Source organism: Bradyrhizobium lupini (genome assembly GCF_040939785.1).
Lineage (GTDB): Bacteria > Pseudomonadota > Alphaproteobacteria > Rhizobiales > Xanthobacteraceae > Bradyrhizobium > Bradyrhizobium canariense_D.
This window is the reverse complement of record NZ_CP162553.1, coordinates 950,726-1,181,411: the sequence shown is the minus strand read 5'-3', so window position 1 is coordinate 1,181,411 and position 230,686 is coordinate 950,726. Positions and strand designations below refer to the sequence as shown.

Sequence of the window (230,686 nt, the reverse complement as noted above, 5' to 3'; positions counted from 1 at the left end):
GGCAGGGTGGCGGCTTCCTCGAAGTTCATGTTCGAGGGCGCGTGGAAAAGGCGGCCGTGATCGGCCAGCGTGTATTCGGCAAACGCCGCGCCGCCCGAGCCCATGATGCGGTCGCCGACCTTGAGGCCCTTGGCATCCGGTCCGAGCGCGGCGACCTCGCCGGCCCATTCCATGCCGAGCACGGTGCCGGCGCCGCCGGCCGCGCCATGGGCGTGGCCCTTGCGCATGCCGGTGTCGGCGCGATTGAGGCCACAGGCGCGGACCCGGACCAGCACCTGCGTGCCTTCAGGCTTTGGTTGAGCGACGTCGGAAATCGTAGCGCCACCAGGGCCGTAGACATAAGCCTTCATGAATTGCTCTCGCTTCTTGCAGTGATTATTCCGCAGCCTGCGCTGTCGGATGAACGATCATGCCTTCGAGCCGGCTGCGGATGATGGCCTCCGCTTCGCGCACGATGCGGGAGATCAGTTCGGCGCAGGTCGGGATGTCCTGGATCAGGCCCTGGACCTGGCCCGCCGACCAGATGCCTTCGTCCGAGTTGCCGGTCGCGTAGACCATCTTGCCGCGGGCGCCCGCGACGAGTTCGCGGATGTCCTCGAACTTGGCGCCTTCCTTCTCCATCGCGACGACCTTGGTCGAGATCTCGTTCCTGGCGACGCGGGAGGTGTTGCGCATGGTGCGGAAGATCAGCTCGGTCTCGCGCTCGTCATTGGCCACGATCTTCTCCTTGATGAGCTGATGAATGGGGCTCTCTTTGGTCGCCATGAAGCGGGTGCCCATGTTGATGCCTTCGGCGCCGAGCGCCAGTGCGGCGACGAGGCCGCGGGCGTCGGCAAAGCCGCCGGAGGCGATCATCGGGATCTTGATCTTGTTGGCGGCGGCCGGGATCAGGATCAGGCCGGGGGTGTCGTCCTCGCCGGGATGGCCGGCGCATTCGAACCCGTCGATCGAGATGGCGTCGACGCCCATGCGCTCGGCCGAGAGCCCGTGACGTACGCTGGTGCATTTGTGCACGACCTTGACGCCGTGCTTCTTGAACTCGTCGACATGCTCCTGCGGCTTGTTGCCGGCGGTTTCGACCACCTTGATGCCGCTCTCGATGATGGCGGCGCGATATTCGGCATAAGGCGGCGGCTTGATTGCGGGCAGGATGGTGAGGTTGACGCCAAACGGCTTGTCGGTGAGATCGCGGCAGCGGGCGATCTCCTTCCTGAGGTCCTCCGGTGTCGGCTGGGTCAGCGCCGTGATGAAGCCGAGCGCGCCGGCATTGGCGACGGCGGCGACCAGCTCGGCGCGCCCGACCCACTGCATGCCGCCCTGGACGATCGGGTGCTCGACTCCGACGAGCTTGGTGAACCGTGTCTGCAGCATGATCTGTTTCCCCGCTTGCGTGGCGCTCTTTTATCGGTCGATGCCGGCAGGATGCCGCCCGGGTCGGGAAAAGTCTATTGCGAGGGCGTGCGGTGGAGGCGGGGCGATCATGCGGGGAGTGGGCGGATTCCGTGAGGCGGATAATTGACGCGGGCTCGTGTCCCGGACGCGCTGCAACGCCTCTTCGCGTTGCCGCGCAGAGCCGCGACCCATGCCCAGCGAGCGCTCTGAAAGATGGGCGCCGGCTCTGCAGCGCACCGTCGAACCGGACGATGCTTCGCTCTGCCGGGGGATGCTGCGCTGCGTCCGGGGCACGGACGCACAATCTTCCGATCAATCTCGATCCGACTTGCAAACAGCAGACGCATCTTCGCATCCTCCGGCGCATTTCGCCCGAGCTTTGCCTGATCGCATCGCCCTCGTCGTGACAAGGGCGCAGGGAAGGCCGGGCGCCGGCTGGCACCCGCAAGTCCGTGCGCCAGAAGAATGCACACGGGGTGGACCACAGGTCAGCCAATCGCCCGGCCTTCCCTGCGCGGTGGTTTACGGCTTACTTCGTGCTCTCCCCGGGGAGCGATGCACTATTGCCCCCGTCGCCCCGCAGATGGCTGATGCAAGCGCCCGGTCGGGCAGCACGCATCACCACAGGACTTGACGCACAGACCCCGGGCGTCAGGACCACACGACTTCGCCGTCCGCGCACGTCCTCGCTGGGTCTTCGGGAGCTGGCGTGTGCTCGCACCCGAAACCATGCGAAGACGCTGTCGGCGCCGTGTCGTAGGCGCGAAGCCTGTGCTCACGGTTTCCCGCCCTGCAAGGCTCGCCGCGCCCGACGCCGTCGCGTCCATCGCTGCCCAACCCGCGGTCCGTGACGATCGCGATCCGCCCCTTGTCCCGGGTCAGCGTGTGTCGTAGGTACGCCAAATCCGAATTTCGGTAAAGTGGAATATTTTGGCAGACGGGGATTGACAGGCGGCGCGCGAAATTTGTGCGGCTGTTTTGCCCGACGGGCGAACCCTGCCGGGCTATTCCGTCGACAGCCGCACCATCTGGCGGCCGCCGTTCATTTCCTTGAGGCTGTTGACAAAGTTTTCGGGGCGCTGCCAGCGGTAGGGGACCTTCAATCCCATGTACTCGGCGATGTCGCCGATGAAGCCGGTGCAATTGGTGGTCTCGGCGTTCCAGACCGGCGAGCTCGCCTGCAATTTCTTGATATAGGCAAACACGCGCTTGGCGTCGGCTTCGTTCAGATAGACGCGGTAGTTCGCGGTCAGATACTCCGGGTCGAGATCGCCGTAGCTCGCGCCGGTCTCCGCCGGCACCCAGGTGAGGTGACCAAGCACATAGGCCCAGGTGTCGCCGGCGGGCGTGAGCCCTGCCACTTCGACGGCGCGCTCGCTGGTCTTGCCGTACCAGACGAAGGCGTGGCCCCAGCTCGCCGCCGTGCGGGCGCGGAAATCGACGTAGTACGGACCTTTTTCCGCGCGCGCGACCGGGCGCCGGGTCGATGGCGCCGGCCGTGATACGGTGTCGGTCGTGGCAAGCGCGTTTGCGTCAGCAACGCGCTTGTTCGCTTCGTGGGCCGAGGCCGAAGGTGTCGTACACGCGAGCATGGCCGCGAGCGCAAATCCCGCAAGGATGCAGGGTCCCGATCGATCAGGTTTGTTCGTCACGCTGTGCCCCTCGACTGTCGGCCACTCACGCAGAGTCTACGCTTGCTTCTGCGGGTATTTCGCTAACGCGTCAGTAGCGCGCTGCGACGGGGCCGGGCGCCTTGCCGATCGGGGCCTTTCCAACCGGGCTCTTGCCAATCGGCATCTTGCCGATCGGCGCCTGCTCGAATAGACGGGAACGGGCTGGCGGCGCGGCAGATCCGCGGCATTCGCGACCGTTACCAGAGCAAGCGTAGCACCCACGACAAATACAATCTTCTTCACAGTCATACCCCTAGAAGGTTTGGTCCAAACACGGCACCGCCGTGCCCCCAGACACGCCTCACAGAAGGGCGGCCGAATGCGTCCACAGTGCGGCATCGGCGCGACATGTTGGCGGCATCTGCCGGCCGCGCGGAGATGTGATGTGTCTGAATGTTTCGGCGCGCTCTGCCCAGCCTACGCGACTCGGCCTCACCCGATCCGGTTCAGGCTGTTCCTGATCGTCGAGAAGATGCCGCCGATGTCTTTTCGCAAACCGTCGAGCGCGTTGAAACTGTCGAAGATGCGGGCGAGGCGGTCTTCGACCTCGCGTTTGCTCTTGGTCAGCGCGTCGACGCGCGAGGCGAGGGTGACGTCGCCGTTTGCCTCGATCTCGCCGACGGTTTTGGCGAGGAGGTCGTGCGTCGTGCCGACGTCCGCGATCATGGCCTCGATTCCGAACACGGGCGCCTTCAGCGGGACGAGGTCAGCCTGCGACTTCGACAGCTCTGTCTTGAAGGCGTTCAGCGTCGCCAGCGTTTCCTGTAACGCACCGAGGCGCTGGCGCGACTGGAGAACAAAATCGTTCAACGCATTCTGGCGGTCGGCAAGCGTCTTGCCCTCGGCGTCGATCTCGACACGGGCGAGCGAGCGTTCGAGCTGGGCTCGGCGCTCGCCGAGCTCTTCGAAGTCGAGCCCGATGCCTTTCAGGATGTGGAAGCTGTCGTCGATGCGGGCCAGGCGCTGCTCGATCTCGATCTTGTTCTTCGACAGCGTCTCGACGCGGGCGCCGAGCGGTGCTTCGCCGCCGGTTTCTAGCTCGTCGACGCTCTTGGCGAGGCGCTCATGGCTGAGGCTCAGCTCGCCGATCAACGCATTGAGGCCAGCGTCCGACGCGCGCAGCGGCACCAGCTCAGCGTGGGACTTCGCTAGATCGTCCTTGTACTGGTTCAGGGTCGCAAAGGTGTCCTGGACCGCGCCGACCCGGGACAGCAGCGTCGATACGTCGCCCGCGATGTCCTTGAGCCGGTCGGCGAGGTTGTTCTTGCGGTCGTCGTTCTCGAGGTCGTGCAGCGAGCGTTCGAGCTGGTTCTGGCGGTCGCGGATCTCGGTGAAAACCGGCTCGACCGCGCGGCGCTGCTCGGCGATCTTGCCGACCATATCGCGCAATTCCTGCTGGCGGCGGCGGATTTCGGCGAGCTGGTCGTGCATGTCGGTGGATTCGTTGCGGCCCCGCTGCAGCAGGGCGCGCTGCTCGGTCTCGCCCAGCTTGTCGTGCAGGGCGGAAACGGCCTCCCGGGGATCGCTCTCGATCAGGTGCTGGACGGTGGCGTCGAGGTGGTTCTGCAGGGCGTGGGCGACGACCACGTCCTCGCGGGTCTTCTTGAGGCGGTCGCGCAATGTGTCGAGGCGCCGGTCCTGGCGCGAGAGCCGCCAGGCGGAGGCGCCGATCAGTGCCAACGCCAAGGCCAGGATCGCGCCGGTCGCAACACGCTGCGGGACGGGCAGGCCTCCGAACCAGGCAGGCAGGTGGCCGACATCGTAACCGAGCGCCTGCTGGGCGAAGATCGCGATGGCAGTGAGCAGAACAAACCAGGCAACCAGGAAAAACAGCCACATCGTGACTTCCTCACGCCGGCACATTATCGCCATAATTGCTATTGGAGAGCGGAACCGAGATCAAGGGCGGCGGGAGCTTGCTGGATAGGTCCGGCCTCACGATCCACGGCTGAATGCGTCAGCCGATCGGTGGAGGGGGAGAGGCGCGTTTCCCGTGTTGGGGGCAGACGTTCAGCGCGCTGGTCATGCCCGGGCTTGTCCCAGGCATCCACGCGCCTCCGCGCCAACAGAACGTGGATGGCCGGGACAAGCCCGGCCATGACGGAGAGAGAAGCTACAGCCGAAACTCGTTGGTCAGCTCGCCGATGCCGTCGATCGCGACGGTCACAATGTTCACCGGCTCTTTCATCACGCCGACGCCGACCGAGGTGCCGACGGCAATGAGGTCGCCGGGGAGCAGGGTCATGTCGTGGGAGATCCTGCTGACCAGCTCCTGCGCGGTGAAGATCATGTCCGATATCGGATAGTTCTGTCGCTCCGCACCGTTGAGGATGGTGCGGACCACCAGCCTGACCGGATCGAGACCGGTCGCGATGACGGGGCCGAACGGGCCGTAATCGTCGATGCCTTTGGCCCGTGCCCATTGCGGGAAGGTCGGGTCGCTGGTCAGGATGTCGTTGGCGGTGATGTCGTTGACGCAGGTGTAGCCGAAGATGAAGCTGTCCGCTTCCGCCGGCGACACCCGGGCACAGGTCTTGCCGATGACGATGCCGAGCTCGCCTTCATACGTGGTCTTGCCGTCGTAATAAGAGGGACGGCGGATCACCGCGCCTGGCGTCGTAATGCTGGTGGTGGCCTTCAGGAGGTAGAGCGGCTCCGGTGGCTCGGGCTGGTTGAGCTTGGCCGCGAGTGCATGAAAATTGTTCCAGAGCGCGACGATCTTGCTGGGCACGCAGGGCGCGAGCAGTTCGACCTCCGACAGCGCCAGCGTCTTGCCGGTGGCTGCATGGCGGCCAAACATCTCGCCCTCATGGACGCTGATACCCGACGACGTTAGCGTGCCGAAGCCGGTCGCACCGCTATTCCGGAAGCGGAGCCATTGTTTGATCTCGCCAGCCATCACGCCACCGCCAGTGCGCGCGGATCCGATGGGGTCGGGATGCCGTCGTAGAGACCGGCAATGCGGGCGCGCTGGGTCACCATCGCCAGCACTGAATCGAGGGCGGGGGTGGCGACGCCGGTGAGGCGGCCCATCTCCTGCACGACGGTGACGAGCGGGTCGATCTCCATCGGGCGGCCGCGCTCGAGATCCTGGAGCATCGAGGTCTTGTGCGCGCCGACCTTGCGCGCACCTTCGATGCGGCGCTCGACGTCGACGCGGAATTTGACGCCGAACGTTTCGGCGATGCCTTGCGTCTCCATCATGATCGCGCGCGACAGCGCGCGAGGTGGCCGGATCGGTGCAGATCACGTCGAGCGTTGCATGGGTGAGTGCGCTGATCGGGTTGAAGCAGACATTGCCCCACAGCTTGAGCCAGATCTCGTCGCGGATGCGGTCGAGCACCGGCGCCTTCAGCCCGGCTGCGATGAAGAGATCGGCGAGGCGTTGCACGTCCGGGGTAATCTCGCCGGAGGGCTCGCCGAGCGGAAAGTTGTTGCCGTAGACGTGACGGATCACGCCGGGCGCCTCGATCTCGGTGGCGGGATAGACGATGCAACCGATGGCGCGCTCGGCGCCAATTTCGCGCCACTGCCGTCCTCCGGGGTCGATGCTCTCCAGCGTCGAATTCTCGTATTGGCCGCCGTGCTTGTAGAAGTACCAATAGGGGATGCCGTTGACGGCGGTGACGATGCGGGTGTGGGGTCCGAGCAGCGGCTGCATTGTCTCGATCACGCCGGTGATCGAGTGCGCCTTCAGCGTGATGATGATGTAGTCCTGCACACCGAGCTCGGCGGGATCGTCGGTGCAGCGCGGATGCACGGTGTGCTTCTCCTCGCCCGCGAGCAGCGTCAGGCCGCGCTCGCGCATCGCGGCAAGGTGCGCGCCGCGTGCGACCAGGCTGACGTCGGCGCCCGCGCGCGCGCGAGCTGAACCCCGAGATATCCGCCGATTGCGCCGGCGCCGTAGATGCAGATCTTCATGGAATCCTCGCGAAGCAGCGGAAGCCGGATTTCGGGACGAAAGATCCGGTCCGGCTCGGAAGGTCCGAGCCGGGGACGGTAGTCGCAGGGGGAAGTGAGACGCTTTAAGCTGCTTGCGGCGTGCCGTTGATCGCTTCGTCCACGAAGGAGGCGATGTCACGCATGCTGATGACCGAGACGAGGCTGTAATCGTCGATGACAGGCAGGTGCCGGATGTGATTCCGGTTCATCAGATGGCGGACGTGCTCGATCGTGTCGTTTGAGGTGCAGGATACGAGCTGCTGCACCGAGACGAGCTGCGAAACCTTGACGTTGACGGCATTGGCGCCGTGCTCGGCGACGGCGCGCACGACGTCGCGCTCGGTGAACATGCCGACCGCGGTGTTACCCTCGGAGCGGACCACGTCCTTCACCACCAGTGCGCTGATATTGTTGGCGCGCATCAGCTTGGCGGCGATACCCACCGTTTCGTTCATTCGCACCGTGACAACGCGCGGTGTCTTCTTGCGCAGAATGTCTCCGACCAGCATTGCAACCTCCCTGGGTGAATGATGCGGCAAGTGTGGTATACATAATGCCAATCGTCAAGCACTCGATTTGGCTGTTCCGAAAAATCTTGAGGCAACAATGCTGACGTTTGCCGTGAGCCAAAAAGAAAGGGGCGCATCGCTGCGCCCCTGTCTCACCGTGCAAGGAGTGTTCGTTATGCCGTCTCGGTCTTGGCGTTCCCCGTCGCGGCGTTGGCGCTCTCGGCTTCCTTGCCGAGGATGAAGGAGCGGCGCATCGGCTTGATCACGAACAGCGCCGTCAGGGCCGCCGTCGCGTTCAGCGCGACTGCGACCACGAACACGGCCTTCCAGCCATACGTGGCCGAGATCACGCTGGCGAGCGGAACGAGCAGGGACGCGGTCCCCTTCGCCGTGTAGAGCATGCCGTTGTTGGTGGTTGCGAACTTCGAGCCGAAGGTGTCGCCGCAGGTCGCCGGGAACAGCGAGTAGATCTCGCCGAACACGCCGAAATAGACCGCGGTGGCGAGCACGAAGACGACAGGGACGTGGCCATAGGCCGACAGCGTCAGCAGCATCAGCGCGGCGGTGCCGAAGGCGATGAACATGGTGTGCTCGCGGCCGATCGTGTCGGAGACGAAGCCGAAGAACGGCCGTCCGAAACCGTCGAAGATGCGGTCGAGCGAGATCGCGAACGTCAATGCCGCCATCTGGAATCCGGCGAGCGTGACCGGCGTGTCGGCGATCTTGAAGTCGTGTGCGATCGGGGCGATCTGCGCCGCGGTCATCAGGCCGCCGGAGGCGACCATGACGAACACGAGATACATGACCCAGAAAATAGGGGTGCGCAGCACCTGGGGCGGGGTGAAGTCGATCTTGGTCTGCGGCAGATTGAGCTGCTTCTTCTTCGGCGGGATCGAGATCCGCGGCGGCTGAATGAAGAAGGCGAGCACGAAGACGATCACGCCCTGGCCGATGCCGAACGTGAGGAACGCGTGCTGATAGCCGCTCGTTGCGATCATGGCTGCGATCGGCACGACGGTGAGTGCAGCGCCTGCGCCGAAGCCGGCGGCAGTCGCACCGGCGGCAAGGCCCCGGCGATCGGGAAACCATTTCAGCGCGTTGCCGACGCAGGTGCCGTACACGGCGCCCGCGCCCATGCCGCCGATGATCGCGGCCGCATAGAGCAAGGTGAGGCTATCGGCATAGGAGTTGAGAATCCACGACAGCGCGATCATGACGCCGCCGAACATGATGACGATGCGCGGGCCGTATTTGTCGACGAACCAGGCCTCGATCGGCACCAGCCAGGTTTCGGTGACGACGAAGATGGTGAAGGCGAGCTGGATCGCGGCGCGTCCCCAATGGTGCGCGTGATCGATCGGATCGACGAACAGGGTCCAGCCATATTGCAGGTTGGCGATCATCGCCATGCAGACGATGCCCATGACCAGCTGGAGCCAGCGGAAACCTGTGCGGAGAGGCGCGGCCGTGACAGCGCCATCGGTGCTGGAAATCATCAAGAACCTCCCAAGCGCCTGTCTGGTTCGACACCGGTCGCAAGATGACCTGATGTCGCAATATTGTGGCTTATCGTCGCAAGCGCAGTGGCGACCTTGGTATACCATATTCCAGATTGCAAGCCCTATCTTGGCGCGCGCCTGAAAATTTGCGGAGTTCCTTTAGGGACGGCGGGTTCACGAAAACGTCGCGCACAACGAAAACGCCCGGCCGCGAGGCCGGGCGTTTTGCGCGAGAAGCGCTTTTGGAGCGCGTCAGACGGTCGATTGCGCGACCACGACCTTGCGCCAGGGCTTGAGCACCGCGATCGCCAGCGCCGAGGCCAGGATGTTGGCGCCGGCTGCGATGATGAACACGTTGTCCCAACTGCCCGACGACTGCTGCATGTAGTTGCCGATCGGGACCAGCAGCGCGGCCGTACCCTTCGCGGTGTAGAGCAGGCCGGCATTGGTGGTCGCGAACTTGGCGCCGAACGTGTCGGTGCAGGTCGAGGGGAACAGCGAGTAGATCTCACCCCAGGCGAAGAACACGAAGCCCGAGAGCAGCACGAACCAGAGCGGATTGTGGCCCCAGAGGTAGAGCATCCAGATGCCGATACCTTCCATGCCGAAGGCGATGAACATCGTGTTCTCGCGGCCGATCATGTCGGAGATCCAGCCGAAGAACGGACGCGTCAGGCCGTTGAGCACGCGGTCGATCGTGGCCGCGAAGGTCACCGCGGTCATCGTCACCGCCATCAGCGTGACCGGCACGTTGTCGATCTTCCAGTCCGCCGCGATCGGCTTCAGGTTCGCCGTCACCATCAGGCCGCCGGCGCCGACGATCACGAACATGAAGTACATCAGCCAGAAGATCGGCTGACGCAGCACCTCGGTCGGCTGGTAGTTGCGCCGGGTCTGCTGCAGATTGGCGTTCACGACCGCGTTCGGCACCTGACCTGCTTTCGGCGCGAGCAGGAAGAAGGCGAGGATGCAGATGATAATGCCTTGTCCGAGGCCGAAATAAAGGAAGGTGGTCTGGAAACCGCTGTCCTTGATCATGGCCTGGATCGGCGCGACGGTCAGCGCGGAGCCCGCACCGAAACCAGCGGCCGTGATGCCCGCGGCAAGACCGCGCTTGTCCGGAAACCACTTCAGCGCGTTACCGACGCAGGTGCCGTAGACGCCGCCGGCGCCGATGCCTGCGATGATCATGCCGAGATAGTAGCCGTTGAGCGTGGTCGCCTCCGCGTTGATCGCCCAGCCGGCGGCACAGAGCACGCCGCCGACCAGCACCACGATGCGCGGACCGTATTTGTCGACGAACCATCCTTCGATCGGCACGAGCCAGGTCTCGAACAGCACGAACAGCGTAAAGGCCCATTGGATCGACGCACGATCCCAGCCGAACTTCTTCTGGATGTCGGGGACGAAGAACGTCCAGCCGTATTGATAGTTGGCGATCATCACCATCGCCGCGACACCGACCGCCAATTGCGTCCAGCGATACGTGTCGCTAACGCGCGCGGCTGTCGGGGCGGTTGCTTGCACCATGTCCGTCATAAAGCCTCCCGTGGCGCCTCTCATTTTTCTGCGAGCGCTGGAACGGCATTCTTGTATGCATTATGCCAAGCTTCAAGCGCTGGTCCGGTCACCGTGCGCAAATGCCGCAGGACCTTGCCCGGTTGCGGCTGTGACTCAGGACAGCACAAGTAGAAATGGCCCCGTGATCCGGGGCCATTCATCAAAAGTAGTATGCGGACTGATCTAAAACCGTCTCCCGCTGCGCGCGCAGGCGCGGGCGGCTGTCCGGCCTACAGGCCAAAGCGCGGCAGGTCGCCGTTGTGATTCGAGATCTCGGCGCTCGCCATCAGGAGGCGGTCGATCGTTGCCATCAGGCGGGCGAACAGCGAGGAGGAGGGCGCGAGAGCGACGGAAGCGGTCTTGGACATCGGAAATCCCTTTCTCGAGACGGTCAGTAGTGCTGTCTCAGTTCGAAAGGGAATTTATGTATACCAGATGCCAATGTCTATGCATGCCATTGCATAGCAGCATTTAGCTCTTCGCATTGCAGCATAATAATCCGTTAAATGGGCCGATTTGAGCGGGATATGCCAAAGCCGGCCGAAACTGAACCATTTGACCGTCGATATCCAAAAACGGAGCCTTGGCAGCGGCACATGAAGCCGTTAGTGGTCTGCCCCCTCCAATCATCTGTCAGAGTGGTTCATGTCGAGCGCCTCGCCCGTCGTCTCGATCGGCATCGATTTTGGGACCAGCAATACGGTCGTGGCCCTTGCGGCGGACGACCGCCGGGTCGAGGCCATCCGCTTCGACCATGGCGGACAGCGCCACAGCGTCTTCGTGTCGGCGCTGTGTTTCTGGGAAGACCGGCCGGGAGCCGGCGCCCAGGCTGAAGGCGGCCCGTGGGCGATCGAGCAGTTCCTGGAAGGACGCCATGTCTACCGCTTCCTCCAGTCGTTCAAGACCTTTGCCGCAAGCTCCAGCTTCAACACCACCCAGGTGTTCCGGCAGCGCTACAAGTTTGAGGATATTTTGGCGGCGTTCCTGCGGACGCTGGCGCGGCATGGCGGCGGTAAATTCGGCTTCGAGACGTCCACCATTACAGTCGGTCGCCCCGTCCGCTTCGCCGGGGGCAATCCCGACGAAGCGCTGGCGATGCAGCGCTACCGGGCCGCGTTCGAGCGCCTCGGCGCCGGCCACGCCCGCTATGTCTACGAACCCGTGGGCGCGGCGTTCTCCTTCGCCCGCCGGCTGGAACGCGATGCGACCGTGCTGGTTGCGGATTTCGGCGGCGGCACCAGCGATTTCTCGGTGATGCGGTTCTCGCGTGCCGGCGGCGCCTTGCGCGCCGAACCGCTCGGCCATGCCGGCATCGGGATTGCGGGCGACACCTTCGATTACCGCATCGTCGATCACGTCGTCTCGCCGCGGCTGGGCAAGGGCTCGAGCTTCCGCTCGTTCGACAAGGTGCTGCCGATCCCCACCGGCCACTACACCAATCTCGCGCGCTGGCATCAGCTCGCGATGATGAAGAGCAACGGCGACTTGCGCGAACTCCGGGAGCTTGCGCGCACCGCAGTGAAGCCGGCTCTGCTCGAGGATTTCATCACCATCGTCGATCTCGACCTCGGCTTTTCGCTGTACCGCGCGGTGTCCGACGCCAAGGTCGCGCTGTCGGCCCAGGATCAGGTGGAGTTCCGCTTCAAAGGAGGCGGGGTCGACATCGGCTCGACTATCACGCGGAAGAATTTCGAAGCCTGGATTGCCGACGACATCGCGAGGCTCGGGGCCACCGTCGACAAGGTGCTGGGCGAAGCCGGCATCACCGCGCGCGAGGTCGAGAAGGTGTTTTTGACCGGCGGCACGTCTTTCGTGCCGGCCGTTCGAAAACTGTTCGCCGAGCGGTTCGGCAACGAACGGCTGATGTCGGGCGATCAGTTCGAGTCGATTGCGTACGGCCTTGCTTTGATCGGACACAGCCCGGACCCGGACCGCTGGACCGCAAGCGGCGGGCTCCAGTCGAGGGCGGGCGCGTAGCCTACGGTCACGCGGCCGCCCCTAAGTCGCGTCCGATCGCTATTGCTTGATCTCAGGCTCGACGAGCTTCGCCAGATTGCGCAGCGATTCCTGCCAGCCGAGATAACAAGCCTCCGGCGGGATGACGTCGGGGATGCCGGCCTGCGTGATATCCAGCTCGGTGCCGACGGATACTTTCTTCAGGATCACGGTGACCTGGATCTCGCCCGGCAGATTGGGGTCGTCGAACCTGTCGGTGTAACGGAGACGTTCGCCGGGGACGAGCTCGAGATATTCGCCGCCGAAGGCGTGGCTGTTGCCCGTCGTGAAGTTACGGAACGACATCTTGAACGTGCCCCTGACCTTCGGCTCGAAATGATGGACGGTGCAGGTGAAGCCATTCGGCGGAAGCCATTTTGCCAACGCATCCGCCTCCAGGAAGGCGCGATAGACTTTCTCCGGGCTGGTCGTGAGAACGCGGTGCAGGCGGACAGTGCTGGGCATGATCATTCTTCCTCATGAATCGCCGGGCTCGACGTGGGCGTCTACTGCCCGTTCATGTCCAGATGACGAAGGAGATGCTGCCGATCCGACGCGGCGTCTCGATTTTTTTGATGGATCCACGCATGGGGCGCTCGGCAGCCTTCGAGAGCAGCTCGCCGGGGGCGAAAGATGAGCGCTGAATAGCGCGCGTCCTGCACCTACCGCCGGGCTCCCGAGCCGTTAAATTCCGTCAAGCCTTGCAAATGGCGAGGATGAGGTATACGTTGAGGCTGTTCGTTCAGCCGCTGTGCCTTGTTGAATGCGCCCGCGGGCTCCTTTTCCATAGACATCGACGAATAGAATTTGTTCTGCGTGACGATCACGCGGAACCTGCGCGTATGCGCTTTGGAGAAGAAAATGACGACAGGTACTGTAAAGTGGTTTAACGGCCAGAAGGGCTTTGGATTCATTCAGCCGAACGACGGCGGCAACGATGTGTTCGTTCACATCAGCGCGGTCGAGCGGGCTGGTCTTGCAGGTCTCGCTGAAGGCCAAAAGGTCAACTTCGAACTCAAGACCGACAAGATGCGGGGCAAGGTCAGCGCTGAGAATCTTTCGCTGGCCTAAAGCCTTGGTGCCGTTTCACGGATGTACTGAAACGGCCATGCCACCCGCTCGATCCCAGGATTGAGCGGGTTTTTGTCCGTTGCAGAGCAGGGTGAATAATGAGCGCCAAGAGACCGGCCGAACCGTCACCCGAAAGCATCGCGCGTTCTAACCGTCAGCGTTTGGCCGCTGAGGAAGGCGCGCGGGCGATGGTGGACGTTGGAAAGCAAGCCGTCGATGTTCGCAAGAACATGGCGCGGCTTCGAGAGCTGCGCCAGGCCAAGGAAGCGGCAGACGCCGCCCTTCAGGCGTCGCTGCCGCCGTCCGTCCCGACGAAGCGCAAGAAGAAGGTGACGCCATAACTGGCTTCCATTGCGCCGAGGACAATTTGGAGAGGGCCGATCACATGCCAAAGAGTGCGGGTCGTGCCTAGAATAAAGTCGGATGGCGGTGGCACCATCACCTTCTTTCTCGCGCTTGGCGCGGGACGACAGATGTGCCGTCTTGCGACGACGTTCCTGACGCAGAAGCAGGCTTTCAGTTATCTTCGCAAGAACCGGACCGAGTTCGAGCGCATGGCGCGGGCGCAGCTCGCTTCTGGTGCAGTCGAAGACGGAATCGTCGTGCTCTCGATGCTGTAGACCAGGCGGATTTCGGCGCCCCGCCTTTAGCGGAATTCGCGGTCGGAGTCTGGGATCGTCGTGCCTATTCGAGCCGCTTCCCGGCTTCGCCTCCCGGGCCAATCGCTCCGCTTTCAGCCGTTCGCGATTCTCGTTGAAGGAGTTCTGGTCCTTCGCATAGTCATTGATCGGCTTCTGCGTTGTCGCAGGCTTGAACGCCTTGTTGGCTTCACGCTTGGCGCGATCAGAGGATTGATCTTTCGACATTTAAGCCCTCAATTTGATCAACGAGCGTGGTCCTGGCGAGTGCCGGACGCGACGCCACCCGTGCCCGAACTGAAAGGCCGACTTGCCATCCTCGGAAGCGAAGGCGACCAGTTCTTCAGCGTGGGGCAGGGTCTTTGCGAGGCGTGCTGCACTCGCCGTGGAGATGGCATGCTGGCATTTCCGGCATGCTCGCATTTCCGGGAGCACACCGGTCGAGGGAGCAACGGCCGGCCACCGCATCTGTTCCTCGCGAACCAATCTTTAATCCAGCCTTGGCGGCGCGGCAAGCGCGCCGATCGTGCGATGCAGCCTTTGCGCGCCAACAAAAAGGCCGCCGAAGCCGGCGGCCTTTCGCGTCGTGAGATAAGCCCGCTTATTCGGCGGCCTGCTTCTGCGGCGGATCGAGCGCGCCGGACTTGTGGATATCGGCGACCTGATGGTCCGAGAAGCCCAGCACGGTGCGCAGGATCTCGTCGGTGTGCTCGCCGAGCAGCGGGGATCGCTCCACCTCGCTCGGGGAGTCCGACAGCTTGATCGGGTTGCCGACGGAGATGTACTTGCCGCGGGTGGGGTGGTCGACCTCGACCACGGTGCCGGTCGCGCGCAGCGACTGGTCCTCGGCGATCTCCTTCATCGACAGGATCGGGCCGCAGGGAATGTCGTCCTTGTTGAGGATTTCCATCGCCTCGAACTTCGTCTTCGTCATCGTCCATTGTTCGATGCGGCCGAAGATCTCATTCAGGCGCGGCAGGCGGACGGCCGGCTTGGCGTAGTTCGGATCGGTCTTCCAGGAGGGCTCACCGATCACGTCGCAGATCTTCTCCCAGACCGGGGCCTGGGTGATGAAGTAGATATAGGCGTTGGGATCGGTCTCCCAGCCCTTGCACTTCAGGATGCGGCCGGGCTGGCCGCCGCCGGAATCGTTGCCGGCACGCGGCACGGCATCGCCGAACGGAATGCCTTCGCCGAACTGGCTGTATTCCTTGAGCGGACCATGGGCGAGGCGCTGCTGGTCGCGCAGCTTGACGCGCGCGAGATTGAGCACGCCGTCCTGCATCGCGGCGGTGACGCGCTGGCCCTTGCCGGAATGGGTGCGCTGATAGAGTGCGGTGACGATGCCGAGCGCCAGATGCAGACCGGTGCCGCTGTCGCCGATCTGCGCGCCGGTCACGAGGGGCAAGCCGTCGCGGAAGCCCGTGGTGGAGGCGGCGCCGCCGGTGCACTGGGCGACGTTCTCATAAACCTTGCAGTCCTCGTATGGTCCGGGACCAAAGCCCTTAATAGAGGCGACGATCATCTTCGGGTTGATCGCCTGGATCTTCTCCCAGGGGAAGCCCATGCGGTCGAGCACGCCGGGGCCGAAATTCTCGACCAGCACGTCGCACTTCTTGATGAGCTCGGTGAGGACTTCCTTGCCCTTGGGGTTCTTGGTGTCGAGCGTGATCGAGCGCTTGTTGTGGTTGAGCATGGTGAAATACAGGCTGTCCACATTCGGGATGTCCTGCAGCTGGCCGCGGGTGATGTCACCCACGCCCGGGCGCTCCACCTTGATCACGTCGGCGCCGAACCATGCGAGCAACTGCGTGCAGGTCGGCCCGGACTGGACGTGGGTGAAGTCGAGAATGCGAACGCCCTCGAGCGCTTTTGTCATCGTGTTGCTCCGTACTCTGATCTACCCCTGCACCCGCAGGGACCTTGTGGGTTGAAGGGGATGCTTACTTCTTCTTCTGCAGAACGCTCTGCGGATTGAGATTGCCGATGCGGCCGCTCTCGGAACCGGCGGCCGGATCGATCACGGCGTTGATGAGCGTCGGCTTGCCCGAAGCCATGGCTTCGTTGACGGCGCGCTTGAGCTCGTCCGGCGAAGTCGCGTTGACGCCGACGCCGCCGAAGGCCTCCATCATCTTGTCGTAGCGGGCGCCCTTGACGAACACCGTCGTCGCCGGATCGGCGTTGGCGCCGTTGACGTCGGTGCCGCGATAGATGCCGTCATTGTTGAAGATGACGACGCAGATCGGCAAATTGTAGCGGCAGATGGTCTCCACTTCCATGCCGGAGAAGCCGAACGCCGAGTCGCCTTCGACCGCGAGCACGGGATGGCCAGTCTCGAGAGCCGCCGCGATTGCCTGGCCCATGCCGATGCCCATCACGCCCCAGGTGCCGACGTCGAGACGCTTGCGTGGGCGATACATGTCGATGACACCGCGGGCGAGGTCGAGCGTGTTGGCGCCCTCGTTGACGAGGATCGCCTCGGGATGATCCTTGATGACGTTCTTCAGCACGCCGAGCGCGCCGTGATAGTCCATCGGCGATTTGTTGTTCATGAGCTTCGGCGCCATCTTGGCGACGTTCTCTTCGCGCTTGGTCGAAATCGCCTTGGTCCATTCGGCGGGCGGGGCGGTCCAGCCCGAAGCCATCGCCTGATTGAAGGCGGAGACGACCGAGCCGATGTCGCCGACGACCGGCGCGACGATCTCGACGTTGGAGTCCATTTCCCTGGGTTCGATGTCGACCTGGATGAACTTCTTGGGCGCTTCGCCCCAGTTCTTGCCCTTACCGTGCGAGAGCAGCCAGTTCAGCCGGGCGCCGATCAGCAGCACGACGTCGGATTCCTTCAGCACCGTCGAGCGGGCGGCGCCTGCGCACTGCGGATGGGTGTCGGAGAGGAGGCCCTTGGCCATGCTCATCGGCAGGAAGGGAATGCCGCTCTTCTCGACGAAGGTTTTGATCTCCTCGTCGGCCTGCGCGTAGGCCGCGCCCTTGCCGAGGATGATGAGGGGCGCTTTGCGCTCTTCAGAACATCAAGCGCGCGCTTGATCGAAGCGGGCGAGGGGATCTGCGCGGGAGCCGCGTCGATTACCTTGACCAGCGACTTCTGGCCGGCATCGGCGTTCATCACCTGGCCGAACAGCTTTGCCGGCAGGTCGAGATAGACGCCGCCCGGACGGCCGGAGACGGCGGCACGGATGGCACGGGCAAGACCAATGCCGATGTCCTGGGCGTGCAGCACACGGTAGGCTGCCTTGCACAGCGGCTTGGCGATCGCGAGCTGGTCCATCTCTTCATAGTCGCCCTGCTGGAGGTCGACGATCTCGCGCTCGGAGGAGCCCGAGATCAGGATCATCGGGTAGCAGTTGGTGGTGGCGTGGGCGAGCGCGGTGAGACCGTTGAGGAAGCCGGGCGCGGAGACGGTGAGGCAGATGCCGGGCTTCTTGGTGAGGTAGCCGGCGATGCCCGCCGCATAACCGGCGTTCTGCTCGTGGCGGAACGAAATCATGCGAATACCGGCCGCCTGCGCCATGCGGCCCAAATCCGTGATCGGGATGCCCGGCACATTATAGATGGTGTTGATGCCGTTCAGCTTGAGCGCGTCAATGACGAGATGAAAACCATCCGTCAATTCCTGCTCGGTGCCCGGTGCTTCGGACTTGGTCGCGGTATTCAGCATGGGCCTTGTCTCCTGGTCTCAAGATGCCGTTTCAGGCTTTTGGGGGCGATGCCTCGCCCTTTGGTGAACGTTGCCGGCTAGAAGAGTTCCTGACCATGCGCTTCGACGTAAGCGGCAAGGCCAAGGGTGTGATCGCGGGCGCGCTTCTCGGCGAGCTCGGTATCGCGCGCCTCCAGGGCTTCGATCATGCCGAGATGCTCGGGAAGCGACGTCGCGGTGCGGTCCTTGCGTCCGATGGTCAATTGCCGATAGCCACGCACATGCAGCAGCAAGTCGTTGGTGAGATCGACCAGCACCGGTGATTCCGACAGCGAGATCAGCGCCTGGTGGAAGGCGATGTTGGCGCGCGAATATTCCTCGACGTGATCCTCGGGCAGGCGATCCTTGCCAAATTCCTTGAAGTAGTCGCGCAGCGCCGTGATGTCTTTCTTGCGCGCTGTGGCGGTGATGAGGCGAGCCGCCATGCTCTCCAGCGCCGCCCAGGCGCGGATCATGTCGACGATCTCGCTCTTGGTCCTTCGGACCACCATGATGCCGCGGCGAGGAACCGTCTTCACGAAACCGTCTTGCTCTAGCATCGCGATGGCTTCGCGGATCGGCGTGCGGCTCACGCCGAGGCGCTCGGACAACGCGCGCTCGTCGAGCATGACGGGTTCGGGCGTCGAGTAGATGTCCATCTTGAGGATGGCTTCCTTCAAGGCGTCATACGCCTTGTTCTTGAAGCTCGACTCCGGGGCAATACGAACGATTGCGATATCTGCCTCGGCCATGTTCGGCAACGCCTTGGTTGGTTTCCGCAGTGACACGACGAATCTCCTCCAGTGGGAGTCGTCTTTTACAGGATTATTAACGGGAAAGTTTTTGGCATACCAAATACCAGAATGTCAAGCTGCCTATTTTTTGCAGCGTTCTAAGGTGCGCTGCAGCTTGACAAGTTGGCTTCTGGCATACCAAATGCCATCGCCAGCCATTTTTGATCCAAGCCGGCGGAGTAATCTCGGCTTTATGCCACTCCGTTCCGCGACATGGAACAGAGCGCGGCGAATGGAAAGCATCACGGGCAGCCGCAACGCGCGCGCGCTTTGAGAACGCAAGAACCAAGGTCAAGGGAGAGCCACATGTCCAATTCCAAAGATGCCGTCCGCAAGGTGCTTGACCAGGTCAAGGCGGACAAGCGCACCAGCCTGACCGCGCCGGAAGGCAAGCTGGTCTGCGACGCCTACGGCATTGCGGTGCCGAAGGAGGGGGTGGCGAAATCGGCCGGCGAGGCCGGCAAGATGGCCGCCTCGATGGGCTTCCCGGTGGTGATGAAGATCGTCTCGCCGGACATTCTTCACAAGACCGAAGCCGGCGGCGTCATCGTTGGCCTCAAATCGGCAGAAGACGCCGAGAAGGCCTACGAGACCATTCTCGGCAACGCCAGGAAGTACAAGTCTGATGCCAAGATCGAGGGTGTCCAGGTGCAGCAGATGCTGGCCGGCGGCACCGAAGTGATCGTCGGGTCGATCACCGACGCCTCGTTCGGCAAGCTGGTTGCCTTCGGTCTCGGCGGCGTGCTGGTCGAAGTCCTGAAGGACATCACCTTCCGCCTCGCGCCCGCGACAAAGCAAGATGCGCTGTCGATGCTCGACGGCATCCAGGCGCATGAAATTTTGAAGGGCGTTCGCGGCGGCGAGCCGGTGAACCGCACGGCGCTCGCCGATGTCATCGTCAAGGTCTCGCAGCTCGTCACCGATTTCCCCGAGATCGTCGAGCTCGATCTCAACCCGGTGTTCGCGACGGCCAAGGACGCGATCGCGGCCGACGTCCGCATCGTCGTCGACTTCGCTTACGTGCCCAAGCCGAAGCCGCGCCCGACCGAAGAGATCGTCGCGGCGATGAGCCGCATCATGCAGCCGAAGGCGGTTGCCGTGGTCGGCGCTTCGGCCGAAGACGGCAAGATCGGCAATTCCGTGATGAAGAACCTCATCAACGGCGGCTACAAGGGCGACATCTACCCGATCCATCCCAAGGCCGCCGAGATCCTCGGCTACAAGGCCTACAAGAGCGTCAAGGACGTGCCCGGTGTGATCGACACCGCGGTGTTCGCAATTCCCGCGAAGTTCGTGGCCGCGGCGCTCACCGAATGCGGCGAGAAGAAAATTCCCGGCGCGGTTCTGATTCCGTCGGGCTTCGCGGAAGCCGGCGCGCCGGAGCTCCAGGCCGAGATCGTCGAAGTCGGCAAGAAGTACGACATCCGCCTGATGGGACCGAACATCTACGGCTTCTATTATACGCCTGCCAATCTCTGCGCGACCTTCTGCACCGCCTATGATGTCAAGGGCCACGCGGCACTGTCTTCGCAATCGGGCGGCATCGGCATGGCCATCATCGGCTTCTCCCGTTCGGCCAAGATGGGCGTGTCGGCGATCGTCGGCCTCGGCAACAAGTCCGACATCGACGAGGACGATCTGCTCGCCTTCTTCGAGCAGGATCCGAACACGAACCTGATCGCGCAGCACTGCGAAGACCTCAAGGACGGCCGCGCCTTTGCGGAAGCCGCAAAACGCGTCTCCAAGAAAAAACCGGTCATCGTGCTCAAGGCCGGCCGCACCTCCGCCGGTGCCAAGGCGGCCTCGTCGCACACCGGCGCGCTCGCCGGCAACGACAAGATCTACGAGGATGTCCTGGCCCAGTCCGGCGTGATCCGCGCCCGTAGCTTGCGGCAGCTGCTCGAATTCGCGCGGGGCGTGCCGGTGCTGCCGACGCCGAAGGGCGAGAACGTGCTGATCATTACCGGTGCAGGCGGTTCGGGCGTGCTGTTGTCGGACTCCTGCGTCGACAACGGCTTGTCGCTGATGTCGATGCCGCCGGATCTGGATGCGGCCTTCCGCAAGTTCATCCCGCCGTTTGGCGCGGCCGGAAATCCCGTGGACATCACCGGCGGTGAGCCGCCGATCACCTACGTCAACACCGTAAAACTCGGCCTGACGGACGAGCGCATCCACTCGCTGATCCTCGGCTACTGGCACACCATCGTCACGCCGCCGATGGTGTTCGCCCGCAACATGGTCGAGGTGAAGAAGGAGATGGAGGCCAAGGGCTTCGTGAAGCCGATCGTCGCCTCGCTCGCCGGCGACGTCGAGGTTGAGGAAGCCGCCGAATATCTCTACCAGAACGGCATTCCGGCCTATGCCTACTCGACCGAACTGCCGGTCGAGGTCCTCGGTGCCAAGTACAAATGGGCGCGCGGAGCAGGGCTGCTCTGAGCCGACGATGCCGCTTCACCTCTCCCCGCGCGCGGGGAGAGGTGAGAACAGTCAGGTCGCGATGGGCAGGAACGTGATCCGGCGCAAATCGATCGAGCCCCGATCGCCATCGGCGGCCGATCGCGACGCGCGCGACGGCGGCGTGCAGTCCGTCGATCGCGCGCTGTCGATCCTCGAGACATTGTCCGAAGACGACGAAGGCTATCGCCTCAGCGATCTCGCCGTCCGCACCGGGCTCTCGGCCTCGACCGTGCATCGCCTGCTGGCGACGCTGGAAAGCCGCCGCTTCGTGCAGTTCGACCGCGCCGAATCCAAATGGCATGTCGGCGTGCGCAGCTTCACGGTGGGCGCGAGCTTTGCGCGGCGGCGCAATTTCAGTGCCCAGGCCATTCCTTACTTGCGCAAGCTGCGTGATCTTACCCGCGAGACCGCCAATCTCGCCGTGGTCGACGACGAGTTCATCATCGTGCTGACCCGGATGGAGAGCCGCGAGATCATGCGCTCGCTGACCCAAGTCGGCGGCCGCGTTCCGATGGTGACCTCCGGCGTCGGCAAGGCGGTGCTCGCGACCTATTCCGACGAGGACGTCGGCGCCGTCATCCGCCATCACGGCATGCCACGCCTGACCGAGAAATCGATCGTGCGGCCGAGCGACCTGTTCAAGGAGCTCGAAAAGATCCGCAAGCAAGGCTACGCGCTGGATGATGAAGAGGCCTGCATGGGTCTGCGCTGCGTTGCAGCGGTGGTCTACAACGCCTGCGCCGAGCCGCTTGCTGCGATTTCGGTGTCCGGCATGACCAGCCGGCTGACCGATCAGCGGTTACCGGAAATCGGGCAAATCGTCCGTGATGTTGCCGCCGAACTGACGGCAGCGCTCGGCGGGGCAATTCCGACGCCCCGCTAATCGGAAACCGGGGGTATGTCACTGGACAGTGTCGGCCGTTTTGGCTGATATGCGACCAAACGACACGATGCGGCAAACGTCCGCATGAGCCCGGAGACGTCCCATGTTTCAACTTCCCGCGCGCCTCGTCGGCGCAGCCGTCGCGCTGACCCTTGCGGCAGCCACGCCGGCCTTTGCCCAGCAGCTCGAGCTCAAGCTGATGGCACCTGCGGCGCCGGGCGGTGGTTGGGACCAGACCGCGCGCTCGATGCAGCAGGCGCTGGTCGCTGCCGGCGTCGCACGCAGCGTGCAGGTCACCAACGTTCCCGGCGCAGGCGGCAGTGTCGGCATCGCGCAGTTCGTCAACGGCGCCAAGGGCGACGGCAACCAGCTGATGGTCAACGGCTTCGTCATGGTGGGCGCGCTCGCCATGAACAAATCACCCGTCACGCTCGAGCAGGTGACGCCGATCGCGCGCCTCACCGAGGAAATCCAGGTGATCGTGGTGCCGGCGAATTCTCCGATCAAGACCGCGCAGGATCTGGCCGCAGCGGTGAAGGCCGACATCGCCAAAGTGACCTTCGCCGGGGGCTCGGCCGGTGGCGTCGATCATGTGATGGCAGCATTGTTCGCCGGCGCCGTTGGCGCCGACGCGAAGAAGATCAACTACATCCCGTTCTCGGGCGGCGGCGAGTCGCTCGCCGCCATTCTCGGCGCGAAGGTCACTGCCGGCATTTCCGGCCTCAGCGAATATGATGGGCAGATCAAGTCGGGCAAGCTGCGCGCGATCGGCGTGACCTCGGAGAAACGCATTCCAGGCAGCGACATCCCGACCTTCAAGGAGCAGGGCATCGACCTCGTGATCGCCAACTGGCGTTCGGTGGTCGCGCCTCCCGGAATCACGCCGGAGCAGCGCAAGACGCTGAGCGACGCGGTCGAGAAGATGGTGAAGTCGGACGCCTGGAAAGACATTCTCAAGCAGAAGGGCTGGGAGGATGCCTATCTCGGCGGCGACGCCTTCGCCGACTTCCTGAAGAAAGAAACGGTGCGTGTGACGGACGTGCTGAGATCAGTCGGCCTGGTCAAGTCATGACCTCAGGCGATCCCGTCCAGCCACCGCGGCGCGTCGATCGCGCCGGCGTCGTCATCGCCGCGCTGCTCGCAGGTCTTGCCGCGGTGCTGGTCTGGGATGCGCACGGCCTGCAATCGACCGCGATGTACGGGATGGGGCCGGAAGCCATGCCGGTCGTGATCGCCTCCGGCCTCGCGCTGCTCGCGATCGGCAATCTCGTTGACGCGCTGCGCGGCGGTCTGCCAGCGCGCGAGAGCGCAGATCCCGTGCCTGTGGTCTTGATCCTCGCCGGCCTTGCGCTGCTGATTGCCATCATCGGCTTCGGCGGCGGGTTCATCCTGGCGACGTCGGCGCTGTTCGTCACGACCTCGGCGGCATTTGGGCGCCGGGCTGTCCTCGTCGATTCCGCCATCGCCCTCGTGATGTCGACCCTCATTTACCTCGCGTTCGACCGCCTGTTGACGTTGAGTCTTCCGGCCGGCCCCCTGGAGCGACTGCTGTGATGGAAACTTTCGCGGCGCTGGCCCACGGCATGGCGGTCGCCGTCCAGCCGATGAATCTCCTCTACGCCCTGATCGGCGTATTCCTCGGCACCGCCGTGGGCGTGCTGCCCGGCATCGGCCCGGCGTTGACGGTCGCGCTGCTGCTGCCGGTGACGTACAAGCTCGATCCTGGCGGTTCGCTGATCATGTTTGCCGGCATCTATTACGGCGGCATGTATGGCGGATCGACTACGGCCATCTTGATCAACACGCCCGGCGAGAGCGCCTCGATGGCGACGGCGCTCGAAGGCAACAAGATGGCCAAGGCCGGCCGCGGCGGGCCGGCGCTCGCGACCTCCGCGATCGGCTCCTTCGTCGCCGGCACCATCGCCACCATCGGGCTTGCCTTTCTCGCGCCGTGGTTGGTCGATTTCGCCGTGCGCTTTGGCCCGGAGGATTATTTCGCGCTGATGTGCGTCGCCTTCGTCACGGTGTCGGCGACCTTCGGCGATTCCCCGATCCGCGGCCTGACCAGCCTGTTTATTGGTCTGACATTAGGTCTCGTCGGTATCGACAAGCTGACCGGTCAGGCGCGGCTTGCGTTCGGGGTGCCCGAGCTGCTCGACGGCGTCGAGGTGACGACGCTCGCGGTCGGCCTGTTCGCGGTGGGCGAGGCGCTCTACGTCGCATCGCGCCGCCACCACACCGAAGAGAAGCTCGAGCCGGTGCGCGGCTCGCTGTGGATGACCAAGGAAGACTGGAAGCGATCGTGGAAGCCGTGGTTGCGCGGCACCATGTTCGGCTTCCCAATCGGTGCGCTGCCTGCCGGCGGCGCGGAGATCCCGACTTTCCTGTCCTATTCCTGCGAGAAGCGACTGACCAAATACCCCGAAGAATTCGGCAAGGGCGCGATCGAAGGTGTCGCAGGACCGGAGGCCGCCAACAACGCTTCGGCTGCCGGCACGCTGGTGCCGCTCTTGACGTTGGGATTGCCGACCTCGGCGACGGCCGCGATGATGCTGGCGGGCTTCCAGCAATACGGCCTCAACCCGGGGCCGCTGCTGTTCGCTGAGCGGCCCGACCTCGTGTGGGGCCTGATCGCGAGCCTGTTCATCGCCAATTGCATGCTGCTGGTGCTCAATCTGCCGCTGGTTGGCCTATGGGTGCGGCTGCTGGCGATCCCGCAGCCGTGGCTCTATGCCGGCATCCTCGTGTTCGCGACCATGGGCACCATCGCCGCAAAGCCGTCGGTGGTCGAACTGTCGATGCTGGCCGGCTTCGGCGTGCTCGGCTTTCTGATGCGGCGGTTCGATTTTCCGATCGCGCCCGTCGTGGTCGGCCTGATTCTCGGCCCGATCGCCGAGAGCCAGCTGCGTCGCGCGCTCGCGATCAGTCTCGGCGATCCCATGACGTTGCTCCAGAGCCCGATCTCGGCGACGCTGCTTGCGCTGGCGTTCATCGCGCTGCTGGCACCCTTCGTGCTGAAAGGGATGGGACGCTTCAAGGCGAACGAGGACTAGCCATTCCGCCGCGAGCGTCTTCTAATGTTACGTTCATCTCGTAGGAAAAGTCATGCCGTCAGAGCTCCGTTCGCCCCGTCTCGCTGTCCTGATCGATGCAGACAATGCTTCGGCAAAGATCGCCGATGGGCTGTTCGAGGAGATTGCCAAGATCGGCGAGGCCAGCGTTCGCCGCATCTACGGCGACTTCTCCAATGCCAGGTCGAGGGGCTGGGCCGACATCCTGTCCAAACACGCCATCATCCCGCAGCAGCAGTTCGCCTATACGACGGGGAAGAATGCCTCCGACATCACGCTGGTCATCGACGCAATGGACCTGCTTCACAGCGGCCGGTTCGATGGCTTTTGCCTGGTGTCGTCGGACAGCGATTTCACCCGTCTGGCCGCCCGCATCCGGGAGCAGGGCATCGACGTCTTTGGGTTCGGCGAACAGAAGACGCCGGAGAGCTTCCGGCAGGCCTGTCGAAGGTTCGTCTACACGGAGAACTTGCTTGCCGCCCCAGCGAACACCCAGGACGCCGCCTCGAGATCGACGTCGCTTCAGCCGCTCGATGCCGCAACCCCCATCATCAAGAAGGTCATCACCCAGATGGAGAGCGAGGACGGCTGGGTGACGCTCGGGGAAGTTGGCCGCCAGCTCGCCAATCTCGCGTCCGATTTCGATCCGCGAACGTTTGGCTTCCGCAAGCTGAGTGACCTCGTGCGCAAGACGAATGCGTTCGAGATTGACGAGCAGAACGGGAGGTCGATGCGGATTCGGGTCAAGCCCGCTGCCGCACCGGCCCCGCGACGACGGAACTCGCGCAGACCTGGGAGGCCCGCGGCGGCAGGCGCTTCTCCGCCTAAAGCGTAAGCAGAGCCTGCCGTTATATTTGCGCTTGCCCGGTCGGGCGCAGGGCGTAACCATCGCAGGGCCATAACGCCACGCGAGGGTTCTGATGACCAGACTTGCCCGCTTCGCCGTCGCACCGCTGCATTCGATGACCCGGCGTCTCGCCGATGTGGCCTCGGCGCGTGTCGCGCCGGATCTCGTCGTCACCGGCGCGCGGGTGCTCTCGACCTATTCGGAGCGCATCCATGCGAACCGCGAAATCTGGATCACCGGCGGCCGCATTGCTGCGATGAAGCCGGCCGGCGCTGCGAAGAATGTCTTCGGCGACGTGCCGGTTTACGACGCGGCGGGCGGCATCATCGCGCCGGGGCTGGTCGATCCGCACATCCACATCGAATCCTCGATGGTGACGGCCTGCGCCTATGCCGAGGCCGCCCTGCTCAACGGCACCACCACAATCTTCTGCGACAGCCACGAGATCGGCAACGTCATGGACGTCGTCGGCGTCGAGGCGATGCTGGAGGACGCACGCGAGGCTCCGCTCTCGATCTTCCTGACGGTGCCCTCGACGGTTCCTGCGACTTCGGCCGCACTGGAGACTGCGGGCGGCGATCTGACGCCCGACAAGATCGCCGGCCTGTTCGACCGTTGGCCGGAAGCCGTCGGGCTCGGCGAGAAGATGGATTTCGTGCCTGTCACCATGGGCGATGAGCGAAGCCACGCCATCCTCGCTGCCGCCCTGAAGCGCGGCCGGCCGGTGTCCGGCCATATCTATGGCCGCGACTTCGTTGCGGCCTATGCGGCGAGCGGCATCACCGACACCCATGAGGCGATCGACCGCGACATCGCCGACGATCTGCTCGATGCCGGGGTCTGGGTGTTCCTGCGCGGGGGACCGCCGACCACGCCCTGGCACTCGCTGCCGCAGGCGATCCGGACCATCACCGAGCTCGGCGCCTCGCACAAGCGCACGGCCGTGTGCACCGACGATCGCGACGCCGACGATCTCCTGCTGTTCGGTCTCGACTGGGTGGTGCGCGAAGCCGTGAAAGCAGGGATGTCGCCGGAGCAGGCCTGGTCGATGGGCTCGCTGCATGGCGCGACGCGCTTCAACATGGACAGCGATATCGGCGGGCTCGGCGGCGGGCGCCGCGCCGATCTGGTGCTGATGGACGACAATCTGAAGCCGCAATGCACCTGGTATGGCGGCGAACTCGTGGTCGAAAACCGAAAAATCACGCCGAAGCTCGAGCAGGCGCTGTCGCAGCGCTATCAATATCCGCAGGCGGCCTATGCGACGGTGAAGCTGCCCGAGAAGGTCAAGCTGACGCCGGAGCTGCCGGCGAAGGCCTGCACTGTCAACGCGATCAAGACCGCGTTGCCCGGCATCACGCTGATCCATGAGAAGATCGCGATCGAGCCCGCAAAGGACTGGCCCTCACTGTTCGCCCGCTACGGCCTATGCTTCGTCACGGTGGTCGAACGCCACGGCAAGTCGGCCGGCAATGTCGCCTACGGCCTGTTGAAGGACTTTGGACTGAAGCGCGGCGCGGTCGCCTCCAGCGTCGGGCACGACAGCCACAACATCATCGTTGCCGGCACCAACGAGGCCGATATGCAGGTCGCGGTCGCCGCCATCAAGGAGCAACAGGGCGCCGTCTGCCTCGTCGCCGAGGGCAAGGTGAGGGCGCTAGTGCCGCTGCCGATCGCTGGGCTCTTGTCCGACAAGCGCGTCACGGAGGTGGCGGAAGAGGTCAAGGCGCTGAAGAAGGAATGGGCGGAGGCCGGCTGCACCATCCCCTACATGGGTTTCAATCTGATTCCGCTATCGGTCATTCCGGAAATTCGTATCACCGACAAGGGCCTCGTGCTGGTGCCGCAGATGCAGCTGGCGCCGCTGTTCGAGTGATCGCTTTCACGGATATCTCGATCTAACCGATTGAGACCGCCACGTTTTTCCCGCGGCTGCCGCATCGTGGAAAATAAAATCGATCTCGTTGAGTGAAGCCCTCGCGGGCCCGATGATCTCGCTCGAGCCAATGCAACTCAAGCGAGGTCCGATATGGCGAAGATGCGAGCCATCGATGCTGCCGTGCGAATTCTGGAGAAGGAGGGCATCTCGACTGCCTTCGGCGTTCCCGGGGCCGCGATCAATCCGCTTTACTCGGCGCTGAAGAAGCGCGGCTCGATCCGCCATATCCTGGCGCGCCATGTCGAGGGTGCCTCGCACATGGCCGAGGGCTATACGCGGGCCAAGGCCGGCAATATCGGCGTCTGCATCGGCACCTCGGGGCCGGCCGGGACCGACATGATCACCGGGCTCTATTCCGCGATCGCTGATTCCATCCCGATCCTCTGCATCACCGGGCAGGCGCCGCGCGCGCGGCTCTACAAGGAGGATTTCCAAGCCGTCGACATCGAGTCGATCGCAAAGCCCGTGACCAAATGGGCGGTGACGGTGCGCGAGCCGGCGCTGGTGCCCCGCGTGTTCAGCCAGGCGTTTCACGTGATGCGCTCGGGAAGGCCCGGCCCGGTGCTGATCGACATGCCGCTCGACGTGCAGCTCGCCGAGATCGAGTTCGACGACGAGACCTATGAGCCATTGCCGGTCTACAAGCCGACCGCGACCCGCAAGCAGGTCGAGAAGGCGCTGGAGATGCTCAATGCGGCCGAACGGCCGCTGATCGTCGCGGGCGGCGGCGTGATCAATGCCGACGCCTCGGATCTGCTGGTGGAATTCGCCGAGATTGCCAACGTGCCGGTCGTGCCGACGCTGATGGGCTGGGGGGCCATCCCCGACGACCACGTGCTGATGGCCGGCATGGTCGGTCTTCAGACCAGTCACCGTTACGGCAATGCCACCATGCTCGAATCCGATTTCGTGCTCGGCATCGGCAATCGCTGGGCCAACCGCCACACCGGCTCGGTCGAGACCTACACCAAGGGGCGCACCTTCGTGCATGTCGACATCGAGCCGACGCAGATCGGGCGCGTGTTCAATCCCGATCTCGGCATCGTCTCGGACGCGAAGGCCGCTCTCGAACTCTTCGTCACCGTCGCCAGGGAGTGGCGCCGGTCCGGCAGGTTGCGCGAGCGCCAGGCGTGGCCCGCTGCCTGCCGCGACCGGAAGAAGACAATGTTGCGCAAGAGCCATTTCGATAACGTCCCGATCAAGCCCCAGCGCGTCTACGAGGAGATGACCAAGGCGTTTGGCCGTGACACCTGCTACGTCTCCGTGATCGGCCTGTCGCAGATCGCCGGCGCGCAGTTCCTGGGCGTCTACAAGCCGCGCAACTGGATCAATGCCGGGCAGGCGGGCCCGCTCGGCTGGACGCTACCCGCGGCGCTCGGCGTGCGCGCGGCGTGTCCGGATCGTGATATCGTCGCGCTCTCAGGCGACTACGATTTCCAATTCCTGATCGAGGAGCTCGCAGTTGGGGCGCAATTCAATCTGCCCTACATCCACGTCGTCGTGAACAATTCCTATCTCGGCCTGATCCGCCAAGCCCAGCGCGGCTTCGACATGGACTATCACGTCCAGCTCTCGTTCGAGAACATCAACGCGCCTGAGCTCGGCGGCTACGGTGTCGATCACGTCGCTGTCGCCGAAGGGCTCGGCTGCAAGGCGATCCGCGTCACCGACCCGAAGGACTCGCAGGCGGCGTTCGCGACCGCGCGCGAATGGACGGCCAAGCATCGCGTGCCTGTGATGGTCGAGTTCATCCTCGAACGCGTCACCAACATCGCGATGGGCACCGAGATCGACAACATCGTCGAGTTCGAGGAGGTGCTGGATCTGCCGCTCGACGAGGTCGCGACAGCGAGGCCCGGCGTGCTGCAGCCGGCGGAATAGGGAGATAGCAACATGCCGAAATTCGCTGCGAACCTCACCATGCTCTTCAACGAAATGCCGTTCGTGGACCGCTTCGCCGGGGCCAAAGCGGCGGGCTTTTCCGGGGTCGAGTACCTCTTCCCCTATGATTTCGACAAGGCGCAGTTGCGCGAGCAGCTCGACAGCCATGGGCTGACGCAGGTGCTGCACAATCTGCCGGCCGGCAATTGGGCCGCGGGCGAGCGCGGCATCGCGATCCTGCCGGATCGCGTCAGCGAGTTCAGGGACGGCGTGTTTCGTGCCATCGACTATGCCAAGGCGCTCGATTGCGAGCAGCTCAACTGTCTCGTCGGCATCGCGCCCGTCGATGCCGATCCGCGTGAGCTCAACGAAACGCTGGTCGGGAACCTGCGCTTTGCGGCGTCGACCCTGGCGCGGGAGAACATCAAGCTTCTGGTCGAGCCGATCAACACGCTCGACATTCCCGGCTTCTTCCTGAACGGCACCGAGCAGGCCGTGCAGCTGATCTCCGAGGTGCGCTCGAACAATCTGTTCATCCAGTACGATATCTACCACATGCAGATCATGGAGGGCGACCTCGCCCGTACCATGCAGGAATATCTCCCGCAGATTGCGCACATCCAGCTCGCCGATAATCCCGGCCGCCACGAGCCCGGCACGGGCGAGATCAACTATCCCTTCCTGTTCCGCCATCTCGACGCGATCGGGTATCGCGGCTGGATCGGTTGCGAATACAAGCCGCGCACCACGACGCTGGACGGCCTGTCCTGGCACGCGGCGCAGACTTTCGAGACCTGAGGAAACTTTGACATGATCGACATCGGCTTTATCGGACTTGGCACCATGGGACGGCCGATGGCCGGTCATCTTCTGGCCGCAGGCCATCGCGTTCTCCTGCACGATGTCGGGCCGGTCGCACCCGAGCTGATCGCCGCCGGCGGCGTTGCCTGCAAGTCAAGCAAGGAGGTTGCGGAGGAAGCGGATGCGGTCATCATCATGGTGCCCGATACGCCGCATGTGGAGGCCGTGCTGTTTGGCAATGACGGCGTCGCGGGCGGCATTTCCAAGGGCAAGATCGTGGTCGACATGAGCTCGATCTCACCGCTGGCGACCAAGGAGTTTGCGAAGAAGATCGAGGCGCTCGGCGCGGATTATCTCGACGCACCGGTGTCAGGCGGGGAGGTCGGTGCCAAGGCGGCAAGCCTCACCATCATGGTCGGTGGCCCCGAGCGCGCCTTCAACAGCATGAAGCCGATCTTCGACAGGATGGGAAAGAACGTCACCCGCGTCGGCGCCAATGGCGACGGCCAGACGACGAAGGTCGCCAACCAGATCATCGTCGCGTTGACGATCGAGGCGGTCAGCGAAGCGCTGCTGTTCGCGTCGAAAGCCGGTGCGGATCCGGCACTGGTGCGGCAGGCCCTGATGGGCGGCTTTGCGTCGTCGCGGATTCTCGAAGTGCATGGCGAGCGCATGGTGAAGCGCAATTTCGATCCCGGTTTCCGCATCGAGCTGCACCAGAAGGATCTCAACCTCGCGCTTGAAGGCGCCCGCGCGCTCGGCCTGTCGCTGCCGAGCACGGCACTGGCGCAGCAATTGTTCTCGTCTTGCACCGCACATGGCGGCAAGGGTTGGGATCACTCGGCAATGGTGCGTGCGCTGGAACTGATGGCAGGGCACGAGATCGCCGCAGCCTGAACTGTTACCAGGTAACAGTCTCCACTTGTAGTTCTGCCTAGATCCGGCGGGGAACCGGAACAATGATCCGGCCCCGCGGTTGAAGGCGCACAACAATCACTGGAGACATAAGCACATGAAGACCCGTCTTGCGATTACGTTCGCTGCCGCGTCGCTGCTGGCGTCGAGTGCAGCCTTTGCCCAGTCGACGACCGAACAGGGCGCCAGGGACGGCGCTCGCGCGGGCGGCGACATCGGCGGCCCGGTCGGAGCGATGGTCGGTGGTACCGTCGGTGCGGCGGTCGGCGCTGGCCTGGAAATCCCGAATGCGATCCTCGGCGGAATTCCGCGCGATGATTCCGTCGTGGTCCACGAGCGCGTCGTGGTCGGCGAGCCACTGCCGCCGACCGTGGTGCTGCGGCCCGTGCCGAACTACACCGAATATCGCTATGCGGTCGTGAACGATCGCCGCGTGATCGTGGAGCCGCGCACGCGCCGCGTCGTTAAGATCATCGACTGATCGACCGGAGCGTGAGCTTTGAAGAGACGGGCCCTGCGGAGCGTCACTCCGCGGGGCCTTGACTCGTCAGGGCCGAATTTGCGCGAAACCGCGTCATGGCCCAATCGGCGATGGCCGCCAGCGCGAAACCGATGCAGGTGGTGCCGGCATCGACCAGAAAGTCCTCCAGCCGCGCATGCCGTCCCGGTGCCCAGAATTGCATCAGTTCCAGCAGGCCGATCAGCACCACGGCGATCGCTGTGGCCGACAGGCGGCGGCGCGGATAGGCGAGGCCGAAGGCTACTCCCACCAGGACGAAGGCAAGGGCATGTTCGCCGTCCTGGCCAAGGTCGGAATGGGGCCGTAGGCCTGGCGGGCCGAGGGTTGCAAAGGCGATGGCGGCGGCAAGCAGCCAGGCAGAGGAGCGAAGCAAAATGGACATCCGCACCGCTTAGCACGGATTGCAGCAGCCTGCCGAGGCGCCAGGATCAGATCGCCGTGTAGTTAATGACGAACCGTTAAAGTGGCTCGCGCACGCCAAGGCCGTGCATGAAGCGTTCCCGGATTTGTACGGGATCGCGTCGGGTGGCGCCGACGCCGGGCTTGTCATCGATGCGGACGGCGATCAGGCTGGGCTCGCCGGCCGACATGGCTTCCTCGACCAGACGCTCGAAATCCGCCTCGTCCGCGGCCCAGGCGCTGTTGGCAAGCCCGGAGCCGGTTGCGATGGCGACGATGTCAGCCACGTTCGCGGCCGGTGTCGGCTGCGCGCCCGTGATCTGGTAGATGCCGTTGTCCATCACGATCATGATGAGGTTCTTCGGCTTCAACGCCGCGATCGTCGAGAGTGCGCCGAGCTGCATCAGCAGCGAGCCGTCGCCTTCGAGCGCAAAGACGCGCCGGTCCGGCTGCGCCAGCGCCACGCCCAGCGCGATCGGGAAGGCGAGCCCCATGCTGCCGAGCATGTAGAAATTTTGCGCACGGTGGCCGGCGGCCCAGAGGTCGAAATTGGTGTTGCCGATGCCGCCGATCACGGCTTCCTCGTGCTCGAGTTTCGCGATCAGGCGCGAGGTGACGTCGAAGCGGTTCATCACTTTGGTGTTGCGCACGTCTGTATTCATTTGGGCCGGACTCACTTGTCGAACACCTTGCCGCCCGTGAGCAGCGGGTTGAGGATCAGCGCGACTGGCGCCTGCGTCGTGATGGCCTGCTTGATCGAACGGTCGGCAATGAATTCGAGCTCGTCGAGCCGGGTGATGGTGTGATGCTCCAGCGCCAGCGAATCCAGCACCGGACGCATGGTGCGGCAGACCAGTGACTGGCCGTAGTTGAACTCGCCGAGCGTGCCGCGCTCGGACACGAACATGATAAGCGGAATCTGGTAGGGCACCGCGAGCGAGGCCAGCACGTTGGCGAGCGTCGCAAAGCCTGAGGTCTGCATCAGCACCGCACCGCGCCGTCCGCCCATCCAGGCGCCCGAGACGATGCCGACGGCCTCCTCCTCGCGGGCGGTGGCAAAGGTGGTGAAGAACTGATCGGCGTGCAGGTTCTTGATCAGCGGCGTCAGCACGCGGTCGGGCACGTAAGGGACGAGGCTGATCTCATTCCGCTTTAGGGTTTGCAGGATGATGCCGTGCCAGCTCTTGTCACTGGAGGTCTGTGCCGCCTCGGACGAGGTTTGTTGCTCCGCAATCGGCATTGCGTTCTCCCTTCGGCCGCGCATGCTTCTTGGTCTTTGCCATTGTCTTGGCCGTCGTCTTCCGTCGCGGCGGTCTGCCGAACTTGACGCAGGCAGCGGGATTGTCAACATGTCCGGACTGCACCGTGATCTGCGCCAGACGGCCTGCCGCAGCTGGTGCCGCCGTGTCATAAGCGGCAACAACAAGAGAACGGAGGAACGCATGACAGGAACGCGCGAAGCGCTGGCCCTGCGGATCTCCTGGAGAAAGCCGGAAGGGTCCTGATGTCCGTCAACAGCAAGCGCGTCTTCTACGTCAAATATCTGGCCAATCCGATCTATATCGACATCCTGAAGGCGCGGCCCGACGTCCGGCTCGATCGCATCGAGAACGAGAGCCCCGAGGATTATTTCGCGCCGATCATCGAGGCGGCTCATGTCTACCAGATCGGCGCCGCCCGTGACGAACTGGCCCCGCACTTCCATGTCGATGCTGCCTTCCTGAAGCGCGCGCCGAACCTGCTGCTCGTCTCCAGCAACGGCGCGGGATTCGATCCTGTCGATGTCGAGGCTTGCACCGATGCCGGCGTGCTGGTCGTCAACCAGTCCGGCGGCAATGCCCACTCGGTCGCCGAGCATGCGCTGGCGATGATGCTGACGCTGTCCAAGCGCATCATCCAGTCCGACCGCAAGCTCCGCAGGAGTCCAACGTCAACCGCAACGAACTCGTCGGCAACGAGATCGAGCACAAGACCGTCGGCATCGTCGGCCTCGGCAATGTCGGTCGCCGCATCGCCGCGCTGTGCAAGGGCCTGTTCGGCATGAAGGTGCTGGCCTACGATCCTTACCTCACGGCCGAGGTGATGGCCGAGCGGGGCGGCGAGAAGGTCGAGCTCGACGAGCTGCTGCGCCGCGCCGATTTCGTCTCCATCTCCTGCCCGCTCGACAAGCGCAGCCGCAACATGATCAGCGTGCGCGAATTTGCGTTGATGCAGCCGCATGCGTACTTTATCACCACGGCGCGCGGCTTCATCCACGATGAGGATGCGCTGCTCCAGGCCTTGCGCGAGAAGCGCATTGCGGGCGCCGGTCTCGACGTCTGGTCCAAGGAGCCGCCGCCGCCGGAGCATCCGCTGCTCCAGCTCGACAACGTGCTGGCGAGCCCGCATACCGCGGGCGTCACGATCGAGGCGCGGCAGAACATGGGCCGCATCGCGGCCGAGCAGGTGCTGGATACGCTCGATGGCAAGCGGCCGCCGCGCATCATCAATCCGGAGGTCTGGCCACGCTATGTGGAGCGATTCAAGCAGGCGTTTGGTGTGACGCCGGCGTAGTTGACAGTCGCTCTGTCCTTCCGGGGTGCGATGCTCCTGCTGCCCAATGTCCCGGTTAGCGCTACGCGCCACGGAACGATCGGCGGGGGGAACCGCGCCCGACTTTGATCCGTGTCAAAATCTCCCTCCCGGATTCCGCCTAAATGGGATAAGAGTGAGCGCCGCCGGGGCAGGCAGGAGGTCCCATGTCAACTTATGTGGTCAGGTTCATGAAGGACGTGCTCGGCCAGTACGGCCGGCAGATCGAGGTGTGCCAGGGCACGCTCGAGATCGACGCTTCCGACGAGGACGAAGCCAGAGAGCGGGCGAAGGCGAGGTTTTGCGAGGATCAGGCGTTGCACCACTGGTCGCTGCATGCCGACCGCATCCAAGTCAGACCGGCTGACTTTCCCTCGTGAGGCCTGGCGGCCGGGCGCCGTGAGGTGACGCCGGCGCCGAGAGGGGACTGCTGCACCGTCTCAGTCGAGCAGCTTGTCCAGTGTGATCGGAAATCGACGGATGCGTTTGCCGGTGGCGTGATAGACGGCGTTCGCGATCGCGGCGGGAACGCCGACGATGCCGATCTCGCCCAGCCCCTTGATGCCGAGCGCGTTGATGTGCGCGTCCGGCTCGTCGACGAAGATCACGTCGATGTCGTGAACATCGGCATTCACGGGAATGTGGTACTCGGCGATGTTCGCGTTCATGATCCGCCCGAAGCGGTGATCCATCACCGTCTCCTCGTGCAGGGCCATCCCAATCCCCCAGACCACGCCGCCCATGATCTGGCTGCGGCCTGTCTTGGTGTTGAGAATCCGCCCGGCCGCGACGGCGCTCACGACCCGCGTCACGCGAATGACGTTTAGCTCTTCGTCCACCTTGACCTCGGCGAAGACGGCCGAGTGGGTGTTACGCGCGTGCTTCTTGTCCTCGCCGAATTGATTGAGCTTTTCCTTCTCGATGCGTTCGACGCCGCCGTGACGCATCGCGTCGGCGATCGAGACCGCGCGGCTGTTGTTGCTGGCGCTGGCAATGCTGCCGTCGGTCAGCACCGTATCGGCTAGCTCGGCGCCGGCGAGCGGCGAGCCTGGCATCTTCCCGGCCAGGCGTAACAGTTCCTTGCGCACTTCCTCGGCGGCTGCGAGCACCGCATGCGCGCTCGAAGCGGCCATCCAGGAGCCGCCCTCCACAGGCGCCTGCGGCAGACTGGAATCTGCGAGCCGGACGCTGATGTTCTCAATCGGCAGGCCGAGCGCATCGGCTGCGACCTGAGCCACAATGGTGTAGGTGCCGGTGCCGATGTCGGATGCGGCGCAGGACACCTCGGCATGTCCGTTCGACGTCAGCACGATACGGACGGCGACCGGCATCTGCAGTGCTTCCCACACACCCGTCGCCATGCCCCAGCCGATCAGATCCTTGCCGTCGCGCATCGAGCGCGGCGCAGGATTGCGTCTGCTCCAGCCGAAGGCGTCCGCGCCGCGCGCGTAGCATTCGCGCAACTGCTTGCTGGTGTAGGGCAGGTTTTCGCTCTGGTCGCGATCCGAGTAGCACTTCAGCCGCAATTCGATCGGGTCGAGCTTGAGTGCGACGGCGAGCTCGTCCATCGCGCATTCCAGCGCGCAGACGCCCGACGCAGCGCCCGGTGCGCGCATGTCGCTGGGGGTGGAGACGTCAAGGTGCACCAGCTTGTGGGAGAAGCGGCTGTTCGGGCTCTTGTAGAGCTGTTCGGCCCAGCCGGTATCGTTGCGGGCAAAATCCTCATAGCGCGAGGTGACGGCAATGGCCTCGTGCGTGACCGCGTCGAGGGCGCCATCGGATCTTGCGCCGAGCCCGACGCGCTCGATGGTCATCGGCCGGTAGCCGAGCCCGTACATCTGCTGCCGCGTCAGTACGACGCGAACGGACCGCTTCAGCGCGAGCGCGCCGAGTGTTGCCAACACCACCTGATATTGCGGCCGCAAGCCGGAGCCGAAGGCGCCGCCGACGTACGGCGAGACCACGCGAATGTCGTCCGGCTTCTTGTCGAACACGCTGCAGAGAAATTTGTGGACGTTCTGGACGCCTTGGGTCTTGTCGTAGATCGTGAGCTTGCCATTGCTGTCCCAGACCGCCGTGGTCGCATAGAGCTCCATCGGGTTGTGATGCTCGGTCGGTATCACGTAGTCCGCCTCGTGGCGCACATCAGCTCCCGCAAGGGCGGCTGCGGCGTCGCCCCGCGGTTTATGCGGCTCGTTCTTCTCGGCGGCGTTGCTGCGTTCGCCTTCGAGGTCGGTTGCAAAACCATGCTGCTCATATTCGACCCGCACGAGCGTCGCGGCGAATTTCGCGGTTTCCCAGTCCTCTGCGACGACAAGTGCGATCGGCTGGCCATTGAACTTGATCTTGTCATCATAAAGCGGACGGAAAGGCGAGCCTTCCTCGGGCGCCACCTCGTCCTTCCACGCCTCGTCCTTGTCGGCCAGCGACGGACGGTTCGCATGCGTGAGCACGTTGAGCACGCCCTCGATCTGCAGCGCCGCACTGGTGTCGAGGCGGGCAATGCGCCCGCATGGAATGGTGGCCTCGACGACGAAGCCATGGAGGAGCCTGTCGGCCGGAAATTCGCTGGCGTATTTGGCGGCCCCGGTGACCTTGGCCCGGCCGTCGACACGCGACGTTGCCGTTCCGACATAAGCGTTCATGGGGTCCTCACGCGATCTTCTTGTGGGCCTGGGATTGCGGCGTGGCATTCGCCGCCTGCGTCAGTGCGCGCACGATGGCGCGGCGTGCGAGCTCGACCTTGAAGCCGTTATGTGAGCGGGCCGTTGCTCCCTGGAGCAAGAGATCCGCGGCGTGCAAGAAGTGATCGGGCGTCGCGGCCTGGCCGCGCAACGCCGCTTCGACTTCAACGCTGCGCCAGGGCTTGTGCGCCACGCCGCCGATCGCCACGCGTGCCCCGCTGATCGCGTTGCCCTCCAACTCAAGCGCGGCGGCAACCGAGACCAGAGCAAAGGCATAAGACATCCGGTCCCGAATTTTCAGATAACTGTAGTTTTGAGCAAAGCCGCGCGGCGGAAGCTCAATCCCGGTGATGATCTCGCCGGTGCCGAGATTGGTATCGACATGAGGCTTGTCGCCGGGCAGCCGATGGAGATCGGTCAGCGCGATGGTGCGTTCGCCGGAGGGACCCGCGATGTGCACGAGCGCATCGAGCGCGGCGAGCGCCACGCTCATGTCCGATGGATTGGTCGCGATGCAGGCGGCGCTCGTGCCCAGGATGGCATGGTTGCGGTTCAGCCCGTCCATCGCCGAGCAGCCGCTGCCGGGATGTCGCTTGTTGCAGGGCGTGGCCGTGTCATAGAAATAAGCGCAGCGCGTTCGCTGCATCAGATTGCCGCCAACGGAGGCCATGTTGCGCAATTGCGCCGAGGCGCCGGCGAGGATGGCGCTGGCGAGCAGCGGATAGCGCTGCTCGATCAATGGATGATAGGCGAGGTCCGAGTTCGGCACCAAGGCGCCGATGCGCAAGGACCCGTCGGGCGTCTCTTCGACCTTGCGGAGCGGCAGGCGGGAAATGTCGATCAGCCGGGAGGGGCGCTCGACATTCTCTTTCATCAGGTCGATCAGATTGGTGCCGCCGGCAATCAGTTTGGCGCCGGGACCGGCGGCGAGCAAGCGGATGGCGTCGGCGACATCAGTGGCTCGAGCGTACTGGAAGTTGTTCATGGCTGGCCCATTGCCTGCTGGATGGCGGCGACGATGTTTGGATAGGCGCCGCAGCGGCAAAGGTTTCCGCTCATCAGCTCCCGGATCTCGTCGGTATCTTTGGCACGGCCTTCGGCGAGCAGTCCGGCCGCCGAGCATATCTGTCCCGGCGTGCAATAGCCGCACTGGAAGGCGTCATGGTCGATGAACGCCTGTTGCAGGGGATGCAGCGCGCCATCCTTGGCAAGACCTTCGACAGTCGTGATCTCCGCGCCGTCCTTCATGACGGCGAGCGTGAGACAGGAATTGACGCGCCGGCCGTCCACCAGCACCGTGCAGGCGCCGCACTGACCATGGTCGCAGCCCTTCTTGGTGCCGCTCAGTGCAAGATGGTCCCGCAAGGCATCGAGCAATGTGGTCCATGGCACGAGATCGAGCGTGTGACTGACGCCGTTGACGACAAGATGGATCGGAATGCGTTCGGAAATCTGATGCGTGACATCGCCCATGTCCTGCTCCCTGCGACGGCGACCGTGCCGGACGTCAGCCGTGTTGACGCGGGGGCACGCCTCCGCCGGCCAATAGCGCCCAACGGACCACCGACCGGTTGGTTCCTTGCCAGCAGTTCGCCTTTCCGAGAGGTTGCGGTCAGCGCTTTGCTTCGCCGAACACCACATTCGGCACGGCGCGGTCGACAACTTCGCGCAGCGCGAAGCTCGATTGTACCCTCGCGACGCGCGGCAGGCGCGACAGCTCCATGCGGTGGATGCGCTCGAAATCCTGGATATCGCGGGCGAGCACGATCAGGATGTAGTCGTCGGTCCCCGACATCAGGAAGCAGCGCACGACGGACGGGCATTTCACCACCTCCGCCTCGAACGCCTTCAGCGCCTCATCGCTCTGGCTTTCCAGCGCGATACGGACCAGCACCGTGGTGGTGAGGCCGAACTGCGCGAGGTCGAGCGTGGCCTGATAGCCCTGGATATAGCCGTCGTCTTGCAGCGCCTTCTGCCGCCGCGCGAGCGCGGTGCTTGATAGCCCGACCTTGTGCGCGAGCTCGGTGTGACTGGCCCGCGCGTTGGTCGTGAGCTCCGCGAGGATGGCGAGATCTTTCCTGTCGAGGGCCAAGGTTTCGTTTCCAGCGTGAAAGGGCGTTTGCGCGCCGGAAACCGGCGCAGGGAGGCCAAAGCTAGCGGATATTTGCACGAAACCAAACAGGGCACGTCGCTACGATCATGAGGTGAATCACAAGGAGGCCCGGGATGCGCGTCGGTGTGCCCAAGGAAATCAAAGTGCAGGAATATCGCGTCGGGCTCACCCCGGGTGCGGTCCGCGAATATGTCGCCGCGGGGCACGAGGTGACGGTCGAGACCGGTGCGGGCGGCGGCATCGGCGCCTCCGACGAAGACTACCGGCGGGCAGGGGCCACCATTGCCGAGAGCGCGCGCGACATCTTCGCGAAGTCCGACATGATCGTGAAGGTGAAGGAGCCGCAGACAAGCGAGTGGCCCCAGCTCCGCGAAGGCCAGATCCTGTTTACTTACCTTCATCTTGCGCCGGATCCCGAACAGGCCAGGGGTTTGCTCGCCTCCGGCTGTACTGCGATCGCCTATGAAACCGTCACCGACGCGGCCGGTCACCTCCCCTGCTTGCGCCGATGAGCGAAGTCGCCGGCCGCCTCGCTATCGAGGCCGCCGGCGCCGCGCTCAAGCGCTCCGCTGGCGGTCGCGGGCTGCTGCTGGGCGGTGTCCCTGGCGTGCAGCCGGCGCGGGTCGTCGTGCTCGGCGGCGGCGTGGTGGGAACGCAAGCCGCGCGCATGGCCGCGGGTCTTGGCGCCGAAGTCACCGTGATCGACCGCTCCATTCCAAGGTTGCGGGAGCTTGATGATCTCTTTGTCGGACGCGTGCGCACCCGCTTCTCCACCATCGAGTCGGTCGAGGAGGAGGTGTTCGCCGCCGACGTCGTGATCGGCGCGGTACTGGTGCCGGGCGCGAGTGCGCCCAAGCTCGTCACGCGTGCGATGCTGACATCGATGCGCCCAGGCGCCGTGCTGGTCGACGTCGCGATCGATCAGGGCGGCTGCTTCGAGACCTCGCACCCGACCACGCATGCCGATCCGACCTATCTTGTCGACGGCATCGTGCATTATTGCGTGGCCAATATGCCCGGCGCGGTGCCGGTGACGTCGAGCCAGGCGCTGAACAACGCGACGCTGCCGTTCGGCTTGATGCTCGCGAACAAGGGGTTTGCTGCTGTGCTGGAAAATCCACATCTGCGCAACGGACTGAATGTGCATCGCGGCCGTATCACCAACAAGGCGGTGGCGGAGAGCCTCGGGCTGGAGTTCGCTCCGGTGGAGAGCGGGCTAGCGGCGTAGCGTTGCTGCTCATGCCGGCTTGCGATGGCGGCTGCCGAGAGCTGCCTCGATCGTCCCGGGCTTCTCGATGCGTTCGATCAACATGTCGATGCGGTCGCCGCCCCAAAACAGCTCGCCGTTGAACACCATGGTCGGCACGCCGAACACGCCGAGCACTTCGGCGTCGTCGATGATGCGGTCATGCTCGGCGCGTGCGGGGCCATGGACGTAGGCTTCGAACTCGCTGGCCGAGCCACCGCAGGACGTGATGACGTCCGTGATTGCGGCGAGATCGTCGATCTCGAGCTCATGGCTCCAGAACCGACGAAACACCGTGTCGTGATACGGACGGAAGAAGCGGTGCTGTTGGGCGAACAGCATGCCGACGCTGGAATAGAACGCGTCGTAGATCCGCCTAGGCCCTTTCATGACGAGCCCTTGCGCATTGGCATAGCGCCGGGCGTCCATATAGGCGTAGCGCACCTTGCGCCAGAAATGCGGCGTGCGCTCTTCCACGGTCCCCATGAATTCGGCAACGCGCAGCGTATAGGGCAGCCATTCGAGCTCGACGCCGTGCGTCTCCTGCAGTTCGAATAGGCGCTTGTTGGCCACGAACGCGTAGGGGCTCTTATAGTCGGTGTAGACGCGCACGCGGGGGTTTGGCATTGGCAGATTCCTTTCCTACGCGCGGCGCTACCTGCTAGCCGTGGCGCCGGTGTCCAAATAGGCCGGAAGAAGAAAACTATTGCTCCGGGACCGTCCGGCGAAAGGAGTTTCCCCTCCGGCAGGCAAAAAAGCCAATCGCTTCCATTGCTGTTTGGGGCCGAAACGACGACATTTCTGTGAGAAATTGATGGATTGACTGCCATGGAACGCACCAGGTTTGAACCTTTCGGCGAGCAATTGGTGTCCGCAACGGACACCCAGCCGCGCTCGCGCGGGTCAAAGCTGCTGCTGCGGGTCGGCACCGGGCTGTTCTGGTCGCTGGTCGCCGGTATCGTGCTGGCGCGCGCGGCCTTCTTCGAGCCCGGCGTCTATGACGGCTTCAGCCGCGTCGCCTCGCTGGCCAAGAGCCTGATCTTCTAAGGCGCGCCTGATCTTCCAACGGGCGCCTGATCTTCCGAGCCAGATTATTCCGGATTGAGGATAGAACTTCCCTCGGCCCTGATATGTCGAAAACTTATTCCCCAATCGGATGGCGCTGCGTATAAATCCTTCTCCTTGGGGAGAGATTTGTGTCGCAGAATCAAGCATCCAGCCCGGCCGACGCCAAGCGGACCACGGCCATCAGCCGCATCGTCGCGCTGATTCCCGGGATCCTCCTCTGCATCGCCGTGGCCGGCGTTTCGGCCCTGCTCGAACGGGCGGAATTGGGCATCTTCGAACATCCCTATGTCGAGGCGCTGGTGATGGCGATCTTGCTCGGCATGGCTGTGCGCAGCTTTTGGAAGCCCGCGCCGCGCTGGCAGTCCGGCATCGCCTTCAGCGCCAAGCAGCTGCTCGAAGTCGCCGTCATGCTGCTGGGGGCCTCGATCAGCTTCGCTGCTATCGCGGCGTCCGGCGTCGCGCTGTTGGCCTCGATCGCGGCCGTCGTTGTGGTCGCGCTCTGCGTTTCCTTCGGCATCAGCCGGCTGCTTGGTCTCTCGACGCGGCTCTCGATCCTGATCGCCTGCGGAAACTCGATCTGCGGCAATTCGGCGATTGCGGCGGTGGCGCCGATCATCGGCGCCAACAATGACGAGATCGCATCCTCCATCTCCTTCACCGCGATCCTCGGCGTGATGATGGTGCTCGGCCTGCCGCTGCTAATTCCGCTGCTGCAGCTATCGGCTACGCAATACGGCATCCTTGCAGGCCTCACTGTCTATGCCGTGCCGCAGGTGCTGGCTGCGACGGTGCCGGCGGGACTCGTCTCGACGCAGATCGGCACGCTCGTCAAGCTGATGCGCGTGCTGATGCTCGGGCCGGTGGTCGTCGGCCTCTCGCTGACGGCGTCGCGCTGGCACAGCGATGCCAAGAAGACCAATGTCGGCTTCTTCCGCCTGGTCCCGTGGTTCATCCTCGGCTTCCTTGCGCTGGCGACCTTGCGCTCGCTCGAGATCGTGCCGTCCACGGTGATTGCCCCGATCACGCGGATCACGGGTTTTCTCACGGTGGTATCGATGGCCGCGCTTGGCCTCGGCGTCGATGTGAAGGTGCTTGCCAATGTCGGGGGACGGGTGACGGCGGCCGTGACCTTGTCGCTACTGCTGCTGCTCGGCATTAGCATCGCGCTGGTGCACTGGTTCAAGTAAGGCAAGCTGCTGCGCATACTCCACTTCCTTCTCCCACAAGGGGAGAAGGAAGTCAGCGCGCAAGTCGAGGATCCCTAAATCACATCCGCGAGCGAATGCCCGTGCAGCTCGATGTTCAGCCCCTGCATGCCCATGTCGTTGAGCTCGCCGCCCATCGCCTTGATGCTCTCCTCGCGGATCAGCGACATCAGTCCGCGGCGCAATGCCAGGAATTCCGACGACATCATCATCGACTGCTGCCGCGGCCGCTCCAGCGGGATCGGAATCTCCGCCTTGATCGAGCCGGGGCGTGCGGTCATGCAGTAGACACGGTCGGACAGGAAGATCGCCTCGTCGATGTCGTGGGTGACGAACAGCACCGAGATCTTCAGCCGCTGCCACATGTTGGTGAGGATCTGCTGCATGATGACCCGGGTCTGCGCGTCGAGCGCGCCGAAGGGTTCGTCGAGCAGCAACACTTTGGGTCCCGTCGCGAGCGCGCGGACGATGCCAACGCGCTGCTTCATGCCACCTGAGAGTTTCTCGGGGTAATGCTTTTCGAAGGCTTCGAGGCCCGCGAGTCCCAGCAGCGTGCGGGCGGCGCGCTCGCGCTGCGAGCGCGGCATGCCGCGCATCTTCAGGCCGAACTCGACGTTCTCCCGCACGGTCTTCCAGGGAAACAGCGAATATTGCTGAAACACCATGCCGCGCTCCGCGCTGGGGCCGTTCACCTTCTCGCCGTCGACGGTGACGATGCCCGTGGTCGGCTTGAGGAAGCCGGCAACCGCGTTGAGCAGCGTCGACTTTCCGCAGCCGGAGGGCCCGACGATCGAGACGAACTCGCCAGGCTTCACATGAATCTGCGTATCGGCGACGGCTTCGACCGGCCCCTCGATGCTGTCGTAGCTGAGGGAGAAGTTCTTGACCTCGATATGGCCCTGCGGTGCCTTGACAACGATCTCACTCATCTTGACCTCCACGGCATCACCAATTGTCCGGCGCCTCGGATCAACATGCTCGATCCGAGGCCAAGCACGCCGATCGCGATCATGCCGAGCGCGATGTCGGCATACTGGACCAGCGAATAGGCCTCCCAGGTGAAATAGCCGATGCCGTACTGTCCGGAGATCATCTCGGCAGCGATCAGCGACACCCAGGCCACGCCCATGCCGACGGTGAGGCCGGTGAAGATGTGCGGGAGCGAGGCCGGAAAATACACATCGCGGAAGATCGAGCGCTCCCGCGCGCCGAGACATTGCGCGGCACGCACCAGCACGGGATCGACCAGCGACATGCCGTGCAGCGTGTTGACCAGGATCGGGAAGAACGATCCGAGGAACGTGATGTAGACGATGCTCTGCTCGTTGGTCGGCCACAGCATGATGGCCATCGGCACCCAGGCAATCGCCGGGATCGGCCGCAGCACCTCCGCTACTGGGAAGATGATCTCGTGGATCAGCTTGAAGCGGCCCATGATCAGGCCGAGCGGCACCGCGACGATCGCCGCGAGCGAGAAACCGAAGAAGATGCGACGGCAGCTCAAGAGGACGTGCAGCAGGAATTTCGGATCGTGGATCGCCTTGGTGAAGCTCGCATAGACGGCGAGCGGTGAGGGCACGTTGGTGAAGCGCACGAAGAACACGACGCGATAGGTTGTCAGCAGGTGCCAGACCAGCAGAAAGGTGACCAGGGAGATGATGCCAATCGCGGTCGCACGCAGCCCGCCGCGGTTGAGCCGGTACCAGCGCAGTGCGAGCGTGCCGAAGGAGGGTGGAGATGCAGGTGGAGTGGAGGCGGGCATGGCGCTTGCCTCCGCGATTGCACTTGCCGGCATGCTGTCCTCGGAATGTCTGCGGAGGGCGGGACTGCTCACGTCTTACCCCCGCCGACCGCCGCCTTCACCGCGTCGTCGAAGCCGAGCACCTTGCCGCTGATCTTGGCGGCATAGGCTTCGGCGTCCTTTTTCAACAGGAACGGCGCAACCTCGCCATTGCCGACCGCGAAGAAAGCCTGGTCGGCGAACAGCTTGATGCCGCGGGTTGTATCGAAAACGTAGGCGACGTTGATCTTCTTGCCCTTGGCTTTGTAGTCGGCATAGGCCCCGAGCGTGCAGCTGGCTGACGAGAAGGGCACGATGCCTGAATCGTCGACCCAGACCTCGCCGGCCTTGCGCGGATCGGCGATCGGTTTCTTGCAGAAGGAATCGTCGCCGGAGATCTCGTAGTTCTTGGTGCTCGCAAGCTGCGCGTCATAGTCGAGCTTCATCTCGGCATAGGCTTTGCGGATGTAGCTGTCGTCGACCCATTTCTTCGGGTCGAACTCCTTCATCCGGCCGAGGTTCTGCAGCACCTTGACGTCGGCCGTGGCAGCGTCGATCAGCGCCGGCTTGATCGAGGGATCGGTCGTCATGTTGCCGCTGGGGCCGAGAAAGATATAGACGACCTCCTTGCTGATGCCGGTCCATTCCTGGATCTTCTCGGCGGCGAGCTTGGGATCGTCGCGCAGCCATTGATTGGCGGCGATCACCGCCTTGAAGTAGGCGACGACGACTTCGGGATATTTTTCGGCGAAATCGGTTCGCACCACGATGCCGTGGAAAGTCGGGAGATTGGTCTCGACGCCGTCGAAGATCTTTCGCGCAAAACCGCGGAACGGCAGCAACTCGGCGAACGGAACGAAGTCGGCATGCGCGTCGATCTTCTTCTCCTGGAGATTGGTCGAGCCGACCTCCGGACTCTGGCTCACCAGCTGGAAGAAATCCGATGCATAGCCGCGGTCCTGCATCGCCTTCAACACCATGCCGTGTGCGGCCGAGCCGAACGGCACGCTCACGAGCTTGCCCTTGAGATCGGCGAGATCGTAGTAGGGCGAATCCTTGTGAACGACGATGCCGTTGCCGGAGCCCGACAGGCTGTAGGCGGCGATGCCGATCAGCCGGCTCTTGCTCTCGGGATTGCTGTCAAAAGTGAAGCCGTTCACGATCAGCGGATAGTCGCCCATCATGCCGATCTGCAGCTTGTTGGCCATCATCGCGTTGGTGACGGGCGGGCCGGAGGTGAAGTTCTGCCACTCCAGCTCGAACTTGATGTTGGCGTATTTGCCGTCTTTCGGCAGATATTTTTCGAGGAGATGGAGCTGGCGGATGACGACGCCGGCGGTCACCGTGTTGGTTGTGGTGTCCTGCGTTCCGATGCCCAGCGTGACGGTTTCCGCCGCGGCCGGCTGCGCGAGGAGAAGCGCCAGCGACGTCACCGACATCGCGATCGAGAGCGTGGGAAGATGGCGGACCATTCTCATCCTCATTCGGTTGGATGTGCTGTGGTTGCCATGATTGGGTGAGGGCGTGGGCAGGGCAAATCCGGAATGAGCGCCACAGTCGATTAGTTGCCGGGAAAAGTTGATTGCATACTCCTTGGGCAGTCCTGCACTATTAAGCCGCTTGCATGGGCACCGGCCCTGGTCGCAAGCTCGGTCAGTCGGCCGCCTGCCCTCGCATCTCTTCCAGCACGTCGGACCGGCAGACCACGATCTGCGAGCGCTTGGTCAGCACGATTCCCTTTTCCTGCATGCGCTTCAGGCTGATCGTGACCCATTGCCTGGTGGCACCGACCATGTGGGCGATATCGGCATGGGTGAAGGCGGCCGCGATCACCCGGCCGTCGGCGTCATCGACGCCATAGAGGTCGACGAGATGCAGCAACAGATGCGCAAGGCGCTGTGTGATCGAGCGCGTTCCCAACATCTGGGCCAGCGCCGAATAGCACTTGCCCTTGAAGGTCAGGCCTTCGATCAGGCCGATCGCGAGGTTCGGGATCTCGACCGCAAGGGATCGTAGCTCCTTTCCGGGCAGATGCACCACGCTGCAATTGCTGGATGCAACGCCGGACCATTGATGCACGGTGCCTTCGAACACTTCCGGCCCGCCGACGAAATTGCCGACATGCCAATAGGCCAGCGTGATCTCGCGGCCGAGCGGAGAGGTGTAGAACACCCGGATCCGGCCGCTCTCGATCAGCCAGATACCGTCATGCTTGCCACCCTGGCTGAACAGCGTCTGGCCACGGTTGAGCACTTTTCGGCGGCCCTGCTTCAGCACCAGCTCCCGCTCGCGCTGGCTGAGCTTGTCCATCAAGGGCGGCGGTCCGCCGATCCATTGCTGGTTCTCGGTGAGCAGCAGCGAGGAACCGCCGGTAGGCCGGACCGTTGCGGGAACCGTCCCGCGAACCACATTGGCCGCCGCCTGCAACATCATCTGCCTCCGGAACGTTCAAACCGTTCTAAAGAGGAGCAATGTCCGTGCCAGATTCACTCCGCTGTCATCGCCCGGCTTGACCGGGCGATCCAGTATTCCAGAGACGTCAATGGGCTATCGAGAAGCCGCGGCGTACTGGTTCCCGCCTTCGCGGGGAATGACAGCGAAGCTTGGAAGACGACCTGTGGCGTCTACCGCCCCACCAGGCTCAGCAAATACGGCTTCGGGTAAATCCCCCGATTGTGCCCATCCGAAAACGAGATGTTCAGCCCGTAACCGAGATCGCCGATCTCGGTGATCGCGATGCCTGGAAACCGCTCGGGAAAGCGGCCGTCGAAGCGGGCGCGGGTGCAGTGGGCGCATTTGCAGGAGAGGCGGAGCGTTTCCGCCGCCAAGTCCAGCGTGTCGTCCTGAGCGGTGCGGACGCGGAGCGTCGCGAGGTCGGCGCTTGCTTCGTAATCTGCCACGGTCGGTCCCACCAAGGTCATGACGTGTCTCCGACCCTTCTCTACCTTGCCGCAGCACTGCCGCGATAGCAACTAATTGCCAGGCGCAGGGTGCGCGGCGCTGATCGTCGCTGCCTGCTGTTCGATCATCGCCCACGAAATGTGAAACTAATCGACCGGCAATTTCAGTTCGGCGTTGCCGGATTCCTGTCTCTCCGAAACCTTGTGCGCAATCGAGATCAGGAGAGACAATGAGTGCATTTCAGAGGGAAACGGTCCTGTCGGTCAGGCACTGGACCGATAGCCTGTTCAGCTTCACCGCGACGCGCGATCCGGGCTTCCGCTTCCAGAACGGCCAGTTCGCGATGATCGGGTTGGAAGTCGAGGGCAAGCCGTTGCTGCGGGCCTACAGCATGGCGAGCGCCAATCACGAGGAGGCGCTCGAGTTCTTCTCGATCAAGGTACAGGACGGTCCGCTGACCTCACGCCTTCAGAAGATCAGGGAGGGAGACGTCATCCTGGTCGGCCGCAAGGCCACGGGCACGCTGATCACGGGCAATCTCATTCCCGGCAAACGCCTGTTGCTGCTCTCGACCGGAACGGGACTCGCGCCGTTCGCCAGCCTGATCAAGGACCCCGACGTCTACGAGAATTATGAAACCATCGTGCTCGCCCATGGCTGCCGCCAGGTCTCCGAGCTCTCCTATGGCGAGCACCTCGTGGAAGGCCTGCGAGATCACGAGTTCTTCGGGCCGCTTATCCGTGACAAGCTCGTCTACTACCCGACCGTCACCCGCGAGCCGTTCAGGAATCGCGGCCGCATCTCCGACCTGATCGCGTCGAACCAGCTCTTCGACGATATCGGGCAGTCGGGACTCGACATCGAGACCGACCGCATCATGCTGTGCGGCAGCCCGGCGATGTTGGAGGAACTTCCCGCGATGCTTTCTGCGCGCGGCTTTGTCGAGGGCAATCACAGCCGGCCCGGCCATTTCGTGATCGAAAAGGCCTTTGTCGAGCGCTGAGGCGCAAATCGCAGCCCGGCGACAACTAATTGCTATCGCCGGGACGCCTGCTGAACAAATCTGATGCAAAGGCGCCGGATCTGCCGGCGGACCAGGAGCAAGCGATGTCACTAGATCAGATCGTCGACGGACTTTCGGAGGTTTCCTGCGACGTGCTCGTTATCGGCGGCGGCACTGCCGGCCCGATGGCGGCGTTGAAGGCGAAGCTGAAGAATCCGAAGGCCAACGTCGTCCTGCTCGAAAAGGCGAACGTCAAGCGCTCCGGAGCGATCTCGATGGGCATGGACGGCTTAAACAATGCCGTCATTCCCGGCTACGCGACGCCGGAGCAGTACACCAAGGAAATCACCATCGCCAATGACGGCATCGTCGATCAGAAGGCGGTCTACAAATACGCGCAGAACTGCTACTCGATCATCGAGGAACTCGACAGTTTCGGCATCCGCTTCCTGAAGAACGAGAACGGCGACTACGCCGTCAAGAAGGTGCACCACATCGGCACCTACGTGCTGCCGATGCCGAACGGCGAGACCGTGAAGAAGGCGCTGTATCGCCAGCTCCGGCGTGCCCGCATCCTGATCTCCAACCGCTATATGGCGACGCGGCTGCTCAAATCCGCCGATGGCCGCATCGCCGGCGCGATCAGCGTCAACACCCGCACCGCCGAGATGCTGGTGATCAAGGCCAAGGCCGTCATCCTGTGCATGGGCGCCGCCGGCCGTCTCGGCCTGCCGACCTCGGGCTACATGTTCGGCACCTACGAGAACGCGGCCAATTCCGGCGACGGCTATTCCATGGCCTATCACGCCGGTGCAGCACTGGCGAACCTCGAATGCTATCAGATCAATCCGCTAATCAAGGACTATAACGGCCCGGCCTGCGCCTACGTCGCCGGTCCCTTCGGCGCCTTCACCGCCAACAACGAGGGATCGCGCTTCATCGAATGCGATTACTGGTCCGGCCAGATGATGCTGGAGTTCTACAACGAGCTGTTGTCCGGGAAGGGCCCGGTGTTTCTCCAGCTCAAGCATCTTCACCCCGACACCATCTCGGAGATCGAATCGACGCTGCACAAGGTCGAACGTCCCACGCGCGGCCTGTTCCAGCAGGGGCGCGGGGTCGACTACCGCAGCGAGTCGATCGAGATGCACATCTCCGAGATCGGCTTCTGCTCCGGTCACAGCGCGTCGGGCGTGTTCGTCGACGACAACGCGCGCACCACCGTCCCGGGCCTCTATGCCGCCGGCGACATGGCGAGCGTGCCGCACAACTACATGCTCGGGGCCTTCACCAACGGTTCGGTCGCCGGCGTCGACGCGATGGAGTTTGCGGACAATCACGACTTCGCGGAATTCGACGCGGCTGAGGTCGCCCGCGAACGTGACCGCGTCATGGCGCCGACCAAACGCGAGGACGGTATTCCGCCGAACCAGATCGAGTACAAGACGCGGCGTCTCGTCAATGACTATCTCCAGCCGCCGAAAGTCACGCGCAAATACGAGCTCGGCATGCGCCGGCTCGCTGAAGCGAGGGAAGACATGCAGGAGCGCATGATCGCGCGCAATGCGCACGAACTGCTCCGCGCGCTCGAAGTCCAGTCGATCATGGATTGCGCGGACATGGCTGTGCATGCCTCGCTCTACCGCGAAGAAAGCCGTTGGGGCCTCTATCACTGGCGGACGGATTTCCCGGAGAAGGACAACGAAAACTGGTTCTGCCACACGCTGCTGAGTAAGCAGGACGGCAAGATGACCAGCGAGAAGCGTGCCGTGGAGCCCTATATCGTACCGATCGCCGACGATGAGAAGGATCTCTACGACAAGCAGCGCATCCGCGCGACAGCCTGACCCGCCGCACAAATACAGGAGACATACGATGCCTCTCGCTTCCTATCAGACATCGGTTCCGGTGGTCGTCGATGACGCCAAATGCATCGCGGACAAGGGCTGCACGGTGTGCGTCGATGTCTGTCCGCTCGACGTACTGCGTATCAGCGATATGACCAACAAGGCCTACATGGCCTATGACGAATGCTGGTACTGCATGCCCTGCGAGGCGGATTGCCCGACCGGCGCCGTCACCGTCAACATTCCTTATCTCCTGAGGTAGCCATGTCGAGCCCGTTCGAATCCTACGACGATCTCGAAGACGCCGACGAGCGGCTCCAGGCTGCCGATCCAGGGGAGCGCCGCGTCGCGATCATCGCGCTCGGCCATTCCGGCGATCCCGCCGCCGTCGGCCATCTCGCCAAAATGGTCGCCGATCCTGATGCCGGCGTCCGCCAGCAGGTCGCGATGGCGCTCGGCGAGTTCGACGGGCCGGAGGCCGCGGCTGCGCTGGTGAAGCTGCTCGTCGATCCTGAACGAATCGTTGCGTCCGCCGCGGCCGACAGCATGGCGGAGTTCAAGGATCCGGCTTGCGCCGAGATCATCCTGCCGCTGGTCAAGCATGCCCACGCCTTCGTCCGCATGGGCGCGTTGCGTGCGCTGAAGGAGCTGCGCTGCAAGGACACACTGAAACCGGCGCTGGAAGCGCTCCAGGATTCCGATGCCGCCGTGCGGGTGCAGGCGATCGGCGTGATCGGGTTCCTCAAGCTGGAGGAATCAATTCCGGCGCTGACCGCGCTGATCAACGATCCCGACGCGCATGTGCGCCGTGCCGCCGTCAGCGCGCTCGCCTTCTCGCAGATGAAGCCCGCGGCCGAGATGATCACGCGCGCGTTGAAGGATTCGGACTGGATGGTGCGGGAGATGGCCGCGGAAACGCTGGGCCTCAACGTCAACGGATCGATTGCCGCCGACCAGCTCATCGCTTCGCTCAGTGACGAGTTCTGGCAGGTGCGGCTGAAGGCAATCCGCAGCCTTGGCCGGATGAAGATCGAGCGCGCGGTGCGCCCGATCGGCAACTGCGTGAACCATGAGCAGGCCAATCTGCGGAAAGAGGCGGCGGCTGCGCTTGGCGAGATCGCCCACCACGACGGCGAAGCGTTCCTTGCCGTCATCGCCGACGATCCCGATCCCGAGGTGCGCAAGAACGCGCGCTGGGCGCTTCAGCAGATTGCGGCCCGAAAAGCGCGGGCGGGGGCATAGAAGCGCGGCGGGCTGCCGCGCTGGACTTCCCGTCCCAGACGTTTATTGGTCTTCGCCAATGTGATAGGCCTCCGCGAGCGAGGCCGATCCGAAAAGAGCGAGGATACGCCCATGACGACATTGACGGTAAAGGACCTTCTTCCCGAGGACGGCACGCGGGGAACGCTCGTCGGCCGCGTCTGGCTGCCGCAGGCGAATGGCCCGGCCGTGGTCGCCGTGCGCGGCGATGGTGTGTTCGACGTCACCGCAAAATTCCCGACCGTCAGCGCACTCTGCGAGGAAGACAATCCGGCGAAGGCGCTTGCCGCGACCAAGGGCGAGCGCATCGGCGATCTCGAGGCCATCGTCGCCAACACGCCTCCCGATCAGCGCGATCCGAAAAAGCCGTGGTTGCTTGCGCCCGTCGATCTCCAGACGCTGAAGGCGGCCGGCGTCACCTTTGCCATCTCGATGCTGGAGCGCGTGATCGAGGAGCGGGCAAGGGCAATCCGGCCTCGGCCGAAGCGATCCGGAAGGAAGTGACCCGGCTGATCGGCGACGATCTGTCGAAGCTCAAGCCGGGCTCGGACAAGGCGATGCACCTGAAGCAGGTGCTGATCGACCAGAACGCCTGGAGCCAATATCTCGAGGTCGGCATTGGCCCCGATGCCGAGGTCTTCACCAAGGCGCCGACCTTGTCGTCGGTTGGCACCGGCATGGATGCGGGGCTGCATCCGAAGTCGACCTGGAATAACCCCGAGCCGGAGCTGGTGCTGTTCGTCTCGAGCCGCGGCACGATCGTCGGTGGCGCCCTCGGCAACGACGTCAATCTGCGCGACTTCGAGGGCCGTTCGGCACTGCTGTTGTCGAAGGCCAAAGACAACAACGCCTCGTGCTCCATCGGCCCGCTGCTGCGCCTGTTCGACGACAGCTTTACCCTCGGCGACGCCCGCAAGCTCGACATCAGCCTGAACGTGAAGGGGCAGGACGGTTTCGTCCTCGACGGCCATTCTTCGATCAGCATGATCAGCCGCGATCCGACCGATCTGGTCGAGCAGACCATCGGCAAGGTGCACCAATATCCTGATGGCTTCGTGCTGTTCCTCGGGACTATGTTCGCGCCGGTCAAGGATCGCGACGCGCCGGGACAGGGGTTCACCCACAAGCGCGACGACATCGTCACGATCTCGGCGCCCCAGCTCGGCAAGCTCGTCAACCGCATGCGGACCAGCGACGAGTGCGAGCCCTGGACCTTCGGCATCGGCGCGCTGATGAAGAATCTGGCGCAGCGGAAGCTGATCTAGCTCACTGCACGCCGGATGTGGGGGACTCTCCACGAGTCGCTTTGCCTCGATCGACGCAGAAACTCTCTCCCCACCGTCATTGCGAGCGCAGCGAAGCAATCCAGAATCCCTCCCCGGAAAGACTCAGGATTGCTTCGCTGCGCTCGCGGTGATGGGGGAGGGGTTGCGGGTTCGCCTTTCACCATCCTCCTAGACAGTGTCCTCGCCCCAACTGCCGCATCATTTCGTTCATCTCCGCGTTGCATCCGTGGAATAAAATCGCGCTGCGCGTGACATAGAAGTCGCTCATCCGCTCGCGCGCGCTTTCGCCTTCAATAGTCAAATAATATGACTAGTCGGAACCAAACTTCCGTGAAATAGTCCCTCCCGCCGCCTCGAAGGTCGGCCTGCGGGTGCGATGCTACCAATCGGCGCCCCGGAAAACATTTTGGGAGACACGCCTGATGATCCTCAAAGCCCTTTGTGCGGCCAGCGCCACGGCCGCGTTGCTACTCGCGCTGCCGGCGCATGCCGCCGAACTCACCATCGGTTTTTCGCAGATCGGATCGGAATCCGGCTGGCGCGCGGCCGAGACCTCGGTCTCCAAGCAGGAGGCCACCAAGCGCAAGGTCAATCTCAAGATCGCCGACGCGCAGCAGAAGCAGGAGAACCAGATCAAGGCGATCCGCTCCTTTATCGCGCAGAACGTCGATGCGATCTTCCTCGCGCCCGTCGTCTCGACCGGCTGGGACTCGGTGCTGAAGGAAGCCAAGGAGGCCAAGATCCCGGTCGTGCTGCTCGACCGCGACATCGATCCCTCCGGCAAGGAGCTCTATCTCACCGCTGTGACCTCCGACAGCGTTCACGAAGGCGAGGTCGCGGGCGACTGGCTGGCGAAGACCGTCGGCGCCAAGGCCTGCAACATCGTCGAATTGCAGGGCACGGTCGGCGCGAGCGTCGCCGCCAACCGCAAGAAGGGTTTTGACACCGCTATCGCCAAGCATGCGAACCTGAAGGTGGTGCGCAGCCAGACCGGCGACTTCACCCGCGCCAAGGGCAAGGAAGTGATGGAAAGCTTCATCAAGGCCGAAGGTGGCGGCAAGTCGATCTGCGCGGTCTATGCGCACAACGACGACATGATGGTCGGCGCGATCCAGGCGATGAAGGAAGCCGGGCTCAAGCCGGGCAAGGAGATTCTCACCGTCTCGATCGATGCGGTCCCCGACATCTTCAAGGCGATGGTCGCCGGCGAAGCCAATGCCACGGTCGAGCTGACGCCGAACATGGCAGGCCCCGCTCTCGATGCCATCGCGGCCTTCAAGGACAAGGGTACCGTTCCGCCGAAATGGATCCAGACGGAATCCAAGCTCTACACTGCCACCGATGATCCGCAGAAGATCTACGACAGCAAGAAGGGCCTCGGTTACTGAGGCGAGAGTGTCGCCGGACGGCCGTGCTTCGGCAGTCCGGCGATCCCGCTCGTAACCGCTGCGCGAACGAACAGGCTCCGTGTCCGCATTGTCAGCGGGCGCCCTTGGGAGTGAATTTGTCATGGAGAACAGCCAGGATTCCGCTGCTTCCCTGCTGGAGGTGCGTGGGATCAGCAAGAGCTTTGGCGCCGTGCGTGCGTTGCAGGAGGTCGACTTCACGCTTCGCGCCGGCGAGATCCATGCGCTGCTTGGTGAGAACGGCGCGGGCAAGTCCACGCTGATCAAGGTCGTCACGGGCGTATTTCCGCGCGATGCCGGCATCGTCAGACTGGGCGGCGAAGAGGTCGCGCCGCGCTCGGCCAAGGCGGCGGTTCAGGCCGGCATTGCGACGGTCTACCAGGAAGTCAATTTGCTGCCGAATCTCTCGGTGGCGCAGAACCTGTTCCTGGACCGGCAGCCGACGCGCTTCGGCGTCGTGCGCGAGGGCGAGATGCGACGGCGCGCGAAGTCGCTGCTCGCGGATTTCGGTCTCGACATCGACGTATCAGCGCCGCTTGGCAATTACTCGGTGGCGATCCAGCATGTCACCGCGATCGCGCGCGCCGTCGATCTCTCCGCGCGCGTGCTGATCCTGGACGAGCCGACCGCGAGCCTCGACCGCCATGAGGTCGAGATCCTCTTTCGCATCATGCGTCAGCTTGCCAAGCGCGGCATTGGCATCGTCTTCGTCAGCCATTTCCTCGACCAGGTCTACGAGATCTCCGATCGAATCACCGTTTTGCGAAATGGTCGCCTTGTCGGCGAGCGCGAGACCGCGTCGCTGTCGCGGCTCGAGCTGATCCGGATGATGCTCGGCCGCGAACTGGCCGAGACCACCAGCGCGCGGGCCGCGACGCGCGACCATCAGGCCCGCGAAGTCTGCGCAAGCTTCGAGAATTATGGCAAATCAGGCTATGTCGCGCCGTTCAATCTCCAGCTGCGCCATGGCGAGGTCGTCGGCCTCGCCGGCCTGCTCGGTTCGGGCCGGACCGAGACGGCGCGGCTGGTGTTCGGCGCCGAGCGCGCCGATGGCGGGCAGGCGAGGGTGGAAGGCGCGCCTATCCGGCTTCACTCGCCGCGCGACGGCGTGCGCCACGGCTTTGGCTATTGCCCTGAGGAGCGCAAGACCGACGGCATCGTCGCCGAGCTCACCGTGCGCGAGAACATCGTGCTCGCGCTCCAGGCCAAGCGCGGTCTACATCGGCCGCTGTCGCGACGCGAGCAGGACGAGATCGCAAGCCGTTACGTCAAGATGCTCGACGTTCGCCCGCCCGATCCGGAGCGTCCCGTTGGCCTGCTGTCCGGCGGCAATCAGCAGAAGGTCCTGCTGGCACGGTGGCTTGCGACCTCGCCACGGCTGCTCGTGCTGGACGAGCCGACCCGCGGCATCGACGTCGGCGCGCATGCCGAGATCATCCGCCTGATACGCGAGCTCTGCGACGACGGACTTGCGCTGCTCGTGATTTCCTCCGAGCTCGACGAGATCGTGACCTATTCCGACCGCGTGGTGGTGCTGCGCGACCGCGCTCATGTCGAGGAGCTCGCCGGCGAGGCCATCGACGTCGGCAGCATTCTCGCCGCGATCGCCGCCGATGGGGCCAGTGTCGCGCATGAGGGCAGGGCATGACCGCGCTGTTGCCGCGCCGCGGCCTTGCCCAGATCCTCGCGTTGATCGTCATCCTGGCGGTCGATCGCGTGGTATCGCCGCAATTCTTCGATCTGCGCCTCCAGGACGGCCGGCTGTTCGGCAGCCTGATCGACGTGCTCAACCGCGGCACGCCGGTGGCGCTGCTCTCGCTCGGCATGGTCCTGGTGATCGCGACGCGCGGCATTGACCTGTCAGTCGGCGCGGTGATGGCGATCTCGGGCGCGATCGCGGCGAGCCTCGCCGACACCCATAGTCTGGCCGTGGTGCTGGCGGCTGCGCTCGGCGCGGGCCTGATCTGCGGATTGTGGAACGGATTTCTCGTTGCGGTGCTCGGCATGCAGCCGATCGTGGCGACCTTGATCCTGATGGTGGCGGGGCGCGGCATCGCCCAGCTTATTACCGAAGGCCGCATCGTGACCTTCTCCTCGCCCGATCTGGTCTGGCTCGGCAATGGCTCTATCCTCGGCCTGCCGGTGCCGGTCTCGATTGCGCTGGGCATGCTGATCCTCACCGGCGCGGTGGTGCGCGGCTCGGCACTCGGACTGCTGATCGAGGCCACTGGCGGCAATGCGCGGGCAAGCGAGCTCGCCGGCGTCGGCACGCGCGCGATGATTTTGGCGGTCTATGTCTGGTGCGGTGTTTGCGCTGCGCTTGCCGGCGTCATCGCGGCGGCCGACATTATGGGCGCGGATGCCAACAATGCCGGCCTCTGGCTTGAGCTTGATGCCATCCTCGCGGTGGTGATCGGCGGCACCTCCCTGTTCGGCGGCCGCTTCAGTCTCGTGCTGGCCGTACTCGGCGCGCTGATCATCCAGACCATGAACACGGGCATTCTGCTGTCGGGCTATCCGCCGGAGTTCAATTTGCTGGTCAAGGCGGTGGTGGTGCTCGCCGTGCTGCTGCTGCAATCGCCGAAGCTGTCCGGCTTTGCCGGCGTCGTGGCACGGCTGCGGAGGACCAAGGCATGAAAGGCCTGCCGCCCGTCCTCATCACGGCGATCGTGCTCGTCGCCGGATTCGCGCTCTGCGCGATGCAGTTTCCCAACATCGCTTCCACTCGCGTGGTCGGCAATCTCCTCACCGACAACGCCTTCCTGGGCATCGTCGCGACCGGTATGACCTTCGTCATCATTTCCGGCGGCATCGATCTCTCGGTCGGCTCGGTGATCGGCTTCACCACGGTGTTCGTCGCGCTGGCGATCGAGCGCTGGGGAATGCCGCCCCTGGTCGCCTTCGTCGCCATTCTCGCGCTCTCGGCCGCCTTCGGAGCGGCGATGGGCGCGGTGATCCATGTCTTCGATTTGCCGCCTTTCATCGTGACGCTCGCCGGCATGTTCTTGGCCCGGGGTGCCAGCTTCCTGCTCTCGACGGAATCGGTGCCGATCACAGCACCTGTCTATTCCACCGTGTCGGACTTCGCACTGCGACTACCCGGCGGTGGACGGCTGACGGCGGTCGCGATCATCATGCTTGCGATCGTGATCGGCGGCGCATTGCTGCTGCAGCTCACCCGGTTCGGCGCCAATGTCTATGCGCTCGGCGGCAGCCGGGCGACCGCTAGCCTGATGGGGGTCGCCGTCGGCAAGATGACGGTGAAGATCTACATGCTGTCGAGCCTGCTCGCCGGCATCGCCGGCATCGTCTTCTCCTTCTACACCAGCGCCGGCTATTCGCTGTCCGCCGTCGGCGTCGAGCTTGACAGCATCGCGGCCGTCGTGATCGGCGGCACGCTGCTCACGGGCGGGCAGGGCTCGGTGATCGGCACCTTCCTGGGCGTGCTGATCCAGGGCATGATTCAGACCTATATCAATTTCGACGGAACACTGTCGAGCTGGTGGACCAAGATCGCGACCGGCGTGCTGCTGTTCGCCTTCATCGCCTTGCAACAGGGGTTGGTCGCGCTCGCGCGCCGACCCGTGGCAAAGCGCCTGGGAGCAGTCTCATGACCACCTCGCGCATCCTCGTCATCCCGACGCGCCGGGCGCACTCCAATCACGCGGAGGTGGCCCGCTCGATCGGCGTTGACATCATTGCCGGTCGCTACGCGGAGGGAACGCGCCTGCCTGGCGATGCCGAAATGATCGCGATGTTCGGGGTGTCGCGGCCGGTATTGCGGGAGAGCGTCAAGACGCTGGTCGCCAAGGGCCTGCTCACCACCAAGGCCCGCGTCGGCACCGTCGTGCGCGAACGCGTCGCCTGGAATATGTTCGACGCCGACGTGCTGGCCTGGCACCTGGACGCCGGGATCGACAAGCGTTTCCTCAACGACCTGGCCGAGATCCGCCTCGCGGTCGAGCCGCGCGCGGCGATGTTGGCGGCGGCGCAGCGGTCGGAGCAGGATCTATCCGAGCTTCGGCGCTGCATGGAGCGGATGCGACTTGAAGCCTCCGACTCCGTTGGCTTCGCCGATGCCGACCTCGCGCTCCACGTCGCCGTGGCGCGCGCCTCCGGAAATCTGTTCATGCGCTCGATCGGGCACGTCATCGAGGCTGCGTTGCGCGCCTCATTCCTGCTCAGCGCACCGGTCGAACCGGAGGACCGCGACACCGTTCTGCTCTGGCATCAGAAGATCGTCGATGCCATCGCCGCCGGTGATGCCACGACTGCGTCGGAGGCGATGGTCTACGTCATTCACAACGGCATGCGCCGCCACGAGGGTACAGTGATCGAGACTGTACCAGCCGAAGCGCTGCCGTCCGCGGAAGCTGGAGAAACATCGTGACTGAACTTCGCATCGCCATCGTCGGCTTCGGCAAGATCGCGCGGGACCAGCATGTCGGCGCCATTGCAGCGGTTCCCGGCGCGACGCTGGCCGCCGTCGCCAGCCGCAATGCCTCGTTGCCGGATCTGCCGCATTTCGCGACCATCGAGGAGCTGCTGGAAAAAGGTCCGCCGATCGACGCGGTGTCGCTCTGCACGCCGCCTCAAGTGCGCCGCGCCCAGGCGGCCGCAGCGCTGAGGGCCGGCAAGCACGTCATGCTGGAGAAGCCGCCCGGCGCCGGCGTTGCCGAGCTCGATCCGCTGATCGCGATGGCGGGTGAGACCAAGCGAACGCTGTTTGCGACCTGGCATTCGCGCCATGCGCCGGCAGTCGAGCCGGCGCGCGAGTGGCTCGCCGCGCGCCGCATCCGTTCCGTGCACGTCAACTGGAAAGAGGACGTCCGCGTCTGGCATCCCGGGCAGGCATGGATCTGGGAGCCGGGCGGGCTCGGGGTGTTCGATCCCGGCATCAATGCGCTGTCGATCCTGACCAGGATCCTGCCGAAGCCCGTGTTCGTCAACGCGGCCGAGCTCGCCTTCCCCGCCAATTGCCAGGCGCCGATCGCCGCGAAGCTGACGCTGACCGACATCGACGGCCTACCTGTGACCGCCGAGTTCGACTTCCGCCAGACCGGGCCGCAGAGCTGGGATATCCTCGTCGAAACCGACCAGGGCCGGATGACGCTATCACGCGGCGGCCGGATCATGGCGATCGACGGCAAGACCGTTGCCGAGGCGCCCGATGAGGAATATCGGGAGCTTTACCGGCACTTCGTCGCGCTCGCCGCGACAGGCGCGAGCGACGTCGATTTGGCGCCGCTTCGTCTCGTCGCGGACGCCTTCCTGCTCGGCAGGCGCACGATCGTCGAACCGTTTGTGGGTTGATCATGGCTGGATCGAAAACAGAAAGAGACGTGTTCGGAACGCTGCCGGACGGCCTCAAGGTGGACCGCATCGTGCTGCGCGGCGAGGGCGGGTTCGAGGCGCGCATCATCACCCATGGTGCAGTCTTGCAGGCCTTGATCGCGCCGGACGGCAAGGGCGGCTACGACGACGTCGTGCTCGGCCATGATGGGTTTGCCGGCTATCTCGCCGAACGAAAGTTCTTCGGCGCCACCGTCGGCCGCTACGCCAATCGCATCGCCAACGGACAATTTTCGCTGGACGGCGAGACGGTGCAGCTTCCCGTCAACAACGGTCCGAATGCGCTGCATGGCGGCCTCGACGGCTTCGACCGCAAGCTCTGGGACATTGCGGAGGTCGACGATGGCGCCGAGCCCGCGGTCACGCTGACCTACACGAGCTCGCATGGCGAGGAAAACTATCCCGGTCGGCTCGATGTGCGCCTGACCTATCGTGTTACCGGCCCGGCTGAGCTATCCCTGATCATGGAGGCGCGGACCGACCGGCCGACCATCGTCAACCTGACCAACCACAGCTTCTTCAATCTGGAGGGCGCGACATCAGGCACGCCCATTCTCGATCACAAGCTGACGGTCGCGGCCGGGCATTTCCTCGCGATCGACCCCACGGCCATTCCGTTGCCGGAGCCGCCGCGCAGCGTTGCCGGCACGCCGTTCGATTTCCGGGAGCCTCGGCCGATCGGCGAGCGCATCCGCGAGAGCGACCAGCAATTGCGCAACGGCAGGGGCTACGACCATACCTACTGTCTCGCGCGCGACGGTAAGCTCAGTCTCGCGGCGCGACTGGAGGCGCCGCGCTCGGGGCGCATCATGGAGCTGTTCACCGATCAGCCCGGTCTGCAGGTCTATTCGGGCAATTATCTCGACGGCACGATTTCGGGCAAGGGCGGCAAGCTCTACCGGCAGTCGGACGCGATGTGCCTGGAGCCGCATATCTGGCCGGACGCACCGAACCGGCCGGATTTCCCGAGCCCGCGCCTAGCGCCCGGCGAGGTCTATCGCCATCATACGGTCTATCGCTTTGCGGTGAGGACGTCCTGATGGAACAGGTGCCGACCTCGGTTCTTTCGGACGATCCTTGCCATCTCGGCGAGGGGCCGACCTATGACGTGACCACGGACACCGCCTGGTGGTTCGATATCCGGGAGGGGCGACTGTTCGAGGCGCAGCTCGGCAGCGGCAGCATTCGCGTTCATGCGCTGGGCCGGATGGCGAGCGCGCTTGGGCGGATCGATGCCGAAAGGCAGTTGATCGTCGCGGAAGACGGCCTCTATATCCGCAAAATTGCCGACGGCGCGATGAGGCTGCTCTGTCCGCTTGAAGCCGACAATCCAGCGACCCGCTCCAACGATGCCCGCGTGCATCCCTCCGGCACGTTCTGGATCGGCACTATGGGCCGGAAGGCGGAAGCAGGGGCAGGCGCGATCTACGCGTTCCATCACGGCGAGATATCGATGCTGTTTCCGCGCATCAGCATTCCCAACTCGATCTGCTTCTCGCCCGATGGCGCCACGGGCTACTTCGCCGACACGGCGCGCGCGGTGCTCTACGCGGTGCCGCTCAATCCCGTCACCGGCCTGCCGCGCGGCGAGCCGGAGGTGCTGCTGCGCCACACCGGCGTTGGCGGCCTCGACGGTTCGGTGTGCGATGCCGACGGGCAGATTTGGAACGCGTGCTGGGGCGCGAGCCGCATCGACGTCTACTCTCCGCAAGGCGAACGCCTGCGTTCGCTGAGCGTGCCGGCAAAGCAGGCGAGCTGCCCCGCTTTTGTCGGCCCTGGTCTGTCGCGTCTCCTCGTCACCTCGGCCTGGCAGGACATGGATGCGGCGGCGCGTGCCGCCGATCCGCAAGCCGGCTACACCTTCCTGTTGGAGGCCACCGCGCGCGGTCGCGCGGAGCCTGACGTCAAGCTCGCATAGGAGGCTAGAAGCCGCACACCAAAAAATTTCTCGACGACACGAAAAACAGTCTGACATCCAAGGGAGTGAAACATGTTGAAACTGAAGACGACCTTCCTCGCGCTGGCGCTGGCCGGCGCTGCGACGATGGCCGCGGGCGTCACCGCCTCGGCCCAGGACAAAGCAACAGTCGGCATCGCCATGCCGACCAAATCGTCGGCGCGCTGGATCGACGATGGCAACAACATGGTCAAGGTGCTGAAGGAGCGCGGCTACAACACCGACCTGCAATATGCCGAGGACGACATTCCGAACCAGCTCTCGCAGGTCGAGAACATGGTGACCAAGGGCGCGAAAGCGCTGGTGATCGCCGCGATCGACGGCACCACGCTGTCCGACGTGCTCAAGCAGGCGAAAGCAAAAGGCATCACCGTGATCGCCTATGACCGCCTGATCCGCGGCACGCCGAACGTCGACTATTACGCGACCTTCGACAATTTCCAGGTTGGCGTGCTCCAGGCCGAATCGATCGTGCAGGGCCTCGGTCTTAAGGACGGCAAGGGCCCGTTCAACATCGAGCTGTTCGGCGGCTCGCCCGACGACAACAACGCCTACTTCTTCTACAACGGCGCGATGAGCGTTCTGAAGCCGTACATCGACAGCGGCAAGCTCGTCGTCGTCTCCGGCCAGATGGGCATGGACAAGGTCGCGACCTTGCGCTGGGACGGCGCCACCGCGCAGGCCCGCATGGACAATCTGCTCAGCGCCTACTACGGCAACAAGAAGGTCAACGCGGTGCTGTCGCCGTATGACGGCCTGTCGATCGGCATCATCTCCTCGCTGAAGGGCGTCGGTTATGGCAGCGCCGGCCAGCCGATGCCTGTCATCTCGGGCCAGGATGCCGAAGTGCCCTCGATCAAGGCGATGCTGCGCGGCGACCAGTATTCGACCATCTTCAAGGACACCCGCGATCTCGCCAAGGTGACCGCCGACATGGTCGACGCTGCGCTTGCCGGCAAGCAGGTCACCGTCAACGACACCAAGACCTACGAGAACGGCGCCAAGACCGTGCCGTCCTATCTGCTCAAGCCGGTCGTGGTCTACAAGGACAATTGGGAGAAAGTCCTGGTCGAGAGCGGCTACTACAAGAAGGCCCAGTTCCAGTAGGCTTCTTTTCTTTTCCCTCTCCCCGCTTGCGGGGAGAGGGTTAGGGTGAGGGGAAGCCTCCGCGAGGAAGGAAGCAGTGCGTCTCGCGGAGACTCCCCCTCACCGGATCGCATCGAACGATGCGATCCGACCTCTCGCCGCGAGCGGGGAGAGGTGATCTAACACTGATTGAGGGACGTGAAATCATGACCGCAATGCTGGAGATGCGTAACGTCAGCAAGAGCTTTTCCGGTGTGCAGGCGCTGCGTGATGTCAACTTCTCGGTTGAAGCCGGGCAGATCCACGCCCTCGTCGGCGAGAACGGTGCCGGCAAGTCCACGCTGATGAAGGTCCTCAGCGGCGTCTACCCGGCCGGCAGCTACGAGGGCACCATCATCTTCGATGGCGAGGAGCGCCGCTTCCGCGACATCAACCATTCCGAGGCGCTCGGCATCATCATCATTCATCAAGAGCTCGCGCTGATCCCGCTGATGTCGATTGCCGAAAACATCTTCCTATCGCATCCGCCGTCAAAGCTTGGCGTCATCGACCGCGACGAGGTGTATCGGCGCACGCGCGACCTGCTCGCGCAGGTCGGCCTCAAGGAATCGCCGGATACGCTGATCACCGATCTCGGCGTCGGCAAGCAACAGCTGGTCGAGATCGCCAAGGCGCTGTCCAAGCGGGTGCGGATGCTGATCCTGGACGAGCCGACCGCGAGCCTCAACGAGGCCGACAGCGCCGCACTGCTGGAGCGGCTGATGGCGTTCCGCGCGCAGGGCATCGGCTCGATCCTGATCTCGCACAAGCTGAACGAGGTCGCCAAGGTCGCCGACCACATCACGGTTCTGCGCGACGGCCGCACCGTCGACAGCATCGATTGCCACGCCGAGCCGATCCAGGAAGACCGCATCATCCGCAGCATGGTCAACCGCGATCTCGCCCACCGCTTTCCGGAGCGCAGCGCAAAGATCGGCGAGCCCGTTCTCACCGTCGAGAGCTGGTCGGTCTACCATCCCATCCATCCCGAGCGGCAGGTGATCAAGAACGTCGATTTCAGCGTGAAGCGCGGCGAAGTCGTCGGCATTGCCGGATTGATGGGCGCCGGCCGCACCGAATTCGCCATGAGCCTGTTTGGCCGGTCGTGGGGCACCACGATCAGCGGTCGCATCCGGCTCGAGGGTCATGAGATCGTGCTGCCCAACGTGGCGGCCGCGATCGACGCCGGCCTTGCCTATGTCACGGAGGACCGCAAGCAGCTAGGGCTGATCCTCGCCGACGACGTCCGCAAGAACATCACGCTCGCAAGCCTCGACCAGGTCGCTCCTCGCCGCGTCATCGACGACATTGCCGAGCTGAAGGTCGCCAGCGACTACCGCAACCGGATGCGCATCCGCTGCTCCGACGTCTATCAGGAGACCAGCCAGCTCTCCGGCGGCAACCAGCAAAAGGTCGTGCTGTCGAAATGGCTGATGACCGACCCCAAGGTCTTGATCCTGGACGAGCCGACCCGGGGCATCGACGTCGGTGCCAAATACGAGATCTACTGTATCATCAACGAGCTTGCAGAAGCCGGCCGTGGCGTGGTGGTGATCTCCTCGGAGATGCCCGAGCTACTCGGCATCTGCGACCGCATCTGTGTCATGAACGACGGCGCCTTCGTCGGCGAGTTCAAGGGACGTGATGCGACGCAGGAAAAGATCATGCGCGCCATCATGCGCAACGACAGAAATTATGGAAGCAGCGCCCTTGCGGGTGCGGAGATGGGAGGATCGCAGCCATGACCGACAAGACGGTTTCGCTGCCCGAGGAGGGCCGGCACGGCAGCTTCATCAAGAACAATCTGCGCAATTACGGCATGCTGATGTCGCTGATCGCGATCATGCTGTTCTTCCAGGTCATGACTGGCGGCACGCTGCTGCAGCCGCTCAACCTGACCAATCTGGTGCTCCAGAACAGCTACATCGTCATCATGGCGCTCGGCATGCTGCTCGTCATCGTCACCGGCCATATCGACCTCTCGGTCGGCTCGGTCGCGGGCTTCGTCGGCGCGGTGGCTGCCGTGCTCATGGTGACCTACAAGGTCGACTACGCGCTCGCCTTTATCGCCTGCCTGCTGCTGGGCGCGGCGATCGGCGCCGCGCAGGGCTATTGGGTGGCCTATTTCAAGATACCGTCCTTCATCGTGACGCTGGCCGGCATGCTGGTGTTCAAGGGCCTCGCGCTTGCGGTATTGCAAGGCCAGTCACTAGGACCGTTCCCGGCCACCTTCCAGAAGCTGTCCTCCGGCTTCATTCCGGAGATGCTGCCCGAGGCCGGCACGCTGCATCCGACGTCGATGCTGGTCGGTGCGGTGCTCGCGCTCGGCCTCGTCTACGCCAGCGCCAAGGGGCGCTCGCGCGAGCAGCTGCACGGCATCGAGGTCGAGCCTTACGCGTTCTTCCTCGGCAAGAGCATTCTCCTGGCTTGCGCTGTGCTCTATTTCACCTATCTGATCGCCTCGCATCGCGGTCTGCCGAACGTGCTGGTCATCATGACCGCGCTGATCGCGCTGTACGGTTTCGTCACCCGCCGCACCGTCATCGGTCGGCAGGTCTACGCGGTTGGCGGCAATGCGAAAGCGGCAAGCCTGTCGGGCATCAAGACGGAACGGTTGACCTTCCTCACCTTCGTCAACATGGGCGTGCTCGCTGCGCTCGCCGGCCTCGTCTTCGCCGCGCGCCTCAACACAGCAACGCCGAAGGCGGGCCTCGGCTTCGAGCTCGACGTCATCGCGGCCTGCTTCATCGGCGGCGCCTCGGCCTATGGCGGTGTCGGCCGCGTCGGTGGCGCCGTGGTCGGCGCCATGATCATGGGCGTGATGAACAACGGCATGTCCATCCTCGGCATCGGCATCGACTATCAGCAGGTCATCAAGGGCCTGGTCCTGCTTGGGGCGGTGTGCATCGACGTTTATAATCAGCGGAGATGAGGCTGCCGCCGACTACGATTGGCTTCAGTGAGCTATTGCTCAACAGGTGAGCATATGATCGAATGACCGAATGGATCCTGGTCAGTTCGATCTCATTATCTTCGATTGCGACGGTGTGCTCGTCGACAGCGAGCTGTTGAGCTGTCAATGCCTGTCGGACGAGCTGTCCGAATCCGGGATATCGCTGACACTTGCACAAGCGCTGGAGCTGTTCCTTGGACGAAGCACGAGCGCAATTACTCGGCATTATCGCGAGCTCGGCCACGCAATGCCGGTCGATTTTCCGTCCCGGCTGAAGTCGCGCGTGTTGATGGCGTTCGAAAAGGCGCTTCATCCGGTTTCTGATGTCGATATGATCTTGTCGGGCCTGCGGGCACCATTCTGCGTGGCTTCCTCCAGCGACATCGACCGTGTCGCGCTCTCCCTTGACGTCACCGGCCTGCGGGCGCATTTCGGCGACCGGATCTACACCGCGCAGATGGTCAGGCACGGCAAGCCGGCGCCCGATCTCTTTCTGTACGCGGCCGAGCAGATGGGCGCGCAACCTGCGCGCACGCTGGTGATCGAGGATAGTCCGAGCGGCGTGCAGGCGGGCAAGGCGGCCGGCATGACGGTCTGGGGATTTGCCGGCGGCAGCCATTATCGCGGACGCGACGGGCAGGCTATACTGTCGGGTGCGGGGGCCGACCGGGTCTTCGCGCGCATGATCGATTTCTGGAAGGACGCCTGACGCCTGCCATGGCCGCCGAGAACGAAAAGTCCAGGCTCGACGACGCTGCGCGTGCCGGCTGGCTCTATTTCATTGCCGGTCACACCCAGGACGAGATCGCGAAGATGCTCCAGGTGTCGCGCGCGTCGGCGCAGCGGCTGGTGTCGCTATGTCTCGCCGAGCGGCTCATCACCTTCCGGCTCGAACATCCCATCGCCGCGTGCATGGAGCTGGCGGCGCGGTTGAAGGAACGTTTCGACCTTGCCCATTGCGAGGTGGTGCCGGCTGATCCCGCCGCGCCGCAGGCCACAGCGGGCATTGCCGAACGCTGCGCCAACCTGCTCGATTCCACCCTGCGTTCGGAAACGCCCGTCATCGTCGCGCTCGGGACGGGACGCGCCGTGCGCGCCGCGGTCGAGCGCGTCACGCCGATCGACCGGCCCAATCACCAGATCGTCTCGCTCGTCGGCAACATCTCCGCCGACGGTTCTGCGAGCTTCTACGATACCGTCGGCCGGCTCGCCGATCGCACCGGCGCACGGCATTACCCGATGCCGCTACCGTTCCTGATGTCGTCCGAGGACGAGCGCAACAAGATGGTCCGGATCGAGCCGATCGCGAAGGTGAAGGCGGTCGCGGAGAAGGCGGATTTGCGCCTCGTCGGCATCGGCCAGATGGACCAGAAGGCGCAGGTCCATGTCGACGGCTTCGTCACCCGCGACGAATTGTTCGAGATGATGCGGCAAGGGGCGATTGGCGAGATCACGGGCTGGGCCTATGATTCCAAGGGCCGCCTGCTGAAGGCCGGCACCAACAAACGGTTGACCAGCATTCCGCCGGAGGTCCCGGCGAAGACCACGACGATCGGCGCCGCCGTCGGCGCAGCCAAGGTGCCGGCGATCGCGGCGGCGCTGAATGGGCGGCTGATCAACGGTCTGATTACGGACGAGGCGACCGCAAGGGCGATTCTGGAGCGCTGAGGCGGTTCGTCGTTTCCCGCGCGGGGCGCGAGGCAGGGATTTCGCCACCCACGCCGCTGTCGTCGTCCGCGACCCGGCTACGCCAAGGCTTCGCCGGGATTGAGGTCTGGGGGCGCCGAAGGTTTAGCGAAGGCGGCAGGCGGACGATCCAGGACGCCGCAGCGCCGCTTGAGGCAAACCGACAGACGGCACGGAGTACTGGATGCCCCTTCGCGGGGCATGACGGGGAGGGCGACGCACGAGCTCCCCCGCATCGCAGCACTCATAAGTTGCCGAAACGTCCGCGCGCCTGCTTGACAACGGCCCGCCCTCAGCCGAACATACGCCCAACGCGTGGGCATATGCTCAAAAGCGCGAGCTTAGGGAGGTCACCGTGAAACACGTCCTCGGCGCCGTCTGTGGCGCGTCTGTCCTGCTGGCTGTCCCCGCGATGGCCGAAACGACCCTGACGATTGCCACCGTGAACAACGGCGACATGATCCGCATGCAGGGGCTGACGGGTGAATTCACCAAGAAGAACCCCGATACCAGCGTCAAATGGGTGACGCTGGAAGAGAACGTGCTGCGCCAGCGCGTCACCACCGACATCGCCACCAAGGGCGGCCAGTTCGACGTCCTCACCATCGGCACCTACGAGGTGCCGATCTGGGCCAAGAAGGGTTGGCTGGTGCCGCTCGCCAATCTCGGCGCCGACTACGACGTCGCCGACCTCCTGCCCAAGATCAAGGATGCGGTCTCGGTCGACGGCAAGCTCTACGCCGCGCCATTCTACGGCGAGAGCTCGATGGTGATGTACCGCACCGACCTGTTCGACAAGGCCGGCCTCAAGATGCCGGAAAGCCCCACCTGGGATTTCGTCGTCGACGCCGCCAAGAAGCTCACCGACAAGAGCGCCGGCGTCTACGGCATCTGCCTGCGCGGCAAGGCCGGCTGGGGCGAGAACATGGCGTTCCTCTCCGCCATGGCCAATTCCTACGGCGCGCGCTGGTTCGACGAGAAGTGGCAGCCGCAGTTCAACACGCCGGAATGGAAGGCGACGCTCACGACCTATGTCGACCTGATGAAGCAGGCCGGCCCTCCCGGTGCGAGCTCGAACGGCTTCAACGAGAACCTCGCGCTGTTCAATGCCGGCAAGTGCGCAATGTGGATCGATGCCACCGTCGCGGCGTCGTTCGTCACCAACCCGAAGGACTCCAAGGTCGCCGACAAGGTCGGCTTCGCGCTGGCGCCCAACACCGGGCTCGGCAAGAACGCCAACTGGCTGTGGGCCTGGAGCCTCGCAATTCCCGCCGGCTCGAAGAAGGCCGAAGCCGCCGAGAAGTTCATCGCCTGGGCCACCAGCAAGGATTACACCAAGGTCGTGGCTGCGAAGGAGGGCTGGGCGAACGTGCCGCCGGGCACCCGAACCTCGCTCTACCAAAACCCTGATTATCTGAAGGTCGCCCCGTTCGCCAAGCTGACGCTGGCCTCGATCGATGCCGCCGATCCGAACAAGCCGACGGTGAAGCCGGTGCCCTACGTCGGCGTGCAATATGCGGCCATCCCCGAATTCCAGGGCATCGGTACGCAGGTGGGCCAGCAATTCTCGGCCGCGCTTGCGGGATCGATGACGGTCGATGCCGCGCTCACCGCGGCGCAATCTTCAACCGAGCGCGAGATGAAGCGCGCGGGTTACATCAAGTGAGCTCGAGCTCTCCCTCCTGAGCTCAGACTTGCGGCCATCCACCGCTCCAGGTGGATGGCCGCCTTCTTCCCGCAAGCGGAGAAGCCAAGAATGGCAACCCGGCAGACGCAGCTTCTCGCACGGACGCTCCTGACGCCGGCCGTCGGGCTGCTGTTCATCTGGATGATCGTCCCGCTCGCGTTGACGATCTATTTCTCGACGCTGCATTACAGCTTACTCGATCCCGGCTCGGAAGCGTTCGTCGGGCTGGAAAACTTCCGCTACTTCCTCACCGACCCCGCGTTCCTCGCCTCGCTCCAGAACACGCTGGTGCTGGTCGGCTCGGTGCTGGCGCTGACCGTCCTGCTCGGAGTTCCGCTGGCGCTATTGCTCGACCAGCCGGTGATCGGCCTCAACATCGTGCGGTTGATGGTGATCGCGCCGTTCTTCGTGATGCCGACGGTGAGCGCGCTGGTCTGGAAGAACCTGCTGATGCATCCTGTGTCCGGGCTGTTTGCCTGGATCGCCTCGCTGTTCGGGTTGACGCCGATTGACTGGTTTACCGACGCGCCGCTGCTCGCCGTGATCCTGATCGTGTCCTGGCAATGGCTGCCGTTCGCGACCCTGATTTTGCTCACCGCGATGCAGTCGCTCGACGAGGAGCAGAAGGAAGCCGCTGAAATGGACGGTGCCAGCGCGGTCTCGACCTTCATCTACATCACGCTGCCGCACCTCGCGCGCCCCGTCACGGTGGTGATCCTGATCGAGACGATCTTCCTGCTCACCGTCTTTGCCGAGATCTACGTCACCACGGGCGGCGGCCCGGGACTCTCGACCACCAACATCGCCTTCCTGATCTATTCGCAGGCACTGATCCAGTACGATGTCGGTACTGCCTCGGCAGGCGGCCTCGTCGCTGTCGTGATCGCCAACGTTGTTGCCTTTTTCCTCGTCCGTATCGTCGGTCGCAACCTGGAGGCATAAGACATGGCGCGTACGGCGACGAGGCAGCGGGTGGTGGTCTCGACCATCGGGGCGTGGTTCTTCGGCTTCCTGATCTTCTTCCCGATCCTCTGGATGGTATTGGCGAGCTTCAAGACCGAGCTCGAGGCTTTCGCGATCCCGCCGTCCTTCCTGTTCTTCCACTGGACCGCGGAAAACTACGCGACGGTGCAGGAGCGCAGCGATTATGTCCTCCACGCGATGAACTCGATCATCATCGCCGGCGGCTCGACCTTGATCGCGCTTTTGATCGCGATCCCCGCGGCCTGGTCGATGGCGTTCTCGCCGACCAAGCGCGCCAAGGACATCCTGCTCTGGATGCTCTCGACCAAGATGATGCCGCCGGTCGGCGTGCTGGTGCCGATCTACCTGATCTACAAGTCATTCGGCCTGCTCGATTCCCGCATCGGCCTCGTCTTCATCCTGTGTCTCGGAAACTTGCCGATCGTGATCTGGATGCTGTTCACATATTTCAAGGAGATTCCGCGCGACATCCTGGAAGCCGCGCGCATGGACGGCGCCACCATCGGCCGCGAGCTGATCTACGTGCTGACGCCGATGGCGATCCCGGGGCTCGCATCGACCATGCTGCTGAACCTGATCTTGGCCTGGAACGAGGCGTTCTGGACGCTCAATCTGTCGACCTCGAACGCTGCGCCGCTCACCACGTTCATCGCGTCCTATTCGAGCCCGGAAGGGCTGTTCTGGGCAAAGCTGTCGGCGGCTTCCACGTTGGCGATCGCGCCCATTCTCGTCCTCGGTTGGTTCAGCCAGAAGCAGCTCGTGCGCGGGCTCACCTTTGGCGCGGTAAAGTAGGAAGGGCTGCCGGATCATGGGTCAGATCACACTTCAGGACGTGCAGAAATCCTTCGGCCCCGTGCACATCATCAAGGGCGCGGACCTGGAGATCGCCGATGGGTCGTTCGTGGTGTTCGTGGGGCCGTCGGGCTGCGGCAAGACCACGCTCTTGCGGCTGATCGCGGGGCTCGAGGACGTCTCCGGCGGCAAGATCCTGATCGACGGCAAGAACGTGGTCGACACGCCGCCGGCCAAGCGCGGGCTCTCGATGGTGTTCCAGTCCTATGCGCTCTATCCGCATATGAGCGTGCGCGGCAACATCGGCTTCGGCCTGAAGATGGCGGGGCTGGCCAAGGACGAGATCAACCGTAAGGTCGAGGCCGCCGCCGCAACGCTGAACCTCACGCCCTATCTCGATCGCAAGCCGCGCGAGCTCTCCGGCGGCCAGCGCCAGCGCGTCGCGATCGGGCGTGCCATCGTCCGCGAGCCCAAGGCGTTTTTGTTCGACGAGCCGCTCTCCAACCTCGACGCGGCGCTGCGCGTGCAGATGCGGATCGAGGTGACGCGGCTCCAGAAGCAGCTCGGCACCACCGCGATCTATGTCACCCACGACCAGGTCGAGGCCATGACCATGGCCGACAAGATCGTGGTGCTCAACGGCGGCAAGATCGAGCAATACGGCTCGCCGCTGGAGCTCTACGAGAAGCCGGCCAACCTCTTCGTCGCCGGCTTCATCGGCTCGCCCAAGATGAACTTCGTGACCGGCGAGCACGCCTTGCAGAAGGGCGCAGCAACGATCGGCGTACGGCCTGAGCATCTCAAGATCGAGCGCGACGGTGCCGGCGGCTGGCAGGGAACGATCGCGGTGGCCGAGCACCTCGGCAGCGACACCTTCCTTTATGTCGATGCCGGTCAGCTCGGCATGCTGACGGCGCGCTACATCGGTGAGTTGAGCCTGCACGCCGGCGACCATGTATCGCTGCTGCCGGAGCCCGCGCGCATCCATCGCTTCGACGCAAGCGGCAGCGCCATCCGGGGCTGACAAGAAACGGCAAGAATCGGAAAAAGCAACATGTACCTGGAAAAATTCAAGCTGAACGGCAAGACCGCTTTCATCACCGGCGGCGGGCAAGGCATCGGCTTCGCCTGCGCCGAAGCGCTGGCTGAAGCCGGCGCCAGGGTCGTCATCGGCGATCGCGACAGTAAGGTCGCCGACAGTGCAAAAGCCAGCCTGAAGGCGAAGGGGTATGACGCCGAGACGGCGATCATGGACGTCACCGATACCAAGCGCGTGGCGGAAGTGGCCAACGACGTCGTTGCCCGGCACGGCAAGGTGGACATCCTCGTCAACAACGCCGGCATCGCCCGCAGCGAGACGCCGGCGGAGACCGTGACCGACGAGCACTGGCTCAATGTGATCGACGTCAATCTCAACGGCACCTTCTGGTGCTGCCGCGAGTTCGGCAAGCACATGCTCAAGGCGAAGAGCGGCGCCATCGTCAATGTCGGCTCGATGTCCGGCTTCATCGTCAACAAGCCGCAGGAGCAGTGCTTCTACAATGCGTCCAAGGCCGGCGTGCACCATCTGACGAAATCGCTCGCCGCCGAATGGGGCGCGCGCGGCATCCGCGTCAACGCGGTGGCGCCGACCTATATCGAGACGCCGCTCAACGCCTTCGTGAAGAGCAATCCGAGAATGTACGACGCCTGGATCGGTGGAACCCCGATGGCGCGGATGGGGCAGGTCGAGGAGATCGCCTCCGTGGTGCTCTTTCTCTCGTCCGAGGCCGCGAGCCTGATGACCGGCAGCATCGTGCTGGTGGATGGCGGCTACACTTGCTGGTAGGCTTGCGTCAAAACTGACGAGAGCTTCCGGGGGCGACAATGCCGCGAGCGTATATCGGCGTCGATGTAGGGACCACAAGCACGCGGGCAGGGGTGTTCGACGAGGCGGGCACCTTGCTGGCTATCGCACGGCATCCGATCAGGATATGGCCCGAGGCCGGTGACATCGTCGAACAGTCGTCCCAGGATATCTGGGACGCTTGCACGGCGTCGGTGCGGGCCGCGATGGCGGAAGCTGCAATCGCGCCCGACAGCGTCGGCGGTATCGGTTTCGACGCCACCTGCTCCCTCGTGGTGCTCGACCGGCAAGGCGAGCCGCTCACCATCAGCGCCTCCGGCGACCGGCAGCGCAACGTCATCGTCTGGATGGATCACCGCGCCACGGCCGAGGCGCGGCTGATCAACGAAACCGGTGATGCCGTGCTGCGCTATGTCGGCGGCTCGATCTCGCCCGAGATGGAGATGCCGAAACTGCTGTGGCTGAAGCGGCACATGCGCACGAGCTTCGACGCCGCAGGGCACTTCTTCGATCTGGCGGATTACCTGACCTGGCGCGCCACCGGCTCGTTGCAACGCTCGACCTGCACGGTCACTTGCAAATGGAACTACCTCGCGCATGACGGCGGTGGCTGGAGCGCGCCATTCTTCAAGCGCATCGGCCTGTCGGACTTCGTCAACGAGAAATACGCCCGCATCGGCACCGAGATCGTCGCGCCTGGCACGCGACTCGGCGCCGGTCTAACCGGTACGGCAGCTGCCGATCTCGGCTTGTCACCGGGCACGCCGGTCGGAGCGTCCCTGATTGATGCCCATGCCGGCGGCATCGGCGCCATCGGCGGCCGCGATGAATCGGAGGGCGCGACAGATGTCTGCGACCGCCTCGCCTACATCATGGGAACGTCGGCCTGCATCATGGCGACGACGAAAGAACCGTGCTTCGTACCGGGCGTGTGGGGTCCTTACTATTCGGGCATGGTACCAAATTTCTGGCTCAACGAGGGCGGGCAGTCGGCTGCGGGCGCTGCGATCGACCATCTTCTCAAGTCGCATCCCGGCCACGCCGAGGCGAGCGTGGCGGCGCGCAGCGAGGGCCTCGACCTCATCGAGTTTCTCGAGCGCCGCATCATCGCGCGCGCAGGCGGCGCCAGCCGCGCCGTGCTGCTGGCCCGCAACGTCCATGTGCTTCCTGAGTTCATCGGCAACCGCTCGCCCTATGCCGACCCTGACACGCGCGCGGTGATCGCGGGCCTCGATCTCGACACCGACATCGCCTCGATGGAACGGCTGTTCGTCGCCGGTCTGTGCGGGCTCGCCTATGGGCTTGCCGAGGTGATCGAGGCCTTTGCCGCGCATGGCGTCCATTCCAGCATCATGATCATGGGCGGCGGCGCCAGCCGCAGTCCGCTGGTGCGGCAAATCATGGCGGATACGACTGGCCTCACCGTGGCGCTGCCGCAGACCAGGGAGCCCGTGCTGCTCGGCGCCGCGATGCTCGGCGCAGTCGCCGGCGGCGCCTATGCCTCGATCGGCGAAACCATGGCCAAGATGTCGGCGCTGGGAGGGAAGAGCGAGCCCACTACGCCCGACATTGCCGCCTTTCACGCCCGCAAGCGCGAGGTCTACAAGTTGCTGCGCGAGGTCGATCGCGGCAGCCGCGCGGCGATGCGTGGAATGGCCGGAGGTTGAAACGGATGTTGATTTCCTGCGGCGACGCGCTGATCGATTTTGTCCCGACGCGAAATACCGACAGGCGCGAAGCGGTGATGCCGGCGGTCGGCGGCTCCTGCCTCAACGTCGCAATCGGCATGGCGCGGCTCGGCGCGCCGACCGGCTTTGTCGGCGGGATCTCGACGGACATGTTCGGGCGCATGATCACCGACCACGCCGCTGCATCCAATGTCGAGCTCGGTCTCGCCACCCGCAGCGATCAGCAGACCACGCTCGCCTTTGTTCGTATCATCGCGCGAGAGTCGCATTATGCCTTCTACGACGCCGAGACCGCGACGCGGAATTGGACCTACCGGCGCGGCTCTATTCCCTTCGATACGGTCGAAGTTCTCCATGTCGGCTCGACCACGCTGGTCAATGACCAGGGCGCGAGCGAGACCATGGCCCTGATCGCGGACGCACGAGCGTCCTCGACAATCTCCTTTGATCCGAACTGCCGGCCCAACCTCGTGAAGGACAAGCCGGCTTATCTCGCCCGCATGGCCGAGTTTGCCGGCTGTGCCGATCTCATCAAGATGTCAGACGTCGATTTTACCTATCTGTTCGCCGGCGAGCCGTATCACCAGCGTGCGAGCACGCTGCTTGCACGCGGCGCGAGCCTCGTCGTCATCACCCGTGGCGACAACGGTGCGATCGCGTGGCATGCGGGGGCAGGGCAGATCGAGGTCGCCGCCCCCAAGGTCGTGGTCGCCGACACCATCGGCGCGGGTGACAGTTTTCAGGCGGCGTTGTTGTTCGCCCTGCACAAGCAGGGACGCCTCGCCCGACAGCAACTGAAGGATATCGGCGCGGACGAGCTTCGCGGTGCACTATCCTTTGCTGCCAATTGCGCCGGTCTCACCTGCACCCGTCCCGGTGCCGATCCGCCGTGGAGTCACGAGATTATCTGGAGCTTGTAGCGTCGCGTCACAGCGGTGCCACTACCTTCTCGGCGCATTTGAGGAAGGTCCGGATCAGCGGGCTGTGAGAATCCCGCCGCCAGCAGACCGCGATGTCGATGGAATCGGTCGCATCCCGCAACGGCCGGAACACGATGCCGCGCGGCGCCCCGAGCTGGGCGCAGGCGGGCAGGATGGCGAGGCCTTCACCGGCGAGAACCAGGCTCATCGCCGAATGCACTGTCTCTACCCGGCTCGCAATCGGCATCACGATCTGATGCCGCCGCAGCAGGGCCGCGACCGCGGAGGAGGAGGGGTCCCGCTCCGGCGGAGGCAACGCGATCAGCGGACGGCCTTGTAGTCGTGTCATTGACACCGCGCTCAGGCGCGCAAGCGGCGAACGGTTTCGCACCGCCAGCACGAACGGCTGCGCGCCGATTCGGGCCACCTGGATCTCGGGATGGTGGATCGCCGGCATGCACAGCGGACTGTGACGCTGCGGTCGAGCAGACGCGGCTCGCGCGTCGTGGCACTGAGCTCGGCGAAATCGAGATCGACGCCGGGAACGGATCGCCGCAACTCGGGGATGAGACGCGGCAGCATCGCGTTCGCCAGTACGAACATGTAGCCGACGGACAGCCGACCACGGCTGCCGGCCGCGACCGCGCGCGCGGCCTCGATGCCGTCGGCCGCCAGCGCCAGCGCCTCGCCGGCGCGCGCCAGCAGCGCCTGGCCCGCTTCGGTCAAATCCATGCCGCGCGTGCCGCGGCGGAACAGCGGCGCGCCGACCTCGGCCTCGAGCTTGCGGATTTGGACCGAGAGCGGCGGCTGCGCCATCCGCAGCCGCTCGGCCGCCTTGCCGACGCTGCGCGCCTCGGCGACGGCAACGAAATAGCGGAGCCGGCGAAGATCCATTGGCATACCGAAATCGTATGGGTTGGTGCTCAAAATCGTATTGGACGGCGAGTTAACAAAACTGTCATCCTGGCTGTCAATGCTATCGGCCAACGGTGGCCCGCTTCGGAGCGATGTGACGATGAACGGCGATCCTTGCCTGCTATCCGCAACCGTGCTGCGCGGTCTCATCGCGACAAAGCAGATCTCGCCCGTCGAGCTCACCCGCGCGGTGCTCGCCCGCGCCGAAGCGCTCCAGCCCGAGCTGAACTGCTTCATCACGATCTGCGGCGACGAGGCGCTTGCCGCCGCGCGCGAAGCCGAGCGCAAGCTGATGGCGGGCGAGCCGCTCGGCCTGCTGCACGGCATCCCCGCAACCGTCAAGGACATCGTCAACACCAGGGGTGTCACGACCAGTTTCGGCGCCATTCCCTACAAGGATAATGTTCCGAACGAGGATGCCGTCGCGGTTGCAAGGCTGCGTGCGGAAGGCGCCATTCTGATCGGCAAGACCACGACGCCCGAATTCGGCAGCAAATGCCTGACCGACTCGCCGCTGTTCGGCCGCACCCGCAATGCGTGGAGCGCCGAGCGCTCGTCGGGCGGCTCCAGTGGCGGCGCGGCGGTGGCGGTGGCGAGCGGCATCGCGCCGCTTGCGATCGCAACCGATGGCGGCGGCTCGACGCGGATTCCCGCCGCTTGCAACGGCGTGGTCGGGCTGAAGCAGAGCAATGGCGTCATCCCGCATAGCCAGGCGCTGGACGTGTTCGGCAACCAGACCTATGTCACGCCGATGACGCGGTCCGTCCCCGACACCGCGCTGATGATGCAGGCGATGGCCGGCGAGGATTCTTGCGATCCCTGGTCGATCGGCGTTCCCGTGCCCGACTTCATCGGCACGGCCGCCCCGCGTGGCGATCTGCGTGGGCAGAAAATCCTGTATTGCCTGTCGCCACCCGGACGCCCGGTATCTGTCGACGTCGAGGCCGGCTTCAAGGCGAGCCTCGATCGACTCGCGGGCCTAGGTGCCGAGCTCGAGGAGTTTTCGGGCGAGGGGTTCGACATCGAGCCGATCTGGCGCGCCATCAATCACACGGTCTGGCGGACGCGCTTTGCAAAATTCGCGGCCGAGCATGGGGACGCGCTGAGCGAGGCCTTCCTCAGGCAGCTTGCGCTCGCCACCGACTTCAGTGGCGTTGCCTATCAGGAGGCGATGTTCGCGCGCACGGCGCTGTTCCGCCGGGTGCAGTCCCTGCTTGCGCATGGGCATCTGCTGGCGATGCCGACCCTCACCCGCACCGCCCTGCCGATCGATCAGGACCTGTTCGGCACCATCGAGATCGACGGCAAGCAGTTTGACAGCGTCCGGCCGCACTGGTTCCCCTGGACCATGCCGTTCAACATGACCGGACACCCCGCGCTCAGTCTGCCCTGCGGCTTCGGCCGCGACGGCCTGCCGATCGGCTTGCAACTCGTCGGCCGCTTCCGCGCTGATGCGGACTTGCTGCGCGTGAGCGCGCTGTTCGAGGCGTCGCATGACCTCCTGTCCCGCTGGCCCGGCTGAGGTGAGGCACATGCCGCAAGGGACTTGTTTGCAAAGCACTTGCCTCCGATGCTCGGACATGTTGATCGTGCTGCGGATGAGCCCTGAATCCGAGCGCGCATGAGCGTATTTGTCCTCCGACGTGTGCTGACCCTGCTGGCGACGCTGGTCGGCGCGTCCGTGATCATTTTCCTGGTGCTGGATGCGCTTCCGGGCAACGCCGCGCAGATGCTGATGGGCGCCGACGCCTCGCCAGATGCGGTCCGCGCGCTCACCGTCAAGCTCGGGCTCGACCAGCCGCTGGCGGTTCGCTATCTGCATTGGATCAAAGGGCTGCTCGTCGGCGATCTCGGCAACTCCTATGTCTACGGCACACCGGTCGCCAGCCTGATCGTGGAGCGGCTGGTGTTGACCATTCCGCTCGCGATGATGTCCATGCTGATCACGGTGACGCTGGCGCTCTCGGCCGGCATCTACACCGCCGCCAACCACAACAAGCTCGGCGACGTCGGCGTGATGTCGCTGACGCAGATCGGCATCGCGCTGCCGAATTTCTGGTTCGCAATCCTGCTGGTGCTACTGTTCTCGGTACGGCTGCAATGGCTCTCCGCGGGCGGCTTTCCCGGTTGGGAGGACGGCGTCTGGCTCGGCATCAAGTCGCTGCTGCTGCCGGCGGTGTCGCTTGCGGTCGTGCAGGCCGCGATCCTCGCACGCGTCACGCGCTCGGCTGTGCTGGAAGTGCTGCGCGAAGACTTCGTCCGCACGGCGCGCGCGAAGGGCCTCGGCAAGCGCGAGGTACTGTGGAGTCATGTGCTGCGCAACGCCATGATCCCTGTGATGACGGTCATGGGCCTGCAATTCGCCAATCTGCTCGCCGGCACCATCGTGATCGAGAACGTGTTCTATCTGCCGGGGCTCGGCCGCCTGATCTTTCAGTCGATCGCCAACCGCGACCTCATCGTGGTGCGCAACTGCGTGATGCTGCTCGCGACCATGGTGGTCATCGTCAATTTCGTGGTCGACGTGCTCTATGCCTTCGTCGATCCCCGCATCAAGGTCCACGATCTGTGAGCGCGCCGTTGACCACCCTCGTCGACGCGCCGGCCGTAGCGCGCCCTCTGCCGGCCCGGACCTTCTGGCGCCGCGCGCTGCGTCATCGCAGCTTCGTGCTCGGCGGCGCGCTGAGCCTGCTGGTTCTCGCCTCGGCGCTGCTGTCGCTGGTGTGGACGCCCTGGTCGCCCTATGAGATCGACATCGCGTCAAAGCTCCGGCCGCCCTCGGCCGCGCACTGGCTCGGCACCGACGTCTTCGGCCGCGACATCGTTTCGCTGCTGCTCGCCGGCGCCCGCTCCACCATCATGGTCGGCATCATCGCGGTCAGCATCGGCCTCACCTTCGGCGTCTGTCTCGGCCTCATCGCGTCGGCCAGGCGCGGCTGGACCGAAGAGATCATCATGCGCTTCTCCGATTTCACCTTCGCCTTTCCGGCCGTGCTCTCGGCGATCATGCTCGCCGCGGTCGTCGGGCCCGGCATGGTGACCTCGATCGTCGCCATCGGCATCTTCCAGATCCCGACGCTGATCCGGCTGACGCGCGGCTCGGCCAACGCGATCTGGGCGCGCGAATTCGTGCTGGCCGCGCGCGCCGCGGGGAAAGGGCGCTTTCGCATCACCATCGAGCACGTGCTGCCCAACATCATGTCGATTCTGATCGTACAGGCGACGATCCAGTTTGCGCTCGCGATCCTTGCCGAAGCCGCCTTGTCGTATCTCGGTCTCGGCACGCAGCCGCCGCAGCCGTCCTGGGGACGGATGCTGAACGACGCGCAGTCGCTGCTGTTCCAGTCGCCGATGCTCGCCGTCTACCCGGGTGCTGCGATTGCAATCGCGGTGCTCGGCCTCAATCTGCTCGGCGACGGACTGCGCGATCTGCTCGACCCTCGACTGGCGCGGGAGCGATGATGATGAGCGAGCGCTCGTCCATGCCGTTGATCGAGGTTGTCAATCTCGGCGTGCGCCTCAACACCAGCCGCGGGCCGGCGCAGGCCGTGCGCGGCGTCAGCTTTGCGCTGAAGCGCGGCGAGACGCTCGGGCTCGTCGGCGAATCCGGCTGCGGCAAGTCGGTCACCGCGTTGTCGCTGATGGGGCTGCTGCCGGATAGCGCGTCCGTCACCGGCAGCATCAAGCTGGATGGCGGCGAACTCGCTGGTTTGTCGGACGCGGAATATTGTCGGCTGCGCGGCAATCGCATCAGCATGATCTTCCAGGAGCCGATGACCGCGCTCAATCCGATGCACACGATCGGCAACCAGGTCGCCGAGCCGCTGCGGCGTCACAGGAAATTTTCGGCATCGCAGGCGCGGCGAGAGGCGATCGCCTTGCTCGACCGCGTCGGGTTGCCTGATCCGGCCAGGCGCGTCGACGCTTATCCGCACCAGTTTTCCGGCGGCCAGCGTCAGCGCGTCACGATCGCGATGGCGCTCGCCTGCGAGCCCGACCTTCTGATCGCGGACGAGCCGACCACGGCGCTCGACGTCACCATCCAGGGCCAGATCCTCGACCTCATCGCCGATCTCGTCGAGGAGCGCGGCATGTCGATGATCCTGATCGCGCACGATCTCGGCGTCATCGCCGAGAACGTGCAGCGCATGATGGTGATGTACGGCGGCACGATCATCGAGAGCGGACCGACCGACGAGGTGTTCCGCCGGATGGGCCATCCCTACACGCAGGGCCTGTTCCGCGCCCGACCGAAACTCGGCGCACGCAAGGGGACGCGGCTGACGACGATATCGGGCACGGTGCCGGAGCTCGCCGATCTGCCTTCCGGTTGCACCTTCGCCGATCGGTGTCCGCTCGTGATCGAGCAGTGCCGGGCTGCGCTTCCAGCAATGGTGGACGTCGGACCGGGCCATTTCGTGCGCTGCATCCGGACGGACGTGTCGATGGCCGAACGCGTCGGAGCGCTGACCGTATGAGCACGGCGCCTCTTCTCGAAGTGAAGGATATCGAGCAGCGCTACACGTTGCCGCGCGAAAGCGTGTTCCGCCCGCCCGGGCAGGTGCGCGCGCTCAACGGTGTCAGCGTGCGGGTCGACGCCGGCAAGAGCCTCGGCATCGTCGGCGAATCCGGCTCCGGCAAGTCGACATTCGCGCGGGTGGTGATGGCGCTGGAGCGGCCGACATCGGGGCAGGTCGCGCTGCTCGGCCGCGACCTCAACCGCATCTCCGCGGACGAGTTGCGCCGCGCCCGCCGCGATTTCCAGATGGTGTTCCAGGATCCCTACGGATCGCTCGACCCGCGCCAGACCATCGCGCGCATCGTCGCCGAACCGCTCACCGTGCTGGAGGGGATTGATAGCACGACGCTACGTGCCCGCGTCTCCGCAGTGCTACGGCAGGTGGGTCTGCGCGATGCCGACATGGAGAAATATCCACACGAGTTCTCCGGCGGTCAGCGCCAGCGCATCGCCATTGCGCGCGCGCTGATCACCCAGCCGAAGCTGATCGTCGCCGACGAGCCGGTCTCCGCGCTCGACGTCTCCGTGCAGGCGCAAGTCTTGAACCTGATGCAGGACCTCCAGGAGCAGTTCGGCCTCAGTTACGTCCTGATCAGTCACGACCTCGCCGTCGTCGACTATCTCTGCGACGAGGTCGCGGTGATGTATCTCGGCCGGATCGTCGAACAGGGCAGGCCTGAGGATTTGTTCGAGCGTTGCGCCCATCCCTATACGCGAGCGCTGCTGGAGGCCGTGCCGCGGGTGCGCGCCGGCGGAGGCCGGCGGCGGCGCGGAGCCCAGGCGATCGCCTCGCAATCGGCGGCCGCGACCGGCTGCCCCTATGTCTCGCGGTGCGCGCTAGCCGACCAGCATTGCCGCGAGGTTCTGCCTGAGCTACGCAAGGTGGGCGAGACGCATCTGGCCGCTTGCCACAAGGCGGAAGCCGTGATGGCGTTGCCGCAATTGCCCGTGGAAGGTTAGCGTCCGCGGCAGGATTGGCGTAGGCTTGAGACAAGACAAGGCCGGGAGTTACGCATGTTCAGGAAACTATCGATCGTCGCATTCGCCGCCGCACTTGCCGCTGCTCCGTTGCCGGTGCTGGCTCAGAGCAAGAAGGACAGCGTCGTCATGGCGATGGCGCTGGAACCGCCGGGGCTCGATCCCACCAACGCCGCCGCCGCCGCGATCGCCGAGGTCACGCTCTACAACATCTATGAGACCCTGACCAAGATCAACGAGGACGGCACCACCTCGCCCCTGCTGGCGGAGAGCTGGACTGCAGCGCCCGATCTGAAGACCTATACGTTCAAGCTGCGCAAGGGCGTCAAGTTCCACAACGGCGAGCCGTTTGACTCCGCAGCCGTGAAGTTCTCGTTCGAGCGCAACGCGGTCCCCACCAGCACCAACAAGGACAAGAGCCTGTTCCAGAGCTTCGAGAAGGTCGATGCGCCCGACGCCGACACGGTCGTGATCAGCCTGAAAAATTCCGAGCCGAACCTGCCGTTCCTGCTGGGGCAGGCGAGCGGCTCGATCGTCGAGCCGAAGAGCGCTGCCACCAATATCACGCAGCCGGTCGGGACCGGGCCCTATCAGCTGGGCGCCTGGGCCAAGGGCTCCTCGATGACCCTGACCAAATGGGCTGACTATCGCAACGCCGCCGCGATCAAGCTCGCGAAGGTGACGATCCGCTTCATCTCCGATCCGTCCGCACAGACGGCGGCGCTGCTGTCGGGCGACGTCGACGCGTTTCCCCGGGTGTCGGCCCAGCGCACCATCGCGCAGTTCAAGGCGGATCCGCGCTTCAACGTTATGGTCGGCGGCTCCAGGGCCAAGACCATCGTCGGTATCAACCATCGCAAAAAGCCGCTCGACGATGTTCGCGTGCGCCGTGCCATCCTCGCCGCGATCGATCGCAAGGCGATGATCGACGGTGCGGTCGACGGTTTCGGCACGCCGATCGGAAGCTTCTACGTGCCGGGCGCGCTCGGCTATGTCGACACGACAGGCATCAACCCCTACGATCCCGAGAAGGCCAAGAAGCTGCTAGCCGAAGCCGGCGTTACCACCCCGCTCGAGCTGTCGTTGAAGCTGCCGCCGCCGTCCTATGCGCGCCAGGGCGGCGAGGTCCTCGCGGCCCAGCTTGCCAAGGTCGGCATCATCGCCAAGATCGAGAACGTCGAATGGGCGCAATGGCTGTCGCAGGTGTTCGCCGGCAATGGTCCGCATAATTTCGACCTCACCATCGTCAGCCATGTCGAGCCGTTCGATCTCGTCAAGATCACCGAGCCGGACTACTATCTCGGCTACAACAACGACGCCTTCAACGCGCTCTACAAGCAGATCGTGTCGACGCCGGATGAAGCCGCCCGTGCCAAGCTTCTCGGCGACGCCCAGCGCATGCTGGCCACCGATGCAGTCTCGGGCTATTTGTACCAGCCGCAGCTGATCACCATCACCAACAAGAAGCTGAAGGGCGTCTGGAAGGACGTACCCCAATACGAGAACGATTTCTCGACATGGGCGTGGGAGTAGGGCGCGCATGTCGATTGCGCGATGTCGGTGACGATCTCTCCCAACGGAAGAGATCGTCACGAGACCGGTCCAAACAAAAAACCTGAAGAACAACCCCATGCACAGTAGCCGAGGGTAGTGATTTCAATGACTTGCGCGCGACGCGATTGATGAGTTGCGCGTCGCGCGATGCCGTTGACGCGTCGGGCAAAACACTGGCATGATGGCATCATCGAAGAAGGCCGCGCCCGCTTGGTTTGATTGGGCCGCTCGATGCTCCCCCGACTTTGAACGTTCGGAACCCTCATGCGTTAGCTTGGCGCAGGATGGCCGCAGGCCGTGCGATCCGGCGCGAGGGTATGCGGAGTTCGGTTCTTGCTCAAACTATACAGGTGGCCATCCGACGACTGGCAGAAGATCGGCGCGGAGATGCCCTCCGAGATCATCTGGGCTGATCTATTGGACGCAACCGCGGAGGAAAAGCAGTTCGTCGAACGATTGCTCGGGATACGCGTTCCGTCCGAGGATCCGCTCAGCGAGATCGAAGCGTCGAGCCGCCTGATCCTCGACAACGGCACGCTCTATCTCAGCTCGCCGGCGGTCCGGCTCAACGAGAACAACGAGGCCGAGATCACGCCGGTGGGATTCGTCATCGGACCGCACGTGCTGGTGACGGTGCGTTTCGCGCAGCTGCCGATCTTCGAGGACATCGGCAAGCGCATCGGTTCCGATGACAGCCTGGAGAACGGCATGTGCGTGTTCACCAGCCTGATCGAGGCCATGGTCGACCGCGGCGCCGATGTCCTTGAGCATCTCGGCGCGAAGGTCGACAGGCTCTCGCGGGACGTCTTCAAGGGCGGGCTCGTTCGCAGCAAGCGGCCGGTCCGCTCCAGCCGGCGGATGCGCGAGGCGCTGGAAAACATCGGCGAGTTGGCGGATCGGCTCGCCAAGGCGCGCGATGTCCTGCTTGGCGTTGGCCGCATCGCTTCATTCGCCGGCGATGTCGGGGGTGAATGGATCACCGCCGCGTCGAAGAAGCGGCTCGAAGCCGTCTCCAAGGATGTCGCTTCGCTCGGCGATTACGAGACGCGATTGTCGGACAAGATCCAGCTTCTGCTCGATGCCGTGCTCGGCTTCATCAACATCCAGCAGAACGAGCTGTTCAAGATCTTGACCATCGTCTCGGTCGTCGGCGTGCCGCCCACGATTCTGGTCGGCATCTGGGGCATGAACTTCAAGCACATGCCGGAGCTGGACTGGACCTTCGGCTATCCGCTGGCGTGGCTCGCCATCATTGCCAGCGGCGTGCTGCCGCTGATTTGGTTCAAGCGGCGTGGCTGGTTCGAATGAAGCCGCGGCGCACCGTTCGAAATCGATGCGCCGCTTCTTCTGTCAGGCGACTTCGGCGGCGAATTTGCCGATCCAGTCGCGGGCAAGCGTCAAATCGGCCTGCGATAATTGATGGCCCGCCGGCAGGACCTTGTGACCGACCTGCGCGCCCGCTTCGGAAAGCAGTGATGCGAGCCGGGCCGAATTGCTCGCCGGCACGATCGGATCAGCCTGCCCGGACAACAGCAGGATCGGCTTGCCTGCGAGGTTGACCTTGGGCGGATCCGACAGCGGCACCATGGCGCGGAGCAGGATCGCACCAGCAAGCGCGTCCGGCTTCAGCAACAACAGCGCGGCTGCGATGTTGGCGCCGTTGGAGAAGCCGACCGCGACCGGCGCGGCGAGGCCATATCGCTGCCGCGCTTCCGCAACGAAGTCGCCGAGCTCAAGGGCGCGGCGGCGCACGTCGTCCTCGTCGAACACGCCCTCAGTGAGGCGGCGGAAGAAGCGCGGCATGCCGTGTTCGAGCACGCGGCCGCGCGGCGATAGCAGGGCCGAGCCGGGCGAGATCATCTTGCCGAGCCCGAGCAGGTCGTTCTCGTCGCCGCCGGTGCCGTGCAGCAGCAGGAGAGGAGGAGAGCCCGCGTCACGCGCGGGCTCGAAACGATGGATGAATGAACTCTCGGTCACGACACCCTCTCTTCCAGGTTCGGCAACACGCCCTCGATCTGCTTGCGCTGTGCTTCGAGGAAGCTCGGCAGCTTCAGGTCGTGTCCCAGCGTTGCCACGGGCTCGTCGACGGCGAAGCCTGGGATGTCGGTCGCGATCTCGAACAGCACGCCGCCGGGCTCGCGGAAGTAGATCGAGCGGAAGTAGTTGCGGTCGCGCTGTTCGGTCGGGTGCAGGCCGTGATTGCTCACGAGCCTTTGCGCCATCTTGCCCTGCTCGGCGTCATCGGCCGCGCGGAAGGCGATGTGATGCACGGAGCCGCCACCTTGGTGTCCGCGCAGGAAGCCCTTGGCTTCGTAGATGTCGACGACGCTGCCTTCGGCATCGCCCGGTGCCTTGAAGCGGATCACCGAGCCTTCGCGCGCCGTCTCCTTGAAGCCGAACACGTCGGTGAGGACGGCAGCCGTTTTTGCCGCGCTGTCGAGCAGCAAGGTCACGACATGGAAGCCGCGGATCGCATGCTCGGCCGGCACCTCGCCATTGCTCCAGCCGGGCTCGCTCTCGGCGCCGGGGATACCGACGAGCGCGAGCGCCATGCCATCAGGGTCTGTGAACGGCAGCACGGACTCGCCAAAACGCTTCTCCAGCGCCTCATAAGCGATGCCCTTCTCGACGAAGCGTTGCGTCCAATAGCCGAGCGAGCTTTGCGGCACGCGGAAGGCGGTCTGGTGCGTCTCGCCGACGCCGCGGCGCCCGGCCGGCACGCCGGCCCAAGGAAAGAACGTCAGGATGGTGCCGGGGCGGCCGGTCTCGTCGCCATAATAGAAGTGATAGGTGCCGGGATCGTCGAAATTGACCGTCTTCTTGACGAAGCGCAGACCGAGATCACGGGTGTAAAAGCCGAAATTCCTGATGGGGTCGCCCGCGATCGCGGTCACATGGTGCAGTCCAGACATTGTCGGTCCTCCAAAGCTCGGGGAGCGGTCTTGCTCTGCAGGGAAATATCGTTCCGCTTTGGATTGGAGACAATCCATGCAAATATGACGGCTATGTCTACGATTTGGAAACAATCGCCGGCGCCAGCCCGTGGATAAGGTCGCCAGCCTGCGAGCCTTCGTAAAGGTGGTCGAAAGCGGCAGTTTTGCCGAGGCGGGCCGGCAGTTGCGGCTGTCACGCTCGGCGATCAGCAAATACATCGCCGACCTCGAAGAAAGCCTCGGCGTGCAGCTCCTGAACCGGACCACGCGCCATGCGAGCCCGACCGAGAACGGCCAGCGCTATTTCGAGCGCGCGGTCGTGATCCTGTCGGAGATCGAGGCGGCCGACCAGGTCGTGGCGCAAGCGCAATCGGCGCCGCGCGGCCTGTTGCGCGTCAACGCGCCGATGTCGTTCGGCACCCTGCGGCTCGGGCCGGTGCTTGCCGATTTCATGGCGCGATATCCGGAGCTGCAGCTCCAGCTCGTGCTCAGCGACGACCTGCTCGATCCCGTGCAGGACGGTTTTGACGTGACCTTGCGCATCGCGGAATTGGAATCGTCGAGTTTGATCGCGCGAAAGATCATCCCGGTGGCGCGCATGATCTGCGCTTCGCCCGATTATCTGGCGCGTCACGGCACCCCAAAACATCCGCAGGATCTGCGCGAACATGTCTCGCTGACCTACGGCTTCCTGCTCACTGGCAATCAGTGGAAGCTCACGGGAGCGGGCGGCGACCACTGGATCCAGCCGGCCTGGTCGCTCTGCGTCAACAATGCCGAGGTGCTGCGCGATGTCGCGATCAAGGGCAGGGGGCTCGCGCTGCTCCCGGAGTTCATCGCCGCCGACGCCTTGAGGGCAGGCGAGCTGCGGACGGTGCTGGACAAGTATTCTGCGCCGCCGCTTGCGCTCTATGCGGTCTATCCGCCGACCCGACATCTGTCGGTGAAAGTGCGGCTGTTCATTGATTTCCTGGTCGAGCGCTTTGGCCGGGAGGGCGAGGCGTCAACCCGATCAAAATGACCCGCGCGGAAGGGCTGAGCCGAGATATGTCGGCTCCGCGCGGCTCGCTGCTCTATTTTTGGTATCGAGGAATTGGCGTAACGCCTTCACGGTCACCGCCGGTTGCTCTTCCATCAGCCAATGACCGGCGTCCGGAATGACCAATTCGGTGACGTCAGTCGCGGCGTTTCGCATCACGACCGCCTCTGTCGCACCGAAGGATTTTTCGCCCCCGACAGCCAGCACGGGAATGGTCAACTTGGTCGCGATCGCCTTCTTGTTGTCCTCGGCGTCGGTTCGGATCGACCTGAACTGGGCGAACGCAGCACGCATGGCGCCCGGCCGCGCATAGAGCGCTGCGTAATGACGGCGTGTTGCGTCCGCGATCCTGGAAGGCGTCCCCGCGAAGTCATTCCAGAAGCGGTCGAGGTAGATGCGCTCGCGGCCCTTGACCAGCCGCTCCATGTCCGGGCCTCCGAGATCAAAATGCCAAAGCTGCGGGCTGCGAACCACCTCGTCCCATGGCGGCACCCCAGGCACCGGGGCATCCATCACGATCAGCTTCTCGGCCAGGTCGCGATAACGGGCCGCGTAGGCCTAGGCCACCATGGTTCCGATGTCGTGGCCGACGACGACGGCCTTTTCGATGCCGAGCGCTGCGAGAACGGCCCGCATGTCGGCAGCCTGGGTCCATTTGTCGTAGCCATTGTCGGGCTTGCTCGAGAGGCCCATACCGCGAAGATCGGGCACGACAACGGTGTGGTCGCGCGCGATATCAGCGGCGAGCTTGACCCACATGTCGCCGGTATCACCAAAACCGTGGATCAGGATCACGACAGGCCCCTGACCGCCGACGCGAACATGAATCTGCGTGCCGTTGGCCGCGATGGTTTTGGTCTTGAAGCCGGACGGAAACTGTTCGACCTCGGCGCGCGCGGCAGGGGCGAGCAGCATGAGAAGAATGGCGAGACATCTTGCGCGCACCGGCGCCTCCGATCATCTTGTATTTCAGTCCAGTGACCGAACGCTGTTAGGCCGGCCGGAGCAATTCATCCAGCGCGTTCATCGAGGCCTCTCGAAGCGCGGCGAGTTCGCGGGCGGCGCTCTCGCATTCGGGCGGGGACATCGTGACTGCCGCCAGCTCGACCTCACGGCAGAATTCGAAAAGGCGGACGAGGCCGAGCGTACTCGCGCCGCTGCCGAGCTGGTGCGCGCCGCGCGCGAGCTGCGCGGGATCGCCAGTCGCCGCAGCCTTGGCAATCTCCTCGACCAGCTTTTCGCTCGTCAGTTCCAGCAGGTCGTGGAGTTTTGCGATCTGCGCCGCGCCCAGCAGCTCCTTCTGGTCATCAAGGAAATGCCGGTCGATCAAGGCGCCTGCGGCGAGCTGCGGCGTGGCTGGCTGGTTTTGGGCATCGTCCTCGATCGCCTCGCGCAGCGCATTGATCAGGATCGGCTTGCTGACGATCCTGGCAATGCCTGCGCCCGCGAGCCGCTCGCGGGCGCGGCGCGACATGTCCGCGGTTACCGCGATGATGCGCGGCATGCTCGGCAGACCAAGCTTGCGGATCCGCGATGCCGCCTCGACGCCGTCGATGTCGGGCATGTGCAGATCCATCAGGATGATGTCGAACGCCTGATCGCGGGCGAGCGCGATGGCCGACGCGCCGTTCGTGGCGATGGTGGCGCGGTGGCCGAGCCTCTCGAGCATCGCTTCACCAACCTCGCAATTGACGGGATCGTCGTCGACCAGCAGCACGCGAAGCTGCCGCGATGGCGGCTGAACCGCACCTTGCGCGATGTCGGTGGTGGCGAGGCCAAGCGGTACCTCAAGCATGAAGGAGCTGCCCCTACCCGGCGTGCTCGCCACCGTCAGCTCGCCGCGCATCAGGCGGGTGAGGCGCCGCGCGATCGCCAGTCCAAGACCGGTGCCGCCGAACCGCCGCGCGATGCTGTCGTCAGCCTGGACGAAATCCTCGAAAATCCGCTTGTGCATGTCGGGCGCGATGCCGATGCCGGTATCGCGCACGGTGATGCGCAGCAGCACATGATCGTTATGTCCCTCGGCGGCCGCGCTCAAGCCGATGCCGCCCCGCGGGGTGAACTTGATCGCGTTGCCCATCAGATTGAGCAGGATGCGATTGAGCCGCACCGGGTCGCCGTGCACGGAAGTATTGACCGACGCGTCGCAGGCGAGATCGAAGGAGAGGCCCTTGTGAGAGGCCTGCGGACGCATCAGATCGGCGGCCGTCTCGATCAGCTGGTCGAGGCGGAAATCGCGGGTCTCCAGAGTCTCGGCGCTGGCCTCCAGGCGCGCATATTCGAGGATGCCGTCGACCAGCGCGATCAGCGTTTCGCCCGACGCGGCCGCGGTCGTGAGGTGGCGCCGCTGCGCTTCGCCGAGACTGCCGTCGTCGAGCAGTTGCAGCACGCCCATGACGCCGTTCAGCGGCGTGCGCAGCTCGTGGCTGACGACCGCGAGAAAGCGCGATTTGGTCTCGTTGGCCGCGACCGCCGCGCTGCGGGCACGCTCGGCGGCATCGTGCTCGGCAAGGGCTTGGTCGCGGGTCTTTTCCAGTTCGGAGGTGCGCTCGATCACCTTGCGTTCGAGCGTCGCATAGGATTCGCGCAAGTGAGCGGCCATCCGGTTGAATTGATCGCCGAGCGCCTCCAGCTCGTCGCCGGTCTTGATCGCGAGCCGCAGGCTGAGGTCGCCGCTGCCGATCCGCCGCGCGCCCTGCGTCAGGATCTGGATCGGCACGGTCATGCGCCGGCTCAGAAAGAGAGAGACCAGCACCGCACATACCAGCAGGATGACCAGGAGAAAAGTCGAGCGCCCGATCGACGCATAGATCGGCGCATAGGCCTCGGTGAGCGGCAGCTCGACGAACACCAGCCAGCCCAACGAGGGGACCGTCGCATAGGTCGACAGCACGCGTTGACCGGACAGATCCTCCTTGACCAGGCCGCCGGAGGGGGCCCGATGCCATCGAGCGCGGCCCGGACGTCGGGATGGCCGGAGAGATCGCTGCGGCGCAGCGCCCGCCACAAATCGGGATGCGCGATCAGGATACCCATGCGATCGACCACATAGGCCTTGCCGGTGTTGCCGACCCTGATTCCGGCGACGAGGTCCCAGATGAAGCGAAGATTGACCTCGGCGACAATCACATCCGGCGCCAGGCCCGTTCCGCGCGTGGCGAGTGTCATGAACGGCTCGGTGTCGCCGAGGAAGTAGACCGGCCCGTAATATGCGCGGCTTTCGTTGGCGCCGCGGAAGGCCTGCGAGGCGGAGAGGTCGGTCTTGCTGCCGATCCTGTCCGCGACACGGCGCGACACGCGCACCTGCTCGCGGCCTTGGGCGTCGAGCTCGGCGATGTCCGCAATCGCAGGCGAGAGGCGCAGGAGGCGGATGGCGTTCAGGCGCTGGTCCTCGTTCGTGGACAGCTCCGGGGGCAGGCGCGAGAGCCATCTGATCTGGTTTTCGATCTGGCCAATGAACTGGCCGATCTGGAGGGCGGCGCTTGCTGCCTGCTCGCGCTGGGTCGCCGCCAGGAGTTGCTTCTGCTCGCGATAGGAGAACCAGACGTCGAAGCCGGTGTTGATGGCGAGCGCGGCAAAAGCGAGCGCGACGATCGAGTAGAGGTATTTGCGGAACAGCCGGCCGGGAGGTGGCCGCAAATCTCCCTGATCGATCGTCTCGTTCACTCGCGAATCTCGTCGGCGCGCGCGAGCAGTGTGAATGGTATCGTCAAATCCAGCGTGCGAGCGACCGTGCGGTTGATCAGGAGTTCGTATTTCCGCGGCGATTGCACCGGCAGATCTCCGGCCTTGGTACCGCGCAGGATGAGATCGACATAGTCGGCCGAGCGCACTTCGAGCGTCGGCCCGTAGCTCATCAGCCCGCCCGCATCCATGAAATAATAGAACGGGTAAATCGCAGGGACGCGATATTTGGCCGCCGCCGCCACCGCCGCCTGCCGGTGGACCACCAGGAAGCTGTCGACCAGCGCAATCATTGCCGCCTTGGGGGGAGCGGAAAAGGGCCTGACGGCTTCGTCGATCTCCGTTGGCGCGCTGACGGGGGCGGGGATCACGGACACGCCGGCCAGTGCTGCCTCTTGCTCGATGGAATCGAGGAAGAAACGGCCGCCGCGAGGAGTGGTCGCCGGGTTGTACAGGATACCGACGCGCGCAAGATCCGGCACGGCCTCCCGGATGAGCTGAAGCCATTTGCCGCCCATCTCGGCGGTGCTGTTGGTGAAGCCGGTCACGTTGCCGCCGGGATGAGCAAGGCTTTCGACGAAGCCGTTGCCGACGGGATCGTTGGCGGTCGCGAACACGATCGGGATGGTTTTTGTGGCTTCCAGGACGGCCGCGGTTTCGACCGTCGAGCCGGTCAGGATCACATCCGGCTTGAGCGCCAGCAATTCCTGAACCGCGGTCTTCAGCCGATCCGGCGCGCCGAAGGTCGATCGGAGCTCGAGGCGGAAATTGACGCCTTCGACCCAGCCTCGCTGCCTCAAGCCCACGATGAGGCCACCCAGGCGGGAGGTCGGGCTGTCGATCATGCTCCTTCTGGTCAGCTCGTCGTCGAGCGGCAACGCCGTCAGCGATCCCACGACCCGCACGCGATCAGATGTTGCGCCGAGCGCCAGCCACCCCGCGGCGGTCGTGCTGGCAAGGCGAATGAACCCGCGGCGATCGACCGCGAGAGCGGAAGGCCGTTCGGTCATGACATTCTTTGCATGGTGGCTAGCCCCAGGCGCATGCTTAGCGCGAACGGCCGGCATCCACAATTGACGAAAAAATGCGTTTGTGACTGCTCATTCGCAGCGTTTGGCAGTCCGATACCGTATTCCTACGTCGGCAGTCGCTCGCAACACAGAAAATGGATCTCCGGCGTGGCCTGATTAACGCTGCAGCGTGAATTCCTCTGCCCCCCGCCGCTGCTCCCACTTCGCCTGTTCCAGCTCGGGCCGGTCGCATTCGACTTCCGGATAGCCGATACAGAGATAGGCGATGAATTTCCAGGTGTCGGGCACGTCGAGAATGGCGTGGATGCGATTCGGATGGAGGATCGATACCCAGCCAAGCCCGATGCCCTCGGCGCGCGCGGCCAGCCACATTGCGGTGATCGCCGCAACCACGGAATATTCCGTCGTCTCCGGCATCGTCGCGCGGCCGAGGCCGTGACCGGTGTCGCTGGCCTTGTCCGCGAACACGGCGAGGTGGCCGGGGGCCTGTTCGAGACCCGACAGTTTCAGCGTGGCATAGCGTGCTGCGCGCTCACCGGCATAGGAATTCAGCGCGTCCGCGTTGCACGCTTTGAAGTCGTCGATCACGGCGCGACGCCGTGCGGCCTCATCGACGATGACGAAGCGCCAGGGCTGGCTGAGGCCGACCGAGGGTGAGAGACAGGCCGTCTCGATCAGGCGATCGATGGCGCCGTCCGGCAACGGATCGGCGCGAAAGCGGCGCACGTCGCGGCGCCACACGAACAGCTCGCGCAAGTGCTGGCGGAAGGTGTCGTCGAATTCGACCATTGCGTCACCCTCCGATCTGGAAAGCTGCGGCAACCAGCAGGATCAGAATCTCGCCGGTCTGCTCGAACGCGCCGAGGATGTCGCCGGTCTGCCCGCCGATCTGGCGGATGGCAAGTCGCGCCAGCATCAGGCCGGAGAGAGCGAGCAGGATCAGGCTCACCAGCGCCTTGCCCGGCCCAAGCGCGAGCACGAGCGCGAGGATTCCAACAGCGAATGCGATCGCAACGCTGCGGCCCGGCGGTGATCCCGCACTCGCCGACAGGCCGTCAGGTCGCGCAGGCGCGACCTGCGACATGAAGGCCGGCAAGCCCGCGCGGGCCGCAGTGTGCGCAGCGCACAGTGCGAGCGCGACGACCCACGGATTGGCGATCGTCGCGAGCGCGCTCCAGCGCAGGCCGAACGACAGGATCAGCGCGCAGACGCCATAGGTGCCGATCCGGCTGTCGCGCATGATCTCGAGCTTGCGCTCGCGGGTGCGGCCGCCGCCGAGCCCGTCGGCGGTATCGGCAAGGCCGTCCTCGTGCAGCGCGCCGGTGACGAGGGCGGTCGCGGCCAGCGCGAGCAGGGCGGCAAGGTTCGGCGACAGACCCAACAGGCTCGCGACCTTGTAGACCAAGGCGCCGGCAAGGCCGACCAGCAGTCCCGCGACTGGAAGAGCCCAGGTCGCGCGTGCGACGGCGCCGTCAGCTGCGGGCTTCGACAATGCGACGGGGAGGATTGTCACGAACGATGCCGCCATCCTGAGATCGGCGATGACGTCTCGCAAAAATTGGTCGCGCGGCATCATTTCAGTTTCATCGGCAGGCCGGCGACGACGAACTCGGCCTCGTCCGCAACGGCCGCGATGGCCTGGTTCATGAAGCCGGCGGCGTCGCGGAAGCTCCGCGCCAGCGCATTGTCGGGGACGATGCCGAGGCCGACTTCGTTGGTGACGAGAACGACGGGACTTTTCAGCCGGGGCAGGGCGCCGGCAAGCTCCTTGATCTCGCGTTCCCAGTCGCGCCCCCATGCATCAGGTTGGAGAGCCAAAGCGTCAGGCAATCGACGAGCCGCGCGCCGCCGCCGTCGGTGGCGAGCAGCGCGGGCAAGAGATCGAGCGGCACTTCGCGTTCAATCCAGTCGGTTCCGCGGCGGGCGCGATGCATGGCGATGCGCGCCTCCATTTCGGCATCGAGAGCCTCGGCTGTCGCGAGGTAGACCGGCCGCCCGGGAAAGGCGCGCGTGCGCATTTCCGCGCGCTTGCTCTTGCCCGACCGTGCTCCGCCGGTGATCAAAATGACGGCCATGAAGTCTCCTGTCGGCCTGCACTAATCACCAAACGCGGCCAAAAACAAAGCCGAAATCCGCCAATCAGGGGCTTGCGCTCCGGCCACCCTTTGCGCAACAGGGGCAGGACAGGAGACGGGTGTGGGTTTTGCGGGTGCGATGGCGGTTGCGATGGTGGTGGATGCCCTGTTGGGCTGGCCGTCGTGGTTGTTCGCGCGGATCGGCCATCCCGTCACCTGGCTGGGCTGGCTGATTTCTGCCATCGACACCGCCTGGAATCGACCGTCTGATCCGCCGGCATTTCGCCGCGCCGCTGGTCTCGCCGGAGCGCTCGCGGTGATCGCGCTCTCGGTCGCGCTCGGCTGGGCGCTGCAGTCCCTGCTTCCCTTGGGCTGGATCCAGATCGTGCTGGTCGGCGTCCTCGCCTGGCCGCTGGTCGCCCTACGCTCCTTGCACGACCACGTTGCTGCCGTCGCAAACCCGATGCGAGCGGGTGACATCGCCGCCGCCCGAGACGCGGTCTCGCGCATCGTCGGCCGCGATCCCGCAGCGCTCGACGAGGCCGGGATCGCGCGTGCGGCGATCGAGAGCCTCGCCGAGAATGCATCCGACGGCATCGTCGCACCCGTGTTCTGGGGCGCGCTGTTCGGTCTTCCCGGCATTTTGGGCTACAAGGCGATCAACACGCTGGACTCCATGATCGGCCATCGCTCCGAACGCCACGAAGCCTTCGGCTGGGCCGCGGCGCGCATCGACGATGTCGCCAATTTCATTCCGGCGCGGCTGACCGGATTTCTGTTCGTGCTGCTGGCGCCCCAGCGATCCGAGGCGCTGTCGTGCATGACGCGGGACGCACGCCGTCATCGTTCGCCCAACGGCGGCTGGCCGGAAGCAGCCATGGCGGGTGGGCTCGGTGTGCGGCTCAGCGGTCCGCGGATCTATCACGGCAGCATCACGAACGAGCCATGGCTGAATGAAGCTGCGCGCGATCCGCTTGCCGCCGACATCGATCGAGGCTTGACGGTTTACCGCCGCACCATGCTGCTGCTCGCCGGCATCCTTGCGATCCTGGCCTTCGCGTGAAAGAACAGCGCATGCGCGAGCACGGTGGAAATCTCGATCAGGCCCAGCAGCGCTTCGGCGGTCGCGCGGAGGACTGGATCGATCTGTCGACCGGTATCAACCGCCTGCCTTATCCCGTGGGCGAGGTGAGTTCGCGCGCGTGGAGCGCGTTGCCGTCGCGCGCCGAGATCGAGGCGCTGCATCACGCGGCGCGGCACGCTTACCGCACGAGCGCGGCGGTTGTCGCGCTCGGCGGCGCACAGGCGGCGATTCAACTGCTGCCGCAACTTGCGCCACCCGGCCGCGCGCGCATCCTCGCCCCGACCTACAACGAATATGCCGGGGTCCTCTCGGCCGCGGGCTGGGAGGTCCAGGAGGTCGGGGACTTCGACGCATTGGCGGGCGCGGACCTCGCCATAGTCGTCAATCCCAACAATCCCGACGGCCGATGCCACCCACCAAGGGATTTGCTGACGCTGCTGCCGCGCGTCGGTCGTCTCGTCGTCGACGAGAGTTTCGCCGATGTAGCCCCGCAGCTATCGCTTGCATCCGGGGACCGGCCGGGGCTGCTGATCCTGCGCTCCTTCGGAAAGTTCTATGGCCTTGCCGGCCTGCGGCTCGGTTTCGCGCTCGGCAATTCGTCCGACATCGCCAGGCTCGCCTCGATGTCGGGGCCTTGGCCGGTCTCGGGAGCGGCGATCTCCATCGGCTGCCGCGCGCTGCGTGACGATGCCTGGGCGGAGGCCACGTCCGCGCGGCTGGCGCGAGACTGCGGTCGTTTCGACGGCATGGTGCAGTCGCAAGGCTGGACGCTCGTCGGCGGGACCCAGCTGTTTCGTCTCTACGAGACGCCCGACGCGCCTGCCGCGCAGGAGAAGCTGGCGCGTCGCCATATCTGGTCGCGCGTGTTCGCGCGAGAGCCGACATGGCTGCGCCTCGGGCTTCCGGGCGGCGAATCCGAATGGACGCGCCTGGCCGAGGCTCTAGCGCGCTAGCGCGAGCAGGCCGTCGATGTCGAGATGTTGCTCGATGTGATCGGCGAGCGCATCGAGCGCGCTATCGACCCTGGCGTGATAGGGCTCGTCGCCGGCGGGAATGTCGAGCTTCGCCAAAAAGGCCTTGCGGAAATCATCCGACGTGAACAGGCCGTGCAGATAGCTGCCTTGCACGCGCCCGTCGCGCGAGATCGCGCCTTCCGGTTCGCCATTCAGCCTTGCGAATGGCCGCGCGCGATCCGGCCCATCAGTGCGGCCGATGTGGATTTCGTAGGCTTCGATCGGTTGATCCGTCGCGGCATGCACGGCCGCGACACGCGTCAGCGTCTTCTGCGGGCTCATCACCGTCTCGACATCCAGAAGCCCGAGACCCGGTGTGTCGCCGGCGGGGCCCTCGATCCCATCGGGATCACTGACGCTGCGTCCGAGCATCTGATAGCCGCCGCAGAGGCCGAGCACATGGCCGCCTCTGCGGCAATGCGCCAGCAGATCGATGTCCCAGCCCTGCGCGCGGAGAAAGGCGAGGTCGCCGCGGGTGGATTTCGAACCGGGAATGATGACGAGGCGCACATCGCCGGGAATGGCTTCGCCCGGCCGCACCATCACCAGATCGACGCCAGGCTCGAGCTTGAGCGGATCGAGATCGTCGAAATTGGCGATCCGCGACAGCGCGAGACAGGCGATCTTGCATTGGCCCGGCTTGCGCGCATCGCTCAGGCCCAGCGCATCCTCTGCCGGCAGCTCGCCGGCGCGCGCGAACCAGGGCAGCACGCCAAAGCCGCGCCATGCGGTCTTCTCTTCGATCAGCTTGTAGCCGTCATCGAACAGCGTGGGATCGCCGCGGAACTTGTTGATGACAAAGCCCTGGATCATCGCGGCATCATCCGGGTCGATCACTGTCTTGATGCCGACGAGTTGCGCGATGACACCGCCGCGGTCGATGTCGCCGACCAGCACGACCGGCACATCGGCCTTGCGCGCAAAACCCATATTGGCGATGTCGGCCTTGCGCAGGTTCACCTCGGCCGGGCTGCCGGCGCCTTCCACCAGCACGAGATCGGCGCGCGCCTTCAGCCGCTCGAAGCTCTCCAGTACCGCGTCCATCAATGCCGGCTTCATCGCCGCATATTCACGCGCACGCGCGGTCGCGATGCGTTTTCCATGCACGATCACCTGCGCGCCGACATCCGTCTCGGGCTTCAGCAGCACCGGGTTCATGTCGGTGTGCGGCTCGACGCCGGCGGCGAGCGCCTGGAGCGCCTGGGCGCGGCCGATCTCGCCGCCGTCGACAGTCACGGCCGCGTTGTTCGACATGTTCTGCGGCTTGAACGGGAGCACGCATAGGCCGCGTCGCACAAAGGCGCGCGCGAGGCCGGCGACGATGAGCGATTTGCCCACGTCCGAGCCGGCCCCCTGGATCATCAATGCGCGCGCCATCGCGAGTTTCTTAGAACTCGACGCCGGCTTGCGCCTTGATGCCGGAGCGGAAGGGATGCTTGACCAGCGTCATCTCGGTGACGAGATCGGCGATGTCGATCAGCTCGTCCTTGGCGTTGCGGCCGGTGAGCACGACATGCGTCATCGGCGGCTTCGAGGTCACCAGGAAATCGACGACCTCGGCGATATTGAGATAGTCGTAGCGCAGCGCGATGTTGATCTCGTCGAGCACGACCATGCGGAGATTCGAATCGAGGATCAGCTCCTTGGCCTTCTCCCAGCCGGCGCGGGCGGCGGCAATGTCGCGGGCGCGGTCCTGCGTCTCCCAGGTAAAACCTTCGCCCATGGCGTGGAACTGGCAGAGGTCACCGAAATGGCCGGTGAGCATGCGGCGCTCGCCGGTATCCCAGGCGCCCTTGATGAACTGCACGACCGCGCAGGGGAAGCCATGGGCGACGCAGCGGACGATCATGCCGAAGGCCGAGGAGGACTTGCCCTTGCCGGCGCCGGTGTGGACGATGATGAGGCCCTTTTCGCCGCTCTTGGTCGCCATGATCTTGTCGCGGGCGACCTTCTTCTTCGCCATTTTCGAGGCATGGCGGGCGTCGGTTTCGTCGGCCGTCTGGCTATCCGGTTCGGAGGTCATCGGACGGGGTCCTTCGGCTTGACAAGAGGCGGTCGGGGGCAAATGGTGGCCCGGCGTTGGTTCCTGTCCTACGACAGGCGAAGAGGGAATGCGATAGGGTCCGAATCGGCAAGATTTGGTTCCAAAATGCAGCCGCCCCCGCGACCGTGACCGGAGAGATGCCCGAAGCCACTGATCCCCTGGGGATCGGGAAGGCGGGGATCGAAGGGGAAACCCTGCTCCGCAAGCCGGGAGACCTGCCAGCGCGGACGATTTTGGACCGGCGGACGGGGTGTTCCGCGACGGGGAAACGGGCCTTCGCAAGAACGGTTCGTGGGCCTCTTCGCTTCCCGCTGTTTATTCTGGAAGAAGCGATGACCGTCACACTTCATGTCTGCATCACCTGCCGCGCCGGCCAGACGCTTGGCGAGGGCGAGACGACGCCCGGCAAGCGCCTGCATGGTGCGATCCTCGAGGCCGGCGTGCCTGACGGCGTCAGCGTGGTTCCCGTCGAATGCCTGTCGGCATGCAACCAGGGTTGCTCGGTCGCGCTCAGCGCGCCCGGCCGCTGGTCCTATGTCTATGGTCGCCTCTCGGATGCGAATGCGAACGACGTGGTCGCGGGCGCCGCGGCCTATGCGGCCGCGCCCGACGGCCTTGTGCCCTGGCGCAGCCGCCCGGAGATCTTCCGCAAGCAATCGCTTGCCCGCATTCCCCCCATTTCCCCCTTGGCCGTCGTGCCGGAGGCCGCCGAATGAATTCGCTCGCAAAAGTCCCGGTCACGGTCGTCACGGGCTTTCTCGGCTCCGGCAAGACCACGCTGATCCAGCATCTGCTTGCCAATGCCAACGGCAAGAAGCTCGCGGTGCTCGTCAACGAGTTCGGCAGCGAGGGCGTCGATGGCGAGATTCTGAAATCCTGCGCCGATGCGAATTGCCCGGAAGAGAACATCATCGAGCTCGCCAACGGCTGCATCTGCTGCACCGTCGCCGACGATTTCATTCCGACCATGGAGAAGCTGCTGTCGAGGCCGGTGCGGCCCGATCATATTCTGATCGAGACTTCGGGCCTGGCACTGCCCAAGCCGCTGCTCAAGGCGTTCGACTGGCCGGAGATCCGTTCGCGCATCACCGTCGATGGTGTGATCGCGCTTGCCGACGCCGAAGCTGTCGCCGCCGGCCGTTTCGCGCCCGACCCAATTGCCGTCGAAGCGCAGCGCGCGGCGGACGGCAATCTCGACCATGAGACGCCACTGTCGGAAGTGTTCGAGGACCAGATCGCCTGCGCCGACATCGTGCTGCTGACCAAGGCCGATCTTGCGGGCGCGGCAGGCCTCGAAGCGGCCAAGGCGGCGATCACCGCCGAGATGTCGCGCCGCGTGCCGATGCTGGCGATCACCGACGGCGCGATCGACGCGCGCCTCATCCTCGGCCTCGGTGCTGCCGCCGAGAACGATCTCGCCGCGCGTCCCTCGCATCACGACGGCGAAGAGGATCACGAGCACGACGATTTTGCGTCCGTCGTGATCGATCTTCCTGAGGTCACCGATATCGAAGCGCTGGTTGCATCCGTTCAGCGTCTGGCGCGCGAGCAGAATGTGCTGCGCGTCAAGGGTTACATCGCGGTGCAAGGCAAGCCGATGCGCCTCTTGCTGCAAGCGGTGGGCGAGCGCGTGCGCCACCAGTTCGACCAGCCCTGGGGCGCGGGTGCGAGGCAGTCAAAGCTGGTCGTGATCGGCGAGCACGGCGATATCGACGAGGCCGCGATCAAGGCGGGACTCGGTCTTTCAGGATCCGGTATCTGATGCACGTCGTCTTCCGCGAGAGCCGCGGTCTCGAGGAGACCGCGATACCAAGGGACATTGGCCAGGACCCGGCCGATCTCGTGGTGCTCTCGTATTCGGATTCCGATCTTGCCGCGTTCGCGGCCGGCTGGCGCCGTGGCCGCGACAGCCTGCCGTCGCTGCGGCTCGTCAATCTCGCAGAACTTCGTCATCCGCTCTCGGTCGACACCTATGTCGAACGCACGCTTGCGCACGCGCGCGGCATTCTCGTGCGTTTGATCGGCGGGGAATCCTATTGGCCGTATGGGCTCGCGGCCCTGCAGCAGCTGGCGAAGGAGCGCGGCATCGTGCTGGCCGTGCTGCCGGCCGACGGCCGCGACGATACGCGGCTGGACGCGTATTCGACCCTGCCGGTCTCGACGTTGCGGCGGCTCAAGGTGCTCTGCGACACCGGCGGCCCCGTCCCATCGCAAGCCGCGATCGCGCAGCTTGCGCTGGCTTCGGGCCTCTATGCGGGACCTGTTATCGGCGACATGACCGTGCCCGAGATGGGCTTTTACGATCCCGCGCGCGGCGTCATTGCCGCGCCGGCGTCGGGTGAGGGCAGGCCGCGCGCGCTCGTGGCCTTCTATCGCTCCTATCTCACCGCTGCCGACACCGGCCCGGTCGATGCCCTGATCGCCGCATTGCGCGAGAAGGGGTTCGACGCGTTTGGTGTCTTCGTTACCTCGCTGAAGGCTCCAGGCGTTGCAGATTGGTTGCGCGGATATCTCGCGCAAAATCCTCCGGCCGCGATCGTCAATGCGACCGCGTTCTCGGCGATGGGCGACGACGGCACGACGCCGTTCGACGCCGCATCCTGCCCCGTGTTCCAGGTCGCGCTCTCCACGGCCCGCCGCGAGGACTGGGCGAGCTCGCTCCGCGGCCTGTCGCCCGGCGACCTCGCGATGCATGTGGTGCTGCCCGAGGTCGACGGCCGCCTGTTCGCGGGCGTGGTGAGCTTCAAGTCTGCCGCGATGCGGGATCCCGATTTGCAATTTTCGCATCTGGCACACAGGCCTGACGAGGAGCGCGTGAAGGCCGTCGCCGCGCGCGTTGCGGCCTGGCGGCGCCTTGCGGAGACGCCGGCCGCTGACAAGCGGATGGCACTCGTGCTCTCCAACTATCCGGGCCGTCCGCATCAGATCGCGCACGCGGTGGGTCTCGATGCGCTGGCGTCGGTCGAGGCTTTGGTGTCCGACTTCGCGGAGGCCGGATTTGATCTCGATCCGGTCCATGCCCTCGGCGAGACGCTGCTCAAGCAGACCTTGAGCTGGAGCGTCGCCGATTACCGTGCTGCACTGTCGCGCCTTCCGCAAGTGTTGCAGGATGATCTCGCGCAAGCCTGGGGCGCGCTGGAGACCGATCCGGGTTGTCGCGACGGCGCGTTCCATTTCGCTGCGATTCAATGCGACCGGTCGATCATCGCGGTTCAGCCGGAGCGTGGCGATGCGACCGCGCGCGATGCCGACTATCACGATCTCGCCCGCACGCCGCGCCATGCCTATGTCGCGTTCTATCTCTGGCTCCGCGAGCAGGGCTGTGATGCCGTCGTGCACATGGGCGCGCACGGCACGCTGGAATGGCTGCCCGGAAAATCCGTGGCGCTGTCGCAGGCGTGCTGGCCGGAAGCCCTGATCGGCGATTTGCCCGTCATCTATCCCTTCATCGTCAACGACCCCGGCGAGGCTGCGCAGGCCAAGCGGCGCCTGGGGGCCGTCACCATCGGCCATCTGCCGCCGCAGCTCGCAATATCAGCGGTGCCGGACGGATTGCGCAGGCTTGAACAGCTCCTCGACGAGTACTCGACGGCCGATGGTCTCGATCCCGCCCGCCGCCAGCGTCTGATCGCCGCGATCCGCGATGAGGCACGCGCGGCTGGCCTCGAAGACGATCTTGGCCTCGATGCAGCGGCCGCTCCGGCCGAAGCGATCCCGCGGATCGACCGCTTCGTCTGCGATCTCAAGGAAAGCCAGTTCGGCGACGGCCTGCACGTGTTCGGCCGCGGCGCCTGCGGTGAAGCAGAGCGCGACGCTTTGCGGGCCGCGCTTGCAGGCCGGCGCGTCGCGCCGGGGCCGTCAGGTTCGCCCTATCGCGGCCGCCAGGACGTGCTGCCCACGGGACGCAACCTTTTCGCCGTCGATCCGCGCGCGGTGCCGACGCCGTCGGCGCATGCGCAAGGCATCAAGCTCGCCGAAGAATTGCTACGTCGTCATTTGCAGGATCATGGCGACTGGCCAAAGGGCCTTGTCGTCGATCTCTGGGGCTCGGCGACAATGCGCACCGCCGGCGAAGAGTTCGCCATGGCGCTGCATCTGGCCGGCCTCGCACCGCGCTGGGATCATGCTTCCGGCCGTGTCACCGGCTACGACATCATCGCGCCTGCGGAGCTTGGCCGGCCCCGCATCGACGTCACGCTGCGTGTCTCGGGCCTGTTCCGCGACGTCTTCTCAGGCCTTGCGCAATTGTTCGAGGCGGCAGCCGCGGCGCTGTCGGTCCGCGAGGACGAGGGCGACGAAAATCCATATCGCCATCGCACATCGCGCGTGTTCGCGCCGCGTCCCGGACAATACGGCGTGGGTCTCTCGGCAATCCCGGACGCCTTCACGCCCGAGACGCGCGAAGCCGCCGGCGAAGCGTGGCTCTCGGCATCGTCATGGGCGTTCTCGGCCGATGGCGAAATCAAGCTCGATCGTGCCGGTATCGAGAAGCGGATCGTATCGGCCGATGCTTTTGTTCACATGCAGGATTTGCCGGAAACCGATCTTCTGCTCGCGGCCGACTATGCCGCGCATGAGGCCGGCATTGCGGCTGCCGCGGCCCATCTCGGCGCGGCGGGACCATCGCTCTATCATCTCGATGCGACGCGCCCCGAGCAGCCGCATGCGCGTACGCTGACCGAGGAAATCTCCCGTGTCGTCCGCGCGCGCGCGGCCAACCCGGCCTGGATCGCGGGCATGATGCGCCACGGTTTTCGCGGGGCGGCCGAGATCACCGCGACGCTCGAGCACATGGCCGCCTTCGCGCATCTGGCCGGCGCCGTGCCGCCGCATCTGTTCGACCTCTACTACGATGCGACGCTCGGCCATGACTACGTCCACGCCTTCATGGCCCGCGAAAATCCGGCGGCACTCGCCGCGATGGAAACGTGTTTCACGCGCCTGCATGAAGCCTCGCTCTGGCGAACGCGCCGCAACTCGATTGCGGCTGCGCTGCGGGAGGCCTCATGAGTGCTTCCGTGGTCAAGGGCTGGTGTCCCGGCGCGCTGCGCCCGATGCAATCGGGCGACGGGCTGGTGGCCCGCGTGCGTCCGTTCGGCGGACGGCTCGACGCGGCGCAGATCTCCGGACTGGCTCATCTCGCCGAACGCCATGGCAATGGCCTGATCGACGTGACCAGCCGGGCCAATCTCCAGATCAGGGGCGTCAACGAGACCAGCCACAGGCTGCTGCTCGATGGCCTTTCCCAACTGGCGCTGCTCGACCCGGATGCGGAGACCGAATCCCGTCGCAACATCCTTGTGACGCCGTTCTGGCGTAGCGGGGACGAGACCCAATCGCTCGCCGCCGAGCTCGAGGAGGCGCTCGCCGACAGCCAGCTCGAACTTCCAACCAAGTTCGGCTTCGCCATCGACGACGGCACCTCACGCGTGCTTGCGGGCGATTCCGCCGACGTGCGGATCGAGCGCGATGGTTCCGGCGGACTGCTGGTACGGGCTGATGGCGACAAACTCGGCCGCTCGGTCCCACGTGGCGAGGCCGTGACCACCGCGCTCGCATTCGCCGGCTGGTTCGTGACCTCCGGCGGCGCGAGAGGCGGGCGAGGGCGGATGGCGGCGCATCTTGCAGCCGGTGCAATCTTGCCGGCGGCATTGCGCGGCGAGGCCGAGCCGGCGCCGATCATGGCCGCGGCGCGTCCCGGCCTCTATGCGCAAGGTGCGATGGTCGGGGTCGCCTTCGGACAGATGGCGCATGCAACGCTCAACCAGTTCGCCGGTTGCGGACATGCGCTGCGCATGACGCCGTGGCGGATGGTTTTGAGCGAAGCCAAGCGCGTGATGCCGAACGCGACCGGCCTGATCACCGAGGCCTACGACCCTGCGCTGCGCGTCATCGCCTGTAGCGGTGCGCCACGCTGTCGCGAGGCGCATGCCGATACCCGTGGCCTTGCCGCGGCCCTGGCGCCGAACATCGGCGCGGCCGCACGGCTACACGTCTCCGGCTGTGCCAAGGGCTGCGCCCATTCTGGTCCCGCCGCCATCACTCTGGTCGCGACCGGCGCAGGCTTCGATCTCGTGCGCGCCGGGTCGACGCGCGATGAGCCCATCCTGCGCGGGCTGAATCGCGACGACATCGTCAAAGATCCCTCCATCCTGATGGGAGGGCACTGATGCCGCACACGTACGAGACCGACGGCGCTGCGATCTACCGGCAGTCCTTTGCCACCATCCGGGCCGAAGCCGATCTTGCGCGCTTCACGCCGGACGAGGAGCAGGTGGTGGTGCGGATGATCCATGCCGCCGGCATGGTGGGCCTCGAAGCGCATATCCGCTTCACATCAGGCATGGCGGTCGCCGCACGCGCGGCCTTGCAGAAGGGCGCACCGATCCTGTGCGACGCGCGCATGGTCTCTGAAGGAATTACGCGGGCGCGGCTTCCCGCCGCCAACGCCGTCATCTGCACGCTGGGCGACGAGACCGTTCCCGCGCTCGCGCAGTCCATGCGCAACACCCGTTCGGCCGCGGCCCTGGAGCTGTGGCGGCCGCATCTCGACGGCGCGATCGTGGCGATCGGCAATGCGCCGACCGCGCTGTTCCATCTCCTCAACATGCTGGAGGACCGGGACTGCCCACGGCCCGCGGCAATCATCGGCTGTCCGGTCGGCTTCGTCGGCGCGGCCGAATCCAAGGCTGCGCTGATGGCCGTTTCCCCGGTGCCGGCGCTGACGGTCGAGGGCCGCCTTGGCGGTTCCGCGATCACGGTCGCCGCCGTGAACGCGCTGGCGAGCCGGAGCGAATAGCGATGGGACGCATCATCTGCTGCGGTCTCGGCCCCGGTGACCCTGATATGATGAGCGTGCGCGCCGATCGCACGGTGCGCGGCGCGAGGCATGTCGCCTATTTCCGCAAAAAGGGCCGGCCCGGCCAGGCGCGCCGCATCGTCGAGGGCATGCTGGCTGCCGACGTCACCGAATATCCGATGGAATATCCTGTTACGACCGAGATCGCCTTCGACACGCCTGAATATGTCCAGTTGCTTGCCGGCTTCTACGACGAATGGGCGGAGCGACTGGCGCGGCTGGCGCGCGCGGTCGACGTCGTCGTGCTCTGCGAGGGCGATCCTTACTTCTACGGCTCCTTCATGCATCTGCACATGCGCCTGCAGGGCCGCGTCGAGATCGAGGTGATCGCCGGCATTCCCGGCATGGTCGGCTGCTGGAATGGCGTGGGACAGCCGATTGCGCTCGGCGACGACGTGACGACGGTGCTCATGGGCACGCTCGCCGAGGACGAGCTCGAACGCCGCATGCGCGATTCCGATGCGCTCGTGATCATGAAGACTGGGCGCAATCTCGCGAAAGTGCGCCGCGCGCTCGCTGCCGCCGGACGGCTGGACGATGCGTGGCTGGTCGAGCGCGGCACCATGCCGGGCGAGCGCGTGGTGCGGCTTGCGGAGATCGACGCCGCCGACTGCCCCTATTTTGCGATCGTGCTCGTGCACGGCAAGGGCCGGCATCCGGACGCCGCCGAATGACGGGCACGCTGACCATCGCTGGCCTCGGCCCGGGCAGCGCTGCGCTGGTGACGCCCGAGGTCTCCGCCGCGCTTGCCGCCGCGACCGACATTCTGGGCTACGCGCCCTATGTCGCGCGCGTGCCAGCGCGGGCAGGGCTCACTTTGCATCCTTCCGACAATCGCGAAGAGCTGCAGCGCGCGAGCGAGGCGCTGCGGCTCGCGGCCGAAGGCGGCCAAGTCGTCATCGTGTCCTCCGGCGACCCCGGCGTCTTCGCGATGGCGTCCGCCGTGTTCGAGGCGCTCGAACAGGCGCCGCAATGGCAGGAGCTGCCGATCCGCGTGCTGCCCGGCGTCACTGCGATGCTGGCGGCTGCCGCGCGCGCCGGCGCACCGCTCGGCCATGATTTCTGCGCGATCAATCTCTCCGATAATCTCAAGCCGTGGGCGGTGATCGAGAAGCGCCTGCGGCTCGCCGCGGAAGCCGATTTTGCCATCGCGATGTACAATCCGCGCTCGGCGAGCCGGCCGGAAGGATTTGGCCGTGCGCTCGCGGTGCTGAACGAGGCCGGCTGTGGCGACCGTCTTGTGATTTTCGCGCGCGCGATCAGCGCCGCCGACGAAAAGATCGAGACCGTCAGGCTGAACGAAGCCCGGCCCGAGATGGCCGACATGCGCACGCTGGTGATCGTCGGCAACTCGCAGACACGCCGCGTCGGCCGCTGGGTCTATGCGCCGAGGCAGGCCCGATGACCGAGCCACTGCATGATCTCGGCCACGCTCTCGACCCGCAAGCGTTCCGGCAGTTGCGGCCGCGAGATCATGATCACGGGCAGGCCGAGCCTGCGGGCGGCGTCGATCTTGGCGCGCGCGCCGTCGCCGCCGGAATTGCGGGCGACGATCCGGGTGATGCCTCGCGCGCGCAGCATCTCCAGTTCGCCCTCAAGCGTAAACGGCCCACGCGACACGATGACGTCCGCGGCGAAGGGCACCGGCGCATCGGGCGGATCGACGAATCTCAGCGTGTAGGCGTGCTGCGGCTTGGTCGCGAACGGCGCGATGTGCTGGCGGCCGATGGCGAGGAACACATTTGCCGGCACTTCAGGCAGTGCGGTGACCGCGGCGTCGACATCAGGTATTTCGATCCAGTTGTCGCCGGGCGCTTTGGTCCACGGCGCTCGCTCGAGAGCGATCAGCGGCGTGCCGGTTTCCGCACATGCCGCGACCGCATTGCGGCTCATCTCGGCGGCAAAGGGATGCGTCGCGTCGATTACATGCGTGATGTGTTTCCGACCAATGTAATCGACAAGTCCGCTTGCGCCGCCAAAACCGCCGATCCGCGTCGGCAACGGCTGACCGGCGGGCGCGCGGGTGCGGCCGCCATAGGAATACACGGCATCGACGCCGGCGCGCGCGATCTCCGCCGCGAGCAGGCTCGCGTCGGCCGTTCCGCCCAGAATGAGGGCGCGCGTCATGGCTGATCCCTGGCTGACCATCATCGGTATCGGCGAAGATGGCCTTGCCGGGCTGTCCGAGGCAAGCCGAAAGGCGCTCGATGATGCCGAAACTGTCTTTGGCGGTGAACGGCATCTTGCACTCGCCGGCATAACCGGGCGCGGCCGTCCATGGCCGGTGCCGTTCGATGCAGAAATCGTGTTGAGCTGCCGTGGTCGCCCGACGGCGGTGCTCGCCTCCGGCGATCCGTTCTGGCACGGGGCCGGCGCGAGCCTCGCCGAGAAGCTCCATGGCGACGAATGGATCGCGTATGCGGCTCCCTCGACATTCTCGCTCGTTGCTGCGCGGCTTGGCTGGCGTCTGGAATCCGTTGCCTGTCTCGGTCTCCACGCCGCGCCATTCGAGCGTCTCGTGCCACACCTGGCGCGAGGGGCACGCATCATTTGTCTCGTGCGCGACGCAAAGGCGGCAGGCGATCTCGCGAAATGGCTGACGGCGCGCGGATGGGGTGCCTCGGCATTCTGGACACTCGCTGCGCTTGGCGGGCCGCGCGAAAGGATCAACGCGCATCGCGCCGACAGCTTCGCAGGCGATCTTGCCGGAAATCTGGTCGCGGTAGCCGTTGAGGCGGCGGGCGCGCAGGGCATCCCCCACAGCTCGGGACTATCGGACGAACTCTTCGTCCATGACGGCCAGATCACTAAGCGTCCGGTCCGTGCGCTCGCGCTTTCGGCGCTGGCGCCGCGTCCCGGTGAACGGCTATGGGACATCGGTGCGGGCTCGGGCTCGATCTCGGTCGAGTGGACGCTGTGCGGGGGCACCGCGATCGCCGTCGAGGCGCGCGAGGATCGCGCAGCGAACATTCGCAGCAATGCGACGGCGTTCGGGTTGGCACATCGGATCACAGTCATCGCGGGAAAAGCGCCTGAAACCCTTGCTACGCTGGACGGGCCTGACGCCGTGTTCATCGGCGGCGGTCTCGACATCGCGATGTTCGACGCCATCTGGCCGCGGCTCTCGCCCGGTACGCGGCTGGTCGCGCATTCAGTAACGTTGGAGACGGAAGCGTTGCTCGGTGAGCTGCACCAGCGCCACGGCGGCGAATTGATGCGGGTCGAGATTGCGCATGCCGCTTCGCTCGGCCGCTACCGGTCCTGGGAGGCCGTGCGGCCCGTGGTGCAATGGAGCGCGGTCCGATGAAGGTCGCCGGGCTCGGATTCAAGCGGGACGTCACGCTGGCCTCGCTGCGTGAGGCGCTTCTGGCGGCCGGTGGTCCCGAAGGCCTCGCAGCAGTGGCGACGGTCAGCGATAAGGCCGACGAGGAGGTGTTGAAGCAGCTCGCGCGCGAATGCGGCTTGCCGATCAAGGCGGTTGCCGCCGAAGTGCTTGTTGGCATCGACACGCCGACGCAGTCAAAGCTCGTCGTGGAAAAGTTCGGGACGGGATCGGTTGCCGAGGCGGCGGCGCTCGCAGCGGCCGGACCTCGCGCGCGATTGATTGCGACGCGGGTGGTCTCGCAGGATCGCACCGCGACCGCGGCGATCGCGGAAGGAGACGGCGCATGACGGTGCATTTCATCGGGGCAGGGCCAGGCGCTCCTGACTTGCTGACGTTGCGCGGCCGCGATCTCATCGCCGCCTGTCCGGTCTGCCTCTATGCTGGCTCACTTGTGCCCGAGGGCGTCTTGGCGCATTGCCCGCCCGGGGCGCGGATCGTCAACACCGCGCCGCTGTCGCTCGATGAGATCGTCGCGGAGATCGCCGCCGCCCATGCCGATGGCAAGGACGTTGCGCGGCTGCATTCCGGTGATCTCTCGATCTGGTCGGCGATGGGCGAACAGCTCCGCCGCCTGCGCACGCTCGACATTCCCTACACGGTCACGCCCGGCGTTCCCTCTTTCTCGGCCGCCGCGGCTGCGCTGGAGGCCGAGCTGACGCTGCCCGGCCTTGCCCAGACCGTGGTGCTGACGCGCACGCCGGGCCGCGCCAGCGCGATGCCCGAAGGCGAGAAGCTTGCCGCCTTCGCCGCCACCGGCGCGGTGCTCGCCATCCATCTGTCGATTCATCTGCTCGACAAGGTCTTCGCTGAGCTGACGCCGCATTATGGCGCGGATTGCCCGGTCGCGATCGTCTGGCGTGCGAGCTGGCCCGAGCAGCGCATCATCCGCGCCACGCTCGCAACACTCGACGCTGCGGTCGGGGGCGAGATGGAGCGCACCGCGTTGATCCTGGTCGGCAAGACGCTGGGCTCGGCGGATTTTTCCGAGAGCCGTCTCTATGCTGCCGACTATGACCGCCGCTATCGGCCGGTCGGCGCCGAGCCGCGCTTTCCGGAGGTGTCGTGATGGCGGCAGGGCTCGTTATCTCCGCGCCGGCCTCCGGCGTCGGCAAGACCACACTGACGCTGGCGCTTGCTCGCGCCTGGCGCAACAGCGGATTGCGGGTGCAGTGCTTCAAGAGCGGCCCCGATTACATCGATCCCGCGTTTCATGCCGCCGCGACGGGACGCGCCTCGGTCAATGTCGACAGTTGGGCGATGGATCGCGGGACAATCTCGCATCTCGTCAGTCGCGGCATTGACGCCGATGTCGTGCTGGCCGAAGGCTCGATGGGTCTGTTCGACGGCGTCGCCGCGCGTGGCGTCTGCGGCACCGGGGCGACCGCCGACATCGCGGAGATGCTGGACTGGCCGGTGCTGCTGGTGATCGATCCCTCAGGACAGGCACAAACGGCGGCCGCGATCGCGGCGGGCCTTCGCGACTACCGCCCCGGTGTGCGCCTTGCAGGCGTCGTGCTCAATCGCGTTGCGAGCCCGCGCCACGAAGCCCTCGTGCGGCGCGCGCTGCTGGATGCCGGCATCGCCGTATTCGGCGCGCTGCCGCGCCATGCCGAGATCAGCCTGCCGAAGCGGCATCTCGGACTGGTGCAGGCCGAGGAGCAGGCGGAAATCGGCAAGCTGATCGACGAGGCCGCGCGCTTCGTTGCCGAGCATGTCGATCTCGACGCGGTGCTGCGTTCGGCGGCCACCTGGTCGCCGCAACCTGCCGCAAGCGGCGTCAACGTGACGCCGCCCGGCCAGCGCATTGCGCTTGCCCGTGATGCCGCGTTCTCCTTCGTCTATCCGCACATGCTGGAAGCGTGGCGCGCGGCGGGTGCGGAGATCTCGACATTCTCGCCGCTCGCCGATGAAGCCCCTGATCCGGTCGCCGATGTGTGCTGGCTGCCTGGCGGCTATCCCGAGCTGCAGGCCGGCAGGATCGCTGCCAATGCGCGCTTCCGCAGCGGATTGCGCGCCTTCGCCGAGACGCGCCCGGTGCACGGCGAATGCGGGGGCTATATGGTGCTGGGCACCGCTTTGACCGACGCCGATGGCATCAGCCACGAGATGACGGGCCTGCTCGGCCTGGAGACGAGCTTTGCCAAGCGCCGCATGCATCTGGGCTATCGTCTGGCCGAGCTCGCCGCGCCGATGCCGGGTCATCAGGCGGGTGCACGCCTGCGTGGCCATGAATTCCACTATTCGACCATAGTCGCGCAGCCCGACACGGCGCTGGCGGTCGTGCACGACGCGACAGGTGCGGTCATTGCCGAGACCGGCTCGCGGCGGGGACAAGCCACCGGCACGTTCTTCCATCTGATCGCGGAGGACCGGTGAGCGGTTTTGTCTCCTTTGTCTCCGCCGGGCCCGGCGATCCCGAGCTGCTCACGCTCAAGGGTGCAGCGCGGCTGCGCGAGGCCGACGTTGTGCTCTATGACGATCTTGCTTCAGGCGCGATCCTCGATCTGGCCCGGCCCGGCGCCAATCTCGTCGCGGTGGGAAAGCGGGCAGGGCGGGCCTCGACCAAGCAGCACCATGTCAACCGCCTGCTGGTCGACTATGCCGTGACAGGCGCGCGCGTGGTGCGATTGAAGTCGGGCGATGCCGGCATCTTTGGCCGGCTTGAGGAGGAGCTCGAGACGCTGCGCGAAGCGGGCATCGGCTACGAGATCATTCCCGGCGTCACCTCGGCCTGTGTCGCCGCCGCGCAAGCCGGCATTCCGCTGACCCGGCGTCACACCTCGCGCCGCGTGCAGTTCGTGACCGGGGCGGACGTCACCGGCGAGCTGCCGCCAGATCTCAATTGGGCGGCGCTGGCCGATCCGGAGGCGACAACCGTGGTCTATATGGGCCGGCGGACGTTTCCGGCGTTGGTCGTCAAATTGATCGAGCACGGGCTCGCCCCAACCACGCCGGCGTTGTTTGCCGAATCGCTCGGCCGTCCCGATGAGCGGCTGGTCCGCACCACCATTTCGGAACTTGCTGAGCAGCTTGCGCGGGGCGGAGCGGCCTCCACGGCGGCCGTCATCCTGTTCGGCGCGCTGGCGGGGAATTATCCGTCATGACCGCCTCGTCCGCCCGTCGCCCCTTGACGCCCGGCCGGCGAAAGAGGCACACAGGAGACGCATGGTGCTCGACGCGGCGCAAAGCGCCGGAGCATAATCGGGAATGGGGATGGGCGGACCCAGTTGCGGCGCCCAAAACCCCAGCCGCCCCCGCGACTGTAAGCGGTGAGGGACTTCGATCAGCCACTGGGCCGCGAGGCCCGGGAAGGCCGGAGACTCCCAGTGAACCGCGAGCCAGGAGACCGGCCGTGCATGTTTTGAGGCCAAGGCCGTCGGGTGTGACGGCAAGAAGGATCTGAGCCATGCATATCGAACCCGGACTAGTCTCGGACGCCAAGCTCGTATTGAGTTACGCAACCGGCATCGCTGTCGGCGGTGTTGCCCTGAAGCTCGCGGCTGAGACCGTGCGCGAGCAGGGCATCACGTCGTTCGCGGCGCGGACGCTCGCCACCACGGGACTTGTGTTTATCTTCTTCGAGATCCTGCCGCACTTCCCGGTCGGCGTCTCCGAAGTGCACTTCATCCTCGGCTCGACCTTGTTCCTGCTGTTTGGCGCGGCGCCTGCGGCCTTCGGCCTCGCGTTTGGCCTGCTGTTCCAGGGCATCTTCTTCGAGCCGCCCGACCTGCCGCAATATGGCATGAACGTCACCACGCTATTGGTGCCGCTGTTCGGAATCCAGGCGATCGCCACGCGGATCATTTCGAGCAACACGGCCTATGTCGATCTGAAGTACCGCCAGGCGCTGGCGCTTTCGACGACCTATCAGGCGGGCGTCATCGCCTGGGTGGCGTTCTGGGCGATTTATGGCTCCGGCTTCGGCGCGACCAACCTCGCCAACATCGCGACCTTCGCGGCGTCCTATGCGCTGGTCATCGTGATCGAGCCGCTCGCCGATCTCGGCGTGCTCGCGCTGGCGAAGTCGTTGCGCGGCGTCACCGCGCCCGGCCTCGTCACGCCGCGTTTGCACAACGCGGCCTAGAGACAAGCGAACGGGCGGCCATGATGGCCGCCCTTCGCAGCCACGATGCTCACGCTCTCTCTGATAGGCATCGGTTGCGGCGATCCCGAGCAGCTGACGCGCGCCGCGATTACTGCCATCAACGCGGCCGATCTCGTCCTGATCCCGCGCAAGGGGACTACAAAATCCGATCTCGCCGATCTCAGGCGGACGATCTGCGCGGATGCGCTCACCAGCGACAGGACGCGTATTGCCGAGTTCGATCTGCCCGTGCGGGACGCCGCTGAAGCGGACTATCGCAAGGGCGTGGACGATTGGCATGATGCCGTGGCCGCCGTCTGGTCGCAGACGATCGGGGATCATCTCGAAGGCGAAGGCAAGGTCGCGCTGTTGATCTGGGGCGATCCCTCGCTTTACGATTCCTCGCTGCGTATCGCGCGGCGGCTCGATCCCTTGCCGACAATCGAAGTCGTGCCCGGCATCACCTCGATCCAGACGCTGTGCGCGGCGCATGCGATGCCGCTCAACGACATCGGCGAGCCGTTTCTGATCACGACCGGACGCCGCTTGCGCGATGGCGGTTGGCCGGCAGGTGTCGACACCGTGGTGGTGATGCTCGACGGCGGCACGGCATTCCAGTCGCTTGATCCGGCGGGCCTGCACATCTGGTGGGGGGCCTATCTCGGCATGCCCGATCAGATCGTGATGTCCGGCGCGCTGGCCGAGATCGGCCCGCGCATCGTCGCCGTGCGGCAAGAGGCGCGCGAACGGCACGGCTGGATCATGGACAGTTACATCCTCAAGCGCAGGCCGTAAGGCAAGCGAGGCAGCATGCTCCCCGAATGGGTCACCCAACAATGCCCCGATATCTCCGCAGTCCACCGCGAGGCGGCGGTGGCGCGGCAGGCGCAACTGACGAAACCGACCGGCGCGCTCGGCCGGCTCGAGCAGCTCGCGATCGAGCTTGCGGGCCTGCAAGCAACCGAGCAGCCGCGCGCGGCGCGGGTGCCGATCATCATCTTCGCCGGCGATCACGGCATCGTCGCGCAGGGCGTCTCGGCCTATCCGCAGGAAGTGACCATCGCGATGCTGGCGAACTTTGCCTCCGGCGGTGCCGCAATCTCGGTGCTCGCGCGTGAGCTGGGCTCCAGCCTGGAGGTCGTCGACGCCGGCACGCTGGCGCAGGGGGAGATGGCTGGAATCATGACCGACAAGCCGCGCAGCGGTACGCGCGATTTCAGCGTCGAAGCTGCGCTCACCCCCACGGAGCTGGCATTTGCGTTCGAAGCCGGCCGACGTGCGGTGACGCGCGCACAGGCCGGGCAGCCCGATCTTCTGATCTTCGGCGAGATGGGCATCGGCAACACCACGACATCGGCGGCGATCGCGGCCGGCTTGCTCGGCGTGAGCGCCGCGGAGATCGCGGGCAGCGGTACCGGCATCGACGCGGCCGGCCGTGTGCACAAGGCGCGGGTGATCGACGCTGCAATCGCACGCCATGACATTGCGGGCGCTGCGCCCGAAAAGATCCTGTGCGCCGTCGGCGGTCTCGAGATCGCCGCCATCTGCGGTGCCGTTATCGCGGCTGCACAGCACCGCATCCCCGTGTTGATCGACGGCTTCATCGTGTCGGTCGCGGCGCTGGCGGCGGTGCGGCTCAACCCTTCGTGCCAGCTGTCCCTGCTGGCCTCGCACCAGTCGGCGGAGCAGGGGCATCGGCTGGTGCTGCGCGCGCTGAACGTGCAGCCGCTGATCAGCCTGGATCTCAGGCTCGGCGAAGGATCGGGCGCGGCCATCGCGCTGCCGCTGGTGCGGTCGGCCTGCGCGCTCCACAACGGCATGGCGACCTTTGCGCAGGCCAATGTGCCTGATCGTCCGGCCTGATCAAATCGTCCGCTGATTGACGGAGACGACGCGCCAGCCGGTCGCGAGCCGGTCAATCCTGGTCAGCGACAGCGGATCGATCATGAAGCGCAGGGCCGCTTGTGGCGTCAGGTCGAGCGCGATGCACAGCGCCGCCCGGATCGTGCCGGAATGCACGACGAGCGTTGCGGCCCCGGTGCCGATCTTCGACAAACCCAGGCGGACCCGCGCGACCTGTTCCTCAAAGCTTTCGCCGCCGGGCGGCCGTCCGCGCGCCAGATCGCTCCAGAACCGTGCATAGGCCTCGCCACCGGTCGCGGCGAGTTCGTCATGCCGACGGCCGGTCCAGTCGCCAAAGTCTTGCTCGCTGAATTCGTCCAGCTGCAGCGGCTCGAGTCCCAGCGCGCGGGCCGTTTCGACGGTGCGCCGCGACGGGCTCGCATAGCTCGCGGCGTCCCGCGGCAAGCGCTGGCGCAGCGCCTCCAGCTGCGCGCGAGCACCGAGATCGGCCGGCGCGTCGGCTGCATGGATGATCCCCGAAACGCCATCGACGGGCGCGTGCCGTATCAGCCAGAGGAAGGTCTCGCCTTCCATGCTTTTCTCCAAGGAAACTGGTCGTTGTGGCAATAGCGCCGCAACTGGCACATTGACTCTGTCTGGATCGTAATCCTAGATGCTCGCGACGGTTTCCCCGAGAGGGGATGAAAAGGGAATGCGGTGCGGGGACGTTGTCCCCAATGCCGTGGCTGCCCCCGCAACTGTAAGCGGCGGATCTTGCGTCACGAGCCACTGGGTATCTCGGTCCCGGGAAGGCGATGCAAGGTACTGACCCGCAAGCCAGGAGACCTGCCGTCAGCCGTGGTCACACGCGAAGATGTCGGTCGGGGAGTACAGACATTCGGCTTCATCGGAAGGCTGCAAGCCGGACGATGGGACCCTGGTTCGCGGTGACGTGCCACTGACGTCACTCCGAGGTCCAAGACCGTGTATTCCCTTCGTATCGTACGACCACGCCGTTTCCTACTGGCATCCGCCGCTCTCACATCTTTCGTCGCCATCGACATGCCAGCGGCCTTGGCGCAGCAGGCCCGCGAGCCACTGCCGCCCGTCGAGGTGTCGGCGCCACAATCCCGCAGGCAGTCCAGCCCGGCCGGACGGGACGCGCAGAGCTCACGCCGCGCAGCAGCGCGCCGGCCGGGGACTGCATCCGCAGTGCCCAAGCCCGTCGTGCCGACCACGGCGGCACAGACGCCGCTCAACACCAATGCCGTCGCCGAAAGCGCTTCGCGCCTCGGCCTGACCGTGCGAGAAACACCCGCGACCGTGGAGGTGATCTCGGCCGCAACCATGCGCGAGCAGGGCTACCGCACAGTCTCCGACGTCGCGCAGGGAGCGGTGGGCGTCACAGCCGGCGACAATCCGGCCGAGCCTTCGGCTTTCTCCATGCGCGGCTTCACCAACAGCCAGATCAACACGCTCTACAACGGCATCAAGATCGGTCCGCAGAACATGACCTCGCGGATCATGGACACGGCCAATCTGGAGGCTGTCGAATTCCTGAAGGGTCCGGCATCACTGATGTCAGGCGAGGGCGCCGCCGGCGGCGCGATCAACTTCGTCACCAAGCAGCCGCACACCGGTCCGATCCGGAACGAGGCGGATTTCTCCTGGGACTCGCTGAACTCGTTCCGGGCGCATTACGGCTCGGGCGGCAGCACCAATGTGCAGGGGCTGGACTACCGCTTCGACGTCAGCCGTTCCTCGCTCAACGGCTTTGCCGACGACACCAACACCAAGACGCTCGATGTCTCCGGCCAGCTCAACTACCGCATCTCCGACAGCCTCAAGGTCTGGGGCGCGATCGAGTATCGGGAAGATCGCTCGAAAGCCTATTGGGGTGCGCCGCTGGTGCCGATTGCCTTCAGCGGCTCGCATGCGACGACGGGGATCGTTTCCGGCAATTACGTCTCGAACTACAACAAAACCGATCTCGGTGCCGTCACGATCGACGACCGCACCTTCAATACTAACTACAACGTCCTCGACAACAGGAACGTAGCGAAGGAGGTGTGGCTGCGCGGCGGTTTCGAGCTGAATCTGGCGCCCGACCTGACGCTGAAAAGTCAAGCCTATGCTTACGGAGCTGAGCGCACATGGTTCAACAATGAGATCGAGGCGTTCAATTCCGGGACCAACATGGTCGATCGTGAGCGCTTCTATGTCGCGCACAGCCAACGCTTGGTCGGCAACGTCACCGATTTGATCTGGGACGCGAATATCGCCGGCTTTGACAACCGTTTGGTCACGACGCTTTCCTCAAGCTACCTTGATTTCGTGAGGCCGGGCGCCGCAAATTTCCCCGGCGATTCCATTCCGCTGGTCGATCCGCCTCGCGGCTATTACGGCCTGCTCACCATTCAGCAGCAGACCGCGCGCATCGACAATGAGGCGCTGTCGTTCGAGGACCGGTTGAAGTTGACACGGACCTTTGCGCTGGTCGGCGGCCTGCGCGTCGAGCATATCGGGCTCGACCGCAATTCGACCGACAAGTTCGGTCTGGAGAAGGCGAACTTCCCGTTCTCGCAATCCTGGGTCCCGACCACGGGCCGTATCGGCTACACCTGGGAAGCCGTACCGGGCCTGACCTTTTTCAGCCAATACGCCACCGGCGCAGACATCTCGGCCAACAACATCTTCCTGCTCAATCCGACCGATCCGCTGAACCTGACCACCGCGCGCACCTACGAGACCGGCGTCAAGCACCTGTTCTGGGACAACCGGGCGGAGTGGTCGTTCTCGGCCTACGACATCCTGCGCAAGAACGTCTATGCCGCGGCCGGCGGCATGCAGCTCAACCTTGCCGGACGGCAGGAATCGAAGGGCGTCGAGCTTGCCGCGTCCGTGCGTCCGATCGGTCCCCTGCGTCTCTGGGGCAACATCGCCTATGTCGATGCGCGCTACGCCGACTTTAATTTTGTCGGCGGCTCGTTCTCCGGCAACACGCCGCCGAACGTGCCGCGCGTCGTGGCGAATGCCGGAGCGTCGTATCGGTTCTTCACGCCGTGGCCCGTGGAAGTCGGCGTCACCGGCCGTCACGTCGGCGACCGCTACAACACCGATGCGAATGTCGTGACGATGAAGGCCTACACTGTCGCGGACGTCTATGCCTTCGTCGACATCCCGAAGACGGTGTTCAACGCGGTCGACCAGGCTCGCCTGACTTTCCGGGTGCGCAACATCGCCGACAAGCGCTATGCGATCTGGGGCGATCCGTTCTATCCCGACCAGATCCTCTTGGGTGCACCGCGCACCTATGAACTCTCGGCCGCATTCAAATGGTAGGATGCTGATCGATGATGCGCGCGATCGTCCTGCTGCATCGATGGCTCGGGATCGCGTTCTGCCTGCTGTTCGCGATGTGGTTCGCGACGGGAATCGTGATGCACTTCGTTCCGTTTCCGTCTCTGACGGAAGCGGAACGCTTCGCCGGGCTTGGGCCGCTGGCGAGTGCTGGGACGAGGATTGCAGTCGCCGATGCCGTTGCCGCGAGCGGCATCGCGGATGCGACGCGCGTTCGCCTGATCCAGCGCAGCGACGGCCCGGTCTATGTCGTCTCGGGGCCATCGCGCGCAGGCGCAATCCGCGCCTCCGATGGGGGCGACGCGTCGGTCGCGTCTTCCGACGTCGCATTGGCCATCGCGCGAGATCACGCCCGCAGCCGCGGGCTGGATGCCGGACCAACCGAGATCGTTGCGCGCTCGGACTACGACCAATGGAGCGTGCCGAACGGCTTTGACCGCCATCGGCCCTTGTTTCGGGTTGCCCTCGGTGATGCCGACGGGAGGGAAGTCTATGTCTCCTCGCTCACCGGCGAGATCGTCCTGGATACGACGCGCAACGAGCGGACCTGGAATCTGGTCGGGAGTGTGCTGCACTGGATCTATCCAACGGTCCTGCGAAGCAACTGGTCGCTGTGGGATCGCGTGGTCTGGACCTTGTCGCTGCTGGCCCTGATCGCGGCTTTGCTTGGCTCTGTGCTCGGGCTTGCGCGGATCAAACCTCGCAGCGGTCTGATCGGCTCGCCCTATCGCGGCTGGCATGCGCTGCATCATCTCATCGGCCTCGTTGCGATGGTGTTCGTGCTGAGCTGGATTTTCAGCGGCTGGCTCTCCATGGATCACGGGCGGCTGTTCTCGCGCGGGCAATGGGCCTCCGCTGAATCCAGCGTGATGAACGCTTCACCGAACTGGACGGCGGCCCCATCGCTCGATCGGCAGCCTGTATCGCCATCGACCCGTGAAATCGAATGGTTTGCCTTCAACGGCACTCTCTATCGGCGGGATCGAACGGCCCTTGCCGGTCAGACCTTGATCAAGGCAGGGGACGCGCCCCGCGATGGACCGACGAGATCTCTGGATGTGCACGAGGTCCAGGGGTTGACCGCGCGCCTGGCGGCCGGCTGCGGCGGTCCGTCTGTACTTGCCGAGGACGACAACTATCCCGCGCGGTCCACTGTCCCGGGCGCCCCGGTCTACCGCTCGTATTGCGGTGACCTCTGGTTCGACATCGACGGCGCCGACGGCAATTTGCTGCAAAGGCTGGATCCATCGCGGCGGGCCTATCGCTGGTTCTACGGCGCGCTGCACACGCTGGATTTTCCGGTTCTCGTCGCGCACCCGTTGCTGCGCGACGGCTTGGTCGTCGGGCTCTGCTCCCTTGGCTTTCTGTTCTCCATCACGGGCATCATCATCGGCTGGCGCCGCCTGCGTCCGTCCTTCGCGGCCTGAGAGCCGGAGCGGGCAAAACCACCGCTTACTGATCGTACAATAAAGAGAGGCTGAGCCGACTGCCATGCATAGCTCATAAGCAATCGCATGGTCCGTAGGGCCGGTCGATCGCCTGCAAATTAGACAGTGCGTGCGGGGCGCGTGGATTGCGCTGCAGCGGATGTGGTGTTTCGTCCGGGAAAATTCGTGGTGCGCCGCACTTATGTCGCGTCGAACGATCCACACCGACGTGCTCTCCATGCGGGCAGGGCTGCACTAAAATGTGCCTCGCCGCGCCGCGCCGGTCGCGGGCTGGTCCAGTGCATTGCGACAACTCTGGCCCTATCCCGAGGCCATCGCTCTGTCGCACGCTCGCAAGCGGTGGCATGACAGGGGATGATGATGAGCGCTCTCGGTTTGCGATTGAACCTCGCGAAGGACGGGAACCACCCGGCGTCCGGTTCGAATGTCGTCCGCAGCTGACCCACACATGAGCACTGACGAAAATCACTGGGAAGTTGGCACCGATATCGGCGGCACCTTCACCGACATCATCGCGATCCGACACTCCCCCGCGGAGGCACGGATCGCGAAGGTGCCGTCGCGACCTCAAGCTCCGGTTCAGGCGATGCTGGAGGCGATCGAGGCGGTCGGCCTGCGCAAGAGCGAGATCAAGCGCTTCGTCCACGGCACCACGCGCGTGACCAACGCCATCGTCGAAGGACGGCTGCCGAAAGTGGCACTGGTGGCGACCGAAGGCTTTGCCGACGTGCTGGAGATCGCGCGCTATCGCCGCCGCGATCTCTATCGTCTCGACGTCCCGCCAAAATCGCTGCCGCTGGTGCCGCCGGAACGATGCTTCGGGCTTGCTGAGCGCCTCGATCACGAGGGCCGGGTGCTGAAGGCGCTGGATGACGCGGAGATCGAGCGTCTGGTGGCCTGGCTGAAGGGGACCGGCGTGCAGAGTGTCGCGGTCGCGCTGCTGCATGCCTATGCCAATCCGGTGCACGAGAAGATGCTCGGCGAGCGGCTCAAGGGCGTCGTTGCCCACGTCTCGCTGTCGCACGAGGTCAATCCCGAGGCGCGCGAATACGAGCGGACTTCGGCGACCGTGTTCAACGCCGCGGCGATGCCGATTGCGGTGGAATATCTCAGCGAACTGGAGCTGCGGCTGCCGATCGGTCCCGGCCTGCAGGTGTTTCATTCGGCCGGCGCCATGGTGCCGATCTCGGCCGTGAAGCGGCGGCCGCTGGTGATGGCGATGTCGGGCCCCGCGGCCGGCGTCTCCGCATCGGTCAGCATCGCGCGCCAGCTCGGCACGTCCCGGATGCTGACGTTCGATATGGGCGGCACCACGACCGACGTGTGCCTGATCGTCGACGGTCAGGCCGAGATGACCGACGGCCGCATGCTCGGCGACAAGCCGCTGCGCCAGCCGATGCTCGCGGTGCACTCGATCGGGGCGGGCGGCGGCTCGATCGTGCGCAACGGCTCCGGTGGCCTGACGGTCGGACCGGAAAGCGCCGGCTCCGAGCCTGGACCGGCCTGCTACGGCCGCGGCGGTACCGAGCCGACCATCACCGATGCCAACGCCGTGCTCGGCTATCTCAATCCGGACGCCAAACTCGGCGACCGGATCGGAATTGACATCAAGGCAGCCAGTGATGTCATCGCGCCGATCGCGCGCACTCTGGGGCTGAGCCTGACCGAAACCGCGCTCGGCATCATCAAGGTCGCGAACGCGACAATGGCGCGCGCGCCGCCGCGTCACCGTCGAGCGCGGCATCGACGGGCGCGACTGCACGCTGCTCGCCTTTGGCGGTGGTGGCCCGATGCATGCCGCGGGCCTTGCAGATCTCTACGGGATTGCCGAGGTCGTCGTTCCCAGCGCGTCGAGTGCGTTTTCGGCACTGGGCTGTCTCACTGCCGATTTCAGCTTCCTCCAGCAGCAAACTCTGCGCGCTGCGCTCGATGGCATCGACCTCGCCCGTGTGTCGGAGCGGATCGGGGTGCTGATCGACGATGCCTCGGCGCCGCTGATCGCCAACGGGGTTGCCGCGACCGAGATTCAGATCGAGCTGGTGGCCTTGATGCGCTACGCGGCGCAGAACGACGCCATTCCGGTGCCGTTCGCGCGACCGCTCGACGTCATCACGCTGAAGAAGGATTTTCTGGCCCGGCACCACGAGCTGTTCGGCTATGCGACGGGCGAGAGCTGCGTCATCGAGTCCGTGCGGGTGCAGGCGCGCCGTCCATCGACGACCGTCGTGAGCCGGCCGGCCATCGCGGTCAGAACGGTCTCCAAAGGCGAGCGCATCTGCTCGTTCGATGGCTTTCACGACATCGCCACAAGCATCATCAACCGTGCCTCGCTGACCGAAATCGTCAGCGGCCCGGCCATCATTGAAGACGCATGGTCGACCGTGGTGGTCCCGCCCGGCTGGCAGGCGAGGCCTGATGTTTCAGGCAATCTGTTCCTGACGCGGGGGGCCGCATGAAGCTCGATCCGTTCGTCGTCGAAGTCATCCGGCACGGGCTTTCGGCCGCCGCCGAGGAAATGAGCCTGGTGATGACGCGCTCGGCGCGCTCGCCGCTGCTGCGCGAGGCCGGCGACCTGTCGTCGGCGATCACGGACGCCCGCGGCGACCTGGTCGGGCAGGGCCGCGACATCCCGATCCATCTCGGCGCGATGGCCTACACGGTCCTCGAATTGCTGAAAGTGGTGCCGCGCGACAGCCTGAACGACGGCGACGCATTGATCTACAATGTCGGCCCGCTCGGCGGCAATCATCTCAATGACGTCAAGGTCGTGCGCCCGGTCTTCATCGACGGCGAGATCGTGGCGTTCGCGGTCAGCCTCGCACACTGGCCCGATATCGGCGGCACCTGGCCCGGCAGCTATTTTGCGAAAGCCATCGACACCTTCCAGGAGGCGATGCGCATTCCGCCGGTTCTGATCGCCACGGCAAGCGGCGTCAATACGCCGATCGTGCAGCTGCTCAAGGCCAATGTTCGAGATCCGAATCCTGCGAGGGCGATCTTCTCGCCCAGATCGCCGCAACGAAAGCCGGTGAGAAGCGCATCGTCGAGCTATGCCGCGAGCACGGCAAGGCGGTCTTCACGGCGGCGCAGTCGCGCCTGCACGATCTTTCCGAAATCGAGATGCGCGAGGCGCTCCGCGATCTGCCTGACGGCGTCTACGAGGGCGAGGATTATCTGGACGACGGCGGCGTCGACGACGCGCCCGCGCGCATTCATGTCAAGATCACCATTGCAGGCGACGAAGCGACCTTCGATCTCTCGGGAAGCTGCGACCGCGTCTCGAATTTCTGTAACACGACGCCGTTCATGGCGCGCTCTGCGGTGGCCTATGCCGCGCGCATCATGAGCGGGCGCGACATGAACCAGAACGCGGGCGCGCTGCGGCCGCTGACCATCATCACGCGCCCGGGCTCCATTCTCGAGCCGGGGTGGAATGCCTCGGTTGCGGCCGGCAATCACGAGACCTCGATGCGCATCGTCGATGCGATCTTCCGCGCTATGCAGGACACCATTCCCGAACGTCTGTCGGCTGGTGGGGCGACCACGGCAGGCGTCCTCTTCTTCGCCGAGCCGCGGCAAAACGGTTCGTGGAAGATGCTCTACGAGGTCCACGGTGGTGGCGAGGGTGCGCGGCATGATCGGGACGGCATCTCCGCGACGCGGGTGCATCTGTCCAACACTTCGAACACGCCAATCGAGGTGATCGAGGCGAATTACGCGATCCAAGTCGAGCAGCAGGCCATTCGTCGGAATTCCGGCGGCACGGGAGTCCATCGCGGCGGGGACGGCGTCATCCGTACCTATCGCATCCTGGCGCCGTCGATGCATCTGACTACCTGCATCGAGCGCATGGTGATTGCGCCGTTCGGCATGCAAGGCGGCGAACCCGGCAAGGCCTGCCGCATCTCGCTGATCAGGCAGAGCGCGAACGTCGCGATCGACGGCAAGTCGAACCTGGTGCTGCAGCAAGGCGATCTCGTCACGATCGAGACCTGTGGTGGCGGTGGCTACGGCGCCGAGGCTGCGGAATGAGGGGATTGCAATGAGCAGATTGTTGCGAACCGGGCTGAATGCCGGCGACAGCGCGCCCATGGACGTGGTCGGCGGCGAGGGCGTCTATTTTCATCTGTCGGATGGTCGCAAGCTCATCGACGGCAGCAACACCGGCGGCGGTCTCGGACATCGTCATCCCGCGATGGTGGAGGCGATCCGCCGCGCCGCGGATACGCCCGTCGTGAACGAGGGCTGGACCTGGGTCGGCCGCGAGCAGGCGGCTGACGACTTGATGGCCACCGCGTTCAAGGGCGAAGACGATTGGGTCGGTGCGGTGCGCTTCTGCATCAGCGGCAGCGAGGCCAATGACATGGCGCTGTCGCTCTGTCAGGCCCTGACGCAGCGGTCCGCGCTGGCGACGCGCGAACGCGCCTATCACGGCATTACGGGCCTGTCGCGCAGCATGACCGTGCAGCCGCAATGGCATGGCGGCCTCGCGGTGCACTCAGGCGGCTCGAAGCTGCCGGCGCCGATGGCGCCGGTGCGGATATTGCCGGCGCCGCAGGGCGCGATCTACGGCGCGCCGGCCAACAATGTTCCCCCCAGCGAATATCTGGCCGATGCCACGCGCCTGCTTTCGGATACGGCAGCGACGATCATCGACTACACGCAAGGCGGCATCTACTACGATGGCGCCTATCAGGACGAGGTGGCGCGGTGCGCGCGGCAGGCCGGCTCCTACTGGATCGCCGACGAAGTGGTGACTGGTGCGGGCCGTGCCGGGCGCTGGTTCGCGTTCCAGGGAGCCGAAAGTCGTCCCGATATCGTGACGCTCGGAAAATCGCTCGGCGGTGGCGCGGCGGCGGTTGCCGCGGTCGTGGTGTCGAAAGACATCGTCGAGCGGCTCAAGGGCACGAGCTGGCAGAATTACGGCACGTTGCGCGGGCATCCCATCAGCATGGCTGCCGTCAGCGCCTATCTGAAAGTCATCAGCGATGACGAGATTTTGGAGCACGTCAGGGGTCTCGAAAAGCTGTTCACCCGCCGCCTTCTGGCCATCGCGCAGAAACATCCAAGCGTGCAGCGCCTGGCGGGGCAGGGGCTGCACTGGACCGTGGAGTTGCACGGGCCGGACTGGCGCTCCTGGCATGCCGACACCACCGAGGTGCCGATTGCCTCGCGCGTCGCGGAGCGGGCGCTGGAGGCGGGCGCCGTGATCGGGACCAGCGGCGAGCAGACTTCCCTGTTCCTCGCGCCGCCACTCGTGATTTCCGAGCATGAGGCCGGGCAGCTTCTGGACGCGCTGGACCACGGTCTCGATGTTGCGGATGAGGAGCAGACATGAGGATGGAGCGTGCAGCGCACACGATGCCGATGTGCAGGCGCCGGCTGGCAAGTCCGGGCGATGCTGCGTTATGCTGCGCGCGCCGGCACGTGCTTGAAACTGTAGCTTAGCTCAAAGACATCACCAGGAAATCGCTGATGCGTATCGTCAATGTTGCCGCCGCCCAGATGGGCCCGATCCAGAAAGCGGACAGCCGCGAGGCCGTGGTCAAGCGCATGATCGCGCTGATGGATGAGGCCAAGAGCAAGGGCGCCGACCTGATCGTCTATCCGGAACTGGCGCTCACGACCTTCTTTCCGCGTTGGTACGTGGAGGACCGGGCCGAGTTCGACAATTGGTTCGAGCGCGAGATGCCCAATGCGGCGACCCGGCCGTTGTTCGAGCGCGCGGCACAGCACGAGATGGCGATGAATTTCGGCTATGCGGAGCTGACGCCGGACGGGCATCATTTCAACACTGCTGTTCTCACCGACAAATCCGGCAAGATCGTCGGCAAATATCGCAAGATCCATTTGCCGGGCCATGTGGAATACGACACCAAGCGCTCGCACCAGCATCTGGAGAAGCGCTATTTCGAGCCGGGCGATCTCGGCTTTAATGTCTGGCGCGAGCTGGGCGGCATCATCGGCATGGCCATCTGCAACGACCGGCGCTGGCCCGAGACCTATCGCGTGATGGGCCTGCAGGGCGTCGAGATGGTGCTGATCGGCTACAACACCCCGTCGGTGAATGCGGAGAGGAGCGATGAAGGCGTCGAGAAACGGTTGTTCCATAACCGCCTCTCGGCGCAGGCCGGCGCCTATCAGAACGCGACCTGGGTTGTCGCGGTGGCCAAGGCCGGTAACGAGGACGGACACCCGCTGTTCGGCGGCAGCCTGATCGTCGATCCCAATGGCGAAATCGTCGCCGAAGCGAAGACGGAGGAGGACGAGCTGCTGGTCCACCCTTGCGATCTCGATGCCACCACATTCGGCAAGACCACGATCTTCAATTTCGCGCAGCACCGCCGCATCGAGCATTACGGCCTGATCACCAGCCAGACCGGCGCGGTGCCACCGCCGGAGAAGTGATGTCGATGGCGGACAAGGGCACATCAGGTATTCCCTTGCGCGAGCTCGATCCGCGCGACCGCTACAAGCTGCTTTGCGGCGTGGTGGTGCCACGGCCGATTGCGCTGGTGACGACGCTCGATGCCAACGGGGCGGTCAACGCCGCGCCCTTCAGCTTCTTCAACGTGTTCTCGGAGAGCCCGGCGCTGATCGTACTCGGGCTTCAGCACAAGCCGGATCACAGCCCAAAGGACACCACCCGCAATATCCATCGCGACGGCGAGTTCGTCGTTCACATGGTGGACGAGGCGCTGTCGGTGGCGATGAACGACTGCGCGGTCGATTTTCCGTCCGGTGACAGCGAGGTCGCTGCGGCCGGGCTGGTGACGCTTCCCTCTGTAGACGTGAAGGTACCGCGGCTCGCCGCCGCTCCCTTTGCGCTCGAATGCCGGCGCCACGTCGCGCTGACCTTCTCCCCCGATCGCGAACTGCTGGTCGGCGAAGTGCTCCGGGTTCACGCCCGCGAGGGACTCGTCGACGAGGCCAATATGTATGTCGACCTCGACGCCTACCGGCCGATCGGCCGCATGTTCGGCAATCTCTACACGACGCAGCGGGACACGTTCGCGCTAGTCCGCGAGAGCCACGCGCAATGGCTCGCGCGGCAGGACGCCAAAGAGCTGAAGGACGCCTAGTGGTTCGAGAACTGCACCGTACCCAGCGCCATGGTGACGGCCGCCTGTGTCGGGTCGATCACGGCAATGCCGAGCGCCTCTTCCAGCGGGCGGCGGTGCCGTGCCATGCCGGCGCAGCCCATCACGATGGCACGGGCGCCGTCCTCGTCGCGCAGCGCGCGGCCGATTTCGATCATTTTGGCCAGCGTGCCTTCGCCCGAGGCGGTTTCCGCGACGCTCATGTTGAGCGGCCGCTCGCCGGCGAGCCGTTCGGTCAGTCCCATCTGCCTGAGATAGCGCATGTGACGTGGGATCGAGCGCTGGGCGATCGCGATGACGCCAAAGGTTTCGGCGCGAGCCAGTGCGGTCAGCACGCCGCACTCGGCGATGCCGAACACGGGGCGGTCGGTGCCTTCGCGACAGACCTGAAGCCCGGGATCGCTGTAGCAGGCGATGACAAAGGCCGCCGAGCTGTTGTCGCCCTCGACCAGCCGGCGCAGCGGCATGGCGACGCCATCGACATCGGCCTGGCTTTCGATGCCGAAGGGACCCTCGGCCAGCGTCTGGCAGACCAGTTCCGGCCCGCCCTCGAAACCGAGCGGCTTCAGCGCGTCCTCCAGCCCTCGCGTGACCGCAGGGTTGGAATTTGGATTGATGACGAGAATGCGCGGTCGGGACATGCTGGTCTTCCTGCAAAATTTCGATCACTTGGCTTGAGCCTATCATGGAGTGCCTCATGACTGAACCCGCTTACGACCTGATCATTCGCGGTGGGCGCGTCGCGACGACGACCGACGTCTTTGAAGCCGATGTCGCCATCTCCGGTGAGACCATCGCCGCTATCGGCCGCGGGCTTCCGGCTGCGAAGCGCGAGATCGACGCGCGCGGGAAACTCGTTCTACCCGGCGGCGTCGACAGCCACGCCCATATCGAGCAATTGTCCGCTGCCGGCATCATGAACGCCGACACCTTCGAGAGCGCGACCGTCTCGGCGGCCTTCGGCGGCACGACCACGGTGATCCCGTTTGCGGCCCAGCATGTCGGCATGAAGCTGCCGCAGGTGGTGGAGGATTACCACGCGCTGGCGAAGAAGGGCGCCGTGATTGACTACGCCTTTCACATGATCATTGCGGATGCGACCAAGGAAACGGTCGAGGAGCATATTCCGGCGCTGGTGAAGCAGGGCCACGCCTCGATCAAGATTTTCATGACGTACGACCGGCTCAAGGTCGACGACGAGCCGCTGCTGGACATCCTTCTTGCCGCACGCCAGTCCGGCGCGATGTTGTGCGCCCACGCCGAAAATCACGGCATCATCGCCTGGATGGTGAAGCGCCTGCTCGCGCGCGGCTACACGATGCCGAAATACCACGCCGTCAGCCACGCCCGCGTGTCGGAGGCGGAAGCCTTCACCCGGCTGATCGGCATGGCAGCGCTGATCGACCAGCCCATCATGATCTTCCACGTCTCCACCGCCGAAGGCGCCAAGGTGATCCGCGATTCGCGCGGGCAGGGGTTGAAGGTGTTTGCCGAGACCTGTCCGCAATACCTGTTCTTCACCGCAGCCGATCTCGACAAGCCCGAGGTGGAAGGAGCCAAGTGGATGTGCAGCCCGCCGCCGCGGACGCATTCAGACCAGGAGGCGCTGTGGCAGGCGCTGTCGCTTGGCGATCTCCAGACCATCTCGTCGGATCACGCGCCGTATCGCTATGACGAGACCGGCAAGCTGCGCGCCGGCCCCAATCCGAACTTCAAGCAGGTCGCGAATGGCCTGCCGGGATTGGAGCTGCGCCTGCCGCTGCTGTTCGACGCGATGGTGTCGAACGGGCGGCTGGGCCTGGAAAAGTTCGTCGAACTGACGTCGACGGCGCCGGCCAAGATTTACAATCTGCATCCGCGCAAGGGCTCGATCACGGTCGGCGCCGATGCCGATATTGCAATCTGGGATCCTAATCGCGAGGTCGAGATCGCCGATGAGATGATGCACGACCTTGCCGGCTACACGCCGTTTGCAGGCCGCAAGCTGAAGGGCTGGCCGGTGTCGGTGCTGTCGCGTGGCCGAGTGATCATCGATGGCAACAAGTGCCTCGCGAGCGCAGGCAGCGGCCAGTTCCTGGCACGCAGCGGCGGCGAGGCGGCCATGCCGACGGGGCGGCTCGTGGCCGACATGGATCCCGAGCGCAATTTCGGAGCGAAGCTACTGTGACGGTGGATCGCGCGCGATGAAGATCGTCATCTTCGGCGGCACCGGCTTTGTCGGGCTCAATGTTGCGGAGGCGCTGCTCGCGCGCGGCCATGACGTGACGCTGTACGACCGTGCAGAGTTGCCGCCATCCGCGCGGCGGTCTCTTGCCGACTACGGCGCACGGCTCAAAGCGGTGCAGGGCGATATCACCGACGCAGATGCCATCGATGCCCTCATCGCCGAAGGAGTTGATGCGATCGTGCTCGGCGCGGCCATCACCGCCGGTGATGAACTGGAGAGGGCATCGACCGCGCGCGTTCTCGAGATCAACGTGATGGCGCAGATCCCGATCCTGCTCTCCGCGATCCGGCATGGCGTGCGCCGGGTCGTCAATCTCTCCTCGGCATCGGCCTATGGCGCCGCGGGCGCGCGGGTCGAGATTCTGGACGAGGACACGCCTTGCGATCCGGTCTCGTTCTACGCGATCAGCAAGTTCACATCGGAGCGATCGGTTGCGCGTCACGCCGAGCTCTTCGGCGGGGATTTCCTAAATGTGCGGCTGAGCGCGCTATTCGGACCGTGGGAGCGACCGAGTTCCGTGCGCGACACGCCAAGCCTCCAGTTCCAGATCTTGGCCGCGTTCGCGCGCGGCGAGCCGGCGATCATGCCTGAAGCGGGCATGCGGGACTGGATCTACGCGCCGGATGCGGCCGAGGCCGTCGCACTGCTGATCGAAGCCGAGCGGCCGCGCCACCGGCTCTACAACATCTCCCGCGGAGAACTTTGGCCTGCGCTGCAATGGGGCGAGGCCTTTGCGGCGTTGCATCCCGGCCTGGAGTGCCGGGTCGCGGCGCCCGGCGAGAAAACCGTCATCAAGCTGCATGGGCCCTATCGCGCGCCGCTGTCGGTGAACCGGATGGCGGATGAATTCGGCTGGCGCGCGCAGTTCGGCTGCGCCGAGTCGGCGGCCGCGATGAGCGCCTGGTTGACGCAGCATAAGGAGTGGATCTGAGATGCGGCTGCAGGGGCGCACGGCCATCATCACGGGCGCAGGCTCCGGCATCGGCCGCGCCAGTGCAAAGCTGTTCGCGGAAGAGGGCGCACGTCTTGCTCTGGTCGATCGCGATCCAGCCGGACTTCAGGAAACGTTGAGCTTGGTCGGCGAGGCAACGACGCATATTGGCGACGTCGGCGATGCCGATTTCGCCGAGGCGGTGGCAAATGATGTGGTAGCACGGCACGGCCAGCTCGATATCCTGATGACTGCCGCTGGCTTCTCCTGTGGCGGCACCGTGTTGACAACGGACCCCACCGATTGGGATGCGGTGTTCCGCACCAATGTCGGCGGCACCTGGCTGTGGGCGAGGGCAGCCGTGCCGCAGATGCAGCGGCAGAACAGCGGTTCGATCATCACGCTGGCGTCGCAGCTTGCGATTGCCGGCGGCAAGGGCAACAGTGCCTATATCGCCGCCAAGGGCGCGATTGTCAGCCTGACCCGGACGATGGCGGTGGATTTCGCGGCGGACGGCATTCGCGTCAACGCCATCGCGCCCGGTGCGATCGACACGCCGATGCTTCGCCGCAGCTTTGCGCGCCACGCCAATGCGGACGAGGTGCGCGAAGCCTCCCGCGACCGCCATGCCATGAAGCGGTTCGGCCAGGCCGATGAGATCGCGCAGGCCGCGCTCCACCTCGCAAGCGATGCCTCCTCGTTTACGACCGGCACCGTGATGGTGGTCGACGGAGGCTGGCTCGCGGCATGAGTGATGCGCTGACAGAACTGGAAGCGAACGTTCGCGCCGATCTCGCGCGGATCGCGCATCCCGGTGCCGCCTGGCTCGAACCGAAGACGGGACCGGATGGCAAGCCGGCGCTGGATGTGCTCGTGATCGGCGCCGGCCAATCCGGCATCGCCATCGGCTTCGGCCTGCTGCGCTCCCGCGTCAGCAACATCCTGCTGCTGGACAAGGCCGAGGAGGGGAAGGAGGGGCCATGGCTCGCCTATGCCCGCATGCCGACGCTGCGCAGCCCGAAGGACTATACGGGACCTGACCTCGACATCCCCAGCCTGACCTATCAATCCTGGCATGAGGCCCGCTTCGGCACGGAGAGCTGGCAGACACTCGACCTGATCCCGCGCTGCCACTGGGCTGAGTATCTGCTCTGGCTGCGGCGCACAGTCGGCTTGCCGGTGCGCAACGGGAGCGAGCTTCTGGAAATCCGGCCGGCGCGGGATGGTTTGCTGGCCGCACGCGTGAAACGTGGCGATGGCGTCGAGACACTCCATGCGCGCAAGATCGTGCTTGCGACGGGGCAGGAGGGGATGGGGAACTGGATGATCCCCGAGCCGCTGAGCCATCTGCCCATGAGCTCGGTCGCAACCGTCGCCGACGACATCGACTTCGAAAACCTTCGCGGCAAGCGCGTCGCCGTGATCGGCGCCGGCGCATCCGCCTTCGACAATGCGGCAACCGCGCTGGAGGCTGGCGCGGCGGAGGTGCACCTGCTGTGTCGTCGTGCGCAGATCCAGCTGATCCAGCCCTATCGCTGGCTGACCTTCCGCGGCTTCCTGCGCCATTTCAGCGATCTCGACGATGCCTGGCGCTGGCGCTTCATGCGCACCATCCTCGAGATGCGCGAGGGCTTTCCGCAGGCAACTTACGATCGCTGCGCAAATCACGCCAATTTCACATTGCACGAGGGCGCGCCGGTCGAGGCGGCCCGCGAGACCGATCGTGGTGTGGAATTGCAGACGCCGCGCGGCGCCATACCTGCGGATTTCGTCATCTGCGGCACCGGCATCGACATGGATTTTTCCGGCCGTGGCGAGTTGCGCGCATTTGCCGGCAATATCGCAACCTGGGCCGACCGCTACCAGCCCCCGGAGAGCGAGCGCAGCGCGCGGCTCGGTCGCTTTCCCTATCTCGCAGACGATTATGCCTTCACCGAGCGTGTCGCGGGCGATACGCCGTGGATCTCGAATATCCATCTCTTCGCCATCGCCTCCACCATGAGTTTCGGTCCGTCGGGATCGTCGATCAACGCGATGACGACCGCGGCGCCGAAGCTGGTGAATGGCCTGACGCGCGGCCTGTTTCGTGCCGATGTCGAACGGCATTGGGCCTCGCTTCGCGCCTATGACGTGCCGCAGGCCGTGGTGACGCGGGCAGCGCGAAACTTGGAGGAATCGCGATGATCGTCCATGCGCCGCCGCGACAAAGCGTCCACAAGAGCGCATCAAGAGACTGGCGCGCAACTTGCTTCTTTCTTAACCTGTCCTGTCGGCGTTCTTGTCGAAAATTTTGGGGAAAACGAATGCGTTTTGTGTCTTTCAGGATGGCATCCTCCGTGCTCGCCACCACTGCGCTTCTGCTTGTCGCCGCTGCGCCTGCGCAAGCGCAAACCAGGGTGGAGACGCTGCGCTATGTCACCGGTGCATCGGTCAACACGCTCGATCCCAACATCCCGGGCTCGACGCGGGAATCCTTCGCACTGAGCATGAGCACTTACGACCGCCTTGTGGCGTTCGGCCGCAAGCAGCTCAACGGCAAATGGGTGTTCGATCTCGACAAGATCGCCGGCGAGCTCGCCGAATCCTACGACGTCAGTCCGGACGGACTGAAGCTGACATTCCGTCTGCGCAAGGACGCCAAGTTCCAGGACGGCTCGCCCGTGACCGCCGAAGATGTGAAATGGTCGCTCGATCGCTGCGTCACCGCGCCGATCCTCGGCAAGGCGCAATTGCTGACGGGATCGCTGACGTCGGCCGACCAGTTCAAGGTGATCGATCCCCTCACAATCGAAGTGACGCTGCCGAAACCCGACAAGCTCGCGCTGCCGAATCTCGCGACCGTCTACCCGCTGATCATCAACTCGAAAGTCGCAAAGGAGCATGCGACACCAGAGGATCCATGGGCCACCGCCTGGCTGAAGGAGCACACCGCCGGCAGCGGTGCTTATGTCATCGAGAGCTTCAAGCCCGGCGAGCAAGTGATCATCAAGCGCAACGAGGATTGGAACCGCGGCTCGCCCGACAAGCCGGCGTTCTTCAAGCGCGTAATCGTGCAGTCCGTGCCGGAGCCCGCGACCCGCGCCAATCTTGTCGAGCGTGGCGATGCCGATCTCGTCGTTGATCTCCAGGCCAGCGACGTGCAATCGCTCGAAGCCAAGGGCAAGCTCAAGGTGATCTCGACGCCGCAATACAATTCGATCACCTTCGTCTCGATGAACAACCAGATCCCGCCTTTCGACAACGTCAACGTCCGCCGCGCCGTCGCCTTCGCGCTGCCCTATGAGGACATGTTCAAGGCTGCCCTGTTCGGTCGCGGAGCCCCGCTGTTCGGTGCGACTTGGCCGGATGGCAAGCCGTTGAACGGCATCTATCCGTTCCAGGCGCCGGTGAAGACCGATCTCGACAAGGCAAGGGAGTATCTGAAAGCTGCTGGACTCCCGGAGGGTTTTTCGACCACCTTCAGCTTCAACGTCGGCCAGGCCTCGACCGCCGAGCCGATGGCGGCCCTCGTGAAGGAATCGCTTGCCAAGATCGGGATCAAGGTCGACATCCAGAAGCTGCCGGACGCGCAGATGTCGACGCAGATCAACGAGAAGAAGCTGCCCTTGTTCACGGAAGGCATCGTCGCCTGGCTGCCCTCGACCGATTACTTCTACCGCAACTTCTACACGGGCAATCAGCGCTGGAATTACAGCTCGATCAACAATCCGGAGCTGGCGACGATCGCGCAGGAAGCGCGCTTCGAGCCCGACAAGGCCAAGTACGAGGAGGATGGCCGCAAGCTCAACGCGATCCATTTCAGCGAGATGCCGCAGATCCCGCTGTGGCAGCCGAACCAGGACGCCGTGATGGCCTCGTCGATCGAGGGCTATACCTACGAGTTCCATCGCCAAGTGGATTATCGGGACGTCAGCCGCAAGTGATCTCGACATGCAAGGGCTCTGAATGGTGATGACAGGTCTTGGTGCGACGGTGGCGCGGGCGGGGAGGCGGCTTCTGTCGTCGCTGCCGGCGTTGTTCGGCGTGCTGGTCTTCACCTTTCTACTGATGCGGGTCCTCCCCGGAGATCCCGCGGTGTTCTTCGCCTCGGGGCCCAATGCCGGCAAGGAAGAGATCGAGCAGATCCGCAAGCAGATGGGGCTCGACAAGTCGGTGCCGGAGCAGCTCGTGTTCTATCTGTCCGATATCGGGCGCGGCAATCTCGGCCGCTCCATGATGACCGGCCAGCCGGTCCTGAAGGACCTTCGCGAACGGCTGCCGGCCTCGCTGGAGCTCACCTTCACGGCGCTGCTGATCGCGCTGATCGCGGCGGTCCCGCTCGGCGTGGTCGCAGCCTTGAAACCGGGATCGCTGGTCGATCACGGCGTGCGGCTGTTCTGTGCGCTCGGCGTCTGCGTGCCGACCTTCGTCTCGGGCCTGCTGCTGATCTATGTGTTCTACTATCTGCTCGGTCTTGCGCCTGATCCGACCGGGCGGATCGACGTCTTCACCTCACTGCCGCCGCAGCGCACCGGGTTCCTGTCGATCGATTTCCTGATCGCGGGGGACATCGAAGGCTGGTGGGCGGCCTGCAAGCAGTTGATCCTGCCGGCGCTGAGCATGGCCCTGTTCGTCATCGCGCCGCTGGCGCGGATCACACGTGCCTCGATGCTGGTCTCGCTCGGTAGCGATTTCGTGCGCACCGCGCGCTCCGTCGGATTGTCCTGGCAGAAGGTCGTCGTCACCTATGCGCTGCGCAATGCGATCCTTCCCGTCATCACCATTGCCGGCATCGTGTTCTCGACGATGCTTGGCGCCAATGTCCTGGTGGAGAAGGTGTTCTCCTGGCCGGGCGTTGCCTCCTACGCGCTCGATGCGCTGCTGTCGTCCGACTATGCGCCGGTGCAGGGATTTGTGCTGCTGATGGCTGGCATCTTCGTGCTGGTCAATCTGGTCGTCGATATCTGCTACGGCATCGCCGATCCCAGGGTGTCGATCGGATGACCAGCGCAACCCTCCGCCATTCGGTCTGGATTTTGCGCGGCAACCCGCTGACCGGCGTCGCCGCGGCCGGTGTCCTGCTGTTCGTCCTGGTCGCGATCTTCGGACCGTGGCTCGTGCCCTATGATCCCATCGTCTCCAATGTCTCGGAGGCCTTGCAGCCGCCGAGCGCGGCGCACCTTGCCGGCACCGACCAGCTCGGGCGCGACGTGTTCAGCCGCCTCGTCGTTGCGGCACGGCTCGACCTGGCCATCGCGGTCTCGGCGGTCGGCATCTCCTTCGTCATCGGCGCCGTCGTGGGCTCGTTCTGCGGCTATGCCGGCGGCAGGCTCGACCGCTCGGTCGGCCGCTTCGTCGATGTCATGATGGCCTTTCCGCTGTTTGTGCTGGCGATGGCGATGGTTGCGGCGCTCGGCAACCGGATCGAGAACATCGTGATTGCGACCGCGATCATCAATCTGCCCTTCTACATCCGCTTCGCCCGTGCCGAGGTCAACGTCCGGCGCAATGTCGGCTGGGTGGAGGCGGCGCGTTCCTGCGGCGAGAGTCATTTCTCGGTGGTGCTGCGCTTCCTGTTGCCGAACATCCTGCCGGCGATGGCGGTGCAAATCTCACTCAACCTCGGCTGGGCGATCCTGAACGCCGCCGGTCTTTCCTTCATCGGCCTTGGCGTCAAGCCGCCGACCCCGGAATGGGGCATCATGGTCGCGGAGGGGGCGCGCTTCATCTCGACGGGGCGGTGGTGGCTGGTGGCCTTTCCGGGCCTCGCGTTGATGATGGCCGTGCTGTGCTTCAACCTCCTCGGTGACGGGATGCGGGACATTCTCGATCCGCGCATGCGCACATGAGCGAGGAATTGCTCAGGATCGACGACCTCCACGTCGAATTCTCGACGCGACGAGGGATGGTCGAGGCCGTGCGCGGTGTGACGCTCACGGTCGAAGCCGGCGAGATGCTTGGCCTCGTCGGCGAAAGCGGCTCTGGCAAGTCGGTCACCGGTTTTGCCACGACGCGGCTGCTCGATGCGGCCGGCCGCGTCACCGCAGGCAAGATACTGTTTCGCGGGCAGGACGTCACAAAACTCAGGGGTGACGATCTCCGGCAGCTCCAGGGCGCCGCGATGTCGATGATCTTCCAGAACCCGCGGGCGGCGCTCAATCCGATCCGCGCGATCGGTTTGCAGATCGCGGACGCGATCCTCACGCACAAGCGGATATCGAAGGATGCCGCCCGCGCCGAAGCGCTGGAGCTGTTGCGCGCCGTCCAGATCCGCGACGCCGAGACGCGGATGAACGCCTATCCGCACGAACTCTCGGGCGGCATGTGCCAGCGTGTCATGATCGCGATCGCGATTTCCTGCAATCCCGCGCTGTTGATCGCCGATGAGCCGACGACCGGACTCGATGTCACCACGCAGAAAGTGGTGATGGACCTCCTGGCGGAGATTGCCGCCGCGCGCGGCATGGCGACGATCCTGATCACGCACGATCTCGGGTTAGCGGCGCGATATTGCCGCCGTATCGCGGTGATGGAACGCGGCCGCATCGTCGAAGAGGCAAGCCCCAGGACGCTCTTCGGCGCGCCGCAGCACGCCTATACCAGGCGTCTGGTGGCGGCGTCGCCAACCGCGACCTCCCGGATTGAGGATCTCGTGACGGAAGAGGAGCGGGAAGGCTACGCGGCTGTCATCGGCAGGCCCAGACGGGAGCCCGTCCACGGGACTCCGCCGCTGCTGGAAGTGCGCAAGCTCGCAAAACGCTTCGACGAGGGCGCTGCGGCGGTGGCGGACTTCTCGATGACGATGGCCGGCGGCGAGAGCGTCGGCCTCGTCGGTGAATCCGGCTCCGGCAAGAGCACGACGTCGCGCATGATCTGCCGCCTGATCGACCCGAGCGAGGGCGAGATCGTGTTCGACGGCCAGGCGATCGGCCATGTGGCGTCGCGCGACTTTCACCGCTCGCAGTTCCGCAAAGATATCCAGATGGTGTTCCAGGACCCGAACGAGAGCCTCAATCCGCGCTTCACCGCCTTCGACTGCATCGCCCATCCCCTGATGCGGCTCGATCGTATGCGTGGGGGCGATGCGCTGCGCAAGCGGGTGGAAGACTGCGCCGATCGCGTGGGGCTGCCGCTGGATCTGTTGCCGCGCTTTCCGCATCAGCTCTCCGGCGGCCAGAAGGCGCGCGTCGGCATCGCCCGTGCCATCGCCTGCCGGCCGCGCCTTCTGGTGCTGGACGAGCCGACCGCTGCGCTCGACGTCTCCGTTCAGGCCGTGGTGCTGCAACTGCTCGACCGCCTGCGGCGCGAGAACGACATCGCGCTGCTGTTCGTCAGCCACGATCTCAACGTGGTGCGGATGCTCTGCGACCGCACCATCGTGCTGCGCAATGGCGGCATCGTGGAGCAGGGCGAGAGCCGGGCGTTGTTCGACAATCCCAAGACCGACTACACGCGCAAGCTGGTCGCGGCGATCCCGCATATCGAGACCGGCCCGGTGCTGGCGGCCGCGCTTTGAGGTCTCGACTGGCCCAGCTAGTGCGGATATCGCGCTGGCGAAGGTCTGGTTAGTGGCATACCATTTGCACGCCAATGAGCTCTGGTTTCACCTGTTCTTGGCCAACGATGGCCGGCATCACGGCACTATTGGGAGGATTTCATGGATCGCAGGACCGTATTGAAGGGACTGGCCGGCGCGGGCGGTCTGGCATTGAGCGGCCTCTCGGCCCCGGCGATCGCACAAGGCGCCTCCGCGCGCACCCTGCGCTTCGTGCCGCAAGCAAACCTTGCCAATTTCGACCCGATCTGGGGCACGCAATATGTCGTGCGCAATGCCGCCGCGCTGGTCTGGGATACGCTCTACGGCGTCGATTCCGCGCTGCAGCCGCAGCGGCAGATGGTCGAGGCCGAGGAAGTGACCGACGACGGCACCACCTGGACGTTCAAATTGCGGCCGGGGCTCAAATTCCATGACGGCGAGCCGGTGCTGAGCAAGGACGTCGTTGCGAGTCTCACTCGCTGGGCGGCACGCGATCCGATGGGGCTGATGCTCAAGGCGCTGCAGCAGGAACTCACCGCTGTCGACGACCGCACCTTCAAATGGGTGCTGAAGCAGCCGTTCCCGAAGATGCTCTATGCGCTCGGCAAGAACAACTCGCCTTGCGCCTTCATCATGCCGGAGCGCATCGCGCAGACCGACCCGTTCAAGCAGATCGGCGATTATGTCGGCTCGGGGCCGATGAAGTTCGCCAAGGGTGAGTGGGTCCCGGGCGCCAAAGCCGTGTTCGAAAAATTCGCCGACTATGTGCCGCGGCAGGAGAAGGCATCGTGGCTCGCCGGCGGCAAGCAGATGCTGCTCGACCGCGTCGAATGGATCGTGATGCCGGATCCGGCGACCGCCGCGGCCGCGTTGCAAAACGGCGAGATCGACTGGTGGGAGAACCCCATCGCGGACCTCGTCCCGGTCCTGAAGAAGAACAAGAACATCAGCGTCGACATCGGCGATCCCCTCGGCAATGTCGGCTCGTTCCGCATGAACTTCCTGTATCCGCCCTTCAACGACGTGCGGGCGCGGCGCGCAGTGCTGATGGCGATGAGCCAGGAAGACTATATGCGTGCGCTCGTCGGCGACGACAATTCGCTGTGGAAGTCGCTGCCGGGCTTCTTCACGCCCGATACGCCGCTCTACACCGAGGCGGGCGGCGAAGTCTTGAAGGGCAAGCGCGATCTCGACGCCGCCAAGAAGCTGCTCGCGGAGAGCGGCTATTCCGGCCAACCGGTGACGTGCCTGGTGGCGCAGGACCAGCCGATCACCAAGGCGTTCGGCGATGTGACCGCCGATCTCTTGAAGCAGCTCGGCATGAATGTCGATTTCGTCGCGAACGATTGGGGCACGGTCGGCTCCCGCCGCGCGCAGAAGACGCCGCCCGGACAGGGCGGCTGGAACATGTTCCACACCTGGCATGCGGGCTCGGACTGCATCAATCCGGCGCCCTACACCGCCATTCGCGCCAACGGCGACAAGGCGTGGTTCGGCTGGCCGAGCAGCCCCGGCACCGAGAAGGAGGTCACGTCCTGGTTCGAGGCCAAGAACCTCGACGAGGAGAAGGCCGCGGTCGCTCGCCTCAACAAGGTCGCGCTCGAGGACGTCGTCTACGCGCCGACCGGCTTCTTCCTCAGCTACACGGCCTGGCGCAAGAACGTCTCCGGCATCACGAAAGGGCCGCTGCCGTTCTTCTGGGGCGTGTCGAAATCCGCATGACCCTGCGCTGAAGCCAGATGCTCTCCTACATCCTCCGGCGTATCGCCTCGACCTTGCCCGTGATGGCGATCGTCGCGCTGTTCGTGTTCAGCCTGCTCTACATCGCGCCGGGGGATCCCGCCGTGGTGATCGCGGGCGATCAGGCAAGTCCGGAGGATGTGGAGCGCATCCGTCAGAGCCTCGGGCTCGACCGACCCTTCCTGATCCAGTTCGGCAGCTGGGTCTGGCGCATTCTGCACGGCGATCTCGGCACCTCGATCTTCACCAATCTGCCGGTCTCGACCATGATCGGCCAGCGTCTCGGGCCGACGCTGTCGCTGATGATGGTCACGCTCCTGCTCACGATCGTGGTCGCGGTGCCGCTCGGCGTGCTGGCGGCCTGGAAGGCGGGAAGCCTGATCGACCGGGCCATCATGGCCTTTGCCGTGTTCGGCTTCTCCCTGCCGGTCTTCGTCGTCGGCTATGTCCTCGCCTACGTCTTTGCGCTGGAGCTCGAATGGCTTCCCGTGCAGGGCTATACGCCGCTCGCCCAGGGCCTCTGGCCCTGGCTGCAAAACCTGATCCTGCCGTCGATCGCACTCGGCTGTGTCTACATCGCGCTGATCGCGCGTATCACGCGCGCCACCATGCTCGAAGTGCTGCAACAGGATTATATCCGCACCGCGCGCGCCAAGGGCCTCGGGCAGGGCGGCATCCTGTTCGTCCACGCGCTGAAGAACGCGGCAGTGCCGATCGTCACGGTGATCGGGATCGGCATTGCGCTTCTGATCGGCGGCGCGGTCGTCACGGAAAGCGTGTTCGCGATTCCCGGCCTCGGCCGGCTCACGATCGACGCGATCCTGCGCCGCGATTATCCCGTCATCCAGGGCATCGTGCTGCTGTTCAGCTTCGTCTACGTCCTCGTCAATCTGATGATCGACGTCGTTTATACGCTCGTTGACCCGAGGATCCGCTATTGACCGACACGACCGTCAATCCGCAAGCGCTGCCGGCGGGCTTCGTCCTCGCGCCGCAACTGCCGGAGATTCTTCGGCCCGTCGTGATCCGGCGCGGCTTCATCGGCCTGCTGCGGGGCCATCCCACCGTCGCCATCGGTGGCACGTTGCTGCTGATACTCGTCCTGATCGCGATTTTTGCGCCTTATCTTGGCACGGTGGATCCGACCGCACTTGCGCCGGCCAAGCGCACCCGCGCGCCGTCGGCGCTTTACTGGTTTGGCTCCGACGTGCTCGGTCGCGACATCTATTCACGCGTGCTGTTCGGCGCGCGCGTCTCGCTCACGGTCGGCTTGTCCGTTGCGATCTTCGCCTCCGCGGCCGGTCTCGCCATCGGCATCGTCTCCGGCTTCATCCGCTGGGCCGACGGCATCTTGATGCGCTTCATGGACGGCCTGATGTCGATCCCGCCGATCCTGCTGGCGATCGCGCTGATGGCGCTGACACGCGGCAGCGTCGGCAACGTCATTCTGGCGATTACGGTTGCCGAAATCCCGCGGGTTTCCCGCCTTGTCCGTAGTGTGGTGCTGTCGCTGCGCGAACAGCCTTACGTGGATGCGGCGGTCGCCTGCGGTACGCGCACACCGATGATCATCCTGCGCCACATCCTGCCCAACACGCTGGCGCCGATGCTGATCCAGGCAACTTACATTTGCGCCAGTGCGATGATCACGGAAGCGATCCTGTCCTTCATCGGCGCGGGAACGCCGCCGACCATTCCGTCTTGGGGCAACATCATGGCCGAGGGGCGGGCGCTGTGGCAGGTCAAGCCCTACATCGTGTTCTTTCCGGCGGCGTTTCTGTCCGTCACCGTGCTCGCCGTGAATTTGCTCGGCGACGGTCTTCGCGATGCGCTCGATCCGCGCATGGCCAAGAGCCTGTAATGGCGAGGGGCTGATCCCGATGGCGCTGCTTGAAGTCGAAAACCTCCAGACCCACTTCCGCACGCCCAGCGGCATCAACCGCGCGGTGGAAGGCGTGTCGTTCCATGTCAACGAGGGCGAGACCCTCGCCATCGTCGGTGAGTCCGGTTGCGGCAAGTCGGTGACCTCCATGTCGCTGATGCGGCTGATTCCGGAACCACCGGGAAGGATCGCCGGCAGCATCCGCTTCGCGGGCAAGGACCTGCTGCAAATGTCGGATCGCGAGATGCGCGCGATCCGCGGCAACGACATCTCGATGATTTTTCAGGAGCCGATGACCAGCCTCAATCCGGTCCTGACTGTCGGCCGCCAGATCCGCGAGACGCTGATGATCCACCAGGGCCTGGACAAGCAGGCCGCGGAGGCGCACGCCATTGAGATGTTGATTCTGGTCGGCATTCCCGAGCCGACGCGTCGCGTGCGTGAATATCCGCATCAGCTCTCCGGCGGCATGCGCCAGCGCGTCATGATCGCCATTGCACTCGCCTGCAATCCAAAGCTTCTCATTGCGGACGAGCCGACCACCGCCCTCGACGTGACGATCCAGGCGCAGATCCTGAAATTGATGCTGGATCTCAAGCACCGGGTTGGCGCAGCCATCATCCTGATCACCCACGATCTCGGTGTCGTCGCCGAGATCGCCGAACGCGTCATGGTCATGTATGCCGGCCGCAAGGTCGAGGAAGCGCCGGTGGCGGACCTGTTCCGATCGCCGCGTCATCCGTATACGCAGGGCCTGCTCGGCGCAGTGCCGCGGCTCGGCTCGTCGCTGACCGGCACCGCGAGACGGCTGGCGGAGATCCCCGGGCAGGTGCCTGATCTGCGCAAGCCCATCGTCGGCTGCGTCTTCGCCGGACGTTGCGCGCTCGCGACCGATCTCTGCCGGCAGTATGCGCCGGGGCTCGAAGAGAAGGGGCCACGTCACGTCGCGGCCTGCCATTATGCGGCCAAGGGAGCGGTCGCGGCATGAGTCCCCCGCTGCTCCAGGTCAACGACCTCAAGAAGCACTTCCCGGTTAAAAAAGGCCTGTTCAGCCGCAAGTCCGAATGGGTCTATGCGGTAGACGGCGTGTCGTTCGAGATCGCGCGCGGCGAGACGCTGTCGCTGGTCGGCGAGTCCGGCTGCGGCAAATCGACGGTCGGCCGCGCCATTTTGCGACTGTTCGACATCACGGCAGGGCAGGTCATCCTCGACGGCCAGCGTATCGACGACGCTCATCCGAGCACGATGCGCCAGATGCGCCGCCGGGTGCAGGTGGTGTTCCAGGACCCATTCTCGAGCCTCAATCCGCGCATGCGCGTGCGCGACATTCTGGCCGAGCCGATCCGCAATTTCGGCCTCGCCAAATCCGCGATCGATCTCGAGACACGCGTGACGGCGCTGATGGACACCGTGCGCCTGCCGCGCGAGGCGCTGAACCGCAGGCCGCACGAATTCTCCGGTGGCCAGCGCCAGCGCATCGGCATCGCGCGTGCGCTCGCCGCCGAGCCCGAGCTGATCGTCTGCGACGAGGCGGTGTCGGCGCTCGACGTCTCGGTAAAGGCCCAGATCGTCAATCTGCTGCAGGATCTGCAGCGCGAGTTCGGCCTGGCGCTGCTGTTCATCAGCCATGACCTCGCGATCGTCGAGCACATGACCCATCGCGTCGCGGTGATGTATCTCGGCAAGATCGTCGAGGTGGCGCCGCGCTACGAGATCTTCGCCGCGCCAAAGCATCCTTACACCAAGGCGCTGCTCTCGGCGGTGCCGCTGCCCGAGCCTGGCGCTCAGCGCAATCCCATCATCCTCAAGGGAGACGTGCCGAGTCCGATCAACCCGCCGAGCGGGTGCCGCTTCCACACCCGTTGCCCATACGTATTCGATCGCTGCCGGACCGAGGAGCCGACATTGCGCGCGGCTGGACCCGAGCAGTGGGTGGCCTGTCATCTCGAAGAAGGTGCGACGGTGACGAGCGGCTAGCCGTCTGGGCGGTCGCAAAGCTCTGGATCGAGGCGCAGGGGCGTCAATCGGGCGAGGATGACACTCTGCTCCTGTTTTGCCCGACGAGTCAAAAACGTTTGCGACGAAAATTCATGTGTAAAAACAACCTCATTCTACTGTGCATGGGGTTGTTTTCGCGTTTTTTGTTTTAGCCGCCTTCAACCCTGGCGGCGCAGGAAGCCCGTGATCGTGACCTTTTCCCAGATGTCGGCCGCGGCAAACGGATCGGCTTGGTTGAAAGCCTCGACCTCGCTGCGGCCGGGCGCCTCGATCAGGAACAGGCTGCCAATCATCCTCTCGCCGTCGTCGGAGACCAGCGGCCCTGACATCACGATCTTGACGCCGAAGCGCGAGGTGTCGCTCAGGAAAGCCTTGTGGGCGTCGTAATTGGCGAGCCGGATCGGCAGCGCGCCGGCGCGGTCGAGGGCGTGAATGGCGAACAGCATGATGGTCTCCGTTTATATCACGTTTTCTTGGGACGGCCGCGGCTGCGGCCGTCCGGGCTTGTCGTGATGGCGGCGGTTGGTTACTTGCCGCCGAGCTTGCTGGCTTCTTCGAAAGTCGGGCAGCTCCGTTGCTCCAGCGGCACGTCGAACGGCTGGTAATTGTCCTTGGTGATCACGGTCGGCTTCAGCACGATCTCAGCAATGACGGGCTGGTTGCGCAAGGAGCGGATCGCCATCATGGTGCCGAGGCAGCCTTGAAAGAATCCGTTGTAATCGCCGCTCGCGAGCAGCTTGCCGGACTTGATCGCGTCGATCGCTTCCTTGGTGCCGTTGATGCCGATCACCTGCGCCTTGCGGTTGGCGCCGTCGAGGGCCTCGATCGCGCCGACCGCCATGGCGTCGTTGGCGGCGAGCACGCCGTCGATCTGCGCGTTCGACTGCATCAGATTCTCCATCACCTGGAGCGCCTGGAGCCGCTGGTAATTGCCGGGCTGCGAGGCCAGCAGTTTCGCACCGGCGTTTTCCTTCAACGCGTCGTTGAAGCCGCGGACGCGGTCGACATTGGTCAGCGAGCCCTTGACGCCCTCGATGATGACGATGTTGCCCTTGCCGCCGAGCGTCTTGAGCAGGAAGCGCGCGGTCTCGAGCCCGAGGCTGTAATCGTCGGCGCCGACGAAGGACAGGAACTTGCCGCCGGCCGAGCGGTCGGTGATGTTGACGACGGGGATCTTGGCGTCGTTGATCTTCTCGACGCCCGGCACCATCGCCTTGTAGTCGACCGGCGTGAAGACGATGGCGCTCGGCTTCTTCACCACGACGTCTTCGATCTGGCTGAGCTGCTCCGGAATGCTGTCGGGCTTGGTCGGGATGTACTGCAGCGTCTTGGCGTTCAGCGTCTTCGCCATGTTGTCCGCGCCGACTCGCACCGTCTGGAAGAACGGGTTGGTCTGGTTCTTGGTGAAGACGGCGATGGTCTCGCCGTCGGCTCGCGCTTGCGTGGTGAGCGCAGCCGCCATCAGCAGCGGCAGCGCCAAATAGCCCAGTGTCTGTTTCATGTTGCCTCCATCCCTCGTTTTGCTTGTTGGTCGTTCAAGAACTCATTGCGCGCGGCGGCGGGTCTTCATGTCGAGCCAGACCGCGAGAATGACGATGATGCCGGTGACGATCGGCTGCCAGTTGGCGCTGACCGACAAGAGGTTCATGCCGTTCAGCACCAGCGTCAGGATCAGTGCGCCGATGAAGGTGCCGAACACGGTACCGACGCCGCCAAACAGCGAGGTGCCGCCGATCAGCACCGCGGCGATCGCGGGCAGCGTCAGGCTTTCGCCGATGTCGGCCTCGGCCGAATTGAGCCGCGACAGGAAGATGATCGAGGCGAGCCCCGCCATGGTGCCGGAGACGGCGTAGACCAGCAGCAGGCGTCGGGCGACCGGAATGCCGGAGAGCCGCGCCGCGACCGGATTGGCGCCGATCGCGTAGATCTCCTGGCCCCAGATCGTTCGCTGCGCAAACAGCGTTCCGATCCCGAGGAACACCAGCAGCAGATAGACCGGGATCGGCAGGCCGAATAGATAGCCGCTGCCGATCTGGCGGAAGCCGGCCGGGAAGCCGTGAAGGGTTTCGCCCGCCATGTACCAATAGGTGAGGCCGTTCAGCACCCAGAGCATGCCGTAAGTGGCGATGAAGGAGGGGATGCGCAGCGCGGTGACCATGACGCCGTTGAGGAGCCCAACGATGCCGCCGCAGGCAAGCCCCGTGAGTATGCCGAGCGCCGGCGAGCCGGTCTTGTGGATCACGGTCCCGGCGATGCAGGCGGACAGCGCCACATTGGCGCCGACGGAGAGATCGAGGCCCGCGGTCAGCACCACCAGGGTCAGGCCGGAGGCGATGAAGAAGGTCAGGCTCGCCTGCCTGAGCACATTGAGAATGTTGCCGAGGCTCAGGAAGGAATCGCTGAGCACGGCGAGCACCGCACAAATCAGCAGCGCCGCAAGCAGGCGATAGAACATTTGGATCGCGTCCTGCGACAGGAACGAGCGGGGCGGCGCGATGGCGTCTTTGCTGATGTCGGTCATGCGCGGCTCCGCAGGCCGTCAAGGAAGAGGGCAACGATGACGAGGACGCCGACGCTTGCGACCTGCACCGAGGACGGCAGCGAGATCAGGTTCAGCCCGTTGCGCAGCACGCCGACCGAGAGCACCCCGAGCAGCGTGCCGAGCAGCCAGCCATTGCCGCGCTCGAACGATGTGCCGCCGACGGCGACGGCCGCGATCGCATCGAATTCGAGACCGAGGCCCGCGGTTGGATGCCCGGAATTCATCCGCGCAGTCATCAAGAGGCCGGCGATGCCGGCCATGGCGCCGCCGATCGCATAGACCGCGATCAGCAGCTTGTTCGGTGAGAGGCCGGCGTAGCGCAGCGCCTCGCGGTTGCCGCCGAGCGCGAAGATGTAGGTGCCGAAGCGGGTGTGATAGAGCAGGCCGTGGAAGACCGCGTAGGTCACGAGTGCCATCACGATCGGCACGGGAATTCCCAAAAGCGTCGCCGAATAGATGTCGCGCACGCTGTGGGGGATGCCGACCACGCTGTGGCCGTCGCTGACGATCAGCGATAGGCCCTGCGCCATGCCGAGCGTGCCCAAGGTCGCAACGAAGGGCGGGATGCCCACGATGGCGACCAGCCAGCCATTGGCGAAGCCGAAGGCCGCGCCGACGAGGAGCCCGGCACCGAGGCCGAGCAACATCGAGTGGGTGGTGAGCGAGACGATGGCGACGCAGAGCGAGGTCAGCGTCAGCACCGCGCCCATCGACAGATCCAGCCCCTCGGTCATGATGATCAAGGTCATCGGCAGCGCGAGCATGGTCAGGATCGTCGACTGCACCAGCACGTTGGAGAGGTTGGCGACCGACAGGAAGCCGGGCGCGATCGTGCTGAACAGCGCGATCAGCAGCACCAGCACGATGGCAACGCCGGGAATCCGTTGCAGCGGATTCGGTTGAGAGACGACCGCGGCCTCACGCATGATGCATCCCCAGTCGCACGATGTTCTCCTCGGTCAGCTCGCTACGCGCGAGATGCCCGGCGATGCGCCCTTCGCGCATCACATAGGCGCGGTCGCAGACGTGGCAGATCTCGACCTGTTCGGACGAGATCATCAGCGCCGCCGCGCCTTCCGCGACAAGGCGGTCGATCAGGGCGAAGATTTCGGCCTTGGCGCCGATGTCGATGCCCCGGGTCGGCTCGTCGAAGATGAAAAGTTTCGAGCCGGCGGCGAGCCACTTGCCGATCACGACCTTCTGCTGATTGCCGCCTGAAAGCAGGCCGACGGTCTGCCGTGCGCTAGGCGTCGCAATGCGTAGCTGACGGATCAGGCCGTCGGCAGTGCGCTGCGCACTGCGCTGGTCGAACAACCCGCTCGGGAACAGTTTTCGCAGCGCCGACACTACCAGATTGTCGCTCACCGATCGCAGCAGCGCGAGACCTTCGCTCTTGCGGCTCTCCGGGATCAGCGCAATGCCGCGGCGGGCGGCGAGGTCGGGCTCACCGGAAATGACTTTGCCGTCGAACACGATCTCGCCTGATGTCACGGGATCGGCACCGAAGATCGCGCGCGCGACTTCGCTGCGACCGGAGCCGACCAGGCCACACAGGCCGACAATCTCACCGCGGCGCACCTCGATGTTGATGTCGGCGATCCCCGTCGATGAACTCAAGGCCTTGACCTCGAGCAGCAGCTCGCCGGGCTTGTCGGCAAAATTGCGCGGGTAGGTCATGTCGACGTTGCGACCGACCATCATGCGGACGAGCTGGTCCGGCGTGACGTCAGCAGGTTTGACGCCGTCGATGCGGCGGCCGTCACGCAGCACGGTGATGCGGTCGCCGAGCGCGAACACCTCCGCCATGCGGTGCGAGATGTAGACGATCGAGACGCCGTCGGCCTTCAGCCGCGCGATCAGCGCGAACAGCAGCTCGGTCTCGCGATCGGATAGCGCCGCAGTCGGCTCGTCCATCACCAGGATGCGGGCGTTCTGGCTGATCGCCTTCGCGATCTCGACCATCTGCTGCTGCGCCACCCCCAGCTTGTCAACGATGGTGGAGGGATCGATGTCAAAGCCGATCGTGCCGAGCACGCGCGCCGCGTCGGCCAAAATCTTGCGGCGATCGATCGTGCCGGGGATGCGGCCCTTCGGCTCGCGGCCGAGAAAAATGTTCTGGGCGATATCGAGATGGGGGACGAGGGAGAATTCCTGGAAGATCACGGCAATGCCGAGCTTCTGCGCGTCCGCGGCCGAGTGGATCGCGACCGGCTCGCCTCTGTAGTAGAACTCGCCGGCATCGGCGCGATAGGCGCCGCACAGCACCTTCATCAGGCTCGACTTGCCGGCGCCGTTCTCGCCCAGCAGCATGTGGACTTCGCCGGGGAAGACGGCAAAGGAGACGTCGTCCAGCGCCTTGACGCCGGGAAACTCCTTACTGATGTCGCGCAGCTCAAGGAGCGGGACAGGTGAGGCGGGCTCGACGGCTAATGCGGCGGTGCTCATGCCTGCGCTCCGCCTGCAAAGATCTTTCCGGGGTTCATCAGTCCGTCAGGGTCGAGCGCGGTCTTGATCGACCGCATCACATCGACGGCCTCGCCGAGCTCGTCGGTGAGATAATCGATCTTGCCGAGCCCAATGCCGTGCTCGCCGGTGCAGGTGCCGTCCATGGCAATCGCGCGGGCGACCATGCGGGCCTGCAGCGCCTTGGCGCCTTCGGCTTCCTCGGGCCTGGCCGGATCGATCAGAATCAGCATGTGGAAATTGCCGTCGCCGACATGCCCGACGATCGGCGCCGTAAAACCGTGCTCGTCCGCGTCGCGCCGGGTATCCGTGAGGCATTCCGCCAGTCGCGAGATCGGCACGCAGACGTCGGTGATCACGGCACGCGCGCCGGGGCGCAGGCCCAGGCCCGCATAGAGCGTGTTGTCGCGGGCGTGCCAGAGCCGGCTGCGATCCTCCGGTGCCTTGGACCAGGCAAAGCCGTGGCCGCCATGGTCGGCGGCGATGGCCTGTGCGGCCTCGGCCTGCTCGGCGACGGAAGTCTCGGAACCATGGAATTCAAAGAACAGCGTCGGGGCTTCGCGATAGCCGAGCTTCGCGTAGGCGTTGATGCCGCGCATCATGACGTCGTCGAGCAACTCGATACGCGCGATGGGGATCGCGGACTGGATCACGGAGATCGCGGTGTCCACGGCGTTGTGCAGGGTGTCGAAGCTGCAAACCGCGGCCGAGATCGCCTGCGGCACGGGATGCACCTTCAGCGTGATTTCGGTGATGAGTCCGAGCGTGCCCTCGGCGCCGACGAACATGCGCGTCAGGTCATAACCGGCGGCTGACTTGCGCGCGCGTCTGGCGGTCCGGATCACGCGGCCGTCGGCCAGAACCACCTCCAGCGCCATGACGTTGTCCTTCATGGTGCCGTAGCGCACCGCCATCGTGCCGGAAGCTCGCGTGGACGTCATGCCGCCGATCGAGGCGTCGGCGCCGGGATCGATCGGAAAGAAAAGCCCGGTGCCGCGCAGCTCCGCATTGAGCTGCTTTCGGGTGATGCCGGGCTGCACGACGACGTCCATGTCGCTATCGTGCACCGTCAGCACCTTGTTCATGCGTGCGAAGTCGAAGCAGACGCCGCCCGCGACCGCGGCCGCATTGCCTTCGAGCGAGGTCCCGGCGCCGAACGGTACGATGGGCATATTCGCGCCAGCGCACAGCTTGACGATCTCCGCGACTTCCTGCGTGGTTTCAGGGAAGACGACGATGTCGGGCGGCAGGTTGCGATAATGCGACTCGCTCTGCCCATGCTGATCGAGCACGCCACGCGCGACGCTCGCGCGCGGGCCGATCATGCCTGTGAGGCGATCGGCCAATATGCTCGTGCTGACTCGCGGTCCCATTCTTACTCCCTGTCTGGCCCTGTTGTCGGACTCTTGTCTGGTCCGCCGTCGTTCAGCTTAAGCGGCTCTTGCGCTGCTAGCGACCTGCTTCAGGCCGAAATCATAGTTGAGGTGAAAATACTCGATGTCTACCATGCGACCATCGGGCGCACGGCCGGGCGGGCACTGCACAAATTCGCGGATCAGGCTGTCCTTGACGCCGAACACCACGTCGCTGTCGAGATACTGGTCGCCGGCCACGAACACATGGGTCACGAGTTGCTCGAAGCCGGGCGCCGAGATCATGAAATGCACGTGCGCCGGGCGCCAGGGATGGCGGCCCTGGACCGCCAGCATGTCCCCAACTGTGCCGTCATGTGGGATCGGATAGGCAGCCGGCTTGATCGACCAGAAATTGAAGCGGCCGTTCTGGTCGGTGTGGAAGCGCGCCCGCATCGCAAGATCGCCGATCTTGTCGAGCTGCTGCACGTCGTAATAGCCATCATCGTCGGAATGCCAGACATCCACGACGGCGCCGGCAAGCGGCCGTCCGTCGACGGTCGACACCGAGCCGGTGACGAGCATCGGATCGCCTTCCATCGGGCCGGAGATGTCAGCGCCGTTGTCTTTCTCGGGCGACGCCTGCACGAAGAACGGACCGAGCACCGTGGTTTCGGTGGCGCCTTCCGGCACGGGATGATTGATCGCGTCGACCAGCATGGAGACGCCGAGCGCGTCCGACAGCAGGATGAACTCCTGGCGCTTGTCGTCGCACATGTGGCCGGTGCGGGTCAGGAACTCGATGCCGTATTCCCATTCCTTCTGGGTCGGTCGCACCTCGCGGACGAAGGCATGAAGGTGGCGCACCAGCGCTTCGCTGACCTGCTTGATCCGCGGATCGGTCGCGCCTGCGATCCGATCCAGCACCGCGTCCGTGATCGTGTTCTCGTTGAAATTTCGCATAGGTGCCTCCGTGAATCAGAGTTTGGGCTCGCCAAGGCCGGACAGCCGCTCGAGGTGCTTGACGGTCGCGATGAAGTCGGCGTCGCCGTCGCCCTGCGCGACCAGCGAGCCATAGGTCTCGCGCACCTGGGCCGCGAGCTGAAGCGGCACGCCGACGGCGTGGCCGGCACCGAGGATCAGATCGAGATCCTTGGCCATCTGCCTGCAGGAGAAAGTCGAGTCGAAATCGCGGCTGCGCAGCGGCGCGGTCTTGTATTTCACCATCGGCGAGGCGACCGCGCTGTCGTCGAGGACTTTCAGAATGTCCTGCCAGCCGATGCCGCCCTTGCGCGCCAGCGCCAGACTCTCCGCCATCATCGCGGCCGACACCGCGATCATCAGATTGACCGCAAGCTTCGCATATCGCGCTTCCTCGCCGGGCCCAAGATAGGTCTGGGCGCGGGTGAAGGCGGCAAGCAGCGGCTTTGCGTTTTCGTAGGCGTCCTCCGGGCCCGAGACGAAGCAGCTCAGCGCGCCGGTGTGGACGATACTGGCATTGCCCGAGACCGGCGCCCGCAGGTAGAAGACACCGCGCGCCTGGGCGGCGGCGTCGACCTCTGCGGACGCCTCGACGCTCACGGTGCTGGTCTCGATCACAACAGATCCAGCCGCCATCGCGGCGATGAGGCCGGTTGGGCCGAGCAATGCGCCGCGCAAGGCAGCGTCATCGGGCAAGGACGTGACGATCGCGGCCTTGCCGTCCACGGCCTCGGCCGGTGAAGCGGCAATCGAAATGCCTTGCGTGCGAGCCTCCTCGAGCCGTGCGGCGCTCCGGTCGAACGCGGTCACCGCATAACCGGCCTTGGCGACGAGCACCGACATCGGCAAGCCCATCTTGCCGATCCCGATGAAAGCGATGTGTTTCGAAGCGTCCGTCATTGTTGTTGTCCTTGACGCCCTCAGGCGGCGTGTCCCTGTCGTTCGATGTCGTGCACCAGTCGCCGGCCGGATTGCACGAGCAGTTCCTTCTTCGCCCCCAGGCCCTCGGCCAGCAGCCGACCATTCCGCTTCTTCCACACGCCGCCGATCATCACGGCCTCGATATTGGCAAGGCTCGTCTGCATCACCACGGTGGAAACGGGATCGTGCACCGGGACGAGGTTGAGATCGGAGCAATTGATGATGACGAGGTCGGCGAGCTTGCCCGGTGTCAGCGAGCCGATCTGGTCCTCGCGGCCGAGCATGCGGGCGCCTTCCGTCGTGATCCAGCGCAGCGCCTCGCGGACGGGGATCGTGGTCGTCGCCGGAATGGTGCCGCTGGCCTTGCGCGACTCGGCGTTGTCGAGCGCCCGCTGCATCGAGAGCGCAACGCGCGCGGCGGAGAAGAGGTCGCCCGCCAGTACGGATTCCAGATCGATGCCGATGGTCGGCCGCACGCCGCGCTTGAGCAGCCGTCCGGTGATCGGAAAGCCGTGGCCCTGGATCATTTCGTTCTCCGGCGTCACCGAGAAGGAGACGCCGAGATCGACCATCCGGTCCAGCAGTTCGTCAGGCAGGTCATTGCCATGGACGATGTTGATGCCGGGGCCGACTAGACCCGCCCCGATCAGCTTCTCCCAGCCACCGGGCGTCTTCGCGGGACCACCGCCCTGATGCATGGATGCGATCAGCTTGAGCTCGTGCGCCATGCGGAAATCGTGCATGGCGACGTCGAGCGTCGAGTAATGTGGCCCCAGGATCGCAAGGCCGAGCGTGACGAGGCCGTCGCGGTCGGCGAGGGGCCCCGCCAGCAGTCGTTCGACCTCATTGCGTGGATGCGGCACTTCCGAGAAGTGCGGCTCGCCCGGTTTCGGTTCGGGCTTGGGCGAGCCGTGGAAGAAGGCCGCACGGATACCGCTCTCGATCAGGCCGCGCACGGCGGCGTCGGTATGATCGGGCGTCGGATTGTTGTGGCACCAGTCGGCCAGCGTGGTGGTGCCCTGGTTCATCTGGTTCAGCGCGCCCACCAAGGTCGCGATATAAATGTCCTCGGGCCTGAAGACCGTAGCGAGACCCGCATGCATGCGGCGGAAATATTCCAGCAGCGTCCAGTTGGCGGCATAGCCGCGTAAGCCCGTCTGCCAGGTGTGCATATGGGCGTTGATCAGGCCGGGGATGACGATGCGCCCGGTGCCGTCGACGATCTCGGTCTCGGCCGCGCCGCCGACGTCGATCGATGGACGGACGTCAACGATGCGGCTGCCCTCGATCAGCACGTCGCCGCCAGGTAAATCGCCGATCGTGTCATCCATGCTGATGATGACAGCGGATTTGAGGAGCGTGCGCCGCATCGAATCAAACTGCCGTTTTGATGGCGCCGGGCGGCTCGCCGGCCCAGGCGCGCGTGATCAGGTCGCGGATGGCGTCGCGTTCGAGCGGGCGCGGGTTCCAGTAGGCGTTGGTGACCGCGAGGTCGGCAGCCTTGTCGATGCCGCCTTCGGGCATGCCGATGTCGCGCAATGCGACCTTCGCACCCAGCCGCTTCGCGAGCTCGAAAAGTCCTTGCGGTGCATCGGCGGCGCCGATTGCGCGTGAGATCCGCGCCATCGCATCGGGCACGGCCGGCGCGTTATAGGCCAGCGCGTGCGGCAGCACGATGGTGTGGGTCTCGGCATGCGGCAGGTCGAAGGTGCCGCCGAGCGTGTGGCAGAGCTTGTGATGCAGCGCCATGCCGACGGTGCCGAGGCAGACGCCGCACAGCCAGGCGCCATAGAGCGCTTCGGTGCGAGCCTCGCGATCGTCGCCCTTGGCGGCGATGGCGGGCAGGGCACGCGCCAAGGCGCGAATGCCTTCTTCTGCCATCAGCGAGGTGACGGGATTGGTGTCGCGCGCGTAGAGCGCTTCTACCGCATGTGCGATGGCGTTGATGCCTGATGTCGCGGTCAGGCTCGCCGGCAGCGTCAAAGTGAGATCGACATCGTAGATCACGGTCTCCGGCAGGATGGCGGCGTCGCGGACCGTGGTCTTCAGGCCATTCTCGGTCTGGCCGACGATCGGCGTCATCTCCGAGCCGGCATAGGTCGTGGGAATGCAAAGCTGGTTGATGCCGGTGCGCAAGGCCAGCGCCTTGCCGAGGCCGGTCGTGGATCCGCCACCGAGGGAAATGACGCAGTCGGCCTCGCACGCCTTCATCGCCGCGAGCGCCCGCTCCGTGACCTCGACCGGCGTGTGCATGGTCGCGCCCGGAAAGATGCCGCCGTAGAGCGGACCGAGCGCCGCGCCCAAACTTTTGCCTTGCGCCTCCTGCTGCGGCGTCGTCAGCACCAGGGCGCGCTTGCCACCGAGCCGCTCGACCTCGGCCTTGGCCGAGGCCAAAGCTCCGCTGCCGAACACGACGCGGCAGGGCAGGTTTTCAAAGGTGAACGTACCGATCATGCGCCGGTCTCTTTGATGGGATAATCGACCTGGAAGCGTCCGATCCGCAAGTCGCCCAGCGCCTCGCGCACGCGCAGATGTTCCGGGTGGGTGGCATAGGCCGCGAGCGCAGCGTGGTCGGTGAATTCGGAGAACAGAACGACGTCGCAGGCGTAGTCGACATCGCTGACATCGAGACCGACTTCGATATGGGTGAGGCCGTCGATCCGGCCGCGCAGCCCCTCGAACAGGGTCTTGACCTTGACCCGGGCGGCAGAACGCTCCGCCGGCGTCTCGCCGCGCAGCCGCCACATCACGATGTGCCTGATCGGGCCCGACATTTCCCTGTTTCCTCGCCTGCTATCTTGCTTGTGTTTAGGCCATTTTGACTTGCGGGATACGGAAATAAAGCTCAATAATCGTAAGTCTCTTTTCCTGTTTGCGAAAAAATGGACCGCCTGCTCCAGTTGGAAGTATTCGCCAAGACGGCCGAGCTCGGCAGCATGTCCAAAGCTGCCGAAGCCCTACGGATGTCGAATGCTGCCGCGAGCCGCCATCTCAGCGCTCTCGAGGAGCGCCTTGCAGTCCGGCTGATCGAGCGCAACACCCGTCGGCTGTGGTTGACTGAGGCGGGGCAGGAGCTGCTGGAGCGCTCGAGCCGGGTTTTGAGCGAGTTGGCCGAGGCCGAGGACATCGTCAGCGATCGGGCGCTGTCGCCGCAAGGCATGCTGCGGGTCACGAGCTCGCTGTCCTTTGCGGTGATCTATCTGGCGCCGATGCTGCCAGCCTTCCGCGCGCGCTATCCGAAGCTCAACATGCAGATCACCACCGCCAACCGGTACTCCGATTTCATCGAGGCCGGCATCGACGTGGCGATCAGGACGCGCGAGCAGGAGCCGGATTCCAACATCATCGTCCGCCGCATCGGCCAGATGCGGCGGGTGCTCGCTGCTGCGCCGTCCTACCTCGCAAGCTGCGGCGAGCCGGAGCAGCCCGCCGATCTCGCGCGCCACAACATGCTGATCTACAATCTCGCCAACGATCCCTATTCGCTGCGCCTGCGCAAGGGCAATGGCGCGCAGACTGTTCGCATCACGTCGACGCTCGACAGCAATGACGGCCAGGTCATCCGCGGCGCCGCGCTGGCGGGGCTCGGCATCCTCATCCAGCCGCTCTATATCGTGCAAAGCGATATCGCTGCGGGCCGCCTCGTCCCCGTTCTGATGGACTGGGAGCTGCCGCTGCTCACGATGAACATCGCCTACCAGAACCGTGCCGGACTGCCTGCCAAGATCAGGGTCTTTTCCGACTTCCTGGTCACCCACATCCGCGAGCATTCGCAGCCGGGGATCTGGATCGACGCGGCGAAGTGAGCGACATTTTCGAATTCAGGCGGCTTTGTAGAAGGCACATCCATTGAAAGCCAGGACATCCGGCACCGCATGGCGGCATGCCAACATCGGTCGGCTGCTCAACAACGCGGTGCGGCGCTTCGAAGGTCGTGTGCTCGAACTGATGAGCGAGAAGGGGCATGGCGAAACGAGGATCGCGCATGTCGGCCTCACACGTAATCTCGACGTGGAGGGGACCAGACTGACGGAGCTCGCCCGCCGCGCCTCCATGAGCAAGCAGGCGATGGGCGAGCTGGTCGATCAATGCGCCGAGCTCGGCTTGGTCGATCGGATCGCCGATCCGACCGATCGCCGCGCGCGCATCGTCATGTTCACGCCGGCCGGGCGCAAATGGCTCGATGCGTTCCGCGACGCGGTCGACGTCGCCGAGCAGGAGATGCGCGCCGAACTCGGCAAGGCCACGATGGATGCGATCCTGAAGGGACTGGCGGTCTATGGCGCGACGTTCGATACGCTCGATGACGCCAAGTAGTCAGGCTACTTGACGATATCGTCAGGCGACCTTACCATGCGGAATAATGCTGGTTGGGAGAAGCGCCTTGGAAACATGTCTGACGGCCTCGGTGCTCATCGTGGGTGGGGGGCCCTGCGGCCTGATGCTCGCCAACGAGCTCGGCCGGCGCGGCGTGTCCGCGATCCTGGTCGATGAAAAGCCGGGCACGGCATTCAATCCGCAAGCCAATGCGACGCAAGCGCGCTCAATGGAGCACTATCGGCGGCTGGGTTTTGCCGACGAGATCCGACGCGAAGGTCTGCCTGCGGATTATCCGACCGACGTTGCGTATTTCACGCGCTACACCGGTTACGAGCTGGCCCGATTTCAATTGCCGTCATCGTCACGCGCGGGCGAGCTCGTCAAGGGCATGTCGGGCTCCTGGAGCGCCGCCGAGCTGCCGCATCGGGTCTCGCAAAAATACGTCGAGGCGGTGCTGCGCCGCCACGCCGAACGGCTTCCCGGAATACGGCTCAGCTACGGTCATCGTCTGATCAGCTACGTCGAGAGCGGTGACGGCGTTATCGCCGAGATCGAATGTCTCGATGACAACAGCCGCTTTCAGGTCCGGGCCGACTTCCTGGTCGGAGCCGACGGGCCGCGCTCGATGGTCCGGCAATCGCTCGAGATCGTCTACGGCGGCGAAACCGGAACGCAGCGCGATTTCATGGGCGGCCGCATGCTGGCGGTCTATCTCCGTTCGCCTGGCTTCTACGCGAGCATCCCGCATGCCAAGGCGTGGATGTACAATTGCTTCAACGGCGACCGCCGCGCCTTCATGGCATCCGTGAATGGTCGCGACGAATTTGCGTTTCACACGCAGCTTCGGCCCGGGGAAGACGAGATTGCGATCACAATCAACGAGGCCAAAGCAGCGTTCCAGCGCGCTTGCGACGCGCCGATTGACTGCGAAGTGCTGTCATTCGTGACCTGGACCGCCGGCCACGCGCTGGTCGCGAACGGAATGCAGCGGGGCAGAGTGTTCCTCGGCGGCGACGCGGCGCATCTGTTCACGCCGACCGGAGGCCTTGGCTACAACACCGCGATCGAGGATGCGGTCAACCTCGGCTGGAAGCTCGCAAGCGTCGTCAAGGGTGTGAGCCCGGCGGGGCTGCTCGACAGCTATGAGGTCGAGCGGCGTCCGGTAGCGCTGCGCAACACCGATTATGCGCGTCGCTTTGCCGACTCGCTCGGTCTGTTCGCTCCCGCGCCTGACATCGAGGACGCCACCGAGGCCGGCGACGAGGCGCGGCGGACGGCGGGCGTCTATCTCGAACAGCACGCCCGCGCGGAATTCAACATTCCCGGCGTCACCTTCGGTGGGCGCTACGACGGCTCGCCGATCATCGTCTCCGACGGCAGCCAGCCGCCGCCCGATGCCGCGAACGTCTACGTTCCGAGCGCCTGTCCCGGCGGCCGCGCCCCGCATACGTGGTTGGAGGACGGCGTCTCGCTGTACGACCTGTTCGGGTTCGAGTGGACGCTGCTCCAGTTCGGCGAGGTCATGACCTCTCAAGCGTCAGTCGTCGAGACCATCCGTGCGATCGGGGTTGATGTGAAACTCGTCACGCTGCCGAAATCCCTGCGCGATCTCTATGAGGCGGATCTGGCTTTGATACGCCCCGACCAAATCGTGGCTTGGCGCGGCAGCGCGTCACAGGCTGGTACGATCGGGCGCGTCCTTGCCCGAGCACTCGGACACAACGCGAGCGACGGCGCACGGCTGGCAAGCTGATCGACTCTCGCCGTTGCATCCGACCAGCGGCTGCGGCGGCCAATAACAACAAGACAACAAAACGACAAATGACACCGGAGGAGGAAACCGTGACGACAAGAGCATTGAAGCACTACGACGACCATGCCGCCGCCGGCGCCACTGCCGAGCAGACGGCGAGCAGCCGCCGGCGTATCCTGATCGCCGGCACCATCGGCACCGCGATCGAATGGTACGACTTCTTCATCTACGGCCTGATCGCGCCGCTGGTGTTCGATCAATTGTTCTTTCCGAAGTTCGACCAGCTCACGGCGACGATTGCGGTGTTCGCGACGTTTGCCGTCGGATTTTTGGCGCGTCCGCTCGGCGGGCTTGTATTCGGCCATTTCGGTGACCGTCTCGGCCGAAAGTCCGTCTTGCTGTGTACGCTGCTCATGATGGGACTTGCGACCATGTCGATCGGATTGTTGCCGACCTACGCCAGTGCAGGCGTGGCTGCGACCGTCGCGCTCGTGGCGTTGCGCTTCGTTCAGGGGTTTGCGCTCGGCGGCGAATCGACTGCGGCGATCCTTATGGCGATCGAGACGGCGCCCGGGCACCGGCGCGGCTTCTCGGCCGCGGTGATCCAGGCCGCAGGACCCGTCGGTGTCGTGCTCGCCTCGTTTGCGGCGCTCACGATCGCGCGGCTGCCGGAAGCGGACCTGCTGTCATGGGGCTGGCGCGTGCCGTTCCTGATCAGCGCGGTTCTGGTCGCGCTCGGCGTCTATATGCGCCTGCGCATCGAGGAGAGCGCGACATTCCGAAAGGCGAAGGTGACGGAAGTAGCGCCTGTGGTCGAAGCGCTGCGGGAACATTGGCGGCCGATCCTCATCGTATTCTTCGCCGAGATGGCGCAGACGTCCTATTTCTATCTGACAGCCATCTTCACCATCTCCTTCGCGACCCGTCAGCTCGGCGTCCAGAAAGACGTCATCACGCAGGCCGTGCTGTTCGCCAATCTCGTCGGGCTCGTTGCGATGCCACTCATCGGAGCCTGGTCCGACCGTATCGGACGAAAGCGTCTGTTCTTGGCCGGCGTGGTGCTTGCAGCCATCTCGATGTTTGCATTCTACGGTGTGGTCGCGAGCCGCGACACGGTGCTGGTGACGGGCGCGGTGATCCTCGCCGCGGGGGTGATCCATCCGCTGATGTTCGGCAGCGAAGGAAGCTATTTTCCGGAATTGTTTCCGACCCGCATTCGCTTCACCGGCGTGTCGATCGGAAAGCAGCTCGGGACGGTGCTCGGCGGCGGCATTGCGCCGCTGGTCGCCACCAGCCTGTTTGCGCAGACGGGCTCCACCTACGCGATCACAGGATACTACGTTGCGCTCGCGCTCGCGGCGATGATTGCGCTCGGCTTTGCGCGTGAAACCGGAAAATCGCGGCTGCTCGGCTAGAGCGAGCGCCATTATCAACCCCAGGGAGGTTTTTCATGGACGTCAGTCTTCTCATCAACGGGCAGGATCAGGCCGCTTCCAGCGGCAAGGTGTTCGAGCGGCGCAATCCGCTGTCGCAGGAGGTCGCAAGCCGCGCGGCCGCCGCGACCGCTTCCGATGCCGACGCCGCGGTGGCGGCGGCCTCCGCCGCGTTTGCCGCATGGTCGGCGCTCGGCCCGAATGCGAGGCGAGCCCTGTTGCTGAAGGCCGCAGATGCGCTTGAGGCCAAGCGCGACGCCTTCGTCCGGATCATGATGGCCGAGATCGGCACGACGGAGATCTGGTCGGCCTTCAACGTCAAGCTCGCGACCGGCATGCTGCGCGAAGCGGCGTCGCTCACCACGCAGATCGCCGGCGAGGTGATCCCGTCGGACAAGCCGGGATGCCTCGCGATGTCCATTCGACAGCCCGCCGGCGTGTGCCTCGGCATCGCCCCGTGGAATGCGCCGATCATTCTCGGCGTTCGCGCCGTGGCGACGGCGCTCGCCTGCGGCAATTCCGTCGTGCTCAAGGCCTCCGAGATATGCCCGGGGACGCACCGGTTGATCGGCGAGGTCTTCAAGGACGCAGGCTTTCCGCCCGGTGTCGTAAATGTTCTGACCAACGCACCGGCCGATGCGCCCGCTCTGGTCGAGCGCCTGATCGCCAATCCGGCCGTGCGGCGGATCAATTTCACCGGCTCGACCCGCGTGGGTCGCGTCATCGCCGAGCTGGCCGGGCGCCAGCTCAAGCCAGTGCTGCTCGAACTAGGGGGCAAGGCGCCTCTGGTCGTGCTCGACGATGCCGACCTCGATGCCGCCGTCGCGGCCGTGGCGTTTGGCGCCTTCATCAATCAGGGCCAGGTCTGCATGTCGACCGAACGGGTGATCGTCGACGAGGCGGTAGCGGCGTCCTTTGTCGACAAGCTCGCGAAGAAAACGGCTGCGCTTCCGGCCGGCGACCCGCGCTCCGGTCCCGTTGTCGTCGGCTCGATGATCGACGAGGCGCCGGCCAAGCATGTCGTTGCGTTGATCGACGACGCGATCGCCAAAGGCGCCGTCAAGCTCGCGGGCGGCGACCGGGTTGGCACGGTCGTCCCGGCCACCGTGCTCGACCGCGTGGTGCCCGGCATGCGCATCTATACCGAGGAGAGCTTTGGTCCCGTCGTCTCGGTGATCCGGGCAAGTGGCGTGGATGACGCGGTGCGGCTTGCCAACGATACCGAGTACGGCCTCTCGGCCGCCGTGTTCGGCCGCGACGTCGCGCGTGCGCTGACCGTGGCGCAGCGGATCGAAAGCGGCATCTGCCACGTCAACGGCTCGACCGTGCATGACGAGGCGCAGATGCCGTTCGGCGGCATGAAGGGATCGGGCTACGGCCGCTTCGGAGGTCAGGCCGGGATCGCCGAGTTCACCGATCTGCGCTGGATTACCATCGAGACCCAGCCGCAGCACTATCCCTTCTGACCGCGCAACAAGCGAAGCCCATCAGGACGCTATTCATGAATTCGAAAGTTCTCACGGTTCGGGAAGCGACCCTCGGTGTGCTTCGCTCCTTTGGCGTCGATCGCGTTTTCGGCAACCCCGGCTCGACCGAGCTTGCCTTCCTTGGCGACTGGCCCGACGACATCGACTACGTGCTCGGATTGCAGGAAGCCTGCGCCGTCGGCATGGCAGACGGCTATGCGCAGGCCACGGGACGAGCGGCGTTCGTCAATCTGCACTCGGCGGCTGGGCTCGGTCATGCCCTCGGCAATCTCTTCACCGCATTCCGCAACAAGACACCGATGGTCGTGACAGCCGGGCAGCAGGCGCGCAGCCTATTGCGGATGCGACCCTATCTCTTCTCCGAGGACGCCGCACAGTTTCCAAAGCCCTATGTGAAATGGAGCGCCGAACCGGCGCGCGCCGAAGATGTTCCAGCGGCGATCGCGCAGGCCTTCCTCACCGCTATGCAGCATCCCCGCGGTCCGACATTCGTGTCGGTCCCGTCGGATGATTGGGCGCGGCCCGCAACCGCTCCACCGGTCCGCTGCATCGCGACGGAGTTTGCGCCCGATCCGGCGGCGATCGTTCGGCTCGGCGCGGCAATCCGAGCCGCCAAAAAACCTATCTTCGTTGTCGGACCCGAGATCGATCGCAGCGGCTGCGTCGACGCGATGGTCGCTGTGGCCGAGCAGGCGAGCGCGGCCGTTTGGGCAAGCCCGATGTCGAGCCGTTCGAGCTTTCCGGAATTGCATCCGCTGTTCGCCGGCTTCCTTCCGGCAGCACCGGGAGGGCTCGCCCGCGCATTGCGCGGCGCCGATCTGATCGTCGTGGTCGGCGCGCCGGTGTTTACTTTCCATGTCGAAGGACAATGCGAATTGCTCGACGATGGAACGCCGGTCTGGCAGATCACGGATGATCCGACGGAAGCCGCATCCGCCTCTGTCGGTGACACCATCATCAGCACGCTCCCGAAGGCGCTGGCTGGGCTGCTGTCGGTGATGCCTGACATCGCGGAGCGCGAGGTGCCGGCCGCGCGGTTGCGGCCTGCCGCTCCTGCCGCGCAAAATCCGATTCCGCCGGGCTATGCGCTCGCCCGGCTCTCGGCGTTGATGCCGGGCGATGCGATCGTGGTCGAGGAGGCGCCGTCGCATCGTCCCGCCATCCAACAATTCCTACCACGGCCTGGCGCGGACAGCTTCTACACGATGGCGAGCGGCGGACTTGGTTATAGCCTGCCGGCCTCGGTCGGCGTGGCGCTGGCGCGGCCAGGCCGCCGCATCGTCGCCCTGATCGGTGACGGATCGGCGATGTATTGCATCCAGGCAATCTGGACCGCGGTGCAACGCCGCCTGCCGATCACTTTCGTGATCATGAACAATTCAGGCTATGGCGCGATGCGCGCCTTCAGCCAGCTGATGCAGGCGCATCGCCCGCCCGGGATCGACCTGCCCGGGCTCGACTTCGTGGCGCTCGCAAGGGGAATGGGTTGTCCGGGGCAGCGCGTGACCGATGTCGGCGACGTCGACGCCATCTTGACCGAAGCGTTGGCATCAAGCGGTCCCGCGCTGGTCGATATCGCCGTCGACGACGCCACGACGGACCTGTTCAGCCATCCGCGCTAGCTGGCGGCAGAGGGGCTGGTCCGCGGCGACAAGACAGCCGATGGAAATTTGCCTCCGAAGGCACGGGTCTTGGGTTGGACACGCGACCCGTCGATCACCTCGAGTTGTCCGCAGCGATTCAAGGTATGCAACTTCCTGCCGGGCCATGCTGGCCCTGGCCGCAGAGAGTGGCGGATAATCTGCTTGAACGTCGTCGGCGACAGTTCGACGATTTCCGCCAGGGCGAGCGCTGCCCCATATCCGCCGGCACAATCCTGGACCGGGCGCCACAATTTGTCATTGATGGTGACGAAATTCCCCGCAGGCCGCGTGCTCGCGCGGTCGATCAGGACCGGGTTGCTGGCATGCGGCAACCACGGGCCCATGAGGTGCTCGGCGTGATAGATCGCCAACGAATCCGAATACCCGCCAGTGCCATCGCGCCAGGCTCCGAACAGATAGTGCAGGCCGTTGTGCCGCGTGATCGTCACATCGGCGAGTTCAAGTCCTGAAAGCAGCGTCGCGTGGCGCTCCCATTTGTCCGGGAACCGAACGCATTTATAGATGGCGACGTCCCCATTGGTCGAGCTCTCCGGGATCATCCACAATGCGCCATCGTCCTCGATCAGGAACGGATAGGAGAGGTGCCAGGGCTCGTCCAATACGGGCACGACCGCTCCGACCGGGCCCTTATCGTCGAACTCGATCGCGGAAATGATTCCTTTTCCAATCCGGTGATCGAGATCCTCAAAGAAGACGAATGTTCTTCCCTGCCACGTGATGGGGAAAGGATCGGCGTAGAAGTGGTTTCCGGGATCGGCAAGGACGTTCCAGCGAGGCCCTGACAGGTCTCCGGTCTGCCAGACGCCTGCGCCCTTGTTGATGCGCCATCCGACATGCCAATGCGGGGCATAGCAGCAGAGGCGATAGATCTCCTTGGCGATCGATATGGTGAGGCCGCGCGCGACATAAGCCGTTGGCGGGCGGCCGTTGTCCGCTCGGGCCGGTCGTGCCAGCTGCGGCACGATGCGCGGTCGTCCCGACAGGATGGCGGCCACCATGGTCAGGGTTCGCGCCATGACCGTTTCCAGGCCCCCGCTCAGACCGGCCGCGATTTCGGCGGAGGGATGGCCACGATCGAGGACTGCACCGTCGACCTCGTCGACGATTTCGATCACCGGCAGATCGCCGGCGAGAATGGCGGCAAGAGCTGCGTTTTCGCCTGCCACTCCATTGAACAGCGGGCGGAGATACTGCCGGGCGGAGCAGTTCGGATCCCGCGCGCCACCGGTGAAATCGACGATGACGTCTGCCGTGCCGGCGCGAGCCTGCATCCGGTCCGGACTGATCTTCAGCCTTTCGGTGCCGCTGTGTTTGCCCTTGTGCAACACCAAACGTTCGAGTTCGAACAGCATGTCGAGACCCGCCGGCCGCGGCTCCGCCGTTGCCGTCCACGCGATCTGGACCGGTACATCCCGCCCGTCGATCGACAGCGTCTCGCGGCCCATCCACCGCCGCGCATTCTCAATTTCACAGCGAAACTCGATGGTCATGTCGAGCCGATCCGTTTCCATGCGCCCCGATCAAATGACCTGGCCGAGAATTCGAACGTATTCCTCCACCATGGCGTCCACTGAATAGCGCAGCTTCAGGCCTTTGGCGTTTTGCCGCAGTTCGTCGCTCAGTTTTTGGTCCGTCAGGAGCCTGGAGACGGCGGCCGACAGCTTGGTATGATCGGAGGCATCGACGAACAGCGCTGTCGGCTTCCCCTTCGACGGACAACACTTCGCGCAAGACCGGAAGATCGGTGACGACCGAGGGAACGCCGGCGTTTGCAGCCTCCACAGCGGCGAGGCCGAAGGTCTCCGCCTGCGTCGGAAATACGAACACGTCGAGAGCGGCGAGAAACTCCGCCATCTGGCGTGGGGTGATTTCGCCGAGCAGATGCAGCCTGTCCGATACTTTCAAGTCATCCGCCAACTGCCGCAGCCGGGCCTCGTCGGCTCCCTGCCCGGCCAGTGCGAGGTGCCAGGAGGGTTGATCCGGCAACAGACATATCGCCGCGTCGAGCCGCTTGTGCGGGTGTAATCTTGCTGCGCAGCCGAGCAGGGGGCTATCCGGCGGGAGATTGAACTTCTGTCGCGCAGCTTGCTTCGACAGGGTGAGCGCCCTGTCGTCGAAGCCGTGCGGGACATGCACCATGCGCGCGCGATAAGCCCTGGGGTAGCGCGAATACTCGCGCTGCATGTCCAGCGAGTTGAGCGTGATGCGGTCGAAGAAGCCGAGGCTGCCCATGACGATGTCGGCCGTACGGACCGGCCAGCTCATCGACAGCGCGGATGAAACCTGATTGGCGATGACAGGTGCGCGGCAGATCAGGCGCGCCACACCGGCGCCGATGACATTGCCGAAGTGCTGAAAGGTCAGAACGGCGTCAGGCCTGGTGGCCCTGATATGGCGGCCGAGCGTCCACAGCATTTGCAGCAGCGCCAGCGGATTTCCCGGCCGGCTCGACGCGCAATAGACCGTGTGGGGCGGCTCATCGAACGAATCCGACTTGCGGAAGAAGAAAAGATTGGTGACGCGATAGCCGCGGGCGGTCAGCCCGGCGCCAAGCAGGCGCGAGATCTCCTGCGCACCGGCGTTCTCAGCCTGGGTCTGTACGAGCAGCACGTGCGGCTTGCGTCCGCCACCGTTGGGCGACGGGAGTGCTGTCGCAGTCGTCTCGCCCAACGCCTTGTTTGGCTGGTAATGCAGCACGGATCCCGACCCATTAGAGAAGCGAATTTTTCACCTTCTTAACTCCGTATCTACCATGCGGGCATCGCGCGGACACCGACTAGCAATAAACGGAGTTAATGCGCCCTGCCGCAAGGGCATGAGGGAATTCCGCTGGTTCCCGACGAAGTGCAGAGGACGCGGGCAACCGCCGATTAACCATCGATATTTGGGTTGGAGCGGGCCCACTAAAGCATATGAAAACGACGCACATTCCGCCGGTGCGCCGACGGCTGCTGGTGCGCTCTCCTTCATGCGGGACACGCGCGACATATGCTGACGCTCTATTCGCCGGAGTCCGCGCCACGGACCGCGTAGGCGCTGGGCTTCGATGCCGAGAAGCGCAGAAGCCCTAGAATCGAAGGATCGACGCCGGTTCGCCGGCGACAGAGGATGTTGAGGACGATGGTCGCTAACGCGAGCGACACAGTGGCTGAGATCGCTGCGCCAAGAACGCCGAGCCAGGGAATGAGGACGAGAAATCCAACCAGCCGTAGCGCTACGTTCCCGGCAATCACGGGGACATACTCGCGCTCATGGCCGGTCAGTTGCAATATCGCCGCAGACGGACCGCCCGCCGCCTGGACCGCCGTTCCGATCGCGAGCACGATCAGGACCCAGTGCTGCGCAGCGAAATGTGGCCCGAACAAGTTGAGTAGATGGGGACCTCCAACCCAGATCAGGAGGAGTCCGCTGACCACGCACACCGCGGTCACTTCCGCCATGAGCCGCAACGTTCGCTCGAATTCCTGATGGTTCTTGCTGAAGTACAGCGAGGGGGAGCCGACGTGCGCCAAAGCTGTACAATGCGGCCGACAGCATGGCGAAGATGTTGGCCAGGCGCGAAGCGGCAAAATAAATTCCGGCGGTTGCCGGGTCCAGCATCCAGTAGACCAGAATGACGTCGAAATACTGGTTCGCGGCTTCGAGGATGGATGCGACCCAGAAATGAAGCGCGCTCGATCTCCAGCGCGACGGTTCGGAACGCACCGCCGTGCCGCGGAAATCCGGCAGAACTCGCGCAATCGCGATGATCTGTGCGACCAGTCCGACCGACATGGCAATCGTCATCACGGCGATCAATTCGGCGGGATCAAGCTGCCGATGGCCGAACATGATTGCGAGCAGAAACAGCACCACGCTGACTCGCCAGAAGAACTCCCTGTTTCCTTCCCCCATGAGAATGCTGACCAGCGAGCGTGCGATCTGGCTGCCAAGCATCAGTCCGGCATTCACGGCTGTGTAGGCCGACACCGCGACAACCAGCAGCCACGAGGCGCCTTTGATGTTCGCGCCGATCGCGATTGCGCCGATCGCAATCAGCATCGCGACGGAGGAAATCTTGAAGCTCGATAGCAGCACGCCCTTGGTGAGATCAGGCTGATTTCCCACCCGATACTCGTTCAGAAATCGCACCAGCAGCGATTCCTGGCCCACCAGACCGACGACCGCTGCCATCTGGGCGACCGAAAGCCAGGTCGCAAAGATGCCAAACCCATTGGGCGACATCGTTCGTGCCGCAAGCGAGAACAACGCGAACGCAAGCGCGCCGCTACCAACCTTGAGAAGGATGGTTCCGGCAACACCGCGCGTCACGTCGCGCCGCATGAACTGGACGATGGATTCGATCATGGAGATTTAAGGGGCAACTTCCCCTGAAGAGACATTTTCCGATTACCTGCGACAGCCTAGCATGCCGAAAAACCGCGAGTGTTAATGGACGGCCTCCATGATCCCGCCGGCCGCGGCGACGTCGCGGCCATGCCTGTTGCTTCACTATGGAACATCGCTGACCCCATTGTCCCAGATAGAGCAAAGTGCGGCCCGGTCGCGTGGCGGCAGAGCGCCGCATCGACGGCCGATGAGGCGAGATGAGCCGTTGGAATGCGGACCGGCTCGGCGGGAATGGCCGAGCAAGGCGCGTGCCGGATCTCATCGGGCCGGGCAGGTCTCCGCTGCGTTAACCGAGATATCGAGAAATGATCGCGTTTGGTCCTACGATGCGACATCAGGCGAGAGAATTGCACGGGCAACCATCGTTGACCGTGGGAGCCTGGACCATGACGGCGGATAGCAACGTGACCGAGCCGAGCGCTGGATCTGCGACCGCGGCGATCGTCGTCGACATCGCGATCGTCGGCGGCGGCCTTGCGGGCTCGCTCGCGGCGGCCGTGCTCGCGCGGGCAGGGCATCGTGTCGCTCTCGTCGACAAGCGCGCGGTCCATCCGGACGAGTTTCGGGTCGAAAAAATAGGCGGCCGTCAGCTGGAGATGTTGCGCAAGCTGGGCTTCCTCGATGCGCTCGACAACGTGGCCTGTCGATATGATCAGGTGCTCAACATCAGGGAAGGCAAGGTGGTCGATGTCAGCGTCGGCCGGGCTTACGGGCTTCCATATGCCGATCTCGTCGCCATGGCGCGCAGCCAGCTGCCTGATCCGTCCAGCCTCATTGTCGATGAGGTCACTGCGGTCAATTGTCGCGACGATCTCCAACATGTCGAGCTCGCGTCAGGGGGGCGCATAACTGCGCGCCTCGTCGTGCTGGCCACGGGCATGGCGGGCGTGCTCGGCTACAAGCTCGGCATCAAGCGGCGCGTGCTGGCCGAGCGCCATTCGGTTTCGTTCGGCTTCACGATCGCCCGCCGCGACCACGCGCCGTTCGATTTCGAGGCGTTGACCTGTTATGGGGAGCGCACAGCGGACGGCATCGATTATCTCAGCCTGTTTCCCGTGCGTGCCGGCATGCGGGCAAATCTCTTCATGTTCCGAGACCCGACCGATCCGATCATGCGCGAGCTGCGCCGTGAACCGGAGGCGACGGTCTTGCGCCTGCTTCCGGGATTGCGGCCCTACCTTGGCGATTTCCACGTGATCGACCGGGTGCAGAATTGGGTGATGCACCTGTCCGTCGTGGAAGGACATCTCCAGCCCGGAGTCGTGCTCATCGGTGATGCGTTCCAAACGAATTGTCCGGCCGCCGGCACGGGCGTCGCCCGTCTGCTGGTCGACGTCGAGCGCCTCTGCACCGAATATGCGCCGCGTTGGCTCGGGACCGAGGGCATGGGCCGGGAGAAGATTTCTGAATTCTATTCCGATCCCGACAAGGTCGCGGCGGACCAGCAGTCACTGAAGATGGCGCGCTTCCGGCAGGCCCTGACGTCCCGCAACGATATTGGCTGGGACGTGCGGCGGCGGCTGCACTTCCTGCGACGCAGTATCACCCACCGGCTCGATCAGATGCGGCCCGGCTGGCTCGCGCAGGTTCGAAGCGCGCTACGCGCCTGAGAGCGGCACCCGGTCGGCCCCTCGCACCGGTCAGCGCGTCGGCGTTGAGGTCCGGGTCGGCAGGAACCTGAACTCCGACATCCGCTTGGCGGCCAGCTTGAGCCAAGGCGCCTGTTTCAGTGCGAACAAGGAGATGGCGCCCGTGGTGCTGCCCGCCTGCGTGACCGTCCACATCGGTGAAGGCTGAGCGCCGAACTGCTTCTTGTAGGGCTCGTCGCCGATGGTGAAATCGAGCATCTGATCCCCGCGCTCGATGCAATCCTTCGCCACCTGCTCGAACATCAGCGCGCCCAAGGACTGGCTTTTGTATCCGGCAATGTCGAAGGCGCCCATGATCACGAGGAAGCTGCCGTGATGGCTGAGTCCGAGCACGGCTGCGATGACCTCGCCGTTCATCTTCATCGCATAGAGCCGGACAAAGGAGCCGAGGCCGCGCTGCGCCACGTCGGAATAGAAGCCGTAATATTCGGGGCGCTGGAGCAGATCTCCGTCGCCGTGTGCCTGAAAGCGCGGCCCGCGAAATTTCTTCATCACGTCCAGCACCTCCAAGACAGCGGCACTGTCGCGGCAGCATGAAAAACTCAAGTCCCCCTTCTTCTGGAGCTGCCGGGCTTTCTTTGCGAGCTCCTTCTGGTAGGAACGGTCCAGCGCACTGGCGCGCCATTGCTCGAACGGCGCGACCAGAACGGTCGCATAGGCATTGGTGTCCATCGCTATGCGGCGGGGCGCAGCCAGCAGGTTCTCGATCGGAAGCCGTCCATCCGGCAGCTTGGTCATCCGGAGCAGATCGAACGGGCGGACGAGGCACCGGATTTCTGCGCAGGCACTCTCGTCCTTGAGCAGCTCGGAAAATACCTGCGGGCTGCATACGGGCGCGAGGTAGTCGGAAACGCGGAGGTCGGCGAATTCGACGGTCCGTATCGGGCCGCGCCGGATCCGCAGCAAGGGCAACACCATCGCAAGGGCGCCCGTCGCGCGGTGGCGGACCACGACAACCAGAGGAGTTGCGCCCACATGAGACGCGAGCCTGGTGTAGAGGGTGTCGAGCCAGAGCGGATGCTGGAACGCGGTGGCGGCCGAGTTGTCGAACAGCTCCGCGTAGTCCGGCGACAGGAAGTCGAATCCCTGCTCGATGGCGATGTCGAATGTGTTGCTAGGTCTGTTCATACGCAACCAAGAAAGCAGATGGCTCGGGACGATTGATGGAGCCGGATCTACGCTCTATAGCAGGGTCGTTACGGGGGAGACACCGGCGGCGTATGATTTGCATTAATCCTTCGAGCGAGGCGCGTATGGTTACCAAACCGCTAATTCCTCATCGAGCGGCCTCGCAGCCGAAACAGCCACGACCGCGTCAACCCCCCTCGTCAGAAATATTCCACTTTACCGAAATTCGGTTTTAGCGTATGTGTCGTCCATCCCGGCTCATCCTTGAGGGGCGATCTTGTGGTCGTCATGTTCGCGAGCCGGGCTTGCGGTGGACGCGGCAGCGTTCGGGTGCGAGAGGCTAAGGGCAGGGCGGATTGCTCTCCGTGAGCCCAGGCTGCGTTCCGACGAGCGGCGCTGCTAGGCTTCGTCTCGTCTGTAAGTTTCCGGCTCCGTCGACAGGGCTGGGAAAACTGCGGCGAAATGGCGAACCGTGCGTACGGCAAAAACCGTGTGGTCCTGGCCGTCGTTGCTACGGTCAAGCCCTGGCGAATGCGGCATCTGCGTCAACCGGCGCGGTGGCGGTGACTTTCGTTGGGACGAGGGAGGCCAAAGAGAACTCGGCTCCCGGGAGAGCACGGCATAAGCCGTCCAACCATCGCGCAGGGAAGGCCGAGTGATTGGCTACACCTGTATGCTGCTGTGCGGTTTTCCTGCGTGTGCTTTTCGCGCAGCGGACCGCGGGTGCCAGCCGGCACCCGGCCTTCCCTGCGCCCTCTTGGACAAGAGGGTGAAGCGACCAAGCAAAGCTCGGGCGAAATGCGCCGCGAGAACGCGAAGGCGTGTCCGTCTACCTCGAGATTCCGGTTCGAGCACCGATGTCTTGTCCCTAACGCTAGGGACAGACACGTTGCCGCGATCCGCTTAGCATGATCCGCCCGCTTGCTCGGGACCGCAGGAGGGAACGCGTATGTCGGACGACGTGCCTTCTGGGCAGCGTCGGTGCGTCCCGGAGAGCAGTGCAAGCTCGAGCCGGGGCGCCCGATGCAGCCGGCGGAGTCATCAAAGCGGACAGGGAGGAACGGGACATGAAGATCGGTTTCGCGCGAGCCTCGCTTCTTGTGGCATGCGTCCTTTTTGGAAATGCTGCTCACGCGGACATCAAAATTGGAATTGTGATTTCGGCAAGCGGCCCGGGATCCGCTCTGGGACAGCCGCAGCTCAAGACGGTTGCAGCTCTTCCGAAAGAGATCGGTGGAGAGAAGGTGACCTATATCGTCCTGGACGACGAGTCGGATTCGACCAAAGGGGTCCAGAACGCACGCCGGCTGGTGATCCAGGATAAGGTCGACGTGCTGGTCGGCTCCTCTCTGACCCCGGTGACCATGCCGATGCTGGATGTCGCGCTCGAATCGAAGACGCCGCTGCTGTCGCTCGCTGCCGCTACGGCCATCGTTCAACCGATGGATGAGAAGCGTGCCTGGGCTTTCAAGGTCGTTCCCAATGACGACCTCATGGCGGCCGCCATCCTCAAGCATATCGCGACATCAGGCGTGAAGACGCTCGGCTATATCGGCGTTTCGGATGGCTACGGCGAGGGCTACTACAAGGAGGTGAGCCGCCTCGCGCCTGCGTTGGGGCTGACCGTAACCACACATGAGGTCTACGCGCGCGCCGACACCAGCGTCACCGGTCAGGCGCTGAAGGTGATGTCGACCAATCCCGATGCCGTCTTCATCGCGTCCGCAGGAACTCCGGCCGTCCTGCCGCAGCAGGCGCTCCGCGAGCGCGGATACGCCGGGAAGATATTTCAGACACACGGCGTGGCCAGTGAGGAGTTCATCAAGCTCGGCGGCGCGAACGTCGAAGGTGCGGTATTCGCGGGCGAAGCTTTTACCATTGCCGCCGATCTTCCCGCAGGAGATCCGTTCCGTCGTTCGACGGAGGAGTTCGTGACCGCGTATGAAGCGGCGAACGGACAAAAGCCCAACATGTTCGCTGCTCACCTCTGGGATGTCGTGGCACTGATCGGAAAAGCTGCACCGGATGCGCTGAAGACGGCAAAGCCTGGCACAATCGAATTTCGCGCGGCGCTGCGGGACGCACTCGAGCGTGGGCAGAACATCTATCTCAACAATGGGCTGTCGAACATGAGCAAGGCCGATCACAACGGCTATGATGAGCGCTCGGCCTTTCTCATCAAGGTCGAAGGCGGGAAGTTCCGCCTGGCAAAGTAGCGGCGCGCCGATGCACGATCTGGTCTGGTCCGCCTCAGACCCAGCCGCCATCGACGATGTAGTGCTGGGCTGTGCAGGCAGAAGCCTCGTCGGAAGCGAGGAAGATGGTGAACTTCGCGACCTCGTCGGGCATGAGCTTGCGCTTCAGGCATTGTCGTTGCATGAGCTCGACCTCGCCCTGGGGTGTCATCCATTTATCGAGCTGGCGCTCAGTCATGATCCATCCTGGCGCTATCGCGTTCACGCGGATATTGTAGGCGCCGTAATCGCGCGCCAGAGAGCGTGTGAGACCGATCACACCCGATTTGCTGGCGGTGTAGGCGGCCATGCCGCCTTGTCCGGCGATCCACGATACCGAGCCGAAATTGATGATAGCGCCGGCGTTCGCCGCCTTCATGTCCGGCAACACGGCCTGCGCAGCAAAGAACTGGTGCTTCAAGTTGACCCCGATGCGGTCGTCCCAATATTCCGGTGTCATTTCCTCGGTGCTGTGCCGCTCGTCATGCGCGGCATTGTTGACGAGGATGTTGATCGCGCCGCGCACATTGCGCGCCTCCGCGACACCGGCACGTAACGCGGCAATATCGGTCAAGTCGACACGCATGAAACGCGCGCTAAGACCTTGATCCGACAGCTCGCGTGCCAGCGATTGGCCCGCGTCGACATTGATGTCGAAGAACACGACATTGGATTTCTGCTGTGCGAAGCGCCGCACGATCGCAGCGCCAATTCCCGATGCGCCTCCGGTGACGAGAACGACCTTGCCGGCGAGGTCGGAATAAACGGCAGCCATGGATATCCCTCGATTTGCGTTGGGGGCAGCGCGACGCGGCCCGACTCTCCCGCTCACCTTAGCGACCTCCCTCGTGAGGTGCATAGGTCAGAATTTCAGTTGCGTACCTCAAAAATCGAAGGCAGGATTGCATCAAAGAATAAGAGCCCTTGGGAGGAATGTGATGAGACTGCTCGGGAAACTGGGACTAGCCGTTGTCGCATGCCTGTTCGGAGCGAAACTCGCTGCGGCCGAAACGACGGTCAAGTGGCTGCACATCGAGGCCAACCCGGCCCAGGTCAAAATCTGGGAGGAGGTTGCGCGCGCCTATGAGGGGTCGCATCCCGGCGTCAAGGTCGAGATGCAGTTCCTCGAGAACGAGGCCTACAAGGCCAAGCTGCCGACCATCCTGCAATCCAAAGACCGGCCCAACATCATCTACAGCTGGGCCGGCGGTGTCCTGAAGACGCAGATCGAGGCCGGTGTGCTCGACGACATCACCGATTCTGTGGAGGGCTACAGCGACAGTCTCACACCGGCGGCGCTCGCCGCCTTCACCAGCAACGGCCGTGTTTATGGTCTGCCCACGGCGCTCTCGCAGGTCGGCTTCCTCTGCAACAAGGAGCTGATGGCCAAGGCGAAGGTCGACCCTGCCGGGATCAAGAGCTGGGACGATCTGCTTGCTGCCGTGAAGACGTTGAAATCCGCCGGCGTGACCCCGATCGTGGTCGGCGGCGCCGATAAGTGGCCACTGCACTTCTACTGGACGCATCTTGCTGTGCGCATCGGCGGCAAGGCGGCGTTCGATGCGGCGTTGCGTGGCGAGAACGGCGGCTTTGCCGGGGAAACCTTCCAGAAATCCGGCGAGCTGTTCAAGCAACTCGTGGATCTCCAACCGTTCCAGAATGGCTTCCTGGGTTTCAAGAACCCGCAGGCGGTCGGCTATTTCGGCGACGGCAAGGCGGCGATGACGCTCGCGATCAGCACGGTCTATCATCTGCAGCGCGCTCTCGCCGCCGACAAGGTCGGATTGATCGAAGACAAGATCTGCTGGTTCGACTTCCCGGTCGTGACCGGCGGCAAGGGCGCTCCGACCGATACGCTCGGGGGCATCACCGGTTGGTTGATCACAAAAGGCTCGCCGAAGGAGGCTGTCGATTTCCTGAAGTACTTCGTCTCCAAAGAGGTGCAGACGCGGCTTGCCGCGGGCAACTTCATCATCCCGGTGGTGCAGGGTGCGGATGTCGGCCTCAACAACGCCTTCATGAAGCTGATCGCCGCCAATCTAGCGAAGTCGAACTACCACCAGAACTTCTATGACCAGAGCCTGGGTCCGTCGGTCGGCCGCGTCGTCAACGACGTTACTGCCGAGATCGCCGGCGGCAGCATGAGCCCGCAAGAGGCTGCCAAGGCGATCGAGGCGGCGTGGAAACAGGGCAACTGACGGTGACGCGGCGGACCGCGAGCGTGTCGGCGATCGGCGCTGCTGGCGAGATGATCCCGCAGGTCACGGTCCGTGGCCCGAGTTGGGACGGCAGGCTGACGGTGCTCATCCTGTTCCTGCCGCCGGCGCTGCTGTTGTTCACGTTGTTCGTTGTGCTGCCGATCGGCGAAGCAGCCTGGTATTCGGGCTTCAATTGGAACGGGTTCGGCAGGCCGACCAACTGGATTGGCCTGGACAATTACCGCTTTGTGCTGGAGACCCGCGCCTTCTGGCTCGCTCTGCGCAACAACGGCCTGATCATCGCTGTTTCGCTCGCCATCCAGCTGCCGCTTGCGCTCACCCTGGCCTTGATGCTCGCCGAACGCTTTCGAGGGGCGGTGGCGCTGCGCATGCTGTTCTTCATGCCCTATATCCTGGCGGAGATCGCGACCGGGCTGATCTTCAGCTTCGTCTATGATGGCGACTACGGCCTTGTGGCCTCGATCTGGCGCAGCTTCGGCGCCGAGCCGCCGCATCTGCTTGCATCGACGGATACGGCCATGCTGGCGGTGCTGATCGTGGTCGTCTGGAAGTACTTTGGCTTCCACATGATGCTATTCATCGCAGCGCTCCAGGGCCTCGACAAGAGCCTGGTCGAGGCGGCGCGTATCGACGGCGCGACCCGATCGCAAGCCTTGCGACATGTGGTCATCCCCTTGCTCTATCCGACGATAAGGCTCTCCGTGTTCTTCGCCATCGTCGGCTCGCTGCAGCTGTTCGACCTCGTCATGCCGCTGACGCGCGGGGGCCAGCGGACTCCTCGAACACGATGGTGAGCTTTCTTTACAACAATGGCATCTCACGCATGCGGGTCGGCTACGGCAGTGCCATCGGCGTCATCCTGTTTGCGATCTGCGTGACCTTTGCCTTCACGTACAAGCGATGGTTCATGCGCGATGAGTAACGCCAGGACCATCCGCGCCCCGTTCGATCCCTCAGTATTGTTCAAGCTGGTGTTCCTCGCCGTCGTTGCCATCATCGTAGTGGTGCCGCTGCTCGCGACCTTGTTCGGTGGCTTCAAATCGCTCGGCGAACTGCGCGTCAATCCGTTCGGCCTGCCACGCCACTGGGAGTGGCAGAACTATGCCGACATCCTGTTCTCGGCACGCTACTGGCAGCTCTTGCGCAACTCGCTGATCATCTCGACCCTCACGGTGGCCCTGACCCTGATCGTCGCCTCGATGGCGGCGTTCACCTTCGCCCATATCAGGTTCTATGGCAGCTCGATGCTGCTGAGCTACCTGACGCTGGGCCTGCTGTTTCCGGCCGCGACGGCGGTGCTGCCGCTCTTCATCAAGGTCCGCGATCTCGGGCTGCTCGATACATATTTTGGCGTTGCCCTGCCGCAGACGGCCTTCAGTCTTGCGATGAGCGTGTTGCTGCTGCGGCGCTTCTTCAAGGACATCCCGTACGAATTGCTGGAGGCCGCGCTGGTCGACGGGTGCAGCTATATCAAATTCTTCCGCTATGTGACGTTGCCGTTATCGCGGCCGATCCTGGCGACCGTCGGTACCATCACCTTCGTCAACAGCTGGAACGCCTATCTGCTGCCGCTGGTGATGCTCAACACCGACGCGCTCTATCCCTGGCCGCTCGGTATCATGATTTATCAGGGCGAGTATTCGTCCGAGTGGCATCTGATCCTGGCCTTCATCACGTTGACCATCCTGCCGACGATCATTCTCTTCCTCCTGGCGCAGAAGCACATCGTCGCAGGCCTCACCGCCGGCGCGGTCAAGGGATGAACGGTACCTCACGGAGATCACAATGAGAAAAGTCGGCATCGGCATCATCGGCTGCGGCAATATCAGCACCGCTTATCTGAAGGCGGCCCAGCGCTTCGCGGTCATGGAAATCAAGGCGCTCGCCGATATGCGCAGCGATGCGGCAGAGCGGCAGGGCGCCGCCTTCGGGTTGCCGGCGATGCGGGTTGATCAGCTGCTCAAGCGAGACGACGTTGAGATCGTCATCAATCTCACTGTGCCACTCGCCCACACCGACGTCAGCCTGGCGGTGCTGAACGCCGGCAAGCACGTTCATTCCGAGAAGCCGCTCGGCATTAACGTCACGGAAGCGCGCAAGGTGATGGAGCTCGCCGCGCAGAAGAATCTTCGCGTCGGTTGCGCGCCCGATACGTTCCTGGGCGGTGGGCACCAGACCGCGCGCAAGCTGATCGACGATGACGCGATCGGCACGCCCGTGGCCGGCAGCGCGTTCTTCGGCTGCCCCGGCCATGAGCGCTGGCATCCGGCGCCGGGTTTCTATTATTTGCGCGGCGGCGGCCCTATGCTTGACATGGGCCCGTACTACATCACCGATCTCGTGCAGCTGCTCGGCCCGGTGGCGAGCGTGATGGGCTCGACCGCGCGTCCGAAATCCGAGCGGCTGGTCACCAGCCAGCCGATGAACGGAACGCTGATCCCGGTCGAAGTTTCGACCCATGTCGCCGGCACGCTCGAATTCGAGAGCGGGGCGGTCGTCTCGATCGCGATGAGCTTTGACGTGCCCAAGCACCGGCACGCGCCAATCGAGATTTATGGCGACAAGGGCAGCATGCTGGTGCCGGACCCGAACCGCTTCGGCGGCGAGGTGCAGGTCGCCAAGGCTGGCGGCGACTGGGAGCCGGTCCCGCTGACCCACGGTCATGTCGATGGCGAGTTCCGTTCCATTGGCGCCGCCGATATGGCCTCCGCGATACTGAACAACCGGCCGCATCGTGCGAGCGGCGCGCTCGCTTTCCACGTGCTGGAGGTGATGGAGGCGTTCCAGATCTCTGCCGACGAAGGCCGGCGCGTCAAGATCGAGAGCCGCGTCGAGCGGCCGGCGATGCTGCCGGCCGGGCGCGAAACCGGACAGATCGACTGAGGGAATGACCATGCGCAAGGCATTAATTGTATGGGGCGGCTGGCCGGGACACGATCCCGATCTCTGCGCTTCGATGATCCGCGGCTGGCTGAAGGCTGAAGGCTTCGAGGTGCGGATCGAAACCACCACCGCCGCGTTCGCCGATCCCGCGATTCACGACCTGTCACTGATCATCCCGATCTACACCATGTCGAAGATCGAGAAGGCGGAAGCGCTCAATCTCTGCGCTGCGGTCCGAAGCGGCGTCGGGCTCGCCGGCCATCATGGCGGCATGGGTGACGCGTTCCGCGATTCCGTCGACTACCAGTTCCTGTGCGGCGGGCAGTGGGTTGCGCATCCCGGCAACATCATCGACTACAAGGTCGACTTGACGAAACCGGATGATCCCATCATGAAGGGCCTGAAGAGTTTCGAGCATCGTTCCGAGCAGTACTACATGCATGTCGACCCCGCCAACGAGGTGTTGGCGACGACGACCTTCACCGGCGAGCACGCCCCCTGGATCGAGGGCGTGGTGATGCCGGTGATCTGGAAGAAGCGATACGGCGCGGGCAGGGTGTTCTATTCCTCGCTCGGCCACCGCGCCTACGAGCTCGACGTACCGGAGATCCGGACGTTGATGACCCGCGGCATGCTGTGGGCGGCGCGCGAATGAATGCTGGTGCGAGCCAGCCGGTGATTCGTGCCACGCTTGAGGACGTTGCGCGCACGGCGGGTGTTTCGCTCGCCACGGTCGACCGCGTCGTCAACCGGCGCGAGGGCGTGCGCGCCAAGACCGTCGCGCGGGTCGAGGCCGCGGTGGCAAAACTCGGCTATCGAGCCGACGTCGCGGCCGCGCGGCTTGCCCGCGGGCAGACGTTCCGCTTTGCCTTTGTGCTGCCGACGGGCAGCAACAGCTTCATGACCAACCTGACCGAGCAGGTCCAGCGCACCGCAGACTGGCTCGCCGGCCAGCGCGGCTTCATTGATATCCTGCGTGTCGACGTGTTCGATCCGGACGTACTCGCCGCCGCGCTGGAAAATCTCTCGCCTGCCTATCATGGCGTCGCCGTGATCGCGCTCGACCATCCCAGGGTGCGCGCCGCGATCGACGAACTCACTGCGCGCGGGGTCGCTGTGGTGACCCTCGTGTCGGACGCGCCGAGCTCGCGCCGGCTGCACTATGTCGGCATCGACAACCCGGCGGCAGGCCGCACCGCTGCAACGCTGATGGGACGGTTCCTCACTGGTCGCAAGGGGACGGTGGCCGTCATCGCGGGATCGTTGTCGCTGCGCGATCACACCGAACGGCAATTCGGCTTCCACCAGATCCTGTCCAGCGAATATCAGAGCCTAGTCGCGCTGCCGGTGATCGAGGGCCGCGACGACAGCGAGCGCACCCGGGAGCTCACTGCGGCACTGCTCGCGCGCCAGCCCGATCTGCGCGGCATATACTGCTGCGGCGCCGGGAACCGTGGCATCGCCGACGCGCTTGAGGCCTCGGGACGGGCGCGCGAGGTGGTCTGGATTGCCCATGAGCTGACCCAATACACGCGGCGTTTCCTGGTCCGCGGCACGCTCGATGCCATCATCAACCAGGATCCCGGCCACGAGGCACGGTCTGCGGCGCGAGTCCTGCTCGCGCATTGTTCGGGTGAGCCGATCAGCCCCGACCAGGAGCGCATCCGCATCGACATTTTTCTGCGGGACAATCTGCCGTAGCCTCGACTGACCTGCGGGGCGCATCAGAAGCTCTCGGCCATTGCGGCCAGGCGTCGATGGGCTCGTTCGCGAGCCACCTCAATGGGCTGTTGCGGTCCGGTGGTTGGTCCGATCGGAATGAAACGGACATTGCTGATGCCGACAAAACGCAAAATTTCGCGCAGGTAAGGCGCTGCCATGTCGATGCGCCCGCGATTCATTCCGGTGGCGAAATCGCTGCCACTGGCAATGATGACGATGGTCGGCCGGTCCTTCAGCAACGGGATATACCCCAGCGACGGATCGAACCGAAAGGTGAGCCCGGGCTGGACGATAATGTCGAACCATTGCTTGAGCTTATAGGGAATGCCGAAGTTCCACATTGGCGTCGAAATCAGCACCCGCTCGGCGAGCGCTAAGCGCACCGCCATCCGCTCGGCTTCCGCGAAGCTGTCCCGCTGCGCGTCGTTGAAGGCCTGCGCCTTCATCCGTGCATATTTGGCTTCGACAATGGGGCCTGAAAATTCCGGCAAGCGCTCGCGCCAGAGATCCATAACGTCCACGTCCCAGTCGGGCCGAGCTCGGCGAAAGCCGTCGAGGAAAACGCGTGCGCCGGCGCCTGACCAGGAGGTCGCCGCGGGGCGAGCAAGACAGGTGCAGGAGCTTCGCCACCGCTCATCCCAGCGCTTTGATGACCGCATCGGCCTTGGTCACGACGGCGACGTTCTGCATGGCGAAATTGATCGACGCGGCGTGCCAATCGGCGTTCATGGTCGAGCAGCAATCCTCGGGAACGATCATGAAGTAGCCCTTGTCGGCACCGGTCCGCGCTGTGTGCTCAACTGACATGTTGGTCCAGGCGCCGGTGTTGATGATCATGTCGCGGCCGGTGGCTTTCAGGATCGTTTCGAGCCTCGTGCCTTCCCAGGCACTCATTCGCACCTTCTCGACCACGAAATCGCCGGGCCGTGGTTCGAGACCTGACACCGGTGCCGCCCCCAGCTTCCGCGCACCATCGCCTTGCTGTCGACGAGACCCTCGAACAGCGGCGCATTCAGCGTCACGCCGGGCGCGCCGGGCTCGACGACGAACCAGACATGAATGATGGCCACGCCTCGCGCCCGCGCCGTTTCGGCTAGGCGGCGGACATTCTCGACGACGCGCTGCTGCTTCGCGTGACCTGGCGCGCCGGAATCGGCAAAGGCGCCGCCATCCATGATGACGTCGTTCTGGAGATCCTGGATGATCATGGCGCAGCGTCGCGGGTCGAGCTGCATTTCGCCGTCGGCAAGGATGGGGGCAGCGGAAGCAGAGCCCGCGGCCGCAGTGCCGCTGCCTCGCTTGCCGCTCATATAGGGCTCGTGGCGCGGTCCGACCCTGGTGGGAATTGCATAGACCGAGTGCGTCGAAGTCAGGTACAGCGTGCGGAAATCCGGCCCGCCCCAGGTAAGGTTGGCGACGAGTTCGGGCAGGCGGAGCTTGCCGAGCAGCTCGCTCCGCGGCGAATAGACCCAGACCCCGCCGGGTGCCGTAACCCAGACGTTGCCGTGCTGGTCGCACTTCATGCCGTCGGGCAAGCCGGGCTCGAGCTCGGAGCGGATGGCGCTCGCGAACACCCGCGCGGTCGACAGGGAACCGTCAGAATTGACATCAAACACGCGGATGAGTGCCTGCACGGTGTCGTTGACATAGAGCAGTTTCTCGTCGGGCGAGAAGCACAGCCCGTTCGGCTGGTCGAACAGATTGCGGTCCACGACGAGCTTCGGGTCGGCGCCGGGCACGACGCGATAGACGCCCTGGAAACCGAGCTGCCTCGGCCGCTCGACGCCATAGACCGGCATGCGGCCATACCAGGGGTCCGAGAAATAGATCGCGCCGGAGGAGTGCACGCAGACGTCGTTGGGGCTGTTGAGCTCCTGTCCCCCAAAGTGCGAGGCCAGCACCTCGCGCCGTCCGTCCGGCCGCTCGCGGATCAACGACGATGTCGCGTGCTCGCAAACGATCAAATTGAGCTCGGCGTCATAGGTCATGCCGTTGCATTTGTTCGAGGGACGCTTGACCTCGGCGACGCCGCGCCGCGCATCCCAGCGCCGGCGCACGTCGCCCGGCATGTCTGAGAACAGCAGATAATGATCCACCGGATGCCAGATCGGTCCTTCCGTAAAGTCAAAACCGGTGCCGATTTGCGCGACTGGTGCGTAGGGATCGATCAGGGTCTCGAATTCGGAGCGCAAGGTGACGTGGGTCATCGGTCGATCCTCTGGCGTCTAGGCCGGAAACCAGTTGCGCTGGGGCAGAGACTGCACGACCGGCCCAGGCACCTGGTCGTGCAGCCGGCCGACGACGTTGCCGCCTTCGATCTTGGCGGGGCGGTCGTGGACCGGCAGCAGATAGCGCGAATTGCTGAGCAGCTTTTTGATGGCGGCCTTCTCGGCCCGCTTGGTGGTGCCGTGGTTGCCAGTGGTGCGCGGCTCCCAGTCGTGGATCTCGTTGAAGGGCGTCACGATCTGGTCGTTGAAATCATAGATGACGTCGCCGCAGATGGTGGCGATGCCGTCGGCCGTTTCGACGATGATATTCATCGATCCCTCGGTATGCGCATTCGCGGCGTCGCAGTAGACACCCGGCATCAACTCGATGGGACCTGTGATCTCGAGGTCGAGAAAGCGCAGCGCACTCTTGGTGTGCAGACGGTCGATCAGATGCTTGATATCCGGTGCCGGATATTGCGGATGCATCAGGCCGGACACAGAATATTCAAGCTCCCGACGGTTGAGGACGACGGTCGTGTTCATCGGAAACAGATCGTCCTTGCCGGCGTGGTCGATGTGCAGATGGGTGTGGCAGACGAAACGCACATCGCCCATCCGCACGCCGTGCCGCGCAAGCTGGTTCTCGATCATGTGCTCGTGATACTGCAGGCCGCGCATCCCCAGCGTTTCCATGATCTGGTTGGAACGGTAACCGGTGTCTACCACGACCGGATACTTGCCGCCGAGGATCAGGAAACCGAGGGTGAGGACGCGGCGGGTGCGGCCGCAATCGCGGCCGAGAACCAAAAAGCTCGATTCCAGCTCAATATCGCCATAGTCCAAAATCTTGATCTCCAGCGGCATTCCGTCCCTCCCTGTGTCCGTTCTCGTTGTTTCCTCGGCGCTCAGAGCCGATAGACGCGCATAGCGGTGGTCTTGAAAATGGCTTCGCGCTGATCATCGCGTAGCGGCGCCGCGGCGGCACGGAATGCATCGATCAACGCGCGATAGCTGGTCCACAATTTCTCGATCGGAAAATTCGAGCCGAACAGGCAGCGTTCGGCGCCGAAGATCGCAATCGTATCGGTCAGGACGGATGCGATATGCGCGGGGTCGTTGCGGTGGATGAAGGTTCCGAGCCCCGATAGTTTCGACACGACGTTCGGGCATGCGGCGAGGCGGGCCATCCCGGCGCGCCACGCGGCGCGGCCTGCCGGTGAAAGGTCCTCCAGCATGCCGGCGTGCTGGAGGATAAAGGTCACCTTAGGGCAGGATTCCGCAAGGCGCGCAGCGTCAGGCATCTGTGGCGTGAACACCTGAAGCTCAAAGCTCCAGCCATAATCCGCAAGGCGGGCGATATTGCGCTGGATCACGGGATCGGTGCAAAGGTCCGGCCGCGCGGCAAAGCGATAAAGCGGGTTCTCGTGCCAATGCAGTTGCATGCGAACGCCGCGTACGAGGGCATAACGCTTCAGGCGGTCGAGCTGTGGACGCACGTCGTCCACCGAAAAGTCGGCGTAAGCTACGATGGCATGCGGCCAGCCGTGCTCCTCGGCGGTCTGCTGCACCCAAGCGGCCTCGTCCTCGAAGCGGTCATTGGCCCAGTTGGTCTGGACATAGACCGAGCGGGTAACGCCGCTGCCCTCGATGTCGCCGAGATATTCCTCGATCGGGTAATCGCGCCGGATCGGCTCGTACGGACCGAAGATGCGCGGCTGCATCGGACCCACCAGCCAGGGCAGGTCGGTCTGGCGCCAGATATGATGGTGCCCATCGACGACGTCGGTCACGCAACTCTCCTTTGTCCCAGCGCCAGCACATGCGCGACGATCGACGCGCTCGAGCCACCATCGACGAGGTCGTCGACGAAGCGTTCGATCGCGACCAGCGCTTCGGTCTGCGGGCGAAAGTCGGGACCAGCCGCGAGCGGTGTCAGCCAGCTCACGCGCCACGCACGGCGCGATAGTTTCGCGACCGCATCGCGCAGCGCATCGGGTTCGCCCCGTTCCAGGCCGTCGGAAACGATGATCACGGCAGCGCCCCGCGCGTATCCACCGAAGCGGGGCACGGCGAGAAACGCCTGAAGCGCATCGCCGATTAGGGTGCCGCCGTCCCAGTCGCTGACCGCATGGGCCGCCGCCCTGAGCGCCTGCTCTCGGCGTTTGAGTCGCAACGGGCGGGTGATGCGGGTCAGCCGCGTGCCGAAGGTGAAGACCTCGACGCTGGGCGCCGCCTGCACCAACGTGTGCGCGAACTTCATATTCTCTTCGGTGCGGGTCTTCATCGAGCCGGAGACGTCAATCAGAAGCAACATCTTGCGTGGGCGCTGCCGCCGCTTCAAACGCCCCAGCCGGAGAATTTCGCCATCGCTGCGAACGGAGTCGCGCAGGGTGCGGCGCAAATCGGCGTAGGGTCCGCTGCGAGCCCGCATGCGGCGATGGCCGCGCCGCTTCGGCAGGCGCCTCGGCGCCTCGCGGGACAGCCGGCGCAGCGCATCGGTGGTCGAGAGCTGCGCAAAGCGGCGCTCGACCAGGGTTTCGGCGCGCGCAGCTGCGAGACCGGACTCGTTGGCCTCGTCCGACAACAGCGGCTCGTCGTTTCCACGGGCCTCCTCTTGCAGCCGAACAGTCTCGTCGTCCTCACCGTCATCGACGCGCTCGATTGCCTCGTTTCCGCGAAAGTGCAGATCGAACAGCCGGTCGAACGTTGCGCGACGCTCCGGTGGAGGAGCCAGTGTTGCGAGGGCTGCCTGCCGAATGTCCTCCAGGCTGCGGGGACCGAGCAACTGGATTGCGGCAAGGAACGACGTCGTCTGTTCCGGTGCGACGGCAAATCCGTTCGTTCGCAACAAGCCGACGAACGAGATGAATACACGCGCAGCGCGCGGCAGTTCGGGTTCGGCGCTCATGCAGAGGCCTCCGCCAGCAGGGCATCGAGGCGCGGCGAAATGAAGTGCAGATCCTCCTCGTCTTTCAAGGCAACGCCGATCGAGCGCCTGAAGGCATCAGGCCACCGTGCGCCGCCCTTGTGCAGCAGCGTGGCGGCCTCGGCCCAGTCGACGGCCTCGGCGATCCCGGGCGCCTTGCTGAGTGGTTCGCGTCGCAGCTTCTCGACGGCGGCGACGACGGCCCGCGCGGTCCCCTCGGCGACGCTGGAGGCCCGCATCATCACGATGCGCGCTTCGCGCTCGGCGGAGGGATAGTCGATCCAGTGATAGACGCATCGCCTCCGCAATGCTTCATGAAGATCCCGCGTGCGGTTCGAGGTCAGGACGACAACCGGGCGCTCAGAGGCGCGAACCGTACCGCGCTCCGGAATCGAGATCTGGAAGTCGGACAGGAACTCGAGCAGGAAGGCTTCGAATTCTTGGTCGGCGCGGTCGATTTCGTCGATCAGCAGCACAGTTGAGTCAGGTGCGCGCAGCGTCGCCAGCATCGGTCGCTCGATTAAAAACGTTTCGCCGTAGATGTCGACGCTCTCATCGCCGGCCTGGCGGATTGCGAGCATCTGGCGCGGATAGTTCCATTCGTAGAGTGCGGCAGATGCGTCGATGCCTTCGTAGCATTGCAGGCGGATCAGGCGGCGGCCGAGGACCGCGGCAATGGCTTTGGCGGCCTCGGTCTTGCCGACGCCCGGCGCGCCCTCGAGCAGCAATGGCTTGCCGAGTGCCAGCCCGAGATAGGCTGCGGTCGCCAGCCCCTCGTCGGCAAGGTAATAGGCTGCCCGAAGCGCTTTCTCCAGTGCCTCTGGGCTGTCGATGCCGACGATGTTGCTGCGGACGGCCATCGAGACCTCAGCGCCGCGCCTGAGGGCGCGCGCCGCCCTCGGCCTTGATCGCGCGCAGCACCTTCTCCGGCGTAATCGGCAGATCGTCGATGCGCACGCCGACGGCGTTGAAGATGGCGTTCGCAACGGCCGGCAATACGGGATTCGCGCACATTTCGCCGGGCCCCTTGGCGCCGAAGGGGCCATCGGGAGCGGGGCGTTCCAATACGGCGATGTCGTGCGGGCAGATATCGCCAGGACCGGGCATGACATATTCGACGAAGTCGCGAGGGCCGTGGACCGGGTCGGGATAATAGGGTTCTGGCGTCTCGTAGAGCGCGTGACTGACGCCCATCCAGGCGCCGCCGACGAGCTGTTGCTCGACCAGGCGCGGGTTGAGCGCACGGCCGAGCTCATAGGCAGAATCCATGCGGATCATCGTGACCTCGCCGGTCTCGTCGTCAACCTCGACCTCGGCGACGAGACAGGCATGGGCGTAGCAGGTCGCCGGCGACATCTCGCCGGTTTCCGGATCGACATTGGACAGAGGAACCAGGAAGATGCCGCGGCCGGCGATGGTCTTGCCCTGCTTGAACTGCGCGGCGATGGCGACGTCCTTGGTGGAGATCGAGCGGTGCGGCGCGCCCTTGACGTGGATGTTGCCACGTCCGTCGGTTTCGAGATCGGCGGCGTTGACCTCGAGTTCTTCTGCGGCCGCCTCCATCATCACGCCGCGCGCCTCGCGCGCCGCCGCCATCACTGCATTGCCGACGCGATGGGTGCCGCGCGAGGCGAACGAGCCCATGCAATGCGGGCCAGTATCGGAATCGGCGGTATCGACATAGACGTCCTCGACGGGTACGCCGAGCGTCTCTGCGCAAATCTGCCGCGTGACCGACTTCATGCCTTGGCCGAGGTCGATCGAGGACAGCGCTACGGTGAACTTGCCGCTTGGATTGGAATGAACCAGGGCTTGGCTGGGATCGCCGCCGAGGTTCATGCCGATGGGATAGTTGACCGACGCGATGCCGCGTCCGCGATGTCGCGTCATCTCAACGCCTCCTGGTGCCGAACACGGATGAGAATCGGCCCGCCCCATGCGAGGGCGATGTTGGTCGCGGTGGCGATGGCGGTGGCGGCGCGGGCGGTGGGGGCTCGCGCGGGGGTTCGCGCGACGCGGCCGTTGGCAGGCGATCATAGCTCGTGCGCTGCTGCGCCGGCGCGGTCGTCCGTACGTGGATGTCGGCAGGCGTCCGCGGGATGGCAGCGCGGCTGCCGCCTCCGTCTTTGCGGGAGGAGGCGCGCTTGAACTCGTCGCGGATCGGCCATTTGGCTTTCTCGGCCGCGACCTGGACGCACTCGATCAGCGCCGTGTTCTTGGCCTCGCGCCGATGCGCCTTCATGTCGCCGTCGCGATAGGCATTGAGGATGCGGAACTCCATCGGGTCCATGCCGACGAGGTTCGCGAGCTTGTCCATCTGGCATTCGATCGCAAAGTCCATGGCGGTGACGCCGAAGCCGCGCATCGCGGTTGCAGGCGTACGGTTGGTGAAGACGCAGTAGACGTCGCCATAGACGTTCGGGATGGTGTAGGGTCCTGGCAGATGGGCTGCGCATTTCACCGCTGCATAACTGGAGAGCCGCGTATATGCGCCGCTGTCGAAATATGCGCGGATCTTTCTCGCGACGACGCGGCCATCGCGCATCACGCCGTCCTTGATGTAGATGCGCTCGGCGCCGCGCGGCGGGCCGTATTGCATCTCTTCTTCGCGTCCGAACACGTAGCGCACGGGACGTCCCGTCAGCATCGCACCCAGGATGCATAACGGTTCGGTCAGCGTGTCGACCTTGCCGCCAAAGCCGCCGCCGACGGTGCCGCCAATGAAATGGAAGGTGTTGGAAGGGACGTCGAGGATCTTGGCGCAGGTGTCGACCGAGAAGAACAGCGCCTGCGTCGACGTATAGACGACATAGCGCCCGTTGGTGTCGGGCGCCGCGATCGACCCATTGGTTTCGGTCGGCGCGTGCTCGATTGGTGACATCTGGTAGCGTTGTTCAAGCACGTGATCGGCGGTCGCGAGTGCGGCATCGGCATCGCCGAAGCGGAGCTTTTGGTGGTCGTATGTGTCGTGATAAATGAAGGCATTCTTCGGATAGGTATCGTTGACGACGGGCGCGCCGGCCTTCAGCGCATCTTCCACGTCGAACACGGTTGGCAACGGCTCATAGTCGATCCGCACCTTTGCGATCGCCTCGAACGCCTCGCGCTCGCTGTCGGCGACGATGGCCAGGATCGGCTCACCCTTGTAGCGGACCTTGTCGACGGCCAGCGATGGTTCGTCGTCCTTGCCGAAATTGATCAGGCTCAAAAGTGTGTTGAGGTTGCGGGGCACGTCGGAGCCGCGGATGATCCGGCGCACGCCGGCTGAGCGCTCGGCGTCCGCGGTATCGATCCGCCGGATCCTTGCATGCGAATGGGTCGAGCGAACGACTTTCAGGTGCAGCATGCCCTGGAGCTTGTGGTCGTTGAAATAGCTCGAGGTGCCCGTGACATGGCCAAGCATGTCCTGGCGCTGTGTGCCCTTGCCGATCTCGTTGAGATTATCGTCGCGCTCGTCGGCGAAGATGTCCTTGCGTAGTTCCAGCATGATCTGGTCCTTCAGGCGCTCACCCTGCCGCCGGAGGCGGCGAGGATGGCGTTGATGATCGGCTCGTAGCCGGTGCAGCGGCAGATGTTGCCGGAGATCGCCTCCACGATCTCGGCGCGGCTCGGGGAGGGATTGCGGTCGAGCAGCGCCTTGGCAGCCATCAGCATGCCCGGCGTGCAATAGCCGCACTGGGCAGCAAAATTCTCGGCGAAGGCGCGCTGCAGCGGATGGAGGTTCGGTCCCTGCTTCAGGCTATCCAGCGTCTCGACAGAGCGGCCGGCGACGGTCTCGGCCAGCGTCAGACAGGAGAGATGGAGCTCGCCGTCGATCAGGACGCTACACGTGCCGCAGCCCCCTGGCCGCAGCCGAATTTCGGCGTCATGTCGCCGATCAATTCGCGAAGCGCGACGAGCAGGTTGGTGCCGCCATCGACGAAAATGGCGACATCGCTGCCATTGTGACGAAATTGCAGGGCAGTCTTGGCCATACGATCTATTCCTGACCCAAGAGAAGACGACGCAGATGGACGCCGACGATCTCGCGGCGGTACCAGGCGCTGCCGAGCGCGTTGTCGGAGGGCGATGTTCCTTCCGCCGCTGCGGAGGCTGCGGCCGCAACGGTCGCGGCATCGAGCGAGCGACCTTCCAGAGCGCGTTCGGCCGCCCGCGCACGTATTTGCGTCGGCGCCATCGATCCCAATGCGATTCGTGCCCCGGCGACCCGCCCGCCACTGATTGGTAGATGTGCGGCGAGCGTGATGACCGAGCCGCCCTTGGGCTTGATCCGTGCGATCTTGCGGTAGCGAAAAGCCTCCGCGCTAGTCGGTCGCGTGCATGACACCGACAGCACGAGCGCGCCCGCCTGCCTTTCACGTGACTGCAAAAACTCCTCAATTGGAATGTCGCGCGATCCAAAGCCGCCTTGCAGGGCCACCGTGGCATCGAGCGCAAGCAGGGCGACGGTGAAATCGCCATAGGGATTAGGCGCAAACAGATTGCCGCCCACCGTACCCATGTTGCGCACCGCCGGGCCGCCAATCGAGCGGGCAGGGGCGTGCAGGAAAGCGAGGTCACGCTCGCCCAGAATCCGGGCGAAAGTTACGCCAGCACCCAAGGTGATCCGCGGACCAGATGGGTCGATGCGCGTCAAGGCTTGGTCATTGGCGCGCACGATGGTCGAGAGCGAGATATCGCCTTCGTTCAGAGCGCGCATCACGAGCGTGCCGCCACCGAGATAGCGAGCGGTGCGATCGGACGACAGCGCGGCGGCGGCCTCGCTCGAGCTTGTGAAGGTCTTCACCGTCACAGTCATGTTGACACAGCCTCCTTGAGGTGTCGGCGGATCGCTACGAATCCCGCTTGGTAGATATCTTCCGCGACCATGTGGGTGATACGATCCTTGTCCTCCGGCCGCGTCGAGAAGCGCGATTCCCAGTGCCAGAAGGTACGGTCGCCGTCCGTCACGGGCAGCAGGCGGACGTGGGCTACGTAGTTGAACATCGGGACCGGCGTATCGAGCAGGCAGTAGCTGAAGGTCTGCTCCAGATCCGACAGCGTCAGCAATTGCTCGCGCAGCTCCGAGCCGTCCTGCAGCTTGAACCGCCTGACGCAGCCGATCTTGTCCGAGGCCTGCGCCCGCTCGATGGTGGAGGCCGCGACCGCCGGATGCCAGCGATCGTGCCCGTTGAAATCGCGCAGCACCGCCCACACGGACCCGGTCGGCGCATCCAGGATCGTGCTCTTGACGATATGCGGCACTGCGCTCAGCCTCCGAACTGGCGTTTGAGGGCGTCGAAGCCGCCCTGGAACACGCCGCCGCCGATATTCGCGACAAGCTCCGCCTCCCGCTCGGGTGCGCATTCGAACTCAGCGGTCCATTCCATGAAGGTCTGGTCGCCATCCGTGACCGGCGTCAGCCGAAGCGTCGCGACGTAGTCCTCGACCCCCATCGGGGATTCGAGGATCGAGTAGGTGCAGAACATGTCGTAATCGGACAGGCCAAGCAGCTTTTCCCGGATGCGATCGCCGTTGCGGAGGCGAAAATCCCTGACGCAGCCGATCTTGTCGGAGGGCTCGCCACCCTCGATGCGGCTTTCCGCAATCGCGGGATGCCAGTTCGGCAGACCGTTGAAGTCGCGCACTCGCGCCCAGACGCGATCGTTGCGCGCCTTGACGACGGTCGAGACGTAGACGCGGGCCATGGTGCGACCTCAGCTCTTCTTTCGGGGGCTGCGCTCGGCGGGCGGCTCGCCGTCGGCTGCAGGCGAGGGTGCAGCGGCTGGCTTCTCGCCACCGCCGCCGCTCTTGCGCGCGGAGTCCTTGATGCCCTGCATGTCGCGAGCTTCCCGGATCAGGCCTGGCATCTTGGCGAGGCTGCCACCTTCGACGCCGATGTCCGCCAGAAGCGAATCGATCAGCGGCGCCTGGACGCGGTAGCGCAGCGCCGAGTCGATCACCTCGTCGGTGGCGCTACGGCCGCCATTCCCGCCATGGCCGTTGCCGTTGAGACCATCGACTTGCAGGATGCGGATGCCCTCGATCTTCTCCATCGGCTTGACGCTCTCACGGACGATGCCCTCGATGCGGTCGAGCAGCTTTCTACGGAATAGCGAGTAGCGCGCCTGGTCGGTCAGCACGTTCTCGGCCTCGTTGAGCATACGCTGCGCCTCGGCCTCGACTGCAGCGCGGATCCGTTCGGCTTCCGCGGCAATTCGCGTCTCCTCGGCCTGCTTCTCGGCGATCAGGATCTCCACGGTCTTGCGACGCTTCGCGATCTCGCTCTCGCGCGCGGTTATGACGCGCTCGGTGGCTTCAGTGGCATGCACCCGCGCTTCCTCAGCCGAGGCCTTGGCCGCGGATTCCTCCAGCGACTTGAGGTGGATAGCAATCGCCTTTTCCATCAAGACGGTCTCGACCTCCTTCTCGCGATTGATTTCGAGCTTGCGCAACTCGCGCTCGCGGCCGATGCGGGCCTCGTCGAGGCCGCGATCGGAGGCGATGCGGGAGCGCTCAACCTCTTCCCGCGCGGCAATCTCGGCTTCCTGGAGCGACTGGACGCGAGCGACTTCGAGCTGTTCGATCGAACGGCGGCGCTCGATTCGCGCCGCCTCTAGCGCATGCTCGCGCGAGACGTCGGTGGTCTCGACCTCCTTGCGCGCGACAATCTCGGCCTGCCTGACCTGGCGGTCGGCGTCGATGCGCTCGGACTTCTTGGTCGAGAGCGCGATGACGCGGTCCTCATCCGCGATCTCGATCGCCTTCTTGTGCTCGATATTGAGGACTTCGCGCTTCTTGGAGGACGTGATCCGCTCGGCCTCGAGCGCGAGATCGACGCCGATGCGCTGGCGCTCGATGGCGTCGCGGCGCTTCAACTCGGCCGCCTCGAGCACGGCTGAGCGCTCGATCTCGAGCGCGCGTGTGTCACGCTCGGCCTGGATACGCTCGGCTGCAACGGACTTCTCCTGCGCGATCCGGGCGGCTTCGATGGCTTCCCGCGAGGCAATGTCGGCTTCCTCGACGGCGCGGTTGCGGGCGATTTCCAGCGACCGCACGCGCTCTTGCTGGGTGATGCGGGCAGCTTCGGTGGCTTCGCGCGCCGCGACCTCTGCGACTTCCAGCGTCTGATTTCGCTCGATTTCCAACTGCCGGGTATTCTGCTCGACCGCGATGCGCTCGACGGCGAGCCTGTGCTCCCGGTCGATTCGCGCCGCCTCGACCGCGCGCTGCGCCTCAATCTCGGCTTCCTGGATGTTACGCACCTGCTGGATCTCCAGCGCACGGGTGCGCTCATCGGATGCGATGCGCTCGACATTGACAATCATGGTCTGGGCGATGCGGGCCTTTTCGGTCGTCTCGCGGGCAGCAATCTCGGCTTCGTCCACGGCGCGGGTCCGGTCGATCTCGCGGCGCCGGGTCTCCTCTTCGTTAGCGATGCGGGCGTCGGTCACGACGCGGTCCTGCTGGATACGCGCTTTCTCGATCGCTTCGCGGGCGGTGATCTCGGCTTCCTCGACGGTCCGCATCCGCTCGATTTCGCGCTGGCGCACCTCGCGCTCGGAAGCGATGCGGCTGGTATCGATCGAGCGCTGGTTGGCGATCCGGGCTTTTTCGATTTCCTCCCGTGCGAGCAGTTCCTTCTCCTCGATGGTGCGGGTGCGCTCGATCTCCCGCTGGCGGGTCTCACGCTCCGAGGCGATACGGGCTTCGGCGATCGCCTGGTCGTTGGCGATTCGCGCCTTCTCGATGGTTTCACGGGCGGAAATCTGCGCCTGCTCAGCTTCGGTCTCGCGCAGGGCCCGTTCGCGTGCGACCTCGGTGCGTTGCAGGGCGCGGCGCATCTCGATGTCACGCTCCTGTTCGAGGCGCGCCGTCTCGCTTTCGCGTTCGATCTCGAGAGCCTGCCGCTCGGCCTCCAGGTTGCGGGAGCGGATCTTGATCATCGAATCCTGCTCGATGTCGTTGCGCAGTTTGCGCTTGGCCTCGATGTCCTCCATCAGGCGGGTCAGACCTTCGGCGTCGAAGCGGTTCGAGGGGTTGAAGAATTCGAGATCGGTCTGGTCGAGATCGGTGATCGCGACTGATTCCAGCTCGAGCCCGTTCTGGGCGAGGGCCTCTGCGGCGTTCGCCTTGAGGCGGGCGACGTACTCACCGCGCTGCTCGTGCATCTGCTCGAGGGTCATCTCCGAGGCAACGGAACGAATGGCCGAGATGAATTTGCCGGCGAGGAGGGCGTGGAGCTGTTCGGGCTCCATGGTGCGGCGGCCGAGTGTGGCGGCCGCGATAGACACGGCTTCGCGGGTCGCCTGCACGCGGACATAGAAATCGGCCTCGATGTCGACGCGCATGCGGTCACGGGTGATCACGGCGTCCTGGCGGGAGCGCACGATGCCCATCGGCTGCACGTTCATGTTGACGGGCGTGTAGTCGTGGATGAACGGCAGCACGAAGGCGCCGCCGTTGATCACAACGCGCTCGCCGAGCAGGCCGGTCCGGACGAATGAGGTCTCCTTGGACGAGCGGTGATAGAGCCAGTTCACGATGTAGACGCCGACCACGATCACCACGACGGCGACGATCAGCCAGAGGATCAATTCACCGACCAGAGTCCCTGACATGTTTCTCTCCCTCGACCTTTCGGCGTTATCGCGCGCCGATCGCCTTGAATTTGCGAACCTGATCCGTCAGCGCCCGCTCGACCGGCAGCCGTTCCATTGAGGAGGCGCCGTAGAAGCCGTGGCAGTTGCGTGTGTTCCTCATGATGAAATCGGCATCGTCCGGATCGGAGATTGGTCCGCCATGAGCGAGCACCAGAATGTCCGGATTGACGCCGAGCGCGGCGGAGGCCCAGGTGTCGATGTGCGCTGGGCAATCGGTCAGCTTGAGTGCGGTCTGCGCGCCGATGCTGCCCCCGGTCGTCAGGCCCAGATGACAGACGATGATATCCGCGCCTGCGATCGCCATCGCGGCAGCTTCCTTCTCGCTAAAGACGTAGGGCGTCGTCAGCAGGTCCTTCTCGCGCGCCTTTGCGATCATGTCGATCTCGAGGGCATAGGACATACCGGTCTCTTCGAGATTGGCGCGGAACACGCCGTCGATAAGGCCGACGGTCGGAAAGTTTTGTACGCCAGCAGAATCCGAGCGCTTTCAATTGGTCCAGGAAAAGATCCATGTCGCGGAACGGATCCGTGCCATTGACGCCGGCGAGCACTGGCGTCCTGGTCACCACGGGCAGCACTTCGCCGGCCATCTCCAGCACGATGGCGTTGGCGTCGCCGTAAGCCATCAATCCCGCGAGCGAGCCTCGGCCGGCCATGCGGTAGCGGCCGGAATTGTAGACGACGATGAGGTCGACACCGCCGGCCTCCTCGCACTTGGCCGACAGGCCGGTGCCGGCGCCGCCGCCGACGATGGGCTCGCCGCGCCTTGCCATCTCGCGGAAGCGATTCAACAGTGCAGCGCGTTCAAACCGGGCCATCGGTCACCTCGCTAGTCTCCGGCGCGCCCCAATGCGGCCGAACAATGTTCGGAACGCGCTGACGATGGTGGAGGCGAACTCGGGGTCATTGATATTCTTGGGAATGCGGATGAGCTGACGGTTGGCGGTCTGCCGCACGTTGCGCTCCAGCGTGCGGAACAGCGCCGCATCGGCGTCCGGATCCCAGAATGACTGTCCTCGCGCGTCGAGCGCGGAGACACCGCCCTCAGGCAGGAAGAAGCGCACCGGGCCGTCCATCCGGTTGAGCCGGTCGGCGATCCAGTGCCCCATGCGCTCGTTCTCCTCTGCAGTGGTGCGCATCAGCGTGACCTGCGGGTTGTGGACGTGGAATTTCCTGCCGCGGTAGCGCTCCGGGATGGTCTCGGGGGCGCCGAAATTCACCATGTCCAGAGCGCCCACCGAGCCGACATAAGGCACCCGGCTGCGGATGATGGCGCCAAAGCGGTCGTCGATGGCCGGGAACACGCCGCCCATCAGGAGATCGCCGACCTCCGTGGTCGTGAGGTCGATGACGCCTGCGAGCTGTCCGGAATCGACGAGCTTCTCCATTGAGCGTCCTCCGACGCCGGTGGCGTGGAAGACCAGGCACTCGAAATCCTCGCGCAAGTCGGCCGCGATCTTCTGCCCCGCCGGCGTGGTGACACCAAACATGGTGATGCCGACCGACGGCAATCCGCTGTCGCCGCGATCCTTCCGCGAATGCTGATCAAGGCGCGCCTTGACCATGCCGGCCAGCGCGTTGGCGCCGTTGGCCAGCACGGCGCGCGAGATCGAGTTGAGGCCCTGAACGTCGGTAACCGAATGCATCATGGTGATGTCCGCGGGGCCGACATAGGGCCCGACGTCGCCAGAGGCGACGGACGAGACGATGAGCTTCGGCACCCCGACAGGAAGCATCCGCATACCGGGCGCGACCAGCGACGCTGCGCCCGAGCCACCGGCAGAAATCACGCCGGCAACATTGTTCTGGCGTCGCAACCAGCTGGCGAAGGCCTCGGCCATCGCGGCGACGGCGGCGCCGCGGTCGGGTCCGAATACCGCCGATCCGCCGCGACCATGGTTCAAGGCAATCTCCTGGGCGGAGACGTCGCTGGCCGCGTGCCTGCCGCTGGTGGAGACATCGATCAATCGGGTTCGCAGGCCGGTCCCGGCGATGATGTCGCGGATGAAGCGGAGCTCCGTGCCCTTGGTGTCGAGCGTACCGACGACGAGGACGACCGGAGGGCCCTGCGTTTGTGCGGCGACCGGTTCGCGCCGTCGCCGTGCCGTCTCGTCGAGTCGCATCACCTGTGTCGAGAACATGCGGGCCGCAGCCTCGATGCGGGCGATCGGCACAGGTTGCGACCACCGTGTCGGCGGCGTCGGGTTTGACATGTAGATGCGGATCGCGCCGCCTGGACGCGTCTGCTGCGGAGGAGGCTTCGCTTCCGTATCCGCCGGTGGCACGTCGAGGTCGAGCTCGAGTCCGGCGTGCATTCCGACACCGAGCAGGCGCTGCTGCAGTTCGCGATCGGCGGCAAGCCGCACCGAATCGATGATGCGGTTGACGCGGCCGTTGACCATGATCGCGACATTGCGCGACACGGCGGTCGCCACGCCGATATTCTGCTCGATCACGAGCACGGACATGTCGCCGTCCTCGCCAAGTCGTAGCAGCATCTCCTCGACCTGGGCCACGATGACGGGCGCGAGCCCCTCAGTGGGCTCGTCCATGATCAGGAGCCGCGGGTTGGTGAGCAACGCGCGCGAGATCGCAAGCATCTGTTGCTCGCCGCCGGAGAGCTGGCCGCCGCCGTGATCCTTGCGCTCGGCCAACCGCGGAAACGTCTTGTAGATGCGCTCGACCGTCCAGGCGCCGCGGCGCAAGCCGGCGGCAAGCCGCAGATGCTCATCGACGCTGAGTGAACGCCACAGCCGCCGTCCCTGCGGAACGTAGCCGACGCCGAGTCGGGCTATGTGGGCAGGCGGCTGTCGGGTGATCTCATCCCCGCGGATGCGGATCGAGCCGCCGCTGACCGGCACCAGCCCCATGATGGCCTTGCATAGCGTGGTCTTGCCCATGCCGTTGCGGCCAACGACCGAGAACACGCCGGCCTCGAGCGTCAGATCCACGCCCTGCAGCGCATGCGAATGGCCGTAATAGACGTCCAGGCCGCGGACTTCGAGCGCGGCGGCGGTACGGCGGACCTCATTCATGGCCGCCTCCGAGGTAAAGCTCCTGCACTTCGGGATCGGACTCGATCTCTTGCGGACGGCCTTCCTTGAAGATCCGCCCGTTGTGCATCATCGTGACGCTCTCGACGACGCGCAGGGCGACGTCCATGTCGTGCTCGATGATGATGTAGCCGATATGCGCGGGCAGGGAGGTCAATATCTCGATCAGCTCGGCACGCTCGGTCGGCGACAGCCCCGCGGCGGGTTCATCGAACAGGACAGAATCGCGGCGCGCCGGCAAGCGCAAGTGCGATCTCGAGCTGGCGCTGCTGGCCATGCGCGAGCTCGGCAACGCGCTGATCCTTCACGCCCGAGAGATGGACGGCCTGCACGAGATTTTCGGCCGCGTGCATCAACGCATCGTTCTGACCGGGGCGGAGAAACGAGAAGCGTCCCCGTGAGACGCCACGGCAGGCGAGGTAGACATTGTCCTGGACGGTAAGGCCCGGAAACAGCGCGGAGATCTGGTAAGTCCGGCGCAGGCCACGGCGGATGCGCTCATAGGGCGGGAAGTGCGTGACGTCCTCGCCGAAGAAGCGGATGGTGCCGGAAGAAGGTGGGAAGTCGCCGGTGATGCAGTTGAACAGCGTAGTCTTGCCGGCGCCGTTAGAGCCAAGCACGGCGCGCCGTTCGCCGGGGCGGACGGTAATGGTGATGTCGGTGAGTGCCGCCAGCGCGCCGAACAGACGTGTCACGCCGCGCAGCTCCAGCGCCGCGCCGGCGCCCACGACAGAGAGGCGTTGCGCGACGCTATCCATGGTGGGATCCTTGGCTGGATCCTTGGTCAGATTCTCGGCCACGTCGTCCGCTTGAACTTGCCGCGCCGGAGCGTTGGCGGCGCCGCCAGCTCTGCCAGAGTCCGATGACGCCGTCCGAGGACCAGAACACGATAGCGAGGAAGCCGAGGCCGATCAGGAGCCGAAAGCGGTTGCCGTCGAGCCCCAGCTTGACCAGGAAGTCGAGTGCGAAGGTCCGCAGCAGTACGAAGATCAGCGCGCCGATAAAGGGTCCGATGGGACGCGTGATGCCGCCGACGACTGCGATGATGAGGATATCGATGCAGGCCCCAACGCTCACGGATCCCGGCGAAATCTGCCGGTAATTCCAGACCTGGAGTACCCCTGCCAGCGCCGCGACGAAGGACGCGAAGACGTAGGCCGCGACGCGATGCGCATTGACGTTGAAGCCGAGTGCCGCCATGCGGCGGGGATTGTCGCGGACACCTTGCAACGCGAGGCCGAACGGTGCGCGGGAGATGTAGTCGACGGCGAAGTAGCACAGCGCGGCTACTGCGAGGACGATATAGTAGAATGGAATGTCGGCGCGCCAGTTGACGCCCCAGAAATGCGGTGTGGCAACGGTATTGATGCCGGTATGACCGTTGAAGATCGCCCAGTTCTGGTTAGTGAAATAATAGAACGCCGCGCCGATCGCGAGCGTGATCATGATGGTGTAGATGCCCTCGGTGCGCACCGCCAGCGCGCCGCCGAGCGTGCCGAATATGGTCGCGAGCGCGAGCGCCATTGGGACCGCAAGCCACCACGGCCAGCCCAGGCTGATATTGGCGTTGCCGCTGACGCCAAACACCGCGACCATATAGGCGGAGAAACCCGCGATGGTGAGCTGCATCAGGCTGACCATGCCGCCATAGCCGGCAAGAAACATCAGACTCAGCGCCATGGTTCCGAGGATCAGCGTGGTCGCAAAGATCTCGATCAGGAAGAAGCCGTTGGCGATCAGGGGCATGATTAGGAGAATGGCCGCGACGGCCCAGGCCGCCGGATTGTCGATCTCCGGCCATCCGCGCAATTTCGAGCGCTGCACCGCAGTGGCGGGACGAACCGGGACGCGGGCGTCGTGGGCGAGGGACATGTCAGCGCCTCGTCAACAGGCCCTGCGGCCGAATTGCCAGCACCAAAACCATGATCAGGAAGGTCACGACGATGGCGTAGGTCGGGATGTAGACCGAGCCGAGCTGTTCGGCGAGGCCGATGATGAGCGCGCCCAGCGCAGCCCCTGGGATCGAGCCCATGCCACCGACGATCACAACGACGAGGGAGGCGAGCAGGAAGCGGATATCCTCGCCGGGTGAGAGCGACTGGAACGTTCCGCCGACAACGCCCGCAACGCCAGCGAGGCCGGCGCCGAGCGCAAACACCACCACGAAAACGAGTTGGATCCGTACTCCGGTCGCAGCCAGGATGTCGCGATCGTCGACCCCGGCGCGGATGATCATGCCGATGCGCGTGCGGTTGAGCGCCAGCCACATCGCCACGCCGATCACGACGGAGGCGACGAAGATCACGAGTCGGACCAGGGGATAGCGGAGATAGACCGGCTCACCAGAGGACTTGACCGCAGTGACCAGCGGCAGCTCCACAGGTCCGATCAGCCAGTTCGGGGTCTGGATCTGATAGAAATCGCCACCGCATGCCCACAACATCAAATCGGCGAACACGATCGAGAGTCCGATCGTCACCATGGTCTGGCGCAGGTCCTGGCCTTCCATGCGGCGGAAGACGAGGACCTGGAGCAGGACGCCGACCAGTGCCGTCAGGATGAAAGCGACGATGAAGCTGAGGACCCATGAACCGGTCGCGACGCTGATGGCGTAGCCGACATAGCCGCCGAACAAATAGAGCGAGCCGTGCGCGAGGTTGACGTTACGCATTAAGCCGAAGATCAGCGTAAAGCCGCTGGCGACGAGGAAATAGAGACCGCCGAGCGTGATGCCGTTGAAGAGCGCGTTGAGGAAGACCCGCTTGCGGCCGAACGCATCTTCGACGCTCTGCGGCCACACTGCGAAAATCAGCCAGAGTGCTACCGCGATTGCGATGATGACAATCAGTGCCCAGGCGGGATGGCGTTCGACAAAGCGGGTCATTATCGTTGCTCCGTCTTCGCGTCACCCCATCTCTCACCCCGCAAGCGGGGCGGAGGGGCACGCAGACCGTCGCCGGCCGCAAGCCCTGCCATGAACGTGCGCTCCCTATCGCGCGCGATCCTCGTTTCGGGATCGCGTTTGTCGCATCCTAATGCGGCTGTAACGGAGGCGCTTGATCGTGAGTATCTTTTCGCGTGACCTCAGGCGCGCAAAACCTGGCCGCGCGGCGATAATCGGTCGGCGCCATGCCGACATTGGCAGCGAAGAAGCGGGTGAATCCGCTCTGCGACGAGAAGCCGAGATCGAAGCCGATATCGGCGATCGGCGCTTCGCTCGCCACCAGCGCCTCCAGCGCCTGCTCCATCATCAGCGTGTTGAGATAGAGGTGTGGCGTGACGCCGGTCTGGGTGCGGAAGAGCCGGTAGAAATGCGGCCGGGAAAGGCCAGATCTGCGCGCGATGGTATCGAGCTCGATCTCGGCGCCAGGACTTCTCCGACATCATCTTGATGCACTTGCGCACGCGAAAATCCGTGACGGAACCGTTTGCGCGCGGATCGCGCGCGGTCGCCGCCTGTTGCCAGCTTTCGTCATAACAGATGTCGATCAGGCTTCTCAGCTCGCCATCGAGGCTGTTGAGCGAGGGAGCGCCGCACACGAGGGCGGCTGCGTGCCTGATGTGCTTGTCCAGCGCAACGGACCGCGTGAACTGGGTGCGGCCGAAGCGCAGGCGGTCGGCGCCGGGCGCGTCGGGCGCAAACCACTCCGCATTGACGTAGAGCACGAAGAAAACGGCGCCGCCTTCGAGATCGGACGGCAGGAAATTATGCGGCTCCCACGGATTGACCGCGACGACGGAACCTTCGGTGAGCTCGTAACGTCCGTCACTGACATCGATGCATGCGGAACGCCCGCCGACATGGAAGATCAAATGACCTTCGCGATGTGCGTGGATGTTGAAAGGGCGGTTCAACTGATAGACCGTCGCCCGACCAAAGCGGCCGTGGAAGACGGCGAGCGCCCGGCTCATGCCTCTCCTCCCAAAAGCTCTTGGTATTTTTTGGTAGCGTTCAACAACCGAGGAGAGAATGCAAGGGCGCACGTGTCGCGCTTCTGGCAAATCTCTCCCCGGCCGGTCATCGCTCGCGAATGAGACTAGGTCAGTATTTCTTACATTCCGGTACTGTGCGGCTCGGCAAACCGATTTTGGCGAACACCGCGGGATCGTAGCCCAGCGTTTGGTTGACGTCCGGGATCACCTTCACGACCTTTGAGAACAGCGCGCCCTTGCCGTCGTCGACGACCTCGGTGACAAAGTTGGTGCCGATCGCCTGGCGGTTGGAGTCCAGCTTGATCTTGCCGTTGGGTGCGTCGATCTCGATCTTGGCAAGGGCCTCCTTGTACTTGGCCTGATTGTTGGAGAGATCGCCATTGACCTGGCGGAGCGCCTGGATCAGCGCCATGGTCGAGCCGTAATAGTTGGTGGCGAGCAGCGATGGGCTCGGGAAGCGCTTGTTGGGCGGGAAGGCGTCCTGATAGTCCTTCACGAACTTCTGCCAACTTGGGTTCTCCCAAGTGTCGGCCTGGCCGCTCGCGGCCAGCGTGCCGATCAGGGCATTCTTGGCGTTTCCCTTGGACGACAGGATGGTCTGGTCGATCATGATCGAGCCGCCCATCAGATGCGCCTTGCCGCCGGCCTGCTGGTACTGATTCAGGAAGTTGACGGCGTCGGCGCCGCCGAGGCCGAGATAGATTGCGTCGACGTCGTCGGGCAGTGCGGCGATGACCGAGGCAAAGTCCTTGGTGCCGAGCGGCACCCATTGCCGGTTGGTGACCTGTCCGCCGGCACCGCAGAACTCGAGCACGAGGCCGAACACCTGCGTATAGATGAAGGAGTAGTCTTCGCCGACGGTCGCGATCTTGCGATACTTCTTTTTCGTCATAAGCATATTTGCCGAGGCCCACCTGCCACTGCGCACCGTCCATGTTGTAGCGGAAAAAGTTCGGAGCCGGATCGACATAGGTCGTTTCCTGGGCCCCGGAGGCGGCGTTGATGAAGGTCAGTTCGGGATGGGTCTTTGCAAAATTTTTGACCGCGATGCCTTCGTCACCAGAGAGCGGCGACAGCAGGATCTGTACCTTGTCCTGCTCGATCAGCTTGCGCACGGCTCGTACGGCGGAGTCCGGCGTCGCGTCGGTCGAGGCGATGACAAATTCGAGTTCCTTGTCGCCGACCTTCTTGCCGAGGACGTTGAGGGCCGTCTGGAAGCCGCGGATGCCGTCCTCGCCGAGTACGGTGTAGGTGCCTTCGAGCGTCGCGGTGACGCCGACCTTGATCTTCTCCTGTGCGAAGGCGGTGCCCGAAAGTAACAGGCTGCTCAACGCGATCAGTCCTAGACTGCCTTTCAACATTGCTCTCCTCCCTGGGCGTTCTTGTCACTGTTTTTCACCGCGCCTTGACGCGCCCGCCGCGCGGTGCGGCGTTCGGACAAGGCTAACGGTGCTTGAAACGGAGGCTAACCGAACTCCGATGCAGCGCACGTGCTGGAGCCGTGCGCGGCTTAACGGGCAGTCTCATTTTGAATGTTGCGTCGCGATTAACATCGCGGTGCAACAGGCGTCAGGCTTCCCGATTTGCACCCGCCAGCCGCATGGCGGCCGCGGACTGCCGCCGCTTGAATTGGATCGCTCGAATAGAGGAGAAATCAATCGTAGGCGTTGCGTCATTTCGCGGCGCGCGGCACTCGCTGGTTATACGTTGTGGCAGGCGATCGTCCGACCGTCCGCACCGACAAATCGAAGTTGTGGCACATCGACGAGACAGCGATCGCTGGCCATAGGGCAGCGGGGCGCATATGCACAGCCGTGCGGTCGCGTGAAGAGGCTTGGCGGTTCACCCATTTCGATCGCGCCCTGGATCCGTTTCGATGGATCGGGCTTCGGAATTGCCGCCACCAACGCGCGCGTATAGGGATGGAGCGGATGATCCAGGACCGTCCGCGTCCCGGCCTGCTCCACGATGCGGCCCATATACATGACAGCAACGCGGCTGCTGATCTGCCCGATCACGCCAAGGTCGTGCGAGATGAAGAGCATCGACAGTCTCAATTGGTCACGCAGATCCATCATCAGATTGAGCACTTGGGCCTGCACGGACACGTCGAGGGCCGAGACCGGCTCGTCGGCGACGATGATGGACGGCGTGGGAAGAATGGCGCGTGCGATTCCGACCCGTTGCCGTTGCCCGCCACTCAGTTCGTAGGGGTAGCGAGCGGCGAAAGACGGGTTCAACCCGACGGCCGTCAAGGCGGCAGCTATGGCCGCGCTGCGCTCGGCGCGGTTCTTGAAGAAGCCGCTGATGTCGGCCGCCTCCGCCACCGAATCTCCAATTGCGCGCCGCGGGTTGAGCGATGCATTGGGGTCCTGGAAAACCATCCGGACGCTCAGACGCATCTCGCGGAGGCCGGAGCCGCGGGCTCCGATCATTTCGGTTCCCTTCAAATTGAAGTTGCCGCTGTCGGGCTGGACCAGGCCGACGAGGGCTCGGCCCAGCGTGGTCTTGCCGCAGCCGGACTCGCCCACGATCCCGAGGACCTCGCCTTCGGCCAGCGACAGCGATACACTATCCACCGCCTGCACCCGGTATTTCCGACCGGCCCGCCTGGCACTGAACGAGACCATCATGTCCCGGACCTCGAGGATTACATTGCCGCTCATGGCAGCTCTCCGCCGGCCAGCGGAAACGCGCAGAGCACCTCGTGCCCTTGGGAAGCCTCCAGGCGGGGCGGGGTCGCCACGCGGCACTCATCGCGCACCGCTGCGCAACGCAAGGCAAACACGCAGCCAGCGGCGACCGAACCTGGCAGCGGCGGCTGACCAGAAATGGTCGGCAGCCGGCGCGCGCCGGAATTTCGCGACGGCATGCAATCCATCAGTCCGCGGGTGTAATGATGACGGGGTGCGCCGAACAGCGCATCGACTGAAGCGGTTTCCACGATCTGGCCGGCGTACATGACAGCGACACGATCGGCGAGCTGCGCAATGACTCCCATGTCGTGAGTGATGAACAATATCGCCATATCGAGCCGATTGCAGAGCTCGCGCAGGAGCCCGAGAATCTGAACCTGTATAGTGACATCCAGCGCAGTGGTCGGTTCGTCGGCGACCAGCACCTGTGGCCTGCAGGCCAGCGCAATCGCGATCATGACCCGCTGGCGTTGGCCTCCGGACAACTGATGCGGATACGCGGACAGCTGCATTTTGGGGTCGGGCATACGTACCAGTTCGAGCAGTTCGCGCGCACGGACCAGCGCCGCTGCGCCCGAAATTCCCTCATGCACGCGTACGGCTTCGGCGATCTGATCGCCGATCCGACGAACAGGGTTCAGTGAGGTCATCGGCTCCTGAAAGATCATTGCCATGCGGCCGTGGCCCGCTTCGACACGTTGCCAGGGCTGCAGCTGCGTTACGTCGCAGCCCTCCAACAGGACGCGCCCGGCCCGGACTCGGGGACCGGGCTGCGGCAGCAATCCCATGACCGCAAGCGAGGTCATGCTCTTTCCGCAGCCGGACTCGCCGACGAGGCCGAGGATTTCGCCCTTGGCCAAGCCGAAGGACACGCCCGCGACGATGTCGACCGGCGCGGTTTCCGGCCCCACTGACACCGTAAGGTCGCAAACTGTCAGCACGGCCTAACCCTTCTCACCAAAGACTTGACGGAACCGCGGATCGAGTCGATCGCGCAATGCATCGCCGACCAGGTTCAGAGAAAATGCCGTCGCCACGATCATCATGCCCGGGAAGAAGAGCAGCCACGGCGCGCGGGTGATGAAGGTCCGTGACTCCGCCAGCATATTGCCCCAGCTCGGAATGTCCGGAGGGGCGCCGAGGCCCAGGAAATCGAGTGAAGCCGCGCCGAGCTGCGCGAACGCGAAGACGAAGCTGGCCTGCACGAGAAGTGGCGAGACCAGGTTCGGCAAGATGTGCCGACTGATGAGCCATGCCGCTCCGGCGCCCATGCTGCGGGACGCCTCGACATAGGTTTCCGCGCGCAAGCGCAGCGTCAGTCCGTAGACGATGCGGGTCGTCGTCGTCATGTAGCCGATCCCAATGGCCAGAATGACGGTGGCCACACTCGGGCTCAAGATGACAATCAGGCCAAGTGCGAGAAGCAGAGTCGGGAAGGCCATCAGCACGTCGACCATGCGCATCAGCAGGTGACCCAGCCGCGGGAACAGTGCGGAAAGTACGCCGGCCGGAACGCCTGTCGCGAGAGCGAAGACGACCACGCCCGAGCCGATCAAAAGTGCCATGCGTGCTGAATGAATGGTGCGCGACAGGGTATCCCGGCCGAATTGGTCGGTGCCGAACCAGTGGGTCATGTTCGGGGGCGTCAGGCGGATCAGGGGATCGATGGCATACGGATCGTAAGGCGACAGCCAGGGTGCGAAGACCGCGGCGAGCACAGTCGCCAGAAGGACGCCGAGCCCGGCCAGCGCGATCGGGCGGGCGATGAACGGCTTGAGCCACAATGTCACGCTGTTGCTGCTCATTGAAGTTCAACCCGCGGATCGAGCAGACGATAGCTCAGATCGACGATCAGATTGATCAGGAGATAAACCACCACGGTGACCAGGATGACGCCCTGGATCACAGGGTAGTCTCGGCGAAGGATCGACTGAACGACGAGGCGGCCGATGCCGGGCAGGGCAAACACGGTTTCGGTCACCACCGCCTCGGACAGCAGCGCGGCGAAGGTGAAGCCGAAGGCCGAGACGACCGCCAGGAGTGCATTGCGCCAGATGTGGCGGCGCACGACCTGCCACGGCCGGATTCCTTTGCCCGCGCCGTGCGCACGTAGTCCTCCCGGGAGACGTCGAGCATGCTGGCGCGCGTCAGCCGCAGGATCAAAGCAGCATTCGGAGCCGCAAGCGCCAGGCTGGGGAGGACGAGATAGCGGAGATTGATGACACCGCCTTCGAAGATCGACGGATAGCCGGAGCTAGGAAACCAGCCGAGCCACGCGGCGAAGATCAGGATCAGATAGAGCCCGACCCAGAACGTGGGTATCGAGGCCATCAGCATCGCCCCACCGGACAATCCCTGATCGAGCCACGTGCCGTGCCGGACCGCCGCAATCATTCCGATCGGCACGCCGATGACCGCAACCCAGATCATCGTCATGGTGGCGAGCAAGGTGCTGGTCTCGGCGCCATCGGCAATCACCGACAGCACGGGCGCCTGGAAGAAGATCGACCGCCCGAGGTCGCCCTCGAGCACATGGCCGGCCCAAGTGAGATATTGCAGGATGATCGGTTGGTCGAGACCGAGCTGGTGTCGCAAGGCGTCGATCTGGTCGGGAGTCGCGGTATCACCGAGCAAAACATAGATCGGGTCACCCGGCACGATATGGATGAACGCGAAGATGATGATGGACGCTGCCAGCAGCGTCACCGCCGTCGTTCCTGCGCGCTTGAATGCGTAAGACCACATGTGATTGGGCGCCTGTCAGCGGCAACGATGCGCGCCGGCGCCGGCGCTCGACAGTCCTCGCGGCCTCATTGCCCGTCCTTATTTCGTGGACACATTCCAGAACACGGGACCGTTTGGGTTGAGCCCCTTGAGCTTGGGAGAAGCAATGTCGTAGGTGTAGGCATCGCCTACTTTCATCACCGGTACCTGCTCATAGATCAGCGACTGGATCTTGTCCCATGTTGACTTGCGCGCGGCTGGATCGGTCGTGTTGATCAACTCGGCCCGAAGCGAGCCGATCTCCGGGCTGTCCCACCAGCCGGGATAGCTCGCATTCAGGAACGTGAGCAGCAGCGGGTCCGGCGCGAAGGAATGGTGGGTGACGAAGATGTCCCACTGTTCCGGCTGGCCGCGCATCTTCAGAAGGGTCGCCCAATCGACGACCATCATCTGAACATTGATTCCGGCGTCGGCCAGCTGACGGGTGAAGACAGAGGCTTCGTCATAGTGTGCCTGATAGTTCGTCGAGACCAGTAGGCGGATCGGCGTCCCCGTGTAGTCCGCCTCCTTTGCGAGCTCCTTGGCCTTCTTCGGATCGTGCGCACTATAATTTGAGGCGCCTTCCGTCGAGTACCAGGGGGTGCCATTGGGAAAGATCGATCCTTCGGCATTCCACAGGTCTTTGGGACCGAAGGCGACGCGCAGCGCCTGCGACTTGTCCAGCGCGGTCTGGATGGCGCGGCGGAGCTTGTAATTGTCCTTCAGGATTCCCTGCTTCGAGTTCATGAAGAAAAGGCCGAAGATCGGCGCGTTGGTACGCTGCACCTGGACCGATGGATCTTTGCTCAGGGACTCGTACAGATCGCCGGAGATCATTTCCGCATAGTCGTAGTCACCCGCCTGCACGCCGCTCACGCGCGTGCCGACGTCAGGCACCGGAATGAACCGGATCTTGTCGAAGCTCGCAACGCGGGCGCCGGCGAAGCCGTCACCCTTTTCCTTCACCGGCTTGTAGCCCTCGAACCTCTCCACCTCGACATAGCGGTTCGGCCGCCACTCGACGAACTTGTAGGGCCCGGTGCCGATATAGTCCTTTTGCTCGATCGGCCGGTTCCCCGCTTTGGCGGCTATGTCTTCCGGATAGATCGCAAGACCGCCATTGACGTCCGCAATGAGAGCCTTCCAGGCGCCGTTCGGCGCGGACAATTTCAGCGTGACTTCATACTTTCCGGTCGCCTCGACCGACGTAGCCGCCGCCATCAGGAGCTTGCCGCGTGCACCGAAACTGCCCCATCGCGTCATCGAGGCGACTACGTCCTTGGCGGTCATCTCCTTACCGTTGTGGAAGAGGACACCTTCGCGGAGCTTGATGACGATGGTCCGACCGCCGTCTTCCGTGCGATCGCCCTCGGCCAGCATCGGACGCGGCGTATAGGTCGAGTCTCAGCGCATACAGGGTCTCAAAGATGTGGCGGCCGATGACCGATGCGACGTCGGCGGTCGTCAGCATGACATCGAGCGGCGGCGGTTCTCCGATGGTGGCTTCGCGTAGCAGGGTGGCGGCATTGGCCTGCGCAATCAAAAATGACGCGGTGGCCAGCCCCACGACGCCACGCATCAGGACACTTGGACCGTATCTCATGATCGCCCTCCCGCCTTGTTGAGCCGCCTGCTTCCCGGTGCAGGGATGTGCCTTTCAGCTGTTGGGCTGACGGCACGCTATTGCTTGTTTGAAAGTTACATACACAATTTGGCAATTATCAAGCAGAAAATGCTGTTATTGATGTGGCATGCCGATATACGTTTGGTCGATGCTGAAGGTTTCTTACGGCAGCTTCTTGCCAAGGGCGCAGGTTGATCTGACCTGGGAAAGGGCGGGCAATGGCGCGTGCAAAGCGAAATCACCCGGCGAGAGCCGTTGGTGCAGCAATCTCGAAGCCGCCCGGCGACGACAATGTCGTGGCCGGCGACATCATCTCCCTCATCAGGCAGAGCGCTCTAAGCCTCAGCCCGTCCGAGCAACGCGTTGCCACGGTGCTGCTGGCCGATATGGAGTTTGCCGTTCACGCCAGCAATTCCGAGTTGGCCCGTCGGGCGCGCGTCAGCGAGCCGACGGTAACCCGGTTCAGCCGCTCCGTCGGTTGCCGGGGCGTCCGCGACCTCAAGGTGAGGCTGGCTCAAGCAATGGCGGTCGGGCGGATTTACGTTGAGCTTCCCCCGCATGTCGGGACCGATCTGGCGCGCCCCGCGCTCTGGCGGTCGGTGTTTCAGGAAATTCGCCGTGCAATTGCCGCTGCCGAGGAGGGACTTCGCAAGGAGGACATCGAGCGGGCTGCCGAAGCTATCTCCCGCTGTTCGAAGCTTGCAGCGTTCGGGGTGGGGGGCGGTTCCACTCTTGCGGCGGCGGAGGTTGAGAACCGGTTCTTTCGTCTTGGGATTGCCGTCTCGCATGCCTCCGATCCGAGCTTGATGCGCATGATTGCCGCGACCTTCGGACGGGATGATGTCGTCGTTGCCATCTCGACCACCGGTGCAGCCAACGAGGTGATCGAGGCAGCCAGTATCGCCAAGCAATACGGCGCCTTGGTCATCGCAATTACCAAGCCGCAAAGCAGGCTGGCCTCGATCGCCGATATTGCGCTTGGCGTACACGTGCCCGAGGCGCCCGACGCGCTCAAGCCGACGGCGTCGCGCTATGCATTTCTCGCCACCATCGATCTGCTTGCGGCGTCAACTGCCTATTGCAAACCGCTCGAAGCCCAGGCGCGCATGCGGCGGATCAAATACGAGTTGCTGAAGGGGAGCGACGGGGACGCCAAAGGGCCGCTGGGAGACTGAGCGGGCAATTAGCGCACCGCCCGCCTCTCGGGATTATATTCGCAGCATGGCCGCGATCTCTTGCGCTGCTTCAAGCAGCGTGCGGTCTTGTCCGCGCGCGGCGATGACCTGAAGGCCGAATGGAAGTTCGCACCGATCCGTTCCGCACGGCAGCGAAATCGCCGGCAGACGAGCATGATTGACAAAGGGCGTTAACGCCGCGTGCGCGCGCGGGCTCGCCGCGCGGCCACCGATCATGTCGGGTCCGAGCTGGGTGAATGGCCAGGCGACACAGGGAACGGTTGGCGCCAGCAGCAGATCAACCTCGGTGAAGAATGCCGCGAAAGCATTGGCGATTGCGGCGCTTGCCAGCAGCGCACCGGCAACGTCGGCGCCCGACCACGACAGCCCTCGCTCGATCTGTCTGGCGATGTCAGGATCGAACACGGTCGGATCCTCGCGGAAGGCATCTCGATAGAGTGCGGCGAGGCCGGCCTGCTGAAGCGGCATGATAGCCTCTTCCGTCGCGCCCGCCGGCCAGACGGGATCGCGCTGCGCGATGCTGAGGCCAGCGGCGGAGAGACGCGCGATGGCGAAAGCGAGCCCTTCAGCGACAACATCGTCGACGGCGACGTCGAGCCCAAGGCGCGGCGAGAACGCGATGCGCAGACCGGCGATGTTTTTGGCCTCTTGAGCGATGCCGGCTGAATCCGGATCGCGCGGATCGACGCCGGCCATGGCCTCGAACGCCAGCGCGATATCGGCAACGTCAGTGGCGATCGGCGCGATGACGGAGAGGCCGAAAAACGGTTCGGCGAAGCCTGGCCCATAGGGGATCGCGCCATAGGAGGGTTTGAACCCCGCGACGCCGACATGGGCCGGCGGCCTGCGGCTCGAGCCGCCCGCATCGGTGCCGATCGCTAGCGGCACGAGGCCGGCCGCAACCGCCGTGGCAGGGCCGCCCGACGAGCCGCCGGGCGTCAACGTGGGATCCAGCGGATGCCGCGTTGGCCCATACAGCGGCGAGGTGGTCACGCCCTTGCAGGCGAATTCCGACCTTGCGCCGATGCCGACGACGACGGCGCCGGCCTTGCGCAGCTGCTCGATCGCAATCGCATCCTGCGGCGCGACGAATTCGGCGAACAGGCGCGAGCCCTGTGTCACACGCCAGTCACGGACCCAGATGTTGTCCTTGACGACGACGGGGACACCGGCGAGCGGCATCGTCTCGCCGGCACGCAGGCGATCATCGACCGCTGCGGCGTCGGCAAGCGTACGCGCAGGAGCGGTCGTCACCACTGCGTTCAGCGCCTTGGCGGCCTCGATGCGCGCAAGCGCGGCCTTGGCGGTCTCGACCGCACTCGTTCGTCCGGCGGAGACGTCGGCCGCAATCTCGCACGCGCTACTTCTTCCCTTTGTCATGGCCTCCCCAGACCAGTGCCAATGTGCCGCAGAGGGCGAGGCAAGCCAAGGCGAAGAAGGCGGCACCGAGACTGGCTGCGCTGTCCAGGAAGGACACCAGCGCCGGTGCTGCCAAGAGGCCGGCGTAGGATGCGGTCAGCACCGCGCCGGTGGTTTCGCCAATCCTGTCCTGCGGGGCGAGGCGTGCGATCTCGGCGACGAAGACACCGTTCCACCCGGAGGCCGTCAGGCCGAACAGAGTTGCAATCGCGAACTGGCCGGTCCGCCCGAGCGATACGCCATCGAGACCCAGCAGCGCGGCGCAGAACGTCATACCGAGGCCGATGACGACGAGAACTCCGCGCGAGGCATTGAGGCGCGTTGCGACGAAGCCCCAGCCGAGCCGGCCGATCAGGCCGCCGGCCTGGGCGCAGGCAAGCGCCATGCCGGCCTCGACATGGCTGAGGCCGAGCTCGCGGGTGCCGAGCGTGACGAAGACCGTATTGAGCGACACCTGCATTGCGCTGAAGGGCATCGAGGCCAGCGCCAGCATTGCGATGCGCCGGTCCGCGATCACCAGTGCCAGCCGCGTGCGAAGGCTAAGCTCCGGCAGTGGCACGACCTTGACGGCGTAGGCGGGCCGCAGGCGCTCGAACCACGCTATCGCCAGCAGCGCACAGGCGCCCACGGCGGCATAGCACCAGGCGGGCCCGAGCGAGATTGCGATCGCGGGCAGAACCAGCGAGCCGCAGACGGCGCCGATCTGGTTTCCGGTCTGGCGAACCGAGAACACGAACGCGCGCCGCTCGGCCGTCACGAGCCGCGCCAGCAGCACCGCGCTTGCGGGCGTCTCCGGTCCGAAGGCGAGGCCAAGACAGAGGCCGGCTGCGAGCAGGGCCGCCGTCGAGCCGAGCGAAGCCAGCGCCATGCTGGCGATGATCGCCGCCGCGCAGAGGCTCGCGATCCGCATCGAGCCCAGGCGGGCGATGAAGCCGCCGCCCCAGAACGAGGCGGGAATGCCGACCGCGAACACGGCGCAGGAGAACATCGAGAGCTGCCAGACCTCGATATGGGCGCGCGGTGCCACCACGCCCGGCGCGAACAGAGCCAGAGCCACCAGCGCCTGCAATGAGGTCGTGGCGCCAAGCGCGGGCAGCAATGCGGGCGCTGGTCGAACGGCCGTGTTTGCGTCTACCATGGTGCAGCGCTCTCGGGGGGAACATTGTGGCAGGTGGCATTTCCATTCACGCGGTCGATGTGGCGAGCGGACGCCCGGCGCAGGGTCTGCGCGTCGAGATCTGGCGGATCGATCCGGACTCGCTGCGCGTCGCCGACGGACGGCTTGGTGTCAACGGCGTGCTCGATCATCCCGTTGCGCAGGGGGCGGGCGTGACGGCGGGCGAGTATGAGGTCCTGTTTCATCTCGGCGAGTTCTTTGGCGAGCGCGACGGGTTTCTCACGGTGACGCCGTTCCGCTTTCGCATCAAGAATGTTGACGAGCATTTTCACCTGCCGCTGAAATTCACGCGCTGGGGCTATTCGCTGTTCCGCGGCGCCTGATCAGTTGGTCAGCCGCCGCGATAACCCCGTGACGCGCTCCATAATCGCGACCAACGCGACGGTTGCAATGATCAGCACGCCCGACAGCGCGGCGATGGTGACGTCGAGCTTGCCCTCGAGGTCCTGCCACATCCGGATCGGCAGCATGTCGGTGGCGGCATCACGCAGGAACAGCGACACCGGCACGTTGTCGAAGGACGACATGAAGGCGATGAAGGCGCCCGCGATGATGCCCGGCCGGATCAGCGGCAGCACGATGCGCCGGAACGTGTAGATGCGGCCGGCGCCCAGCACGGCCGAGCTCTCCAGCAGGGTCGGCTCCAGCTGGGCAAGCGCCGCAATCGTATTGCGCACGACATAGGGCACGCAGACCACGGTGTGGCCGATTACCAGCGTCAACGGCGACACCGGCAGGCCGACCAGCGAGAACAGCATCAACGCGGCAAGGCCAAAGGCCAGCGCCGGCAGAACCAGCGGCGACATGAAGAGGGAATCGAGCAGCCGCGCCGACAGCGTCGGTGAGCGCGAGATCGCGAGCGCGGCGGCAACGCCGAGCACCACGGACAGGCCCGTCGCCCACAGTGCCACGATGAGGCTGTTCTTGGCTGCGAAGTGCAGCTGCCAGGCGTTCCACAATTCGGCGTACCAGCGCAGCGAATAGCCCGGCGGCGGAAAACGCAGCGAGAAGCCGCTGGTGAACGAGACGATCAGCACCACCAGCGACGGCGCGATGATGATGATCAGCGCAATCGCGGCGATCAGGCTCATGACCAGCTCGAAACTGAACGCCTCCAGGGTGCGCTTGCGCCCGCTCATCACGCACCTCCATAGCCGCGCGACAGGCGGCCGAGCGTGGTGAAGACGGAGACGACCGCGAGCACCGCGAGCAAAAAGATGATCGAGATTGCGGAGGCAAACGGCCAGTTCTGCAGGGTCGAAGCCTGCTGGTAAAGATACATCGGCATGAACAGCATCTGTCCGCCGCCGATCAGCGACTGGGTGATGAAGGCCGTGATCGCGGCGGCATAGGTCAGCGTGCAGCCGGCGATCACGCCGGGCAGCGACAGCGGCAGCACGATCCGGAAGAACGTGCGCCAGCTTCCAGCGCCGAGCGAGCAGGAGGCGTCGTCGAGATTGGAATCGATCCGGCCGAGCGCGGTGATCAGCGGCAGCGTCATCAGCGGCATCTGCACCTGCGCCAGCGCGAGGACGACGCCGAACTGGGTGTAGAGCAGTTTCAGGGGCGTCTCGATGATGCCGAGCGATTGCAGCGTCGCGTTGATGATGCCCTGGCGGCCCAGGATGACGATCCAGGCGAAGGTACGGACCACGACGCTGGTCAAAAGCGGCAGCAGCACGATCAGGATGATGATGGTCTGAAGCCGCGGCCCGACCCGCTGGTAAAGCCAGGCGATGGGAAAGCCGAGCACGAGGCAGACGGCCGTCACCTCGGCCCCAAGCAGCAGCGTCGAGCCGAGCACGCTGAGGCTGAAGGGATCGGTGAGGAAGTGCAGATACTGGCCGAGTCCCCAATGGAGCGCGGCCGTGTCGTTGTGCAACGAGAGCCACAGTAATTGCAGCAGCGGCGCCACTAAGAACACTAGGAAGAACAGCGCCAGCGGCGCTGCCAATCCCATCCCGTAGGACGTGACGTCTCGTGATGCCGGTGCTGTGCCCATCATGAGTCCTTGAAGCTCTAGATCTTGATCTCGCGGTTGAAACGCTCGATCCAGGCCGAGCGCTGCTCGTTGATCTTCTTCCAGTCCTGGAACACGAATTTCTGCTTCAGCTCGGCCGTGTCCTTGGCGAGCACGCGCGCGATCTCGCCGCCCATCGCCACCTTGGAATTGGTCGGCACGATCAGGTAGGGCGGGTTCATCAGCGTGGTCTGCACTTCCGGGGTCAACGACGCCTCGATCAGCTTGAAGGCGAGCTCGCGGTTGGGCGAGTTCTTGACGATGTGGATCGTGGTCTTGAAGGCGATGGCACCTTCCTTCGGGGCCACGAACTCGACCGGCACGCCGCGCGCTTTCAGGATCTGGATGGCGTTGAAATTGCCGGGCGAGATATCGATCTGGCCCTGCTGGAACAGGGTGGCGAGCGCGCCGGGATTGGCGGCGACCGCGGCGAGGTTGGGCTTCAGCTCCTCGATCGCCTTGAAGCCGGGATCGACATTGGCTTCCGAACCGCCGCGCATCTTGGCGATCTCGACCAGCCAGCCGGTGCCGAGCGTCGAGTTAAGGTTGGTGATGCCAACGCGGCCCTTGAACTCGGGCTTCCACAGATCGGCCCAGGAGGTCGGCGGCGTCTTGACGGCTTCCGGATTGTAGGTGAGGCCGACGACCTGAAAGAAGGGGGCAGGGCCCATCGGCTCCTGGGCCTCGGCGATCAGGTCCTTGTAATAGGCGCTCTTCTCGACGGGGTATGGCTCGACCAGATCCTGGCCGATTGCGACCAGGGCCGGGCCGGGATCGTGCAGCATGACGTCAATCGGCGGATTGGCCTTGGCGGCGTTCACCTTGGCGATCTGGTCGACCGAGAGCATGGGGTCGAGCACCATCGCGGCATCGGCGTTCGCCTTGCGAAAGGCCGGCACCAGCACGGCCTTGTGCGCCTCCTCCCAGCTTCCGGTGAAGGTCGCAAACACCAGCGGGCGGGCCTGGGCGTAGCTCAGTCCGGGAAACGCCTTCATGGCGCCGAGTGTGAGTGCGGTCGTCATCAGGCTTCGGCGGTTCATGATCATGGTCGAACTCCCTCTGGACAAAAACTGAATTCAAAGCGTTGCAGGAAAAGCGTTTGCGAGCGACGGGGCGAGCGGCGCGAGGCGCACCGCGGCGCCGCTCTCTAGGGTGCGCGTCTCGCCGATGCGCGCCTGGGAGATCTTGACGCCGGAGCCGTCCGCGGTGGTGACCTCGTGGACGACGGTGGCTCCTAACGGCAGCGACATGCCGACCACGCCGGCAAAGCCGGTCTCGTCGCCAACGAATTGCAGATGCTCGGGGCGTATGCACACGGTGACGCGGCCGCCCTCGGTGAGAGCGCCGCCGGCGGGACGCGCAATGATTTCCGCGCCGGCATCGAGGCGGACTTTTGCGGCCGTGCGGTCTGCCGAGACGACCACGCCGGGCATGCGGTTGCTGGCGCCGACGAACGTGTTGACGAACAGGGTCTGCGGCCGGTCGTAGACGTCCGACGGCGACCCGAACTGCTCGAGCTTGCCGTGGCTCAGGACGGCGACGCGGTCGGCCATCGACAGCGCTTCTTCCTGGTCGTGGGTCACGATCAGCGTGGTGATGCCGGAGACGCGCTGGAGCCGCTTGACCTCGATCTGCATGTCGAGCCGCAGATTCTTGTCGAGCGCGGCAAAGGGCTCGTCGAGCAACAGGATTGACGGCTTGATCGCGAGCGCGCGGGCCAGCGCGACGCGCTGCTGCTGGCCGCCGGAGAGCTGCCGTGGCAACCGTTCCGACATGGTCGGCAGCTGCACCAGATCCAGCAAGCGCTGTGCTTCGCGCTGGCGGGTCGCCTTGTCGATCCCGCGCGCGGCAAGCCCATAAGCGACGTTCTCGCTGATGCTGAGATGGGGGAATAGTGCGTAGTTCTGGAACACGATGCCGACCGCGCGGCGGTTCGGCGGTAGCGCGTCGACGATGTCGTCGCCGATGATGATCCGCCCCTGCGTCTGCGCGATGAAGCCGGCGATGATGCGCAGCAGGGTAGTCTTGCCGCAGCCGGAGGGGCCGAGCAGGGCGATGATCTCGCCCCCTTGATGTTGAGATTGATGTTCTCGACCGCGAGCGCGCCGCTCGGATAGCGGTGGGTGACGGCGTCGACCACGAGCGATCGGCCGCCTTGCGCTTCAGCCATGGTGTTGCCTCCCGTTGCCCCGGAGTAGAAAGCAAGTCTCATGCCCGCACCGGTCGCTTTTCGCCGCGAGGTTTGGCATGGTGGGGTGATGACGTCGGATCGATCGGTTTGCGACCTCACTGCCACGGCCCTCGCACGCGCCCTCGCGAAGGGCGAACTCTCCTCGCGCGACGCGGTCGAGGCGCATCTGGCGCGGATCGCGAGTCTTGATAGCCAATTGGCGGCCTTCGTGACTGTCGATGCGGAGGGGGCCCGCCGTGCCGCTGATATCTGCGACGCCGCGCCAACGCGGGTCGGCCCGCTGCATGGGGTGCCCATAGGGATCAAGGACCTCACCGACACTGCGGGGGTTGCGACCACGTACGGATCGGCTCTGTTCCGCGATCATATTCCGGCCGAAGACGATCTCGTGGTCGCGCGATTGCGGCGCGCTGGCGCGATCATTCTGGGAAAGACCAACACACCCGAATTCGGCTTCGGCGCGGTCTGTACCAACAAATTGTGCGGGCCGACGCGCAATCCGTTCGATCCGGTACTGACTTCGGGTGGATCTTCCGGTGGCTCCGCGGTTGCGGTCGCGGCCGGCATGGTGCCGTTGGCCCATGGCACCGATTTCGGTGGCTCCGTGCGCACGCCCGCAAGTTTTTGCGACGTCGCCTCGATCCGGCCGACGCCCGGCCGCATCCCGGCGCCGCATCGCCCCCTCGGCTGGGACATGCTCGCCACCCACGGTTTTCTCGCCCGCGGCGTCGACGATCTCGAGCTTGCGCTGTCGATCTGTGGGGGAGGCGATGTGCACGACCCACTCTCGATCGGTGTCGTCAATGAGGATCGGCCGGTTGCAGTGCGTCCCCGGATCGCAGCGACGCCCGATTTCGGGATCGCGGCCGTCGCGCGCGATGTCCGTGCACGTTTCGCCGCGGCCTGCGAGGCGCTCGGAGCCGTGGCCGATGTGGTGCCGTCCGCGCCCGATTGCGGCGGTGCGATCGAGGCATTTCGGACGCTGCGCGCCGCGCACATCGCCAACGGCTATGGCGAGCTGCTGAAGTCGCGCCGCGCCGAGCTGACGCCCACCGTGATCTGGAATATCGAGGCGGGCGCAAAGCTCTCCGCGGAGGACTATCTCAATGCCGAGCGTCGCCGCACCGCGATCTATCGCAGCTTTCGCGAGCTGTTCAGCCGCGCCGATTTCCTGGTAGCGCCGGCGGCGTCCGTTTTGCCCTGGCCGAATGAGATCAGCGACGTCACCACGATCGATGGCGCGGCGCTGGAGACGCCGATCGATTATCTCGCCGTCACCTTCATCGTGTCGCTGGTCGGTTTCCCGGTGCTGACCCTGCCGGCCCCCCGAGCGGAGAACGAGCTGCCGTTCGGTATCCAGATCATTGCACCGCCGGGATGCGAATCCCGCCTGTTTGCCTTCGGCCGTACGATTGAGAACAAGCTTGGTTTTTCGCATCGCTGGCCGCAGCTCCCCTAGTTATCGCGATGCTCGAGCCGGGCGGCGAGCGCATCGGCAAGACCAAGGGTGGGTTTGGCGGCGGGCCGGCGGTACGTGCCTGCGGTTGCCTTGCGCAGGCGAAGCGCGACCAGGGCCTCGGCCTGCTTCACCGACGCGATGACTTGATCGACGACTGGGACGGGGATCCGGTCGGCCACGCGCTCGGCGAGGCCCGAGAGCGGCGCACCTGCAAAAATCAAGACGTCCGCGTCGTCCTCCACGATCGCGCGCCTGGCGAGATCGACCAGCACATCCTCCTTCTCGGTGCCGACCTCGGAGATCGCCTGGAACGGCGTATCGAGCATGCGGATGCCGGCGCAGCGCTCCCACAGCCCGTGGGCGCGGACGCATTCCTCGTACCAGGGGCCGAGCGCCTGGGCGAAGGTGACGATGGCGAAACGCCGTCCGGCCATGCAGGCGGTCAGCATCGCCGCTTCCGCCATGCCGACCACGGGAATGTCGAAGGTTTCGCGCGCGGCGAACAGGCCGGGGTCGCCGAAGGCGGCGATGATCGCGGCGTCGACCTTGCGATGCTGCCCGGCCAGCATCTCCAGCGCAATGGCACCGCCGATCTGTGCCTCGGTGCGTGTCGAGATATAGGGCACGCCGCGGGTCGCGGTGCAGGGGATCAGCTCGGTCCCGGGCGCAGCCGCGCGCTGCCCGACATCCGTCATCAACTGGGTGACTGCGGTGCTGGTGTTCGGGTTGAGCAGCAGCAGCTTCATGATTGCGCCGCCGTCTGCTTGGCTTGAGAGGCCGCGATGACTTCGAGCAGCGCCGTGCCGGTGCGCCGAACATGGGCGCCGAGCAGGCGTCCTGCGGTTTCGCTATCGCGCGCCTCGAGCGCGGCAAGGACGCCGGCGTGCTCGTCGACCGAATTGCTCCAGCGCCGGTCGGCGCCGAGCGCGAGGTAACGCGCGCGCTCGGCGCGGGAGATTAGCGTCACGTGCGCCTCGCGCAGCGGCGTGTTGCGCGCCATGCGGACGATGGTGTCGTGGATCTCGCCGTTGATGGCGAAGTACTCGTCGAGCTTGCCGTTGCGATGATGACCTTCCATGCGGGTCTGAAGCGTGCGCAGGCGGGCGAGATCGCGCTCGGTGGCGCGCTCGGCGGCGAGCTCGGCGGCCAGCCGCTCGATGCCGGCCAGCGCCTCGAACAATTCCGAGATGCCGTCGACGGCGAGGTCGGCGATGCGCGGGCTGCGGTTGGGGCGGAGCTCAATCAATCCCTCGGCCGCGAGCACTTTCATCGCCTCGCGCAGCGGAGTGCGCGATACGCCCAGCTCCTTCGACAGCCTGGTTTCCTGGGTCTGCGATCCCGGCGGCAGCTCGCCGCGAATGATCATCGTCCGCATCCGCGCGGCGGCGCGCTCATGCAGGCCCATCCGTTTGAGTTTGGGCGACTTTCGGCCCGGGTTGGGTTCGGATTTTGCGGCACGCCGGCCTTCCTGCTGACGTGCGATCGTAGCTAATTTCCTTCACGTGAGGTGCCCAAATAGAAGACGTATGTGGCTCAAAACACGTGCATATCGAATAAATTGTATGCAGCATGCAGATTGCGGGTTGCGTGGACCGATGCGGACGCGGATGATCCTTTTGAGGAAGCGGAGGAGCGCTTTCGCCGCAACGGAGCGACTGCGATCGATGTCAATTGTGCGCAAACGCCTCGGCATGATCACGCCGTCCTCCAATTCGGTGCTGGAGCCCGTCACCAGTGCGATGCTCGCCGGCGTGGCCGATGTCACCGCGCATTTCTCGCGTTTCCGCGTCACCGAGATCGCACTCGACGCCGCCGCGCTGAACCAGTTCGACGCCTCGGTGATGCTGCCTGCGGCGGACCTGCTGGCCGATGCGAAGGTCGATGCCATCGCCTGGAACGGTACGTCCGCAAGCTGGCTCGGCATCGGCAGAGACCGGAGCCTTTGCGAGGCAATCACGGTGCGCACCGGCGTGCCGGCGACGACCTCCACGCTCGCCTGCATCGATGCCGCTCGCGCGCTCGGCGCCAAACGTGTCGGCCTGGTCTCGCCCTATACCGACGACGTGCAGCGGCGGATCGGTCACATCTGGGCCGAGGAGGGGATCGCCCCGCACGCGGAGCGGCACCTCGGACTGCGCGACAATTTCTCTTTCGGCGAGGTCGCGCCTGCGACGATTGCTGGCATGATCCGCGCTGTGGCGGCTGACGGCGCCGATGCTGTCGTCATCCTCTGCACCAACCTCGACGGCGCCGCGCTGGCGGCTTCGCTCGAACGGGAATTGAATGTCGCGGTGGTCGATTCGGTAGCGGTCACGCTGTGGCGAACCCTGGAGCTCGCCGGCGGCGATGCCGGGGCTCTTGCCGACTGGGGGCGGATCTTCCAGACATCGACGGTCATCAAGTGATGGAGACTCCTGTGACGCAGCTCGATCTTGCTATTCGCGGCGGCACCATCGTGACGGCCAGCGACGAGTTCCGCGCCGATATCGGCATTCGCGACGGCCGCATCGTCAGCATTGCTGATCATCTCGAAGGCGCAGCGCGCGAGATCGACGCGACCGGGCTGCTGGCCCTGCCGGGCGGGATCGACAGCCATGTCCACATCTCGCAGGCCTCCGGCCCCGACGTGGTGATGGCCGACGACTTCGCCTCAGCGACCCGTTCGGCAGCCGCCGGCGGCAACACCATGGTGCTGCCGTTCGCGCTGCAGCAGAAGGGCACGTCGCTGCGGACCTGCGTCGAGAACTACCGCAAGCTTGCCGAAGGCGAGTGCTATATCGACACGGCGTTCCATCTCATCATCTCCGATCCGACCGCGGTCGTGCTCGGGCAGGAGCTGCCGGCCCTGGTCAAGGACGGCTACACCTCGTTCAAGGTGTTCATGACCTATGACGACCTCGTGCTCAGTGACAAGCAGCTGCTCGAGGTCTTCGAGGTCGCGCGCCGCGAGGAGGCGCTGGTGATGGTCCATTGCGAGGGTTACGACGCCATCCGTTTCCTGACCTCCAAGCTGGAACGCGAGGGCCATATCGCGCCCTATTATCACGGCGTGTCGCGGCCACAGGCGGTCGAGCGCGAAGCCACGCATCGCGCCATCAGTCATGCCGAGGTGATCGGCGTTCCCATCATGATCGTGCACGTCTCCGGGCGCGAGGCGATGGAGCAGGTGCGCTGGGCTCAGCAGCGCGGATTGCCTGTTCATGCCGAGACCTGCCCGCAATACATTACGCTGACGGCTGACGACATGAAGGGTCTGAACATGGACATGTCAGGCGCGAAATATGTCTGCTCGCCGCCGCCGCGCGACGCGGAAAGCCAGCAGGCGATCTGGGAAGGCATCACCACGGGCGTGTTCCAGACTTTCTCGTCCGATCACTGCCCGTTCCGTTACGACGATCCCAGGGGCAAGCTGACGCCGAACGGCCGCACCTCGTTCCGCTGGGTGCCGAACGGCATTCCAGGTGTCGAGACCCGGCTGCCGATTCTGTTCTCCGAAGGCGTGTCGAAGGGACGGATCAGCCTGCAAAAATTCGTCGAGCTGACCGCGACCAACCATGCGCGCATCTACGGCCTCTATCCGCGCAAGGGCTCGATCGGCGTCGGCTTCGATGCGGATATCGTGCTCTGGGATCCCAAATTGAAGAAGCCTATTCGGCAGGCCGATCTGCATCACGGTTCGGACTACACGCCATGGGAAGGGTTCGACGTCACCGGATGGCCGGTAACGACGATCGCCCGTGGCCGGGTGGTGTACGAACACGGCAGGATCGTCGGCGACAAAGGCGCAGGCGACATTCTCAGCCGCGGCAGGTCGAGCCTGATCTGATCGGACTCAACGCGTTGCTGCTCAGCTATGGCGCCCGTGCGCGCGGCGCGACGGCCGTCTCAAGTCCACAGATCATGCCGGTCATATGTTCGTATCCAGCCTTCGCATGCGGCAAAACGAATCTAATCAATTCGGACAAGGTTGTCAGGCCGTCCCCCATAAGGCGACGTCCTTGACACGATTCTCGAAGCTGCCTGGTGGCGTCGTCCGACCTGTGCCGGGCGCTCAGCCGTGCGGAATGAAGCCGTTCAACGAAGCGTCATGGCGCAGATGTTCGACCAGCCCGGCGGCATCGCGGCCGCCATTGCGCTTGGGATCCTTCATTTGCGCGCAGATCTCGGCGCCGCTTTTTCCGAACCGGATGAAGTCAACGGGAGCGAGTTGCCAGTCGATGCCGGCGCGGGGCGGAGCGGGAGCCGGTTCGTTTACTTGCGTCGAAGTCATGTGACAGGTTGAGCAAGGGATCGCCTCCTTGTCTTTACGGCTTTCTCCACCGTGGATGTTCATGCCAGCGGGCAGCATCCGCGCTCTCCTGCATGAACAGTTGATAGACGGTTGCCGGCGCGTCGCCGGCCCTACTTGCCGGCGTGGGCGCGGAGCTGATGTCATGGCTGGATTCTCCCGCACGTCAATTTGGGCAAGTATCAGTTCATTCGGATTTGGCTAGGCGGCCATTCGCAACAGATCGACGATGTCGGCTTCGCTTTTAAAAGGCCGCGGATTGGCCTGCACGAAGCGATGATTGATCGCAATCTTGCTGATCTGCTCGAAATTGTCTTCGCCGATCCCGACGTCGGCAAGGCGACCGGGTAGTCCAAGTCTCCTGGTGAATTCTGCGAAGGCGGCTGCCGCTTCCATGCCCGGCTCGCCAAGAGCCGCTGCTAAGCGCGTTTGCGCATCCTCTGTGAACGCCTTGTTGTAGCGAAGTAGGCTCGGCATGATGACCGGTGTGCAATAATAGTGTGGTACGCCGAAGGTCCCGCCAAGCACGTGGCCGATGCCGTGACTGGCTCCCATCGGGACCCGCGCCTGGAGGCCGAAAGCGGCGAGCCACGCGCCATATTGAGACAGTCGACGCGCCTCCAGATCATCGGGTTGCTGCAAGGTCCGTTGCATTCCCTCCCGAAGCGTGCGGATGCCGGCCAGGACCACCTCGTCGCTAAGCGGCGTGCCGGCGGGTGAGCACAATGCTTCGATGCCGTGGTCCATCGAGCGCGTTCCCGATCCCATCCAGAGCTTCGAGGGCGTATGGACGGTAAGGGCAGGGTCGAGAATGATCGCCACCGGCATCATCAGAGAATGGAAGAAGATCTGCTTCAGCCTGCTGCGTTCATCGGTGACGAGCGCTGCTGCATTGTATTCGCCGCCGTTCAGCGTGGATGGCACCGCGATCTGTCGAACCTTTGGCGATCGGAACGGAGAGACGGTGACGCCCGGGCCCATGGGAAATGGATCGAAACCCGCTTCGTCACGGATGTCATGTTCCATCGCCATGATGACGATCTTGGCGAGATCGATCGCCGAGCCTCCCCCGACGGCGACCACCAGGTCGGCTCCGGCGTCTTTGGCTTGACGGGCAACCTCGGCAGCTTGCTTGCGCGTGGTGTGCTCTGCAATTCCATCGAAGGTCGCGACATGTCTTTCGCCGAGCGCACGCCGGATCTTCTCGATCTCGTCGGTCTTGGTATTCAAGGTGCGGCTGACGATCAGGAAGACGCGCTTGGCATCCAGCCGCACCGCTTCATCGTTCAAGGCCTCAGACGCAGCTTTGCCGTAAACGACACGGTCGATCGCCGGAAAATTGTGTATCCCTGCTTTGCGCATTTGCGTTCTCCCTGTGAGTTATCAAGCACCGATCTTCAAGCGGCGACAGTGTCGCGAATCTGTCGCGACGCCGTTTCCAGAAAGGCCTGAGCGAGATCGGGATCGTTGACGACGCGTGAGAGTGTCAACGCTCCGACCATCGTCGAAAGAATGGCCATGGCTTTGCTCCTGGATTCCTCGTCGCTCGTTTCGGCAATCAGGCGGCTGAGGATTTCGATATGCGCTTTGATCCCGCCTTCGAACGACGCTTTCACCTCGCTGCTCTGTCTGGCCACATCCGAGCCGAGCGCCACGATCGGGCAACCGTCCATCTTTTCGTCGCGATGATCCGTGCTGAGATAGAACCCCATCACCGCCCAGAGGGGATCCTCAGGGGCCGCGGCGATGGCGGTCGACCATCGCAGCGTGGCGCTCTCCAGCGCGCGCGTCGACGCCTGCGCGGCCAGGTCCTCCTTTGACTCAAACTGCTTGTAGAATGCGCCTTGGGTCAGCCCGGCAGCTTCCATCAGGTCCTTGAGGCCGATGCCGTCAAATCCCCGCGACCGAAACAGGCGGCTTGCGACATTGATGACGTTTTGCCGGTTTTCCTCAGCCTGAATGCGACTCACTCGCATCATTGGTCTCCCCATTTTAGATTGCGTTCGACATCTATTATCCGATATAGAGCTCGAACGCAATCTATCTGGCATGAGGCCACGTTATGAAAAAGCGACAGATGATCGTGCTGGGGAGCGTCCTGATCGCGGGATGCGCGGTGGCCGCATTCGTTACGCTTCGCGCGCCGGCGGCCTCGGCCGTGAGCGATCCGAGGCAAGAAGCCCCGATCGTCAGGATCACGGCCGCGGCGCGGGTGACCGGATCGGAGCGTGGCTTCACCGGCATCATCGGGGCGCGGGTGCAGAGCAGCCTCGGTTTTCGCGTTCCCGGCAAGATCGTGGAGCGGCTTGTGAATACCGGTGAGCAGGTCAAAGCCGGTCAGCCGCTGATGCGGATCGACGAAACCGACCTTCGTCTTGCGGTCACGGCGAAGCGCAACGCCGTTGCTGCCGCGCGCGCGTCCGTCGTGCAGACCGAAGCGGACGAACCGCGATACGCCAAGTTGGTGAGCAACGGCTGGGCTTCCCGACAGCGCTACGAGCAAGCCAAGGCCGCGCTGGATACGGCCGAGGCGCAGCTTGCGAGCGCTGAAGCCGATGCACGGGTTGCCGAGAACGAGGCGACGTACTCGATCCTGGTCGCGGACGCGGACGGAACGGTGGTCGAAACGCTTGGCGAGCCCGGGCAGGTCGTTTCGGCCGGCCAGACGGTTGTTCGGATTGCCAAGGCCGGTCCTCGCGAGGCGGTGGTCGCGCTCCCTGAAACGATCCGGCCGGCAATCGACTCCGTGGCCGAGGCCAGCGTGTACGGAGTAGCCGAAGGGTGGCGCTATACGGCGCGTTTGCGGCAATTGTCCGACGCCGCCGATGCCCAGACCCGAACCTATGAAGCCCGGTATGTCCTGGACGGTGAAGCCGCGGCCGCACCACTTGGCGCGACGGTGACCATTCGGCTACCGAGCCAAACGAGCGAGCCGCAAGTTCAGGTGCCGCTCCGAGCAGTGCTCGATGATGGCCGCAAGACCGGAGTTTGGATCCTCGACAGCGCCACCTCAAGCGTACGCTTTCGGCCGATCAAGCTTGTTCGGGTGACCGACGAAACCGCCGTGATCTCCGGCTTGAATTCTGGTGATCCAATTGTTTCGCTCGGCGCTCACCTCCTGCAGGAGGGCGCTCGTGTCAGGACCGCCGCTGAAAGCCGGAGCAACTGAAGCGTCTCAATCGTTCCGCCCCAGCCGCTGGAGAAGCACATGTACAGCTACATCGTCGAGCAGGAAATCCGAAAGACCTTCGACCATGTCAACAACCATCGCTGGGATGAAGCGGTGAAGGCGGTCGCGCCGCACATCCATCACCGTGTTTCCGGCCATCACGCGTTGGGCGGGGAGCGCCACGACAAAGCGGCCCTGCGCCGCTGGTTCGAGCGGCTCGGACGCGTCCTGCCCACGCTCCATATCAGGGTCAACAACGTCTGGGTGAAGGGCTGGCCCTGGAACACCACCGTGTTTGTCGAATGGGACGGCACCGCAACGCTGCTCGATGGCGACGGCTCGTACGTCAACCGCGGTCTCCACGTGTTCACCCTGCGGTGGGGCAGAGTCCATGCCCTCGAGGAATTTCAAGATTCACAGGAAGCCGCGCGCGGGCTTGACGCCCAAGCGGCAGCTGGCCTCAAGGAAGCTGCCGCCCAGCCAATTGTAAGTTAGCAGATGAACCTTAATCTTTCCGCGATCGCCGTTCGCGAACGGGCCGTTACCCTGTCTTCATCATCCTGCGTTCGGGTTCAACGCCATTCTTGGCCTGATCGGACTGGCAGGCATCCTGATGCGCAATACCCTGATCCTGACCGAACAGATCAAGGAGAATCGTGCTGCCGGCCTCGATGACTATCACGCCGTCATCGAAGCCACCGTGCAACGCACCAGGCCGGTGATCCTGACCGCACTTGCCGCCGTGCTGGCCTTCATTCCTCTGACGCATTCCGTGTTCTGGGGATCGATGGCCTATACGCTGATTGGCGGCACGGCAGTTGGCAAGGTCCTGATCCTGCTGTTCCTTCCTGCGCTTTATGTGGCCTGGTTCGCATCAAGCCAGCCCCGGACGAGCTCTATGAGCGTTCGGCGAAGGATGCAGAATTGCGAACAGCAATCGCCGCCGAGTAGGGCTCGGCGAAATCTATCCCTGCTGCGCCGTGGGTGCCTGGCTAGATAAGCCAGGCACTGCGTGGTCTCGCGGCGGCCTTATAGTTCAAAAAAGAATGTGCGCAGCAGCATGGAAATGCGCCAGCGATCCTGTCCTAGAACAGCCGAAAACGCGGCCTTATACGCAGGATTTAGACCAAATTATTTCCAAGTACGAGGACGGGGCCTGTCGTCCAAGTCACGGCACGTGAGCATCTAATCGCTTGACGAGTTCAAAAAAAGAACTGTAGGCTGCGCACGAGATGGCCGAACGCAACGGCCGCGACGTGCCGGATTTACGGCTGGACCTGTTCTGCGCGATGCCTCTTCGCAAAGGGCGCGACGAGCCGCCACCGGCGCAACAAAACAAAGCCGCACACTCGAGAAGGGGTGCAAGTTTGGGAGGACGCAATGCTGGTGAGATGGAAGATCGTCGCGGCTCTGGCTCTATTCCTGAGTGGTCCCGCATTCGCCGCCGACGAGCCGGGAATCTCTGCTACCGAAATCAAGATTGGCGGGGTTTTTCCCTTCAGCGGACCGGCATCATCGATCGGTCTCGTGGGCAAGGGGCTCATGGCCTACGTTCAGGCGTTGAACGACCGCGGCGGCGTCAAAGGACGCAAGATCAACTACATCGCCTATGACGACGGATATAGTCCTCCCAAAGCGGTGGAGCACGTCCGCAAGCTCGTTGAGAGCGACGAAGTGTCGTTCATGTTCGGCCAGCTCGGAACCCCCGGCATCTCAGCCACTGCAAAATACCTTAGGGCCAAAGGGGTACCGAGTGTCGCCATCGTCAGCGGCTCGTCCAAGTTCACGGACGTCGCCAATTACCCGCTGATCACCACGGGTCTTGTCAGCTACGACACCGAAGGAAAAATCTACGCCAAATACCTGACGAGAACGCTACCGAACGCCAAGTATGCCATCCTCTATCAGAACGACGATCTCGGCAAAGATTACCTCGCTGCCTTCAAGGCGTTTCTCGGCAAGGATTTCGACCGCAAGGTCGTCAGTGCTTCCTACGAGGTCACTGAACCGACGATTGATTCGCAGATTACCAATCTGAAGAGCTCGGGTGCCGAGGCCTTGGTGATCGCCGGGACGCCGAAGTTCGCGGCGCAAGCCATCCGGCAAGCTTCGGTGATCGGCTGGAAGGCGACCGTGATCATCAATTTCCCGTCCGGATCGGTCGGAGGCACGCTTGCACCGGCCGGGCTCGACAAATCGGTCGGCGTGATGGTCGGCACGACCAACAAGGATGTCCTGGACGAGACATGGAAGGACGATCCGGGCATGCGGGCTTACCGGGCATTTTTCGACAAGTATCTGCAGGGCGCCGATATCACCAACGGCAGCTATCTGACCGGCTATCAGCAAGGCGTCCTGCTCGAGCAAATCCTCAAGCAATGCGGTGATGATCTGTCGCGGAAGAATATCCTGGCGCAGGCGAAGAACCTGAAAGACGTCGTCGTTCCGACTGTGCTGCCCGGGATCAAGGTCAACACCAGCGAGACCGAGAACATGATCTGGACGCAGATGCGGCTGCAGCGCTGGACCGGCACGACGTGGCAAGCGTTCGGAGACGTCCTGGACGCCAGGTCCGAGTGACGCTTGGCGCAGCCCGTTCTATCCATCCGCGGCAATTCAGGAGATCGTTTTCGATGTCGACGAAGCCATTGACGTTTGCGCCAAGGGAGCTCTCCGTCGAGCGCCGGACCGACGGCACGCTCATATTGAGGTCGCCGCTCGAATTGGGGCCATGTGACTGGCGCGTCACCGATTTTCTGCCGCGCTGGGCAGCCGCGGCTCCGCAGCGAATATTCCTCGCACAGCGCAATGCCAAAGGGGATGGGACGAGATCACCTATGGCGAAGCATGGTCGCAGGTCCAGGCGGTCGGCCAGAGTCTGATGGACATGGGCGCAAAGCCGGCTGACAGGCTGGCCGTGCTTTCGGGCAACTCCATCGAGAACGCGGTGATCTCCTTTGCGGCGATGTCGATAGGTGTCATTCTGGCGCCTATATCGCCGAACTACACGCTGATGCCCGGCGGCCTTGCGCGCCTCAAGGACATCGCGCAGGTGCTGCGTCCGAACTTCGTTTTCGTTCAGAGTGGACGCGACTTTTCCGCGGCCCGTTCCATTCCCGAATTGGCAGACTCGACCTGGATCAGCGTCGATGGCGCGCCGGAGACGACGCCCTTCCGGGTCCTGACGGATCGAACGGACCGTGAAGGATTCACGCGTGCGTCGGGTGCAATCCCCAGCGACGCCGTTGCAAAAATTCTCTTCACCTCCGGTTCGACCGGCCTGCCAAAGGGCGTGCTGAACACGCATCGCATGATGGCGAGCTCGCTGCAAATGGGGAGCCTGCTGGTGTCGCCTCCGGAGGCGCCGGTTCAGGTCGAATGGCTGCCGTGGCACCATACGATGGGCAGCAACGTCATTCTTCACGGCATTCTCAGGAACGGCGGGACGCTCTACATCGATGACGGTCGGCCGCTGCCTCAGCTCTTTCACAAATCGGTGGCGAACCTCAAGGAGATCTCGCCGACGGCGATGTTCAACGTTCCCGCCGGCTATAACCTGTTGTGCGATGCCATCGAGAACGACTTCGCCCTCGGCGCCAGCATCTTCAAACGGCTGGATCGATTGAGCTACGCGGGGGCTGCCATTTCGCAAGGAACGCTCGAAAAACTCTATCGGCTGACTTCATCGGTCACGGGCCGGCGGATTCCGGTGATGTCGGGGTACGGGACGACCGAAACGGCGCCGACAATCAGCACGACGCATTGGGCAACGGATCGGCCGGGCGAGATTGGCCTTCCCGCGCCGGGCGTGCAGCTGAAACTGATCCCTGTTTCCGACACGTACGAGGCCAGGGTCAAGGGCCCCAACGTCACCCCCGGTTATCTCGGCAGAGCCGATCTGACGGAGAAGGCTTTCGACGAGGAGGGGTTCTACCGCATCGGCGACACCGTGTCGTTTATCGATCCCGAGAAGCCGGAGTTCGGTCTGCGTTTCACCGGCAGAATTTCGGAGAACTTCAAGCTCGCGAACGGCACCTGGGTTGCGATCGGCAATATGCGTGCCGCCATCCTGGCCGCAACGCGCGGCGTCCTACTGGACATTGTCGTTGCCGGAGAAAACCGTGATGCCTGCGCGCTGCTGTGCTGGCTGAATCCAACCGAGGCGGCGCGGATTTCGAACGCGCCGGCTGCGGATTTGACCTGCGACCCCAAGGTGATCGAATTCCTGAGACATCGTTTGCAGGAATACAATGAGGCCGTCGGAAGCAGCGAAAAAATCTGCACGTTCACCCTGCTGAAGGATCCGCCCTCATTGGCCGCGGGAGAAATCACCGACAAGGCCTATGTCAATCAACGTGCTGTGCTCAAGCACCGGGCTGAACAAGCGGACCGTCTCCACTGCAACGAACCCGACGCAGCCGTGATTCGAGTCTGATTCAGTGCCTGACGCCGGTGGCCGGCTCAAGCGGCGCTGCGGCGCGCCTTTGCCTTCGGCTTGTCAGGTGCGGCTGTCGTCAGCGGGCTTTGGGCGCCGGGGCCTGGATGGGTATGAACCTCCTTGGCCGAGAGCGGCTCGCCGCATTCAGAGCACACCATGACCGGGTCGAAGTCCTTTCCGCACTTGCGGTGCTGGTGCAGCAGCGGCCGGCCGCGCTCGTCGACCATGTGAGTGTCGCCCCAATGCACGAGCGCCATCATGATCGGATAAAGGTCGAGACCCTTCTGGGTCAGGATATATTCGTGCCGCTTTGGCGCCTCCTGGTAGGGAATGCGGCGCAGAATGCCCTGCCGGACCAGCTTCTTCAGCCGTTCGGCGAGGAGATGACGTGTAATTCCGAGCGCCGACTGGAATCCTTCGAAGCGCCGCGTGCGCAAAAAACATTCGCGCAGGATCAGAAGGGTCCAGCGGTCACCGATCACGCCGATGGTTCGGGCCATCGAACACGGCTCTTCCTCCAGTTCTTTCCACTTCATCCGTATTCTCCAGTCATCCCAGCGAGACCCGCTCGAATCGCTGCCGAGGCCGCCATATTTGCCTTGCATTCTAGATAGGTACTGAATTCCAAACAATACCCGATGAAACGGTCAAACCAGCATAAATCTAGCCGAATTTGACAGTTCGTTTTTAGAACTGTAGAAGTGAGAACAGGCAAGCCATGCGATTGGATCGCCGGTCCCTGACCATCCAATACGCTCTGCGGGAGAAAGCGGTCATGACCCTCAAGGTTGAATTCCAGTTCGATTTCGGCAGCCCAAACGCGTATCTGGCGGAGGTCGCCATCCCCGGGATCGAGCGGCGGACCGCGGTAAAATTCGAGTACGTCCCGGTCCTGCTCGGCGGGATCTACAAGGCGACCGGCAACATGTCCCCGTTCGACTCGCTTCGCGGGATCAAGAACAAGCCGGAATACCAGGCGCTCGAGACCCAGCGGTTTATCCGCCGCCACAACATCACGAAATTTCGTCAGAATACCTTCTTTCCAGTCAACACTTTGATGCTGATGCGCGGCGCCGTCGCGGCCCAGTTCGAAGGCGTATTCGAACCCTATTTCCGCGCCGCCTATCATCACATGTGGGAGGAGCCCAAGAAGATGGATGATCCCGAAGTGTTCCGGACCGCATTTGCCTCCTCGGGGATCGACATCGACAGGCTGGTTACGCGCGCGCAGCAGGATGACGTCAAAAAGAAGCTGATTGACCTGACCAATGACGCCGTCGCCCGCGGTGCCTTCGGCTCGCCGACATTCTTCGTCGGCAAGGAGATGTTTTTCGGCAAGGATCAACTCCGGGACGTCGAGGAATCGATCGTCGAACAGACCCGGCAGCCCGTTTCCAAGACCGGCTAGTTACCGACTTGCGGTCCGTGCGGGTTGAGGCGAAGGGCTGGCGGTAAGCCGGAGTTTATCCTCAGCCCGTCGGCAGAAAAACAATCCAGGGAGAGTGAAATGGCTGGTCCGCTTAGCGGCGTTCGTGTCCTCGATCTGACCGGCGTGGTGTCGGGCCCGTTTGCGACCATGTTTCTGGCGGACCAGGGCGGCGACGTGCTCAAGATCGAGCCGATCGGTGGCGATATCACCCGTCGCAGCCGGGCCACCATCGACAAGGACGGCGAGTTCTCCGCGCTGTTCATCTCGTCCAACCGCGGCAAGCGTTCGCTCTCGATCGACGTCAAGAGCCCCGCCGGGCACGAGGTGCTGGCCAAGCTGGTCGCGCAGGCCGATGTTCTGGTGCAGAACTTCCGGCCCGGCACCATGGAGCGCCTCGGCCTCGGCGTCGAAGAACTGCGCCGGCGTCATCCGCGCTTGATCTATGTCTCGATCAGCGGCGTCGGCGACACCGGGCCCTATGTGAAGAAGCGCGTCTACGATCCAATCATTCAGGGCCTGTCGGGCTTTGCCGATATCCAGTCGCAGCCGGTCACCAATCGCCCGCAGATGATCCGCACCATCGTGTGCGACAAGACCACCGCCGTGTTCACCGCGCAGGCGGTGGCGGCGGCGCTCTACGCGCGTGAGAAGACGGGGCAGGGGGATCATATCCAGGTCGCGATGCTGGACGCGATGATTTCCTACCTCTGGCCGGAAGGCATGATGCAGTACACGGTGGTCGGAGCCGAGGCCGCTGCCGCCGATCCCAACGACCGCCCGGATCTCGTGTTCAAGACCAGCGATGGTTACATCACGGCCGGCACCATCTCAGATTCCGAATGGCAGGGCTTCTGCCGCGCGTCCGGCGATCCCGAACTCGCCAACGATGCCCGGTTTGCGACCCCGTCCGCGCGTTCGGTGAACGCCACGGCGCGCATCAACAAGATGGCGGAGTATATCGGCCGGCACACGACCGCCGAATGGCTGGAGCGGTTGGACGCTGCGGATGTCCCTTGCGCGCCGATCCTGCGGCGCGGCGAGATCATCCACAATGAGCAGGTCGTGGCGCGCGGAATCATCGCGGAGTTCGACCAACCGAAGGTCGGCCGTGTGCGCCAGCCCAAGCCCGCGGCTCGCTTCGAGGTCAACCAGGCTGCCATCGGCGGACCGGCCCCGCGCGTCGGGGAGCACTCGCGCGAGGTGCTTCGCGAACTGGGCTACGATGATGGCGCGATCGACGATATGGTCGCTGCACGCACGTTACGCGTGGCCATGTAGGTCGATGCACTTCGCGCGTCCGGCGAACGGTTCTCAGGCCTTGGCAGGCGTCGGTTTAATTGGTGCGCGCGGAGCATTCGCGGCAACCGCTCGCTGGTAAGCCTCCCGGCTTCGCATGCGCTCGAGATAGGGCTGCGCATTGTCGCAGATGCCTACCCCGTAGGCGACCGCCCAGTCCAGGCACGTCGTCAGCAGGATGTCGGCGCTGCTGAATCGCTCGCCCATGATAAAATGTCGGCCGTCGGCCAGCGCGACCTCGACATGGCGCAGCTGCGCCCAAAAGTATTCTGCGGCTTGAGCTACGACCTCCGGCGCGACGCCGTAAATTGGGCCGAGCGCATCGGCGCTGTGACGGCGCATCACATACAGGCTAGTCGAGTCGAGCTCGGTGACGATAAAGAAGCACCATTCCAGCCACGCGGCATAGTCGCGGGTGGATTCAGGGATCAATGCACGCTCCGGCGTTGAGTACATCCGCGACAGATAAGCGACGATCGCGGCGCTCTCGCCGATGCGGAAATCACCGTCCTGCAGCAGCGGAATCTTCTGGCGCG

188 protein-coding genes, 25 pseudogenes and 3 riboswitches (2 of these 216 cut by a window edge) are annotated in these 230,686 nt (G+C 64.5%); of the genes and pseudogenes, 117 read left to right on the top strand and 96 right to left on the bottom strand.

Annotation, left to right across the window (positions count from 1 at the left end; translation table 11 throughout):
- The 11 genes and pseudogenes from AB3L03_RS05960 to AB3L03_RS05910 all read right to left on the bottom strand — a co-directional run.
- A protein-coding gene (locus AB3L03_RS05960; protein ID WP_204510718.1) for a zinc-binding dehydrogenase crosses the window boundary here: on the bottom strand, positions 1–350 show its 5' end (the start). Its footprint begins 619 nt before the window's first position; only the first 350 of its 969 coding nucleotides appear in the window; it begins with the start codon at positions 348–350; its stop codon lies beyond the left edge, outside the window.
- 25 nt (positions 351–375) lie between these two features.
- Positions 376–1,371 carry a nitronate monooxygenase family protein gene (locus AB3L03_RS05955; RefSeq protein WP_018458568.1) on the bottom strand — a complete coding sequence of 332 codons (996 nt, stop codon included), beginning with the start codon at positions 1,369–1,371 and terminating at the stop codon, positions 376–378.
- 1,025 nt (positions 1,372–2,396) lie between these two features.
- Positions 2,397–3,044, bottom strand: coding sequence for a hypothetical protein (locus AB3L03_RS05950; RefSeq protein ID WP_085352311.1), 648 nt, complete (start codon positions 3,042–3,044; stop codon positions 2,397–2,399).
- Between the two features lie 70 nt (positions 3,045–3,114).
- Positions 3,115–3,314: pseudogene (locus AB3L03_RS05945) on the bottom strand (hypothetical protein).
- Between the two features lie 183 nt (positions 3,315–3,497).
- A complete protein-coding gene (locus AB3L03_RS05940; protein WP_368508345.1) occupies positions 3,498–4,904 on the bottom strand; it encodes a hypothetical protein in 1,407 nt (468 codons plus the stop codon).
- A gap of 274 nt (positions 4,905–5,178) precedes the next feature.
- On the bottom strand, positions 5,179–5,964 hold the full coding sequence (locus AB3L03_RS05935; RefSeq protein WP_018458571.1) for a fumarylacetoacetate hydrolase family protein: 786 nt from the start codon (positions 5,962–5,964) through the stop codon (positions 5,179–5,181).
- Positions 5,964–6,986 (bottom strand): annotated as a pseudogene (locus AB3L03_RS05930) (2-dehydropantoate 2-reductase). The gene AB3L03_RS05935 and the pseudogene AB3L03_RS05930 overlap by 1 nt, the downstream one beginning before the upstream one ends.
- 104 nt (positions 6,987–7,090) lie before the next feature.
- Entirely contained in the window at positions 7,091–7,516 is a 426-nt protein-coding gene (locus AB3L03_RS05925; protein ID WP_018458573.1) for a CBS domain-containing protein, read from the bottom strand.
- Between the two features lie 173 nt (positions 7,517–7,689).
- Positions 7,690–9,012: an oxalate/formate MFS antiporter gene (gene oxlT / locus AB3L03_RS05920; protein ID WP_018458574.1), complete on the bottom strand. Its 1,323-nt coding sequence runs from the start codon at positions 9,010–9,012 to the stop codon at positions 7,690–7,692.
- 255 nt (positions 9,013–9,267) lie between these two features.
- Positions 9,268–10,554 (bottom strand): oxalate/formate MFS antiporter, encoded by a 1,287-nt coding sequence (oxlT, locus tag AB3L03_RS05915; protein ID WP_368508344.1) that lies wholly within the window; start codon positions 10,552–10,554, stop codon positions 9,268–9,270.
- Positions 10,555–10,805: 251 nt separating this feature from the next.
- Positions 10,806–10,943, bottom strand: a complete 138-nt coding sequence (locus tag AB3L03_RS05910; protein WP_007593333.1) for a hypothetical protein — start codon at positions 10,941–10,943, stop codon at positions 10,806–10,808.
- 277 nt (positions 10,944–11,220) lie between these two features.
- On the opposite strand from AB3L03_RS05910, the gene AB3L03_RS05905 reads away from it, so the two are divergent.
- Positions 11,221–12,552, top strand: coding sequence for an Hsp70 family protein (locus AB3L03_RS05905; protein WP_368508343.1), 1,332 nt, complete (start codon positions 11,221–11,223; stop codon positions 12,550–12,552).
- Between the two features lie 39 nt (positions 12,553–12,591).
- Here the strand turns inward: AB3L03_RS05905 and AB3L03_RS05900 are convergent, their stop codons facing one another.
- Complete coding sequence (locus AB3L03_RS05900) at positions 12,592–13,035, bottom strand: SRPBCC family protein (RefSeq protein ID WP_026233614.1); 444 nt, start codon at positions 13,033–13,035, stop codon at positions 12,592–12,594.
- A gap of 396 nt (positions 13,036–13,431) precedes the next feature.
- Between AB3L03_RS05900 and AB3L03_RS05895 the strand changes: the two genes are divergently transcribed.
- From AB3L03_RS05895 to AB3L03_RS05885, 3 genes are all read left to right on the top strand, one after another.
- Entirely contained in the window at positions 13,432–13,641 is a 210-nt protein-coding gene (locus AB3L03_RS05895; RefSeq protein WP_007593324.1) for a cold-shock protein, read from the top strand.
- Positions 13,642–13,739: 98 nt separating this feature from the next.
- A complete protein-coding gene (locus AB3L03_RS05890; protein ID WP_085395520.1) occupies positions 13,740–13,982 on the top strand; it encodes a transcriptional regulator in 243 nt (80 codons plus the stop codon).
- A gap of 54 nt (positions 13,983–14,036) precedes the next feature.
- A complete protein-coding gene (locus tag AB3L03_RS05885) occupies positions 14,037–14,261 on the top strand; it encodes a hypothetical protein (RefSeq protein WP_026233616.1) in 225 nt (74 codons plus the stop codon).
- Positions 14,262–14,880: 619 nt separating this feature from the next.
- Here AB3L03_RS05885 and frc read toward each other — a convergent pair.
- The 3 genes and pseudogenes from frc to AB3L03_RS05870 form a co-directional block, all read right to left on the bottom strand.
- Positions 14,881–16,158: a formyl-CoA transferase gene (frc, locus tag AB3L03_RS05880; protein ID WP_018458582.1), complete on the bottom strand. Its 1,278-nt coding sequence runs from the start codon at positions 16,156–16,158 to the stop codon at positions 14,881–14,883.
- 64 nt (positions 16,159–16,222) lie between these two features.
- Positions 16,223–17,955, bottom strand: a pseudogene (gene oxc, locus AB3L03_RS05875) (oxalyl-CoA decarboxylase).
- Positions 17,956–18,032: 77 nt separating this feature from the next.
- Complete coding sequence (locus AB3L03_RS05870; RefSeq protein ID WP_162496371.1) at positions 18,033–18,725, bottom strand: GntR family transcriptional regulator; 693 nt, start codon at positions 18,723–18,725, stop codon at positions 18,033–18,035.
- A 348-nt stretch (positions 18,726–19,073) separates the two neighbouring features.
- Here AB3L03_RS05870 and AB3L03_RS05865 point away from each other — a divergent pair, with 348 nt between their 5' ends.
- The 11 genes from AB3L03_RS05865 to AB3L03_RS05815 all read left to right on the top strand — a co-directional run bounded on the left by AB3L03_RS05865 (position 19,074) and on the right by AB3L03_RS05815 (position 32,042).
- Entirely contained in the window at positions 19,074–21,203 is a 2,130-nt protein-coding gene (locus AB3L03_RS05865) for an acetate--CoA ligase family protein (RefSeq protein WP_204510723.1), read from the top strand.
- Positions 21,204–21,264: 61 nt separating this feature from the next.
- Complete coding sequence (locus AB3L03_RS05860) at positions 21,265–22,107, top strand: IclR family transcriptional regulator (RefSeq protein WP_204513913.1); 843 nt, start codon at positions 21,265–21,267, stop codon at positions 22,105–22,107.
- Positions 22,108–22,210: 103 nt separating this feature from the next.
- On the top strand, positions 22,211–23,179 hold the full coding sequence (locus AB3L03_RS05855; protein WP_018458586.1) for a tripartite tricarboxylate transporter substrate binding protein: 969 nt from the start codon (positions 22,211–22,213) through the stop codon (positions 23,177–23,179).
- Positions 23,176–23,661, top strand: a complete 486-nt coding sequence (locus tag AB3L03_RS05850; RefSeq protein WP_204510725.1) for a tripartite tricarboxylate transporter TctB family protein — start codon at positions 23,176–23,178, stop codon at positions 23,659–23,661. The genes AB3L03_RS05855 and AB3L03_RS05850 overlap by 4 nt, the downstream gene beginning before the upstream one ends.
- Entirely contained in the window at positions 23,661–25,160 is a 1,500-nt protein-coding gene (locus AB3L03_RS05845; RefSeq protein ID WP_018458588.1) for a tripartite tricarboxylate transporter permease, read from the top strand. The genes AB3L03_RS05850 and AB3L03_RS05845 overlap by 1 nt, the downstream gene beginning before the upstream one ends.
- 52 nt (positions 25,161–25,212) lie before the next feature.
- On the top strand, positions 25,213–26,013 hold the full coding sequence (locus tag AB3L03_RS05840; RefSeq protein ID WP_204510726.1) for an NYN domain-containing protein: 801 nt from the start codon (positions 25,213–25,215) through the stop codon (positions 26,011–26,013).
- A gap of 85 nt (positions 26,014–26,098) precedes the next feature.
- On the top strand, positions 26,099–27,901 hold the full coding sequence (locus AB3L03_RS05835) for an adenine deaminase (RefSeq protein ID WP_204510727.1): 1,803 nt from the start codon (positions 26,099–26,101) through the stop codon (positions 27,899–27,901).
- A 153-nt stretch (positions 27,902–28,054) separates the two neighbouring features.
- On the top strand, positions 28,055–29,845 hold the full coding sequence (gene gcl, locus AB3L03_RS05830) for a glyoxylate carboligase (RefSeq protein WP_368508342.1): 1,791 nt from the start codon (positions 28,055–28,057) through the stop codon (positions 29,843–29,845).
- 12 nt (positions 29,846–29,857) lie between these two features.
- On the top strand, positions 29,858–30,643 hold the full coding sequence (hyi, locus tag AB3L03_RS05825; protein WP_204510729.1) for a hydroxypyruvate isomerase: 786 nt from the start codon (positions 29,858–29,860) through the stop codon (positions 30,641–30,643).
- A 12-nt stretch (positions 30,644–30,655) separates the two neighbouring features.
- Positions 30,656–31,543 carry a 2-hydroxy-3-oxopropionate reductase gene (locus AB3L03_RS05820; protein WP_085395513.1) on the top strand — a complete coding sequence of 296 codons (888 nt, stop codon included), beginning with the start codon at positions 30,656–30,658 and terminating at the stop codon, positions 31,541–31,543.
- 115 nt (positions 31,544–31,658) lie between these two features.
- On the top strand, positions 31,659–32,042 hold the full coding sequence (locus AB3L03_RS05815; RefSeq protein WP_018458594.1) for a DUF1236 domain-containing protein: 384 nt from the start codon (positions 31,659–31,661) through the stop codon (positions 32,040–32,042).
- A 43-nt stretch (positions 32,043–32,085) separates the two neighbouring features.
- Here the strand turns inward: AB3L03_RS05815 and AB3L03_RS05810 are convergent, their stop codons facing one another.
- The 3 genes from AB3L03_RS05810 to AB3L03_RS05800 all read right to left on the bottom strand — a co-directional run bounded on the left by AB3L03_RS05810 (position 32,086) and on the right by AB3L03_RS05800 (position 33,720).
- A complete protein-coding gene (locus tag AB3L03_RS05810) occupies positions 32,086–32,463 on the bottom strand; it encodes a VanZ family protein (protein WP_368508341.1) in 378 nt (125 codons plus the stop codon).
- A 76-nt stretch (positions 32,464–32,539) separates the two neighbouring features.
- Positions 32,540–33,142 carry a thiamine pyrophosphate-dependent enzyme gene (locus AB3L03_RS05805; protein WP_018458596.1) on the bottom strand — a complete coding sequence of 201 codons (603 nt, stop codon included), beginning with the start codon at positions 33,140–33,142 and terminating at the stop codon, positions 32,540–32,542.
- Between the two features lie 11 nt (positions 33,143–33,153).
- Complete coding sequence (locus AB3L03_RS05800; RefSeq protein ID WP_204510731.1) at positions 33,154–33,720, bottom strand: thiamine pyrophosphate-binding protein; 567 nt, start codon at positions 33,718–33,720, stop codon at positions 33,154–33,156.
- Positions 33,721–33,984: 264 nt separating this feature from the next.
- On the opposite strand from AB3L03_RS05800, the pseudogene AB3L03_RS05795 reads away from it, so the two are divergent.
- A pseudogene (locus tag AB3L03_RS05795) lies at positions 33,985–35,033 on the top strand (hydroxyacid dehydrogenase).
- Positions 35,034–35,218: 185 nt separating this feature from the next.
- A complete protein-coding gene (locus AB3L03_RS05790) occupies positions 35,219–35,431 on the top strand; it encodes a hypothetical protein (RefSeq protein ID WP_007608382.1) in 213 nt (70 codons plus the stop codon).
- A 60-nt stretch (positions 35,432–35,491) separates the two neighbouring features.
- Here AB3L03_RS05790 and AB3L03_RS05785 read toward each other — a convergent pair whose 3' ends face one another.
- The 4 genes from AB3L03_RS05785 to AB3L03_RS05770 form a co-directional block, all read right to left on the bottom strand.
- Positions 35,492–37,696 (bottom strand): xanthine dehydrogenase family protein molybdopterin-binding subunit, encoded by a 2,205-nt coding sequence (locus tag AB3L03_RS05785; protein ID WP_368508340.1) that lies wholly within the window; start codon positions 37,694–37,696, stop codon positions 35,492–35,494.
- Positions 37,697–37,703: 7 nt separating this feature from the next.
- Entirely contained in the window at positions 37,704–38,720 is a 1,017-nt protein-coding gene (locus AB3L03_RS05780) for a xanthine dehydrogenase family protein subunit M (RefSeq protein ID WP_368508339.1), read from the bottom strand.
- Positions 38,717–39,208 (bottom strand): (2Fe-2S)-binding protein, encoded by a 492-nt coding sequence (locus tag AB3L03_RS05775; protein ID WP_018458602.1) that lies wholly within the window; start codon positions 39,206–39,208, stop codon positions 38,717–38,719. The genes AB3L03_RS05780 and AB3L03_RS05775 overlap by 4 nt, the downstream gene beginning before the upstream one ends.
- A gap of 139 nt (positions 39,209–39,347) precedes the next feature.
- Positions 39,348–39,827, bottom strand: a complete 480-nt coding sequence (locus AB3L03_RS05770; protein WP_018458603.1) for an Lrp/AsnC family transcriptional regulator — start codon at positions 39,825–39,827, stop codon at positions 39,348–39,350.
- Between the two features lie 134 nt (positions 39,828–39,961).
- Between AB3L03_RS05770 and ald the strand changes: the two are divergent.
- Positions 39,962–41,076: pseudogene (gene ald / locus AB3L03_RS05765) on the top strand (alanine dehydrogenase).
- A 9-nt stretch (positions 41,077–41,085) separates the two neighbouring features.
- Here ald and AB3L03_RS05760 read toward each other — a convergent pair.
- Positions 41,086–41,721: a 2-hydroxychromene-2-carboxylate isomerase gene (locus AB3L03_RS05760; protein ID WP_368508338.1), complete on the bottom strand. Its 636-nt coding sequence runs from the start codon at positions 41,719–41,721 to the stop codon at positions 41,086–41,088.
- A 201-nt stretch (positions 41,722–41,922) separates the two neighbouring features.
- Here AB3L03_RS05760 and AB3L03_RS05755 point away from each other — a divergent pair, with 201 nt between their 5' ends.
- The gene (locus AB3L03_RS05755; protein ID WP_007593267.1) at positions 41,923–42,141 is read left to right on the top strand and encodes a hypothetical protein; all 219 of its coding nucleotides are present in this window, start codon (positions 41,923–41,925) and stop codon (positions 42,139–42,141) included.
- Between the two features lie 149 nt (positions 42,142–42,290).
- Positions 42,291–43,349, top strand: a complete 1,059-nt coding sequence (locus tag AB3L03_RS05750; protein ID WP_085352331.1) for a YeiH family protein — start codon at positions 42,291–42,293, stop codon at positions 43,347–43,349.
- A 74-nt stretch (positions 43,350–43,423) separates the two neighbouring features.
- On the opposite strand, the gene AB3L03_RS05745 is transcribed toward AB3L03_RS05750, so the two are convergent.
- The 5 genes from AB3L03_RS05745 to AB3L03_RS05725 form a co-directional block, all read right to left on the bottom strand.
- A complete protein-coding gene (locus AB3L03_RS05745; RefSeq protein WP_026233618.1) occupies positions 43,424–44,296 on the bottom strand; it encodes an ABC transporter ATP-binding protein in 873 nt (290 codons plus the stop codon).
- Complete coding sequence (locus tag AB3L03_RS05740) at positions 44,293–45,129, bottom strand: ABC transporter permease (RefSeq protein ID WP_162496367.1); 837 nt, start codon at positions 45,127–45,129, stop codon at positions 44,293–44,295. The genes AB3L03_RS05745 and AB3L03_RS05740 overlap by 4 nt, the downstream gene beginning before the upstream one ends.
- 68 nt (positions 45,130–45,197) lie before the next feature.
- Entirely contained in the window at positions 45,198–46,619 is a 1,422-nt protein-coding gene (locus tag AB3L03_RS05735; RefSeq protein ID WP_162496366.1) for an ABC transporter substrate-binding protein, read from the bottom strand.
- A gap of 181 nt (positions 46,620–46,800) precedes the next feature.
- The gene (locus tag AB3L03_RS05730; protein ID WP_198293387.1) at positions 46,801–47,577 is read right to left on the bottom strand and encodes a Crp/Fnr family transcriptional regulator; all 777 of its coding nucleotides are present in this window, start codon (positions 47,575–47,577) and stop codon (positions 46,801–46,803) included.
- 194 nt (positions 47,578–47,771) lie between these two features.
- Complete coding sequence (locus AB3L03_RS05725) at positions 47,772–48,068, bottom strand: gamma-butyrobetaine hydroxylase-like domain-containing protein (protein ID WP_018458611.1); 297 nt, start codon at positions 48,066–48,068, stop codon at positions 47,772–47,774.
- A 209-nt stretch (positions 48,069–48,277) separates the two neighbouring features.
- Here AB3L03_RS05725 and AB3L03_RS05720 point away from each other — a divergent pair, with 209 nt between their 5' ends.
- The 25 genes and pseudogenes from AB3L03_RS05720 (at position 48,278) to AB3L03_RS05600 (ending at position 75,840) form a co-directional block, all read left to right on the top strand.
- A complete protein-coding gene (locus tag AB3L03_RS05720; RefSeq protein ID WP_018458612.1) occupies positions 48,278–49,051 on the top strand; it encodes a ferredoxin--NADP reductase in 774 nt (257 codons plus the stop codon).
- A gap of 104 nt (positions 49,052–49,155) precedes the next feature.
- Entirely contained in the window at positions 49,156–50,898 is a 1,743-nt protein-coding gene (locus AB3L03_RS05715) for a fumarate reductase/succinate dehydrogenase flavoprotein subunit (RefSeq protein ID WP_026233620.1), read from the top strand.
- Positions 50,899–50,926: 28 nt separating this feature from the next.
- Positions 50,927–51,160, top strand: coding sequence for a ferredoxin family protein (locus AB3L03_RS05710; RefSeq protein WP_007593252.1), 234 nt, complete (start codon positions 50,927–50,929; stop codon positions 51,158–51,160).
- A 2-nt stretch (positions 51,161–51,162) separates the two neighbouring features.
- Positions 51,163–52,140: a HEAT repeat domain-containing protein gene (locus AB3L03_RS05705; protein ID WP_085352336.1), complete on the top strand. Its 978-nt coding sequence runs from the start codon at positions 51,163–51,165 to the stop codon at positions 52,138–52,140.
- 111 nt (positions 52,141–52,251) lie between these two features.
- Positions 52,252–53,423 (top strand): annotated as a pseudogene (locus AB3L03_RS05700) (fumarylacetoacetate hydrolase family protein).
- A gap of 443 nt (positions 53,424–53,866) precedes the next feature.
- On the top strand, positions 53,867–54,832 hold the full coding sequence (gene ytfQ, locus AB3L03_RS05695; protein ID WP_368508337.1) for a galactofuranose ABC transporter, galactofuranose-binding protein YtfQ: 966 nt from the start codon (positions 53,867–53,869) through the stop codon (positions 54,830–54,832).
- A gap of 121 nt (positions 54,833–54,953) precedes the next feature.
- Positions 54,954–56,498, top strand: coding sequence for a sugar ABC transporter ATP-binding protein (locus tag AB3L03_RS05690; protein ID WP_368508336.1), 1,545 nt, complete (start codon positions 54,954–54,956; stop codon positions 56,496–56,498).
- Positions 56,495–57,487, top strand: coding sequence for an ABC transporter permease (locus tag AB3L03_RS05685; RefSeq protein ID WP_368508335.1), 993 nt, complete (start codon positions 56,495–56,497; stop codon positions 57,485–57,487). Before AB3L03_RS05690 ends, AB3L03_RS05685 begins: the two co-directional genes overlap by 4 nt.
- Positions 57,484–58,464: a galactofuranose ABC transporter, permease protein YjfF gene (yjfF, locus tag AB3L03_RS05680; protein ID WP_247370840.1), complete on the top strand. Its 981-nt coding sequence runs from the start codon at positions 57,484–57,486 to the stop codon at positions 58,462–58,464. The genes AB3L03_RS05685 and yjfF overlap by 4 nt, the downstream gene beginning before the upstream one ends.
- Positions 58,461–59,240: a FadR/GntR family transcriptional regulator gene (locus AB3L03_RS05675; RefSeq protein ID WP_018458621.1), complete on the top strand. Its 780-nt coding sequence runs from the start codon at positions 58,461–58,463 to the stop codon at positions 59,238–59,240. The genes yjfF and AB3L03_RS05675 overlap by 4 nt, the downstream gene beginning before the upstream one ends.
- Complete coding sequence (locus AB3L03_RS05670) at positions 59,237–60,163, top strand: Gfo/Idh/MocA family protein (RefSeq protein WP_368508334.1); 927 nt, start codon at positions 59,237–59,239, stop codon at positions 60,161–60,163. The genes AB3L03_RS05675 and AB3L03_RS05670 overlap by 4 nt, the downstream gene beginning before the upstream one ends.
- A gap of 2 nt (positions 60,164–60,165) precedes the next feature.
- Positions 60,166–61,242 carry an aldose epimerase family protein gene (locus tag AB3L03_RS05665; protein WP_368508333.1) on the top strand — a complete coding sequence of 359 codons (1,077 nt, stop codon included), beginning with the start codon at positions 60,166–60,168 and terminating at the stop codon, positions 61,240–61,242.
- Positions 61,242–62,120: an SMP-30/gluconolactonase/LRE family protein gene (locus AB3L03_RS05660; RefSeq protein ID WP_018458624.1), complete on the top strand. Its 879-nt coding sequence runs from the start codon at positions 61,242–61,244 to the stop codon at positions 62,118–62,120. Before AB3L03_RS05665 ends, AB3L03_RS05660 begins: the two co-directional genes overlap by 1 nt.
- 72 nt (positions 62,121–62,192) lie before the next feature.
- On the top strand, positions 62,193–63,266 hold the full coding sequence (gene chvE, locus AB3L03_RS05655) for a multiple monosaccharide ABC transporter substrate-binding protein (RefSeq protein ID WP_368508332.1): 1,074 nt from the start codon (positions 62,193–62,195) through the stop codon (positions 63,264–63,266).
- A 185-nt stretch (positions 63,267–63,451) separates the two neighbouring features.
- Positions 63,452–65,029 (top strand): multiple monosaccharide ABC transporter ATP-binding protein, encoded by a 1,578-nt coding sequence (gene mmsA, locus AB3L03_RS05650; protein WP_368508331.1) that lies wholly within the window; start codon positions 63,452–63,454, stop codon positions 65,027–65,029.
- On the top strand, positions 65,026–66,216 hold the full coding sequence (gene mmsB / locus AB3L03_RS05645; RefSeq protein WP_317244734.1) for a multiple monosaccharide ABC transporter permease: 1,191 nt from the start codon (positions 65,026–65,028) through the stop codon (positions 66,214–66,216). The genes mmsA and mmsB overlap by 4 nt, the downstream gene beginning before the upstream one ends.
- A gap of 70 nt (positions 66,217–66,286) precedes the next feature.
- A complete protein-coding gene (locus AB3L03_RS05640; protein ID WP_204510749.1) occupies positions 66,287–66,946 on the top strand; it encodes an HAD family hydrolase in 660 nt (219 codons plus the stop codon).
- A gap of 8 nt (positions 66,947–66,954) precedes the next feature.
- Positions 66,955–67,905, top strand: a complete 951-nt coding sequence (locus AB3L03_RS05635; protein ID WP_204510750.1) for a sugar-binding transcriptional regulator — start codon at positions 66,955–66,957, stop codon at positions 67,903–67,905.
- Positions 67,906–68,278: 373 nt separating this feature from the next.
- Entirely contained in the window at positions 68,279–69,589 is a 1,311-nt protein-coding gene (locus tag AB3L03_RS05630) for a sugar ABC transporter substrate-binding protein (RefSeq protein ID WP_368508330.1), read from the top strand.
- 90 nt (positions 69,590–69,679) lie between these two features.
- The gene (locus tag AB3L03_RS05625) at positions 69,680–70,552 is read left to right on the top strand and encodes a carbohydrate ABC transporter permease (RefSeq protein ID WP_085385945.1); all 873 of its coding nucleotides are present in this window, start codon (positions 69,680–69,682) and stop codon (positions 70,550–70,552) included.
- Between the two features lie 3 nt (positions 70,553–70,555).
- Complete coding sequence (locus AB3L03_RS05620) at positions 70,556–71,386, top strand: carbohydrate ABC transporter permease (protein WP_368508329.1); 831 nt, start codon at positions 70,556–70,558, stop codon at positions 71,384–71,386.
- A gap of 16 nt (positions 71,387–71,402) precedes the next feature.
- Entirely contained in the window at positions 71,403–72,410 is a 1,008-nt protein-coding gene (locus AB3L03_RS05615; RefSeq protein WP_204510752.1) for an ABC transporter ATP-binding protein, read from the top strand.
- A 30-nt stretch (positions 72,411–72,440) separates the two neighbouring features.
- Positions 72,441–73,214 (top strand): SDR family NAD(P)-dependent oxidoreductase, encoded by a 774-nt coding sequence (locus AB3L03_RS05610; RefSeq protein ID WP_018458634.1) that lies wholly within the window; start codon positions 72,441–72,443, stop codon positions 73,212–73,214.
- Between the two features lie 38 nt (positions 73,215–73,252).
- Positions 73,253–74,899 carry an FGGY-family carbohydrate kinase gene (locus tag AB3L03_RS05605; RefSeq protein WP_204510753.1) on the top strand — a complete coding sequence of 549 codons (1,647 nt, stop codon included), beginning with the start codon at positions 73,253–73,255 and terminating at the stop codon, positions 74,897–74,899.
- 5 nt (positions 74,900–74,904) lie between these two features.
- On the top strand, positions 74,905–75,840 hold the full coding sequence (locus tag AB3L03_RS05600) for a carbohydrate kinase (protein WP_204510754.1): 936 nt from the start codon (positions 74,905–74,907) through the stop codon (positions 75,838–75,840).
- Positions 75,841–75,847: 7 nt separating this feature from the next.
- On the opposite strand, the pseudogene AB3L03_RS05595 reads toward AB3L03_RS05600, so the two are convergent.
- Positions 75,848–76,734: pseudogene (locus tag AB3L03_RS05595) on the bottom strand (LysR family transcriptional regulator).
- Between the two features lie 121 nt (positions 76,735–76,855).
- Between AB3L03_RS05595 and AB3L03_RS05590 the strand changes: the two are divergent.
- From AB3L03_RS05590 to AB3L03_RS05560, 7 genes are all read left to right on the top strand, one after another.
- The gene (locus AB3L03_RS05590) at positions 76,856–78,277 is read left to right on the top strand and encodes an amidase (protein WP_026233627.1); all 1,422 of its coding nucleotides are present in this window, start codon (positions 76,856–76,858) and stop codon (positions 78,275–78,277) included.
- Positions 78,278–78,376: 99 nt separating this feature from the next.
- Complete coding sequence (locus tag AB3L03_RS05585) at positions 78,377–79,327, top strand: ABC transporter permease (protein WP_026233628.1); 951 nt, start codon at positions 78,377–78,379, stop codon at positions 79,325–79,327.
- Entirely contained in the window at positions 79,324–80,217 is an 894-nt protein-coding gene (locus AB3L03_RS05580; RefSeq protein ID WP_018458640.1) for an ABC transporter permease, read from the top strand. The genes AB3L03_RS05585 and AB3L03_RS05580 overlap by 4 nt, the downstream gene beginning before the upstream one ends.
- A 2-nt stretch (positions 80,218–80,219) precedes the next feature.
- The gene (locus tag AB3L03_RS05575) at positions 80,220–81,233 is read left to right on the top strand and encodes an ABC transporter ATP-binding protein (protein ID WP_368508328.1); all 1,014 of its coding nucleotides are present in this window, start codon (positions 80,220–80,222) and stop codon (positions 81,231–81,233) included.
- The gene (locus tag AB3L03_RS05570) at positions 81,230–82,234 is read left to right on the top strand and encodes an ABC transporter ATP-binding protein (protein WP_368508327.1); all 1,005 of its coding nucleotides are present in this window, start codon (positions 81,230–81,232) and stop codon (positions 82,232–82,234) included. Before AB3L03_RS05575 ends, AB3L03_RS05570 begins: the two co-directional genes overlap by 4 nt.
- Before the next feature lie 54 nt (positions 82,235–82,288).
- Positions 82,289–83,785: an ABC transporter substrate-binding protein gene (locus tag AB3L03_RS05565; RefSeq protein ID WP_018458643.1), complete on the top strand. Its 1,497-nt coding sequence runs from the start codon at positions 82,289–82,291 to the stop codon at positions 83,783–83,785.
- 354 nt (positions 83,786–84,139) lie between these two features.
- A complete protein-coding gene (locus AB3L03_RS05560) occupies positions 84,140–85,114 on the top strand; it encodes a magnesium transporter CorA family protein (RefSeq protein WP_368508326.1) in 975 nt (324 codons plus the stop codon).
- Positions 85,115–85,156: 42 nt separating this feature from the next.
- Here AB3L03_RS05560 and AB3L03_RS05555 read toward each other — a convergent pair whose 3' ends face one another.
- Both AB3L03_RS05555 and AB3L03_RS05550 read right to left on the bottom strand, forming a co-directional pair.
- Entirely contained in the window at positions 85,157–85,783 is a 627-nt protein-coding gene (locus AB3L03_RS05555; RefSeq protein WP_018458645.1) for an alpha/beta hydrolase, read from the bottom strand.
- Positions 85,780–86,718 carry a ring-cleaving dioxygenase gene (locus AB3L03_RS05550; RefSeq protein WP_204510758.1) on the bottom strand — a complete coding sequence of 313 codons (939 nt, stop codon included), beginning with the start codon at positions 86,716–86,718 and terminating at the stop codon, positions 85,780–85,782. The genes AB3L03_RS05555 and AB3L03_RS05550 overlap by 4 nt, the downstream gene beginning before the upstream one ends.
- Positions 86,719–86,848: 130 nt before the next feature.
- Between AB3L03_RS05550 and AB3L03_RS05545 the strand changes: the two genes are divergently transcribed.
- Entirely contained in the window at positions 86,849–87,760 is a 912-nt protein-coding gene (locus tag AB3L03_RS05545) for a LysR family transcriptional regulator (protein ID WP_204510759.1), read from the top strand.
- On the opposite strand, the pseudogene AB3L03_RS05540 reads toward AB3L03_RS05545, so the two are convergent.
- The 6 genes and pseudogenes from AB3L03_RS05540 to cobU all read right to left on the bottom strand — a co-directional run bounded on the left by AB3L03_RS05540 (position 87,752) and on the right by cobU (position 94,568).
- Positions 87,752–88,693 (bottom strand): annotated as a pseudogene (locus AB3L03_RS05540) (alpha/beta fold hydrolase). The gene AB3L03_RS05545 and the pseudogene AB3L03_RS05540 overlap by 9 nt on opposite strands.
- A 76-nt stretch (positions 88,694–88,769) precedes the next feature.
- A pseudogene (locus tag AB3L03_RS05535) lies at positions 88,770–91,444 on the bottom strand (ATP-binding protein).
- Positions 91,441–92,472, bottom strand: a complete 1,032-nt coding sequence (locus AB3L03_RS05530; RefSeq protein ID WP_204510761.1) for an ABC transporter substrate-binding protein — start codon at positions 92,470–92,472, stop codon at positions 91,441–91,443. The pseudogene AB3L03_RS05535 and the gene AB3L03_RS05530 overlap by 4 nt, the downstream one beginning before the upstream one ends.
- Positions 92,473–92,649: 177 nt before the next feature.
- On the bottom strand, positions 92,650–93,282 hold the full coding sequence (bluB, locus tag AB3L03_RS05525) for a 5,6-dimethylbenzimidazole synthase (protein WP_204510762.1): 633 nt from the start codon (positions 93,280–93,282) through the stop codon (positions 92,650–92,652).
- A 4-nt stretch (positions 93,283–93,286) separates the two neighbouring features.
- Complete coding sequence (gene cobS, locus AB3L03_RS05520) at positions 93,287–94,069, bottom strand: adenosylcobinamide-GDP ribazoletransferase (RefSeq protein WP_204510763.1); 783 nt, start codon at positions 94,067–94,069, stop codon at positions 93,287–93,289.
- Positions 94,066–94,568, bottom strand: a pseudogene (gene cobU / locus AB3L03_RS05515) (bifunctional adenosylcobinamide kinase/adenosylcobinamide-phosphate guanylyltransferase). The gene cobS and the pseudogene cobU overlap by 4 nt, the downstream one beginning before the upstream one ends.
- Before the next feature lie 121 nt (positions 94,569–94,689).
- Between cobU and cbiB the strand changes: the two are divergent.
- Positions 94,690–95,631 carry an adenosylcobinamide-phosphate synthase CbiB gene (cbiB, locus tag AB3L03_RS05510; RefSeq protein ID WP_085385847.1) on the top strand — a complete coding sequence of 314 codons (942 nt, stop codon included), beginning with the start codon at positions 94,690–94,692 and terminating at the stop codon, positions 95,629–95,631.
- 11 nt (positions 95,632–95,642) lie between these two features.
- Positions 95,643–96,605 (top strand): threonine-phosphate decarboxylase CobD, encoded by a 963-nt coding sequence (gene cobD / locus AB3L03_RS05505; RefSeq protein ID WP_204510765.1) that lies wholly within the window; start codon positions 95,643–95,645, stop codon positions 96,603–96,605.
- Here cobD and AB3L03_RS05500 read toward each other — a convergent pair.
- Both AB3L03_RS05500 and cobO read right to left on the bottom strand, forming a co-directional pair.
- Entirely contained in the window at positions 96,594–98,042 is a 1,449-nt protein-coding gene (locus AB3L03_RS05500) for a cobyric acid synthase (RefSeq protein WP_204510766.1), read from the bottom strand. The two genes, cobD and AB3L03_RS05500, sit on opposite strands and share 12 nt — an antisense overlap.
- Before the next feature lie 10 nt (positions 98,043–98,052).
- Positions 98,053–98,688, bottom strand: coding sequence for a cob(I)yrinic acid a,c-diamide adenosyltransferase (gene cobO, locus AB3L03_RS05495; RefSeq protein WP_204510767.1), 636 nt, complete (start codon positions 98,686–98,688; stop codon positions 98,053–98,055).
- Between the two features lie 40 nt (positions 98,689–98,728).
- Positions 98,729–98,947: riboswitch (cobalamin riboswitch) on the top strand.
- Positions 98,948–99,041: 94 nt separating this feature from the next.
- On the opposite strand from cobO, the gene AB3L03_RS05490 reads away from it, so the two are divergent.
- The 7 genes from AB3L03_RS05490 to cobJ are packed head-to-tail and all read left to right on the top strand — an operon-like array spanning position 99,042 to position 106,973.
- The gene (locus tag AB3L03_RS05490) at positions 99,042–99,425 is read left to right on the top strand and encodes a DUF1636 domain-containing protein (RefSeq protein WP_204510768.1); all 384 of its coding nucleotides are present in this window, start codon (positions 99,042–99,044) and stop codon (positions 99,423–99,425) included.
- A complete protein-coding gene (gene cobW, locus AB3L03_RS05485) occupies positions 99,422–100,471 on the top strand; it encodes a cobalamin biosynthesis protein CobW (protein WP_204510769.1) in 1,050 nt (349 codons plus the stop codon). Before AB3L03_RS05490 ends, cobW begins: the two co-directional genes overlap by 4 nt.
- Entirely contained in the window at positions 100,471–103,719 is a 3,249-nt protein-coding gene (gene cobN / locus AB3L03_RS05480) for a cobaltochelatase subunit CobN (protein ID WP_368508325.1), read from the top strand. Before cobW ends, cobN begins: the two co-directional genes overlap by 1 nt.
- Positions 103,716–104,879: a precorrin-3B synthase gene (gene cobG / locus AB3L03_RS05475; RefSeq protein ID WP_018458661.1), complete on the top strand. Its 1,164-nt coding sequence runs from the start codon at positions 103,716–103,718 to the stop codon at positions 104,877–104,879. The genes cobN and cobG overlap by 4 nt, the downstream gene beginning before the upstream one ends.
- The gene (locus AB3L03_RS05470; RefSeq protein ID WP_018458662.1) at positions 104,879–105,508 is read left to right on the top strand and encodes a precorrin-8X methylmutase; all 630 of its coding nucleotides are present in this window, start codon (positions 104,879–104,881) and stop codon (positions 105,506–105,508) included. Before cobG ends, AB3L03_RS05470 begins: the two co-directional genes overlap by 1 nt.
- A 2-nt stretch (positions 105,509–105,510) precedes the next feature.
- Positions 105,511–106,242: a precorrin-2 C(20)-methyltransferase gene (locus AB3L03_RS05465; RefSeq protein ID WP_026233633.1), complete on the top strand. Its 732-nt coding sequence runs from the start codon at positions 105,511–105,513 to the stop codon at positions 106,240–106,242.
- Positions 106,239–106,973, top strand: a complete 735-nt coding sequence (cobJ, locus tag AB3L03_RS05460) for a precorrin-3B C(17)-methyltransferase (protein ID WP_018458664.1) — start codon at positions 106,239–106,241, stop codon at positions 106,971–106,973. Before AB3L03_RS05465 ends, cobJ begins: the two co-directional genes overlap by 4 nt.
- Here cobJ and AB3L03_RS05455 read toward each other — a convergent pair.
- Positions 106,949–107,695, bottom strand: a complete 747-nt coding sequence (locus tag AB3L03_RS05455; protein ID WP_368508324.1) for a cobalt-precorrin-6A reductase — start codon at positions 107,693–107,695, stop codon at positions 106,949–106,951. The two genes, cobJ and AB3L03_RS05455, sit on opposite strands and share 25 nt — an antisense overlap.
- On the opposite strand from AB3L03_RS05455, the gene cbiE reads away from it, so the two are divergent.
- The 8 genes from cbiE (at position 107,694) to cobT (ending at position 114,900) form a co-directional block, all read left to right on the top strand.
- The gene (cbiE, locus tag AB3L03_RS05450; RefSeq protein WP_204510773.1) at positions 107,694–108,875 is read left to right on the top strand and encodes a precorrin-6y C5,15-methyltransferase (decarboxylating) subunit CbiE; all 1,182 of its coding nucleotides are present in this window, start codon (positions 107,694–107,696) and stop codon (positions 108,873–108,875) included. The two genes, AB3L03_RS05455 and cbiE, sit on opposite strands and share 2 nt — an antisense overlap.
- The gene (locus AB3L03_RS05445; RefSeq protein ID WP_162496360.1) at positions 108,872–109,240 is read left to right on the top strand and encodes a cobalamin biosynthesis protein; all 369 of its coding nucleotides are present in this window, start codon (positions 108,872–108,874) and stop codon (positions 109,238–109,240) included. The genes cbiE and AB3L03_RS05445 overlap by 4 nt, the downstream gene beginning before the upstream one ends.
- Complete coding sequence (cobM, locus tag AB3L03_RS05440) at positions 109,237–110,019, top strand: precorrin-4 C(11)-methyltransferase (RefSeq protein ID WP_368508323.1); 783 nt, start codon at positions 109,237–109,239, stop codon at positions 110,017–110,019. The genes AB3L03_RS05445 and cobM overlap by 4 nt, the downstream gene beginning before the upstream one ends.
- Positions 110,019–111,329, top strand: a complete 1,311-nt coding sequence (locus tag AB3L03_RS05435; protein ID WP_018458669.1) for a cobyrinate a,c-diamide synthase — start codon at positions 110,019–110,021, stop codon at positions 111,327–111,329. The genes cobM and AB3L03_RS05435 overlap by 1 nt, the downstream gene beginning before the upstream one ends.
- Positions 111,326–112,057 (top strand): uroporphyrinogen-III C-methyltransferase, encoded by a 732-nt coding sequence (gene cobA / locus AB3L03_RS05430; RefSeq protein WP_018458670.1) that lies wholly within the window; start codon positions 111,326–111,328, stop codon positions 112,055–112,057. Before AB3L03_RS05435 ends, cobA begins: the two co-directional genes overlap by 4 nt.
- A gap of 45 nt (positions 112,058–112,102) precedes the next feature.
- A riboswitch (cobalamin riboswitch) is annotated at positions 112,103–112,323 on the top strand.
- A 36-nt stretch (positions 112,324–112,359) separates the two neighbouring features.
- A complete protein-coding gene (locus AB3L03_RS05425; protein WP_085352375.1) occupies positions 112,360–113,037 on the top strand; it encodes an energy-coupling factor ABC transporter permease in 678 nt (225 codons plus the stop codon).
- Between the two features lie 45 nt (positions 113,038–113,082).
- Positions 113,083–113,832: a precorrin-6A synthase (deacetylating) gene (cobF, locus tag AB3L03_RS05420; protein ID WP_085352376.1), complete on the top strand. Its 750-nt coding sequence runs from the start codon at positions 113,083–113,085 to the stop codon at positions 113,830–113,832.
- Positions 113,833–113,847: 15 nt separating this feature from the next.
- Positions 113,848–114,900: a nicotinate-nucleotide--dimethylbenzimidazole phosphoribosyltransferase gene (gene cobT, locus AB3L03_RS05415; RefSeq protein ID WP_085352377.1), complete on the top strand. Its 1,053-nt coding sequence runs from the start codon at positions 113,848–113,850 to the stop codon at positions 114,898–114,900.
- Here the strand turns inward: cobT and AB3L03_RS05410 are convergent, their stop codons facing one another.
- Positions 114,901–115,473 carry a histidine phosphatase family protein gene (locus tag AB3L03_RS05410; protein ID WP_204510775.1) on the bottom strand — a complete coding sequence of 191 codons (573 nt, stop codon included), beginning with the start codon at positions 115,471–115,473 and terminating at the stop codon, positions 114,901–114,903.
- Positions 115,474–115,545: 72 nt separating this feature from the next.
- Positions 115,546–115,748, top strand: a riboswitch (cobalamin riboswitch).
- A gap of 115 nt (positions 115,749–115,863) precedes the next feature.
- Here AB3L03_RS05410 and AB3L03_RS05405 point away from each other — a divergent pair.
- From AB3L03_RS05405 to AB3L03_RS05375, 7 genes and pseudogenes are all read left to right on the top strand, one after another.
- Positions 115,864–118,221 carry a TonB-dependent siderophore receptor gene (locus AB3L03_RS05405; protein WP_085385842.1) on the top strand — a complete coding sequence of 786 codons (2,358 nt, stop codon included), beginning with the start codon at positions 115,864–115,866 and terminating at the stop codon, positions 118,219–118,221.
- Between the two features lie 11 nt (positions 118,222–118,232).
- Positions 118,233–119,666, top strand: coding sequence for a PepSY domain-containing protein (locus AB3L03_RS05400; RefSeq protein WP_085352380.1), 1,434 nt, complete (start codon positions 118,233–118,235; stop codon positions 119,664–119,666).
- Positions 119,667–120,135: 469 nt separating this feature from the next.
- A pseudogene (locus tag AB3L03_RS05395) lies at positions 120,136–122,143 on the top strand (hydantoinase/oxoprolinase family protein).
- Positions 122,140–123,719, top strand: a pseudogene (locus AB3L03_RS05390) (hydantoinase B/oxoprolinase family protein). The pseudogenes AB3L03_RS05395 and AB3L03_RS05390 overlap by 4 nt, the downstream one beginning before the upstream one ends.
- A gap of 10 nt (positions 123,720–123,729) precedes the next feature.
- Positions 123,730–125,025, top strand: coding sequence for an aminotransferase class III-fold pyridoxal phosphate-dependent enzyme (locus tag AB3L03_RS05385; protein ID WP_085352383.1), 1,296 nt, complete (start codon positions 123,730–123,732; stop codon positions 125,023–125,025).
- A 137-nt stretch (positions 125,026–125,162) separates the two neighbouring features.
- Positions 125,163–126,095, top strand: coding sequence for an N-carbamoyl-D-amino-acid hydrolase (locus AB3L03_RS05380; RefSeq protein ID WP_085352384.1), 933 nt, complete (start codon positions 125,163–125,165; stop codon positions 126,093–126,095).
- 5 nt (positions 126,096–126,100) lie between these two features.
- The gene (locus AB3L03_RS05375) at positions 126,101–126,769 is read left to right on the top strand and encodes a flavin reductase family protein (RefSeq protein ID WP_247394664.1); all 669 of its coding nucleotides are present in this window, start codon (positions 126,101–126,103) and stop codon (positions 126,767–126,769) included.
- Here the strand turns inward: AB3L03_RS05375 and AB3L03_RS05370 are convergent.
- Positions 126,766–127,428 (bottom strand): aspartate/glutamate racemase family protein, encoded by a 663-nt coding sequence (locus AB3L03_RS05370; protein ID WP_368508322.1) that lies wholly within the window; start codon positions 127,426–127,428, stop codon positions 126,766–126,768. The two genes, AB3L03_RS05375 and AB3L03_RS05370, sit on opposite strands and share 4 nt — an antisense overlap.
- A gap of 56 nt (positions 127,429–127,484) precedes the next feature.
- Between AB3L03_RS05370 and hydA (AB3L03_RS05365) the strand changes: the two genes are divergently transcribed.
- The 13 genes from hydA (AB3L03_RS05365) (at position 127,485) to AB3L03_RS05305 (ending at position 143,060) form a co-directional block, all read left to right on the top strand.
- The gene (gene hydA / locus AB3L03_RS05365) at positions 127,485–128,954 is read left to right on the top strand and encodes a dihydropyrimidinase (RefSeq protein ID WP_204510779.1); all 1,470 of its coding nucleotides are present in this window, start codon (positions 127,485–127,487) and stop codon (positions 128,952–128,954) included.
- Positions 128,955–128,970: 16 nt separating this feature from the next.
- Complete coding sequence (locus AB3L03_RS05360; protein WP_018458684.1) at positions 128,971–129,945, top strand: NAD(P)-dependent oxidoreductase; 975 nt, start codon at positions 128,971–128,973, stop codon at positions 129,943–129,945.
- A gap of 1 nt (position 129,946) precedes the next feature.
- On the top strand, positions 129,947–130,696 hold the full coding sequence (locus AB3L03_RS05355) for an SDR family oxidoreductase (RefSeq protein ID WP_204510780.1): 750 nt from the start codon (positions 129,947–129,949) through the stop codon (positions 130,694–130,696).
- A complete protein-coding gene (locus tag AB3L03_RS05350; protein WP_368508321.1) occupies positions 130,693–132,129 on the top strand; it encodes an NAD(P)-binding domain-containing protein in 1,437 nt (478 codons plus the stop codon). Before AB3L03_RS05355 ends, AB3L03_RS05350 begins: the two co-directional genes overlap by 4 nt.
- A 119-nt stretch (positions 132,130–132,248) precedes the next feature.
- Positions 132,249–133,868 (top strand): ABC transporter substrate-binding protein, encoded by a 1,620-nt coding sequence (locus AB3L03_RS05345; protein WP_368508320.1) that lies wholly within the window; start codon positions 132,249–132,251, stop codon positions 133,866–133,868.
- A gap of 28 nt (positions 133,869–133,896) precedes the next feature.
- Positions 133,897–134,928 (top strand): ABC transporter permease, encoded by a 1,032-nt coding sequence (locus AB3L03_RS05340; protein ID WP_204510782.1) that lies wholly within the window; start codon positions 133,897–133,899, stop codon positions 134,926–134,928.
- Complete coding sequence (locus AB3L03_RS05335) at positions 134,925–135,773, top strand: ABC transporter permease (protein WP_027569265.1); 849 nt, start codon at positions 134,925–134,927, stop codon at positions 135,771–135,773. The genes AB3L03_RS05340 and AB3L03_RS05335 overlap by 4 nt, the downstream gene beginning before the upstream one ends.
- On the top strand, positions 135,770–137,440 hold the full coding sequence (gene nikE / locus AB3L03_RS05330; RefSeq protein WP_368508319.1) for a nickel ABC transporter ATP-binding protein NikE: 1,671 nt from the start codon (positions 135,770–135,772) through the stop codon (positions 137,438–137,440). The genes AB3L03_RS05335 and nikE overlap by 4 nt, the downstream gene beginning before the upstream one ends.
- Before the next feature lie 141 nt (positions 137,441–137,581).
- Complete coding sequence (locus AB3L03_RS05325; RefSeq protein WP_368508318.1) at positions 137,582–139,183, top strand: ABC transporter substrate-binding protein; 1,602 nt, start codon at positions 137,582–137,584, stop codon at positions 139,181–139,183.
- 17 nt (positions 139,184–139,200) lie between these two features.
- Entirely contained in the window at positions 139,201–140,142 is a 942-nt protein-coding gene (locus tag AB3L03_RS05320; protein ID WP_085352392.1) for an ABC transporter permease, read from the top strand.
- A complete protein-coding gene (locus tag AB3L03_RS05315) occupies positions 140,139–141,062 on the top strand; it encodes an ABC transporter permease (protein WP_018458693.1) in 924 nt (307 codons plus the stop codon). The genes AB3L03_RS05320 and AB3L03_RS05315 overlap by 4 nt, the downstream gene beginning before the upstream one ends.
- 19 nt (positions 141,063–141,081) lie before the next feature.
- Positions 141,082–142,071: an ABC transporter ATP-binding protein gene (locus AB3L03_RS05310; protein WP_204510786.1), complete on the top strand. Its 990-nt coding sequence runs from the start codon at positions 141,082–141,084 to the stop codon at positions 142,069–142,071.
- Positions 142,068–143,060: an ABC transporter ATP-binding protein gene (locus AB3L03_RS05305; RefSeq protein ID WP_018458695.1), complete on the top strand. Its 993-nt coding sequence runs from the start codon at positions 142,068–142,070 to the stop codon at positions 143,058–143,060. The genes AB3L03_RS05310 and AB3L03_RS05305 overlap by 4 nt, the downstream gene beginning before the upstream one ends.
- 179 nt (positions 143,061–143,239) lie before the next feature.
- Here the strand turns inward: AB3L03_RS05305 and AB3L03_RS05300 are convergent, their stop codons facing one another.
- The 11 genes from AB3L03_RS05300 to AB3L03_RS05250 form a co-directional block, all read right to left on the bottom strand.
- Positions 143,240–143,527, bottom strand: a complete 288-nt coding sequence (locus tag AB3L03_RS05300; protein WP_018458696.1) for a YciI family protein — start codon at positions 143,525–143,527, stop codon at positions 143,240–143,242.
- Positions 143,528–143,607: 80 nt separating this feature from the next.
- Positions 143,608–144,582, bottom strand: coding sequence for a sugar ABC transporter substrate-binding protein (locus AB3L03_RS05295; protein WP_085352393.1), 975 nt, complete (start codon positions 144,580–144,582; stop codon positions 143,608–143,610).
- A 42-nt stretch (positions 144,583–144,624) separates the two neighbouring features.
- The gene (locus AB3L03_RS05290; RefSeq protein WP_018458698.1) at positions 144,625–145,602 is read right to left on the bottom strand and encodes an ABC transporter permease; all 978 of its coding nucleotides are present in this window, start codon (positions 145,600–145,602) and stop codon (positions 144,625–144,627) included.
- Positions 145,599–146,549 carry an ABC transporter permease gene (locus AB3L03_RS05285; protein ID WP_204510790.1) on the bottom strand — a complete coding sequence of 317 codons (951 nt, stop codon included), beginning with the start codon at positions 146,547–146,549 and terminating at the stop codon, positions 145,599–145,601. The genes AB3L03_RS05290 and AB3L03_RS05285 overlap by 4 nt, the downstream gene beginning before the upstream one ends.
- A complete protein-coding gene (locus AB3L03_RS05280; RefSeq protein ID WP_085352395.1) occupies positions 146,542–148,068 on the bottom strand; it encodes a sugar ABC transporter ATP-binding protein in 1,527 nt (508 codons plus the stop codon). Before AB3L03_RS05280 ends, AB3L03_RS05285 begins: the two co-directional genes overlap by 8 nt.
- Positions 148,065–149,459 (bottom strand): FAD-linked oxidase C-terminal domain-containing protein, encoded by a 1,395-nt coding sequence (locus AB3L03_RS05275; RefSeq protein ID WP_085352396.1) that lies wholly within the window; start codon positions 149,457–149,459, stop codon positions 148,065–148,067. The genes AB3L03_RS05280 and AB3L03_RS05275 overlap by 4 nt, the downstream gene beginning before the upstream one ends.
- 57 nt (positions 149,460–149,516) lie before the next feature.
- On the bottom strand, positions 149,517–150,401 hold the full coding sequence (locus tag AB3L03_RS05270; protein ID WP_085352397.1) for an intradiol ring-cleavage dioxygenase: 885 nt from the start codon (positions 150,399–150,401) through the stop codon (positions 149,517–149,519).
- A gap of 15 nt (positions 150,402–150,416) precedes the next feature.
- Positions 150,417–151,319, bottom strand: coding sequence for an NAD(P)-dependent oxidoreductase (locus tag AB3L03_RS05265; protein WP_018458703.1), 903 nt, complete (start codon positions 151,317–151,319; stop codon positions 150,417–150,419).
- Positions 151,320–151,339: 20 nt separating this feature from the next.
- Positions 151,340–152,710, bottom strand: a complete 1,371-nt coding sequence (locus AB3L03_RS05260; RefSeq protein WP_204510792.1) for an amidohydrolase family protein — start codon at positions 152,708–152,710, stop codon at positions 151,340–151,342.
- A 4-nt stretch (positions 152,711–152,714) separates the two neighbouring features.
- Complete coding sequence (locus AB3L03_RS05255; RefSeq protein ID WP_204510793.1) at positions 152,715–153,794, bottom strand: maleylacetate reductase; 1,080 nt, start codon at positions 153,792–153,794, stop codon at positions 152,715–152,717.
- The gene (locus AB3L03_RS05250; RefSeq protein WP_018458706.1) at positions 153,791–154,114 is read right to left on the bottom strand and encodes a Dabb family protein; all 324 of its coding nucleotides are present in this window, start codon (positions 154,112–154,114) and stop codon (positions 153,791–153,793) included. Before AB3L03_RS05250 ends, AB3L03_RS05255 begins: the two co-directional genes overlap by 4 nt.
- 108 nt (positions 154,115–154,222) lie before the next feature.
- On the opposite strand from AB3L03_RS05250, the gene AB3L03_RS05245 reads away from it, so the two are divergent.
- The 6 genes from AB3L03_RS05245 to mdlC all read left to right on the top strand — a co-directional run bounded on the left by AB3L03_RS05245 (position 154,223) and on the right by mdlC (position 161,955).
- Positions 154,223–155,146, top strand: coding sequence for a LysR family transcriptional regulator (locus AB3L03_RS05245; protein ID WP_018458707.1), 924 nt, complete (start codon positions 154,223–154,225; stop codon positions 155,144–155,146).
- 43 nt (positions 155,147–155,189) lie between these two features.
- Positions 155,190–155,657, top strand: coding sequence for a MarR family winged helix-turn-helix transcriptional regulator (locus tag AB3L03_RS05240; protein ID WP_018458708.1), 468 nt, complete (start codon positions 155,190–155,192; stop codon positions 155,655–155,657).
- A 46-nt stretch (positions 155,658–155,703) separates the two neighbouring features.
- Positions 155,704–157,413 (top strand): FAD-dependent oxidoreductase, encoded by a 1,710-nt coding sequence (locus tag AB3L03_RS05235; RefSeq protein ID WP_026233641.1) that lies wholly within the window; start codon positions 155,704–155,706, stop codon positions 157,411–157,413.
- An 89-nt stretch (positions 157,414–157,502) separates the two neighbouring features.
- Positions 157,503–158,828, top strand: a complete 1,326-nt coding sequence (locus AB3L03_RS05230) for an MFS transporter (protein ID WP_368508317.1) — start codon at positions 157,503–157,505, stop codon at positions 158,826–158,828.
- Between the two features lie 35 nt (positions 158,829–158,863).
- Positions 158,864–160,312, top strand: coding sequence for an aldehyde dehydrogenase (locus AB3L03_RS05225; RefSeq protein ID WP_204510795.1), 1,449 nt, complete (start codon positions 158,864–158,866; stop codon positions 160,310–160,312).
- A gap of 35 nt (positions 160,313–160,347) precedes the next feature.
- On the top strand, positions 160,348–161,955 hold the full coding sequence (gene mdlC, locus AB3L03_RS05220) for a benzoylformate decarboxylase (RefSeq protein ID WP_204510796.1): 1,608 nt from the start codon (positions 160,348–160,350) through the stop codon (positions 161,953–161,955).
- Here mdlC and AB3L03_RS05215 read toward each other — a convergent pair.
- From AB3L03_RS05215 to AB3L03_RS05205, 3 genes and pseudogenes are all read right to left on the bottom strand, one after another.
- On the bottom strand, positions 161,952–163,487 hold the full coding sequence (locus AB3L03_RS05215; protein ID WP_085395552.1) for a hypothetical protein: 1,536 nt from the start codon (positions 163,485–163,487) through the stop codon (positions 161,952–161,954). The two genes, mdlC and AB3L03_RS05215, sit on opposite strands and share 4 nt — an antisense overlap.
- Before the next feature lie 30 nt (positions 163,488–163,517).
- Positions 163,518–164,694 (bottom strand): annotated as a pseudogene (locus tag AB3L03_RS05210) (glycosyltransferase family 4 protein).
- A gap of 302 nt (positions 164,695–164,996) precedes the next feature.
- A pseudogene (locus AB3L03_RS05205) lies at positions 164,997–166,344 on the bottom strand (lipopolysaccharide biosynthesis protein).
- A gap of 428 nt (positions 166,345–166,772) precedes the next feature.
- Between AB3L03_RS05205 and AB3L03_RS05200 the strand changes: the two are divergent.
- Positions 166,773–167,996, top strand: a complete 1,224-nt coding sequence (locus AB3L03_RS05200) for an NAD(P)/FAD-dependent oxidoreductase (RefSeq protein ID WP_018458716.1) — start codon at positions 166,773–166,775, stop codon at positions 167,994–167,996.
- A gap of 30 nt (positions 167,997–168,026) precedes the next feature.
- Here AB3L03_RS05200 and AB3L03_RS05195 read toward each other — a convergent pair whose 3' ends face one another.
- Positions 168,027–169,163, bottom strand: coding sequence for a GNAT family N-acetyltransferase (locus tag AB3L03_RS05195; protein ID WP_204510800.1), 1,137 nt, complete (start codon positions 169,161–169,163; stop codon positions 168,027–168,029).
- A 1,067-nt stretch (positions 169,164–170,230) separates the two neighbouring features.
- On the opposite strand from AB3L03_RS05195, the gene AB3L03_RS05190 reads away from it, so the two are divergent.
- Positions 170,231–171,379, top strand: a complete 1,149-nt coding sequence (locus AB3L03_RS05190) for an ABC transporter substrate-binding protein (protein ID WP_085352421.1) — start codon at positions 170,231–170,233, stop codon at positions 171,377–171,379.
- A 34-nt stretch (positions 171,380–171,413) separates the two neighbouring features.
- Here the strand turns inward: AB3L03_RS05190 and AB3L03_RS05185 are convergent, their stop codons facing one another.
- Positions 171,414–172,172: an SDR family NAD(P)-dependent oxidoreductase gene (locus AB3L03_RS05185; RefSeq protein ID WP_018458719.1), complete on the bottom strand. Its 759-nt coding sequence runs from the start codon at positions 172,170–172,172 to the stop codon at positions 171,414–171,416.
- Positions 172,173–172,335: 163 nt separating this feature from the next.
- On the opposite strand from AB3L03_RS05185, the gene AB3L03_RS05180 reads away from it, so the two are divergent.
- The 6 genes and pseudogenes from AB3L03_RS05180 (at position 172,336) to AB3L03_RS05155 (ending at position 178,200) form a co-directional block, all read left to right on the top strand.
- Positions 172,336–173,595 (top strand): extracellular solute-binding protein, encoded by a 1,260-nt coding sequence (locus tag AB3L03_RS05180; RefSeq protein ID WP_204510801.1) that lies wholly within the window; start codon positions 172,336–172,338, stop codon positions 173,593–173,595.
- 50 nt (positions 173,596–173,645) lie between these two features.
- Positions 173,646–174,538: pseudogene (locus AB3L03_RS05175) on the top strand (carbohydrate ABC transporter permease).
- Positions 174,531–175,379 (top strand): carbohydrate ABC transporter permease, encoded by an 849-nt coding sequence (locus AB3L03_RS05170; protein ID WP_085352423.1) that lies wholly within the window; start codon positions 174,531–174,533, stop codon positions 175,377–175,379. Before AB3L03_RS05175 ends, AB3L03_RS05170 begins: the two are co-directional and overlap by 8 nt.
- Positions 175,380–175,401: 22 nt before the next feature.
- Positions 175,402–176,499, top strand: coding sequence for a Gfo/Idh/MocA family protein (locus AB3L03_RS05165; RefSeq protein ID WP_085394191.1), 1,098 nt, complete (start codon positions 175,402–175,404; stop codon positions 176,497–176,499).
- 10 nt (positions 176,500–176,509) lie between these two features.
- Positions 176,510–177,154, top strand: a complete 645-nt coding sequence (locus AB3L03_RS05160; protein ID WP_085394203.1) for a ThuA domain-containing protein — start codon at positions 176,510–176,512, stop codon at positions 177,152–177,154.
- A complete protein-coding gene (locus AB3L03_RS05155; protein WP_368508316.1) occupies positions 177,151–178,200 on the top strand; it encodes a LacI family DNA-binding transcriptional regulator in 1,050 nt (349 codons plus the stop codon). Before AB3L03_RS05160 ends, AB3L03_RS05155 begins: the two co-directional genes overlap by 4 nt.
- A 23-nt stretch (positions 178,201–178,223) precedes the next feature.
- Here AB3L03_RS05155 and AB3L03_RS05150 read toward each other — a convergent pair.
- From AB3L03_RS05150 to AB3L03_RS05030, 25 genes and pseudogenes are all read right to left on the bottom strand, one after another.
- Positions 178,224–178,851: pseudogene (locus AB3L03_RS05150) on the bottom strand (FMN-dependent NADH-azoreductase).
- 3 nt (positions 178,852–178,854) lie between these two features.
- Positions 178,855–180,290 (bottom strand): annotated as a pseudogene (locus AB3L03_RS05145) (isochorismatase family protein).
- A gap of 156 nt (positions 180,291–180,446) precedes the next feature.
- Positions 180,447–181,295, bottom strand: a complete 849-nt coding sequence (locus AB3L03_RS05140; protein ID WP_007593031.1) for an MBL fold metallo-hydrolase — start codon at positions 181,293–181,295, stop codon at positions 180,447–180,449.
- A 41-nt stretch (positions 181,296–181,336) separates the two neighbouring features.
- Entirely contained in the window at positions 181,337–182,221 is an 885-nt protein-coding gene (locus tag AB3L03_RS05135; protein ID WP_018458727.1) for an amidohydrolase, read from the bottom strand.
- Positions 182,218–183,339: a VWA domain-containing protein gene (locus AB3L03_RS05130; RefSeq protein ID WP_368508315.1), complete on the bottom strand. Its 1,122-nt coding sequence runs from the start codon at positions 183,337–183,339 to the stop codon at positions 182,218–182,220. The genes AB3L03_RS05135 and AB3L03_RS05130 overlap by 4 nt, the downstream gene beginning before the upstream one ends.
- Entirely contained in the window at positions 183,336–184,217 is an 882-nt protein-coding gene (locus AB3L03_RS05125; RefSeq protein ID WP_018458729.1) for a MoxR family ATPase, read from the bottom strand. The genes AB3L03_RS05130 and AB3L03_RS05125 overlap by 4 nt, the downstream gene beginning before the upstream one ends.
- Positions 184,218–184,224: 7 nt before the next feature.
- Positions 184,225–185,247, bottom strand: a complete 1,023-nt coding sequence (locus AB3L03_RS05120; RefSeq protein ID WP_085352430.1) for a xanthine dehydrogenase family protein molybdopterin-binding subunit — start codon at positions 185,245–185,247, stop codon at positions 184,225–184,227.
- A gap of 1 nt (position 185,248) precedes the next feature.
- The gene (locus AB3L03_RS05115) at positions 185,249–186,844 is read right to left on the bottom strand and encodes a xanthine dehydrogenase family protein molybdopterin-binding subunit (RefSeq protein WP_247299701.1); all 1,596 of its coding nucleotides are present in this window, start codon (positions 186,842–186,844) and stop codon (positions 185,249–185,251) included.
- 11 nt (positions 186,845–186,855) lie between these two features.
- Positions 186,856–187,331: pseudogene (locus tag AB3L03_RS05110) on the bottom strand ((2Fe-2S)-binding protein).
- 5 nt (positions 187,332–187,336) lie between these two features.
- Positions 187,337–188,155 carry a xanthine dehydrogenase family protein subunit M gene (locus AB3L03_RS05105; protein ID WP_018458732.1) on the bottom strand — a complete coding sequence of 273 codons (819 nt, stop codon included), beginning with the start codon at positions 188,153–188,155 and terminating at the stop codon, positions 187,337–187,339.
- On the bottom strand, positions 188,152–188,601 hold the full coding sequence (locus tag AB3L03_RS05100) for an SRPBCC family protein (RefSeq protein ID WP_018458733.1): 450 nt from the start codon (positions 188,599–188,601) through the stop codon (positions 188,152–188,154). Before AB3L03_RS05100 ends, AB3L03_RS05105 begins: the two co-directional genes overlap by 4 nt.
- A 5-nt stretch (positions 188,602–188,606) precedes the next feature.
- Positions 188,607–189,044: an SRPBCC family protein gene (locus tag AB3L03_RS05095; protein WP_018458734.1), complete on the bottom strand. Its 438-nt coding sequence runs from the start codon at positions 189,042–189,044 to the stop codon at positions 188,607–188,609.
- 9 nt (positions 189,045–189,053) lie between these two features.
- Positions 189,054–191,957 carry a flotillin family protein gene (locus tag AB3L03_RS05090; protein ID WP_026233647.1) on the bottom strand — a complete coding sequence of 968 codons (2,904 nt, stop codon included), beginning with the start codon at positions 191,955–191,957 and terminating at the stop codon, positions 189,054–189,056.
- A gap of 25 nt (positions 191,958–191,982) precedes the next feature.
- Positions 191,983–192,817 (bottom strand): annotated as a pseudogene (locus AB3L03_RS05085) (phosphoenolpyruvate hydrolase family protein).
- Between the two features lie 3 nt (positions 192,818–192,820).
- On the bottom strand, positions 192,821–195,034 hold the full coding sequence (locus AB3L03_RS05080) for an ABC transporter permease (RefSeq protein WP_368508314.1): 2,214 nt from the start codon (positions 195,032–195,034) through the stop codon (positions 192,821–192,823).
- Positions 195,027–195,810: pseudogene (locus AB3L03_RS05075) on the bottom strand (ABC transporter ATP-binding protein). The gene AB3L03_RS05080 and the pseudogene AB3L03_RS05075 overlap by 8 nt, the downstream one beginning before the upstream one ends.
- Positions 195,803–196,924 carry a branched-chain amino acid ABC transporter permease gene (locus AB3L03_RS05070; RefSeq protein ID WP_018458739.1) on the bottom strand — a complete coding sequence of 374 codons (1,122 nt, stop codon included), beginning with the start codon at positions 196,922–196,924 and terminating at the stop codon, positions 195,803–195,805. The pseudogene AB3L03_RS05075 and the gene AB3L03_RS05070 overlap by 8 nt, the downstream one beginning before the upstream one ends.
- A gap of 1 nt (position 196,925) precedes the next feature.
- Positions 196,926–197,936 (bottom strand): branched-chain amino acid ABC transporter permease, encoded by a 1,011-nt coding sequence (locus tag AB3L03_RS05065; RefSeq protein ID WP_018458740.1) that lies wholly within the window; start codon positions 197,934–197,936, stop codon positions 196,926–196,928.
- 148 nt (positions 197,937–198,084) lie between these two features.
- Positions 198,085–198,964 (bottom strand): annotated as a pseudogene (locus AB3L03_RS05060) (AraC family transcriptional regulator).
- Between the two features lie 130 nt (positions 198,965–199,094).
- Positions 199,095–200,346 (bottom strand): annotated as a pseudogene (locus tag AB3L03_RS05055) (ABC transporter substrate-binding protein).
- A gap of 339 nt (positions 200,347–200,685) precedes the next feature.
- The gene (locus AB3L03_RS05050) at positions 200,686–201,618 is read right to left on the bottom strand and encodes an oligopeptide/dipeptide ABC transporter ATP-binding protein (protein ID WP_368508313.1); all 933 of its coding nucleotides are present in this window, start codon (positions 201,616–201,618) and stop codon (positions 200,686–200,688) included.
- Positions 201,619–201,647: 29 nt separating this feature from the next.
- Positions 201,648–202,622, bottom strand: coding sequence for an ABC transporter ATP-binding protein (locus AB3L03_RS05045; protein WP_026233650.1), 975 nt, complete (start codon positions 202,620–202,622; stop codon positions 201,648–201,650).
- 3 nt (positions 202,623–202,625) lie between these two features.
- Entirely contained in the window at positions 202,626–203,471 is an 846-nt protein-coding gene (locus AB3L03_RS05040; protein WP_240543193.1) for an ABC transporter permease, read from the bottom strand.
- Between the two features lie 11 nt (positions 203,472–203,482).
- A pseudogene (locus tag AB3L03_RS05035) lies at positions 203,483–204,426 on the bottom strand (ABC transporter permease).
- A gap of 78 nt (positions 204,427–204,504) precedes the next feature.
- A complete protein-coding gene (locus tag AB3L03_RS05030) occupies positions 204,505–205,824 on the bottom strand; it encodes an ABC transporter substrate-binding protein (RefSeq protein WP_368508312.1) in 1,320 nt (439 codons plus the stop codon).
- A 238-nt stretch (positions 205,825–206,062) separates the two neighbouring features.
- On the opposite strand from AB3L03_RS05030, the gene AB3L03_RS05025 reads away from it, so the two are divergent.
- On the top strand, positions 206,063–206,263 hold the full coding sequence (locus AB3L03_RS05025; RefSeq protein WP_157643066.1) for a hypothetical protein: 201 nt from the start codon (positions 206,063–206,065) through the stop codon (positions 206,261–206,263).
- Between the two features lie 23 nt (positions 206,264–206,286).
- Positions 206,287–207,243: a MurR/RpiR family transcriptional regulator gene (locus AB3L03_RS05020; RefSeq protein ID WP_368508311.1), complete on the top strand. Its 957-nt coding sequence runs from the start codon at positions 206,287–206,289 to the stop codon at positions 207,241–207,243.
- Positions 207,244–207,276: 33 nt separating this feature from the next.
- Here the strand turns inward: AB3L03_RS05020 and AB3L03_RS05015 are convergent, their stop codons facing one another.
- Together AB3L03_RS05015 and AB3L03_RS05010 are read right to left on the bottom strand one after the other, a co-directional pair.
- Positions 207,277–208,644 carry an amidase gene (locus tag AB3L03_RS05015; protein ID WP_368508310.1) on the bottom strand — a complete coding sequence of 456 codons (1,368 nt, stop codon included), beginning with the start codon at positions 208,642–208,644 and terminating at the stop codon, positions 207,277–207,279.
- The gene (locus AB3L03_RS05010) at positions 208,625–209,821 is read right to left on the bottom strand and encodes an MFS transporter (RefSeq protein ID WP_026233652.1); all 1,197 of its coding nucleotides are present in this window, start codon (positions 209,819–209,821) and stop codon (positions 208,625–208,627) included. The genes AB3L03_RS05015 and AB3L03_RS05010 overlap by 20 nt, the downstream gene beginning before the upstream one ends.
- A 26-nt stretch (positions 209,822–209,847) precedes the next feature.
- Between AB3L03_RS05010 and AB3L03_RS05005 the strand changes: the two genes are divergently transcribed.
- Positions 209,848–210,183, top strand: coding sequence for a hydroxyisourate hydrolase (locus AB3L03_RS05005; RefSeq protein ID WP_026233653.1), 336 nt, complete (start codon positions 209,848–209,850; stop codon positions 210,181–210,183).
- Here AB3L03_RS05005 and AB3L03_RS05000 read toward each other — a convergent pair whose 3' ends face one another.
- The 4 genes and pseudogenes from AB3L03_RS05000 to AB3L03_RS04985 all read right to left on the bottom strand — a co-directional run bounded on the left by AB3L03_RS05000 (position 210,184) and on the right by AB3L03_RS04985 (position 214,050).
- Positions 210,184–210,999 (bottom strand): ABC transporter permease, encoded by an 816-nt coding sequence (locus tag AB3L03_RS05000; RefSeq protein WP_018458752.1) that lies wholly within the window; start codon positions 210,997–210,999, stop codon positions 210,184–210,186. It abuts the gene before it with no gap.
- A complete protein-coding gene (locus AB3L03_RS04995) occupies positions 210,999–211,862 on the bottom strand; it encodes an ABC transporter permease (RefSeq protein ID WP_026233654.1) in 864 nt (287 codons plus the stop codon). The genes AB3L03_RS05000 and AB3L03_RS04995 overlap by 1 nt, the downstream gene beginning before the upstream one ends.
- A gap of 17 nt (positions 211,863–211,879) precedes the next feature.
- Positions 211,880–212,926 (bottom strand): ABC transporter substrate-binding protein, encoded by a 1,047-nt coding sequence (locus AB3L03_RS04990; RefSeq protein ID WP_007608710.1) that lies wholly within the window; start codon positions 212,924–212,926, stop codon positions 211,880–211,882.
- A gap of 30 nt (positions 212,927–212,956) precedes the next feature.
- A pseudogene (locus AB3L03_RS04985) lies at positions 212,957–214,050 on the bottom strand (ABC transporter ATP-binding protein).
- An 88-nt stretch (positions 214,051–214,138) separates the two neighbouring features.
- Here AB3L03_RS04985 and AB3L03_RS04980 point away from each other — a divergent pair.
- Positions 214,139–215,530 (top strand): amidase, encoded by a 1,392-nt coding sequence (locus AB3L03_RS04980; RefSeq protein ID WP_085362426.1) that lies wholly within the window; start codon positions 214,139–214,141, stop codon positions 215,528–215,530.
- Here the strand turns inward: AB3L03_RS04980 and AB3L03_RS04975 are convergent.
- Positions 215,527–216,276 (bottom strand): aspartate/glutamate racemase family protein, encoded by a 750-nt coding sequence (locus AB3L03_RS04975; RefSeq protein ID WP_018458756.1) that lies wholly within the window; start codon positions 216,274–216,276, stop codon positions 215,527–215,529. The genes AB3L03_RS04980 and AB3L03_RS04975 overlap by 4 nt on opposite strands.
- Positions 216,273–216,935 carry a GntR family transcriptional regulator gene (locus AB3L03_RS04970; protein ID WP_210350989.1) on the bottom strand — a complete coding sequence of 221 codons (663 nt, stop codon included), beginning with the start codon at positions 216,933–216,935 and terminating at the stop codon, positions 216,273–216,275. The genes AB3L03_RS04975 and AB3L03_RS04970 overlap by 4 nt, the downstream gene beginning before the upstream one ends.
- 259 nt (positions 216,936–217,194) lie before the next feature.
- Between AB3L03_RS04970 and AB3L03_RS04965 the strand changes: the two genes are divergently transcribed.
- Together AB3L03_RS04965 and hydA (AB3L03_RS04960) are read left to right on the top strand one after the other, a co-directional pair.
- Positions 217,195–217,935 (top strand): aspartate/glutamate racemase family protein, encoded by a 741-nt coding sequence (locus AB3L03_RS04965; RefSeq protein ID WP_368508309.1) that lies wholly within the window; start codon positions 217,195–217,197, stop codon positions 217,933–217,935.
- 11 nt (positions 217,936–217,946) lie between these two features.
- Positions 217,947–219,356, top strand: coding sequence for a dihydropyrimidinase (hydA, locus tag AB3L03_RS04960; protein ID WP_026233655.1), 1,410 nt, complete (start codon positions 217,947–217,949; stop codon positions 219,354–219,356).
- A 225-nt stretch (positions 219,357–219,581) separates the two neighbouring features.
- On the opposite strand, the gene AB3L03_RS04955 is transcribed toward hydA (AB3L03_RS04960), so the two are convergent.
- From AB3L03_RS04955 to AB3L03_RS04945, 3 genes are all read right to left on the bottom strand, one after another.
- Positions 219,582–219,878 carry a hypothetical protein gene (locus AB3L03_RS04955; RefSeq protein ID WP_231188681.1) on the bottom strand — a complete coding sequence of 99 codons (297 nt, stop codon included), beginning with the start codon at positions 219,876–219,878 and terminating at the stop codon, positions 219,582–219,584.
- Positions 219,879–220,019: 141 nt separating this feature from the next.
- Entirely contained in the window at positions 220,020–221,180 is a 1,161-nt protein-coding gene (locus AB3L03_RS04950; protein ID WP_018458761.1) for an iron-containing alcohol dehydrogenase, read from the bottom strand.
- Positions 221,181–221,215: 35 nt separating this feature from the next.
- Entirely contained in the window at positions 221,216–221,794 is a 579-nt protein-coding gene (locus tag AB3L03_RS04945; RefSeq protein ID WP_204513916.1) for a TetR/AcrR family transcriptional regulator, read from the bottom strand.
- An 86-nt stretch (positions 221,795–221,880) separates the two neighbouring features.
- Between AB3L03_RS04945 and AB3L03_RS04940 the strand changes: the two genes are divergently transcribed.
- The 5 genes and pseudogenes from AB3L03_RS04940 (at position 221,881) to AB3L03_RS04920 (ending at position 227,422) form a co-directional block, all read left to right on the top strand.
- Positions 221,881–222,987 (top strand): efflux RND transporter periplasmic adaptor subunit, encoded by a 1,107-nt coding sequence (locus AB3L03_RS04940; RefSeq protein ID WP_204510819.1) that lies wholly within the window; start codon positions 221,881–221,883, stop codon positions 222,985–222,987.
- Positions 222,988–223,026: 39 nt separating this feature from the next.
- Complete coding sequence (locus AB3L03_RS04935; RefSeq protein WP_231188679.1) at positions 223,027–223,482, top strand: nuclear transport factor 2 family protein; 456 nt, start codon at positions 223,027–223,029, stop codon at positions 223,480–223,482.
- 70 nt (positions 223,483–223,552) lie between these two features.
- Positions 223,553–223,938, top strand: a pseudogene (locus AB3L03_RS04930) (efflux RND transporter permease subunit); the annotation flags it as partial.
- 429 nt (positions 223,939–224,367) lie between these two features.
- Complete coding sequence (locus tag AB3L03_RS04925) at positions 224,368–225,567, top strand: ABC transporter substrate-binding protein (protein ID WP_085362428.1); 1,200 nt, start codon at positions 224,368–224,370, stop codon at positions 225,565–225,567.
- 157 nt (positions 225,568–225,724) lie between these two features.
- Entirely contained in the window at positions 225,725–227,422 is a 1,698-nt protein-coding gene (locus tag AB3L03_RS04920; protein WP_368509129.1) for an AMP-binding protein, read from the top strand.
- Positions 227,423–227,448: 26 nt separating this feature from the next.
- Here AB3L03_RS04920 and AB3L03_RS04915 read toward each other — a convergent pair whose 3' ends face one another.
- Positions 227,449–227,961 (bottom strand): helix-turn-helix domain-containing protein, encoded by a 513-nt coding sequence (locus tag AB3L03_RS04915; RefSeq protein WP_018458768.1) that lies wholly within the window; start codon positions 227,959–227,961, stop codon positions 227,449–227,451.
- 239 nt (positions 227,962–228,200) lie between these two features.
- Between AB3L03_RS04915 and AB3L03_RS04910 the strand changes: the two genes are divergently transcribed.
- Positions 228,201–228,833, top strand: a complete 633-nt coding sequence (locus AB3L03_RS04910; protein ID WP_085351026.1) for a 2-hydroxychromene-2-carboxylate isomerase — start codon at positions 228,201–228,203, stop codon at positions 228,831–228,833.
- Positions 228,834–228,932: 99 nt separating this feature from the next.
- Positions 228,933–230,132 carry a CaiB/BaiF CoA-transferase family protein gene (locus AB3L03_RS04905; protein ID WP_204510821.1) on the top strand — a complete coding sequence of 400 codons (1,200 nt, stop codon included), beginning with the start codon at positions 228,933–228,935 and terminating at the stop codon, positions 230,130–230,132.
- A gap of 33 nt (positions 230,133–230,165) precedes the next feature.
- Here AB3L03_RS04905 and AB3L03_RS04900 read toward each other — a convergent pair whose 3' ends face one another.
- Positions 230,166–230,686, bottom strand: partial view of a glutathione S-transferase family protein gene (locus tag AB3L03_RS04900; protein WP_368508308.1) — the 3' portion only. 157 nt of this gene lie beyond the right edge of the window; only the last 521 of its 678 coding nucleotides appear in the window; its start codon lies off the right edge, out of view; its stop codon occupies positions 230,166–230,168.

What these genes read in the sequence shown, in the direction of transcription:
- AB3L03_RS05955 (WP_018458568.1), bottom strand. Translation starts at nt 1,371, where the DNA reads ATGCTGCAGACACGGTTCACCAAGCTCGTCGGAGTCGAGCACCCGATC.
- AB3L03_RS05940 (WP_368508345.1), bottom strand. Translation starts at nt 4,904, where the DNA reads ATGTGGCTGTTTTTCCTGGTTGCCTGGTTTGTTCTGCTCACTGCCATC.
- AB3L03_RS05935 (WP_018458571.1), bottom strand. Translation starts at nt 5,964, where the DNA reads ATGGCTGGCGAGATCAAACAATGGCTCCGCTTCCGGAATAGCGGTGCG.
- AB3L03_RS05925 (WP_018458573.1), bottom strand. Translation starts at nt 7,516, where the DNA reads ATGCTGGTCGGAGACATTCTGCGCAAGAAGACACCGCGCGTTGTCACG.
- oxlT (WP_018458574.1), bottom strand. Translation starts at nt 9,012, where the DNA reads ATGATTTCCAGCACCGATGGCGCTGTCACGGCCGCGCCTCTCCGCACA.
- oxlT (WP_368508344.1), bottom strand. Translation starts at nt 10,554, where the DNA reads ATGACGGACATGGTGCAAGCAACCGCCCCGACAGCCGCGCGCGTTAGC.
- AB3L03_RS05910 (WP_007593333.1), bottom strand. Translation starts at nt 10,943, where the DNA reads ATGTCCAAGACCGCTTCCGTCGCTCTCGCGCCCTCCTCCTCGCTGTTC.
- AB3L03_RS05905 (WP_368508343.1), top strand. Translation starts at nt 11,221, where the DNA reads ATGTCGAGCGCCTCGCCCGTCGTCTCGATCGGCATCGATTTTGGGACC.
- AB3L03_RS05900 (WP_026233614.1), bottom strand. Translation starts at nt 13,035, where the DNA reads ATGCCCAGCACTGTCCGCCTGCACCGCGTTCTCACGACCAGCCCGGAG.
- AB3L03_RS05895 (WP_007593324.1), top strand. Translation starts at nt 13,432, where the DNA reads ATGACGACAGGTACTGTAAAGTGGTTTAACGGCCAGAAGGGCTTTGGA.
- AB3L03_RS05890 (WP_085395520.1), top strand. Translation starts at nt 13,740, where the DNA reads ATGAGCGCCAAGAGACCGGCCGAACCGTCACCCGAAAGCATCGCGCGT.
- frc (WP_018458582.1), bottom strand. Translation starts at nt 16,158, where the DNA reads ATGACAAAAGCGCTCGAGGGCGTTCGCATTCTCGACTTCACCCACGTC.
- AB3L03_RS05870 (WP_162496371.1), bottom strand. Translation starts at nt 18,725, where the DNA reads ATGGCCGAGGCAGATATCGCAATCGTTCGTATTGCCCCGGAGTCGAGC.
- AB3L03_RS05865 (WP_204510723.1), top strand. Translation starts at nt 19,074, where the DNA reads ATGTCCAATTCCAAAGATGCCGTCCGCAAGGTGCTTGACCAGGTCAAG.
- AB3L03_RS05860 (WP_204513913.1), top strand. Translation starts at nt 21,265, where the DNA reads ATGGGCAGGAACGTGATCCGGCGCAAATCGATCGAGCCCCGATCGCCA.
- AB3L03_RS05855 (WP_018458586.1), top strand. Translation starts at nt 22,211, where the DNA reads ATGTTTCAACTTCCCGCGCGCCTCGTCGGCGCAGCCGTCGCGCTGACC.
- AB3L03_RS05850 (WP_204510725.1), top strand. Translation starts at nt 23,176, where the DNA reads ATGACCTCAGGCGATCCCGTCCAGCCACCGCGGCGCGTCGATCGCGCC.
- AB3L03_RS05845 (WP_018458588.1), top strand. Translation starts at nt 23,661, where the DNA reads ATGGAAACTTTCGCGGCGCTGGCCCACGGCATGGCGGTCGCCGTCCAG.
- AB3L03_RS05840 (WP_204510726.1), top strand. Translation starts at nt 25,213, where the DNA reads ATGCCGTCAGAGCTCCGTTCGCCCCGTCTCGCTGTCCTGATCGATGCA.
- AB3L03_RS05835 (WP_204510727.1), top strand. Translation starts at nt 26,099, where the DNA reads ATGACCAGACTTGCCCGCTTCGCCGTCGCACCGCTGCATTCGATGACC.
- gcl (WP_368508342.1), top strand. Translation starts at nt 28,055, where the DNA reads ATGGCGAAGATGCGAGCCATCGATGCTGCCGTGCGAATTCTGGAGAAG.
- hyi (WP_204510729.1), top strand. Translation starts at nt 29,858, where the DNA reads ATGCCGAAATTCGCTGCGAACCTCACCATGCTCTTCAACGAAATGCCG.
- AB3L03_RS05820 (WP_085395513.1), top strand. Translation starts at nt 30,656, where the DNA reads ATGATCGACATCGGCTTTATCGGACTTGGCACCATGGGACGGCCGATG.
- AB3L03_RS05815 (WP_018458594.1), top strand. Translation starts at nt 31,659, where the DNA reads ATGAAGACCCGTCTTGCGATTACGTTCGCTGCCGCGTCGCTGCTGGCG.
- AB3L03_RS05810 (WP_368508341.1), bottom strand. Translation starts at nt 32,463, where the DNA reads ATGTCCATTTTGCTTCGCTCCTCTGCCTGGCTGCTTGCCGCCGCCATC.
- AB3L03_RS05805 (WP_018458596.1), bottom strand. Translation starts at nt 33,142, where the DNA reads ATGAATACAGACGTGCGCAACACCAAAGTGATGAACCGCTTCGACGTC.
- AB3L03_RS05800 (WP_204510731.1), bottom strand. Translation starts at nt 33,720, where the DNA reads ATGCCGATTGCGGAGCAACAAACCTCGTCCGAGGCGGCACAGACCTCC.
- AB3L03_RS05790 (WP_007608382.1), top strand. Translation starts at nt 35,219, where the DNA reads ATGTCAACTTATGTGGTCAGGTTCATGAAGGACGTGCTCGGCCAGTAC.
- AB3L03_RS05785 (WP_368508340.1), bottom strand. Translation starts at nt 37,696, where the DNA reads ATGAACGCTTATGTCGGAACGGCAACGTCGCGTGTCGACGGCCGGGCC.
- AB3L03_RS05780 (WP_368508339.1), bottom strand. Translation starts at nt 38,720, where the DNA reads ATGAACAACTTCCAGTACGCTCGAGCCACTGATGTCGCCGACGCCATC.
- AB3L03_RS05775 (WP_018458602.1), bottom strand. Translation starts at nt 39,208, where the DNA reads ATGGGCGATGTCACGCATCAGATTTCCGAACGCATTCCGATCCATCTT.
- AB3L03_RS05760 (WP_368508338.1), bottom strand. Translation starts at nt 41,721, where the DNA reads ATGCCAAACCCCCGCGTGCGCGTCTACACCGACTATAAGAGCCCCTAC.
- AB3L03_RS05755 (WP_007593267.1), top strand. Translation starts at nt 41,923, where the DNA reads ATGGAACGCACCAGGTTTGAACCTTTCGGCGAGCAATTGGTGTCCGCA.
- AB3L03_RS05745 (WP_026233618.1), bottom strand. Translation starts at nt 44,296, where the DNA reads ATGAGTGAGATCGTTGTCAAGGCACCGCAGGGCCATATCGAGGTCAAG.
- AB3L03_RS05740 (WP_162496367.1), bottom strand. Translation starts at nt 45,129, where the DNA reads ATGCCCGCCTCCACTCCACCTGCATCTCCACCCTCCTTCGGCACGCTC.
- AB3L03_RS05735 (WP_162496366.1), bottom strand. Translation starts at nt 46,619, where the DNA reads ATGGTCCGCCATCTTCCCACGCTCTCGATCGCGATGTCGGTGACGTCG.
- AB3L03_RS05730 (WP_198293387.1), bottom strand. Translation starts at nt 47,577, where the DNA reads ATGTTGCAGGCGGCGGCCAATGTGGTTCGCGGGACGGTTCCCGCAACG.
- AB3L03_RS05725 (WP_018458611.1), bottom strand. Translation starts at nt 48,068, where the DNA reads ATGACCTTGGTGGGACCGACCGTGGCAGATTACGAAGCAAGCGCCGAC.
- AB3L03_RS05720 (WP_018458612.1), top strand. Translation starts at nt 48,278, where the DNA reads ATGAGTGCATTTCAGAGGGAAACGGTCCTGTCGGTCAGGCACTGGACC.
- AB3L03_RS05715 (WP_026233620.1), top strand. Translation starts at nt 49,156, where the DNA reads ATGTCACTAGATCAGATCGTCGACGGACTTTCGGAGGTTTCCTGCGAC.
- AB3L03_RS05710 (WP_007593252.1), top strand. Translation starts at nt 50,927, where the DNA reads ATGCCTCTCGCTTCCTATCAGACATCGGTTCCGGTGGTCGTCGATGAC.
- AB3L03_RS05705 (WP_085352336.1), top strand. Translation starts at nt 51,163, where the DNA reads ATGTCGAGCCCGTTCGAATCCTACGACGATCTCGAAGACGCCGACGAG.
- ytfQ (WP_368508337.1), top strand. Translation starts at nt 53,867, where the DNA reads ATGATCCTCAAAGCCCTTTGTGCGGCCAGCGCCACGGCCGCGTTGCTA.
- AB3L03_RS05690 (WP_368508336.1), top strand. Translation starts at nt 54,954, where the DNA reads ATGGAGAACAGCCAGGATTCCGCTGCTTCCCTGCTGGAGGTGCGTGGG.
- AB3L03_RS05685 (WP_368508335.1), top strand. Translation starts at nt 56,495, where the DNA reads ATGACCGCGCTGTTGCCGCGCCGCGGCCTTGCCCAGATCCTCGCGTTG.
- yjfF (WP_247370840.1), top strand. Translation starts at nt 57,484, where the DNA reads ATGAAAGGCCTGCCGCCCGTCCTCATCACGGCGATCGTGCTCGTCGCC.
- AB3L03_RS05675 (WP_018458621.1), top strand. Translation starts at nt 58,461, where the DNA reads ATGACCACCTCGCGCATCCTCGTCATCCCGACGCGCCGGGCGCACTCC.
- AB3L03_RS05665 (WP_368508333.1), top strand. Translation starts at nt 60,166, where the DNA reads ATGGCTGGATCGAAAACAGAAAGAGACGTGTTCGGAACGCTGCCGGAC.
- AB3L03_RS05660 (WP_018458624.1), top strand. Translation starts at nt 61,242, where the DNA reads ATGGAACAGGTGCCGACCTCGGTTCTTTCGGACGATCCTTGCCATCTC.
- chvE (WP_368508332.1), top strand. Translation starts at nt 62,193, where the DNA reads ATGTTGAAACTGAAGACGACCTTCCTCGCGCTGGCGCTGGCCGGCGCT.
- mmsA (WP_368508331.1), top strand. Translation starts at nt 63,452, where the DNA reads ATGACCGCAATGCTGGAGATGCGTAACGTCAGCAAGAGCTTTTCCGGT.
- mmsB (WP_317244734.1), top strand. Translation starts at nt 65,026, where the DNA reads ATGACCGACAAGACGGTTTCGCTGCCCGAGGAGGGCCGGCACGGCAGC.
- AB3L03_RS05640 (WP_204510749.1), top strand. Translation starts at nt 66,287, where the DNA reads ATGGATCCTGGTCAGTTCGATCTCATTATCTTCGATTGCGACGGTGTG.
- AB3L03_RS05635 (WP_204510750.1), top strand. Translation starts at nt 66,955, where the DNA reads ATGGCCGCCGAGAACGAAAAGTCCAGGCTCGACGACGCTGCGCGTGCC.
- AB3L03_RS05625 (WP_085385945.1), top strand. Translation starts at nt 69,680, where the DNA reads ATGGCAACCCGGCAGACGCAGCTTCTCGCACGGACGCTCCTGACGCCG.
- AB3L03_RS05620 (WP_368508329.1), top strand. Translation starts at nt 70,556, where the DNA reads ATGGCGCGTACGGCGACGAGGCAGCGGGTGGTGGTCTCGACCATCGGG.
- AB3L03_RS05615 (WP_204510752.1), top strand. Translation starts at nt 71,403, where the DNA reads ATGGGTCAGATCACACTTCAGGACGTGCAGAAATCCTTCGGCCCCGTG.
- AB3L03_RS05610 (WP_018458634.1), top strand. Translation starts at nt 72,441, where the DNA reads ATGTACCTGGAAAAATTCAAGCTGAACGGCAAGACCGCTTTCATCACC.
- AB3L03_RS05605 (WP_204510753.1), top strand. Translation starts at nt 73,253, where the DNA reads ATGCCGCGAGCGTATATCGGCGTCGATGTAGGGACCACAAGCACGCGG.
- AB3L03_RS05600 (WP_204510754.1), top strand. Translation starts at nt 74,905, where the DNA reads ATGTTGATTTCCTGCGGCGACGCGCTGATCGATTTTGTCCCGACGCGA.
- AB3L03_RS05590 (WP_026233627.1), top strand. Translation starts at nt 76,856, where the DNA reads ATGAACGGCGATCCTTGCCTGCTATCCGCAACCGTGCTGCGCGGTCTC.
- AB3L03_RS05585 (WP_026233628.1), top strand. Translation starts at nt 78,377, where the DNA reads ATGAGCGTATTTGTCCTCCGACGTGTGCTGACCCTGCTGGCGACGCTG.
- AB3L03_RS05575 (WP_368508328.1), top strand. Translation starts at nt 80,220, where the DNA reads ATGAGCGAGCGCTCGTCCATGCCGTTGATCGAGGTTGTCAATCTCGGC.
- AB3L03_RS05570 (WP_368508327.1), top strand. Translation starts at nt 81,230, where the DNA reads ATGAGCACGGCGCCTCTTCTCGAAGTGAAGGATATCGAGCAGCGCTAC.
- AB3L03_RS05565 (WP_018458643.1), top strand. Translation starts at nt 82,289, where the DNA reads ATGTTCAGGAAACTATCGATCGTCGCATTCGCCGCCGCACTTGCCGCT.
- AB3L03_RS05550 (WP_204510758.1), bottom strand. Translation starts at nt 86,718, where the DNA reads ATGTCTGGACTGCACCATGTGACCGCGATCGCGGGCGACCCCATCAGG.
- AB3L03_RS05530 (WP_204510761.1), bottom strand. Translation starts at nt 92,472, where the DNA reads ATGACCGAACGGCCTTCCGCTCTCGCGGTCGATCGCCGCGGGTTCATT.
- bluB (WP_204510762.1), bottom strand. Translation starts at nt 93,282, where the DNA reads ATGGTCGAATTCGACGACACCTTCCGCCAGCACTTGCGCGAGCTGTTC.
- cobS (WP_204510763.1), bottom strand. Translation starts at nt 94,069, where the DNA reads ATGATGCCGCGCGACCAATTTTTGCGAGACGTCATCGCCGATCTCAGG.
- cobD (WP_204510765.1), top strand. Translation starts at nt 95,643, where the DNA reads ATGCGCGAGCACGGTGGAAATCTCGATCAGGCCCAGCAGCGCTTCGGC.
- AB3L03_RS05500 (WP_204510766.1), bottom strand. Translation starts at nt 98,042, where the DNA reads ATGGCGCGCGCATTGATGATCCAGGGGGCCGGCTCGGACGTGGGCAAA.
- cobO (WP_204510767.1), bottom strand. Translation starts at nt 98,688, where the DNA reads ATGACCTCCGAACCGGATAGCCAGACGGCCGACGAAACCGACGCCCGC.
- AB3L03_RS05490 (WP_204510768.1), top strand. Translation starts at nt 99,042, where the DNA reads ATGACCGTCACACTTCATGTCTGCATCACCTGCCGCGCCGGCCAGACG.
- cobW (WP_204510769.1), top strand. Translation starts at nt 99,422, where the DNA reads ATGAATTCGCTCGCAAAAGTCCCGGTCACGGTCGTCACGGGCTTTCTC.
- cobN (WP_368508325.1), top strand. Translation starts at nt 100,471, where the DNA reads ATGCACGTCGTCTTCCGCGAGAGCCGCGGTCTCGAGGAGACCGCGATA.
- cobG (WP_018458661.1), top strand. Translation starts at nt 103,716, where the DNA reads ATGAGTGCTTCCGTGGTCAAGGGCTGGTGTCCCGGCGCGCTGCGCCCG.
- AB3L03_RS05470 (WP_018458662.1), top strand. Translation starts at nt 104,879, where the DNA reads ATGCCGCACACGTACGAGACCGACGGCGCTGCGATCTACCGGCAGTCC.
- AB3L03_RS05465 (WP_026233633.1), top strand. Translation starts at nt 105,511, where the DNA reads ATGGGACGCATCATCTGCTGCGGTCTCGGCCCCGGTGACCCTGATATG.
- cobJ (WP_018458664.1), top strand. Translation starts at nt 106,239, where the DNA reads ATGACGGGCACGCTGACCATCGCTGGCCTCGGCCCGGGCAGCGCTGCG.
- cbiE (WP_204510773.1), top strand. Translation starts at nt 107,694, where the DNA reads ATGGCTGATCCCTGGCTGACCATCATCGGTATCGGCGAAGATGGCCTT.
- AB3L03_RS05455 (WP_368508324.1), bottom strand. Translation starts at nt 107,695, where the DNA reads ATGACGCGCGCCCTCATTCTGGGCGGAACGGCCGACGCGAGCCTGCTC.
- AB3L03_RS05445 (WP_162496360.1), top strand. Translation starts at nt 108,872, where the DNA reads ATGAAGGTCGCCGGGCTCGGATTCAAGCGGGACGTCACGCTGGCCTCG.
- cobM (WP_368508323.1), top strand. Translation starts at nt 109,237, where the DNA reads ATGACGGTGCATTTCATCGGGGCAGGGCCAGGCGCTCCTGACTTGCTG.
- AB3L03_RS05435 (WP_018458669.1), top strand. Translation starts at nt 110,019, where the DNA reads ATGGCGGCAGGGCTCGTTATCTCCGCGCCGGCCTCCGGCGTCGGCAAG.
- AB3L03_RS05425 (WP_085352375.1), top strand. Translation starts at nt 112,360, where the DNA reads ATGCATATCGAACCCGGACTAGTCTCGGACGCCAAGCTCGTATTGAGT.
- cobF (WP_085352376.1), top strand. Translation starts at nt 113,083, where the DNA reads ATGCTCACGCTCTCTCTGATAGGCATCGGTTGCGGCGATCCCGAGCAG.
- cobT (WP_085352377.1), top strand. Translation starts at nt 113,848, where the DNA reads ATGCTCCCCGAATGGGTCACCCAACAATGCCCCGATATCTCCGCAGTC.
- AB3L03_RS05410 (WP_204510775.1), bottom strand. Translation starts at nt 115,473, where the DNA reads ATGGAAGGCGAGACCTTCCTCTGGCTGATACGGCACGCGCCCGTCGAT.
- AB3L03_RS05400 (WP_085352380.1), top strand. Translation starts at nt 118,233, where the DNA reads ATGATGCGCGCGATCGTCCTGCTGCATCGATGGCTCGGGATCGCGTTC.
- AB3L03_RS05385 (WP_085352383.1), top strand. Translation starts at nt 123,730, where the DNA reads ATGAGCAGATTGTTGCGAACCGGGCTGAATGCCGGCGACAGCGCGCCC.
- AB3L03_RS05380 (WP_085352384.1), top strand. Translation starts at nt 125,163, where the DNA reads ATGCGTATCGTCAATGTTGCCGCCGCCCAGATGGGCCCGATCCAGAAA.
- AB3L03_RS05375 (WP_247394664.1), top strand. Translation starts at nt 126,101, where the DNA reads ATGGCGGACAAGGGCACATCAGGTATTCCCTTGCGCGAGCTCGATCCG.
- AB3L03_RS05370 (WP_368508322.1), bottom strand. Translation starts at nt 127,428, where the DNA reads ATGTCCCGACCGCGCATTCTCGTCATCAATCCAAATTCCAACCCTGCG.
- hydA (WP_204510779.1), top strand. Translation starts at nt 127,485, where the DNA reads ATGACTGAACCCGCTTACGACCTGATCATTCGCGGTGGGCGCGTCGCG.
- AB3L03_RS05360 (WP_018458684.1), top strand. Translation starts at nt 128,971, where the DNA reads ATGAAGATCGTCATCTTCGGCGGCACCGGCTTTGTCGGGCTCAATGTT.
- AB3L03_RS05355 (WP_204510780.1), top strand. Translation starts at nt 129,947, where the DNA reads ATGCGGCTGCAGGGGCGCACGGCCATCATCACGGGCGCAGGCTCCGGC.
- AB3L03_RS05350 (WP_368508321.1), top strand. Translation starts at nt 130,693, where the DNA reads ATGAGTGATGCGCTGACAGAACTGGAAGCGAACGTTCGCGCCGATCTC.
- AB3L03_RS05345 (WP_368508320.1), top strand. Translation starts at nt 132,249, where the DNA reads ATGCGTTTTGTGTCTTTCAGGATGGCATCCTCCGTGCTCGCCACCACT.
- AB3L03_RS05340 (WP_204510782.1), top strand. Translation starts at nt 133,897, where the DNA reads ATGACAGGTCTTGGTGCGACGGTGGCGCGGGCGGGGAGGCGGCTTCTG.
- AB3L03_RS05335 (WP_027569265.1), top strand. Translation starts at nt 134,925, where the DNA reads ATGACCAGCGCAACCCTCCGCCATTCGGTCTGGATTTTGCGCGGCAAC.
- nikE (WP_368508319.1), top strand. Translation starts at nt 135,770, where the DNA reads ATGAGCGAGGAATTGCTCAGGATCGACGACCTCCACGTCGAATTCTCG.
- AB3L03_RS05325 (WP_368508318.1), top strand. Translation starts at nt 137,582, where the DNA reads ATGGATCGCAGGACCGTATTGAAGGGACTGGCCGGCGCGGGCGGTCTG.
- AB3L03_RS05320 (WP_085352392.1), top strand. Translation starts at nt 139,201, where the DNA reads ATGCTCTCCTACATCCTCCGGCGTATCGCCTCGACCTTGCCCGTGATG.
- AB3L03_RS05310 (WP_204510786.1), top strand. Translation starts at nt 141,082, where the DNA reads ATGGCGCTGCTTGAAGTCGAAAACCTCCAGACCCACTTCCGCACGCCC.
- AB3L03_RS05305 (WP_018458695.1), top strand. Translation starts at nt 142,068, where the DNA reads ATGAGTCCCCCGCTGCTCCAGGTCAACGACCTCAAGAAGCACTTCCCG.
- AB3L03_RS05300 (WP_018458696.1), bottom strand. Translation starts at nt 143,527, where the DNA reads ATGCTGTTCGCCATTCACGCCCTCGACCGCGCCGGCGCGCTGCCGATC.
- AB3L03_RS05295 (WP_085352393.1), bottom strand. Translation starts at nt 144,582, where the DNA reads ATGAAACAGACACTGGGCTATTTGGCGCTGCCGCTGCTGATGGCGGCT.
- AB3L03_RS05290 (WP_018458698.1), bottom strand. Translation starts at nt 145,602, where the DNA reads ATGACCGACATCAGCAAAGACGCCATCGCGCCGCCCCGCTCGTTCCTG.
- AB3L03_RS05285 (WP_204510790.1), bottom strand. Translation starts at nt 146,549, where the DNA reads ATGCGTGAGGCCGCGGTCGTCTCTCAACCGAATCCGCTGCAACGGATT.
- AB3L03_RS05280 (WP_085352395.1), bottom strand. Translation starts at nt 148,068, where the DNA reads ATGAGCACCGCCGCATTAGCCGTCGAGCCCGCCTCACCTGTCCCGCTC.
- AB3L03_RS05275 (WP_085352396.1), bottom strand. Translation starts at nt 149,459, where the DNA reads ATGGGACCGCGAGTCAGCACGAGCATATTGGCCGATCGCCTCACAGGC.
- AB3L03_RS05270 (WP_085352397.1), bottom strand. Translation starts at nt 150,401, where the DNA reads ATGCGAAATTTCAACGAGAACACGATCACGGACGCGGTGCTGGATCGG.
- AB3L03_RS05265 (WP_018458703.1), bottom strand. Translation starts at nt 151,319, where the DNA reads ATGACGGACGCTTCGAAACACATCGCTTTCATCGGGATCGGCAAGATG.
- AB3L03_RS05260 (WP_204510792.1), bottom strand. Translation starts at nt 152,710, where the DNA reads ATGCGGCGCACGCTCCTCAAATCCGCTGTCATCATCAGCATGGATGAC.
- AB3L03_RS05255 (WP_204510793.1), bottom strand. Translation starts at nt 153,794, where the DNA reads ATGATCGGTACGTTCACCTTTGAAAACCTGCCCTGCCGCGTCGTGTTC.
- AB3L03_RS05250 (WP_018458706.1), bottom strand. Translation starts at nt 154,114, where the DNA reads ATGTCGGGCCCGATCAGGCACATCGTGATGTGGCGGCTGCGCGGCGAG.
- AB3L03_RS05245 (WP_018458707.1), top strand. Translation starts at nt 154,223, where the DNA reads ATGGACCGCCTGCTCCAGTTGGAAGTATTCGCCAAGACGGCCGAGCTC.
- AB3L03_RS05235 (WP_026233641.1), top strand. Translation starts at nt 155,704, where the DNA reads ATGCTGGTTGGGAGAAGCGCCTTGGAAACATGTCTGACGGCCTCGGTG.
- AB3L03_RS05225 (WP_204510795.1), top strand. Translation starts at nt 158,864, where the DNA reads ATGGACGTCAGTCTTCTCATCAACGGGCAGGATCAGGCCGCTTCCAGC.
- mdlC (WP_204510796.1), top strand. Translation starts at nt 160,348, where the DNA reads ATGAATTCGAAAGTTCTCACGGTTCGGGAAGCGACCCTCGGTGTGCTT.
- AB3L03_RS05215 (WP_085395552.1), bottom strand. Translation starts at nt 163,487, where the DNA reads ATGACCATCGAGTTTCGCTGTGAAATTGAGAATGCGCGGCGGTGGATG.
- AB3L03_RS05200 (WP_018458716.1), top strand. Translation starts at nt 166,773, where the DNA reads ATGACGGCGGATAGCAACGTGACCGAGCCGAGCGCTGGATCTGCGACC.
- AB3L03_RS05195 (WP_204510800.1), bottom strand. Translation starts at nt 169,163, where the DNA reads ATGAACAGACCTAGCAACACATTCGACATCGCCATCGAGCAGGGATTC.
- AB3L03_RS05190 (WP_085352421.1), top strand. Translation starts at nt 170,231, where the DNA reads ATGAAGATCGGTTTCGCGCGAGCCTCGCTTCTTGTGGCATGCGTCCTT.
- AB3L03_RS05185 (WP_018458719.1), bottom strand. Translation starts at nt 172,172, where the DNA reads ATGGCTGCCGTTTATTCCGACCTCGCCGGCAAGGTCGTTCTCGTCACC.
- AB3L03_RS05180 (WP_204510801.1), top strand. Translation starts at nt 172,336, where the DNA reads ATGAGACTGCTCGGGAAACTGGGACTAGCCGTTGTCGCATGCCTGTTC.
- AB3L03_RS05170 (WP_085352423.1), top strand. Translation starts at nt 174,531, where the DNA reads ATGAGTAACGCCAGGACCATCCGCGCCCCGTTCGATCCCTCAGTATTG.
- AB3L03_RS05165 (WP_085394191.1), top strand. Translation starts at nt 175,402, where the DNA reads ATGAGAAAAGTCGGCATCGGCATCATCGGCTGCGGCAATATCAGCACC.
- AB3L03_RS05160 (WP_085394203.1), top strand. Translation starts at nt 176,510, where the DNA reads ATGCGCAAGGCATTAATTGTATGGGGCGGCTGGCCGGGACACGATCCC.
- AB3L03_RS05155 (WP_368508316.1), top strand. Translation starts at nt 177,151, where the DNA reads ATGAATGCTGGTGCGAGCCAGCCGGTGATTCGTGCCACGCTTGAGGAC.
- AB3L03_RS05140 (WP_007593031.1), bottom strand. Translation starts at nt 181,295, where the DNA reads ATGCCGCTGGAGATCAAGATTTTGGACTATGGCGATATTGAGCTGGAA.
- AB3L03_RS05130 (WP_368508315.1), bottom strand. Translation starts at nt 183,339, where the DNA reads ATGAGCGCCGAACCCGAACTGCCGCGCGCTGCGCGTGTATTCATCTCG.
- AB3L03_RS05125 (WP_018458729.1), bottom strand. Translation starts at nt 184,217, where the DNA reads ATGGCCGTCCGCAGCAACATCGTCGGCATCGACAGCCCAGAGGCACTG.
- AB3L03_RS05120 (WP_085352430.1), bottom strand. Translation starts at nt 185,247, where the DNA reads ATGACGCGACATCGCGGACGCGGCATCGCGTCGGTCAACTATCCCATC.
- AB3L03_RS05115 (WP_247299701.1), bottom strand. Translation starts at nt 186,844, where the DNA reads ATGCTGGAACTACGCAAGGACATCTTCGCCGACGAGCGCGACGATAAT.
- AB3L03_RS05105 (WP_018458732.1), bottom strand. Translation starts at nt 188,155, where the DNA reads ATGACTGTGACGGTGAAGACCTTCACAAGCTCGAGCGAGGCCGCCGCC.
- AB3L03_RS05095 (WP_018458734.1), bottom strand. Translation starts at nt 189,044, where the DNA reads ATGGCCCGCGTCTACGTCTCGACCGTCGTCAAGGCGCGCAACGATCGC.
- AB3L03_RS05090 (WP_026233647.1), bottom strand. Translation starts at nt 191,957, where the DNA reads ATGTCAGGGACTCTGGTCGGTGAATTGATCCTCTGGCTGATCGTCGCC.
- AB3L03_RS05080 (WP_368508314.1), bottom strand. Translation starts at nt 195,034, where the DNA reads ATGAATGAGGTCCGCCGTACCGCCGCCGCGCTCGAAGTCCGCGGCCTG.
- AB3L03_RS05070 (WP_018458739.1), bottom strand. Translation starts at nt 196,924, where the DNA reads ATGTCCCTCGCCCACGACGCCCGCGTCCCGGTTCGTCCCGCCACTGCG.
- AB3L03_RS05065 (WP_018458740.1), bottom strand. Translation starts at nt 197,936, where the DNA reads ATGACCCGCTTTGTCGAACGCCATCCCGCCTGGGCACTGATTGTCATC.
- AB3L03_RS05050 (WP_368508313.1), bottom strand. Translation starts at nt 201,618, where the DNA reads ATGATGGTCTCGTTCAGTGCCAGGCGGGCCGGTCGGAAATACCGGGTG.
- AB3L03_RS05030 (WP_368508312.1), bottom strand. Translation starts at nt 205,824, where the DNA reads ATGCTGGCCGAGGGCGATCGCACGGAAGACGGCGGTCGGACCATCGTC.
- AB3L03_RS05020 (WP_368508311.1), top strand. Translation starts at nt 206,287, where the DNA reads ATGGCGCGTGCAAAGCGAAATCACCCGGCGAGAGCCGTTGGTGCAGCA.
- AB3L03_RS05015 (WP_368508310.1), bottom strand. Translation starts at nt 208,644, where the DNA reads ATGACAAAGGGAAGAAGTAGCGCGTGCGAGATTGCGGCCGACGTCTCC.
- AB3L03_RS05010 (WP_026233652.1), bottom strand. Translation starts at nt 209,821, where the DNA reads ATGGTAGACGCAAACACGGCCGTTCGACCAGCGCCCGCATTGCTGCCC.
- AB3L03_RS05000 (WP_018458752.1), bottom strand. Translation starts at nt 210,999, where the DNA reads ATGAGCGGGCGCAAGCGCACCCTGGAGGCGTTCAGTTTCGAGCTGGTC.
- AB3L03_RS04995 (WP_026233654.1), bottom strand. Translation starts at nt 211,862, where the DNA reads ATGGGCACAGCACCGGCATCACGAGACGTCACGTCCTACGGGATGGGA.
- AB3L03_RS04990 (WP_007608710.1), bottom strand. Translation starts at nt 212,926, where the DNA reads ATGATCATGAACCGCCGAAGCCTGATGACGACCGCACTCACACTCGGC.
- AB3L03_RS04980 (WP_085362426.1), top strand. Translation starts at nt 214,139, where the DNA reads ATGACGTCGGATCGATCGGTTTGCGACCTCACTGCCACGGCCCTCGCA.
- AB3L03_RS04975 (WP_018458756.1), bottom strand. Translation starts at nt 216,276, where the DNA reads ATGAAGCTGCTGCTGCTCAACCCGAACACCAGCACCGCAGTCACCCAG.
- AB3L03_RS04970 (WP_210350989.1), bottom strand. Translation starts at nt 216,935, where the DNA reads ATGGGCCTGCATGAGCGCGCCGCCGCGCGGATGCGGACGATGATCATT.
- AB3L03_RS04965 (WP_368508309.1), top strand. Translation starts at nt 217,195, where the DNA reads ATGTCAATTGTGCGCAAACGCCTCGGCATGATCACGCCGTCCTCCAAT.
- AB3L03_RS04955 (WP_231188681.1), bottom strand. Translation starts at nt 219,878, where the DNA reads ATGCTGCCCGCTGGCATGAACATCCACGGTGGAGAAAGCCGTAAAGAC.
- AB3L03_RS04950 (WP_018458761.1), bottom strand. Translation starts at nt 221,180, where the DNA reads ATGCGCAAAGCAGGGATACACAATTTTCCGGCGATCGACCGTGTCGTT.
- AB3L03_RS04945 (WP_204513916.1), bottom strand. Translation starts at nt 221,794, where the DNA reads ATGCGAGTGAGTCGCATTCAGGCTGAGGAAAACCGGCAAAACGTCATC.
- AB3L03_RS04940 (WP_204510819.1), top strand. Translation starts at nt 221,881, where the DNA reads ATGAAAAAGCGACAGATGATCGTGCTGGGGAGCGTCCTGATCGCGGGA.
- AB3L03_RS04935 (WP_231188679.1), top strand. Translation starts at nt 223,027, where the DNA reads ATGTACAGCTACATCGTCGAGCAGGAAATCCGAAAGACCTTCGACCAT.
- AB3L03_RS04925 (WP_085362428.1), top strand. Translation starts at nt 224,368, where the DNA reads ATGCTGGTGAGATGGAAGATCGTCGCGGCTCTGGCTCTATTCCTGAGT.
- AB3L03_RS04915 (WP_018458768.1), bottom strand. Translation starts at nt 227,961, where the DNA reads ATGAAGTGGAAAGAACTGGAGGAAGAGCCGTGTTCGATGGCCCGAACC.
- AB3L03_RS04910 (WP_085351026.1), top strand. Translation starts at nt 228,201, where the DNA reads ATGACCCTCAAGGTTGAATTCCAGTTCGATTTCGGCAGCCCAAACGCG.
- AB3L03_RS04905 (WP_204510821.1), top strand. Translation starts at nt 228,933, where the DNA reads ATGGCTGGTCCGCTTAGCGGCGTTCGTGTCCTCGATCTGACCGGCGTG.